The organism is Allosalinactinospora lopnorensis, assembly GCF_000981225.1.
GTDB classification, from domain to species: Bacteria; Actinomycetota; Actinomycetes; order Streptosporangiales; family Streptosporangiaceae; genus Allosalinactinospora; species Allosalinactinospora lopnorensis.
Map to the genome: position 1 here is coordinate 1 of NZ_LAJC01000002.1, position 187,281 is coordinate 187,281.

Annotated in this window: 144 protein-coding genes, 18 pseudogenes and 1 riboswitch; of the genes and pseudogenes, 103 read left to right on the forward strand and 59 right to left on the reverse strand. The window is 70.0% G+C overall.

Annotated elements, in window-relative coordinates; translation table 11 throughout:
• The 4 genes and pseudogenes from VS93_RS01040 to VS93_RS01050 form a co-directional block, all read right to left on the reverse strand.
• Positions 1-281, reverse strand: a 281-nt coding sequence (locus tag VS93_RS01040) for a SelT/SelW/SelH family protein (protein WP_046468152.1), incomplete at its 3' end; no start/stop codon positions are given.
• Positions 282-340: 59 nt separating this feature from the next.
• Positions 341-1,627, reverse strand: a complete 1,287-nt coding sequence (locus tag VS93_RS01045; protein WP_275451686.1) for an AMP-dependent synthetase/ligase — start codon at positions 1,625-1,627, stop codon at positions 341-343.
• Between the two features lie 175 nt (positions 1,628-1,802).
• Positions 1,803-2,141: pseudogene (locus VS93_RS32805) on the reverse strand (AMP-binding protein); the annotation flags it as partial.
• A gap of 121 nt (positions 2,142-2,262) precedes the next feature.
• Positions 2,263-2,871 (reverse strand): TetR/AcrR family transcriptional regulator, encoded by a 609-nt coding sequence (locus tag VS93_RS01050; protein WP_046468153.1) that lies wholly within the window; start codon positions 2,869-2,871, stop codon positions 2,263-2,265.
• A 124-nt stretch (positions 2,872-2,995) separates the two neighbouring features.
• On the opposite strand from VS93_RS01050, the gene VS93_RS01055 reads away from it, so the two are divergent.
• Positions 2,996-4,240, forward strand: a complete 1,245-nt coding sequence (locus tag VS93_RS01055) for a zinc-binding dehydrogenase (protein ID WP_449353785.1) — start codon at positions 2,996-2,998, stop codon at positions 4,238-4,240.
• Here the strand turns inward: VS93_RS01055 and VS93_RS01060 are convergent.
• Positions 4,231-4,857 carry a protein-L-isoaspartate(D-aspartate) O-methyltransferase gene (locus tag VS93_RS01060; RefSeq protein WP_046468154.1) on the reverse strand — a complete coding sequence of 209 codons (627 nt, stop codon included), beginning with the start codon at positions 4,855-4,857 and terminating at the stop codon, positions 4,231-4,233. The two genes, VS93_RS01055 and VS93_RS01060, sit on opposite strands and share 10 nt — an antisense overlap.
• Positions 4,858-5,035: 178 nt before the next feature.
• Here VS93_RS01060 and VS93_RS01065 point away from each other — a divergent pair, with 178 nt between their 5' ends.
• From VS93_RS01065 to VS93_RS01075, 3 genes and pseudogenes are all read left to right on the forward strand, one after another.
• A complete protein-coding gene (locus tag VS93_RS01065; protein WP_201776512.1) occupies positions 5,036-6,136 on the forward strand; it encodes a CapA family protein in 1,101 nt (366 codons plus the stop codon).
• A 114-nt stretch (positions 6,137-6,250) separates the two neighbouring features.
• Positions 6,251-6,571 (forward strand): hypothetical protein, encoded by a 321-nt coding sequence (locus VS93_RS01070; RefSeq protein WP_046468155.1) that lies wholly within the window; start codon positions 6,251-6,253, stop codon positions 6,569-6,571.
• Between the two features lie 373 nt (positions 6,572-6,944).
• A pseudogene (locus VS93_RS01075) lies at positions 6,945-7,774 on the forward strand (aldo/keto reductase).
• A 69-nt stretch (positions 7,775-7,843) separates the two neighbouring features.
• On the opposite strand, the gene VS93_RS29975 reads toward VS93_RS01075, so the two are convergent.
• Complete coding sequence (locus VS93_RS29975) at positions 7,844-8,002, reverse strand: hypothetical protein (protein WP_173434230.1); 159 nt, start codon at positions 8,000-8,002, stop codon at positions 7,844-7,846.
• Positions 8,003-8,181: 179 nt separating this feature from the next.
• On the opposite strand from VS93_RS29975, the pseudogene VS93_RS01080 reads away from it, so the two are divergent.
• A pseudogene (locus VS93_RS01080) lies at positions 8,182-8,484 on the forward strand (alpha/beta hydrolase); the annotation flags it as partial.
• Between the two features lie 80 nt (positions 8,485-8,564).
• On the opposite strand, the gene VS93_RS01085 reads toward VS93_RS01080, so the two are convergent.
• Complete coding sequence (locus VS93_RS01085; RefSeq protein ID WP_046468156.1) at positions 8,565-9,443, reverse strand: sulfotransferase; 879 nt, start codon at positions 9,441-9,443, stop codon at positions 8,565-8,567.
• 259 nt (positions 9,444-9,702) lie between these two features.
• On the opposite strand from VS93_RS01085, the gene VS93_RS01090 reads away from it, so the two are divergent.
• The gene (locus VS93_RS01090; RefSeq protein WP_046468157.1) at positions 9,703-10,476 is read left to right on the forward strand and encodes an SIR2 family NAD-dependent protein deacylase; all 774 of its coding nucleotides are present in this window, start codon (positions 9,703-9,705) and stop codon (positions 10,474-10,476) included.
• Between the two features lie 11 nt (positions 10,477-10,487).
• Here the strand turns inward: VS93_RS01090 and VS93_RS01095 are convergent, their stop codons facing one another.
• The 6 genes from VS93_RS01095 to yczE all read right to left on the reverse strand — a co-directional run bounded on the left by VS93_RS01095 (position 10,488) and on the right by yczE (position 19,967).
• Complete coding sequence (locus VS93_RS01095; protein ID WP_052745439.1) at positions 10,488-13,667, reverse strand: NACHT domain-containing protein; 3,180 nt, start codon at positions 13,665-13,667, stop codon at positions 10,488-10,490.
• Between the two features lie 230 nt (positions 13,668-13,897).
• Positions 13,898-14,722, reverse strand: coding sequence for a DUF3060 domain-containing protein (locus VS93_RS01100; protein WP_046468158.1), 825 nt, complete (start codon positions 14,720-14,722; stop codon positions 13,898-13,900).
• Between the two features lie 814 nt (positions 14,723-15,536).
• Positions 15,537-16,211, reverse strand: coding sequence for a uracil-DNA glycosylase (locus tag VS93_RS01105; RefSeq protein ID WP_082126531.1), 675 nt, complete (start codon positions 16,209-16,211; stop codon positions 15,537-15,539).
• Positions 16,212-16,334: 123 nt separating this feature from the next.
• Positions 16,335-17,078, reverse strand: coding sequence for an MgtC/SapB family protein (locus VS93_RS01110; protein ID WP_394298778.1), 744 nt, complete (start codon positions 17,076-17,078; stop codon positions 16,335-16,337).
• 108 nt (positions 17,079-17,186) lie between these two features.
• Positions 17,187-18,980 carry a glycoside hydrolase family 15 protein gene (locus VS93_RS01115; protein ID WP_269082780.1) on the reverse strand — a complete coding sequence of 598 codons (1,794 nt, stop codon included), beginning with the start codon at positions 18,978-18,980 and terminating at the stop codon, positions 17,187-17,189.
• Positions 18,981-19,283: 303 nt separating this feature from the next.
• The gene (yczE, locus tag VS93_RS01120; protein ID WP_046468161.1) at positions 19,284-19,967 is read right to left on the reverse strand and encodes a membrane protein YczE; all 684 of its coding nucleotides are present in this window, start codon (positions 19,965-19,967) and stop codon (positions 19,284-19,286) included.
• A gap of 60 nt (positions 19,968-20,027) precedes the next feature.
• Here yczE and yczR point away from each other — a divergent pair, with 60 nt between their 5' ends.
• The 3 genes and pseudogenes from yczR (at position 20,028) to VS93_RS33655 (ending at position 23,448) form a co-directional block, all read left to right on the forward strand.
• On the forward strand, positions 20,028-21,461 hold the full coding sequence (yczR, locus tag VS93_RS01125; protein ID WP_046468162.1) for a MocR-like transcription factor YczR: 1,434 nt from the start codon (positions 20,028-20,030) through the stop codon (positions 21,459-21,461).
• 125 nt (positions 21,462-21,586) lie between these two features.
• Positions 21,587-22,867 (forward strand): annotated as a pseudogene (locus tag VS93_RS01130) (AMP-dependent synthetase/ligase); the annotation flags it as partial.
• Positions 22,868-23,265: 398 nt separating this feature from the next.
• On the forward strand, positions 23,266-23,448 hold the full coding sequence (locus VS93_RS33655) for a hypothetical protein (RefSeq protein WP_449353786.1): 183 nt from the start codon (positions 23,266-23,268) through the stop codon (positions 23,446-23,448).
• 383 nt (positions 23,449-23,831) lie between these two features.
• Here the strand turns inward: VS93_RS33655 and VS93_RS01135 are convergent, their stop codons facing one another.
• Entirely contained in the window at positions 23,832-24,239 is a 408-nt protein-coding gene (locus tag VS93_RS01135; RefSeq protein WP_046468163.1) for a RidA family protein, read from the reverse strand.
• Between the two features lie 142 nt (positions 24,240-24,381).
• Here VS93_RS01135 and VS93_RS01140 point away from each other — a divergent pair, with 142 nt between their 5' ends.
• A complete protein-coding gene (locus tag VS93_RS01140) occupies positions 24,382-24,762 on the forward strand; it encodes a winged helix-turn-helix transcriptional regulator (protein ID WP_046468164.1) in 381 nt (126 codons plus the stop codon).
• 424 nt (positions 24,763-25,186) lie between these two features.
• Here the strand turns inward: VS93_RS01140 and VS93_RS01145 are convergent, their stop codons facing one another.
• Positions 25,187-26,017 (reverse strand): alpha/beta hydrolase, encoded by an 831-nt coding sequence (locus tag VS93_RS01145; RefSeq protein WP_046468165.1) that lies wholly within the window; start codon positions 26,015-26,017, stop codon positions 25,187-25,189.
• A gap of 412 nt (positions 26,018-26,429) precedes the next feature.
• Here VS93_RS01145 and moaA point away from each other — a divergent pair, with 412 nt between their 5' ends.
• Positions 26,430-27,419: a GTP 3',8-cyclase MoaA gene (moaA, locus tag VS93_RS01150; RefSeq protein WP_082126532.1), complete on the forward strand. Its 990-nt coding sequence runs from the start codon at positions 26,430-26,432 to the stop codon at positions 27,417-27,419.
• Positions 27,420-27,576: 157 nt separating this feature from the next.
• Positions 27,577-28,763: pseudogene (locus VS93_RS01155) on the forward strand (RtcB family protein).
• A 60-nt stretch (positions 28,764-28,823) separates the two neighbouring features.
• Here the strand turns inward: VS93_RS01155 and VS93_RS01160 are convergent.
• Positions 28,824-29,042, reverse strand: a complete 219-nt coding sequence (locus VS93_RS01160; RefSeq protein ID WP_046468166.1) for a hypothetical protein — start codon at positions 29,040-29,042, stop codon at positions 28,824-28,826.
• Between the two features lie 469 nt (positions 29,043-29,511).
• Between VS93_RS01160 and VS93_RS01165 the strand changes: the two genes are divergently transcribed.
• The gene (locus tag VS93_RS01165; protein WP_046468167.1) at positions 29,512-29,727 is read left to right on the forward strand and encodes a dodecin; all 216 of its coding nucleotides are present in this window, start codon (positions 29,512-29,514) and stop codon (positions 29,725-29,727) included.
• Positions 29,728-29,742: 15 nt separating this feature from the next.
• Here VS93_RS01165 and VS93_RS01170 read toward each other — a convergent pair.
• The 3 genes and pseudogenes from VS93_RS01170 to VS93_RS01180 all read right to left on the reverse strand — a co-directional run bounded on the left by VS93_RS01170 (position 29,743) and on the right by VS93_RS01180 (position 33,458).
• A pseudogene (locus VS93_RS01170) lies at positions 29,743-31,151 on the reverse strand (metallopeptidase TldD-related protein).
• Positions 31,148-32,656: a TldD/PmbA family protein gene (locus VS93_RS01175; protein ID WP_046468168.1), complete on the reverse strand. Its 1,509-nt coding sequence runs from the start codon at positions 32,654-32,656 to the stop codon at positions 31,148-31,150. Before VS93_RS01175 ends, VS93_RS01170 begins: the two are co-directional and overlap by 4 nt.
• A gap of 52 nt (positions 32,657-32,708) precedes the next feature.
• Positions 32,709-33,458, reverse strand: a complete 750-nt coding sequence (locus tag VS93_RS01180) for a hypothetical protein (protein WP_236700274.1) — start codon at positions 33,456-33,458, stop codon at positions 32,709-32,711.
• A gap of 454 nt (positions 33,459-33,912) precedes the next feature.
• On the opposite strand from VS93_RS01180, the gene VS93_RS01185 reads away from it, so the two are divergent.
• Together VS93_RS01185 and VS93_RS01190 are read left to right on the forward strand one after the other, a co-directional pair.
• Entirely contained in the window at positions 33,913-34,692 is a 780-nt protein-coding gene (locus VS93_RS01185; RefSeq protein WP_052745440.1) for a glycoside hydrolase family 18 protein, read from the forward strand.
• A gap of 267 nt (positions 34,693-34,959) precedes the next feature.
• Entirely contained in the window at positions 34,960-35,493 is a 534-nt protein-coding gene (locus VS93_RS01190; RefSeq protein ID WP_082126534.1) for a flavin reductase family protein, read from the forward strand.
• A 206-nt stretch (positions 35,494-35,699) separates the two neighbouring features.
• Here the strand turns inward: VS93_RS01190 and VS93_RS01195 are convergent.
• A pseudogene (locus VS93_RS01195) lies at positions 35,700-37,234 on the reverse strand (LCP family protein).
• Positions 37,235-37,586: 352 nt separating this feature from the next.
• Here VS93_RS01195 and VS93_RS01200 point away from each other — a divergent pair.
• The 3 genes from VS93_RS01200 to VS93_RS01210 all read left to right on the forward strand — a co-directional run bounded on the left by VS93_RS01200 (position 37,587) and on the right by VS93_RS01210 (position 40,299).
• Positions 37,587-38,546 carry an Lrp/AsnC family transcriptional regulator gene (locus VS93_RS01200; RefSeq protein ID WP_082126535.1) on the forward strand — a complete coding sequence of 320 codons (960 nt, stop codon included), beginning with the start codon at positions 37,587-37,589 and terminating at the stop codon, positions 38,544-38,546.
• Positions 38,543-39,412 carry a dihydropteroate synthase gene (gene folP / locus VS93_RS01205; protein WP_046468169.1) on the forward strand — a complete coding sequence of 290 codons (870 nt, stop codon included), beginning with the start codon at positions 38,543-38,545 and terminating at the stop codon, positions 39,410-39,412. Before VS93_RS01200 ends, folP begins: the two co-directional genes overlap by 4 nt.
• Positions 39,413-39,636: 224 nt before the next feature.
• A complete protein-coding gene (locus VS93_RS01210) occupies positions 39,637-40,299 on the forward strand; it encodes an RraA family protein (protein ID WP_082126536.1) in 663 nt (220 codons plus the stop codon).
• Positions 40,300-40,339: 40 nt separating this feature from the next.
• On the opposite strand, the gene VS93_RS01215 is transcribed toward VS93_RS01210, so the two are convergent.
• Entirely contained in the window at positions 40,340-41,017 is a 678-nt protein-coding gene (locus VS93_RS01215) for a FadR/GntR family transcriptional regulator (RefSeq protein WP_046468170.1), read from the reverse strand.
• 206 nt (positions 41,018-41,223) lie between these two features.
• Here VS93_RS01215 and VS93_RS01220 point away from each other — a divergent pair.
• A pseudogene (locus VS93_RS01220) lies at positions 41,224-42,455 on the forward strand (CynX/NimT family MFS transporter).
• Here VS93_RS01220 and VS93_RS01225 read toward each other — a convergent pair.
• From VS93_RS01225 to aceA, 4 genes and pseudogenes are all read right to left on the reverse strand, one after another.
• Entirely contained in the window at positions 42,444-43,280 is an 837-nt protein-coding gene (locus VS93_RS01225) for a CPBP family intramembrane glutamic endopeptidase (RefSeq protein WP_046468171.1), read from the reverse strand. The pseudogene VS93_RS01220 and the gene VS93_RS01225 overlap by 12 nt on opposite strands.
• Before the next feature lie 104 nt (positions 43,281-43,384).
• Positions 43,385-43,618, reverse strand: a complete 234-nt coding sequence (locus VS93_RS01230) for a hypothetical protein (RefSeq protein WP_046468172.1) — start codon at positions 43,616-43,618, stop codon at positions 43,385-43,387.
• Between the two features lie 588 nt (positions 43,619-44,206).
• Positions 44,207-44,983, reverse strand: coding sequence for a hypothetical protein (locus VS93_RS01235; protein ID WP_046468173.1), 777 nt, complete (start codon positions 44,981-44,983; stop codon positions 44,207-44,209).
• A 547-nt stretch (positions 44,984-45,530) separates the two neighbouring features.
• A pseudogene (gene aceA / locus VS93_RS01240) lies at positions 45,531-46,816 on the reverse strand (isocitrate lyase); the annotation flags it as partial.
• A 227-nt stretch (positions 46,817-47,043) separates the two neighbouring features.
• On the opposite strand from aceA, the gene VS93_RS01245 reads away from it, so the two are divergent.
• The 6 genes from VS93_RS01245 to VS93_RS01270 all read left to right on the forward strand — a co-directional run bounded on the left by VS93_RS01245 (position 47,044) and on the right by VS93_RS01270 (position 53,993).
• Positions 47,044-48,480, forward strand: a complete 1,437-nt coding sequence (locus VS93_RS01245; protein WP_046468260.1) for a helix-turn-helix transcriptional regulator — start codon at positions 47,044-47,046, stop codon at positions 48,478-48,480.
• A 186-nt stretch (positions 48,481-48,666) separates the two neighbouring features.
• Positions 48,667-49,905, forward strand: coding sequence for an acyl-CoA dehydrogenase family protein (locus VS93_RS01250; RefSeq protein ID WP_046468174.1), 1,239 nt, complete (start codon positions 48,667-48,669; stop codon positions 49,903-49,905).
• 283 nt (positions 49,906-50,188) lie between these two features.
• Positions 50,189-50,938: a hypothetical protein gene (locus VS93_RS01255; RefSeq protein WP_046468261.1), complete on the forward strand. Its 750-nt coding sequence runs from the start codon at positions 50,189-50,191 to the stop codon at positions 50,936-50,938.
• A 49-nt stretch (positions 50,939-50,987) separates the two neighbouring features.
• A complete protein-coding gene (locus VS93_RS01260) occupies positions 50,988-51,614 on the forward strand; it encodes a TetR/AcrR family transcriptional regulator (RefSeq protein ID WP_046468175.1) in 627 nt (208 codons plus the stop codon).
• Between the two features lie 99 nt (positions 51,615-51,713).
• Complete coding sequence (locus VS93_RS01265) at positions 51,714-52,790, forward strand: SRPBCC domain-containing protein (RefSeq protein ID WP_082126537.1); 1,077 nt, start codon at positions 51,714-51,716, stop codon at positions 52,788-52,790.
• 180 nt (positions 52,791-52,970) lie between these two features.
• A complete protein-coding gene (locus VS93_RS01270) occupies positions 52,971-53,993 on the forward strand; it encodes a sodium:calcium antiporter (protein WP_046468176.1) in 1,023 nt (340 codons plus the stop codon).
• A gap of 131 nt (positions 53,994-54,124) precedes the next feature.
• Here the strand turns inward: VS93_RS01270 and VS93_RS01275 are convergent, their stop codons facing one another.
• The 4 genes from VS93_RS01275 to VS93_RS32385 form a co-directional block, all read right to left on the reverse strand.
• Entirely contained in the window at positions 54,125-54,964 is an 840-nt protein-coding gene (locus VS93_RS01275; protein WP_046468177.1) for an urea carboxylase-associated family protein, read from the reverse strand.
• Position 54,965: 1 nt separating this feature from the next.
• Positions 54,966-55,709: a GntR family transcriptional regulator gene (locus VS93_RS01280; RefSeq protein ID WP_046468178.1), complete on the reverse strand. Its 744-nt coding sequence runs from the start codon at positions 55,707-55,709 to the stop codon at positions 54,966-54,968.
• Positions 55,710-56,015: 306 nt separating this feature from the next.
• The gene (locus VS93_RS32380; RefSeq protein WP_269082783.1) at positions 56,016-56,753 is read right to left on the reverse strand and encodes an FAD-dependent monooxygenase; all 738 of its coding nucleotides are present in this window, start codon (positions 56,751-56,753) and stop codon (positions 56,016-56,018) included.
• The gene (locus VS93_RS32385) at positions 56,636-57,556 is read right to left on the reverse strand and encodes an FAD-dependent oxidoreductase (RefSeq protein WP_052745443.1); all 921 of its coding nucleotides are present in this window, start codon (positions 57,554-57,556) and stop codon (positions 56,636-56,638) included. Before VS93_RS32385 ends, VS93_RS32380 begins: the two co-directional genes overlap by 118 nt.
• Positions 57,557-57,862: 306 nt before the next feature.
• Between VS93_RS32385 and VS93_RS33165 the strand changes: the two genes are divergently transcribed.
• Positions 57,863-58,561 carry a GbsR/MarR family transcriptional regulator gene (locus VS93_RS33165; RefSeq protein ID WP_046468179.1) on the forward strand — a complete coding sequence of 233 codons (699 nt, stop codon included), beginning with the start codon at positions 57,863-57,865 and terminating at the stop codon, positions 58,559-58,561.
• A 7-nt stretch (positions 58,562-58,568) separates the two neighbouring features.
• Here the strand turns inward: VS93_RS33165 and VS93_RS01295 are convergent, their stop codons facing one another.
• The gene (locus tag VS93_RS01295) at positions 58,569-59,636 is read right to left on the reverse strand and encodes an ArsO family NAD(P)H-dependent flavin-containing monooxygenase (RefSeq protein ID WP_046468180.1); all 1,068 of its coding nucleotides are present in this window, start codon (positions 59,634-59,636) and stop codon (positions 58,569-58,571) included.
• Between the two features lie 304 nt (positions 59,637-59,940).
• On the opposite strand from VS93_RS01295, the pseudogene VS93_RS33170 reads away from it, so the two are divergent.
• Both VS93_RS33170 and VS93_RS01300 read left to right on the forward strand, forming a co-directional pair.
• Positions 59,941-60,117: pseudogene (locus VS93_RS33170) on the forward strand (DUF6928 family protein); the annotation flags it as partial.
• A 44-nt stretch (positions 60,118-60,161) separates the two neighbouring features.
• Positions 60,162-60,551 (forward strand): DUF6928 family protein, encoded by a 390-nt coding sequence (locus tag VS93_RS01300; RefSeq protein WP_052745444.1) that lies wholly within the window; start codon positions 60,162-60,164, stop codon positions 60,549-60,551.
• A gap of 33 nt (positions 60,552-60,584) precedes the next feature.
• Here VS93_RS01300 and VS93_RS01305 read toward each other — a convergent pair whose 3' ends face one another.
• A complete protein-coding gene (locus tag VS93_RS01305) occupies positions 60,585-62,966 on the reverse strand; it encodes a HelD family protein (RefSeq protein ID WP_046468181.1) in 2,382 nt (793 codons plus the stop codon).
• Positions 62,967-63,274: 308 nt separating this feature from the next.
• Here VS93_RS01305 and VS93_RS01310 point away from each other — a divergent pair.
• The 3 genes and pseudogenes from VS93_RS01310 to thyX all read left to right on the forward strand — a co-directional run bounded on the left by VS93_RS01310 (position 63,275) and on the right by thyX (position 67,390).
• Positions 63,275-65,463, forward strand: a pseudogene (locus VS93_RS01310) (anthranilate synthase component I).
• A 35-nt stretch (positions 65,464-65,498) separates the two neighbouring features.
• Positions 65,499-66,326 (forward strand): NAD-dependent epimerase/dehydratase family protein, encoded by an 828-nt coding sequence (locus VS93_RS01315; protein WP_201776513.1) that lies wholly within the window; start codon positions 65,499-65,501, stop codon positions 66,324-66,326.
• Positions 66,327-66,589: 263 nt separating this feature from the next.
• Entirely contained in the window at positions 66,590-67,390 is an 801-nt protein-coding gene (gene thyX, locus VS93_RS01320) for an FAD-dependent thymidylate synthase (protein WP_046468182.1), read from the forward strand.
• 37 nt (positions 67,391-67,427) lie between these two features.
• Here thyX and VS93_RS01325 read toward each other — a convergent pair whose 3' ends face one another.
• Positions 67,428-68,219, reverse strand: a complete 792-nt coding sequence (locus VS93_RS01325; RefSeq protein WP_046468183.1) for a hypothetical protein — start codon at positions 68,217-68,219, stop codon at positions 67,428-67,430.
• Positions 68,220-68,365: 146 nt separating this feature from the next.
• Between VS93_RS01325 and VS93_RS01330 the strand changes: the two are divergent.
• The 10 genes and pseudogenes from VS93_RS01330 to VS93_RS01375 all read left to right on the forward strand — a co-directional run bounded on the left by VS93_RS01330 (position 68,366) and on the right by VS93_RS01375 (position 81,901).
• Positions 68,366-70,101: pseudogene (locus VS93_RS01330) on the forward strand (carbon starvation CstA family protein).
• The gene (locus VS93_RS01335; RefSeq protein ID WP_046468184.1) at positions 70,091-70,399 is read left to right on the forward strand and encodes a cory-CC-star protein; all 309 of its coding nucleotides are present in this window, start codon (positions 70,091-70,093) and stop codon (positions 70,397-70,399) included. The pseudogene VS93_RS01330 and the gene VS93_RS01335 overlap by 11 nt, the downstream one beginning before the upstream one ends.
• Entirely contained in the window at positions 70,390-71,319 is a 930-nt protein-coding gene (locus VS93_RS01340) for an ArsA family ATPase (protein ID WP_046468265.1), read from the forward strand. The genes VS93_RS01335 and VS93_RS01340 overlap by 10 nt, the downstream gene beginning before the upstream one ends.
• Before the next feature lie 131 nt (positions 71,320-71,450).
• Positions 71,451-72,203 (forward strand): CDP-alcohol phosphatidyltransferase family protein, encoded by a 753-nt coding sequence (locus tag VS93_RS01345; RefSeq protein ID WP_046468185.1) that lies wholly within the window; start codon positions 71,451-71,453, stop codon positions 72,201-72,203.
• A gap of 55 nt (positions 72,204-72,258) precedes the next feature.
• Positions 72,259-74,756, forward strand: a pseudogene (locus tag VS93_RS01350) (sugar phosphate nucleotidyltransferase).
• 443 nt (positions 74,757-75,199) lie between these two features.
• Positions 75,200-75,742 (forward strand): FHA domain-containing protein, encoded by a 543-nt coding sequence (locus VS93_RS01355; protein WP_046468186.1) that lies wholly within the window; start codon positions 75,200-75,202, stop codon positions 75,740-75,742.
• Between the two features lie 194 nt (positions 75,743-75,936).
• Positions 75,937-76,407: a bifunctional nuclease family protein gene (locus VS93_RS01360; RefSeq protein WP_046468187.1), complete on the forward strand. Its 471-nt coding sequence runs from the start codon at positions 75,937-75,939 to the stop codon at positions 76,405-76,407.
• 236 nt (positions 76,408-76,643) lie between these two features.
• The gene (locus VS93_RS01365) at positions 76,644-77,249 is read left to right on the forward strand and encodes a MerR family transcriptional regulator (RefSeq protein ID WP_046468188.1); all 606 of its coding nucleotides are present in this window, start codon (positions 76,644-76,646) and stop codon (positions 77,247-77,249) included.
• Positions 77,250-77,395: 146 nt separating this feature from the next.
• Positions 77,396-77,484: riboswitch (glycine riboswitch) on the forward strand.
• Between the two features lie 100 nt (positions 77,485-77,584).
• Positions 77,585-80,488 carry an aminomethyl-transferring glycine dehydrogenase gene (gene gcvP, locus VS93_RS01370; protein WP_046468189.1) on the forward strand — a complete coding sequence of 968 codons (2,904 nt, stop codon included), beginning with the start codon at positions 77,585-77,587 and terminating at the stop codon, positions 80,486-80,488.
• A gap of 228 nt (positions 80,489-80,716) precedes the next feature.
• Entirely contained in the window at positions 80,717-81,901 is a 1,185-nt protein-coding gene (locus VS93_RS01375) for a tetratricopeptide repeat protein (RefSeq protein ID WP_046468190.1), read from the forward strand.
• 15 nt (positions 81,902-81,916) lie between these two features.
• Here VS93_RS01375 and VS93_RS01380 read toward each other — a convergent pair whose 3' ends face one another.
• The 3 genes from VS93_RS01380 to VS93_RS01390 form a co-directional block, all read right to left on the reverse strand.
• Positions 81,917-82,114: a DUF5999 family protein gene (locus VS93_RS01380; RefSeq protein ID WP_046468191.1), complete on the reverse strand. Its 198-nt coding sequence runs from the start codon at positions 82,112-82,114 to the stop codon at positions 81,917-81,919.
• 524 nt (positions 82,115-82,638) lie between these two features.
• Complete coding sequence (locus VS93_RS01385) at positions 82,639-84,066, reverse strand: threonine/serine exporter family protein (protein ID WP_046468192.1); 1,428 nt, start codon at positions 84,064-84,066, stop codon at positions 82,639-82,641.
• Between the two features lie 261 nt (positions 84,067-84,327).
• Positions 84,328-85,134 carry a RecB family exonuclease gene (locus VS93_RS01390; RefSeq protein WP_046468193.1) on the reverse strand — a complete coding sequence of 269 codons (807 nt, stop codon included), beginning with the start codon at positions 85,132-85,134 and terminating at the stop codon, positions 84,328-84,330.
• 65 nt (positions 85,135-85,199) lie between these two features.
• On the opposite strand from VS93_RS01390, the gene VS93_RS01395 reads away from it, so the two are divergent.
• Positions 85,200-86,366, forward strand: coding sequence for a site-2 protease family protein (locus VS93_RS01395; protein WP_046468194.1), 1,167 nt, complete (start codon positions 85,200-85,202; stop codon positions 86,364-86,366).
• A gap of 18 nt (positions 86,367-86,384) precedes the next feature.
• Here the strand turns inward: VS93_RS01395 and VS93_RS01400 are convergent, their stop codons facing one another.
• The 3 genes from VS93_RS01400 to ppgK form a co-directional block, all read right to left on the reverse strand.
• Positions 86,385-86,858 (reverse strand): hypothetical protein, encoded by a 474-nt coding sequence (locus VS93_RS01400; RefSeq protein ID WP_046468195.1) that lies wholly within the window; start codon positions 86,856-86,858, stop codon positions 86,385-86,387.
• Positions 86,859-86,891: 33 nt separating this feature from the next.
• Positions 86,892-88,169, reverse strand: coding sequence for a helix-turn-helix domain-containing protein (locus tag VS93_RS01405; protein WP_338022659.1), 1,278 nt, complete (start codon positions 88,167-88,169; stop codon positions 86,892-86,894).
• 384 nt (positions 88,170-88,553) lie between these two features.
• Positions 88,554-89,339 (reverse strand): polyphosphate--glucose phosphotransferase, encoded by a 786-nt coding sequence (gene ppgK, locus VS93_RS01410; RefSeq protein WP_046468197.1) that lies wholly within the window; start codon positions 89,337-89,339, stop codon positions 88,554-88,556.
• Between the two features lie 142 nt (positions 89,340-89,481).
• On the opposite strand from ppgK, the gene VS93_RS01415 reads away from it, so the two are divergent.
• From VS93_RS01415 to VS93_RS01450, 8 genes and pseudogenes are all read left to right on the forward strand, one after another.
• Positions 89,482-90,396 (forward strand): tRNA (adenine-N1)-methyltransferase, encoded by a 915-nt coding sequence (locus tag VS93_RS01415; protein WP_082126539.1) that lies wholly within the window; start codon positions 89,482-89,484, stop codon positions 90,394-90,396.
• A gap of 161 nt (positions 90,397-90,557) precedes the next feature.
• Positions 90,558-92,326, forward strand: a pseudogene (arc, locus tag VS93_RS01420) (proteasome ATPase).
• 195 nt (positions 92,327-92,521) lie between these two features.
• Positions 92,522-94,041 (forward strand): annotated as a pseudogene (gene dop / locus VS93_RS01425) (depupylase/deamidase Dop).
• Between the two features lie 233 nt (positions 94,042-94,274).
• Positions 94,275-94,478: a ubiquitin-like protein Pup gene (locus tag VS93_RS01430; protein ID WP_046468199.1), complete on the forward strand. Its 204-nt coding sequence runs from the start codon at positions 94,275-94,277 to the stop codon at positions 94,476-94,478.
• A gap of 232 nt (positions 94,479-94,710) precedes the next feature.
• The gene (gene prcB, locus VS93_RS01435) at positions 94,711-95,559 is read left to right on the forward strand and encodes a proteasome subunit beta (RefSeq protein WP_173434231.1); all 849 of its coding nucleotides are present in this window, start codon (positions 94,711-94,713) and stop codon (positions 95,557-95,559) included.
• A 43-nt stretch (positions 95,560-95,602) separates the two neighbouring features.
• Positions 95,603-96,337, forward strand: coding sequence for a proteasome subunit alpha (gene prcA / locus VS93_RS01440; protein WP_082126549.1), 735 nt, complete (start codon positions 95,603-95,605; stop codon positions 96,335-96,337).
• A gap of 164 nt (positions 96,338-96,501) precedes the next feature.
• Positions 96,502-97,860, forward strand: a complete 1,359-nt coding sequence (gene pafA / locus VS93_RS01445) for a Pup--protein ligase (protein WP_046468201.1) — start codon at positions 96,502-96,504, stop codon at positions 97,858-97,860.
• Positions 97,861-97,956: 96 nt separating this feature from the next.
• Entirely contained in the window at positions 97,957-98,988 is a 1,032-nt protein-coding gene (locus VS93_RS01450; protein WP_046468202.1) for an FKBP-type peptidyl-prolyl cis-trans isomerase, read from the forward strand.
• Between the two features lie 85 nt (positions 98,989-99,073).
• Here the strand turns inward: VS93_RS01450 and VS93_RS01455 are convergent, their stop codons facing one another.
• On the reverse strand, positions 99,074-100,150 hold the full coding sequence (locus VS93_RS01455) for a DUF3866 family protein (RefSeq protein WP_046468203.1): 1,077 nt from the start codon (positions 100,148-100,150) through the stop codon (positions 99,074-99,076).
• Between the two features lie 128 nt (positions 100,151-100,278).
• Here VS93_RS01455 and VS93_RS01460 point away from each other — a divergent pair, with 128 nt between their 5' ends.
• The 13 genes and pseudogenes from VS93_RS01460 (at position 100,279) to VS93_RS01520 (ending at position 115,722) form a co-directional block, all read left to right on the forward strand.
• Positions 100,279-102,297 carry a helix-turn-helix transcriptional regulator gene (locus tag VS93_RS01460; RefSeq protein ID WP_046468204.1) on the forward strand — a complete coding sequence of 673 codons (2,019 nt, stop codon included), beginning with the start codon at positions 100,279-100,281 and terminating at the stop codon, positions 102,295-102,297.
• Between the two features lie 83 nt (positions 102,298-102,380).
• On the forward strand, positions 102,381-102,569 hold the full coding sequence (locus tag VS93_RS01465) for a hypothetical protein (protein ID WP_046468205.1): 189 nt from the start codon (positions 102,381-102,383) through the stop codon (positions 102,567-102,569).
• A 71-nt stretch (positions 102,570-102,640) separates the two neighbouring features.
• A complete protein-coding gene (gene tatA, locus VS93_RS01470; protein ID WP_156184642.1) occupies positions 102,641-102,958 on the forward strand; it encodes a Sec-independent protein translocase subunit TatA in 318 nt (105 codons plus the stop codon).
• Between the two features lie 139 nt (positions 102,959-103,097).
• Positions 103,098-103,907 carry a twin-arginine translocase subunit TatC gene (gene tatC / locus VS93_RS01475; RefSeq protein WP_046468267.1) on the forward strand — a complete coding sequence of 270 codons (810 nt, stop codon included), beginning with the start codon at positions 103,098-103,100 and terminating at the stop codon, positions 103,905-103,907.
• Between the two features lie 73 nt (positions 103,908-103,980).
• Positions 103,981-104,349: a DUF397 domain-containing protein gene (locus VS93_RS01480; protein ID WP_046468207.1), complete on the forward strand. Its 369-nt coding sequence runs from the start codon at positions 103,981-103,983 to the stop codon at positions 104,347-104,349.
• A gap of 43 nt (positions 104,350-104,392) precedes the next feature.
• Entirely contained in the window at positions 104,393-105,301 is a 909-nt protein-coding gene (locus tag VS93_RS01485; protein ID WP_046468208.1) for a diacylglycerol/lipid kinase family protein, read from the forward strand.
• Between the two features lie 11 nt (positions 105,302-105,312).
• Positions 105,313-108,140, forward strand: a pseudogene (locus tag VS93_RS01490) (DEAD/DEAH box helicase).
• A gap of 194 nt (positions 108,141-108,334) precedes the next feature.
• On the forward strand, positions 108,335-109,471 hold the full coding sequence (locus VS93_RS01495; protein ID WP_046468209.1) for a glycosyltransferase family 4 protein: 1,137 nt from the start codon (positions 108,335-108,337) through the stop codon (positions 109,469-109,471).
• A 140-nt stretch (positions 109,472-109,611) separates the two neighbouring features.
• Positions 109,612-110,765: pseudogene (locus tag VS93_RS01500) on the forward strand (acyl-CoA dehydrogenase family protein).
• Positions 110,766-110,915: 150 nt separating this feature from the next.
• Positions 110,916-112,148 (forward strand): ABC transporter ATP-binding protein, encoded by a 1,233-nt coding sequence (locus VS93_RS01505; RefSeq protein WP_046468210.1) that lies wholly within the window; start codon positions 110,916-110,918, stop codon positions 112,146-112,148.
• Complete coding sequence (locus VS93_RS01510) at positions 112,141-113,439, forward strand: ABC transporter substrate-binding protein (protein WP_173434232.1); 1,299 nt, start codon at positions 112,141-112,143, stop codon at positions 113,437-113,439. The genes VS93_RS01505 and VS93_RS01510 overlap by 8 nt, the downstream gene beginning before the upstream one ends.
• Before the next feature lie 16 nt (positions 113,440-113,455).
• Positions 113,456-114,838 carry a carbohydrate ABC transporter permease gene (locus tag VS93_RS01515; protein WP_046468211.1) on the forward strand — a complete coding sequence of 461 codons (1,383 nt, stop codon included), beginning with the start codon at positions 113,456-113,458 and terminating at the stop codon, positions 114,836-114,838.
• Entirely contained in the window at positions 114,835-115,722 is an 888-nt protein-coding gene (locus VS93_RS01520) for a carbohydrate ABC transporter permease (RefSeq protein ID WP_046468212.1), read from the forward strand. Before VS93_RS01515 ends, VS93_RS01520 begins: the two co-directional genes overlap by 4 nt.
• A 54-nt stretch (positions 115,723-115,776) precedes the next feature.
• Here VS93_RS01520 and VS93_RS01525 read toward each other — a convergent pair whose 3' ends face one another.
• Complete coding sequence (locus tag VS93_RS01525; protein WP_046468213.1) at positions 115,777-116,994, reverse strand: ABC transporter ATP-binding protein; 1,218 nt, start codon at positions 116,992-116,994, stop codon at positions 115,777-115,779.
• A gap of 807 nt (positions 116,995-117,801) precedes the next feature.
• On the opposite strand from VS93_RS01525, the gene lnt reads away from it, so the two are divergent.
• The 3 genes from lnt to VS93_RS01540 all read left to right on the forward strand — a co-directional run bounded on the left by lnt (position 117,802) and on the right by VS93_RS01540 (position 121,027).
• A complete protein-coding gene (gene lnt / locus VS93_RS01530; protein ID WP_046468214.1) occupies positions 117,802-119,487 on the forward strand; it encodes an apolipoprotein N-acyltransferase in 1,686 nt (561 codons plus the stop codon).
• 117 nt (positions 119,488-119,604) lie between these two features.
• Entirely contained in the window at positions 119,605-120,126 is a 522-nt protein-coding gene (locus VS93_RS01535; protein ID WP_046468215.1) for an FxsA family protein, read from the forward strand.
• 109 nt (positions 120,127-120,235) lie between these two features.
• Positions 120,236-121,027 carry an HAD-IIA family hydrolase gene (locus VS93_RS01540; protein ID WP_046468269.1) on the forward strand — a complete coding sequence of 264 codons (792 nt, stop codon included), beginning with the start codon at positions 120,236-120,238 and terminating at the stop codon, positions 121,025-121,027.
• A 78-nt stretch (positions 121,028-121,105) separates the two neighbouring features.
• Here the strand turns inward: VS93_RS01540 and VS93_RS01545 are convergent.
• Positions 121,106-121,488 (reverse strand): annotated as a pseudogene (locus VS93_RS01545) (RNA polymerase-binding protein RbpA).
• 329 nt (positions 121,489-121,817) lie between these two features.
• Here VS93_RS01545 and VS93_RS01550 point away from each other — a divergent pair.
• The gene (locus VS93_RS01550; RefSeq protein ID WP_052745445.1) at positions 121,818-123,341 is read left to right on the forward strand and encodes a cytochrome P450; all 1,524 of its coding nucleotides are present in this window, start codon (positions 121,818-121,820) and stop codon (positions 123,339-123,341) included.
• Here VS93_RS01550 and VS93_RS01555 read toward each other — a convergent pair whose 3' ends face one another.
• Positions 123,342-123,746, reverse strand: coding sequence for a nitroreductase family deazaflavin-dependent oxidoreductase (locus VS93_RS01555; protein ID WP_046468216.1), 405 nt, complete (start codon positions 123,744-123,746; stop codon positions 123,342-123,344).
• Between the two features lie 315 nt (positions 123,747-124,061).
• On the opposite strand from VS93_RS01555, the gene VS93_RS01560 reads away from it, so the two are divergent.
• Positions 124,062-125,462: an alpha/beta hydrolase family protein gene (locus VS93_RS01560; protein WP_046468271.1), complete on the forward strand. Its 1,401-nt coding sequence runs from the start codon at positions 124,062-124,064 to the stop codon at positions 125,460-125,462.
• Between the two features lie 49 nt (positions 125,463-125,511).
• On the opposite strand, the gene VS93_RS01565 is transcribed toward VS93_RS01560, so the two are convergent.
• The gene (locus VS93_RS01565) at positions 125,512-126,909 is read right to left on the reverse strand and encodes an MFS transporter (RefSeq protein ID WP_046468217.1); all 1,398 of its coding nucleotides are present in this window, start codon (positions 126,907-126,909) and stop codon (positions 125,512-125,514) included.
• Between the two features lie 15 nt (positions 126,910-126,924).
• A complete protein-coding gene (locus VS93_RS01570; protein WP_046468218.1) occupies positions 126,925-127,731 on the reverse strand; it encodes a glycerophosphodiester phosphodiesterase in 807 nt (268 codons plus the stop codon).
• Between the two features lie 377 nt (positions 127,732-128,108).
• Between VS93_RS01570 and VS93_RS01575 the strand changes: the two genes are divergently transcribed.
• Complete coding sequence (locus VS93_RS01575; RefSeq protein ID WP_052745446.1) at positions 128,109-128,507, forward strand: Rv3235 family protein; 399 nt, start codon at positions 128,109-128,111, stop codon at positions 128,505-128,507.
• Between the two features lie 85 nt (positions 128,508-128,592).
• Here VS93_RS01575 and VS93_RS01580 read toward each other — a convergent pair whose 3' ends face one another.
• Positions 128,593-130,431 carry a heavy metal translocating P-type ATPase gene (locus VS93_RS01580; RefSeq protein WP_338022660.1) on the reverse strand — a complete coding sequence of 613 codons (1,839 nt, stop codon included), beginning with the start codon at positions 130,429-130,431 and terminating at the stop codon, positions 128,593-128,595.
• Between the two features lie 291 nt (positions 130,432-130,722).
• On the opposite strand from VS93_RS01580, the gene VS93_RS01585 reads away from it, so the two are divergent.
• A complete protein-coding gene (locus tag VS93_RS01585) occupies positions 130,723-131,097 on the forward strand; it encodes an ArsR/SmtB family transcription factor (protein ID WP_046468219.1) in 375 nt (124 codons plus the stop codon).
• 47 nt (positions 131,098-131,144) lie between these two features.
• On the opposite strand, the gene pstS is transcribed toward VS93_RS01585, so the two are convergent.
• Entirely contained in the window at positions 131,145-132,278 is a 1,134-nt protein-coding gene (gene pstS, locus VS93_RS01590; RefSeq protein ID WP_046468220.1) for a phosphate ABC transporter substrate-binding protein PstS, read from the reverse strand.
• A gap of 147 nt (positions 132,279-132,425) precedes the next feature.
• Entirely contained in the window at positions 132,426-132,896 is a 471-nt protein-coding gene (gene aroQ, locus VS93_RS01595) for a type II 3-dehydroquinate dehydratase (protein ID WP_046468221.1), read from the reverse strand.
• Between the two features lie 128 nt (positions 132,897-133,024).
• On the opposite strand from aroQ, the gene treY reads away from it, so the two are divergent.
• The 4 genes from treY (at position 133,025) to VS93_RS01615 (ending at position 139,030) form a co-directional block, all read left to right on the forward strand.
• Positions 133,025-135,379 (forward strand): malto-oligosyltrehalose synthase, encoded by a 2,355-nt coding sequence (gene treY, locus VS93_RS01600; protein ID WP_046468222.1) that lies wholly within the window; start codon positions 133,025-133,027, stop codon positions 135,377-135,379.
• Between the two features lie 141 nt (positions 135,380-135,520).
• On the forward strand, positions 135,521-136,354 hold the full coding sequence (locus VS93_RS01605) for a putative RNA methyltransferase (RefSeq protein WP_173434234.1): 834 nt from the start codon (positions 135,521-135,523) through the stop codon (positions 136,352-136,354).
• Between the two features lie 61 nt (positions 136,355-136,415).
• A complete protein-coding gene (treZ, locus tag VS93_RS01610) occupies positions 136,416-138,164 on the forward strand; it encodes a malto-oligosyltrehalose trehalohydrolase (protein WP_046468224.1) in 1,749 nt (582 codons plus the stop codon).
• Positions 138,165-138,289: 125 nt separating this feature from the next.
• Positions 138,290-139,030: a class I SAM-dependent methyltransferase gene (locus VS93_RS01615; protein WP_052745448.1), complete on the forward strand. Its 741-nt coding sequence runs from the start codon at positions 138,290-138,292 to the stop codon at positions 139,028-139,030.
• Here the strand turns inward: VS93_RS01615 and VS93_RS01620 are convergent.
• Positions 139,000-139,896, reverse strand: a complete 897-nt coding sequence (locus VS93_RS01620) for a nicotianamine synthase family protein (RefSeq protein WP_046468225.1) — start codon at positions 139,894-139,896, stop codon at positions 139,000-139,002. The genes VS93_RS01615 and VS93_RS01620 overlap by 31 nt on opposite strands.
• A 211-nt stretch (positions 139,897-140,107) precedes the next feature.
• On the opposite strand from VS93_RS01620, the gene VS93_RS01625 reads away from it, so the two are divergent.
• From VS93_RS01625 to VS93_RS26580, 6 genes are all read left to right on the forward strand, one after another.
• Positions 140,108-140,908 carry an ATP-binding cassette domain-containing protein gene (locus tag VS93_RS01625; RefSeq protein ID WP_046468226.1) on the forward strand — a complete coding sequence of 267 codons (801 nt, stop codon included), beginning with the start codon at positions 140,108-140,110 and terminating at the stop codon, positions 140,906-140,908.
• A 57-nt stretch (positions 140,909-140,965) separates the two neighbouring features.
• Entirely contained in the window at positions 140,966-141,811 is an 846-nt protein-coding gene (locus tag VS93_RS01630) for an ABC transporter ATP-binding protein (RefSeq protein ID WP_046468227.1), read from the forward strand.
• A gap of 21 nt (positions 141,812-141,832) precedes the next feature.
• Positions 141,833-143,194: an MDR family MFS transporter gene (locus VS93_RS01635; protein WP_082126541.1), complete on the forward strand. Its 1,362-nt coding sequence runs from the start codon at positions 141,833-141,835 to the stop codon at positions 143,192-143,194.
• A complete protein-coding gene (locus tag VS93_RS01640) occupies positions 143,185-144,675 on the forward strand; it encodes an ABC transporter substrate-binding protein (RefSeq protein WP_046468228.1) in 1,491 nt (496 codons plus the stop codon). The genes VS93_RS01635 and VS93_RS01640 overlap by 10 nt, the downstream gene beginning before the upstream one ends.
• Positions 144,672-146,426, forward strand: a complete 1,755-nt coding sequence (locus VS93_RS01645) for an ABC transporter permease subunit (RefSeq protein ID WP_082126542.1) — start codon at positions 144,672-144,674, stop codon at positions 146,424-146,426. Before VS93_RS01640 ends, VS93_RS01645 begins: the two co-directional genes overlap by 4 nt.
• A gap of 425 nt (positions 146,427-146,851) precedes the next feature.
• Positions 146,852-147,112 carry a hypothetical protein gene (locus tag VS93_RS26580; RefSeq protein ID WP_201776514.1) on the forward strand — a complete coding sequence of 87 codons (261 nt, stop codon included), beginning with the start codon at positions 146,852-146,854 and terminating at the stop codon, positions 147,110-147,112.
• Here the strand turns inward: VS93_RS26580 and VS93_RS01655 are convergent.
• Complete coding sequence (locus VS93_RS01655; protein WP_046468230.1) at positions 147,087-148,211, reverse strand: pyroglutamyl peptidase; 1,125 nt, start codon at positions 148,209-148,211, stop codon at positions 147,087-147,089. The two genes, VS93_RS26580 and VS93_RS01655, sit on opposite strands and share 26 nt — an antisense overlap.
• A gap of 192 nt (positions 148,212-148,403) precedes the next feature.
• Here VS93_RS01655 and amaB point away from each other — a divergent pair, with 192 nt between their 5' ends.
• From amaB to VS93_RS32395, 3 genes are all read left to right on the forward strand, one after another.
• Positions 148,404-149,936, forward strand: a complete 1,533-nt coding sequence (gene amaB / locus VS93_RS01660; protein WP_046468231.1) for an L-piperidine-6-carboxylate dehydrogenase — start codon at positions 148,404-148,406, stop codon at positions 149,934-149,936.
• 256 nt (positions 149,937-150,192) lie between these two features.
• Positions 150,193-151,035 carry a S1C family serine protease gene (locus VS93_RS01665; RefSeq protein ID WP_201776515.1) on the forward strand — a complete coding sequence of 281 codons (843 nt, stop codon included), beginning with the start codon at positions 150,193-150,195 and terminating at the stop codon, positions 151,033-151,035.
• A complete protein-coding gene (locus tag VS93_RS32395; protein WP_269082782.1) occupies positions 151,014-151,136 on the forward strand; it encodes a hypothetical protein in 123 nt (40 codons plus the stop codon). The genes VS93_RS01665 and VS93_RS32395 overlap by 22 nt, the downstream gene beginning before the upstream one ends.
• A 61-nt stretch (positions 151,137-151,197) precedes the next feature.
• Here the strand turns inward: VS93_RS32395 and VS93_RS01670 are convergent, their stop codons facing one another.
• On the reverse strand, positions 151,198-152,058 hold the full coding sequence (locus tag VS93_RS01670) for an alpha/beta fold hydrolase (protein WP_046468232.1): 861 nt from the start codon (positions 152,056-152,058) through the stop codon (positions 151,198-151,200).
• Positions 152,059-152,177: 119 nt separating this feature from the next.
• Here VS93_RS01670 and VS93_RS01675 point away from each other — a divergent pair, with 119 nt between their 5' ends.
• Positions 152,178-153,110, forward strand: coding sequence for an oxygenase MpaB family protein (locus tag VS93_RS01675; RefSeq protein WP_046468276.1), 933 nt, complete (start codon positions 152,178-152,180; stop codon positions 153,108-153,110).
• A 141-nt stretch (positions 153,111-153,251) separates the two neighbouring features.
• Here VS93_RS01675 and VS93_RS01680 read toward each other — a convergent pair whose 3' ends face one another.
• Positions 153,252-154,202 carry a LysR family transcriptional regulator gene (locus VS93_RS01680; protein ID WP_046468233.1) on the reverse strand — a complete coding sequence of 317 codons (951 nt, stop codon included), beginning with the start codon at positions 154,200-154,202 and terminating at the stop codon, positions 153,252-153,254.
• A 230-nt stretch (positions 154,203-154,432) separates the two neighbouring features.
• On the opposite strand from VS93_RS01680, the gene VS93_RS01685 reads away from it, so the two are divergent.
• Positions 154,433-154,651, forward strand: coding sequence for a DUF3099 domain-containing protein (locus VS93_RS01685; RefSeq protein WP_046468234.1), 219 nt, complete (start codon positions 154,433-154,435; stop codon positions 154,649-154,651).
• Between the two features lie 527 nt (positions 154,652-155,178).
• Here VS93_RS01685 and VS93_RS01690 read toward each other — a convergent pair.
• A complete protein-coding gene (locus VS93_RS01690) occupies positions 155,179-156,276 on the reverse strand; it encodes a pyridoxal-phosphate-dependent aminotransferase family protein (protein ID WP_046468277.1) in 1,098 nt (365 codons plus the stop codon).
• 333 nt (positions 156,277-156,609) lie between these two features.
• Here VS93_RS01690 and VS93_RS01695 point away from each other — a divergent pair, with 333 nt between their 5' ends.
• A complete protein-coding gene (locus tag VS93_RS01695; RefSeq protein ID WP_046468235.1) occupies positions 156,610-158,124 on the forward strand; it encodes an aminopeptidase P family protein in 1,515 nt (504 codons plus the stop codon).
• Between the two features lie 54 nt (positions 158,125-158,178).
• On the opposite strand, the gene VS93_RS01700 is transcribed toward VS93_RS01695, so the two are convergent.
• Entirely contained in the window at positions 158,179-158,844 is a 666-nt protein-coding gene (locus VS93_RS01700) for a lysophospholipid acyltransferase family protein (RefSeq protein ID WP_046468236.1), read from the reverse strand.
• Positions 158,845-159,001: 157 nt separating this feature from the next.
• Between VS93_RS01700 and VS93_RS01705 the strand changes: the two genes are divergently transcribed.
• Together VS93_RS01705 and VS93_RS01710 are read left to right on the forward strand one after the other, a co-directional pair.
• Entirely contained in the window at positions 159,002-159,757 is a 756-nt protein-coding gene (locus VS93_RS01705) for a potassium channel family protein (protein ID WP_046468237.1), read from the forward strand.
• Between the two features lie 197 nt (positions 159,758-159,954).
• Positions 159,955-160,656 (forward strand): TetR/AcrR family transcriptional regulator C-terminal domain-containing protein, encoded by a 702-nt coding sequence (locus VS93_RS01710; protein WP_046468238.1) that lies wholly within the window; start codon positions 159,955-159,957, stop codon positions 160,654-160,656.
• Between the two features lie 736 nt (positions 160,657-161,392).
• Here VS93_RS01710 and VS93_RS01715 read toward each other — a convergent pair.
• Complete coding sequence (locus VS93_RS01715; RefSeq protein ID WP_046468239.1) at positions 161,393-162,322, reverse strand: threonine/serine dehydratase; 930 nt, start codon at positions 162,320-162,322, stop codon at positions 161,393-161,395.
• A 148-nt stretch (positions 162,323-162,470) separates the two neighbouring features.
• On the opposite strand from VS93_RS01715, the gene VS93_RS01720 reads away from it, so the two are divergent.
• Positions 162,471-163,373, forward strand: a complete 903-nt coding sequence (locus VS93_RS01720; RefSeq protein ID WP_046468240.1) for a LysR family transcriptional regulator — start codon at positions 162,471-162,473, stop codon at positions 163,371-163,373.
• A 390-nt stretch (positions 163,374-163,763) separates the two neighbouring features.
• On the opposite strand, the gene VS93_RS01725 is transcribed toward VS93_RS01720, so the two are convergent.
• From VS93_RS01725 to VS93_RS01735, 3 genes are all read right to left on the reverse strand, one after another.
• Complete coding sequence (locus VS93_RS01725) at positions 163,764-164,594, reverse strand: O-methyltransferase (protein WP_052745449.1); 831 nt, start codon at positions 164,592-164,594, stop codon at positions 163,764-163,766.
• A gap of 40 nt (positions 164,595-164,634) precedes the next feature.
• The gene (locus tag VS93_RS01730; protein WP_046468241.1) at positions 164,635-165,039 is read right to left on the reverse strand and encodes a RidA family protein; all 405 of its coding nucleotides are present in this window, start codon (positions 165,037-165,039) and stop codon (positions 164,635-164,637) included.
• A 124-nt stretch (positions 165,040-165,163) separates the two neighbouring features.
• Entirely contained in the window at positions 165,164-166,009 is an 846-nt protein-coding gene (locus VS93_RS01735) for an NAD(P)-dependent oxidoreductase (protein WP_046468242.1), read from the reverse strand.
• Positions 166,010-166,473: 464 nt separating this feature from the next.
• On the opposite strand from VS93_RS01735, the gene VS93_RS01740 reads away from it, so the two are divergent.
• The 6 genes from VS93_RS01740 to VS93_RS01760 are packed head-to-tail and all read left to right on the forward strand — an operon-like array spanning position 166,474 to position 176,026.
• On the forward strand, positions 166,474-168,201 hold the full coding sequence (locus VS93_RS01740; protein WP_046468243.1) for a non-ribosomal peptide synthetase: 1,728 nt from the start codon (positions 166,474-166,476) through the stop codon (positions 168,199-168,201).
• Positions 168,198-171,320, forward strand: a complete 3,123-nt coding sequence (locus VS93_RS01745; protein ID WP_156184640.1) for a condensation domain-containing protein — start codon at positions 168,198-168,200, stop codon at positions 171,318-171,320. Before VS93_RS01740 ends, VS93_RS01745 begins: the two co-directional genes overlap by 4 nt.
• Positions 171,321-171,331: 11 nt before the next feature.
• Positions 171,332-171,703 (forward strand): acyl carrier protein, encoded by a 372-nt coding sequence (locus VS93_RS01750; RefSeq protein WP_201776517.1) that lies wholly within the window; start codon positions 171,332-171,334, stop codon positions 171,701-171,703.
• Positions 171,700-172,944: a beta-ketoacyl [acyl carrier protein] synthase domain-containing protein gene (locus tag VS93_RS01755; protein ID WP_052745451.1), complete on the forward strand. Its 1,245-nt coding sequence runs from the start codon at positions 171,700-171,702 to the stop codon at positions 172,942-172,944. The genes VS93_RS01750 and VS93_RS01755 overlap by 4 nt, the downstream gene beginning before the upstream one ends.
• On the forward strand, positions 172,941-175,145 hold the full coding sequence (locus VS93_RS26585; protein ID WP_052745452.1) for a thioester reductase domain-containing protein: 2,205 nt from the start codon (positions 172,941-172,943) through the stop codon (positions 175,143-175,145). The genes VS93_RS01755 and VS93_RS26585 overlap by 4 nt, the downstream gene beginning before the upstream one ends.
• Complete coding sequence (locus VS93_RS01760; protein WP_046468244.1) at positions 175,142-176,026, forward strand: 3-hydroxyacyl-CoA dehydrogenase family protein; 885 nt, start codon at positions 175,142-175,144, stop codon at positions 176,024-176,026. Before VS93_RS26585 ends, VS93_RS01760 begins: the two co-directional genes overlap by 4 nt.
• 14 nt (positions 176,027-176,040) lie before the next feature.
• On the opposite strand, the gene VS93_RS01765 is transcribed toward VS93_RS01760, so the two are convergent.
• Positions 176,041-176,493 (reverse strand): RNA-guided endonuclease TnpB family protein, encoded by a 453-nt coding sequence (locus VS93_RS01765; RefSeq protein WP_052745453.1) that lies wholly within the window; start codon positions 176,491-176,493, stop codon positions 176,041-176,043.
• 116 nt (positions 176,494-176,609) lie between these two features.
• On the opposite strand from VS93_RS01765, the gene VS93_RS01770 reads away from it, so the two are divergent.
• From VS93_RS01770 to VS93_RS01805, 8 genes are all read left to right on the forward strand, one after another.
• A complete protein-coding gene (locus VS93_RS01770; protein ID WP_046468245.1) occupies positions 176,610-176,894 on the forward strand; it encodes an acyl carrier protein in 285 nt (94 codons plus the stop codon).
• Positions 176,887-177,993 (forward strand): acyl-CoA dehydrogenase family protein, encoded by a 1,107-nt coding sequence (locus VS93_RS01775; RefSeq protein WP_046468282.1) that lies wholly within the window; start codon positions 176,887-176,889, stop codon positions 177,991-177,993. The genes VS93_RS01770 and VS93_RS01775 overlap by 8 nt, the downstream gene beginning before the upstream one ends.
• 50 nt (positions 177,994-178,043) lie before the next feature.
• Entirely contained in the window at positions 178,044-178,955 is a 912-nt protein-coding gene (locus VS93_RS01780) for a 3-oxoacyl-[acyl-carrier-protein] synthase III C-terminal domain-containing protein (protein WP_201776518.1), read from the forward strand.
• Between the two features lie 26 nt (positions 178,956-178,981).
• Complete coding sequence (locus tag VS93_RS01785) at positions 178,982-180,094, forward strand: HAD-IIIC family phosphatase (RefSeq protein WP_236700275.1); 1,113 nt, start codon at positions 178,982-178,984, stop codon at positions 180,092-180,094.
• On the forward strand, positions 180,087-181,655 hold the full coding sequence (locus VS93_RS01790) for an amino acid adenylation domain-containing protein (RefSeq protein WP_046468246.1): 1,569 nt from the start codon (positions 180,087-180,089) through the stop codon (positions 181,653-181,655). The genes VS93_RS01785 and VS93_RS01790 overlap by 8 nt, the downstream gene beginning before the upstream one ends.
• 33 nt (positions 181,656-181,688) lie before the next feature.
• Positions 181,689-182,924: an MFS transporter gene (locus VS93_RS01795; protein WP_046468247.1), complete on the forward strand. Its 1,236-nt coding sequence runs from the start codon at positions 181,689-181,691 to the stop codon at positions 182,922-182,924.
• 68 nt (positions 182,925-182,992) lie between these two features.
• Positions 182,993-184,063: a MupA/Atu3671 family FMN-dependent luciferase-like monooxygenase gene (locus VS93_RS01800; RefSeq protein ID WP_046468248.1), complete on the forward strand. Its 1,071-nt coding sequence runs from the start codon at positions 182,993-182,995 to the stop codon at positions 184,061-184,063.
• A gap of 83 nt (positions 184,064-184,146) precedes the next feature.
• On the forward strand, positions 184,147-185,040 hold the full coding sequence (locus tag VS93_RS01805) for a 3-oxoacyl-ACP synthase III family protein (RefSeq protein WP_236700276.1): 894 nt from the start codon (positions 184,147-184,149) through the stop codon (positions 185,038-185,040).
• A 94-nt stretch (positions 185,041-185,134) separates the two neighbouring features.
• Here the strand turns inward: VS93_RS01805 and VS93_RS01810 are convergent, their stop codons facing one another.
• On the reverse strand, positions 185,135-186,628 hold the full coding sequence (locus VS93_RS01810; RefSeq protein WP_046468250.1) for a methyltransferase: 1,494 nt from the start codon (positions 186,626-186,628) through the stop codon (positions 185,135-185,137).
• Between the last annotated feature and the right edge of the window lie 653 nt (positions 186,629-187,281).

Below are 187,281 nucleotides of genomic sequence, written 5' to 3' on the forward strand. Positions count from 1 at the left end.
CGGCGTTCCGAGTGACCGAGGCGGCGGTCGGGCGCGACCCGGTCGCGTACCAGGCGCTTCAGCTCGGCGAGGTCGGGGAAGGCGGCATTTGCCTTGCGCGACCAGATCATCTCGCCGTCGAGCCGCACCTCGAAGACGCCGCCGGTGCCCGGCACGAGCGCGGTCTCCGCGAGCTCGACTTCGAACGTCGTCAGCAGCTCCTGTGCCATCCACGCAGCGCGGAGAAGCCAACGGCAGCGCGTGCAGTACTCGATCTCAAGCCGCGGGTTCCTCATCGCCATGGCGCCAAGTATCGCTGCCGTACCTCCCGCCGTTCACCGCGGCCTCCCGATCGGCGGGTTCAGTCGGTCGTCTTGTACATCGCCTCGATCTGGTCCCGGTAGCGCTCCTGGATCCGGTTGCGGCGCAGGTCCAGGGTGGGGGTCAGGGTCTGGTCCTCGATGGTGAAGTCCTCCGGCAGGACGGTGAACTTCCGGACGGACTCCACGCGGGCGACCCCACTGTTGGCGTCGTCGACCGCCTCCTGGACAGCGGCCCTGAGGTCCCGGTCCTCGGCGAGGTCCGCACGGTCGGCGCCGGGGTCCTTGCCGTGCTCCCGCTTCCACCTCTTAAGGGCATCGGTGTCGATGGTGACCAGCGCCGCGACGAAGGGCCGGCCGTCGCCGACGAGCAGGCAGCGGCTCACCAGGGGGTGCGCGGCGATCTGCTCCTCGATCGCCTGCGGCTCCACGTTCTTGCCTCCCGCGGTGACGATGATCTCCTTCTTCCGGCCGGTGATCCGCAGCCTGCCGCCGGTGATCTCGCCGAGATCGCCGGTGGCGAACCAGCCGTCCCTCATGGCCTCCCGGGTCTTCTGGTCGTTGCCGTGGTAGCCCTTGAACACCTGCGGCCCGCGTGCGGATATCTCGCTGTCGTCGGCGACGCGGACAGCCACCCCGGGCAGCGGTTCGCCCACCGTTCCGGCCCGTACCCGCCCGGGGACGTTGACGGTGATCGCGGCGGTGGTTTCGGTGAGCCCGTAGCCTTCGAGGACCTCCAGGCCCAGACCCCGGTAGAAGTGGACGAGCCGGATATCCAGCTTCCCGCCGCCGCAGACGACGTAGCAGAGGCGCCCGCCGAGCCGGCCGCGCAGCCGGCGGTACACCAGCCGGTCGAAGACCCGCCGGCGCGTTCGGAGCCACAGGCCCGGGCCGGCGCCGTCCAGGGCGCGCCCGTAGTCGACCGCTGCCGCCTCGGCCATGTCGAACACGGCCGCGCCGACACCGCGGCCGGCCTGTTCGCGAGCGGTGGAGTGGATCTTCTCCAGGAAGCGGGGGACGGCGAGCAGAAAGGTGGGCTGGAAAGCCGCCAGGTCGTCGGTCAGCGTGCGGACGTTCGAGGCGTGCCCGAGGCGGACTCCCTCTTGGATCGCGGCCACCTGCACCGCCCGGCCGAAGATGTGGGCCAGCGGCAGGAACAGCAGGGTCGACGGCGACGGTGCGCCCGCCTCCGGTCTCAGCAGCTCGCGCAGGGCCGAGGCCGCGGCATCGACCTCGGCGAGCAGGTTGGCGTGGGTGATCACGCACCCCTTGGGCTCCCCGGTCGTGCCGGAGGTGTAGACGATGGTGGCGGTGTCCTCCGGCCGCACGGCGGCGCGGCGGTGCTCGACATCGGTGTCGGGCAGCCCGCGGCCCGCGCCGGCCAGGCCGGCGACCGCCCCCCCGCTCGATGGTCCACAGGCGCGCCGCCCGTACGAGGTCCGGCCGCATCCGGGCCAGCACCCGTTCGTGCTCTGCTGTCTCGACGACGCAGGCCGCGGCGCTGGAGTCGGCGAGGATCGCGCGGATCTGCTCCGGTGCGGAGGAAGGGTAGATGGGGACCGGTACCGCGCCGGCCGTCCACAGTGCGTAGTCGAAAAGGGGCCACTCGTAGCGGTTGGCCGCCAGCAGCGCCACCCGGTCCCCGGGCGCGATCCCGGCGGCCACCAACCCCTTGGCGACTGCGGTGACCTGGTTCTGGAACTCGCCGGCGGACATGTGGGCCCAGTCGCCGCCGACCTTTCGGCTCAGCAGCACCCGCTCCGGGGAGTGTGCGAAGAGCGGGTCACTCAGCGTGCGTGCGGCGGTGGAACCGGTCAGCGCCGGAGCGGATATCTCGTCCATTCCGGCCCGCTACCCCCTGCCGGGCGGGGGTATCAGGGGTCGGCCGATCGCGGACCGGCCGCAGCCCGGGGTGCGGATCGTGCCGTCGCCCCCGTACCGCTCCGTGTCCGCCGCGGCACGGCTACCGGCCCTCCCCAGAGTCGGGGATCCGGTGCGCGGTGTCGACGAGGGCGGCGGCGGTGCTCTTGGCGAACTCCATGGCGTCGCCGGGGACGCCCGTGCCGTGGGCGGCGAGCGCGCCCTCTTGGAGCAGGAAGAGGCGCCGCGCCACCGTCGCAGGAGCGGGGAGGGACGCCTCCGAGGCCAGGGCCGTCAGGTACTCCAGCATCCAGGTCTTCTGCTCGGCGATGACGGCGCGGCCGGGGTTGGCGGTGTCGGGAAGCTCGGCGAGCGCGTTGACGAACGCGCAGCCGCGCGCGTTCTCCTTCTGCTGCCACTGGGCGAGCGCGTCGAAGGTCGACAGGAGCTTCTCCGACGGTGCGCCGCCCTGCCGGTCAACGAACCCGGTGAGCCACGAGCGCCAGCGCTCGTCGCGGTTTCGCAGGTAAGCGGCGATCAGATCGTCCTTCGAGCCGAAGCAGTCGTAGAGTGTCTTCTTGGTCACGCCTGCGGCCTGCGCGATGCCCTCCACCCCGATGGCGTGCAGACCTTCGCGGTAGAACAGCTCCGACGCGGTGTCGAGCACGCGCTTGCCCGCAGGGGTCAGGCGCCGCTGTTTTTCCGGGGGCATGCGTGCCTCCTCCACTCGCTCCGGAAACGGTCGGACCATAAGTATACCAACCGGTGGGTTGACTCATGGGCCACTAGTGGATAACTATACCGGTAGGTATATACGTTTTTTGGGGGGGACAGCCATGCACGCTTACGTACTCACGGGTTTCGGAGGGCCGGAGACACTGGAGTACCGCCGTGACGTGCCCGATCTCGTCGCCGGAACAGGCGAGGTACGGATCCGCGTCGCCGCCGCCGCGCTGAACAACACCGACATCTGGACCCGGGAGGGCGCCTACGGGACCGAGACCGACGCGGGGGCCAGGGCGGGCTGGCGCAGAGAGCCCGTCGATTTTCCCCGCATCCAGGGGGCCGACGTCGTCGGCCGTATCGACCAGGTGGGGGAGGGAGTGCCCTCCTCGCGGGTAGGGGAGCGCGTGATCGTGGACCCGATGCTGTACTCGGGCGGCGAGTACGATCTGGTGCGCACCGCCTATCTCGGCAGCGAACGCGATGGCGGGTTCGCCGAGCTGGTCACCGTGCCGGAGGAGAACGCGCACGCCGTCGACACGCCGCTCGGCGACGCGGAACTCGCGACGTTCCCCACGGCCTACGCGACCGCCCAGCGCATGCTGAACCGCGCCGCCGTGCGCGTCGGCGAGACCGTACTGGTCACCGGTGCTTCGGGAGGGGTGGGTTCGGCGCTGATCCAGCTGGGCAGGGCGCGAGGCGCCCGCGTCGTCGCCGTGGTCGGCGCCGGTAAGGGGAGGCGGGCGCGGGAGCTGGGCGCGGAGGCGGTCGTCTCCCGCCATGCCGAGGACTTGGCAAAGGCGGTGGCGGCGGCTTCCGGGCGCCCCGTTGACGTCGTCGCCGATGTCGTCGCCGGGTCGCTGTTTTCCGCCCTGCTCACCGTTCTCGGCCCATTGGGGCGCTACGTAGTGGCGGGCGCTATCGACGGCCCGATCGTCGAGACCGATCTGCGCTCGCTCTACCTCGAACAGATCCAGCTCATCGGCTCCTCCTTCGGCACCCGAAGACTTCGCCGAGGTCGTCCGGGCCGTCTGCTCCGGGGCGGTCAGGCCGCTGCTGGCCGGGACCTACCCGCTGCGGGAGCTCCCCCGGGCCCAGGCCGAATTCCGGCGCAAGGAGTTCTTCGGCAAGCTCGTCGTGCTGCCGTCCTCCGGGGAGCGGGAAAGCGGCGGCGATGGCGGTACCGCCGCCGGCTGACCGCCGCCCCTCCCGGCTGCGGGAAGTGCGCAAAGGTCGGGCGCCGGACGAGTGGACGTCTGCGCCTGCCCCGTACACACTGTTTGATCTACATCGTAAAGGCAGTAGTTGTGTTCACCGATCCCTCGAAGCGAGGAGCCGCGCAGCACCGTCAAAAGTAGCCATGACGACCGTAGAGGCGGACGAACCGGGCAGGGAGCAGCCGCTCCCGCTCGACCAGCCCCCCGGCGGTGCGCTCGAAGAGGGTCACCTGGTCCGTGCCTCCGGGCCCGATCGGCTGCACCAGCCGCCCGCCCGGCCGGAGCTGGTCGACGAGGGGCCGGGGCACCTCAGGGAAGGCACCCGACACCAGCACCGCGTCGTAGGGGGCGTGGGACGGAGCCCCCTCGGTGCCGTCGCCGTCCAGCACCGTCACGTTGCCGACCCCCTCCGCGGCCAGGTTGCGGCGCGCCTGCGCGGCCAGTTCGGGCCAGCGCTCGACGCTCGTCACCCAGGCCGCAAGCCGGGCCAGCAGGGCGGTCTGATACCCGTAGCCCGTTCCGACCTCCAGCACGCGCTCGTCCCCGGCAAGGCGCAGCGCCTCGACCATCCGGGCGGACAATGACGGCTGCGTGGTCACCTGCCGGCGGGGGATCGGGATCGGTACGTCCACGTGGGCGGCGTCGACGTGGGTCGGCGGGACGAAAGCCGCGCGAGGGGTCGCGCGTACCGCGTCGAGCACCCGCGGGTCGCCGACGCCGCTCGCCCGGGCGGCCTCGACCAGTTCCTCCGCGCCCATCGTCCTCAGGCCCCCTTGGGCGCGGAGAGCGAGGCGACGTGCCCGAGCGGTTCTCCGGGAGCGATGGCAGGCGTCTTCCCCCGTCCGCGAACAGCGGTCATGGCTGTTCTCTGCCCGCGCGCCCGTCCGGGGTATGCGCCATGGCGGCTCCTAGAGTGAAGGTGTGCGCCATGGTGTCGTGACATTGTTCCTCGGCGGTGACGTGATGCCCGGCCGCGGTGTCGACCAGATCCTTCCGCACCCGGGCGACCCGCGGCTGTGGGAGTCCTCTGTCGTCGACGCCCGAACATACGTCGACCTGGCGGAGCGGGCCAACGGCCCCATCGCTCGCCCCGTGGACTTCTCCTGGCCGTGGGGGGACGCTCTGGCGGTGCTCGACGAGGTGGCGCCCGATGCGCGGGTGTTCAACCTGGAGACGAGCATCACGCGGAGCGACGACGTCGCCGCGGGGAAGGCCGTGCACTACCGGATGAACCCGGAGAACACCGCGTGCCTGGCCGCGGCCCGGCCGGACGCGTGCACCCTCGCCAACAACCACGTGCTCGACTTCGGGGAGCGGGGACTCGCGGACACACTCGACGCGCTGGCCTCGGCTCGGATCCCGGCGGTGGGGGCGGGGCGCAGCACGACCGAGGCCGCCGGGCCCGTGACGATCCCCACCGGCGGTGCCGGGCGGGTCCTCCTCTTCTCGTTCGGGACGCGGTCCAGCGGCATCCCCGAAACCTGGGCGGCGGGTGCGGAGCGGCCCGGTGTTAACCTGCTGGCCGACCTGTCCGACGCCACCGCCGACGGGATCGTCGCCCGGGTGCGGCGGGTGAAGAGGGCCGGCGATCTCGTCGTCGCCTCCATCCACTGGGGCGGCAACTGGGGCTATGACATCCCCGAGGAACACGTCCGTTTCGCGCGCCGGCTCACCGAGGGAGGCGTCGACGCCGTGCACGGGCACTCCTCGCACCACCCCCGCCCGATCGAGGTCCACCGCGGCAGGCTCATCCTGTACGGCTGCGGCGATCTCATCGACGACTACGAGGGCATCAGCGGTTACGAGCACTACCGGGACGACCTGCGCCCGCTTTACTTCGCCTCGATGGAGCCGGACACGGGGAGGCTGGTGGAACTGAAGATTGCGGTCATGCGGGCGCGCCGGATGCGGTTGTGCCGGGCATCCCGCGAGGACGTCGATCATGTGCGCGGTGTTCTCAACCGGACCGGCCGGCGGTTCGGGGCGTGGATCGACCCGGCCCCCGACCGCATGCTCAGGCTGCGGACCGCCGATTAGGCCGCGCGCAGCGGTGCCAGGAAGGACCCAGAGGGGGATGCGCCTTCTTTCCGGGTGTGCGGCCTCACGCGTGGCGTCTGGTGACAATCCGCGATCGCGGGGAGAGGATGAAGCATGGTGGATCAGAGCCGCGAAGACTGGCTTCGCCCACGGTTGGAAGCCCTGGGGCGGCGCCCCCGGCTCGTGCCGGACGAGGCGCACGCCGTCGACTTCGTGCCTCGGGCGTGTCCGCTGGCGGAGATAGAGTCCCTGGCGCAGAGAGAGGTGGCCGCCGCCGCGGCGCGCACCTCGATCGCGAACGAGATCCGGTCCCGGTGGCCCGGTGCGCCCTACATCATCCGGCAGGGGCGCGCTGAGGACTACGAGGACCTCGGGCTGGAACCCGCGAGGGACGCACTGGTCGTCTTCGGCGTGGTGTACCGCTTCGATAGCTGACCGTACTCCCGCGACGGGCATCCCCACTGTGAGAGTGACCACATACGGCCAGGTATTACTACTTTGTGTCCTTGTGTCGCTTCGGTATGCGGCGGGCTCGCAGCCTCGGGGAAGCCGGACCGATGTTTCCGATCCCCCAAGGAGCAGAGTTTTCCCGCCTCTCCGTCCCCGGCGGCGGCCGCAACGGTGAGCGGAGCCCGCCCGCGGGGGCGGTGACGCACCCGATCGCCGTGTCGGGTAGGGATGGAGAGAGCAGGACAAGGTGGCGTTGTCCACGACATCCGGTGGAGTGGAAAGCGGGAATGTGGTCGCACCGTGGACAGCGGCCCCAAAGGGAGAAAACGATCCTGAAAGCCGGTCACGGGGAGAGAACATGACGACGGTCCCGGATGTCACACTCAATAACGGTGTGCGGATCCCGCAATTGGGCCTCGGAGTCTGGCAGGTGGACGCCGGCGACGTTGTCGACGTCGTCCGCACGGCTATTGAGACCGGGTACCGGAGCATCGACACCGCAGCCGCCTACGACAACGAAGAGGGCGTCGGCGAGGCGATCCGGGCGTCCGGGGTGAACCGAGACGAACTGTTCGTGACGTCGAAGCTGTGGAACGGCGATCACGGATACGACTCCGCGCTGCGCGCTTTCGACGCCACGATGGAGCGCCTCAAGCTGGAACGCCTCGACCTGTACCTGATCCACTGGCCGCTCCCGATGCACGACAGGTACGTCAGTACCTGGAAGGCGCTTGAGCGCCTCTACGTCGAAGGGCGCGTCCGCGCCATCGGCGTGTCCAACTTCCAGGAGTCGCACCTGCAGCGCCTCATGGACGAGGGCGGGATCGTGCCGACGGTCAACCAGGTCGAGCTGCACCCCCGTCTCACCCAGGCGGCGCTGCGCGGATTCCATGCGGAGCACAAGATCGCCACCGAGGCCTGGAGCCCGCTGGGCCAGGGCAAGCTGCTGAACGAGCCGACGCTGACCAAGCTGGCCGACGCTACGGGAAGACGCCGGCGCAGGTGATCCTGCGGTGGCACCTGCAGGTCGGCAACATCGTCATCCCCAAGTCGGTCACCCCTGAGCGCATCCGCTCCAACTTCGACGTCTTCGACTTCGAGCTGGCCAGCGGTGACGTCGACGCGATATCCGGGCTCAACGCCGATCAGCGTTTCGGCCCCCACCCCGACACGCTGGACACGGCATAACCGATCGGACCGAACACCGTAGCGGCCCGCTCCCAAAGGAGCGGGCCGCTACGTGCTACGGCCGGTCGCTCAGGTGAGCTCCCGGTACTTCATGGCCTCGATCAGTGTGGCTTCGGTGCCCTTGCGGGCCAGCCGGACCACGTACACGACGGCGCCCACGAGGATGCTGACGGGGATGGCCACGATCGCGATGAGCGCGACCAGACCGGTGATTCCGAGTGCTCCCATGGCCCCCATCCTAAAGAGTGGCGGGCGGCGGTCCGGCCGCGGCCGGCCGCGAGCGGAGGAACGGAAGTGTGAAGTCGGCCGCGGCAGTGGTGGCGTCCGGACGCTTCCGCATAGCACAATTCGGGTCGAAAGCGCGCAGATCCCCGCGTGGCGACCGGAAAGGGCGTCCCGTGGCGGCCATTGAGAGTTTCAGCTACGGCGATCATCCCAGCCAGCTGATCCATGTGTGGCAGCCCGCGGCGGCCGAGAACGCCCCGTTCCCCGTCGCGGTGCTGCTGCACGGCGGCTGGTGGCGGGACAGTCACGACGCCGGCGAGATGGATCCGATCGCCGCCGAGTTGGTGGAGGCCGGATGGCTGGTGTGGAACGTGGAGTACCGCCGCACCGGTGACGACGGCGGCGGATGGCCGCAACCCCTGGACGATGTACGGGCCGCGCTGGCTCTGCTGGGGGAGCGGATCACCGAGGGCGCCGAACCCGGCGACGGCGACCCCGCCCATGAGGCCTGGCACGCGGTCAGGGAGTGGCTGGCCAGAACAGAGCGGTCCCGTCGGGAAGGAGCTCAGAGGTAGCCAAGGCGGGAGAGCTCGACCCGGGCCACCGACTTTACATCGCTGCACTGCTCGGTGGTGAGTCGGGAGCGCCAACTCCCGATGTCCGGTGACTTGCTGCGCACCAGGTCCTTCGCCGAGACCCGCGTCCCGGTGAACTCCCGCAGCCGCTCCGCCGCCTCCACCTCGCCGCCGGCCAGGTCCTCGTAGCGCAGCGTCATCAGCTGCCGGGGGTCGAGCACCCCGTGCAGCTGAGCGGAGAGCCGCACCGCGCCGCGCCAGCGCATCGCGCACTTGGCCGCCGTCGACAGTCCCTGGTAGTCGGCGCGCTCCGATTCGGTCTCGATGCCGAAGAACGGGTTGGGCAGTTCGTGGTCCAGGTTCGCCAGGCTCGGCCGGAACCAGGTCAGCGAGTGATCGTCGGAGAGCATGTCCGCGGTGACATCCCGGCCGTCCCGGATGATCTGCACGAACACCGCGTCCTCGAATGCCGTGCTCAGTGCCTTCGCGCAGTACAGCAGATCGGGGCTCGCGTCGCCGAACCGCGTCACCTCCCGGGCGTGCCGGCACGGTTCGGCCGCCTTGCGCGCCGGGACGCGCTTGGTGGGGCAGCGCGGGCAGGTGAGCGGGGTGAGCTGCCAGGCTTCGGCGAAGGCGTCGCGCAGCAGGGTCGCGGTTCCCGACGCGTTCTCCTCAGCGAGCGAGGGGCGGCGGGCTATGGCATACACCGCGTTCAGCACCCCGGGGGTGATCGAACCGAGATGGAATCCGGGCGTGCGCCGCAGCGCCTGGGCGATCAGGTTCACTCCCGAGTGCGGGGCGCCCAGGACGAAGACGGGACGGCGGACCTTGGTCCCGTTCACGACGAGTATGTACGGCTGCTGCTTCATGGGTAGGTCGATTTTGGCACCTTTTGCCGGAGTCTCGTACACACCTCGCCGAATTCCGCTCCTGGCACAGCGGCGCACCCGCGGTGTGACCAGGGTCATTTCCCTGGATCCGCCGCCCGCGAACAGTCCTGACCTGCCGAGTTCCGGCTGGCTTCCGCGCGGCGGGCCCGTCGCCGAGTGACATTCTGACGTGCAACGCTGCGAGAATGAGACAACAGCGGGTAACCGAAGTATGCGACTGGAACGGTGAGGACGTGTGATGGCCGCAGCCCCGAACCATGCCGACGCCGCTGCGATCCTGGCCGGCAGCGATAGGGTAACGATCCTCACCGGAGCCGGAATCTCCACGGACTCCGGCATACCGGACTTCCGCGGGCCGCAAGGACTGTGGACGACCAACCCCGGAGCGGCCGCGATGTTCGACATCGACACCTACATGTCCGATGCCGACGTGCGCCGCGAGGTCTGGCGGATGCGCGGTGCCCATCCCGCCTGGACCGCCGAACCCAACGCGGCGCACCGCGCCCTCGCCGAACTCGACCGCTCTGGCCGGCTGCGTGCGCTCATCACGCAGAACGTCGACGGCCTGCACCAGGCGGCCGGTAGCGATCCCGAGCACGTCATCGAGGTGCACGGGACCGTTCTCTGGGTGATCTGCATGTCCTGCGGCCTGCGCACCCGCACACCGGATGTGCTCGCCCGGCTGGAGGAGGAGTCCGATCCCCGCTGCATGGACTGCGGAGGCATCCAGAAGGCCGACACGATCTCCTTCGGCCAGCGGCTGAAGCCCGACGTCCTGGAAGCCGCCATCGAGGCCGCCGGCGACTGCGAGGCGTTCCTGGCCGTGGGCACCTCCCTGGCGGTGCACCCCGTGGCCGGGCTCTGCGACATCGCCCTGGAGCGAGGAGCCGCGCTGGTCATCGTCAACGCCGAACCCACCCCCTACGACGACGCCGCCCGCGTGGTTCTGCGCGAGCCGATCGGGGAGGCCGTCCCGGCGCTGGCCGACGCGATGTCGGGGGTGCGTGGGTAGCCGGCCGGCGCTCACCGGCCGCCGCTTCCGGCGGGGCTCTGGTTCCCGCCCTCCTTGTGCTGGGTACGCGCCCTGGAAGGGATGGGCGGCGCGGAAGCGCTGCCCTCCAACCGGTCGTGGTCGTCCAGCAGGCGGTCGATGCGGTCGTCGGGGATACTGAGGTAGGGCCGGATCGCGTCCAGGACAGGCGTGACCTCTTCCCGGGAGAGGCGCGGGCCGGGGACGACGGATTCGAGTTCGTACAGGTAGTTCGACACGTACACCACGAGCGCGCCGTGGTTCCTGTGGTTGGTCTGTCCCAGATCCTCGGCCGCCTGCCGGAGCACGAGCAACTCCAACCTCCCCAGCTGCCTGCTGTGCAGGAGCCGGTGGTAGCGGAATAGCCGGTTCGACATGTCGTGTGCCGCGGGTGCCAACCGCAGTTCCAGAACGTCGTGCAGTTCGTTCCACGCGGCGTCGGGGTCGTCCGGATCGCTGTACCAGGTGAGCAGGTCCGTGGACACGTGCCGGACGTACGGCCCGAGCGTCAGGAAGACGCGCGCCGCCGTGCCGTTGGCGCGCAGCGCTGTGGAACGCAGCAGTGTCGACGTCACGCTGCCGAACGGGACGGTGGTGTCGTAGGGATTGGTGACCGACGTCTCCCCGGTGATGTCCTTGTGCACCTCGAAGCCGAGGCATTCGCCGATGTTCACGGGCTCGCCGTGTTCGCGCTCGATGCGGGTGTGGCCCTCGCCCTCCCAGAAGCCGAGGTGCCGGGTCCGGATGGTGTTGAGCAACCCGTGCCACGCGTCGCCGGCGATGCTCCGCCACTGGTTGGCCAGCAGCAGCCAGCGCCTCCACGGCGCGTGCTCCCCGGGGAACAGCTCGGCGAGGTCGAGTTCCTCGCAGACACAGACGAGCAGGACGACCAGGTTGGCGGTGTAGTTCGCCTGCCTGGTGGTGATGGGCGCGCGCCACGGGGCGTAGTCGGAGAAGGACCGGTTGGGCTGCGGGAACGGCGCGTCGTGGAAGAGCTCGATGAGCAGGGTCCGGTACTCGTCGAGGGCGGTCGGCTCCTCGGTGAAACGCTGTCGAAGGAGCTCGCCGGTGAACTCCACGATGGCGGACCGGCTGCAGAGCAGCGCGAACGAGGTCACCGCGTAGAGCAGGCCGTCGTCCAGTGGGGAGGCGAAGCGCCGCCGCACCGCGTGTTGGCGGTCGGCGGCCAGCTCGTCGAGGGTCGAGGCCACCATGCGTGCCACGAGGAATTCGGCGAAGGTGGCGTGCAGGAACTCGTACACGCCGGCGGTCCGGCCGCCGTGGCGCGCCCGCGACTCGTGGATGAAGAAGAACCGGCCGAGCACCTGGTGGGCGTCGCTGACCGTGCCGTGCAGCCCCGTTTCGGCGGGCCGCGCCGCGGGTTCCGGGAGCAGCGCGGCGAGGTCGCGGTCCAGCTCCTCGGCGGCCACGCTCTGCCGGTGCCGGGCGAACATGGCCATGGCGGCGATCTCCAGCCGGCGCAGCTCGTGCTCCACCGCGCTTTCGGTCTCCCGGTCGCTGAGGTTCGGGTGGTGCTTGGCCACCTCCCGCCGGGCGAACATGGCGAGCATCCGCTCATAGAGCTCGCTGCGGGAGAGCGTGCCGCCCGACTGGAGGGCGTTGCCGTCGGCGTCGTAGAGCAGCAGCATGAGCAGCAGCAGCGGCTGCTCGGCCAGCTCCCGGTAGGCCAGCACGGCCTCCGGGGACAGCGGGGCCAGGCCGCGGGAGGCCAGCGTGCCGGAGTTGGCCGAGTTCCAGATGTCGAGCATCCGGACGATCTGGTTCGCACTGAACGGTTCCAGCCGGACGAGAACGCAGCCGGGCGGGAACCGGATCCGGTCGGCGACGACCGTCCGGCTGGTGACGATCACCGCCACGGGCTGGCCCAATGCCGCCTGGTCCTCCTGGAACTGCTGCACCTGTTCCAGGTAGTCGGACCGGTTGGCCCCGGTGGCCTGCAGCAGTTCGTCGAACCCGTCCAGGATGACCACGGGCTGCGCGCCGGCGGCCGCCTCCACGAGGTCGCGCCAGGCGACGTCGCGGTGCAGCTGCCCCGAGATCCCCTCCTCGATCTGCTTGCGGACGGGCGCGTCCGCGTTGACCCCGCGCAGTTCCACCCGGACCGGGAGGAAGTCCTGCGCCGGGAGGCGGGCGGCGAGCATCTCGGTGAGCTTGGACTTGCCCGCGCCCGGGTGGCCGAGGATCACGATGGGGTGCGTGGCGCATGAAGTCTGGGTGAGGAGCCCGGCGAGCAGCCGCTGCAGGTCCTCGTGCGGCGCCGCCTCGTGCCACCAGTCCTCAGACGCCGGCCGGCAGTCCCTGTGCGCGGGGCGGACCCGCCCCCGGGGGTGGATGTAGGCCTCTTCCAGGGTGGGGAAGGTGAGGTGGTCCGGTGTGTCGAGGGTGGAGAGGAGCGGGCGCCGCAGCGTGCGCCGGTAGAGGGTGTTCAGTTCCCGGACGTGCTGGTGCGCTTTGGCGGCCGGCGACAGTTGGACGAGCAGGTCTTCCAGCCCGGAGAAACCGGTCGCCAGGTCGGAGCGGGTGGCCTGGTGCTCGGCGAGGTCCACCCACACGCCGAACTCCGGCACATCGGCCGCCAGCCGCCGGTAGGACTCCTGGAAGCGGCGTTGGGCCTTCTCCGTGACCACCTCGGTGAACCGGCCGAGCTGGGGGGAGCGGTTCGAGTACGACTCCGGCAGCCTGCCGAGCGGCCGCACCAGTCTGAGCGCATTGTGGGGGGCGCCATCCGGTTCCGGTGCCCCGAAGGCCGATGTGTCGGAGAGCGCGAGCGGCGGATGCGTTCCCGCGTTGAGCATCTGCCCGACGAGGAGCGTGAGTTCTTCCTCCGTGATCCCCAACTCGGTGAGGTCCGGGGTGTCCGGATCGTCGAGCGTTTCATCCAGCGCCTCAAGGAGCGAGACGGTCAGCAGGATCCGGTAGGCGGCGTCGATCCGCTCGGTGCGGTCCCACCTGCTCACGCCGCTGATCCTCTCCCGGATGCCGGTGAGCAGCCCGCGCCCTTTCGCGACGAGCTCGCCGCGCAGCCCGAAGAGATCGGGCACCCCCACGGCCCCCAACCCGCCGTCGAGGAGCTTCTCCGCGAGGTCCAGGACGGCCGAGTCGTCCTTGCCGAGCACTTTCAGGGCGTCGGCGTAGCCGAACTTCTTCGCCATTGGGGGACGGCCTTCCTAAGCGCCTTATGCGGTTGGTGCGCACCCGGGAAAGGGCGGACCACCACATTGAAGTACCGGAAAGGGGACTCGCTCAAACGGCGGTCACCGCGGAACGAATGGAAGGCCGGAACCGGACGACCGGTAGTAGTCGCGATCCACCGCCCATCCGAAATGATCCCTCCGGAAAGAGGGCCAGGCCGGTCGGGGCGGAGACGCGGCCGGAAACGGCGCTAATCCGAACACGGCCCATCGATGGTGTTGTCGCTACCGGAGTCGTTCATCGATCCGGCCCTGCCGGAGCACGAGACGTTGTTCTCGCTTCCGGCGAGCGTGAGAGGGCCGTCGACGGATTCGAGCGAAACGGTGTTGCGCCTCCCGGAGATGTAGACCGTCTCGCACGCCCCACTCAGGGCCACGGTCGCTTCGTCGGCCTGGATCTGGACCGACAGGCCGTCGCAGTCGCGATTCTCCTTCGACCTGTTGTCGCCGATGGTCAGGTCGTATCCGTTCCCGTTCCCGTTGCCGTCTCCGATGTTTCCGTTCCCGTTGTTGTTGCTGTTTCCGTCCCCGTCGTCGTCCCCGTCGTCGTCCTCATCATCCTCCTCGCTCGGCGTCGGTGACGGACTCGGCGAGGGGGAGGCCGAGGGTGACCGCGACGGTGACGGGCTCGGCGAGGGCTCCTGCCCGGGGAGTTGCACGTTCCTCTCGCACCATGCGCGCATCGTTTCGACCCAGTTCCGGGTGGCGTCCTCCTCCTCGACGGCGAGCAGGTGAACCTCGGGTATGACACCGCCCACCATCGCCTGGCCCCACGCCTCCTTCTCGTAGGATTCCGCGAGTTCGATCTCGTCCGGGTCGTCGCCGTTCTCGTCGCGGATCTCCCTGGCCTCGGCAAGCTTCTCGCATAGCGAGCGCTCGGCCTCGCCGATCTCCTCCGCCGGTCCCACGACCCCTTCCCACTCCGAGGGCCAGTTCGCCTGTCCCTGCGCGTTCTCTTCTCGCATGCATGCCGTCAGCAGCACCAGTACCGCGAATGCAGGCAGTAGTCCACGCATTACGATTCCTCCCTGCATCATGGTTCCTCTGCCGGAGATCGGGGCGGTGACGCGCGCCGCAGTGCGGAACGAAGCGAGTCAGGTACATCCAGGTGAACGTGGGCCTCAGTGTGCAGGTTCGGACATAGTCGAAACGAGGCGCTTTCGGGCACGACGGTCGTCCCCCCGGCCTCGCCGATCTCCTCCGTTGGTCCCGCGACCCCTTCCCGCTCCGGCGGCCAATCCGCTTTTCCCGGCGTCTCGCCCTTGCCTGTGCATGTGGGCAATAGCAGTACCGCGAATGCAGGAAGTAGTCCACGCATGACGACTCCTCCCCGCGTCGTGGTTTCCCCGCCAGGGGGCGATGGCGTGACACGCGCCATAGTGAGGAACGGGCGGTGAACCAGGTACATCAAGGTGAACGTGGGCCTCAGTGTGGGGGTTCGGGACATGGACGGACCAAGGTGCTTCGTCGGACAGTAGGACACCGTCCAGGACACCTTCCATGGTGTGCACGTTGATGTCCACCTGTCCCATGGGCACCAGAAGCCTCGACCACCGACAACCTTGGCGCGTTGGTCGTCGAGGCGATCAGCCTGCGTTCCCGAAGCACAGACGGTGTCACCGTGCGATATCGGGGCTCGTCGGCTGTCCGGTGTCCGACCTGTCGGGATCCCCGCGGCGGGCCCGGGCTCTGTTCGTCGGCTCGGGCCCGCCGGACCATACACTCGTAGTTGTCGTCCGCTTTCGGCGGTCGCCGGTGGTGAATCCGTACGCAAGAGTGCACCGAGCGCACCGTCGCGGGTGGTGGGTGCGGGGGAGGGCTGGCCCGCCTCTACTCGAGCCGCCAGTCGACGGGACTGCCTCCCTGCTCCTCCAGGAGGGCGTTGGCGCGGCTGAACGGGCGGGATCCGAAGAAGCCGTTGTCCGCCGACATCGGGCTCGGATGGGGCGACTCCACGCACGGAACCCCCGGCATCAGCGGACGCAGGCTGCGGGCGTCGCGTCCCCACAGGATGGCCACGAGCGGCTTGCCGCGTCCGGCGAGAGCGCGGATGGCCTGGTCGGTGACCTCTTCCCAGCCCTTGCCCCGATGCGATCCGGGCTTGCCCGGGCGCACGGTCAAAACCCGGTTGAGCAGCATGATTCCCTGCTCGTTCCAGGGCGAGAGGTCACCGGTGGAGGGTTGGGGCAGCCCGAGGTCGTCGCGGTACTCGCGGAAGATGTTGCGCAGGCTGCCCGGCGGCTTGACATCGGGAGCGACGGAGAAGCTGAGCCCTACGGCGTGCCCGGGAGTGGGGTAGGGGTCCTGTCCCACGATCAGCACACGTATGTCATCGAAGGGCTGCTGGAAGGCGCGGAAAATGTTCTCCCCGGAGGGAAGGTAGGTGCGCTCCTCGGCGACCTCCTGGCGAAGGAACTCGCCCATCTCCTTGATACGGCCGGACACCGGTTGGAGAGCCTCGGCCCAGCCGTTGTCCATGATCTCGTGTAGTGGTTGTCCTGGCATGGTTCAGCACCATAGTGCTCGACGCGACATGCATGACCAATTCGTGAGTCCAGCGGAGCGGGAATCAGCCACAGCTCTTCCCCGAGTCAACCCTCTCCGTGTTCCGTCGCCAAGTGGGGGTGGTCATTCGTCCTGGTCTTCCAGATCGCCCCACTGGACCGCGAGGACCCCGTCGGTCTCCGACAGCGCCACGGCCAGGTCGTCGAGATCCCCCCTACCGTGCACGCGCAGCAGGAGGTCGACCGCGGGGACGTCTGGGGCTCTGACCTGGCGCCGGGCGGTGTGCACCTCCTGCACTGCGAAGTGCTGCTGTGTGGCCAGGGCCAGGATGCCGCGCAGTACCCCGCGCCCGTCCTCGTAGCTGATCCGGAAGAGCGCGGTGGCCGGTCTCGACCGCGTCAGCCACCGCACCACCGGCGGGTAGGCCGATACCACCAGGAAATGGCCCGCGGTGACCGCGGTCGCGACCAGCCACAGCCCCGCCCCGGCCGCGGTGCCCACGGCCGCCGATACCCAGATGGTGGCGGCTGTGGTCAGGCCGCGGACGATGTCCTGGCGCACGAAGATGAGCCCGGCGCCGATGAAGCCGATGCCGGAGACGATCTGCGCCGCCAGGCGCGAAGGGTCGAGCGAAATGTCGGGGTCCGCGAGGACGTCTTGGAAGCCGAACTTGCTCACCACGACGAAGAGGGCGGCACCGAGCCCCACCAGGGTGTGGGTGCGCAGGCCCGCGCTCTTCTGCCGGAGCTCCCGCTCGAACCCGATCAGCGAGCACAGCACCAGCGCGGTGAGCAGCGCCAGGAGCTGCGTCGGTCCTTGAGTGGAGAGGTCCGGCTGGGCCAGGGGCGCCGTTTCCAGCACTGCCACCGTTCTCGCCTCCCCCCGGCCATGCGACGGTGCACTCACAGTACGACTGGAAAGGGGGCGGACTAGGGAGCGCGCCCAGCGCGTCGCCGAGGGGACAGGGCTGCCCCTTCAGTGCTCGCCGCGGCGATGGCCGTCGTGATGGGAGAGGTTCAGAGCGGTGGTCACCAGCGGCACGTGGCTGAAGGCCTGGGGGAAGTTGCCGACCTGGCGGCCGCCCTTGGCGTCGTACTCCTCGGAGAGCAGACCGACGTCGTTGCGCAGCGCCAGCAGCCGCTCGAAGAGCTCACGCGCCTCCTTCTCCTGGCCGATGGACAGCAGGGCGTTGGCCATCCAGAAGCTGCACGCGAGGAACGCGCCCTCGTCGCCGGGGAGGTGGTCGGCGGTGTCCACGCGGTCGGTGCGGTAGCGCATCACGAACCCGTTGATCATCAGGTCGTCGCGGATGGCCTCGATCGTGCCGACGACGCGGGGGTCGTCGTAGGGCAGGAAGCCGACCTCGGGGATGAGCAGCAGGGAGGCGTCGAGTTCCTCGCTGCCGTAGTACTGGGTGAAGGTGTTGCGCCGGGAGTCGTAGCCGTAGGTGCAGACCTCGGCGTGGATGGTGTCGCGCAGCGACCGCCAGCGTTCGATCGGCCCTTCCTTGCCGAACTCCTCGACCATCCGCACGGCGCGGTCGGCCGCCACCCAGGCCATCACCTTGGAATGCACGAAGTGCTGCCGCGGGCCGCGGACCTCCCACAGCCCTTCGTCGGGTTCGTCCCAGCACCATTCCAGGTAGTTGACCAGGGAGCGCTGCAGGCCCCACACGTGCTCGGCGCTCTGCAGGCCCGAGCGGCGGGCCAGTTCGAGCACGTCCATGACCTCGCCGTAGACGTCGAGCTGGTACTGGCCGACAGCGGCGTTGCCGATCCGCACCGGACGCGAGTTCTCGTAACCGGGCAGCCAGTCGGCCTCCCATTCGCTGAGCCGGCGTTCGCCGCGCACCCCGTACATGATCTGCATGTGCTGCGGCTCGCCCGCGACCGCGCGCACCAGCCACTCCCGCCAGGCTTTGGCCTCGTCGGTGTAGCCGCTGCGGATCAGCGCCTCAAGGGTGATGGTGGCGTCGCGCAGCCAGCAGTAGCGGTAGTCCCAGTTGCGCACGCCCCCGATCTCCTCGGGCAGCGAGGTGGTGGGCGCGGCGACGATGCCGCCGGTGGGCCGGTAGGTCAGGGCCTTGAGGGTGATTAGGGAGCGCACCACGGCGTCGCGGTAGTCGCCCTGGTAGGAGCACTGGGAGACCCAGTTCTGCCAGAAGCGTTCGGTGCGCGAGAGGGCCTTTTCCGCGTCGAGGTGGTCGGACTCCTCCACCTCCGAGGGATGCCAGGTCATGACGAAGGGGACACGTTGCCCGGCGCTCACGGTGAACGTGGCGTCGTGCACGAAGTTGTGGCCCTCCATGGGGACCGGCGAACTGAGCCAGACGGAGTCGGGACCGGCGACGGCGGCCATCTCGGTGCCGCTGCGGTGGATCCACGGCACGACGTTGCCGTAGTCGAAGCGCAGCCGGAGCGCGGTGTTCATCCGGACGGTGCCGCGCAGGCCCTCGACGATCCGCACGATGTGCGGCGCGCCGCTACGTGGTGGCATGAAGTCGATGACCCGGACGGTGCCCTCGTAGGTCTCCCATTCGGTTTCCAGGATGAGGGTCTCGTGCCGGTACCTGCGGCGCGTGGCGACCTGCTCGCCCGAAGCCGGCCGGATCCACCAGTTGCCGTTCTGCTCGTCGCCCAGGAGAGCGGAGAAGCAGGCGGGGGAGTCGAAGTGGGGGAGACAGAGCCAGTCGATCGAGCCATCGCGTCCTACGAGCGCGGCGGTCTGCATGTCGCCTATTAGCGCGTAATCCTCAATCCAGCCGGACACGCGGCTCACCCCCTTAACTACCAAGATCACGTTTCTGCGGACGTACAGTATCCAACTCTTGGTGGCCACGTTGCCTCATAGACGGTCCCCGAGTTCCCGGATCCAAGAGTTGTGGCAACGTTAGCTCGGGGTGCGGTCGCCGCCGTGGGGAAGCGCCCGACCTGAAACCACGTTCTCGCGGCATCCCGGATACGTTACCGGTCCGCGGGGACTGCGATGAGGGTGATCGGGATAAGTGTGCCCTATTAGTTAGACATCAGTCGCCCTGTATGCGGTTCTGAGAGATATGTCGCCGCATCGTGATCAGGCAGGGGTGCTGCTCTCCGGAATCGCCATGACCGGCAGGAACGCCTGTGTCAAGGGGCCGATGGCCGCTGCGAACAACAGAGTGCCCACACCTACCGTGCCGCCGAGGAGGAACCCGGTGGCGACCACCGCCACCTCGATCCCGGTGCGGGCCGCCCGGATGGAGAATCCTTTCGCCGCGAGCCCCGTCATGAGGCCGTCGCGCGGGCCGGATCCCAGCCGGACGCCGATATAGCAGCTGGTCGCCAGGGCGGTGAGAACGATACCAGTCACGAGAGAGGCCGACCGCGCGACCGGTCCCTCCATCCCGGGCAGCCACCACAGCGTGTAGTCCACGGAGAGACCGACCACCACGACGTTGCTCACCGTGCCGAGCCCCGGACGCTGCCGCAGCGGGATCCAGAGCAGCATCACCGCTGCACCGACGATGACGCTCCAGGTGCCGATGGACAGCCCGGTCCGCAGGGACAGGCCCTGATGCAGCACGTCCCACGGCATGGCTCCCAGGTCCGCCGTGATCAGCAGCGCGCCGCTCACTCCGTACAGGTGCAGGCCGGCGTAGAGCTGGAGGAGCCGGCGCAGGCGGCGGGAGCGGGGCAGGACCGGGGTGACGAAGAGGCGGTGAACCAGAGCGAACTGTCGTATTGAACCGTCCGGAAGTGGACGCAAGAATCGGGCCATGCGGGCTATGTTGGCGTCAAAAGCAGCGTATTCACAGAGCCAATCTTGGAAAGTGGCATCATGTCTGCGGGTGAGCGGCGGATCAATGGCCATCTTCTGGCCCGATTGATCGGGGCCAGCGTGAACGAGCGTCCCTACTACATCGCTGTAGGGAGGGCGATCAGCGGACTCGTCCTCGACGGGAGGATCCCCACCCATACGCGGCTGCCCGCGGAGCGCGAACTCGCCACCGCATTGCGGGTCAGCCGGAACACCGTCACCGCCGCCTACACCTGGCTGCGCGAGAACGGGTTCCTCGACAGCCGGAAGGGAGCCGGGAGCTGGACCGTGCTCCCCGACACCGGACCAGGGCGGTCGGCGCCCCTCGTCCCCAACGCCGAGCACATCGACCTCGGGGTCGCCGCGCCGCTGGCCGCCGAGGGGCTGCGGGAGGCCGCCCGGCTGGCCGCCGATCAGCTCACCGCGCACATGGGAGGACTCGGGTACGCGCTGTACGGGCTGCCCGAGCTGCGCCACGCAATCGCACGGCGCTATGTCGAGCGCGGCCTGCCCACCACTCCGGAGCAGATCTTCGTCACCAACGGCGCCCAGCAGGCCGTGGCGCTGCTCATGGAGATGCTGGCCGAACCCGGCGACACGGTCCTGATGGAGTCGCCCACCTACCCCCACGCGCTGGCCGCGGCGCGCCATCGGGGTGCGCGGCTGCGCACGGTCGGGATACCGCCCGAAGGGTGGGACATGGACTCCGTGGCCGATTCGTTCCGGCAGTGGAAACCGGCGCTGGCCTACCTGATTCCGGATTTCCAGAACCCCACCGGTGCGCTGATGGACGACGACGAGCGCAAGGCCGTGGTCTCCGAGGCGCGCCGCGCCGGGGCATCGGTGGTCGTGGACGAGAGCGTCGCGGAGCTGGCGATCGACTCCGGCGACCAGCCCGCCCCGCTGGCCGTCCACGACCGCGACAGCCGGGTGTTCACGGTCGGGTCCGCCGCCAAGCTGCTCTGGGGCGGCCTGCGTATCGGCTGGGTCCGCGCGAGCCCGCCGATGGTCGCCGAGCTCATGACGACGCGGCAGCGCTTCGACCTGGCCAGCCCGGTCCTGGAGCAGCTCATGGTCACCCACCTGCTCTCCGACGTGCTGCGGATCCGCGCCGAGCGCAGCCGCGAGCTCTGCCGGAACCGGGACGCCATCGCACGGGCCCTGCGCGACCGGTTGCCCGATTGGCGCTTCACCAGACCCAGCGGCGGACTGGTGCTCTGGGCGGCGCTGCCGCAGCCGATCGCCACCGCCCTGGGCGAGACCTCGCACCGGCACGGCGTCCATCCCGCTCCCGGCCCCGTGTTCGGTGCGGGGGGAGGAACGCTGGAGCACTATGTGCGCCTGGCCTACACCCAGTCGCCGGAGGTCCTGGCCGACGCCGTGCGCCGCCTGGCCGAGGCCTACGCCGAGACGGTGGCCAAGCCCGCTCCGACACCCCGCGATCTCTACGTCTGACGATCGACGCACGGGCCGTTCCGGCACACGCACCAGCGCGTGGCGGGAATCTTGCGCCTCTCTGTCCTGCCGTGGTCCCCTGATCGGGGGTGACCTGAAGCACATTCGAAGAACGGGGTGCGTCCATGGGACACAACGGAGTACTTCGGGCACGGCGGGACGTGGAGAACGAGATCAGGGGGCTCACACTCGTGGACTGGCTCCGCGAGACCGCCGAGGAGGAGGCCGACGCCCCCGCACTCTCGGACCACTCCGATGACGGATGGACCACCGTGACCTGGCGGGACTACCGGCAGTCGGTGCTGGAACTGGCCTCGGCCTACATCGACACCGGCGTGCTGCCCGGCGACGTGGTCGCCCTGATGATGGCCAACCGCTCCGAGCACCTCCTCGCCGACCTCGGCGCGGTGCACGCCGGAGCCGTCCCCCTCACCGTCTACGCCACCTTCTCCTCCGAGCAGATCGCCTACATCGCCGCCGACTGCTCAGCGCGTGTCGCCGTCCTCGAAGGCGCCGAGCAGGTCGGTCGCTGGCTGCCCGTCCTGGAACGCCTCCCGGAGCTGCACACCGTGGTCGTGCTCGACGCCTCGGCGATCCCGGAGTCCACCGGCCGGCCGGGACCGGAGTTCATCAGTTGGGCGGAGTTCACCGCGATCGGTCGGCGCCGGCAGGCGGGCAGCCCCGAGCTGGTCGAGGCGCGCACCGCGGCCATCGTGCCGGGCGACAACGCCACGCTCCTCTACACATCGGGCACCACGGGCGACCCCAAGGGCGTCTTCGAGACCCACCACCAGGTCCTCTACCAGGTCACCGTCACCCGGAGGGCCATGAAGCCGCCGGAACGGGGAGTGACCCTGTCCTACCTGCCCCTGGCGCACATCGCGGAGCGCATCCTCAGCGTGTACCTGCCGCTCAGGCTTGCCGGACACATCCATTTCTGCCCCGAGCCCACCCAGCTCGCCGCGTACCTGGCCAAGGTGCGTCCGCACAGCCTCTTCGGCGTCCCTCGGGTATGGGAGAAGATCCAGGCCGGGCTGACCGCGGCCCTGTCGGCGTCGCCGGAGGAGCAGCGCTCCGCCATCGAGTCGGCGTCGGAGGTGGCCCGCGCCTATATAGAGTCCGGGCAGTACGGCCGCGAACGCACCCCGGAACTGGAGCAGCACTTCGCGAAGGTCGACGAGCAGGTGCTGGCCCCGATCCGGGCGCTGGTGGGGCTGGACCGGGCGCAGATCTGCATCACGGCCGCGGCGCCCGTGTCCGAGGAGGTTCTGCGGTTCTTCTCCGGGATCGGCGTCCTCATCCAGGACGTCTACGGAATGACCGAGAACTGCGGGGCCGTGACCGTCAACCGGCGTGACGCCTACCGGTTCGGCAGTGTCGGCCGCGCGGTGGACGGCATGGAGATACGCACCGCCGACGGCGGCGAGCTCCTGGTCCGGGGCCCGCTGAACGTCGGCGGCTACCTCAACCGGCCTGAGGACAGCGCGGCCCTGGTCGACGAGGACAAGTGGCTGCACACCGGCGATGTGGGGCGGATCGACGAGGACAGCTTCATCTACATCGTGGACCGCAAGAAGGAGATCATGATCACCTCCGGCGGGGAGAACATCGCCCCCGCCGCGATCGAGAACCTGCTCAAGGAGCATCCCCTGGTCGGGCAGGCGATGGCCTGCGGCGACAACCGCCCCTACCTGTTGCGCTGCTCACCCTCGACGCCGAGGTCGCGCCCGGCTGGGCGCAGAGCAAGGGGGTGCCCGACACCGACCTGGCCGCTCTCGCGGAGCATCCCGAGGTGCGAGACGAGGTGGAGCGGGCCGTCAACGAGGCGAACCGGCGGCTCGCCCGGGTCCAGCAGATCAAGAAGTGGCTGCTGCTGCCGGTGGAGTGGACCGTTGAGACCGAGGAGCTCACCCCGTCGCTGAAGCTCAAGCGCCGTGTCATCCAGCACAGATACGCCGACGCGATCGAGCGTCTCTACAGCGACTGAGCGCGTCGCCGCGGACGGGGCCGCCCCGCTCCGCGCCTCCTCAGTAGGTGTTTTTGGACTCTGGTCGTGAGGTCTACCGTTCGTCGCGGTGCCGGGGGCGGCGGGTCCGCCCGCCGTCAGGGGCAGGCGTCGCGGAACGGTGTTACGGAAACGCCGTAGGCGGACGCCACAGTAAAATCAAAGGTCACAGCCGTTTGCGCGGTTCTCGATGCGGGCTGCCGGTGGGCGGGTCGATGCCCAACAACGGTAACGGTTGGCCTGGGCTCAACACTGCCGTCGTCGTACCCTCAGACCCCAAGCGGTGGCCCCACCTCCGGCGGGGCCACCGCTACATCCGAGCCCAGACCTGGCTCTGCCGAACCGTCAGAGCGAAGAACACCTGTTCAGTCGATGATCGCGGTGGCTTCGACCTCGACCAGATGGTCGGCTATGTCCAGTGCCGCAACGCCCAGCAGCGTGCCCGGCGGGACCGGGGTGCCCCCCAGCTTCGCGGCTGCCCGGGAGACCCCCTCCAGGAACAGGGGCATCTTGTCAGGGGTCCAGTCGACGACGTAGACGGTCAGTTTCGCCACGTCGTCGAAGGAGCCACCGATCTCGGCCAAGGCGGTGCCGATGTTGAGGTAGCACTGCTCGACTTGCGCGGCGAGGTCACCTTCGCCGACCGTGACCCCCTCGGCATCCCAGGCGACCTGCCCGGCGATGAAGACCAGCTTCGACCCGGTCGCGATCGACACCTGCCGGTACGCGTCGATTTCCGGCAATCCGCTGGGATTTACCAGGGTGATGGCCATGCCGCCTGCCTCCTTGTCATGAGGGTCCGTGGACTCGCTTCCACAGAACCAATACGCACTTGCTCTCTTGCGGTTACTCGGGAACTGTAGGAGAGTGACCGCTGACATGGAAGAACGCACTTTTTAGTGACTGGGGAACCTTATGGTGACCGAGCAGTTCAGGGGCTCACCCAAGGAAGCAGACCTGACGCGCGCGGACTCTTTGGCGCGGGAGATCTTCTCGGACGTCGCCAATAAGTGGGCGCTCCTGATCATCAACGTTCTCGATGAACGAACCCTGCGCTTCAGCGAGTTGCGGCATGAGATCCAGGGCATCAGCCACAAGATGCTCACCCAGAACCTGCGCATGATGGAGCGCAACGGCCTGGTCGAGCGGAGCGTGCACCCCACCGTGCCGCCGCGGGTCGAGTACACCCTCACCGAGCCGGGCCGGGCCCTACGAGGGATAGCCGATGGAATGTGCGGCTGGACCCACCAGTACCTCGGTCACATCGAGGCCTCCCGCCGCCGCTTCGACGCCTGACGGGCGGAGCACTCGCACGTGGAGCCACCGGCCGGGCCCACTCGGGCGGTTCGTCGGGCCGGTATGGGGGGCGAAAGCGGAGATCGAGCGGGTGCGGGCGAAGCTGAAGAGGACGTGGGACCGGTGTGGCCACGGCGATTCCAGCCCGGATATCACCCCGTCCGGACGCACGCTCCGCCTCAAGACGAAGGGCGGCGACGACCGGGCCGGAACGGGCGCGGCGGTCGGCGGTCAGGGACACCCCGCTGCCGGGTCCGGCTACGCCTCCGCTGCCGCCGTGACCTGCACTGGCCCGAACAGATCACCGCGTCCACCGACCTCCCCAGCGGCAGCGGAGCACCACACTCCCGGCAATACCGCCAGCCCTCACGAGCCGGGTCACCCAGCCGTACGCGCCCCTCGACCAGACTTCGAGAACAGCTGATCAGCGCGGTGCTGCGACGCGGGAGGCGAACCTGGCGACCTCGTCCAGCACTTCGTCGCGGTTGGTCTCGTTGAACACCTCGTGCCGCGCGTGGGGGAAGATCCGCGCGGTGACGTCGGTTCCGGCGAGCCGGTCGATGCCGGTCTTGGTGTCACTGGGCGGCACCAGGCGGTCGTCGGAGCCGTGCAACCAGAGCAGCGGCAGGTCGCCGATGTCTCCGCCCTCGTTCGCGCGCTTCAGCTCGGTGTCGAGCGACTGCAGTGTGGGCCGCTTGAACGGGCCGTGCCAGACGAGCTCGTCGTCGGCGTAGTCGGCGCCAACGGCCGGATCGCGGGAGAGCGTGTCCGGGTCGAGCGGGGTTTCGGGGATCTCCGCCAGCGCGAGCAGCTGTTCCACGATGCGCCAGCGCCCCAGGACCGGCCCCGAGAGCGCCAACCCGGCGATCCCCTCGGGATGCGCCTGGGCGTAGCGTGCGGCGATCAGACCCCCCATGGAATGGCCGGCCAGTACCAGGGGCAGAGAGCGGTAGGCCGTACGGGCCTGTGTGACCACCCGGTGCACATCCTCCACCACTCCGGTGAAGTCCTCGATCAGCACCCGTTCCCCCGAGGAGTGCCCGTGCCCCCGATGGTCCAGCCCGTAGACCACTGCACCGCGTTCGCATAGGGAGCGCGCCACGTAGTCGTAGCGGCCGATGTGCTCGCCGTACCCGTGCACCAGGACCGCCAGCCACGCCGGCTCCGCCGGACCGGCGGAGACCCAGGCCCGGGCCGCCAGCCGCTCCGAACCGTTCGGCCCGCCCGGCAACTGCCATTCCCGTGAAGTGATCACGCGCGCTCCTCTCAACGGCTGTCCCGGCAAAATACAGCTCCCCGCGGTCCTGCCGCACCGCTGATGCCGGCACGTCCGTCGGAGAGTCGAAAAGGATCCGGCTGCGGCCGCGCCTTCGCCCGGGCCCGTACGGTCCTGTCCGCTGAGCAGGGCGTGCGGCGGAGCGGTGCTGATCCTCTGGGCGGACGGCGGGAGCGCACCCTGCTCACAGGGGGAGGAGGTCGGAGGAGAGAAACCGGCGTCTCATAGGGTGGAGGGTGTGACGGCAACCACGCTGGGGCCGTCCGCCTGAAAGAACGAGACGCTGCGCGCTGACGCCGGAGGGGTGACGGGGGCCACGGGCTGGCCGTCGTCGTTGACGTGTCCGCACCGTGCTGCAGCTGGACTGCCGCCGAAATGGGAGGTGACGCCTGTGCTGACCGACTCTTACGGGCGAGTGGCCACCGATCTGAGAGTTTCACTCACGGACCGCTGCAACCTGCGGTGCACGTACTGTATGCCCCCTGAGGGGCTCGAATGGCTGCCCAAGCCCGAGCTGCTCACCGACGAGGAGCTCAACCGGCTGATCCGTATCGGCGTGACCAGGCTGGGGATCACGGAGGTCCGGTTCACCGGAGGCGAACCGCTGCTCCGCCGCGGGCTGCCGGAGATCGTAGCCGCGGCCGCGGCGCTCGACCCGCGCCCGAAGACCGCTTTGACCACCAACGGCATCGGGCTCTCCCGCGTTGCCCCCTCTCTGGCCGAGGCCGGACTCAACCGGGTGAACGTCTCGCTGGACACCCTGCGTCCCGACGTCTTCGAGAAACTGGCGCGACGCCGCCGGCTCCACGACGTACTGGAGGGGCTGGCCGGAGCTGCCGCCGCGGGGCTCATCCCCGTCAAGGTCAACACGGTGCTCATGCGGGACATCAACGACTCCGAGGCGCCCGATCTGCTGCGCTACTGTCTGGACCACGGCTACCAGCTCCGCTTCATCGAGCAGATGCCGCTGGACGCCCAGCACGGCTGGCGGCGCGACACCATGATCACCGCTGACGAGATCCTCGACCGGCTCAGTGCCGTCTTCGACCTGGAGGCCGCCGACGCCTCTACGCGGGGCAGCGCGCCGGCCGAACTGTTCTACGTGGACGGCGGCCCCGCCACGGTCGGTGTGATCGGATCGGTCACCCGCCCGTTCTGCGGCGCCTGCGACCGGGTCCGGCTCACCGCTGATGGCCAGATCCGGAACTGCCTGTTCGCCCGGGAGGAGTCCGACCTGCGGCCTCTGCTGCGCGAGGGCGGTACCGACGAGGAGATCGCCGAGCGCTGGCGCGCCGCTATCGCGACCAAGATGCCCGGCCACGGCATCAACGACCCCAGTTTCCTGCAGCCGGCCCGCCCGATGTCGGCGATCGGCGGATAGCGGAGGCGGAGCGGGCGGTCCGCCGCCCGCTCCGGTTCTGTCCCAGGGGCACTCAGCGCGGAAAACCGGTTGCCGCAGTGGCGCCGCGTCTGGCTTCATAACGGGGCGCGGGCGGAGGAGCGCCGCGCGAGTCGCTCTCTGGGGATGGAGGTGCCCTGTGCCGTACACCGAAGCGGCCGGCGCCCGCGTGCCGATCCGGATGTGGGCCGACCCGCAGACCGTCGAGTCCGCGGCCATGGACCAGCTCCGCAACGTCACCCGGCTGCCCTGGGTGCACGGCCTGGCCGTGGTGCCTGATGTGCACTATGGCAAGGGCGCCACTGCCGGCTCGGTGATCGCCATGCGGGACGCGGTGTCCCCGGCCGCGGTCGGAGTCGACATCGGCTGCGGAATGACCGCGGTCAGGTCCACCCTCAAGACCGAGGATCTGCCCGAGGACCTGGGGAAGCTGCGTTCCGGGCTGGAGAAGGCGATCCCGGTGGGATACCAGTCGCACCGGACACCGGTCGACCCCCGTCGGATCCACGGGCTGAAGACGGCCGACTGGGACGGGTTCTGGGACCGCTTCGAGCATCTGGCCCCGGCCGTGCGCCACCGGAGGCAGCGCGCCGCCAACCAGATCGGTACGCTCGGCGGCGGCAACCATTTCCTGGAGGTCTGCCTGGACGGCGGTGGAACCGTATGGGTGATCCTGCATTCGGGATCGCGCAACATCGGCAAGGAACTCGCCGAATACCACATCGAGCAGGCCCGCAAGCTGCCGCACAACCAGGACCTGCCCGACCGCGATCTGGCGGTGTTCGTCGCCGGCACCCCCGAGATGGAGGCCTACCGCCGCGACCTGTTCTGGGCCCAGGAGTACGCGCGTCGCAACCGCGACGTGATGATGGGCCTGGCCTGCGACGTGCTGCGCAAGATGTTCCCCCGGGTGCGCTTCGAGCAGTGGATCTCCTGCCACCACAACTACGTGGCGGAGGAGAGCTACGACGGGGTGGACGTCCTGGTCACGCGCAAGGGCGCCATCCGGGCCGGTCAGGGGGACCTGGGGATCATCCCCGGGTCCATGGCGACCGGCAGCTACATTGTGCGGGGCTGGGCAACCGGCTCTCGTTCGACTCCGCCTCGCACGGGGCGGGCCGGAGGATGAGCCGGAGCAGGGCGAAGCGGACCTTCACCGAGGCAGACCTCGTCGAGCAGACCAAGGGTGTCGAATGCCGCAAGGACACCGGGGTGCTGGACGAGATCCCCGCCGCCTACAAGGACCTGTCCGAAGTGATCGCGGCCCAGGCCGACCTGGTCGAGGTCGTCGCGCACCTGCGCCAGGTCGTCTGCGTGAAGGGATAGGAACGCCGCTCCGGCCGCGGTGCGGCCCGGCTCGGTACGCGCGCCGGCGAGCGGTGCGGATCACCCGTCGAACTCGGTGAGCGGCACGCTCTCCAGCAGGAAGCCGCGTATGCCGAGGAACTCCGCCAGGTATTCGCGGTGCTCGTCGCAGGCCAGCCAGGTCTTGCGCCGCTCGGGGGTGTGCACCTTGGGGTTGTTCCACACCAGGACCCACGTGGCCGGGGCGCGGCACTCTCTGCGCGAGCAGTGCACGGGCTCGTCGGTGTCGTTGTCGCTCATGGATGGCCCCCTAGAACGGCCGGCCTGCTCAGGTCATCGGATGGTCGTGTATCCGTTGTGGTAATGCGAAGGCGACCACGAACGCAACCAATGAAAAAGCGACGCCGGGTGGCTACGGGGGCAAACCACCCGACGTCGCGCACGATGTTCCGACGGGGGCTCGAAACATCGGCCTAGCGCTCCGACGGGGGACCGAAGCGCTAGATTCCAATGTACACCGCTCCTCCCCCGTATACGTCAAGAGCCGATTACGACGTGATCTCGGGACCGCCCTGCGCGAAGCGGCGCTTATGCCCCCCGAACGGGGAGGATCCGGTAGGCGCCCGCCGGCGGGACAGACCCGGGGGCGCCCAGTCGCCGGGCAAAGAACGGGTAATACGCACGCCAGGACGCGGTCCCGCTGTCTCCGATTGACGCCGGAGTGTCGCGGGAAGTGGGCCAACAGAGCCGACAAGAAGGGAACCGCGCTATGAACGACCACACCTACCGCGTCACCGAGATCGTGGGCACCTCACCCGAGGGCGTGGACCAGGCCATCCACAACGGCATCGAACGGGCCTCCGCCACGCTCCGCGGACTGGACTGGTTCGAGGTGACCCAGATCCGCGGCCACCTGGAGAACGGGGAGATAGCCCACTACCAGGTGGGGATGAAGGTGGGTTTTCGGCTGGAGGAGACCTCCTGAACTCCCGGATCGGGCTCAGGAGGCCTGGCTGACGGTCGACATGTTAAAGTCCGGGATCCGCATCGGCGGCATAGCGGTGCGCGGGAAGTAATCACCCACCTCCCGCGAGAGCCCGGGAACGGTGGCTCCCGCCTCGGTGGCGCGCTCCAGCAGGCTCACCGGGGACTCGTTGAACCGGAAGTTGTTCACCGCCCCCGTGACCTCGCCGTCCTCCACCAGGTAGACGCCGTCGCGGGTGAGTCCGGTCAGCAGCAGCGTCTGCGGGTCGACCGTGCGGATGTACCACAGACAGGTCAGCAGCAGGCCGCGTTCGGTGCCGGCGATCATGTCGTCCAGTGCCGCGCCCGCCCCCGGCTGCTCCAGGACCAAATTGTCCACGTGGGCCGTGGCCGCGAGCCCGGTCAGCTCCGCGGAGTGGCGGGTCTGGCGCAGCGCCGCCAGCTCGCCACCGGAGAGCCAGTGGGTGCGGCGCAGCGGCAGCCCGTTGTCGAACGCCGTGAAATCGCGCCCGGGGGCCGTGGAGAGGACGAACGGAGCGCACTCCAGGCCCTGCTCCGCGGGGTCGCTGCGCAGGTCCAGCGGGAGCGCCGAGAGCCGCTCGCCGACCCGGGTCCCGCCCTTGCCCGAGGAGAACACCGTGCGCCCCTCCGCGGCGTCGCGCGCGCCGGCGTTCCAGTAGAGCGTCACCATCATGTCGGCCACGGCCTCCGGCGGGAGCAGGGTCTCGTACCGCCCGGCGGGCAGCTCCACGGTGCGGCGCGCCCACCCCATGCGCCGGAACAGCTCGGCGTCGAGCGTTTCGGTGTCGATGTCGGTGAAGTCGCGGGTGGCCCGGCCGACCCAGGTGGAGTGGCCGCCGCCGGTACCGGGCGTCGCCGACTTGGCGTTCAGCTCGACGCTCCCGCTCGGCTGGTCGTGGCGCAACCGGAGCCCGGTGGAGCTGCCGAAGAACGTGGAGGTCACCGTGTGCTCGGCATACCCGTAGAGCAGGTGGCCCGCCGCCTCCCTGCGCTCGAAGGCCCTTCCCAGCCCCGGTGCGAACCCGGAGAACACCGAGATATCCGTGCTCGCGGGGGCGGCGTCCCACTCTCCGCCGGAGCCCGCGGACTCCGGGGTGAGAAGCGGCCGGGCGTCCTCGGAGGGGACGGCGTCGCGGCTCGCGGTCTCCGCGGCGCGCACCAGGTCCTCCAGCTCCTCGTCGCGAAGCCCGCTTCGTTCCACGACGCCCGCGGCGGCCCCTGGCCGCTCTCCGAGAGCGCGATGACCGTGACCGTGCGTCCCTGGGTGACGCCGTTGGTCGTCAGCGAGTTCCCGGCCCAGCGCAGGTTGGCCCTGCTCTCCTGCTGGACCAGCACCATGCAGGCGTCGGCGCGGGAGAGTTCCAGTGCCCGTTCCACAACGGACTGGGGGGACGACTGATTCAATTCCCGGCCTCCTGAACCATGTTGAGGACGCGCACATCGGAGAAGAGCGCGGTGGGGCACCCGTGGCTGACCGAGGCGACCTGGCCCGGCTGTCCCTTTCCGCACATGAACGAGCCGCCGAGCACGTGGGTCTGCGGTCCGCCGAGCGCCCGCATCGAATTCCAGAACTCGGTCGTGGTGGCCTGGTAGGCGACGTCGCGGAGCATCCCCGCCAGCCGACCGTCCTCGATCCGGTAGAACCGCTGTCCGGTGAACTGGAAGTTGTAGCGCTGCATGTCGATGGACCAGCTGCGGTCGCCCACGATGTAGATGCCGCGATCGACCCCCGATATGAGCTCCTCGGTGGACGGGCCGCCGGGAGCGGGGGCCAGCGAGACGTTGGCCATCCGCTGGATCGGCATGGTCGCCGGGGAGTCGGCGAACGCGCACCCGTTGGAGCGCTCGTAGCCCTGCAGCCGGGAGATGCGGCGGTCACGCTGGTAACCGACGAGTATGCCGTCGCGGATCAGGTCGAAGGACGTCGTCGCGACTCCCTCGTCGTCGTAGCCGATGCTGGCCAGCCCGTGCTCGACGGTGCGGTCGCCGGTGACGTTCATGATCGGCGACCCGTACTGGAGGGAGCCGAGCTTGTCCACGGTCGCGAAGGAGGTTCCGGCGTAGGCCGCCTCGTAGCCCAGCGCGCGGTCGAGCTCGGTGGCGTGGCCGATGGACTCGTGGATCGTCAGCCACAGGTTGGAGGGGTGGATCACCAGATCGTACTGCCCGGGTTCGACGCTGGGCGCGGCGAGCTTCTCGGCCAGCAGCTCCGGTAGCTCGTCCAGTTCGGCCTCGACCGCGGGCAGGTACTCCCAGCCGCGCCCGGCGGGGGGAGCGATCGTGCGCATGCCGTCCAGCCGGCCGTTGCGGGTGGCGAGCACCTCGGCCACCGGCGCCAGCCGGACCCGCTGCTGGGTGGTGACCGTGCCGCTCGTATCGGCGTAGAACTTCTGCTCCTTGGCCTGGAAGAGCGTGACGTCGACGTGGTCGACCCGGGAGTCCGCCAGCAGCAGCCGACTCCATCCGGAGAGCAGGGCGGTCTTCTCCCGGATGGGGATGGTGAAGGGGTCGGTCTCGTAGGAGGAGACCCAGGTGACGTCGCTGTGTGCGGGTTCGGGGGCGAGCTCGATGCGTTCGGTGGTCACGGCGGCGGCGACCTCGGCCACCTTCACCGCCCGTTCGGCCACGGCCGCGGCCGCGTCGAGGTTGGGAGCGGCACCGGCGGGGCCGAGATCGTCGCCTGCGGCGAATCCCCAGACGCCGTTGTGGACCACGCGTACAGCGAACCCGAGCGTGTTGGACTCCGTCGCGGTTTCCACGGCGCCGTCGGCGAGGACCAGGTGCTGGCCGCGGACGCGTTCCAGCCGGAAGTCGGCGTGCTCGGCGCCGAGGTCGCGGGCACGTTGCAGTGCGGCGTCGGCGAGCTGTCGGAGTGGGAGGAAGAGGAAATCAGGGTCGATGTCAGGCACGGTCCCACAACCTAACCGGAAGAGCGGCCCCGCACCATAAGCCGCGCCGCTTTCACTCGTTCCCGCGCTGCACGTCCACATGGACGTGGTCCAGGTGGCGCAGGATCTCGTTGTCGGGGTCGGGGGAGTTGTAGTCCCGCCACCCCGCCATGGAGCCGCGGACGCTCCAGATCCTGTCGTCGAAGATGACGACGGCGATGCGGAGGTCCTCGGCGTGCGCGACGAGCCAGTGGGCGAGCAGCCAGCCCGCGCGCCGGTTCTCCTCGTTGACGGGGCGGTAGAACACGTCGACGGCCCGGCCCTCGTAGTGCGCGGAGTCCTCGCCGTGCCCCTCGTCGATGCCGCCGGGCGCGAACCCGCCGAGGCTCTGCTCGCCGAACACCTCGACCATCGCCGCGCGCACGTTCTCGGCGCGCGGGGTCAGGCCGGAAGCGGTCATCTCTTCCTCCGCCAGCCCGCCGGCGGGGGAGGCCCGGCAGGTGAGGCTGGGGCCGGCGTCGTCCGGAGGGCCTTCGCGAAGCCGGTCCAGCACGGCCGGGTCGATATCGCGGGTCTCCGGGGGGTCCTCCCCCCGCGCCTCCAGCGCTACGGCCGTTGTCGCCAGCTTGGCCTCGTCCTGGGACAGCGGTACGGACTCGGCTCCGACACGCACCGAGCACGGCGCCGTCCACGGAAGCGCGGTCCGATCCAGCCCGGCTTGCTCCAGCAGCCGCGGTGCGACCCACACCAGCCCCGCGACGACGAGGGAGAGCACCATCGCCACGACGGCGCGCCTCCCGAACCGACGGCCTGTCTCGCGCATACCGAGACCATAGGCGATCCCGCGAGTGCCCGCGCGATCAGCCCGTTCGCGGGCATGCGCCACACGGGCCGGTCTGCGGGGGTTGACCCCCGAAGTGGCGGGGGCTAGCGTCGGCGTCCAAGTAAACACAAAATAAAGTTTCCAGTTTTGTGGCCGCCGCGCGAAGGCGCGGCCGTCCCTCTCCATCCCCGCTCACAGACATGGAGACCACACCGATGCGAGCCCAGTCCCTGGCCGCCGTCGCGGCCGCCGCCGTTCTGCCCCTCAGCGCCTGGACCGTGTTGTCGGGTGCTTCCGTCCCCTTGGAGGCGGGGGCAGCCGCGGAGGAGGCCGCCGCCGTCCTCGGCAATGAGGCGGCGGCCGACCCCGCGACGATGGGCGCGGCGCCCTACCTCTACTACGGTTGGGGCGACCCGCCCAACGCCGTGGAGCTGATGCGGACCACAGGCGTCGAATGGTTCACCCTCGCCTTCATCCTCTCCGACGGCGGCTGCGAGCCCGCCTGGGACGGCACCCGTCCGCTGGACGGCGCGGACGCGACCGCATCAGTGAGATCCGCGCGGCCGGCGGGGACGTCATCCCCTCCATCGGCGGCTGGAGCGGGGACAAACTCGGCGAAAACTGCTCCGACGCCGAATCCCTCGCCGCCGCTTATCAGAAGGTCATCGACGCCTACCAACTCCGGGCGATCGACATCGACATCGAGGCGAGCGAGTTCGAGAGCGCGCAGACCCAGGACCGAGTCCTCGGAGCGGTGCGGATCATCAAGGAGAACAACCCCGGTGTCCACGTCGCCGTGACCTTCCCGAGCACACCCGACGGACCCAACGAATGGGGTGATCGACTGATCGCCCGGGACGCCGAGACGGGGGCGGGAGTCGACGACTGGACCATCATGCCCTTCAACTTCGGCGGCGGCGACATGGCCGCGGACACCCGGCGTGCCTCCGAAGGGCTCAACGAGACCATCTCCGCCGCGTACGGCATCTCTTCCGAGGAGGCCTACACCGTCCAGGGGATCAGTTCCATGAACGGTGTGACCGACACCGGAGAGACCGTCACACCGGAGGCCTACACCGAGATGCGCGACTTCGCCGAGAGTATGGACATGGCGCGCTTCACCTTCTGGGCGGTCAACCGCGATCGGCCGTGCGCCGCCCCGACCGCGTCCTGCAGTGGTATCGACCAGCGGGAGTGGGAGTTCACCGAGATCACCGCCGGCTTCAACGGCTGATCAGGAAGGCGCCGTGGCCACTCCCGGCCACCGCCGGCGGCCACGGCGCCCCGCCGCTGCGGCAGCCCGCAAGGGAGTCGGCCCGTGCCGGACCGGTAGGATCCGGAACCGGTCGGCGGCCATGCGCGTTCCGGGCGGCCGTTTCCGGCCACGACTGTGCGCCGGGGCGCGGTGCGACCGCGGGCTGCGGAATACGGCGTGCCCGGCTGCGGCTGTGCCGGATGAGGGCCATGGACAGTGCCGGCGGACCGGGCAGGAGGCGTCAGGTTGCGGAGAAGATCGTCGACGACAGCGGCGGAAGCGGACGGCGCACCACCGCGCGGCGCCGGTGTCGGGGAGGAGCTGTTCCGGCGCGCTCTCGGCTCGCACGCCGCCGGTGTCGTGGTTATCACCGCGGCCCCCGCTGGTGAGCCGGTGGGAATGACGGCGACATCTTTCACCAGCGTGAGCCTGACTCCTCCGCTGGTGTCGTTCTACATCGACGACCGCTCCGGTACCTGGCCCTCGATTCGCGACGCCGGCGCGTTCGCCGTGAACATCCTGGGCGAGGACCAGCGCGGTGTCGCCTCGCGCTTCGCGACCAGGGGGATCGACCGGTTCGCCCCGCCAACATGCTGGCACACCGGCCCGGAGGGGCTGCCGCTGATCGAGGGGGCCGTGGGCCACGTGCTGTGCCGCAAACACGACCTGCTGGGCGTGGGCGACCACTGGCTCGTGGTGGGCAGGGTGGCCGACGCCGACCTCGGTGTCGGCCACCCGTTGCTCTACCACCGCGGCCGCTACGGCCGTTTCGAACAGTGACCGGCCGGGTTACCCGAGCTCGAAGCTGATCTCCACCCGGCGGTTCTGTGTCCGCCGCCGGGGCCGTCGCCCCCTTCCGGGCCGGTCGCGTCGGCCACCGGGTCCCCGGATCCCGTCCCGCTCGCCTCGATGCCGGGAGCGCCGGCGCCGATCTGGTCCTCCAACGCCTCCTTCACGGCGTCGGCCCGGCCCTCGTGTCCCCCGCCTCAGGGGCAGAGCTTGTCGAGTGAGGTGGGGTCGTCGCCGACCTGGCGGCCGGGGGTGGTGGGAGACGGCTCGTCCAGTCCCGTGTACTCCTGCCACTCCGTGGAGTCATCGCCGGTTTCGGGGTCCGTCCCGGGCGAGGGCGGCGCATCGCCGCTGGGTGCGGCTTCGGGACTGGCCTCCTCGTCGTCGCCCGACTGCGCCCGCTCCTCCTCGGCCTGCCGCTCCTCCTGCTCCTGGACGGCCTCGTCGACGATCTCCCGGATCTCGTCCCAGTCCGGATAGGCGGTGTTCACCTGCGGAGGGGAGAGTTGCAGCGCCCGCATCTCGCCTTGCTCGTTCACCCGATCGGCGAGGTCGATGAAGGCGGGCACCTTCGTCTGCGGGATGTCGGTCTTCAGGGTGCGCTTCGTGGCTCCGGCGAGTTCCTGGAAGCTGCTCAGGACCCGGGCCGGGTCCGCCTGGTCGGCGACGTACTTGATCAGGCAGCCCTGGCGTCCCATGCGGGCGTAGTCGTCGCTGTTGATCCGGCTGCGGCCGTACCAGAGCGCCTCGTTGCCGTCGAGGTGCTGGTCGCCGGCGTCCAGGACGTCGCCCTCCTGGCCGTAGGGGATGGGTTCGTCGATGTGGACATCGATGCCGCCGATAGCGTCGATGAGGTCCTCGAAGCCCCGCATGTCCACCATCGCGTAGTAGTCGATTTCGAGGCCCGTGGAGTGGCCCACGACGCCTTTGAACGTGTCGGCGGCGGGGTCGGCGGCGGCGGGGTTCTCGGCGAACTCCTCGGGGTTCTCGGCGACCGTCTGGTACACGTCGTTGAGGAGGTCGTCGTAGCCGTAGGGCGGCGGGTACGCCTCGGCGAGCGCGGACCCTTCGTGGAACTGCACGTTCTCCAGGTTGCGGGGCAGGCCGATGAGCACGACGTCGCCGTACTCCACGTCGATGCTGGCCGCCATCATCGAGTCGGTCCGCACGCCGTAGCGGTTGTCCGCCGAGTCCGCACCCAGCAGCAGCACGTTCACGCGGTCCTGGCCGTTCCACGGGTCGGCGGCGTCGTGCGGTTCCTCCTCCTTTTCCGAACCGAACACGGAGGCGAGGGTGTCGTAGGCGGTGTGGGCGGTGCGCATCACCAGGCCGGCGGGGACGGCGATGCCGGCGCACAGCACGAGGACCACGCTCGCGCCGAGGAACCGCGGGAACCATTTCGCGTCCGCCGGTTTGGTGATGACCCAGGAGTGCAGGATCACCGTCATCCACAGCACCGCGATCACGAAGCGCCGGCGGCCACGGTCAGGAGCCAGCGCCCCTGAACGGCGATCTGGGCGCTGAGAGTCAGGTCCCCCTGCAGCAGGAAGGCCGCGGTGATTCCCGCGGCCAGCAACAGGACGAACAGGGTGAGGATCGTCCCCCCGGCGGCTCGCCGCCCCACTCTGAGGTGGGCGGTGCCGGGTAGCACAGCGGAGCAGATCGTCCATAGCAGAGCGCGTCCGGTGCTCGCGGGACGGTTGTCTCTCGTTCCATCCCGTTGTTCTGCCATGGAGATCCCTTCTGCCTGCCCACAGCGGCGAGATCGGCCGCGGCTTATTACCCGGAAGTACCGGGCATTTCTCCTCTGCCTACCGCATATGGGTACTGATCATGCCGAACCTAGTGTCTCGCTTTGGTAAGCCGTTCGCATGTCGGGGTATTTGGTGCTGATCTGCCATCTGTCTGGTATGCCAGCAGGAGTAGCGTAATGTCGTTTTCTCTGTGCTTCTCTGGCCAAAGTCAGCCTTGTTTCTTTCGTGATCAGTAGTTAACCGCCGCTACAGATGCCATCATCTGGCCGCAGGAGGGGGCGGCGCCCGGGGGAGGAGGGGCGCCGTTCAAAGCGATGAAAGGCAACCATCGTGCTCGATGCGGTTGACGCTGCGCTCATGAGAGCGCTTCAGGGGGATGGAAGAGCCACTTACCAGGCGCTGGCGGATGGGGTCGGGCTCTCCCGCACAGCGGTGAGAGCCCGGGTCAGACGGCTGATCGCGTCTGGGGCGATCCGGATAGTAGGGGTGCTGCACGCGGGTGTACTGGGGATGGAGGTGCTGGGACACGTCTCGCTCCGGGTTTCCGGCCCTGTACGGCCGGTGCTGCACGAGTTGGCGGGGCGGGACGCCGTGACCTTTGCGGCGCAGACCGCCGGCCGCTTCCCGGCGGTCGCGCATTTGCGTGTGCGGGATGACGCGATCCTGGCTAAGGAGCTCACCGAGCTGCGCTCACTGCCCGGGATCACGGGCGCCGAGGTGTTCCGGGCGGAAACGGTCGTCAGGGACGCCTACACCAGCGTGCGGACGCTACGCGACATCGTCATCGATCCGCTCGACTGGCGGCTCGTCCGGCATCTGCAGCGTGAGGGCCGGGCGTCCTACGCTGAGCTCGCCCGGCAGGTGGGACTGTCGCAGGCGGCGGCACGGTCCCGTGTCGTGCGCCTCATCGACGCCGGTGTCGTGCATGTCACCGCGCTGGTCGAGCCGTCCGTGGTGGGAACGAACGAGCAGCTCGGCTTCGGACTGCGCTGCAAGGGGGACGCCACCGTGTTGGCCATACGTCTCGGCAACCTCACCGGGGTGTCCTTTCTGGCCACCGGTTTCGGCCGCTACGACATCGTCGGCAATGCGGTCGCCGCCGACCGTCCGGCGCTGGTGGAGGTCGTGGAGTCCGTCCGCTCAAGCTCCGGCGTCACCTACGTCGAGACCTGGGACCACCTCTCGGTCGCCAAGGAGCGGCACCGGGGCGACGACGGGGGGCCGAACGTGATCACCGAGAGTGAGCCTGAACCTGCCGTGGCCGGTGCGCGGAGAGAGGCCGGAGGATGAGCGAGAGGGCGGCGCCCTCGGGAGTCCTGCGGCTGCGCGGCCGGGAGTTCGCTCCCGGCCGGCATGCGGTGATGGCGGTCATCAACCGCACCCCCGACTCCTTCTACGATCGCGGCGCCACGTTCGCCTTCGACGCGGCCCTGCGCGCCGCCGACACGGCTGTGCAGCGTGGGGCCGACATCATCGACGTGGGCGGGGTGAAGGCCGGATACGGCGAGCACGTCACGGCCGAGGAGGAGATCCACCGCATCGTGCCGTTCATCGCCGAGCTGCGTGGTCGCTACCCCGGCATCGTCATCTCCGCTGACACCTGGCGGTCGCAGGTCGCCCGCTCCTGCGCCGCCGCAGGAGCCGACCTGGTCAACGACACCTGGGCCGGAGCCGATCCCGACCTCGCCCGGGTGGCCGCCGAGTTCGGCGTCGGCCTGGTGTGCAGCCACAGCGGAGGACTGGCGCCGCGGACCGATCCACACCGCGTGGCCTACGGCGACGTGGTGGCCGACGTCATCGGTACGGTGACGCGCCTGGCCGATCGGGCGGTGGAGCTGGGCGTGCGCGCGGACGGGATCGTGATCGACCCCACGCACGACTTCGGCAAGAACACCTTCCACTCCCTGGAGCTCACCCGGCGCCTGGGGGAGCAGGCTGCGACCGGCTGGCCGGTGCTCGTCGCGGTCTCCAACAAGGACTTCATCGGCGAGACCCTGAATGCTCCCGTCACCGACCGGCTCGCGGGGACTCTGGCGGCACTGGCGGTCTCGGCCTGGGAGGGGGCGCGGGTGTTCCGGGTGCACGACGTCGCGGCCGCCCGCGCGGCACTGGACGCCGTGGCGACGCTGGCCGGGAATCGAGGTGAGGCGCTGTAACCGCGAGTAGCATTTTTCTGTATTTTCGCCCGGTATGTCTTGCGTCACCGTTAAGTTACCCGTGAGTATGAGAGGAGCGAGCGGCAGGAAGGGGCATGTCCCTCCGGTGCCAGGCGTACTGTGCGCGGATCTGCGATCCGTATCCGGTCCGGCCGTGGCGGCGGCTCGCACAGGCGCGGTTGCAATTGGAGGCTGACGTGGCGCTTGCGGAGACCTTGACGGCTGTGGGGACGGCGGCGCTGACGCGGAGCGGGGCGCGGGCTCTGGGCGCCCACCTTTTCCCGGTGTGGCCCGGAGCGTCGTTCGCGGCCACGGCCCTGCCGGTGCGATGCGCTCCCGGCGACAACCTTGCGATCCACGTGGCGGTGGCGCAGGCGCGCCCCGGGTGCGCGCTGGTCATCGACGTCGCGGGTGAACCCGAGTACGGCTACGTGGACGAGATCCTCGCGGTTGCGGCGCGGATGCGCGGAGTCGCCGGCGTCGTCCTCGACGGGTGCGTGCGCGACGTCAGCGCGATCGCTCGGGCCGAGGTGCCCGTCATGAGCGCGGGGGTCTCGGTCCGCGGGCCCGGGCACGACGCCGGAGGAGCGGTCGGCCAGGAGATCCTGATGAGCGGCGATCTCGCACCCACGCGGGTGCGGCGCGGTGATTGGGTGGTCGCCGACGACGACGGCGTGGTGTGCCTGCCGCGCGGCCAGGCGACCTCGGTCGTGGTCGATGCCTTGGACTCGGTCTCCCGCGACCAGGCGGTGCTCGACGCGCTGTGCGCCGGGAAGAGCACCATCGATTTGCTCGACCTCGACCCCACACGGGTCGCCGGCTGGGAGGGTGCTCCCAGCGCTGTCAACCCCCGAGAGGCGGGCCGGGTCTCCAGCGTGGGTAACTGACATCACGGCCGCTCCGCCCGCGGGCGGAGCGGCCGTGATGTCACTCGCCGGCCAGCGACAGCAGTTCATCCAGGTAGCAGGCCGCCTCGCGCAGCGCGCGTTGCGGATCGCCGGCACGGATCGCCTCGGCGAGACCGGAGTGATCGATGCTCTCGTCCTCCTCCGGCTGCTCGTAGGCGGTGTGGGCGATGCTCTCGTAGACCACCTGGGCGATGTCGTCGTAGAGCTCGATCAGCAGTGAATTGTGGGTCGCGTTGACCACGGCGCGGTGGAAGGTGAAGTCGGCTTCCACGAACGCGGGCATATCGCGCTCGCGCCACGCGCTCTCGCGCAGCGCCATGGCGCGGTCGATGAAGGTGAGGTCCTCGTCGGTGTGCCGGAGCGCGGCAAGCCGTGCCGCCTCCATCTCAAGCGCCCGCCGGACCTCCAGGTTCTCCCGGAGCCGCGACTGCTCCAGTCGACGGCGCAGCGCTCCTCCCAGTTCGCTTGAGGCGCGCACGAACGTCCCGGCCCCCTGGCGGATCTCCAGCAGGCCGGCGTGGGCGAGCGCGCGCACCGCCTCGCGGACGGTGTTTCGTCCGACCTCCAGTTGGTCGGAGAGTTCCGACTCGGTGGGGATACGATCGCCGACCTCCCACTCACCCGAGTCGATCTGCGCTCTTAATTGGCTGATGACCTGGTCGACAAGGCCGGTCCGACGCGTCGAGGCGAGGGGCACGCGGTTACCTCCTAGTAGTGACAGCCACTTGCGGGCGTCAGTTGGAGTCTGTGGTCTGGTTTTAAAGCCGGAGCTTAGACCAGTCCGGGGAGAGAAATAGTTCTCCGTGCCGAATGCGTTATTCTCAGGGTCTACGTCCGGTCATCCCATGAATGTGAGTATACGTGACAGGGATCACCTCAACCGACGCGGAGAATCCGAGCGACGTGCGAAGATCCTCAGTTGCGGAACGCCCGCGCCACGTGGCCTGGTTGCTGGTCGCGGGCGTGGCTCTGGCCGCGCTCAACCTGCGCACTGCCATCACCAGCGTGGGGCCCGTGCTCGACGAGATCATCGTGGACCTCGGGATGTCCGGCGTCGTCGCGGGCCTGCTCACCACACTGCCCGTTCTCTGCTTCGCTGTCTTCGGAGTCTCCACCCCGGCCCTCAGCCGGCGTTTCGGTGAACACCGCGTCCTGGTAGCGGCCCTGCTGGCGCTGACCCTCGGCCTGGGGACGCGTGTGCTCGCCGGTGATCCCTGGCTGTTCCTGGTGCTGAGCGCACTCGCGCTGTCCGGCGGAGCGATCGGCAATGTACTGCTTCCCGCCCTGATCAAGCAGCATTTCCCGCACCGTGTCGGGATGATGACCACCGTCTACACCACCGCGCTGGCCGTGGGAACCACGATGGCCGCGGCCGCGACGGTCCCCGTCCAACAGGCCAGCGGGAGTTGGCCGCTGGCCCTGGCGATCTACGCGGTCTTCGGCGTGATCGCGGTCCTGCCGTGGCTCCTGGTGCTGGGGTACAACCCGCCGCGCACGGACTCCTCCCATGTGTTCGGGCTGCTCCAGGTGCTGCGTACCGGCGCGGGCCGGCAGAGCGTGCTCTTCTTCGGCAGCCAGTCCGCCGTGGCCTACATCATGTTCGGCTGGTTCGCCAGATGCTGCGGCACAACGGCCTGGACCCGGCCACCGCCGGAATCGCGCTGTCCTACCTCACCTTCCTGGCCATCCCGGTCTCGCTGATCCTCCCCGGTCTCATGGCGCGCGTCCGCGACCACCGCGGTTTCGTCGTGTTCTTCTTCGGCTGCTACGTCAGCGGCATCGCCGGACTCTGGGCGGCGCCGTTGCAGGGGCTCTGGCTGTGGACCACGTTCATCGGCGTCGGCATGGGGGCTTTCGCGCTGGCCCTGACGTTCTTCGCGGTACGGACCCGCACCGCGCCGGCCACGGCGGCGATGTCGGCCACGAGCCAGGGACTGGGCTACCTCATCGGCGGCACGGGCCCCTTCCTGTTCGGCCTGCTCCACGACCTGACCGACGCCTGGCATGCGCCGCTGGCGCTGGTCCTGGGGCTCGTCATGGTCAACCTGGTCGCGGGGCTGCTGCTGGGCCGCCCCCGTTATCTGGAGGATGCGCTTCCGTCCTCTCGGACCGGGAGCACCTCGTCAGCCGGGTAGCCACCCCACCCGGCCGATGAGGTATACTGCCCCGGCGAACACCACGATGTCGATCAGCGAGTGGGCCACCACCAGTGGCATCACCCGGCCATAGCGGTGATAGAACCAGCAGAACACCAGGCCCATGACGAGGTTGCCGACGAACATCCCCACCCCCTGGTACAGGTGGTATGTGGCGCGCAGCAGCGCGCTGGTCAGCGCGGCCCGTACCGGCGACCAGCCCAGCTGGCCCAGCCGGAGCATCAGGTACCCGACCACGATGACCTCTTCCAGCACACCGTTCTTGACGGCTTGCAGGAGCAGCACCGGAAGCTGCCACCAGTGCTCGTTGAGCCCGCTGGGGGACACGGTCGTGTTCAGGCCCAGTTGCCAGGAGACGAGGTACACCAGCAACCCGCCGGCCCCGATGACCGCGGCCAGCCCGGCGCCGTTCACCAGGTCGCCGCCGGGCCGGCGGACGTCGAATCCGACCGTTTTCGCCGACTCCGAGCTGCGGTGCAGCAGGTAGAGGACCAATACCACCGGCGCCATGGCGAAGATCACAGAGAACAGCTGCCATGTGAGGTCCAGCCACGGGCGCTCGGCGTCCGCCCGGGACTCGACGAGGCTCGCCGTCTGCTCGGCGAGCCCGCCCGGCGCCGTCGCGGTGCCGATGAACGAGATCGTCGCCGAGACCGCCGCCGCGCCCAGGGAAAGAGCGAGGACGCACAGGATCTCCCAGGTGATGACCCGGCGCGTGAGTGGAGCGTGCCGCGGGGGCGCCGGTGCGGCGGGTGGCGGGCCGCCCGCCAAAGCGGTGCGGGCCTCGGGCGTGGGGTCTGCCATGCACAGATGATCGCACGCATGGCGCAGAGGCCGGCACGTGCGCGCGCCGGCCCCTCGGGGAGCTCCCCTGAAAGGAGGAGCGTAGGTGTCAGCGGTGTCCGGGGTTACTCTTCCTCTTCGGGAGTCTCCTCGCCAAGCTCCTCCTCGTCGACGCCCTCCTCCAGGCCGCCTTCCTCTTCGAGACCGTCCTCGGGAGCCTCTTCCCCGGTCTCCTCCTCGGCCGGGGGCGCGTCGTCGCAGGCGGCAACGCCGAATGTGGCGAAAGCGGCGATGGCGCCGGCCGCGGTAACCCGGCGGAGGGCGGAGACGGTTTCCTCGGTGACTTCGTTGAGCTGCACTTGCACTCCTGCTTCGTTAGGGGTAGGTCGGCACGGACGCCGCAAAGACGGGCGTGGCGCTCGCAATGCAGCCAACCCCATGAATGGGCACGCCAGGTGAATAGGAAGTTGCCGTGAACCGAGGGGTGTAATTCGACTCCCGAAAAGATTCACACCGAGGCCGATATCGGCGGCCGCGATGGTGACCGGCCCCTGTACTGCGGTGCGGGATGCGGAAGGGGAAGGAGGAGTGGTCGCGCCGGCGGTGACCGGCCGACACGGAGCGGCCGCGGCGAAGCGCCCGGAGTCACACTTTCCCGAATAGTGGGCGGCGAAGGCCGGTCTGCTATGGTTCTCGAAAACCGTCCCTTTTCGTGCTGGTCGTCCATTCTGGTCCGGAAAGCGCGAAAGCTCCGGTCGATCGCGGTCGCAACCACTGGAGGAGGATTTCCCCGGGCCGAGCTGGAATTCGGTGACCGCGACCGGGCCGCTGCACCGGTGCGCCAAGACCGGTGGAGGCCCGGAACAGGCCCGGCCGCCGGCGCGCTCCAGAGCGCGCCGGCGGCCGGGCCCGGCATCGGAGGCGAGAACCTTCGGCGGTACCGACCCTCAGTACCTGGGGAGTCTCGTTATGACTCCGACGCGCTCGAAATCGTAGGCCCGGTTGTTGACCCGGAGGCCGTCGACCGCGCCGACGAAGGGATTGTCCCGGCCCTTGGTGATGCCCAGGCTGTAGGTGATCTCCGCGTCCGGAAGCCGGGTCTTGAGATCGGCGAACGAGCAGGGGCTGGACAGGGTGCAGCCGATCGCCGAGCCCGTCGCTCCGGTGGCGTACCACGCGCTGCCGTCCGCGCCGGCGTCATAGTGCTGCCACACGTTGGGGGCCCGGGTGTCAGGAGCTGACGGACTGTTGGAGCGGTCGGGCAGGTAGACCAGGGTCGAGTAGGTCACGTTCGGGTCCAGACCGGGATTGACCTCAAGGGTGGCACCCGGCAGCGAGACGCCGGACATGCTGTCCATTCCGGTGAATATCCAGTACCGCAGGATGTTGATGTTGCTGAGCCGCAGGCCGGCGAAGTCCGTCTCGTTCCCGAAGTTGATCTTCTCCGTTCCGCTGCCGACGATGATCCCCAGGCTGCCCCTGCCGTAGGGCGGCGACTGGCGGGCCGCGATGTCCTCGACGCTCGTGCGGCCGTACGGGCCGTCCCGGAGTGTGGCGTTCGGCGAGCCCAGGGTGTTGCGTCCGATGACGCCCCACTTGTCGGAGGACAGCGTTGACGCCTCCTCCTGCGCGCTGACCGGTGCGGGCGCGCCCACCGTTATGACAGTCGCCCCCGCAAGGGCGACACTGGACAGAATCCATGCAAGACGCTTTTTGAATTTCATGCGCTCTCCTTCCCGGAAAAGGCACCGCGAAGCCCCCGGCCTCGCACCGTCCAGTAGACCGGAAAAATCGGGCCTAACAGGGGCGCAGAGCAGACTTCCCTGGTGCGGCGATCGCGGATCCGAGCCGGTGATCCCCTGAACGGGATCAGGTGAATCCGAGCGGTCGAGGTTTTGGGATTGTTTTTGCTCGACAAAATCCGCTTGGAAGGGAGTGAAACATCCTATTTGGCGGTATATGAGCGCGGCCTTTCTCGCGGAGTGTTGGCCGCGGCTGCGGTTGTTCGGCTCCACCCGAACGCAGAAAGCCCGGTCGGCGGATTGTCGGCCAAGACCAATCCACCAACCGGGGGTTTCGGGTGCTCTTGTCCGAAAAACCGGATGATCGCCGCGAAAAGGCGCAGTGCGCGCTTTTCGGTGCTATGGGCGCAAAAAGGCCGCCGGTCTCGCGAGTGACACGGGTTCCGCGAGACCGGCGGCAGGGACGGCGGCCCGCCCCGCCCCAGCCACGAAAGCGGGGTGGGCCGCCTTAGGGAGAGGGACCAGCCTGTCAGTGAGCCGCTGAGAACTGGTCCTCTTCGGTGGAACCGGTGAGGGCGGTCGTGGAGGCGTCCGGCGAGATCGCCGTGCTGACCAGGTCGAAGTAGCCGGTGCCGACCTCGCGCTGGTGCCGAGTGGCGGTGTAGCCCTGCTCCTCGGCGGCGAACTCGGCCTCCTGCAGTTCGACGTAGGCGCTCATCCCGCCCTCTGCGTAGCCCTTGGCCAGGTCGAACATCGAGTGGTTCAGCGAGTGGAACCCGGCCAGGGTGATGAACTGGAACTTGTAGCCCATGTGGCCGAGTTCGCGCTGGAACTTGGCGATGGTGGAGTCGTCCAGATGCCGCTTCCAGTTGAACGACGGCGAGCAGTTGTAGGCCAGCATCTGGTCGGGGTGCTGGTCCTTGATCCGCTCGGCGAACTGGCGCGCCACCTCCAGGTCCGGCGTGGAGGTCTCCATCCACAGCAGGTCGGAGTGCGGAGCGTAGGCGAGTCCCCGGGCGACGCAGGCCTCAAGGCCGTTGCGGACCCGGTAGAAACCTTCGGAGGTGCGCTCACCGGTGATGAACGGGCTGTCCTGCTCGTCGACGTCACTGGTGATGAGCGTGGCTGCCTGGCGTCGGTACGCGCGATGACCAGTGAGGGAACACCGGCGACATCGGCGGCCAGCCGCGCCGCGTTCAGCGTCTTGACGTGCTGGCTGGTGGGGATGAGGACCTTGCCGCCCAGGTGGCCGCACTTCTTCTCGGAGGCGAGCTGATCCTCCCAGTGCACACCCGCGGCCCCGGCCGCGATCATGCCCTTCATCAGTTCGAAGGCGTTGAGCACGCCCCCAAAACCGGCCTCGGCGTCGGCGACGATCGGTGCCAGCCAGTGAGGGGCGTCCTCGTCGCCCTCGGACCAGGTGATCTGGTCGGCGCGAAGCAGGGCGTTGTTGATCCGGCGGACCACCTGCGGGACCGAGTTGGCCGGGTACAGGCTCTGGTCGGGGTAGGTGTGGCCGGCCTGGTTGGCGTCGGCCGCGACCTGCCAGCCAGAGAGGTAGATGGCCTTGAGGCCGGCGCGGACCTGCTGGACCGCCTGGTTACCGGTGAGAGCGCCGAGCGAGTTGACGTAGTCCTCGCTGTGCAGCAGCTTCCACAGACGCTCGGCGCCCTGCTTGGCCAGCGTGTACTCCTCGGCGACCGAGCCGCGCAGCCGGATCACGTCTTCGGCGGAGTAGGTGCGCTCAATGCCGGCCCAACGCGGATTGGTCTCCCACTCTCGTTGGAGCGCCGCTGCGGCTTCCTGCTGGCGAGCCTGATGCTCATGGTCTCTTCCCGCCTTCGAAGTTCGTCCCCTGAAAGTTCGCCGACTGGAGAGCCCGCACCATGGGATGCCGGAGCGCCCCGGTGGTTTGTTCCCCGCCGGTAACTACGATTCTTGTCAAAGTTCCAGGGTTTTTCTAGCTGTGACGAGGTGAAGATCTTTGATTCTTTCCTTATGATGAACGCATGGCGTACTTTGGGACTGAAGAAATGCCGTCTTTGCCGGGTGACCTGGATCTCGTCACCTTTGGCCAGAGACTCCGCCACCTGCGTCGCACACGCGGGTTGACCCTCTCTGACCTGGGCGAACGGGTAGGCCGGGCGCCGTCGCAGCTGTCACTGCTGGAGAACGGCAAGCGCGAGCCGAAGCTCTCCCTGCTCACCTCACTCTCCAAGGCGCTCGGCGTCTCGGTCGAGGACCTGCTGTCGCGCCAGCCGCCCAGCCGCCGCGCGCAACTGGAGATCCAGGTGGAGGAGGCCCAGCGCGATCCCGTCTACCAGGCGCTCAGCCTGCCCCACCTGAAGGTCGGCAAGCGCGTGCCCAACGATGTGTTGGAGCACATCGTCGGCCTCTACGACGAACTGAAGCGGCGCACCGCCAAGCCGACCGCCACTCCAGAGGAGGCCCGGCGGGCCAACGCCGAGCTGCGGCAGCAGATGCGCGAGCGCGGCAACTACTTCGAGCACATCGAGAAGGCCGCGCAGGAGACCCTCGACGCGGTGGGCTACACCGGCGGGGCGCTGTCCCAGGGCCAGATCCTCTCGATCGTCACCCACCACGGGTTCACCCTGCGCTACGTGCAGGACCTGCCCCGCTCGGTGCGCTCGGTGACCGATACCCGCAACGGGCGGCTCTTCCTCAAGCGCGAGTCGCTGGGCATGCACAGCCCGCGCACGATCCTGCTGCAGACGCTGGGCCATTTCGTACTCGGCCACGGCCAGCCGCGCGACTACGCCGACTTCCTGCGCCAGCGCGTCGAGGCGAACTACTTCGCCGCTGCCGTGCTGATCCCGCAGTCCACCGCGGTGCCCTACCTCCAGGACGCCAAGAAGGCGCGGGACATATCGGTGGAGGACCTGCGCGATGTCTACTCCGTGTCCTACGAGATGGCCGCGCACCGGTTCACCAACCTCGCCTACCGGCACCTCGACCTGGTCTGCCACTTCATCCGCAACGACGAGACCGGGATCATCTACAAGGCCTACGAGAACGACGGCCTCGTGTTCCCCACTGACGACACCGGAGCCATCGAGGGCCAGCGGATGTGCCGGTACTGGTCGGGGCGTCAGGTCTTCGCCTCCCCGGACCGCTATTCGATCTACTACCAGTACACCGACAAGCCCAATGGCACCCACTGGTGCGTGGCGCACGTGGACCCCAGCCGGGAGCGCAACTTCGCGATCACGCTGGGGGTGCCGTACAAGGAGTCGCGCTGGTTCCGCGGACGCGAGACCACCAACCGGACCAAGTCCAACTGCCCCACGGGTGAGTGCTGCGTGCGCCCTCCCGCGGAGCTCGCGGCCCGTTGGGAGGGCCAAGTGTGGCCGTCGGCCCGCGCGCACTCCCACGTGCTGTCGGCGCTGCCCTCGGGGACGTTCCCGGGTGTGGACGAGACCGACGTGTACACCTTCCTGGAGAGGTACGAGGGGGAGTAGCGATATGCGGACTCCACGTGACCACGGCGAACGCTCCGAGAAGGGCGACCGGTCCGATTGCGGGACGAATCCCCCCACTGTTACCGTTGGTAACATACCGGATGTCGGTTCGCCGCCCCACCCCAGGCGAACCGGGACCACCGCCCCTCGAAGCGCCGCTGAGAGCCCACCGAAGGAAGTACGCACATGAGCGACGGCTCTGCAGAGCCCCCCTCCGGTTTCAGCCTCGAACTGAGCGAGGACATCCGAGATGTCCGGGACTGGGCGCACGGGTTCGCCCGCGACGTCATCCGCCCGGCCGCCGCCGAGTGGGACGAGCGCGAGGAGACCCCGTGGCCCATCCTGCGGGAGGCCGCCAAGATCGAGCTGTACTCGCTGGACTTCTTCGCCAACCAGTGGCTCGAACCCAGCGGCCTGGGCATCCCGGTGGCCTTCGAAGAGCTCTACTGGGGCGACCCCGGCATCGCGCTGTCCATCACCGGAACCGCGCTGGCCGCGGTCTCCGTGGCCGCGAACGGAACCCAGGAGCAGCTCTTCGAGTGGGTGCCGCAGATGTTCGGCAGCTCCGACGACATCAAGCTCGGCGCATTCTGCTCCTCCGAACCCGACGCGGGCAGCGACGTCAGCGCCATCCGCACCCGCGCGGTCTACGACGAGGCCGCGGACGAGTGGGTGCTCAACGGCACCAAGACCTGGGCCACCAATGGCGGGATCGCCGACGTGCATGTCGTGGTCGCCTCCGTCGACCCCGAACTGGGCTCGCGCGGCCAGGCCAGTTTCATCGTGCCGCCGGAGACCCCTGGCCTGTCCCAGGGGCAGAAGTTCGCCAAGCACGGGATCCGCGCCTCGCACACCGCCGAGGTCGTCCTGGACGACGTCCGGGTGCCCGGCCGCTGCCTGGTGGGCGGCAAGGAGAAGCTGGACGAACGGCTCGCCCGGGCGCGTGAGGGGCGCAGCTCCGGAGTCCAGGCGGCGATGAAGACCTTCGAGCGGTCGCGCCCCAGCGTCGGCGCCATGGCCGTCGGCTGCGCCCGCGCGGCCTACGAGTACGCCCGCGACTACTCCGTCCAGCGAGAGCAGTTCGGCCGGCCGATCGGTGACAACCAGGCGGTCGCCTTCACCCTCGCCGACATGGCCACCCGGATCGAGGCCGCCCGCCTGCTCGTCTGGCGCGCCGCCTGGATGGCACGCAACGACAAGGACTTCACCCAGGCCGAGGGATCGATGAGCAAGCTCTACGCCAGCGAGACCGCGACCTGGGTCACCCAGGAGGCCATCCGCCTTCTCGGGGGCAACGGCTACACCCGGGAGTACCCCGTCGAGCGCTGGCACCGCGACGCCACCATCTTCACCATCTTCGAGGGGGCCAGCGAGATCCAGCGTCTGATCATCGGCCGCGCCGTCACCGGCCTGCCGGTGAGGTGACGTTTCCGCGGGCGGAATCGGATCTCGAGGGGCGAGCGCCCTTTGCGCCGCATGACCGCCAGGCAGGCGGGTCCGACTGCGCCGCCGCCCTGCAAAAGAGGCCGTTGCGGAGCGCGAGCGGCGCGTGGGGGCCGACCGCACCTCCACCCTCAGCGCCCGCAATGAACTCGCCGACGCCTTCCGTGTCGCGGACCGGTCCGAAGAGGCAGCGGCGGAGTGCCGGGCGGCCGCGGACACGGCGGGGCCCGGCACTCCGCGGGGAAAGCCGCCTAGTGTGGTCCACATGAGCAGTGCCCCGGGCAACGGAGCCCCCACCGAGCTGACCGTCGCATCCCGCTTCAACGGACCCTCCGCCTCCGCCAACGGCGGCTACATCAGTGGACTGCTGGCTCGCTGTCTGGGCGCGAAGGCGGCCCAGGTAACCCTGCGCATGCCACCGCCGCTGGACAGGCCGCTGAAGGTGGAACAGGCGGTCGACACGCAACTGCGGCTGCTGGACGGTGGCGACCTGGTGGCCGAGGCGGTGCCGGCGCCGGAACCGGACGAGATCGTCGACCCGGTCCCGATCGATCGGGCGGAGGAAGCCCAGCGGCGGTTCCGCGGATGGAGCGGGCATCCGTTCCCGACCTGTTTCACCTGCGGTACCGGTCGCGATCCGGGGGACGGGCTGCGGCTGTTCGCCGGTCCCGTGGCGGACGGTGTGGGAAAGGGCGAGGAGGACACGGTCGCCTGTGTGTGGCGCCCGCACGCCTCCCTGGCCCCCGAAGGGCGGGACACGGTTCCGGAGGAGATCGTGTGGGCGGCCCTGGACTGCCCCGGAGGGTGGTCCAGCGATGTCAGCGGGCGCCCCATGGTGCTGGGCCGGATGTCGGCCGCTGTCTGGCGGACCCCGGTGATCGAGCGCCTGCACGTGATCGTAGGCAGACTGACCGGGACCACGGGCCGCAAGGCGTTCACCGCCAGCACGCTCTACGGCGCCGACGGCGCGGTGCTCGCCGCCGCGCGGGCGACCTGGATCATGATCCAGCGGTGAGCCCCAGCGTGCGAGCGGATTCGTCCGCCGCGCGCTACCGTTTGGCAGTGTGGCCACCGAACCCGCACCGCAACCCCAGCCCGTTCCCCGCCGCCGCAACCCTGAACGGCGGCGGACCATCCTCGACGCCGCCGATGCGGTCATCCAGAGGGACGGCCCGGAGACCTCGATGTCGGCCATCGCAGCCGAGGCCGGAATCAGCAAGCCGATCCTCTACCGCCACTTCGGGGACAAGAGCGGGCTGTACCGGGCGCTCGCGGAACGCCACGTCGACCCGCTGATCGAACGCGTCCGGTCCGAGCTGCACGCGGGAGACGGCCTGAAGCGGCGGGCCCGCGCCACGGTCGGGGCCTACCTGCAGATGATCGGCCGCAACCTCAACCTTTACCGGTTCCTGATGGACCGGGCCACCGCCGAGGATCCGCGGACCCGCGGCGACCTCAGCCTGGTGGTGCGCCGCCTGGGCGAGGAACTGGCCGACACGCTGATCGACGAGGGCTACATCGAGGAGCCGGTCCGCGCGCAGCTCGTGGCGCACGCCGTCGTCGGCATGGTCCAGGCGGCCGGGGAGTGGTGGCTGGAGCATCCGGAGGTCGGCGCCGACGAGGTCATCGAGGATCTGGCCGATGCCGTCGTCGGGGCCATCACAGGGCACCGGAACGCGCTCTCCGCCTGAGCGCGGTTCCCGCCGCCGGTCCGTTCTCGTCGCACTGCGCCCAGGCCGTTCCGTTTACATGCCTTGCTGGCTATATTTCTGTAGTGGAATACTGAGGATGTGGCGGTTGCGTCCAAGGTGCCGCCGAACCGGATCGGCGGCGGGACCCGGAGGAGAGGGGCGATCAGCTATGAAGCCGTACGCGACGATGCGCACCGCGGAGGACGGCCGTGGCCACCTGCGCTTCGAACGCAGCTGCGCCACCCGGTGGAGAAGGTCTGGTACGCCATCACCGAGACCGAGCAGCTGTCCCAGTGGATGCCCGGACGGGTCGAGATCGAACTGGAGGTCGGCGGGAAGGTCCGCTGGAGCTTCCCCGAGGAGGCGTGGGCGCAACCCGACGGCACGGTCACCGCGCTCGACCCGCCCCGGCTCCTGGAGTTCTTCATGCCCGCGGCCGGTGCGGGACTGGACTGGCTCAAGGACGAGACCCTCCGGTTCGAACTGACCCCCGCCCCGGAGGGCTGTCTGCTGGTCTTCACCGACGTGGTCGAGGACCGCGCCGGCGCGGCCAGCTTCGCGGCCGGCTGGCAGGGCTGCCTCGACGTCCTGGCGGCGCTGCTGGGCGGCGGACCCGCCGAGTCGGACGAGGACCCGGCTCGCTATGTCGAACTGTTCGAGGAGTACATGCGAAGTTTCGGCCTGGACGAGGGGACCGCGCAGCCGGGCGCCGACGGGTGGACCGTGCGCTTCGAACGGCAGCTCATGGGGCACGGGGTCGATGAGGTGTGGCGGGCGCTGGCCGGCCAGGAGGACGCGGCGAGCGGCGGCACCGCCGCGGGGGAGCCCGTGGTCGGCGGGCCGCCTCCCCTCGCGATGACCAACGGCTACGTGCCGGCCGGCGCGGTCACGGCGGTCGAGGCGCCGGGCATGCTGGAGTGCGCCTGGGGAGCGGAGGACGGGCCCGCCGGCCGGGTCCGCTGGGAACTCCGGGAAGGTCCCGGCGGTGCGCGCGTCGTGCTGACCCAGACACTGCCCGGCGAAGCGGCGGATGAGCTCCTCACCGCTCTCGCCGCGTGGCACACGCACCTCGAACTGTTCGCCCGGAGTCTGCGGGGCGAGGACGTCTGCCCGTGGCCCGAGGGACGGACCCGGGAGCTGCGCGCGCACTACGAGGCCTCCCTCGCCGCGCGCTGAGCGGGCGGCCGCGGACCGGACGCGAAGGCCCTCGGCGGGGCGTTCCCGCCGAGGGCCGCGCGAGTAAGGCACGGTGCCTCACACATGGTTCGTGCACCGATCGGTTCCGTGCTAGGACCCGCCCGCGCGGGTAGCGGCGCCTTCGCGGTCTCCCGGGCGAACCGCGACGGAGGGAGCACGATGCAGGACTGGCCGCTGTGGTGGAGCGCCGCCGTCATGGGCCTCGCCGCGATGGTCCTGGTGTCCGGAGGCGGGCCGTTCACCCGGCTCGTCGACCGGCTCGCCGACCGCACCGGGCTCGGCGAGACCCTGGCCGGTTTTCTGCTCATCGGCGCGGTCACCTCCCTGCCTGGACTGATCACCAGTGTCAACGGAGCGGCGCAGGGGGAGCCGACGTTCGCGATGACCAACGCGCTCGGCGGCATCGCGGCCCAGACCGTGTTCATCGCGCTGGCGGACGCGTTCTACCGGCGCGCCAACCTCGAACACGCCGCAGCGTCCCTCCCGAACCTGCTCGCCCCGGTCGGGTTGTGCATCATGCTCGGGACCGTGCTGATCGCCGGCGCCGGGCCGCAGGTCACCGTGTTCGGCCTGCACCCGGCCTCCGCGGTGCTCCTCTTCCTCTACTGGTACTGGCTGCGGCTCTCCCGCCATGTGGGCGCGCACCCGATGTGGAAGGTGGAGCGCACCCGGTGGACCCAGCCCGACCAGCCCGAACCCGAGGCGGAAGGGTCCCGGGAATCCATGGCGTCCATGTGGCTGAAGTTCGCCGGCCTGGCGGCGCTGATCGCGACCACCGGCTACGTCGTCGGGGAATCCGGACTCTCCCTGGCGAACCAGACCGGGCTGTCCAGCGGTTTCGTCGGTGCCGTCATCACCGGTGTCATCACCTCCACCCCCGAACTGGTCACCGTGCTCTACGCGGTCCGCATCCGCGCACTCCACCTGGCGATCGGCGACATCGTCGGTGGAAACGGGTTTGACGTGCTGTTCCTGTCCGCCTCCGACGCCGCATACCGCCACGGCTCCCTCTACGGTGCCATGAACCGGGAGGTCCTGCTTTTCGTCGGGATCGGAGTGGTCCTCAACCTGCTCGTCACCGCCGGGCTCATCCGCCGTCAGCGCAGGGGGATCGGGTTCGAGGGCATCGCGATCTTCGCGTTCTACCTCACCGGCATCGCCTTTTTGGCCACCATCGGATGACGGAAGGGCCAGCAGTGACAGGCAGCCTCCATGTTCCCCGTTTGGTCGCGGGCCGCGGCGTGGACGCCGTCCGCCTGCCCGCCCCCGCGCAAGGGCGGTAAGGGCATCAGCGTGCCGTTCGACCGCCCGTTTCAGGACCACACGGGCAGCGTGATGCCGTGCAGACCCTGGTATGAGGCACGGGGCGGTGTGCTCCAGCCGCCGGTCAGTTCGGGGGAGGGGCGGTAGACCTCCACGGCGAGCGGCCGGCACACCTCGACGGGGTCGCGGGCCTCGGGGCCCCAGAACGGGACCGAGAGGTCGCCCGCCGGGCAGGTCGACAGCGCGCACAGCAGGTCCTGCTCGGCGAAGAACTCGAAGAAGTCGCCGGAGCTGGCGGGCGACGGCTTCATGTAGTACCTGTCCTCGTCGTCGAGGCCGGTGACCGTGAAGATGTTCAGCACGTCGTGCACGTCGAACTCGGTGAGGCCGTAGGGCAGCACGGCCCGGACCAGGTTCGAGTGGCAGTGGAAGTCGAAGTCCTCACCGGTGAGGATGCGGTTGACGTAGGGATCGCACCGCGAGCCGAGCAGGTCGTGTACCCGGGCGCCGTCCTCGTCCACCCCGTACCACTCCAGGGAGTCGTTCGTGATCGTCAGCAACGGGCGCAAATACGGCAGGGTCGACCACAACCGGTCGTAGCGGGTCACATGCGCGCCCTGGAGTTGGCGGGTGCGCGAGGCCCACAGGCGCTCCCGGGGATTGTGGCGGTTCCAGACGTTGAAGTCCCCGCACTGAGGCCCTTCCGGGGTGAGCACCCGGCACAGGTGACCGGCGGGCACCTCCCAGGCGCGGCCGGACCGGATCGGGAGCACGAACCGTTCGACGAGATCCCTGCTGCCGGTGTTCTCGGCGAGCCGGTCGTAGAAGTCCTTGCCAACATCGATGACGCTGCTGGCCTTCGGCCGGTACGAAGTCGTTGCTGAACCCATCTCACTCTCCACGTGGTGTGTGCTCAAGGGGGGCGACGCCGTGCGCCCCTGTCTCAGTGCGTGCTTGATGCGGGGCGGCACGCGCTCGACGGAGCCCGTCGAGTACCTGCCGTTCGGAATCCTCCAGATAGAGCAGAAGCACGCCGACGCTCTGCGCCCGGAGCCCCTGCCGCAGCAGCTCGAACAGCTCCCGATCACGGGCGGCCCAGCCCCGCTGGAACCGTTCCTCGTCACAGGACTCCGCCCACGCCAACCGCAGTTGGGCGAGCAGGGTCCGAAAGAACTCGTTGAGCCGGCAGCTGCCCAGGACCGCGATCAGTGCCTGGTGGAACCGCAGACTCGCCGTACCGGCCTCGCGCCACAGCCGCGCCTGCTCGGCACGCTCCTTCGCGGCCACCGCCGTCTCCATGGCGGTGAAACGGCTCTCGTCGGCCACGGCACTCTCCGTGGCAGCCTGCACTTCGAGGACCCGCCGGGTCCGGTAGATGTCGCGCACCTCCGAAGCGGTGAAGGCCTTGACGGATGCCCCTTTGTTCGGCGCCTGGGTCACCAGTCCTTCGGACGTCAGCAGCCGCAGCGCCTCGCGCAGAGTGTTGCGCGAGACGTCCAGTTCGGTGGCGACCGAGGTCTCACGCAGAGCTGCGCCCGGCGACAGAGTCCCCTCCAGGATGCGTCCCCGGAGCACGTCGACCACCCGGTCCGTCGCGCTCAACGCCTCCGCGGGTTCGCTTCCGTCTTGCGTCATGCGTACACGCTAGTCTCTGTTCTGTTCAACAATCAATAGGGGGGTACGGGCTGATTGCCGTGGTGAATACGCGATATCGATTTTTCCAGGGAGGCGTGCGCGAAGATCATGGAAATATTGTTGAACAATCAGGCTTCTCGTTTCGCCGGTGGAGCGGCCCAGCGCCACTCGCTCCGCGGCGCTGCCGGTGCAGCCGGACGGCCTCTCCGGCCGGGCAGGAGTACCGGACGGTGCCCTGGCGCTCGTCTCCCCGGATCGGGGAGGGGGCCGCGGGTACCGGAGGCCGGGCCGCTTCTGCCCCCGGAATCAGGGGTAGCCGAGGGCGTGTCGGGCGGCCTCGGCGAGCCCGTCCGGACCGCGGCGCGCCCAGGCGATGTGCAGGTCGGGCCGGACCAGGATGTAGCCGTCCTCGCCACCCAGCAGGCCGCGCAGCGCTCCGGTGGGGTCCTGGTGGGCTCCCGGGCCGATCCTGAGGGTGTCCTTGACGGGCGGATCGGCGCTGAACCGGCGCTCGTGGGCGATGTCGAGCAGAACCGGCCGGTTCGGTAGCAGGTCGTACAGCCGGACCTCCGGGCCGCCGGAGGAGCGCAGCGCCGGGTTCGGCAGCCGCCTCCCCGAGGAGCGCTCGGTGGGGGACAAGAGGGGAGACGCACCGTAACCACGGTCGATCATCGCCATATTCCGCAGGGATCTCCGGCGGCTGCGGGGCAGAGCCTGGCCCAGGCGCATCAGCTGGATCATCCCCTCGCGGACGAACCGGGGAGCCTGGACCCCCATCCGGGCGAACCGGTTGACGTAGCGCGACACGCGCCCCACAGCGTCGCGGCGCTCCACATCGTAGGAGGCGAGCAGGCGTTCGAGGTCCCCGCCGCGCACGGCGTGGGCCAGCTTCCAGGCGAGGTTGTGCGCGTCCTGGATCCCCGTGTTCATGCCCTGGCCCATGGCCGGCGGGAAGATGTGCGCGGCGTCTCCGGCGAGCAGCACGCGGCCGACACGGAAGCGCGGACTCGTGCGCCGCTGGAACCGGAACCGGCTCGCCCACAGCACCTGCGCTGACCCCTCTCCCAGGACTCGGCGGCGCTGCGGTGCACCTCCTCCTCGGAGACATCGCCGTCCTGCCTCGGGTCGTCGGCTTCGAGGCGGACGATCCGCCAGTGCCGGGGCGCCAGGCGCTGGGTCGAGGTGATGGTGGACCGGTCGTTCGATGTCCTGGGCCAGGGGAGCGAGTCGCGCCCGTCCGTCACGTGTATGTCGGCCAGCGTGGCCCGCACCGGTAGCGTCACCCCCTCGAAGGGCAGGCCGAGCGCCTTGCGGACAAAGCTGCCCCCTCCGTCGCAGCCGACGGCGAACTCGGCGTCGAGCACGCGCTGCGCCCCTTCCTCCCGGACGGTCAGTCGCACGCCGCCGTCTCCGGGAACCAGCCTCACGACCTCCGAGTCGAAACGGAGGTCGCACAGGCCGGTCTCGCGAACCGCCTCCAGCAGCACCCTCTCGGTCCGCCCCTGCTCCAGGAACAGGATGCCGGGGCGGTCGGCCTCGGTTTCGAGTTCGGAGAACTCGAAGGACAGCAAAGGGCGCCGGCCGGTGGCCGCGCGGTAGAGCGGTAGCGACCGGACCAGCACACCGGCGTCGAGGAGCGGCTGCTCGGTATCCCACTGCCGGAAGATCTCCCGGCTGCGCAGGTGGATCGCCGGAGCCTTGGAGCGGTCACTGGTCGCCGCCTTCCGCTCCAGGAGAATCGAGCGCATCCCCTGGCGGGCCAACCCGAGCGCCAAGGAGAGCCCGACAGGGCCGCCGCCCACGATCGCGACGGGGGCGGGCGGGAGCGTGCCAAGGGTGGAGTCCATGAACGAGAAGGTAGGTGAAGTTTCCTTATCTGTAAACGGAACTGCCTCTTCGCCGGCGGCCGAGCGTGAACAATGCGGCGTCGGCCGCGAGCGAGGTGAGGGGAGCGGGGGCTGGATCCGGTACTTGCCTATGTGGCTCTTCCTGTTCGTACTAAGCTTTTCCGAGAGATCAGCAAGGTTCCTCCTCCGCTGCGCCCATCGCCTCCGGAGCGCCCGCGGGGATGCTCTTGTTCCTCATTGTTGCAATGAGATTTGTCCACTAATATATTCATTGCAACAGAGTCACAGAGAGGGCGAAGGGGAGCGATGCCGGGAGCGAGGCTGACCCCGAGGGACAGGGAACACATCGGTACCGGCCTGGCCGCCGGACTGGGATACGCCGAGATCGCCCGGCGCCTGGGCCGCCCGACCTCGACCATCAGCCGTGAGGTGGCCCGCAACGGCGGGCGCTCCGCCTACCGGGCGGCCGACGCCCAGCGCGCCACCCGGCGGCGCGCTCGGCGCTCCGCCGCAGGGGAACCGGAACCGTCTGCCCCGCCCGACGACGGTGAAGTGCGCCGGTACGCGGAGCGGTTCGCCCGCTCGATGACCGCCACCGGAATGGCCCGGATGCCGGCCCGCGTGCTCGCGTTCCTGCTGGTGACCGAGTCCGGCAGCCTCACGGCGCGGCAACTGGGCGAGCGCCTGTCGGCGAGCCCGGCCGCCATCTCCAAAGCGGTGCGCTACCTCGAAACGTTCTCCCTGGTGCGCCGGGACCGCATTCCCGGAAACCGGCGCGAGACCTACCGCTTCGCGGGCGACTGGAGCGCCGTCTTCGCCCGGCGGGAGGCGCTGTTCGCCCCATGGGAGAACGAGGCCCGCGAAGGCGTGCGGATCGTCGGCGCCGACACATCGGCGGGAGCGCGACTGGCCGAGATGAGCCACTTCTTCCAGTTGGTCCGCGGCACGATCCGCCGGGTCCGCAGGCATCGAGTCCGCCGCTCCTCCCCCGCGCCCGGACGGTGATCCGCGCTCAGCGGCCGCGCAGATCCGCCACGATCTCGGCGACCGCGCCCTTCGCCGTGCGTCCCGCGCCGATCAGGGTCGCCGAGGCGAATCCGGTCCAGTCGCCGTAGCCGAGGAGGCGCAGCCTGGGCTCCTCAGCGGCCCGGTTGCCGTCCACGGCCATGCGGCCGCCGTCCCCGCGCAGCCCGAGAGGGGCCAGGTGGTCCAGCACCGGCCGGAACCCGGTGCACCAGATGACGGCGTCGAACCCCTCGGCGCGTCCGTCCGTCCATTCGGCTCCCCGCGCCGTGAGGCGGTCGAACATCGGCCGGGCCCGCAGCGCGCCGTGGTCGCGGGCGGCGCGCACGCTCGGCGTCAGCACGATGTCGCCGAGCGCCGCGATGCCGCCGCTGCCGTCCACGCTCCCCTCGCGGGCGAGATGCCGCCGGGTCGCGATGTCGAAGAGCGCGCGGCCGTCGACGTGGTCGGGCAGGAAGCGCGGCGGGCGCCGGGCGGCCCAGGCGGTCTCCGCCCACTGCGACACCTCGGCCAGGATCTGCGCCGCCGAGTTCCCGCCCCCCACGACCAGCACCCGCGCCCCCGCGAACTCCGCTGGCTTGCGGTAGCCGACCGTGTGCAGCTCTCGCCCGGCGAACAGCTCCCGGCCCGGGTAGTGCGGGACGTGCGGCGCCCGCCAGGTCCCCGTCGCGCTGACCACGTGCCGGGCGCGCCAGGTTCCGGCATCGGTCACGACCGCAAGGGCGGGCCCGTCCGCGCGCACTTCGCGGACGCGTACCGGACGCCGCAGCGGCAGTCCGTAGCGCTGCTCGTAGGCGGTGAGGTAGCCGACCACGTGATCGGCGGTGGGGAACGGCTCACCCTCCTGGTCGGGCATCCACCAGCCCGGCAGCATGCTGTGCGCGGCAGGGGAGAACGTCCGCAGGGACTCCCAGAAGTGCTGCCACGCCCCTCCGGGGTGCTCTTCCCGATCGAGGATGACGAAATCCACGCCCGCGCGGCGCAGGAAGTACCCGGCGGCCAGGCCCGCCTGACCGCCGCCGATCACCACGACGTCGAGCGTCCGGCTCTTGGTCACCGCGTCTCCTCACCGGTCGGGGGACATCTCCATGGCGGCCCCCTGAAACGTATCAGCATCTCTTGATGTCACCATCCGGCCCGCTGTAGGGCGAACGGCGGGGAAGGCCGTCGGCCATCCTCGCCGGAGGCCTTTCCGCGGGGCGCGGACGGCGGGCGCCGCGGTCTTCTCGCCGGGCGGTGCGGGAGGCCGACGTGGCGCGTTCCGCCCGAGCTCGGCCGGCCACACTGTCACAAGCGGCCGCTACCATCGCGGCGATCTGCCTCTTCGGAGGACACCGAGACGAAAAAGGCAGGGAACCGCTATGGGAGCCAAGAACGCGATCGTCGCGTCCGCCGACGTGGACCCGCGGGAGATCCTTCGTGAAGGGCTGGTCGCCGAACCCGGCTCCGCCCGGCGCGCGGCCGAGCGGCTGCTGCCCGGCAGGGTGGGCAAGCGGCTGGGCGACCTCCCCCTGATCGAGGCGGTGATCCCGCGGGACGCCGTCTACGCCGGTGCGTTCGACGGGCTGGAGATCGTCTGCGCGTGGGAACTTTTGGAGGGGCGGGGGCCGGCCACCCGGACTACCCGGAGAAGTGCCCCTGGCAGGGGCCCTACAGGCGGACCTACCTGCACGTCATGCACAGTGTCGTCGACACCGTCGAGGTCGGTCTGTGGGAGGACGGGCAGCTCCGCCGATGGGCCGCCGCGTCCGTCGAGCACGGAGCGGCGGAGGACGGTCAGCCACTCGCGTTCGAGCTTCCCTACTGGGAGGGCGAGTACGACGACGGCCTTCCCGAGGTTCCCTTCCATCCGCTGGAGTTCGGGGAGGCCGCGCTGGCCGCCCTCTTCGGCTTCGTCCAGGAGGGGGCCCGCGGCGCCGATCCGCGGTTCGACCCCTTCGAGGTGACCCTCGCCGGGTTCTCGGTCGTGTGACCCCGGTCCGGTATCCGGCGCACCGTCCCCTCCTCAGCCGCCGGCCAGCCGGCCGAGCACCGCCGGCAGCTTCTCCTCGTAGGCGACCGCGAGCCTGCGGGTGGCGCGTGTGATCGCCACGTAGAGGTCGTGGCCTCCGGTGGGGGAGGCGTCGAGCATGCCCGAGGGGTCGACGACGACCACCGCGTCGAACTCCAGGCCCTTGGACTGGGTGGGGGTGAGGACGCAGGAGGGGCGGTCCAGGACCTCCGGTGTCGCCGCGGCCGCGGCCTCGGGAAGCAGCCCGGCGATCTCGGTGTGCCTGGCCTCGGGAGCGATCACCGCGAGGCGCCCCTCGCCGATCGCCTCCAGCTCCGATCGCACCAGCGCGGGAAGCCCGGTGGCCAGGTCGCCGCGGGGCAGCCGCACCGCGCGGGGCGGCGTGTCGCCGTCCCGCACCGACTCGGGGGGCTCCTGGTCCGGTGCGATCGCTTCGAGCACATCGGCGGCGACCTCCATGATCTGGACCGGTGTCCGGTAGTTGACCAGCAGGCGCTCCTCGCGCAGCCGGTCGCGGACGTAGCGTTCCAGCATCCCGCTCCAGGAGCGCGCCCCCGCGGCGTTCCCGGTCTGGGCGAGGTCGCCCACGACCGTCAGCGACCTGGTCGGAACACGGCGCATCACCGCGCGCCAGGCCATCTCCGACAGCTCCTGGGCCTCGTCCACGATCACGTGCCCGTAGGCCCAGGTGCGATCGGCCGCGGCCAGGTCGGCCGTTGTCGCGGCGGGGCCGGGGTCGCGGTGGCGCTCGGCCAGGCCCGCCGCGTCCATCATCCCGGTCTCGAACAGCCCGGTGTACTCCAGGACGCCCTGGACGTAGCGTTCCTCCTCCCGGCGCCGCTCCGCGGCCCGGCGTTCGCGCGCCCGCTCTTCGCTGTCGTCCTCACCGAGCAGCTCGGCCGCCTCGTCGAGCAGCGGGACATCGCCCACCGTCCACGGCGCGTCCGGAGAGCGCAGCAGCGGACGCCACTCGTGCGGGGCGAACGCCTCCTCGCCGAGGAGCGGCGCGGCCCCCTCGACCGCCGACTCCAGCAGCGCGGGATCACTCAGCAGCTCGCCGATGAGTCTTTCGGGGGTGAGCAGGGGCCACAGCCGGTCCAGCGCCGCCCGGACCGCGGGCTCGGTCCACAGGATCCGGCGCGCGTAGGCCGTGTCCTCCTCGGTGCGCAGCTTCGCCTCGGGATTCTCCAGCTCCGGCAGCCCGGACTCCTCCAGCAGGCCCTCGGTCTCCTCGACCTCGCGCACCGACTGCTCCAGCTGGGCGTCCTGGGCGCGTGCCAGCTCCCACAGCATCTCGTTGACGAAGAGCTTGCGGGCCTTGTTGTGCGGCAGGCCCAGGTCCCGGGCGCGCCCGCGGATGTGGGCGCACGTACGGCGGTCCACCCGCAGGACCGTCCCCTCGGCCTCGACCACCAGGTCGCCCTCGGGCAGCCGCTGCCGATCGGCGACGGCCGCCTCGACGAGCTCCGCCATCCGCAGCGCCCCTTTGACGGCGGCCGCCTTCGGGGGGTCGACCGCTGCTGCGCGGACTCCCGGGTGCAGTTCGCCGATGGTCGTCAGCACCACGTCGGTCTCGCCGAGCGACGGCAGCACCTGCCCGATGTAGCGCAGGAACACGGCGTTGGGGCCGACCACGAGCACGCCGCGGCGTTCCAGCGTCGTCCGGTGCGTGTACAGCAGGTAAGCGGCACGGTGCAGCGCCGCGACGGTCTTCCCTGTTCCGGGGCCGCCCTGCACCACCAGCGCGCCCGGAAGCTCGGAGCGGATCACCCGGTCCTGCTCCGACTGGATGGTGGCCACGATGTCGCCCATACGGCCGGTGCGTTCCTGGCGCAGCGTGGCCAGTAGGGCGGCTTCGCCGACCAGGGTGCGGCGGTCGGAGTCGGTGAGCCCTTCCAGGTCGAACACCTCGTCGTCGAGATCGACGACGGTCCGGTCGCGGGTGTGGATGTGGCGGCGGCGCGTCAGGCCGCACGGCGATGAGGGGGTGGCCACATAGAAGGGGCGCGCCGCCGGCGCGCGCCAGTCGATCAGCATCGGCTCGTGGTCCTCGTCGCGCAGGCCGATGCGCCCGATGTAGAGGGTCTCCCCGCCGACGCCGTCGACGCCCTCGTGGTCGATCCGGCCGAAGCACAGCCTGTTCTCCACGGCCGAGAGCTGCGCTAGGCGGCCGGCGCGCTCTCCGACCTGCGCTTCGCGTTCTGTCCGGGCGGCGTAGCCTCCGCCGCCGCCCTGGGCGTAGGCACTCCGGAGAGCATCGTGCGTGCCCTCGCGCAGGGTGTCCAGCCGCGCGTACAGTCGCGACACGTAGGACTGCTCCTCATCGAGGGCGGAACCGCGGGCGTGCTCCGATCCGGCTTGACACTGCTCCGACACGTGGTACCTTTCTTATGTGCTCTAATATGGGTGTATTGTGTCCACAAGTAGCCATGTAGCTTAGCACTCGCCTCCGAGTCCAGCCAGGGCCGCTGGCGTAGGGCGCGCCCTACCGAACAGCCGGCGCGAGGCGCTACACTCCTTCCCATGCGAACCGAGCCGACGACTCGTCAGTGGTGGCGCCGCTCCTAGGCGGCGCTCAAGGTTCGCATTCCCTGACCAGCGGCCGCCCGTACCGGCGGCCTTCGGTCCTTTTCCGGCCACGGTCCGGTGCGGCGCCCGAAGACCCAGCGCGAAAAGGATCGGCCTTGGACGCGAACTCCACCTCCTACCGCACCGGTGGCGGCCTCGATATTCGCCGCACCGCGACACCCTGCACCCCCGACGTCCTCACCGAGCTGGTCCGCGACGTCGAGCACCGCCGCGGCGGGGTGCTGTCCTCCGGGATGGAGTATCCGGGCCGCTACAGCCGCTGGCACCTCGGCTACGTGGACCCCTGCCTCGAAGTGGCCGCACGCGGGCGCCGTGTCACCGCGACCGCCCTGAACGACCGGGGGCGCGTCCTGACGCCCGTCATCGCCCATGCGCTGGGCGAGCACGGCGAGGCGACCGCCGCCGGCGGCACCGCGGAGGTCACCGTCCCCGAGCCCGGGGGGTTCTTCACCGAGGAGCAGCGCAGCCGCCGGCCGAGCGTCTTCTCCGTGCTGCGCTCCATCGTCGCGCTGTTCTCCTCCGACGCCGACCCGCACCTCGGTCTGTACGGGGCCTTCGGCTACGACCTCGCGTTCCAGTTCGAACCGATCGAGCAGGTCCTGGAACGCGCCCCGGAGGACCGCGACCTCGTGCTGCACCTGCCCGACGCGATCGTGGTACGCGACCGCAAGCGCGAGACCTGCCTCCGCTACACCTACGACTTCACCGTCCCCGCGTCGTTCACCGGCGACCGGGAGGGTGCCGCGACCGACGGACTGGCGCGCCGGACCGATCCCACCCCGGCCGTCGTGGCCGCCGAGACCCCAGCGCAGCCCGAGCCCGGCTCGTATGCGCGGATCGTCGCCGAAGCCAAGAAGAGGTTCGTCCGGGGCGACCTGTTCGAGGTGGTGCCCGGCCACCGCACCTACGGCGCCTGCGACTCCCCGGCCCGGTTCTACGAGCACCTGCGCGAGCGCAACCCCGCCCCCTACGAGTTCTTCTTCAACCTCGGCGAAGGGGAGTACCTGGTGGGGGCCTCGCCGGAGATGTTCGTCCGGGTCACCGGGGAGCCGGGCCGCGGGCAGCGGGTGGAGACCTGCCCGATCTCCGGCACCATCCGCCGCGGTGCGGACGCCCTCGGCGACGCCGAGAACATCCGCACGCTGCTCTCCTCCGTCAAGGAGGAGTCCGAACTGACGATGTGCACCGACGTCGACCGCAACGACAAGTCCCGGGTGTGCGAGCCGGGCAGCGTCCGCGTCATCGGCCGCCGGCAGATCGAGATGTACAGCAGGCTGATCCACACGGTCGACCACATCGAGGGCACGCTCCGCCCCGAGTTCGACGCTCTGGACGCCTTCCTCACCCACATGTGGGCCGTCACCGTCACCGGCGCGCCCAAGACCTGGGCCATGCGGTTCATCGAGCAGCACGAGACCACGCCGCGCCGCTGGTACGGAGGTGCCGTCGGTGCCGTCGGCTTCGACGGTTCGATGAACACCGGCTTGACACTGCGCACCGCGCACATCCGCGACGGCGTGGCCACCGTCCGGGTCGGCGCCACCCTGCTGTACGACTCCGACCCCGACGCCGAAGAGCGCGAGACGTTCCTCAAGGCGCGCGCGCTCCTGGAGACCCTCGCCCTGGACGGCGGCCCGCAGGCGGCTGGCAGGGAGACGGAGGCCGGCCCCGGCGCCGCGGAGCCGGAGGCCGCCGCGGCCGGTATGACGGTGCTCCTGGTCGACCACGAGGACTCCTTCGTGAACACCCTCGCCGACTACGTCCGCCGGCACGGTGCCGATGTCACCACCGTCCGCCACGGTTTCGACCCGGCGCTGCTGGACGAGCTGGCCCCCGACCTCGTCGTCCTTTCCCCGGGGCCCGGGCTGCCCGCCGATTTCGACACCAACGCCCTGCTGGACGCCTGGACGGGCGGGGACTCCCGGTGTTCGGAGTCTGCCTGGGGCTGCAGGCGATGGTCGAGCACGCCGGCGGTGAGCTGTGCACGCTCCGGGAGCCGGTGCACGGAAAGCCGGGACAAGTCCAGGTCAACGGCGGCGAACTGCTGGCCGGCCTCGGCGGGTTCACCGCGGCCCGGTACCACTCGACCTACACGACGCCCGCCCAGGTGAAGAACTACGCGGTGACGGCCACCGTGGGCGACGGCTCCGACTCCGTAGTGATGGCGATCGAGGATCCCCGCGCCAGGCGGTGGGGCGTGCAGTTCCATCCCGAGTCCATTCTCACAGCCGCTGTCGGCGAGCGGATCATCGGCAACGTGCTGCGCCTGGCGCGCGCGAAGTAGCCGGGCGCCTCGCGCGTCGCGTGAACAAATGCCCAATGGCCCATAAGCTCCGGATCATGGATGTGAATCTTGGCAGGGTCGTGATCACCGGAGTGGCGGGCCGCATGGGCCCCACCGTGCGCGCCGGACTGCGTGAGGAAGCCGACCACCTTGTGCTCATCGACCGCGAACCCGTCACGGCGGAGGACGAGGACGAGACCGCGCTGGAGGGCGACCTTTCGGACCTGGCCACGCTGGTCAAGGCGTTCGACCGGGCCGACGCCGTCGTGCACCTGGCGGGGATGTCCGACGAGGCTTCCTTCGACGAGCTGCTTGAGGCCAACGTTCGGGGGACCTTCAATGTCTTGGAGGCGGCACGGCGCTCGGAGGTGCGACGCGTCGTGCTGCTCTCCAGCAACCGGGTAACGGGGAGCTACCCCATTCACCACCACGTCTTCCCCGACGAGCCGCCCCGGCCCGACGGGCTGTACGGGGTGAGCAAACTGGCAGTGGAGGCGCTCGGCCAGATGTACGCCGACACCTTCGGCCTGGAGGTCGTGGCTCTGCGCGCCGGCTCGTTCGAGGAGGAGCCCACCGAGACCCGCCACCTCGCCACGTGGCTCAGCCCGCGCGACTGCGCAGGCTTCGTCAAGGCCGCGCTGACCGCCTCCAACGTGAGTTACGTGGTGGCCTACGCGGTCTCGGCCAACGCCCGGCGCTTCTGGGACCTGACCGTCGCCGAGAACGAACTCGGCTACCGGCCGGTCGACGACGCCGCGAAGTTCGCCTCGCAGTTTCCCGACGACGACCCGTTCTGGCACGGAGGCCCGCAGGGCGGGGACTACGCGACCCCGGAGTCCGTGCTCCCGCACCTCCCCGACTAGCGTCGTGGCCGGGAACGTGCCCCGGGTTCCCGGTCGCCCCGGATCTCAGCGGGGCCTCCCCGGCGGTCGCGCCTCCGTTCACGGAAAGCGACGGCAATGGAGGCCCCACCAGCGGGGTCGGCGGTACCGTCGGCCCTGGGTGCTAGGTTCGGACACGCGCCGGACACCGTGCACGCCCGCAGCGGCGGTACGGCCGGCCCGATGTCGGATCGATGAGACCGGCGCGCGGGAGCGGCGCCGGATGTGGGGGAGAAGAAGCCACGGTGAAGAGTGTCGAGCCCGAGGTCCACCTGGTCGCGCGGCCGCAGCTGGACTACGACGAGATCGCCCGCTACCTCGCCGATGTCGGCGGGCAGAGCTGGCTGGAGCGGCTGGACCGTGGGGAAATGGACGCCGAACTCAACGACCCGCAGAACCTCGCCGAGTTCGCCGGGCGGCTCTGCTACCGCTCGTGGGAGCCGGGCCTCAACCCCAACGTGACCCGGGTCCGCACCGACCAGGACCAGTACCTGAGCAACCTCCTGGCCAGCATGCACGGTTCGGTGCTGGAGCACGTCAGCTTCAGCTTCGTTCTGCACAACGTGAGCCGGGTACTGACACATGAGCTCATTCGGCATCGCCCCGGGGTGGCGATCTCCCAGGAGTCTCTGCGCTTCGTCCGGCTCACCGACCTGCCGTTCTGGTTCCCGGACTGGGCCAAGGACGACCCGGAGCTGATGAAGCGCTCCACCGAGATGCTCGCCCAGATGGAGCGGTTCCAGCAGTGGATGACCGAGCACTTCGGCCTGGACGAGGAGGGCGTGAAGTTCGCGGAGAAGAAGCACAAGACCTCCTTCATGCGCCGCTTCGCGCCCGAAGGCCTGGCCACCGGGCTGGTGTGGACCGCCAACGTCCGCACACTGCGGCACACCCTGGAGGCGCGCACCGCCCCCGGTGCCGAGGAGGAGATCCGGCTGCTGTTCGCCAAGATCGGCGAGGCGGTGCGCGCCGAGGCGCCCGCGCTGTTCGGCGACTACGAGATCACCGAGGACGGCGCCTGGGTCCCCAAGTGGCGCAAGGTGTGAGCTGAACCGCCCGGCCCGAGAGCCGGGCGGACCGCTTTCAGCGGGCCCCGCCCGACCGCGCCTCGGCCACGGCGATGCCGGCGCGGCAGGCGCGCACCACTTCCTTGTGGTTGCGGTAGCGGCCGAGGAACCCGAACGGGGCCGGCTCCTCCTCCGGGGCGCCCTCGCCGGTGCGCACCGTCAGGGTCTCCTCGCGCACCGTCCCGGCGCGGTACCAGCGCTCCCAGCGTTCGAAGTCGGGGCTGTGCTGGTGCCCGAACGCGAACGCGGCCTCCCCCTCGCCCAGCAGCGAGCCACCGTCGCGGCGCCACAGCTCCACGTTCGCCTCGTGCTCGCCGGGCCACGAGGGAGCGGTGACGAGGTCGACGCGGGGGGCCGTGCCCGCCGGGCGCACCAGCAGGGCGTCGCCGCCGGGGGAGCGGGCGGGCAGCGGGCGGACCTCGTCGACCGCGGTCAGGGTGATCAGCACGCGCGCGAGCCACCAGCGGTTCTCGCGGCGGGCCATCAGGCTGTCGGCGCGCAACCGTGTGGGCGGGTGCTTGATGATCTCCTGCTCCAGCAGGTGCTCCACGAAACGCTCACCGCCCAGATCGAAGTGGACATCGACGCGCCCGATGGCCACCAGGCCGGGCTCGCCGCCGGTGACACTGAGCGCCGCGCGCCGCGACGCCATGCTGTCGACCGCGTCCAGGTGCGCGAGCGGCAGCGCGACGCACGGAGTGCCGTCCCAATCCAGTGGGACGACCGGGATGCCGGTGGGACCATCGGGCGCCAGCCAGCACAGTTCACCGGTCGTCGACCGTCGCCAGACTGTGACAAAGTCGTGCAAAGCCGACCCCTTGCCTTCCGGGTGGGCAAAATCGCATGTTAATTTCTGGTGACTTTAGCTGATCAGACTGTCCGCAGTGTCCCCTATCACGGTCAGCCGGTGCCCCACCGGCCGGCCCATCCTCCATCCGGGAAGAAGGAACAGCCATGCCAGCAGTCGTCGTCTTGCTCGCGGTCTTGGCGATCTTTGCACTGGGGTACATCTACTACTCCTCGTACTTGGCAAAACGCGTGTACGCGTTAGACCCCACGTTCGTCACACCGGCGCACACCTTCCGGGACGGCGTCGACTTCGTCCCCACCAACAAGCACATCGTCTTCAGCCACCACTTCATCTCGGTGGCCGGGGCGGCGCCCATCGTCGGTCCGGCGGTCGCGGTCTTCTGGGGGTGGGGGCCCGCCCTGCTGTGGGTGGTGCTGGGCACCGTCTTCGCCGCCGGGGTGCACGACTTCGGCGCGCTCGTGGTGTCGGTGCGGCACAAGGCCAGAAGCATCGGAACACTCGCCAGCGAGGTGATCAGCAAGCGCGCCCGGACGCTCTTCCTGCTGATCATCTTCTTCCTGGTGACCATGGTCAACGCGGTGTTCGCGGTGGTCATCTCCATCCTGTTCGAGGGAACCCCCGAGGCGGTGCTGCCGGTCCTGGTCACCATCCGCTCGCGATCGGGGTGGGCCAGTACGTCTACCGCAAGCGCAGCGCGGCGCTCATCCCCTCCATCATCGCCCTGGTCATCGTCTACGCCTGCATCCCGCTCGGCCAGCTGCTGCCGATCACCACCGACCCGGTCGCCGCGGCGCTCGGCGTCGAGCCGACGACGGTGTGGATCGTGCTGATCTACGTCTACACCTTCTTCGCGTCCCGGCTGCCGGTCTGGCTGCTGCTGCAGCCCCGCGACTACATCAACCAGCACCAGATGATGCTGGCGCTGGCGGTGATCATGCTCGGCGTCGCCGTGGGGATGAACACCATGGCCGCGCCGCTCGTCAACGACGTGCCGGCGGGCTCCCCGCCCTGGTTCCCGCTGCTGTTCGTGACCATCGCCTGCGGCGCGGTCTCCGGGTTCCACAGCCTGGTCTCCTCCGGGACGACCTCCAAGCAGCTCGACAAGGAGACCGACGCGCGCTACGTCGGCTACCTGGGCGCCCTCGGCGAGGGCACACTCGCGCTCTGCTCGATCCTCGCCTGCGCCGCCGGGGTCGTGGTGTTCGCCGCCGATCCCGCCGCCGAGTGGCAGACCCGCTACGCCGACTGGGACTCGGCCTCGGGCGGCGCCGTCGGCAACTTCACCGAAGGGGTCGCCAACTTCGCCGGCAACCTGGGGATCCCGCTCGGCGTGGGCGGTGTGTTCGCGGCGGTCGTGGTCATCAGCTTCGCGGCGACCAGCCTGGACACCGCCGTCCGGCTGCAGCGCTACATCATCCAGGAGATCGCCGAGATCGTCCGGCTCAGGGCGGTGAGCCGCAACCTCACCATCCCCACGCTGCTGGCGGTGCTCATCCCCTTCGGACTGGCGATCATGCCGGGCGACTTCGCCTTCGGCACCCTGTGGCAGCTGTTCGGGACCACGAATCAGCTCACCGCGGGACTGGCGCTCGCGGTCATCGCGGTCTGGGTCACCAAGAACAACCGCAACCCGATCGCGGTGCTCGTCCCCCTGGTGTTCCTGGTGGCCATGACCACCTGGGCGCTGATCATCCAGCTGTTCGGCTTCGCCACCGCCGACGACCCGCTGCAGAAGTTCCTGCTGGCCCCGCTGGACGCGGTCATCTTCGGCCTCGCGCTGTGGCTGATCGTCGAGGCCGCGATCGCCCTGCGCAAGGCGTGGGCGGGACGCTCCGAGGCATCCTCGGAACCCAGCCGGGTCGAAACCGATGACGCGTGACGACGGCTTCGCGGCCCGGGTCCGCCCGGGCCGCCTGCGCCGGGCCGTCGAGGCCTGGCGCAGGGTCGAGGCGTTCCACGAGGCGGTGTTCGCCGCCCGCTGGCGGCACGCCCTGCGCCGCGAGGCACGCACCCAGGCCGACACGATGCGGGCGCTGCTGCTGCTCGAAACACTCGGAGTGGACAACCCGGTGGCCTACGAGACCCTGGACCTGATCCCCTATATGCTCGCCGACCTGCATGAATGGCATCAGCGCATGGGGGATCCCGAGTTCGGGGACCCGGGGGTCTGCTGTTGAACGCCGGCACGCCGACGGCGGGGACGAGCACCGCGGAGAACACCGCCATCACCTTCTTCGGCGGTAAGGGCGGTGTGGGCAAGACGACGATGGCCGCGGCGGCGGCCATCGGGCTGGCGGACGCCGGGCAGCGCACCCTGGTCATCTCCACCGACCCCGCCCACTCGCTGGGCGATGCCCTGGAGACCCCGCTGGGCGACCGGCCGCGGCAGGTCGCCGACCGCCTGTGGGCGGCCGAACCCGACGCCGACGCCGCGGTGCGCCGCCGCGTCGAGCAGGTTACCGAGGACGCCTACGAGGCGCTGCCGCGCGAGATCATGCCGGCGGTGCGTCGCCACCTCACGCACGCGGCCGCCAGCCCCGGCATGGCCGAGTCAGCGCTCATCGACCTGCTCATCGACACGATGGAGCGCGTGCCGGGCGAGTGGGGCCGGCTTGTCGTGGACAGCGCCCCCACCGGGCACCTGCTGCGCATGATCAACCTTCCGACCCTGCTCACCCCCTGGGTGCAGGGTCTGGTCCGCCAGCGCGAGCGTGTCGCCGGAGCCGACAGCCTCATCGCGGGCATGGTCGGCACGGACCAGTCGGACCGGGCCGAGGAGGACCCGCTGCTGGAACGGCTGCGCGCGCGCCGGCACCGGCTGGAGGGCGCGGCCGCCCGGCTGCGGGAGGACGCGAGCGTACGCCTGGTCCTGCTGCCGCGGCGGATGGTGCTGGCCGAGACCGAACGTGCCGCCGACCAGCTCGCCGACGCCGGTTTCCGGCTGGGGCCCGTCGTGGTCAACCAGGTCCCCGACCAGCCCGACACGCAGGTCCTGGAGGCCGTGCGGCGCCGCTTCGCGCCCAACGGCATACGGGAGCTCCCGCTCGCCGATGTGGAACCGACCGGCATCGCCCGGTTGCGCGCCCTGGCCGCCTGAGCGGCGGGCCGGAGCGGCCCCGGCCCCGGTGCCGGAGCCGCCGGCCACCCGGAACACCGGCGGTGCCAGGGCGGGGACATGACGCGCCGCTTGCCTGGGTAGGCTCGTGATCTGGGTATACGGGAGGTGGGGTGGCTATCGAAAGCAATCCGGCAGGCGACCGCGTCTGGACGGTTCCGAACCTGCTGAGCATTCTGCGCTTGCTGGGTGTCCCCGTCTTCCTGTGGCTGGTGCTCGGGCCGGAGGAGGACTGGTGGGCACTGGGGGTGCTGGCCTTCGCGGGGATCTCCGACTGGCTCGACGGCAAGATCGCGCGGGCCTGGAACCAGACCAGTCGGCTCGGGACGATGCTCGACCCTCTGGCCGATCGGCTCTACATCTTCGCCGCGCTGCTCGGGCTGGTCGTCCGCGACATCGTCCCCTGGTGGCTCATGGCGATCCTGGTCGCGCGCGACGTGCTCATCGTGCTGGCCCTGCCGGTGCTGCGTTACTACGGATACGGTCCGCTGCCGGTGAATTTCGCGGGCAAGGCCGCCACCCTTTGCCTGCTCTACTCGTTCCCGTTGCTGTTCATCGCCGGATATGCACACATTGTCGGCGATGTGGCACAAATCGTGGGTTGGGCGTTCGCCATCTGGGGAACGGCTATCTACTGGTGGGCCGGATTGCTGTATGCGGTGCAAGGGCAGCGCTTGATCCGGCAGACCCGGCGGGCCGACCGTTTATTCGGCGCGGGCGCGGAGCCCGCGGCGCGACCGGCGGCCACGTCCGACGAACCCGGTGCGGAGCAGGGCGGTCGCACGGCTGAGGAGTCGTGCGGTCGGTGTTCTGGCGGTTCCGGTCCATCCTCCAGCGATAGGAAGGGAGCGACGTCCCCACCATGAGTGCACGCCCAAGGGCGTTCCGTCGAGCCGCGATCAGGGTATGGGGGTGGCCCTGGTGAAGGCAGTAGTCATGGCGGGCGGGGAAGGCACCCGCCTGCGGCCGATGACCGCCAATCAGCCCAAGCCACTTCTGCCCGTTATCAACAAGCCGATCATGGAGCACGTGCTGCGTCTGTTGAAGCGGCACGGATTCGAGGACACGGTTGTCACCGTCCAGTTCCTGGCCACGCTGATCCGCAACCATTTCGGCGACGGCGAGGAACTCGGTATGAACCTCAACTACGTCGCGGAGGAAGTCCCCCTCGGTACCGCGGGCAGTGTCAAGAACGCCGAGGAATACCTGCGCGGCGAGCCGTTCATCGTCATCTCCGGTGACGCGCTCACCGACATCGACCTCTCGGACATGGTGCGGTTCCACCGCGAGAACGGCGCCATGGTCACCATCGGGCTCAAGCGGGTCGCCAACCCCCTGGAGTTCGGCATCATCATCGTGGACGAGCAGGGGCGCGTCCAGCGGTTCCTGGAGAAGCCCACCTGGGGGCAGGTCTTCTCCGACACGGTGAACACCGGAATCTACATCATGGAACCCGAGGTCCTCGACCACGTCGCCGAGGGCGAGATCGTGGACTGGTCCGGGGACGTCTTCCCCAAGCTGCTCAAGGACGGAGCCCCCCTCTACGGTTACATCACCGACGGCTACTGGGAGGATGTCGGAACGCACGAGAGCTACCTCAGCGCCCAGGCCGACGTCCTCTCGGGCAAGGTCGACGTCGAGATCGACGGGTTCGAGATGAAGCCGGGCGTCTGGGTGGCCGAGGGAGCCGAGGTCGACCCGGAGGCCAGCCTCAGGGGCCCCCTCTACATCGGCGACTACGCCAAGGTCGAGGCGGGCGCCGAGTTGCGCGAGTACACGGTGCTCGGGAGCAATGTCGTGGTGCGACCGGAGGCGTTCCTGCACCGTGCGGTCATCCACGGCAACGTCTACATCGGTTCCAGCGCGAACCTGCGCGGATGCGTCATCGGCAAGAACACCGATGTCATGCCGGGAGCCCGGGTCGAGGAGGGCGCCGTTGTCGGTGAGGAATGCGTCATCGAATCCGAGGCCTACCTCTCCAACGACATCAAGGTGTACCCCTTCAAGACCATCGAGGCCGGAGCGGTCGTCAACGCCAACGTCATCTGGGAGTCCCGCGGCCAGCGGTCCCTGTTCGGGCCCCGCGGTGTGTCGGGTCTGATCAACGTTGAGATCACCCCGGAGTTGGCGGTCCGGCTGGCCAGCGCGTACGCGACCACGCTGAAGAAGGGGACGGTGGTCACGACCTCGCGGGACACCTCTCGGGCGGCCCGCACCCTGAAACGCGCCGTGATCAGCGCGCTCACCGCGGGCGCGATCGACGTCCGCGACCTCGAAGTGGTCCCCCTCCCCGTGGCGCGGTTCCACACCTCGCAGAGCGGGGTGAGCGGCGGCATAGCGCTGCGCACCACGCCCGGCGCGCCGCAGTCGGTGGACATCATCTTCTTCGACGACCGCGGCGCCGACCTGTCGCCGGCGGGCCAACGCAAGCTGGAACGGGTTTTCTCCCGCGGTGAGTACCGGCGCGCGTTCCCCGGTGAGATCGCCGAACTCACCTTTCCCTCCCGCGGTGTGGAGAACTACGCACACGAACTGCTGCGGAGTATCGACACCTCGGGGGTGGACGACGCCGGACTGAAAGTCGTCGTGGACTGCGCGGGCGGCACGGGGGCGCTGATCGTGCCCGCTCTCCTGGGGCGTATCGGGATCGAGGTGCTCACGGTCAACAACCGGCTGAACGAGGCCTCGCCCACCGACACCCTCGCCAAGCAGATGCGCGACCTGCAGCGCCTGGGGGAGCTGGTCTCCTCCTCCGGTGCCGACTTCGGCGTGCGGTTCGACCCGGTGGGCGAACGGTTGTCGATCGTGGACGAGAACGGCGAGCTGGTCGACAACGAACGCGCGCTGCTGGTGGTGCTGGACCTGGTGGCGGCCGAACGCCGGCGAGGCCGGGTCGCGCTGCCGGTCACCACCACGCGCGTGGCCGAACAGGTCGCCTCCTTCCACGGCGTCGAGGTGCAGTGGACCCCCACCACCACGGACGAGCTCACCAAGCCGCGCAGGCCGAGGACATCATCTTCGCCGCCGACGGTCGGGGAGGTTTCGTCCTTCCCGAGTTCTCCCGGACCAGTGATGGGATCGCCGCATTCGTCCGCCTTCTGGGGCTGGTGGCGCGCACCAAGCTGTCGCTGAGCCAGATCGGCCAGCGCATCCCGCGTGCGCACCTGCTCCGCCGGTCGGTGCCCACCCCATGGGCCGTCAAGGGCAGCGTCATGCGCGCTGTGGTGGAGGCCGCGGAGGACCGAGAGGTCGACACCACCGATGGTGTACGGGTGCTGGAGCCCGGTGGTGGCTGGGCGCTGGTGCTGCCCGACACCTCGGAGGCGGTCACACACCTCTGGGCCGAAGGTCCCGACTCCGACACCGCGGAGCGGCTGCTGGAGGAATGGGCCGCGGTGGTCGAGCGGGCCGAAAGCTGAGCGGCGGGCCTGGGCCTGTGGAGCGCCGGCCGGCGCTCCACAGGCCCTCCCGAGCGTTGCATCGCCCCCGCAGCGCGGTTTGTGGTAAAGCGGGGTGTGGTTCGTGCGGGGAGAGATGCCGAGCGCGTCCGGTATCGGCGGGCCGTTACAGATCGAGGTCTGCGCCGGCCCCCTGAAGCAGGGATATGGTTTAGAGTCGAGTGTTCCCACAACACCGCGCTCGGCCGTATCGGCGGTGGTCGCCGAAGAACCGAGTGCGCCGGGGGTGTGGAGAGGAGCCATCGTGGGGGATGAGATCTTGTAACCGACCGTGAATAGAGCCGGGTGCCGCACCGGCCCACCACGTTCCGCGGCGCCGGGGAACGGTCCGTCGGACCATCCGGCGCAATGACCACCAAGCCGATTCAAGCACCGCCCCGTGCGGTAGGAGGCCGAGCCGACCTATGTCGAGCGTTTACTGCACGCAGTGCGGTCACGCCGTTGCGGATGATGCCCGTTTCTGCTCCAACTGTGGGACCCCTCTCCGCGGGGCCGGCCAGGAGGCTCCGCACACCAGCGAGTCCCGCGACTCAGTCGGCGAGACCACGTCCACGATCTCCATCTCCGGGATCCAGGCGCTCGAGAACGAGACCGAGGCCGGCGAGGACATCGCCACTGATACCGCCGGCGTCGAAGCACTGCCCGCGGGCACGGCCCTGCTGGTCGTCAAGCGCGGCCCGAACGCGGGCAGCCGTTTCCTGCTGGACAGCGACGTCACTACGGCCGGGCGCCACCCCAACAGCGATATCTTCCTCGATGACGTGACGGTCTCCCGCCGGCACGTGGAGTTCTTCCGGCGCGGCGACGGTTTCGGAGTTCGCGATGTGGGCAGTTTGAACGGAACGTATGTGAACCGGGAACGGATCGACGAGGCCGAACTCGGCGGAGGCGACGAGGTGCAGATCGGTAAATTCCGGCTGGTGCTGCTGACCCAGCCACGGCGCTGAACGGGTAGCGGGCCCGGCAGGTTTGCCCTCTTTCTCCGCCGGACAGCCTTGTGATGAAGAGTGGCGCTTAGCGGGTGCCGCCCGAGCCTGCTCGGACGGCCTTGCGCCTTGGCGGTGTACCGTGAAAGAAAACGGAGCAGAGCACAGCTCGGCGAATGCCCAGTCGGCACGACGAGTCGTGGGACGGAGCCGCAGTGAAGCACATGGAGGTTGTCGGCGTCCGGGTTGAGATGCCCTCGAACCAACCGATCGTCCTGCTCAAAGAGTCTGATGGAGAACGCTACCTCCCGATATGGATCGGAGCGGTCGAGGCTACTGCCATCGCACTGGCTCAGCAGGGTGTCGTTCCCGCGCGCCCGCTCACCCATGACCTTTTCCGCGATGTCCTGGATGCGCTGGACACAGGCCTGAACACAGTGAACATCACCGCGTTGAGCGATGGCATCTTCTATGCCGAGCTGGTGTTCTCCAACGGCGTGGAGGTCAGCGCGCGGCCCTCGGACTCCATCGCTCTCGCCTTGCGCACAGGAGCACCGATCTACGCCGACGAAGACGTGATCGACGAGGCCGGAGTGCCCATCCCCGACGAGCAGGAGGACGAGGTCGAGAAGTTCCGCGAGTTCCTCGACCAGATCACGCCCGAGGACTTCGGGCGCACCACCTGACCCGGTGGCGGGGCTCTGCGGGTGGGCCGCCGGTTCGGTCGGCGGACCTGGCGGCGCCGGTTGCGGATGTTCGGTGTGGCGGCCGCGCGGCAGCGGAAGAGGTTCCGCGACGCGCCGATGGGTGTCGTTGACGCTGTCCGTTCCCCCGGCTTACCTTCAATGTCGGATGGACCCGCGGCGCACCCTTCGTTCTCCCCCTGTCAAACCGCCGTGGGCTGAGGAGCCGGAGGTTCGGCGTGGCGGTTACAAGCGGCAAGCGGCAGGAAGCCCCCGGCGCCAGGCGATCAGCGATACGACGAGCTGGAGAGCAGGGCCTGCTGTGTGAAGAGGACGTGGTGGCGCTGCCTATGGACGTCGGCTATCGGGGCCCCACTGCGTGTGCGGCTGCCGGAATCACCTACCGTCAACTCGACTACTGGGCCAGGACCCAGCTGGTCGAACCGAGTGTGCGTCCTGAGGAGGGCGCGGGCGGCCCATCCCTGTACAGTTTCCGCGACATTCTGATTCTGAAGGTCGTCAAGCGCCTGCTCGACACCGGGATCTCGCTGCAGCAGATACGTACAGCAGTGGGGCATCTGCGTTTCCGGAGCACGGTCGACCTCGCCCAGATCACCCTGATGAGCGATGGCGTGAGCGTCTACGAGTGCACCTCTCCCGGCGAGGTGGTCGATCTCCTGCAGGGCGGCCAGGGCGTGTTCGGTATCGCGCTGGGACGCGTCTGGCGGGAGCTGGAAGGGTCCCTGAACGAAGTCCAGGGAGAGCGCCTCGCCGAGCCGCTGGCGACCGATTCGCACCCCGCTGACGAGCTCGAACGCCGCAGGCGCGAGCGCAAGACCGGCTGAGCCGCCGGGTCCGGCCCCATTCCGCTCGGAGAGGCGGACATCCAGTACGGTCGGAAGTGAGTGCCGCGCTCGATCGTACTTTCGGCGCCCCGGGAGTGATCGCGGCCCGGCGTTCGTTGGATAATGCTAATGAAGGACCTGGCCGTTGATACCACGCGGGAGAGACCCTCATCCGGGCGCCGACGGGGCAATACTCCCCAGTAACCTCTCAGGCACAAAGGACCGCGTGGAGGAGGCCACTCTGGAGCGGTAGGCGACCGTGCGATCGCGTGCGACAGAGGGGGAGACCACATAGGAGCAGCCGGACACCCGGCTAATGCGACCAGGAGGTCTCCATGCCGGAGCAGCCCAAGCATGACCAGGTCCCAGACACCACGCCCGCCCGTGGCTTCGCCGACCGGCACATCGGCCCGAACCCGTCGGAACTCGCCGAGATGCTCAAGGTCGTTGGGTACGAGTCCGTGACGGACCTGATGGCCGCAGCGGTTCCGGAGAGCATCCTCAGCGCGGCGGGCAAGCCCGCGCCGCTGAGCCTGCCCGAAGCCGCCGGCGAGACCGCTGCGCTGGCCGAGCTCCGCGGACTCAGCCGCAGCAATCAGGTCCTGACCTCGATGCTGGGTCTGGGGTACCACGACACGATCACCCCGCCGGTGATCCTGCGCAACATCCTGGAAAACCCCGCCTGGTACACGGCTTACACGCCCTACCAGCCGGAGATCTCGCAGGGTCGGCTCGAAGCGCTGCTGAACTTCCAGACGATGGTCTCCGACCTCACCGGCCTCGCTGTCTCGGGTGCCTCGCTGCTGGACGAGGCGACCGCCGCGGGCGAGGCCATGACGCTGGCGCGCCGGGTCACCAAGGGCAAGAACTCGACCTTCATCGTCGACTCCGACATCTACCCGCAGACCCTGGCGGTGCTGCGTACCCGTGCTGAGCCGCTGGGCATCGACATCGTGGTGGCCGACCTCTCCCAGGGGTTGCCCGAAGGCGACGCTTTCGGCGTACTCGTGCAGTACCCCGCGTCGAGCGGTGCCGTGCGCGACCCGAGCGGGGTCATCGAGGCGGCGCACGAACGCGGGGCGATGGCCGTGGTCGCCGCCGACATCCTCGCGCTGACCATGCTGCGCAGCCCCGGCGAACTGGGCGCCGACATCGCGGTCGGCTCGACGCAGCGGTTCGGGGTACCCATGGGCTTCGGCGGGCCGCACGCCGGTTACATGTCGGTCCGCGAAGGCCTGCAGCGCCAGCTTCCCGGCCGCCTTGTCGGCGTTTCCGTGGACAACGCGGGCAAGCCCGCCTACCGCCTCGCGCTGCAGACCCGCGAACAGCACATCCGTCGGGAGAAGGCCACCAGCAACATCTGCACCGCCCAGGTGCTGCTCGCCGTCATGGCCGGGATGTATGCCGTCTACCACGGGCCCTACGGCCTGCGGGCGATCGCCGAGCGGGTGCACGGGCACACGGTCCGGCTCGCCGAAGGACTGCGTGCCCGCGGCTTCGAGGTGCTGCACGGTGAGTTCTTCGACACGCTGCGGGTGCGCGTGCGCGACGGCGCCGACGGCGTGATCGAGGCCGGGCGGGAGCTCGGTATCAACCTGCTGCGCACCGACCACGACATCGTCGGCGTCACGTGCGACGAAGCCACCTCCGAAGAGCACCTGCGGCTGGTGCTGGCGGCGTTCGGTGGTAGGGACAGCAGGGCCGCGGCCGCGTCGGCCTCCGACGAGGGAGGTCTCGCCCTACCTGAGACGCTCCGCCGCGATGTGGACTACCTGCGGCACCCGGTCTTCAACACCCACCGCAGCGAGACCTCGCTGCTGCGCTACATGCGGCGCCTCGCCGACAAGGACCTGGCGCTCGACCGGTCGATGATCCCGCTGGGATCGTGCACGATGAAGCTCAACGCCACCGCCGAGATGGAGCCCATCACCTGGCCGGAGTTCGCCGCGCTGCACCCCTTCGCCCCGCTGGAGCAGGCGGCCGGCACGGTGGCCCTGGTGCGCGACCTGGAGAAGTGGCTGGCCGAGATCACCGGGTATGACGCCGTGTCGCTGCAGCCCAACGCCGGTTCGCAGGGAGAGCTCGCCGGCCTGATGGCGATCCGCGGCTACCACCGGGGTCGCGGCGAGGGGCAGCGGGACGTCTGCCTGATCCCCAGTTCCGCGCACGGCACCAATGCGGCCAGCGCGATCATGGCGGGAATGCGGGTCAGCGTGGTGGCCTGTGACGACGGCGGCAACGTCGACCTCGACGATCTGCGTGCCAAGACCGAGAAACACAGTGAGGACCTGGCCGCGATCATGGTGACCTACCCCTCCACGCACGGCGTGTACGAGGGCACGATCACCGAGGTGTGCCGTCTGGTGCACGATGCCGGGGGACAGGTCTACGTCGACGGGGCCAACCTGAACGCCCTGCTCGGCTGGGCCAAGCTGGGGGAGTTCGGCGCCGACGTCAGCCACCTCAACCTGCACAAGACGTTCTGCATCCCGCACGGCGGCGGCGGTCCGGGGGTCGGCCCGGTAGCGGTGCGTTCGCACCTGGCCGGTTTCCTGCCCAACCATCCGGGCCAGCCCGACTCCGGACCGCACACCGGTGTCGGGCCCGTCTCGGCCGCGCCCTTCGGATCGGCCGGCATCCTGCCCATCTCCTGGGCCTACATCCGGATGATGGGGGAGGAGGGGCTCCGCGCGGCCACAGAGGCGGCGGTACTCAGCGCCAACTACGTGGCCAAGCGGCTGGAGCCCTACTACCCGGTGCTCTATGCCGGTTCCGGCGGGCTGGTCGCCCACGAGTGCATCCTCGACATCCGGGGGCTGGCCAAGAAGACCGGCATCACCAACGAGGATGTGGCCAAGCGGCTGATCGACTACGGGTTCCACGCGCCCACGATGTCCTTCCCCGTGGCCGGGACCCTCATGGTCGAACCGACGGAGAGCGAGAACCTGGAGGAACTGGACCGCTTCATCGAAGCGATGATCGCGATCCGGACCGAGATCGACCGCGTCGCCGACGGCAGTTACGACTCCGAGGACAACCCGCTGAAGAACGCCCCGCACACCGCCGAGGCGCTCACGGCCGACGACTGGAAGCACGCCTACTCGCGCAGCGAGGCCGGCTATCCGGTCGCGAGCCTGCGGCTCACCAAGTACTGGTCCCCGGTCGGCCGGATCGACCAGGCCTACGGTGACCGCAATCTGGTCTGCGCGTGCCCGCCGCCCGAGGCGTTCGAGGAGTAACCGGAACAGGAGAGGCCGCCCGGCCGCGGCCGGGCGGCCTCTCGGCCGTGCAACACTCAAAATCTACGCTGTAAAGGTAGTGCTTTCGAGTCGGTATCGACTATCCCGCCGACACTGTCCGCTAACCCGCCCGATCACCCGGGACCGCACGTTAGGCTCCCATGAACGGCAATCCGGCCGGGCCGGGTGGCCGCCGGATCCCCACCCCCTTCTGGAAAGCAGCTGGTGATGACCGCGACGTCCGGTCCCTCCGCGTTCGACGCCGCCGGAGACGAATCGGAGTTCGCGAGCCTCTGCGAGCAGGCGCGCGATCTGGCCGAGAGCGGCCACCTGAAACGCGCGGCCCAGGTCTATGAACGGGTACTGGAAGGCGGCTCGGAGCGGCACCGGGCGCGGGCCGCGCTCGGACTGGCCGTGGTCCAGCACGACCTGGGCGACACCCGCGCGGCGCGCAGGGCCGACCGGATCGCCATCGAGACCGGGCACCCCGAGTTCGCCCCGCGCGCCGCTTACCACCTCGCACTCACCTACGAGGAGGAGGGGGCGAACGACGAGGCCGCCGAGGCCTGGCGCGCGGTGCTGAAATCCGAGAACGAGCGCTACACCCCTGCGGCGCACTACGGGCTGGCCCGGATCGCCGAGGAGGAGGGGGAACCCGAGTCGGCCCGGCGGCACTGGGAGCTGGTGCTACGCTCCGGGGCGGTGGGCGTCGTCCCCGAAGCGGCGCACGACTTCGCCGGGCGTCTTCTGGCCCGCGGCGACACGGACACCGCCGAGGAGGTCATACGGCAGGGGCTGGAGGTCGCGGAGCATCCGGGACTGCGGCTGCTGATGGGAGCGGTACACGTGGAGCGCGCGATTGGTGAGTTCGGCGCGGTCGTCGAGGCGGCGGAGCCCGATCCGGAGGGCGCCGCGGCGGCGGACCCGGGGACCGCCGGGGCCGCCTTCGAGCTGCTGGCCCGGCTGCTCACGATGCGCGGCGACGCCGACGGCGCCGAGCGGACATGGGGGCGCGGCCTCATGCACACCGACGAGGCGACCGCTGATGAAGTGCGCTCCCGGCTGCGCCGAGGATTCCTGGTCCCCGACGACAGTAGTGAGGACGGGGACAGCGGCGAAGGAGCGGGTTGGTGGGACCCCTACGTCGAGGCGGCGGTGGCCCAGGACAGTGCGCCGATGCTCATCGGGGAGCTTTTCGTGGCGCTGAACCAGATGTACACGCACCTGGCCGTACCGTTCGCGGGTAACGAGACGCGGGCCGCTGTGTTGCGCCAGGCCGTCGCGGAGGCTGTGCGCACGCCCAGCGAGTACGTCTGGGGACGTGCGCTGCACGACGACTTCCGGGAACGGCTTCGTCAGGCGGCCGGGAGCGACACCGAAGTGCTGCCGGAGGGGTGGCCGGACACCGAATGACAGCGTGCCGCCGGGTCAGGCCACCATCTGGACATAGCTCGGGCGGTGCGGTGCGATCACGCCGCCGTCGGGCAGCAGGTCGCCGGTGTCCTCGAACACCACAACACCGTTGCACAGGAGGCTCCACCCCTGCTCCGGGTGACTGGCCACCACGCGCGCGGCTTCACGATCGGGGTGGCTGAAGGGTGGACAAGTGGGAGTGTGCTGGCACATCAGAGTGCCCTTTCCGTTTAGTCGTGTCAGATTCCACTGTAGTGGCACCAGGGGCCACTCTAGTGGCATGGGCCACATTCCATCTTCTTTCTGTAGCCATAGGACGTATCGCGGTCCGCGCTGGCTCGATCCGGCGGGAGATTGGCCGGATGCGGACGCCGGCCGAACCGAAACCGGCTCCGGCGCATCGAAGCCGTTTCTCCGCTCCCCCGATCGATACGTGCCGGGAGAGCCGGTCGGCGCGGCGGATCGGCTCGGGCAACCGGTACTCCGGTGCGAGCCGCAGCACGACCGCGGCCGCCACCAGATGCTCGTCGTCCGCTGTGTAGCTGACGTCGAGCCCGGCCACGAGTGAGACCCGGTCGGGGCCCCGGACTCCGTCCGCACCAGGCGGGCCATGCGGTCCTGCACTGCGCGGGCCTCATCGGGGTCCGTCGGCCAGGTGCCGGCGGAGTCGTCGCGAAGACCGGGATCCATAAGCCTTCGAGCCTACCGGCGCCGGCTGGCGACAGCACCGGAGCCGCCTAATACCCGCCGCGGGTCCGCCGCGCGGCAGGGCGGTGCCGCCGGCCCGCTCCGGCGAGACCGCCGCGCTGGAACGCCCGCACGAGCTCACCACCGAGGTTGACCCCCGCACCCAGCGCGAGCCCGACCGCGACCGCCTCGGACAGGCTGAGCAGGCCTGTTACGACGTCACCCAGGGTGATCTGCAGTAGTCCGCGGTAGAGGATGCTTCCCGGCAGCAGCGGAGCGATCGCCGGAATGACGAAGGGCAGCACGGGGCGGTGGGTCTGTCGTGCCAGCCAGTGCCCGACCATCCCGATCGCGATGGCGCCGGCGACGGTGCCCATGATGGGCGGCGCTTCCAGCACGGAGCGCGTCCCCGCGTAGATCAGCCAGATCAGCACGCCCATGCCGCCGATCATCGGCAGGATCCGCGGCGGCACAGCGAGGGACACGGCGAACGCCATGGCGATCCCCGCGGCACCGATCAGCACCGCGGCCTCGACCGACGTGCCCGCCGAGGGAAGGTTGTCCAGATCCATGTCGACGCCGAGCCGCACCGCCGTGTAGGCCACGGCACCGACTCCGGAGATGATGGCACCGAGAGTGAAGAACACCTCCAGCAACCGGGCCGAGGAGGAGACGTAGCTCCCGCTGATGCCGTCCTGCAGGCTCGACACCAGAGGGCGTCCGGGGAGCAGCGCCATGATGTTACCGGTGATGACCGCGCCGGCGTGCAGTCCCAGATCGAGCTCGGAGCTGGTCCACAACAGTACGAGGCCGATGACGGAGGCGATCCCGGCCGCCGCCGTCATCTGGTAGAACTCCGCGATCCCGCGTTTGGCCAGCCACGCCGAGACACGGTCGCCCAGCACGGTGGCGATGAACGCGACCGCGGCGACGATGAACTGACCTCCGACCATGAGGCTGGCGCTGGAGGCGATCAGCCCGAAGCCGGTGACGACCAGCCAGTTGGGGTACGGCGGGCGGGCGCGCTTGATGGTGCGCAGCCGGGTGATCGCGCCCTCCAGCTCGATCCGTCCCAGAGCCGCGTCCTGCACCAGCGAGTGCAGCTCGGTGACGCGGAAGTAGTCGAGCGTGCGCCGCCGCACCACGCGCTCACCGGTGATCGGAGGCTGGTCGCCGCCGGGATGGGTCGAGAGCGTGATGGCGGTGAACGTCACCGAGACCTCTGCGCGCGGCAGCTCGAAGGCGACGGACAGGCTCAGCATCGCTTCGCCCACGGCCTCTGTGCCTTCGCCGCTGGCCAGGAGCAGTTCTCCGACGCGCAGCACGAGGTCGATGGCCCGCGGGTCGGGCAACTCGACGACTTCGTCGTCGAGGCCGTCGGTGTGCAGTTCCGATTCGCGGGCGGTACGCCAGTCCCTTAGCCGGGTCAGCAGGTTGGTGTCGTTCAGCGGGGCAGGCCGCTGCGAGGTCCGGTGCATCGGCGGCTCTCCTCGCGGGGAGTGAGGGTGAATGGGAGTCGCGGGCGAGGGATTTCCGACATCTCCCCCGGGTGTGACCATCTGTGAGACGCCGATATTCCTGGCCCGGTTGGCGATTCCCGGCCCGTGTCCGGGTGAGCTCCATCACCGCACCGCTTCCGCGGTCCATGGCGGAGGTGCCCGCGCTCCGCGCACGCCGGAGGGACCGATCCTTCCGCGTTGAGCCCGAGCTGGACGGGAGGCGGCGGCTCCGGGCGCGGCTCACTCCGGCAGCGGCGGGGGAGTGCCGCCGAACTCCGGGCAGATCTCCTGGTGGTCGCACCAGCCGCACAGCTTGCTGGGTTTGGGCGACCACCGGCCCGAGCGCGCCGTCGCCTCGATGTCGGCCCAGATCGCGGTGATCTCGGCCTCAGCGTTCAGCAGCTCGGTCTCGGTCGGCTCGTACCAGCGCACCCCGCCGTCGCCCAGGTACATCAACTGCAGCCGCGTGGGTATCTCGCCGAGCTCGCGCCAAAGCATCACCGCGTAGCAGAAGATCTGGAACCTGGCCTTGTCCTCGAAACGCGGACGGGGCGACTTCCCGGTCTTGTAGTCGACCAGCCGGATCTGGCCGGTGGGCGCGACATCGAGCCGGTCGACATAGCCGCGCAGGCGCAGTCCCGAGGAGAGGGTCACATCCAGGCGCATCTCCCGTTCCCGGGGTTCCAGCCGCTGCGGCTGCTCCATCTGGAAATAGCGGTTGAGCAGCGCCCGCGCCTCCTCCAGCCACGCCGCGAGCTCCTTCTCATCGCCGAAGAGCTCCTCGCTCTCAGGCCGCTCGGTGCGCAACTGCTCCCACTGCGGCTCCAGCAGCGACAGCGCCGTGCGCGGGGTGCGGGACTCGGCGGGCAGTTCGAACAGGCGCTCCAGAACGGCGTGTACGAGCGTTCCGCGCAGCGCCGCTGCGCTCGGCTTTTCGGGGAGGCGGTCGATGACCCGGAAGCGGAACAGCAACGGGCACTGCAGGAAGTCGGAGGCCCGGGAGGGGGAGAGCGCGGGAACCCGGGGAGCGGCGTTCGGGTAGTCCATAGGAGCCCAGCTTATGGCTTCCGCCCCCGGCGGTGCGGCGGTCCTTGAGCACGTAGCCTGGCACCGTGACGGAACACGGCAGCGAGCCCCCATTGGCCCGCACGGGCACCGACGAACCAGCCGGCGGGCGCCGGCCCGGCATGCTGATGGGCCGCCCCTTCGGCATCCCCGTCTACGTCTCACCGTCCTGGCTGATCATCGCTGCCATCATCACCGTGCTCTACCAGCCGGTGGTCGACCGGACGCTGGCGCTCGGACCGGTCTCCTACCTGGTGGCGTTCGTCTTCGCGGTGCTGCTCTACGTGTCGGTGCTGATCCACGAGCTCGCCCACTCGGTCGTCGCGCGGATGTACCGGTTGCCGGTCCGCCGGATCGTCCTCTACATGCTCGGCGGGGTCTCCGAGATCGAGCGCGAGGCCCCCACTCCGGGCAGGGAGTTCTGGATCGCCTTCTCCGGGCCGCTGCTCTCCCTGGCACTGGCCGGCCTCGGCTTCCTGAGCTACACGCTCGTCGATCCCTACACGATCGCCGGCGTGCTCATCTGGCAGTTGTGGGTCGCCAACCTGCTGGTCGGCGTGTTCAACCTGCTTCCGGGGCTGCCGCTGGACGGCGGGCGGCTGATCCGGGCGGCCGTGTGGTGGCTGACGCGCCGCCCCACCGCGGGGACCGTCGTGGCCGCTTGGGGAGGCCGGCTGCTCGCGGTGGTCGTGGTATCGCTCCCCTTCCTGTGGGCCTGGTCGTTGCAGACCTCTCCCAGCGTGTTCGCGGTGCTGTGGGCCGTGCTGCTGGCCGCTTTCATCTGGATGGGGGCGGGCTCGGCGCTGCGCGGTGCCAGGATGCGCGAGCGCCTTCCGCGGCTGCGCGCCGACCAGCTGGCCCGCCGGGTCGTGACGGTGCCCGCCGACACGTCGGTGGCCGAGGCCCGGCGCCGGATGGGCGCCGCGGGCGCCGAAGCGATCCTGGCCGTCGACACGGCCGGCACCCCGACCTCGATCGTGAACGAGGCCGCGGCCTCGGCCGTCCCGGAAGCGCGGCGCCCATGGGTCCCGGTCTCCAGCGTCGCCCGCGCCATCAGCCCCGGCGCGGTCATCACGGCCGGGCTCGCCGGCGAGCAGCTGCTGGATGCCATGCGCCGCGCCCCGGCCGCGGAGTACCTGCTGTTGGCGGAGGACGGCCAGGTCTACGGCGTGCTGCGCACCGCCGATGTCAACGCCGCCCTCGCCCGGGTGTGAGAGCACTCCCGCGCTGGCTCACCTCCGTGCGCCCTGCGGCCAGATGACCGTCACCGGGCGTTTCCGCTCCCTCGCGTAGCCGACGATGTCGGCGGTTCCACCGGGGCCGCGCGGGGGCCGACCGTCCCATACCGCGATGAGTTCGTCGCTGTGGTCTACCATGTGGCGACCGGCGTCCAAGTGGGACTGCGGCGTCGACTCGACATGGGGAAGGCGGTGCACGCCGGCGGCGGCGGCCAGCAAGGCGTCGTAGATGGCGTGGTGGGAGGAGGGAAGGTTCGCGCGGTAGAGCCTGGCCGGGACGATCACCTCCAGTGAGGCCCCGGAGTCCACGACCGCCCGGGCGAAGATGGTGTCGGCGCCGTCAGCCAGGCAGGACAGCCCCACCAGCGAATCGCCGAACTCCGAGACACGGGCGCGGATCCCTTCCTCCACCGCCCGTTCCACCTCTGGCGGCAACCCGCGATGGCCGGTGATCGCGATCCGTCGCACGGTGGTACCCCCCTTGCACGGTGATTCGTTTCCTCATCTCTCACGTCGGCCGGTGAGCAGGTCGTTCAGCAGTCCGTCGAACTCCTGTACGCTCCGGGCCCGGGGTCCCCGGTAGCCGCGCCGGAATCGGCGCACCCGTGTGATCACCCGTTCCGAGCGGAACGCCGCGCCGGTGCGAAGCGCCTCCGAAGCCAGTCGGAAGGCCTCGTCGACGTCGCCGGCGTCGGCGTGCGCCGAGGCCAGCTCCACCTTGAGCACGGCGGCCTGCTTGGCGCCGGGCCGGGGGCCGTTCAGCGCCTCGGAGAAGGCGGCTCTCGCGTCGTTCGGGCGGCGCAGCCGCACGCCCGCCAGGGCGCGGTAGCCCGCCACCTTGGCGTCGTCGAAGGCGAACACCCACGGCCATGGGGGGTCGGCGTTCTCGCGCCGCGCCACATTGGTCTCCGCGAGCGCGAGCTCCCGGGCGCTGGCGGACTCGTCGCCCAGCGCGGCGTGCCCCAGGGCGCGGACACATGACAGCCAGGCCTTGGCTGTGGGGTGGGCGTTCGCCCCCATCCGGCGCCCCGCTTCGGCGGCGAGGCCGAGCCCGAGCTCGGGGTCCTCGGCCTCGATCTCGAACGCCGAGAGGCTGCCGAGCATGTAGACGTCGAGCAGGTGGTGCCCCGACTGCCGGGCGCGTGTGATGGCGGACCGGTAGTAGGAGCGGGCCGAGCCCGAGTCGCCCATGTCGGCGTGCAGCCAGGCGGCGAACCCCGCGGCTTCGCTCGCCGCCGCCGCGATGTCCGGGGCGAACGGCGTGTGCTGCGCTCGGCCGAGGGCGCGTCCGGTCAGCTCCACGTGGGCGATCGCCCCTCTGGTCAGGTCGTGCGCCGGGGAGGAGACGTCGAGCCGCCGCTGCCCACCTGTGATGGCGCGTAGAGTCGGTGCCGTCCCCTCGTCGATGTCGGTACCGGCCGACGTCGCCGGCAGCGGCAGCGCGGCCGCGGCGACGACCTTCCCGAAGTCCCTGCGTCGCGTAGGACCCGCCCCCTTCCCCAACTCGGCGGCGCTCGCGAACCGGAGGAGGTGGACAGGGATGTCCAGTCGCCCGGCGAGGTCGCGGACCTGCTCGACGGTGAGCGACTGCTGCCCGTTGATCACCCGCGAGACCCAGCTCTGGGAGTAGCCCACCGCTTGGGCCAGCTCACCCTGGGACCACCCCCGGGCGAGACGGATCTCCTCCACGATCACGGCCATGTCGCAGGTGATGAGTGCGGCGGCCATCGCCGGCCGTGACCAGAACTCCGGCGGTAGAGCACCGTGGTGTTGGGGCATGAGCCTAGATTAGGGTGCCCACCTGCTCTTGGTGGCTATGTGTAATAGAAATGATGCTATGCGTAGCGTGCATAAAGATGTTCTCGCGGTGTCCGCGCGACGTGGCCGAAGAGCGGTCTAGAGGCGAAAGTCCCTGGTATTCCGGGAAAATCTCCAGAAAGGGAGAATGCAGGTGAGCGGTCGCTCTCTGTTTTCAGTGCGTCGAGTGTGGCCGGACGTGGTCAACGCCTTGACAATTCCGAAGGGCGTTTTCACCTGGGTGTGCGCGGGATGGTCCTGCTGAGGAGCCGCGTTCCTGCGGACTTGGGGAGAGGGCGGACAGTGCCGGCGGAGCCGTGGGCGCGACCGTCCACCGTCCTGTCCGCCGTCCCGGCCGGACGCCGTTCAGCCGCCGTCCCGGCCGAGCCGCTCCGCGGCCGTGATGGCCGCGCCCGCGATGCCCGCGGTGTTGCGCAGGCGCGCGGCGACGATCGGGGTGCGCAGCCGCAGGTGCGGCAGGAACCTGTCGGCCTTGCGGCTCACCCCGCCCCCGACCACGATCAGGTCCGGCGACAAGAGGTCCTCCATGACCGAGTAGTAGCGCTGCAGCCGCCCCTCTGCCCAATCCCGGTAGGAGAGCCCCTCCTGCTTTCTGATGCTGGAGGCCGCGCGCGTCTCGGCGTCGTGCCCGTCGATCTCCACGTGGCCCAGCTCCGTGTTGGGCACCAGCCGGCCGCCGACGAGCAGTGCCGTGCCGATGCCGGTCCCCAGGGTCGTCATCAGCACGACCCCTTCGGCCTCCTGCGCCGCCCCGTAGCGGTGCTCGGCCACGGCGGCCGCGTCGGCGTCGTTGAGCACGTGCACCCGCTGCCCGGTCACCTCAGCGAGCAGCCGCTCCGTGTCCACCCCCACCCAGGACGGGGCCACGTGCGCCGCGCTGCGCGCGACACCGTGCTTGACCACACCGGGGAAGGCGACCCCGACCGGGCAGCCGGGCCCGGCGTGCCCCGGGAAGGCCGCGGCGATCTCCGCCACGACCGCGGCGACGGCCGCCGGCGTGGCCGGCACCGGTGTCAGGATCTTGAGCCGATCAGAGGTGAACTCCCCGGTGTCCAGGTCGACCGGTGCGCCCTTGATCCCGCTCCCGCCGATGTCGATTCCCAGCCCGACAGGCGACGTGCCGTCCGCCATCGGTTGCCCCCTTCCGCGTCGCGCGCGTTCCCGCGTCCTCCCTCATTCCACTCCTGATCGCGATTACGCCGACCCAGGTCAGGATGGATAGCCTGGGCGACCGCTCGAACAAGAGACCAACAACGCAGGAGAGACGAAAATAGTGACCGGCATCCACGGCCGCCGCGGACCCTTCGACGATGGCGACATCGTCCAGCTGACCGACCCCAAGGGGCGGAAGCACACCATCACTCTGCGCCCAGGCTCGGTGTTCCACACCCACCGGGGAAGCCTGGCTCATGACGATCTGATCGGCGGTCCTGAGGGGAGCGTGGTCCGGTCCTCCGCGGGAACCGCGTATGTGGCCCTGCGCCCGTTGCTGCCCGATTTCACGTTGTCGATGAAGCGCGGTGCCACCATCGTCTACCCCAAGGACGCCGCGCAGATCCTCGCCCAGGCCGACGTCTTCCCGGGCGCCCGGGTGGTCGAGGCCGGAGCCGGCTCAGGGGCGCTCTCGTGCTGGCTGCTGCGCGCCGTGGGCGAGGAGGGCCTGGTCTCCTCCTACGAGCAGCGGGCGGATTTCGCCGAGATCGCGCGGAACAACGTCGAGCGCTACTTCGGCCGGGAGCACCCGGCCTGGCGGCTCACGGTGGGAGAGCTCGCCGAGGCGATCGCCGATGCCGACATCGACCGGGTCGTTCTCGATATGCTGACGCCGTGGGAGTGCATCGGCGCCGCAGCCAAGGCGCTTGTACCCGGTGGGCTGATCTGCGTTTACGTCGCCACCACCACCCAGCTTTCGCGCGTCGTCGAGGAGCTGCGCCAGCACGGCTCCTTCTACGAGCCGCGCGCCTGGGAGACCATGGTGCGCGACTGGCACGTCGAGGGTCTGGCCGTGCGTCCTGACCACAAGATGATCGGCCACACAGGGTTCCTGGTGACCGCGCGCCGCCTCGCCGATGGAGTCGAGCCTCCCGAGCGCCGCCGCCGTCCGGCCAAGGGCGCCTACGGCGAGGACTACCGCAAGTCCCGTGGACCGGCCGAAGGAGTGGGGCCGGGTGAGAGGATGCCGGACTAGATGTCAACGTTACTTTCTCATTACGGTGCGTGCTCCTGTATCAAGTTGACCTAGGCATTCGCAAGATCGAAAAATGAGTCCTCCGACACTGGCCGCATGGGGGAGGTTAGGAATAGTCCACGGGTAGGTAGGGTTCCGAGTAGTCGTCCTCTTATAGGGAGGTGGCGGACGTGGCCGATCGCGACGACGAGCGTCAGGCGGAGCGCGACCGTGAAGTCGCAGAACTCACGGCTCAGGTCTCCTATTTGGAAAAGGAACTAAGCGTGGTCCGGCGGAAGCTCGCCGATTCCCCCCGCCACGTACGGCTGCTTGAAGACCGGCTCCGTGAGGCGCAGGCCAACCTGGCCGCTGCCAACAGTCAGAACGAGCGCCTCGTGGCGACCCTGAAGGAGGCCCGCGATCAGATCGTGGCGCTGAAGGAAGAAGTCGACCGGTTGGCCCAGCCGCCGTCCGGTTTCGGGGTCTTCCTTGAGGCGCGCGATGACGAGACTGTCGAGATCTTCACCAACGGCCGCAAGATGCGCGTCAACATCAGCCCCTCGGTCGACATCGAGGAGCTGCGCCCCGGCCAGGAGGTCATGCTCAACGAGGCGTTCAACGTCGTCGAGGTACAGTCGTTCGAGACCGTGGGCGAGGTCGTCATGCTCAAGGAGCTCCTTGAGGACGGCCATCGCGCGCTCGTCATCTCCAACCACGACGAAGAGAAGATCGTGCGGCTGGCCGAGCCGCTGCGCGACCAGCCGGTACGCCCCGGCGACTCCCTGCTCCTGGAGGCGCGTTCCGGCTACGTCTACGAACGTATCCCCAAGTCCGAGGTCGAGGAGCTGATCCTCGAAGAGGTCCCCGATATCGCCTATACCGATATCGGCGGACTCGGCGGCAGATCGAGATGATCCGCGACGCGGTCGAGCTGCCCTACCTGCACAAGGACCTGTTCTACGAGCACCAGCTGCGCCCGCCCAAGGGCGTGCTGCTCTACGGCCCTCCCGGTTGTGGGAAGACTCTCATCGCCAAGGCGGTGGCCAACTCGCTGGCCAAGCAGGTCGCCGAGAAGACCGGCCACGATGTCGGCAAGAGCTTCTTTTTGAACATCAAGGGTCCGGAGCTGCTGAACAAGTACGTCGGCGAGACCGAGCGCCACATCCGTGTGGTGTTCCAGCGGGCCAGGGAGAAGGCCGGCGAGGGCACACCGGTCATCGTGTTCTTCGACGAGATGGACTCGATCTTCCGCACCCGCGGGTCGGGTGTGTCCAGCGATGTCGAGAACACGATCGTGCCGCAGCTGCTCAGCGAGATCGACGGTGTCGAAGGGCTGGAGAACGTCATCGTCATCGGCGCCTCCAACCGCGAGGACATGATCGACCCGGCGATCCTGCGGCCCGGCCGGCTCGACGTCAAGATCAAGATCGAGCGGCCCGACGCCGAGGCGGCGCGAGACATCTTCTCCAAGTACATCACCGAGGGACTGCCGCTGCACGACGAGGATCTGGCCGAGCACGGCGACTCGCGGAGGGCCACGGTCGACGCCATGATCCAGCGAGTCGTCGAGCGGATGTACACCGAGAACGAGGAGAACCGCTTCCTGGAAGTGACCTACGCCAACGGCGATAAAGAGGTCCTGTACTTCAAGGACTTCAACTCCGGTGCCATGATCGAGAACATCGTGGACCGCGCCAAGAAGATGGCGATCAAGGACTTCATCGACAACCGGGCCAAGGGGATCCGGGTCTCGCACCTGATGCAGGCCTGCGTCGACGAGTTCAGCGAGAACGAGGACCTCCCCAACACCACCAACCCCGACGACTGGGCGCGGATCTCCGGGAAGAAGGGGGAGCGGATCGTCTACATCCGTACCCTGATCTCCGGCAAGGAAGGATCCGACTCCGGCCGCTCCATCGACACCGTGGCGAATACCGGCCAGTACCTCTGAGGCTGATCCGCGGCACAAACGCATCGATGGCCGGTCCTCGGGGCGAGGATCGGCCGTCCGTTTTCCTGGGGGCGTGATGACGCCAATAACGGAACGAACCGCCCACATCCCGCAACGCGCCCGAAAACGGCCGCTGCCGGGCCACAATTCGCGACTTGGCGTTCAAGAGGCCGCAACGGTGGATAACCTTCCATCATGAGTGTGCGGCGGATTATGGGCATCGAGACCGAGTACGGCATCTCCGTGCCCGGCAACCCCGGTGCTAACGCGATGGTGACCTCGACCCAGGTGGTCAACGCCTACCTGGCGGCTTCGGCCGCGCGGGCCCGCAAGGCCCGGTGGGACTTCGAGGAGGAGAACCCGCTTCGTGACGCGCGCGGATTCGATCTCGCGCGCGAGGTCGCCGACCCTACCCAGCTCACCGACGAGGATCTGGGCCTGGCCAACGTCATCCTCACCAACGGTGCACGGCTCTACGTCGACCACGCCCACCCCGAGTACTCCGCGCCCGAGGTCACCAACCCCCGCGACGCGGTGCTGTGGGACAAAGCCGGCGAGCAGGTGATGGCCGATGCATCGCGGCGCGCCGCTGCCATCCCCGGTGTCGAGGCGATCCAGCTCTACAAGAACAACACCGACAACAAGGGCGCCTCGTACGGCTGCCACGAGAACTACCTGATGCGCCGGTCGACGCCGTTCGGCGACATCGTGCGGCACCTGATCCCGTTCTTCGTCTCCCGGCAGGTCGTCTGCGGGGCCGGGCGGGTCGGCATCGGCGCCGACGGCCGCGACAGCGGTTTCCAGATCAGCCAGCGAGCCGACTTCTTCGAGGTCGAGGTGGGTCTGGAGACCACCTTGAAGCGGCCGATCATCAACACCCGCGACGAGCCGCACGCCGACCCGGACAAGTACCGGAGGCTGCACGTCATCATCGGCGACGCAACATGAGCGAGATCTCCACCTACCTCAAGCTCGGCACCACGTCGATCGTGCTGGCCATGATCGAGGACGGGTTCCTCAGCGTCGACCTCTCGCTGGAGACCCCCGTGGCCGACCTCCGGGCGTTCTCGCACGACCCCGGGCTGAGCCACACCGCCCGGCTGCGGGACGGCCGCCGGATGACGGCCCTCCAGCTCCAGCGCGAGTACCTCGAACAGGCCCGCAAGTACGTCGAGGACCGGTACGGCACCGACACCGCGCCCGACACCACCGATGTGCTGAACCGTTGGGAATCCGTCCTGGACCGCCTCACCGACGATCCCATGAAGCTCTGCGAGGAACTCGACTGGGTGGCCAAGCTCAAGCTGCTGGAGGGGTACCGCCAGCGCGACGACATCGACTGGGGCCACCACCGCCTGCAGCTCGTCGACCTGCAGTACTCCGATGTTCGCCCGGACAGGGGGCTGTACAACCGGCTTGTGGCGCGTGGCCGGATGCAGCGACTGCTCGACCCGGCCGAGGTGGAGCATTCCATCACCGAGCCTCCCGAGGACACCCGCGCCTACTTCCGCGGGCGCTGCCTGGCCAAGTACGCCGACTCGGTGGCCGCCGCCTCGTGGGATTCGGTCATATTCGACCTGCCCGGTTACGACTCTCTGCAACGTGTGCCCACCCTGGAGCCGCTGCGCGGCACCAAGGAGCACGTGGGATCCCTTCTGGAGCGTTCCCCGACGGCCGCTGACCTGGTGGCGGTGCTGACCGGAGAGAGGCGCTGAGGGCGCTGCGGAGTGGTCAGCGCCGCGCGGTGCCCGTCCGCGCGGAGGACGGGCTGTCCAAAGAGCGCATCCGGCTTGTGTGCGATTCGGGGACTGCGGCCGCGGGTACCAGCGTTCGCACGGGTGTACGGCACGGACATGGGTAACGTGCCGACAACGGGGGCCGTGATCGAGGTTGAGGCGTCCGTGGTTGGGCCAAGATAAGAGCAGAGCCCGAATAGGAGGTTGCTTCGATGGCGACAAAGGACACCGGTGGTCAGAAGCACGCGGGCCGCCGCGACGAAGAGGCCGAAGAGGTCGAGGCGAGCACCGAGACCACAGAGCGCAACGAGAAGCTGGACGAGGAAGTCGACGACATCCTGGATGAGATCGACGAGGTGCTCGAGGCCAACAGCGAGGACTTCGTGCGGCAGTTCGTCCAGAAGGGCGGAGAATAGCCGAACGCCGGGTCCCGGGGGAGCAGGCGTGCCGGATCGGCGGTGAGCGGTTCCGCCGCCGGTTCGCTGAGAGCACAGTCGGGACCGGTGCTTGGCAGCCGATCTGCATGGTCATAAGGGCGCCATGGTCAGTAAGGTCCGGCGTGGTCAGTAAGGTCGAGCTATCAGCAGTTCTGATCACCCGACGCTCCCCGCTCCACTCCACGGGCGGGGCGCCACTGAAGGGAGTCGCGTGTCCGAAACGTTCGAAGGCGGGGGACGGTTGCCCGCGGCGTTCATGACCCCGGGAACATCGTCCTTCACCGACTTTCTCCGCGAGGTCAACCCCGACCTTCTGCCGGGGCGGTCCGACCTGCCCCAGGGCGGTTCGTCCGCGCATCTCACCCCTGAGGCCACCACAATCGTCTCGTTGACCTTCCCAGGGGGCGTCGCCCTGGCGGGCGACCGCCGGGCAACGTCGGGAAACGTCATCGCGCACCGCGATATGGACAAGCTCTTCCGCGCCGACGAGTTCTCCGCCCTCGCCATCGCCGGCGCGGCGGGTATCGGTATTGAGCTGGCCAAGCTGTTCCAGGTGGAACTGGAGCACTACGAGAAGATGGAGGGGCACTCCCTCTCTCTGGAGGGCAAGGCCAACAAGCTCGCCACGATGATCCGCGGGAACCTGCCTATGGCGCTCCAGGGCTTCGTGGTGGTCCCGCTGCTCGTCGGCTACGACGAGGCCCACCGCAAGGGCCGGATCTTCAGCTACGACCCGGTGGGCGGGCGCTATGAGGAGCACCGTTTCCACTCGATCGGTTCCGGCTCGGTGTACGCCGGCGGCGCGCTGAAGAAGCTCTTCACCGAGGACCTCTCCCAGGACGACGCCGTAACCGCGGCCGTGCAGTCCCTTTACGACGCCGCCGACGACGACGCCGCCACTGGTGGCCCCGATGTGCATCGCAAGATCTACCCACTGGTCGACGTGATCACCGAGGACGGGCACCGCCGGTTGCCGAATGAGGAGATCGCCCGGGTGGCCGAGGCGGTCGTCGCGGCACGCAGCGAGCGGCCTGACGGCCCGACCGCGCCGTTGCGCTGATATCCCGATCCCTACTTGAGTAAAGGAACGATCCGCGGTGTCGATGCCGTTCTACGTCTCCCCCGAACAGAGCATGAAGGACAAGGCGGACTACGCGCGTAAGGGGATCGCGCGGGGCCGCAGCGCCGTCGTACTGCGCTACGACGGCGGCATCCTGCTCGTGGCCGACAACATGTCCCGCACCCTGCACAAGATCAGCGAGCTCTACGACCGCATCGCTTTCGCCGCGGTGGGGCGCTACAACGAGTTCGAGAACCTGCGGCAGGCGGGGGTGAAGTTCGCCGATGTCCGCGGCTACGCCTACGACCGCCGCGACGTCAACGGGCGGATGCTGGCCAACGCCTACGCTCAGACGCTGGGAGCGGTGTTCAGCGAGAGCAGCAAGCCCTGGGAAGTGGAGATCGTGGTCGCCGAGGTGGGGGAGACCGCCGACTCCGACCAGATCTACCGGGTCACCTTCGACGGCTCGGTGGTCGACGAGCGCGACTTCGTCGCCATGGGCGGCTCGGCCGACCGGGTCAGCGCCACGTTGAAGGAGCACTTCGACAAGGACGCCTCCCTTGCCGGTGCGCTGGCCGCGGCGATGCACGCGCTGGCCCACGAGAACGGGGAACAGCGCGGGCTGGAGGCGAGCAGCCTCGAGGTCGCGGTGCTGGACCGGGCGCGCGAGCACCGCAAGTTCCGCCGCATCCAGGGAGAGCGGCTCAACCGGCTCGTCGAGGAGGGGAGGACGGCCGAGAATTCCGCCGACGGGGGCGAAGACGGCGGTGATTCCTGACGAGTCCCGGTGGCGTGGTGGGCGCCGGGGCGGTGGGCTGCCCACCGCCCCGGCGCCCGCAGTCTTCGCGGGCCCGTTGTGCGGCCAGGACATAGGGTGGAGCCGTGGAGCGCCGCGGTGGCGTGACCGGGGCGCCCGTGGGACGGGAAGTTGGGTGAGTCCGCGTGGAACGTCGCATCTTTGGTCTGGAGAACGAGTACGGCGTAACGTGCACGTTCCGGGGACAGCGGCGGCTGTCCCCGGATGAGGTAGCACGCTACCTGTTCCGGCGGGTGGTCTCGTGGGGACGCAGCAGCAATGTCTTCCTCCGCAATGGCGCGCGCCTCTACCTCGATGTCGGGAGCCACCCGGAGTACGCGACCCCTGAATGCGACAACCTCGCCGATCTGGTGGCGCACGACAAGGCGGGCGAACGGATCCTCGAAGGGCTCCAGGTCGACGCCGAGCAGCGGCTGCACGAAGAGGGGATCGCCGGGGAGATCTACCTGTTCAAGAACAACACCGACTCCGCGGGCAACTCCTATGGCTGCCATGAGAACTACCTGGTGGGGCGGCACGGAGAGTTCGGGCGGCTGGCAGATGTCCTCATCCCGTTCCTGGTGACCCGGCAGATCATCTGCGGCGCGGGCAAGGTGCTGCAGACACCTCGGGGGGCGCTGTACTGCGTGAGCCAGCGGGCCGAGCACATCTGGGAGGGCGTCTCCTCGGCGACCACCCGCTCCCGGCCGATCATCAACACCCGCGACGAGCCGCACGCCGATGCCGAACGGTTCCGGCGGCTGCACGTGATCGTCGGCGACTCCAACATGAGCGAGATGACCACCCTGCTCAAGCTGGCGTCCACGGACCTCGTGCTGCGGATGGTCGAGACCGGCATGGTCATGCGCGACTACACCCTTGAGAACCCGATCCGGGCGATCCGCGAGGTCAGCCACGACATGACCGGTCGGCGCAAGGTGCGCCTGGCCAACGGGCGCGAGGCGAGCGCGCTTGAGATCCAGCGGGAGTACCTGGAGAAGGTGCAGACCTACGTCGACCGGCACGGTACCGACGCCACCGGCAAGCGGATCCTGGAGCTGTGGGAACGCACGCTGGAGGCAGTGGAGACGCAGAACCTGAGCCTGGTGCAGCACGAGATCGACTGGGCGGCGAAGTACCTGCTCCTGGAGCGGTACCGGGAGAAGCACGGGCTGTCGCTGTCGTCGCCGCGCATCGCCCAGCTGGACCTGACCTACCACGACATCCACCGCGACCGCGGGCTCTTCTACCTGCTGCAGAGCAGGGGCCAGATGGATCGGGTGGTCGGCGACCTCAAGATCTTCGGGGCCAAGTCGCTGCCGCCGCAGACGACACGGGCCCGGCTGCGCGGCGAGTTCATCCGCCGGGCCCAGGAGCAGCGGCGCGATTTCACCGTGGACTGGGTGCACCTGAAGCTGAACGACCAGGCTCAGCGGACCGTGCTGTGCAAGGATCCGTTCAAGGCCGTGGACGAACGGGTGGAGAAACTCATCGCCGGGATGTAGCCGCCCGTACTTACGTGGCTCTCACCCCTGGCACGGCAGTGTTGCCGTTTCGATAGTGTGTCGGGGACCCGAGCCGGATTATTGAGGTAATGACGTATGCGACGACGTGCCGCCCTCGTGGTGCCGTTCTCCGCCGTGCTGCTGGCGGTGTCGAGTTGTGGCTCCATACCGGAGGACTGGAAGACCCCGGCCTTCATGCAGGGCGACGAGGAGGAACTCGACGATCGGTTGCCCACCGTCACCGGTGAGATCGGTGAGGAGCCGAAGGTCGAGTTCCCCGACATCCCGCCGCCCGACGAGCAGGTGTCGGGTGTCCTGGAGAAGGGCGAAGGTGAGGGTGAGCTCGTCCGCGCCGACGACATGATCCTGGCCGAGATCGTGGACTACCAGTGGACGGCCAAGGGCGAGACCGAGAAGACGCAGTCCACCTACGAGACGGGGGCGCCGGTCCTGCTGGAGCTGGGGCAGATGGGTGAGGAACTCACCGGCGAGCTGGTGGACCAGCCGGTCGGCACCCGCGTCGAGTTCGTGTTCCCGCCCCAGGACTCCGAAGAGGCCCAGGCCATGGGCCAGGAGCCGGAGCCCGGGGCGTCGGTGTCGATCGTCGACGTCATGGGCCGCTACGGCAAGGGCGACACCGTCGCGGGCGAGCAGACCAACGACGGCGGCGGCGGCCTGCCCACGGCTACGGACGCCGGCTCCGACGAGCCCGAGATCCAGATTCCCGAGGGCGACCCGCCGGAGGAGCTCGAGTCGGTCCGGATGGTCGAGGGAGACGGCCCCGAGGTCGAGGAGGAGCAGCAGCTCATCGTCCAGTACACCGGGGTGACGTGGAACGATGGCAAGGTCTTCGACTCGACCTGGAGCCGCGGCGGTACGCCGGCCACCTTCCCGATCGGTGTCGGCCAGGTCATCGAGGGCTGGGACGAGGGCCTGGTCGGAGAGAACGTCGGCAGCCGGGTGATGCTGGCGATCCCCGAGGACAAGGCCTACGGCGGCAAAGCGGCGGAGAGCGGATCGCCGGAGGGGGCGCTCGTCTTCGTCGTGGACATTCTCGGCGCGATCGACAGCCAGCCGGCGGAGGAGCAGCCCGCCGAGGAGGGCGAAGGCGGCGGGGAAGGGGAATAGCCGCCCGGACTCCGGCTATCCGCGGCGCGCCCGGCGCCTCCTGCACACCTGCGAGGGCCGTGCTGTGCGCCGCGAGGCGGCGCCTTCAGAGCAGGGCCGCCGCGTGCCGTCCGGCGGCGGCCGCGGTGAGGAAGTAGGCGCCGTCCTCGTCGAGCGTGCGGCCCATGCTGGAGAGCGGCACCGGGAGCTCGCGCAGCGCCGTGTCGAGGCCGTCGATGGCGACCTCCACCAGCCGGTGGCGTTCCCCCAGGACGGCGGCCTCGGTGCGGACGCGCTCACCGAAGGCGCCGGCCAGCCGGGGCAGCACCACATCGGCCGGTGCCAGGGCCACGCGGCCGTAGGCGGTGATGCTGTGGTGGGAGACGCCCCTGTGGCGCTCCCGCCCATCGGCCTCGCTCACGCGCAGCGACGCCACTGGGCGGCCCTCCAGGACGGCGGCGGCGTTGACGGCCTCGCCGCAGGAGACACCCGAGAAACCCCACGGGGTGCCGGTACCGAGATTCCCCGGCCCCTGGGCGACGACCGCGATCTCGGCGTCCAGCACGTGGCGTGCCGCGAGCAGGCCGGTGTGCACGGTGACGGTCTCCAGGTCGCCGCCGAAGGCCTGGCCGGCGGTGACGGTCGCGGCGAGCCGGCCGGAGGAGCGCAGCCCCGCCAGCGACCGGGAGAAGACCGCGGGGAGCGCGCCGCCGTCGAGCATCACGTAGACGACCCTGGTTCCGGGGCGTTCGGCCTCCACACCGGCGAGCACCGCGGGCAGCGCCGAATGCAGGTCGGCGGTGACGACCGGCATACCGCCCACCTCGTGGGCGTCGCGGAGGGCGGCGTGGTGCGGAGAGTCCTGCTCGTCGGCGCCGAGTACCGTGACCTGCGACGAGGTATAGCGGGCCTTCACCAGGTGGCCGGAATCGTCCGGATCCGGCGGCAGCCGGTCGGGCACGGCGACCACCATCGCGTAGCCGCCGGTCCCCAGCCCCATCTCCAGGGCGGTGGTGTTGAGCAGCACCCGATCGCCGGGCTCCGGACACCCCACGAGGCCGGTGTAGGCCAGCGCGCGGCGGGTGTGTTCCCCGTCCGCCTCATCCAGGACGGCCTCGATCTCGACAGCCCCCGGCCAGGACCGCAGGACCGCGGTGACCTCGCCCGCTCGCCACCGGATCACCGCCGCCTCACCACTGCGCCTCGACCTTCGAACCGGGAAGGAATGGCGTTCTTGCACACGTCTGGCACGGTACCGTCTTGGCTAGAGGGGTACGGGGCGGACGCGCGCGACGAGGGGACGGATCGGCGATGTCGCGGAGGAAGACCGAACGGCAGCTCAACCTGGTGATCTGCCTGCTAGCTACGCGGCGTTTCCTCACCGCTCGGGAGATCCGCGCGACGGTGGCCGGCTATGCCGAGGCCGAGAGCGCGACCGCGTTCAAGCGGATGTTCGAGCGCGACAAGAAGGAGCTCCGGGACAGCGGGATCCCGATCGAGACGGGGAGCGCCGACGTCTGGAGTGACGAGGAGGGCTACCGCATATCGCGGGCCGACTACGAGCTTCCCGCGATCGAACTGCTGCCCGACGAGGCGGCCGTCCTCGGGCTGGCTGCGCGGGCGTGGCGGTACGCGGCCCTGGGTGACGCCGCGGCCAACGCGGTGCTGAAGCTGAGGGCGGCCGGAGTCCCGGTCGACTCCGACGCCGCGCCCGGCATCACACCGGTGCTGAACACCGACGAGCCGGCGTTCCTGCCGTTGTGGCAGGCGATCCGCGACCGCCGTCCGGTGCGCTTCGACTATCGCAAGCCCGGTGCGGAGGTGACCTCCCGGCACCTGGAGCCGTGGGGCGTGGTCAATGTGCGCGGCCGGTGGTACGTCGCCGGGTACGACTGCGACCGAGAGGCCCAACGGGTGTTCCGGCTGAGCCGGGTCACCGGTGAGGTCACCGTGTTGCGCTCCGGTCCCGGGGTCGAGGTTCCTGAGGGAGTCGATGTCCGGTCGGTGGTTCGCGCCCAGCGCCCGGAGGCCGAGCGCGTGGCGCGGCTGCGGGTACGTTCGGACTCCGGACACGAACTGCGGCGCGGTGCGCTGCGGATCCTGCCCGGGGACGGTGGCCCAGGTGAGCAGCGCTGGGACCGGGTGGATTACCCCTATGTCGATGTCGCGGAGCTGGTGGCCGCTGTTGCGCGGTTCGGGGACCGCGTGGTGGTCGAGGCGCCGTCCGAGGCGCGCGAGGCGATGGTGGAGCACCTCGCGGCGGTGGCGGCGAGGGAGCCGGAGGCCGACGAGCACGAGGCGACTGTCGCGGGCGACGCGCCCGTGCCCCGGGCCGGGCGTGGCGCTGCCTCCTCCGAGCAGCTGCGCCGGTTGCTCATGCTGGTGCCCTACGCGCTCAGCCACGATGTCCGCGTGCCGGAGGTGGCCAAGCACTTCGGCCTGAACGAGAAACAGGTGCTGAAGGACCTGAGCTTGCTGTGGATGTGCGGGCTACCGGGCTACACGCCCGGTGATCTGATCGACGTGGACCTCGACGCCGCTCACTCCACCGGAGAGATCATCATCGACAACGCCGACACGCTGGCTCAGCCGCTGCGGCTGACGGCCGACGAGGCCGCGAGCCTGATCGTCGGCGTGGGGCTGCTCGGTGAGCTGCCCGGGATGGCCGGGAGCGACGCCCTGAAGCGGGTCGGCGAGAAGCTGCGCATGGCCGCGGAGCAGGGAAGGAACGAACAGGCGGGCGCGGTCGACCGACTGGTCGGCGCTGTCGGGGTTCGCCTCGATCTGAGCGATGAGACCCGCGAGCTGCAGCGGCGCTGCGACGATGCGCTGAGCGCCGGCCAGCGCGTACACCTGCGCTACCTCTCCGGTTACGTCGACGAGGTGACCGAGCGCGACGTCGATCCCATGAGGCTGGTCGTCCAGGACGGCCATGCCTTCCTGGAGGGGTGGTGCCGGCTGCGTCAGGACGTCCGGCTGTTCCGGTTGGACCGGGTGCTGGATATGACGGTGCTTCCGGTATCGGCGGAGGTGCCGCCCCGGGCCCGCCGCCGCGATCTGCGCGACGGAGTGCTGCAGCTGTCCGATGCCGACACGCTGGTGACACTGGAACTCGAACCGGCGGCGCGCTGGGTGACGGAAGAGTACGTGTGCACCGGCGTCCGGGAACTGCCCGACGGCCGGATCCGGGCGACGCTGCGGACGCCGGCCCCGGTGTGGGTGCGCAGGTTCGCCCTGCGGCTGGGGCCGCAGGCGCGGGTCGTGGCGCCGGCGGAGCTCGCCACGCGGGTGCGCGAGGACGCCCGCCGGGCCCTGGCCGCATACGGGTGACCCTGCAGGGCAGGGGCGCGCGGATGTGTCCGGTTAATCCCGGGGCCAGCCGCGATTCATATCCGGCGAGGTAGAATAAGGGAGTGTTTGCGATCGCTGGCCTTGTTACCGTGACCGTTCTCGGCCTGCTCGCCGTGGGGTTCTTCGCCGTCCGGCTGCTGGCGCAGGTGCGGCGGCTCCGGGAACAGGTGGCGCGTACCAGGGACGACCTGGAACCGCACTATCGCGGACTGCGTTCGAAGACCGACCGTGCTCGTGTGGACATCCGCTGACCCGTTGTCGGACAAGGCGTAGTATCAGTGGCGCGGGGTAGCGCCGTGAAAAGAGGTTTTCAGACATGGGTATGGACTTCCGCACGCTGCTCATTCTCCTGCTCATCGCGCTCGTGTTGTTCGGCGCCAAGAAGCTGCCGGACCTGGCCCGCTCGATCGGCCGCAGCGCCCGGATCCTCAAGTCCGAGACCAAGGGCTTCAGGGAGGACGAGGAGAGCGGTGACGAGTCCACCGGCGAGGGCAGGCCGACGCAGAACGCGCAGCCCCAGGCCTACGATTCCCAGCAGGGACCCGCTCAATCGCAGTCGCCGGGCTACCCCGAGCTTCCCCCGGGCCAGCACGTCGTCGACGAGAACGGCGAACCGGTTCGGCGGAGGTACGGCGACTAGCGGAACCGGCCGTTAGGGACGGCCACGCGGCGGCACCGCGGACGGTGGCGCAGGACAAGGGTGCGAGCCAGGGTTCGAGGAGCGTAGGCGGGCGATGCAGGCGCGGCAACAGCAGCGGGACAGGGACCCGGAAGCCCGCATGCCGCTGATGGAGCACTTGCGTGAGCTGCGCAACCGGGTGCTCAAGTCGCTGGTCTTCGTGACGGTCGGCGTCGGGCTGGGGTTCGTCTTCTTCGATCCGGTCTGGGAGTTCCTGAAGCAGCCCTACTGCGCGCTGCCGCAGTCCAACGAGGTCGTCGGCGGCGACACGGAAGCCTGCAGCCTGATATACACCGGCATCTTCGAGGCGTTCTTCCTGAAGTTCAAGGTCGCGGTGATCGTCGGTATCGTGGCGGCCTGCCCGTTCTGGCTCTACCAGTTGTGGGCCTTCGTCGCACCGGCACTGCGCGGCAAGGAGAAGCGCTACACCTACGCCTTCGTCGCCACCGCGGTACCGCTGTTCCTGACCGGCGCCGCGCTGGCCTACTTCATCACCCAGAAGACGCTGGAGATCCTGTTCGGTTTCGCCTCCGAAGGCGAGATCGCCATGATCACCATCACCAACTACCTCAACTACATGATCACCATGATCCTGGTGTTCGGGATCGCCTTCGTCGTCCCGCTGATCGTGGTGCTGCTGAACCTCATCGGCGTGCTGCCCCACGCCGCCATCGCCAAGTGGCGGCGTCTCATCATCTTCCTGGCCTGCGTCCTCGCCGCGGTGGTCACCCCGGCCGAGCCCTTCTCCATGGTGGCGCTGGCGATCCCGGTCGTTCTCCTCTTCGAGATGGCCGAGCTCTTCTGCTACGTCAACGACCGCCGGAAGGGGAAGGCCGACCCTATGGCCGGGCTCGACGACGATGAGGCCTCTCCGCTGGAGGAGACCCCCGGCGCCGCACCGAACCGTTAAGGTCGTCCGGGGGTCCGGCCGCCCGGAAACGGAGCGGTTCGGGCCGGGTCCGATCTTCGAAGGAGGAGCACCGATGAGTGAGCAGTCCGGTACCGGCCGCGAGCTGCCCCCTGAGGCCCAGGGGAACGAGAAGTGGCACGACACCACCAACGCGGTGTGGAAGCGGTCGTCGCTGTCGAGTGAGGACTCCGACGCCATAGTGGAGGTCGCCAAGTTCGACGACGGTTTCCGCGCGGTGCGCGACGGCAAGAACCCAGAGAAGGGGATCCTCTTCTTCACCCCGGCCGAGTGGGAGGCGTTCGTCCTGGGCGCCAAGGACGGCGAGTTCGACATCCCCGAGGAGTACCTGACTCCCGAGGAAGCGGCCATGCAGCGGGGCGAGATCCCCGTCAAGGCGGTACCCTCGCCGAACAGCACTCGGGAATCCGGCGGCGCCGAATAGCGGCGGCCCCGGACCGTCCCCTACCCCTCGGATCGGCCCGCTCATGACGCAGAACATCGCGATCCTCGTCAACCCCACCGCGGGAAGCGGCCGCTCGGCGGTGACCGCGACACGGCTCATTCGTTCCCTGCGTGAGCGCGGCGCCGAGGCCACGGTCATCGCCGGGCGCTCCGCGGAGGACAGCGTCCGGCTCGCCCGCGAGGCCGTGCGGGCCGCCCCCGACGCGCTGGTGGCCGTGGGCGGCGACGGCCTGGTCCACACGGCGCTGCAGGGCGTCGTCGGCACCGGCGTGCCGCTGGGTGTAGTGCCGACCGGTACCGGAAACGACATCGCCCGGGAGTTCGGGCTGCCGCGCTCGGTTCCGGCCGCGGTCGAGACGATCCTGGACGGACGCGCCGTCGCGGTCGACACGGTCCGCGCCGGCGGACGGCACTACCTCAGCGTTCTTGCCTGCGGGTTCGACTCCAGGGTGAACGAGCGGGTGAACGGCTTCCGGCTCTCCCTCGGTCGTGCCAGCTACCTTGTGGGGCTGCTGGCCGAGCTGCGCACGTTCACCCCCATCCGCTACGTCCTGGAGGTCGACGGCGAGCCGCTCGTGGCGGAGGGGATGTGCGTGGCCGTGGGCAACACCGCGAGCTACGGCGGCGGCATGCGGATCTGCCCGGACGCCGTATACGACGACAGGCTGCTGGACGTCGTCTTCGTGCACGCGATGTCCCGCCCGGCGTTCCTCCGGTTCTTCCCCAGAGTCTTCCGCGGGACGCATCCCGAGCTGGACGAGATCACCGTCCTGCGCGGCCGCACGGTCACGATCGCCACCGAGGGGGCGGGCGGGCCGCCGACCGTGGGGTACGCCGATGGTGAACGGCTCACCGAGACCCCTATCACGTGTGAGGCCATACCGGGGTCGGTTCGGGTGTTGACGGCGTCCGCACCGCCCCGTACGTCCTAGGCTTGATCGATATGAGTACGCACGCCGCGCGGTACGCCGCGTTCCGTCGGCGCCAGGCCGAGTCCAGTGCCACGATCGAGGATTTCCAGGGACTCTACGACTTCGAGTTCGATCCTTTCCAGGTCCGGGCCTGCAAGGCGGTGGAGGCCGGGCACGGCGTGCTGGTCGCGGCCCCCACCGGCTCGGGGAAGACGGTCGTGGGGGAGTTCGCGGTGCACCTCGCGCTGAGCGGGGGCGGCAAGTGCTTCTACACCACGCCCATCAAGGCGCTGTCCAACCAGAAGTACACCGACCTCGTACGCCGGTACGGCTCCGACAGTGTCGGCCTGCTCACCGGGGACAACAGTGTCAACGGCGAGGCCCCGATCGTGGTCATGACCACCGAGGTCCTCCGCAACATGCTCTACGCGGGTTCGCAGACCCTCAAGGGGCTGGCCTACGTGGTCATGGACGAGGTGCACTACCTCGCCGACCGTTTCCGCGGCGCGGTGTGGGAGGAGGTCATCATCCACCTGCCGGAGTCGGTGCGGATGGTGGCCCTGTCGGCGACGGTCAGCAACGCCGAGGAGTTCGGCGAGTGGTTACAGCAGGTGCGCGGTGACACCACGGTGATCGTCGACGAGCAGCGTCCGGTGCCGCTGTGGCAGCACGTGATGGTCGGCAAGCGGATCCACGACCTGTTCGTCCCGGCCGGAGAGTCCGAGGAGGCGGAGGGCAACGGCCGCAGGCGCACCCGCAAGCGCGACCGCCGGGAGAGCGGCGGCAGGAGCACCGAGGTCGTGGTCAACGGGGAGAAGATGCGGGTGAATCCGCGGCTGGTTCGGCTGTCCGAGGAGGAGGACCGGCTCTCCCAGCTCGCGTACAAGCGCCGCCTCCCTCAGGCGCGCGGGCGCCGCGCGCCCGCCCCTCGGGCCAAGTTCGCCCCGCCCAACCGCGTGCAGATCATCGACGAACTGGACCGGGAGGGGCTCCTTCCGGTGATCACGTTCATTTTCAGCCGGGCCGGTTGTGACGACGCCGTCCGCCAGTGCGTGTACTCCGGTCTGCGCCTCACGACCGAGGACGAGGCCGAGGAGATCCGCGCCTACGCCGAGCGCCAGTGCGCCGAGATCCCGCCCGCAGACCTGGCCGTGCTCGGGTACCACGAGTGGCTGGGCGCCCTGGAACGGGGCGTTTCCGCCCACCACGCCGGGATGCTGCCGACCTTCAAGGAGGTCGTCGAGACGCTCTTCTCCCGCGGCTCATCCGGGCGGTGTTCGCCACGGAGACCCTGGCGCTGGGGATCAACATGCCCGCGCGCACCGTGGTCATCGAGAAGCTCGACAAGTGGAACGGGGAGACGCACGCGGCCCTCACACCGGGGGAGTACACCCAGCTGACCGGACGGGCCGGTCGGCGCGGCATCGACGTCGAGGGCCACGCCGCGGTCGTCTGGCAGCCCGGCACCGACCCGGAGGCGGTCGCGGGGTTGGCCAGCACCCGCACCTACCCGCTGAACTCCAGTTTCCAGCCCTCCTACAACATGGCTGTCAACCTCGTCGGCCAGGTCGGACGCGAACGCAGCAGGAACATGCTGGAGTCCTCCTTCGCCCAGTTTCAGGCGGATCGCGCCGTTGTCGGCCTGGTCCGCCAGCTGCGCAAGCACGAAGATGCGCTCGATGGCTACGCCAAGGCCGCCGAATGCCACCTCGGCGACTTCATGGAGTACGCATCGCTGCGCCGGGAGCTCAGCGACGCCGAGAAACGGGCGGCCAGGGGGCGTAGCGCCAGGCGGCGCGACGAAGCGGTGCGCAGCCTGGAGCGGCTCCGCCCCGGCGACATCATCAGAGTCCCCAGGGGCCGGCATACCGGTTTCGCCGTGGTCCTCGACCCCGGCACCGGCGGCGACGTCCCGACGCCCCTGGTCCTGACCTACAACCGCCAGGTCAAGCGGGTGAACGCGGCCGACTTCCCGGCGGTGGTGGAACCGGTCGGCCGACTGCGCATTCCGAAGAACTTCTCGGCTCGTTCCGCGCAGTCCCGGCGCGACCTCGCCTCCTCACTGCGGAACAAACTTGACGAGGGAGAGGCGGAGCCGCCGCCGCGGCACGCCCGCGAGGATGAGGGGGAGGAGCCGGAGATCACCCGACTGCGCCGCGAACTGCGCGCCCACCCCTGCCACGGCTGTGCCGACCGCGAGGATCACGCGCGCTGGGCGGAACGCTACTTCCGGCTGTCGAAGGAGACCGAGGGACTGCGCCGCCGGGTCGAGGGGCGCTCCCATGTGATCGCCCGCACCTTCGACCGTGTCTGCGGTGTGCTGCAGGACCTGAACTACCTCGACGGCGACGCCGTCACCGGCGAAGGGCGGCTGCTGGCCAAGGTCTACTCCGAACTCGACCTGCTCGTCGCCGAGTGTCTGCGCCGCGGCCTGTGGGAGGAGCTGGACCCGGTCGACCTGGCCGCCTGCGTGGCGTCCCTGGTGTACGAGTCACGACGGTCCGACGACGCGTTCCCGAGGGTCCCCGACGGCGCTCCGGCGGACACCCTGGCGGAGATGGAGCGGCTCTGGGGCGAACTGCACGAGGTCGAGCGCGAACACCGTGTGTCGTTCCTGCGCGAGCCCGATCTGGGGTTCGTGTGGACCGCCTACCGGTGGGCGCGCGGCGACCGGCTGGACCGGATCCTCATGGACGCGGACATGCCCGCCGGCGATTTCGTGCGCACCGCCAAGCAGCTCATCGACATGCTGGGCCAGATCGCGGACGCCGCACCGGCCGAGGGAACGGTGAGGGAGAACGCCCGAAGCGCCATGGACCTGGTCCGCCGGGGGGTCGTGGCCTATTCATCGGTCGGCTGACCGGGCGCTGCGCCACTGGACGCGGGGCGGGAGGGCTCCGGTCGTGCCTGGGCCTCGGAGCCCGGCGGCGAGAATGAAACCGAAAACACGGTCCGGGACCGCGTTGTGGTTGCTTGCGCAGGGCAGGCCTGAGCTTAGTGTGATGTCATTCGCGCCTGCCTGTCCTTCGCGATCACAAAATAAGGTTCTCCGCAATGTCGCAGCGCATCCTGCTGATCACCAACGGTCTTCCGCCGCGTAAGGGCGGGAGCGAGACGCTCGGCTACGAGCTGGTCCGGCGTCTGCCCGAGACCGGCGAAGGGAGCGCGGTCGTCTACACCTCCGCCGGTTCCGGGGGCCATGAGTCCGATGAGGCCCAGCCGCTTCTGGTCGTGCGCGATTCCGCCAGAACCCTGCTGCCCACCCGGCGCGTCGCGCGGCGGGCGGCCGACCTGGTGCAGGAGTACGGCTGCGACCGCGTCGTGCTCGGGACCGCGGTACCGCTGGGTCTGCTGGCCCGCGGGCTGCGCACCGCGGGGGCGAAAGAGATCATCGCCCTGACCCACGGTTCCGAGGTGGGATGGTCCCGGATACCGGGGGTGCGGCCGATCCTGCGCAGGATCGGCGAGGACGTCGACGCGCTGACCTATCCGGGGGAGTTCGTCCGCGGCGGGGTGCAGCGCGCGGTCGGTTCCACTGCCAGCCACCGGCTTGTCCGGCTCAGGCCGGGCGTCGACACCGACCTCTTCCACCCGGAGGCGGACGGCTCGTGGGTTCGGGAGAGGTTCCGGCTGGACGACGGGCCGGTGATCCTGTGCGTTTGCCGGCTGGTGCCCCATAAGGGGGTCGACGCGCTGATCCGGGCGATGTCGTGGGTGCGGGCGCGCTACCCCCGGACACGGCTGCTCGTGGTAGGGGACGGGCCGGACGAGCGCCGGTTGCGGGCGCTGGCCGCCTGGGCGGGGGTCGACGCCGGGGTGGTCTTCGCGGGTGGGCAGCCCCACGAGCGGATGCCCGCGTTCTACGCGGCGGCGGACCTGTTCGCGCTGCCCAGCCGGCCCCGCCGCACCGGCCCGCAGACCGAAGGGCTGGGGCTCGTCTACCTGGAGGCGGCCGCGTGCGGGCTGCCGGTCCTGGCCGGCGACTCCGGCGTGGCACCCGAGACCGTACGGCACGGGGAGACCGGGTACGTCGTCGATGGCCGCGATCCCCGGGGAGTGGCCGAGCGCGCGAACCGGCTTCTCTGGTCTCCAGGGCACGCTCGGACCATGGGCAGGCGCGGCCGGGAGTGGATGCTCGACGAGTGGACCTGGGAGCAGGCCGTCCGGTGCCTGGAGATGCTGCACAGCTGAACAGGGGTGGCGGACGGCCGCCGCGGCGGCCCCCGCCCGGAGGTGGTACCCGCGGTGCGCCGCGTCCCGGCGTGACCATATACTTTGACGACCTACTAAATATTCGGACCGCCCGGGCCACAACGATGTGGGGGTTTGCCATGGCCGTAGAACGCACCCTTCCTACTCCGGAATCCGAGGACCTACTGGACCTGGTCCGGGCCCTGGTCGGCAAGGAACTCACCCCCCGCGCCGCCACCGAGGAGGAGAAGGAGGCCTTCCCCCGGGACGTCTTCATCCGGCTCGGCCGGGCCGGGCTCCTCGGTCTGCCCTACCCGGCGGCCTACGGGGGAGGCGACCAGCCTATGAGGTGTACCTGCAGGTCGTGGAGGAGCTGGCGAGCGGATGGCTCGCCGTGGGGCTCGGGGTGAGTGTGCACACCCTGGCCTGCTTCCCGGTCGCCGGTTACGGCGACGAGGACCAGCGGGCCTCGCTGCTGCCCGATCTGATCGGCGGCGAACTGCTGGGCGCCTACTGCCTCTCGGAGGCCCATTCCGGATCCGACGCCGCTGCCCTGGCGACCCGTGCGACCCCCACCGGCGACGGCTACCTGATCGAGGGCGGCAAGGCCTGGACCACCCACGGCGGAGTCGCCGACTTCTACACCCTCTTCGCCCGCACCGGCGGGCCAGGGTCGGGTTCGCACGGCATCAGCTGCTTCCATGTCCCCGCTTCGACCGGCGGCGTCAGGGCCGATCCTCCCGAGCGGAAGATGGGGATGTCCTCCTCCCCCACGGCCGCGGTGCGGTTCGACGAGGCAAGCGTCGACGGGCGGGCGCTCATCGGCAGTGAGGGGCAGGGGTTCTCCATCGCGCTGGCCGCGCTGGACTCCGGACGGCTCGGCATCGCCGCGTGCGGGGTCGGCGTCGCTCAGGCCGCGCTGGACCTCGCGGCCGACTACTCGCGCCGGCGCCACCAGTTCGGCAGGGCCATCGGCGACTTCCAGGGCGTGAGCTTCCTGCTCGCCGACATGGCGACACAGGTCGAGGCGGCGCGCGAGCTCTACCTGGCGGCGGCCCGGAGCCGGGATTCCGGCCGGCCCTTCGGAAAGCAGGCGGCTATGGCGAAACTGTTCGCCACCGACACGGCCATGCGGGTGACCACCGACACCGTGCAGATCCTGGGCGGCTACGGCTACACCCGCGACTTCCCGGCCGAGCGCCTGATGCGCGAGGCCAAGGTACTCCAGATCGTCGAGGGCACCAACCAGATCCAGCGCATGGTCATCGGCCGCCACCTTTCCGGCCGGCAGTGACCGACAGTAGCCTTTTCCGCTTTGCCGTGGTTTCACGCCTTGGGAACGGATTGGTAACAGGGCGTCAGGGCGCCTGTCGCGGCGATGCACATCACTGATACGACTATGCATGCATCGGTGTGGCGCGGGTCACTCACCTGGAGGTTCGTTGTGGCGAAAGTCCGCTTGGCGGGGATCAGCAAGATCTACCCTGATGGCACGAGCGCGGTGAGTGATCTCCACCTCGATATCAGCGAAGGAGAGTTCCTCGTACTGGTCGGCCCTTCGGGATGCGGCAAGACCACGGCGCTGCGCATGGTCGCCGGACTGGAGGAGATCAGTTCCGGGACTCTGACCATCGGCGAACGCGTCGTCAACCGGGTGCCCGCACGCGACCGGGACGTCGCCATGGTGTTCCAGAGCTACGCTCTGTATCCACACCTCTCAGTGCGCGACAACATCGCCTTCGGCCTGCAACTACGCAAAGTCGCCAAATCCGAGATCAGGCGGCGGGTCGAGGGCGCCGCCGGGACCCTCGGCCTCACCGACCACTTGGACCGCAGGCCGCGCAACCTCTCCGGGGGCCAGCGCCAGCGGGTGGCCATGGGACGGGCCATCGTCCGCAGCCCGCAGGCGTTCCTCATGGACGAGCCGCTGTCCAACCTCGACGCCAAGCTACGGGTGCAGATGCGTGCGGAGATCTCCCGGATCCAGCGCGATCTCGGAGTCACCACGATCTACGTGACCCACGACCAGGTCGAAGCGATGACACTGGGCGACCGCGTCGCCGTCATGAAGAAAGGCGTACTGCAGCAGGTCGCACCGCCACAGGAACTCTACGAGCGCCCGACCAACATATTCGTCGCCGGGTTCATCGGGTCCCCCTCGATGAACCTGCTCCAGGGCAGGCTGGAGTCCGACGGCGCCGGTGCCCGCCTCGCGCTGGGCGAGCAGGCGCTCACGGTGCCCGCATCACTGCTGGCCGAACGGCCGGCGCTGCGCGACTACCTCGGGCGCGACGTCGCCGTGGGCATCCGGCCCGAGGACATGGAGGACGCCGATCTCGTCGAGGCGTCCGAGGGAACGGTGTTGACCTCCACGACCGACCTCGTCGAGGCGCTCGGCTCCGAACTGCTCCTGCACTTCCGGCTCAACGTCTCTCCCGTGGTCACCGAGGACACCAAGGAGCTGGCGCGGGACGCAGGCGCTGACCAGATCGACACCGAAAGCCGGTACAGCGACCTCATCGCGCGCTGCAGCCCCCGGTCGGGCGCCACGAGTGGACAGCCGCTCCGGGTGCGCGTTGACACAGGCCGGCTGTACTTCTTCGACCCACTCTCGGGCGCGGGCATCTGGGGCGAATCCGCTCCCGCGCTCCAGCACAAGGAGGGAAGCCATGTCTGAGCACAGGTGGAATAGCCGCGGTGCGATCGCGGTAGCGGCTGCCGGAGCGCTGGTCGCCAGTGCCTGTAGTCCGGGAGCGGGGCCGACCGGCGGCGGCGAACTCGGAGGCGTGGAACTCACGGTGGCCGGCAAGTGGACCGGGGTGGAGCAGGAAGGCTTCGAAGCCGTCCTCGCCTCGTTCGAGGAGGAGACCGGAGCCTCGGTCTCCTACGAGTCGACCGGTGAGGACACCGGAGCCTATCTCGGGCCGAAGATCGAGGCGGGGGAGCCGCCGGACGTCGCCGTCCTCCCGCAGCCCGGTCTGGTGGACGAATACGCCGAACAGGACGCCCTGGTGCCGCTGGAGGGCGAGGCGGCAACGACGCTGGACGAGCAGTACACCGACTACTGGCGGGACCTGGGGTCTGTCGGGGACGAGACCTACGGTGTGCTGATCAAGGCGGCGCACAAGTCGCTCATCTGGTACCGGCCCGGCGCCTTCGACGAAGCGGGCGTGGCGGCGCCCGAAACCTGGGACGAACTGACGGACACCACCTCCGGGACGCTGTCCGACGCCGGTATCACCCCGTTCGCGATGTGCGGCGCCTCCGGATGGACGCTCACCGACTGGTTCGAGAACGTCTACCTCTCCGAGGCGGGGCCGGAGTCCTACGACCAGCTGGCCGGGGGCGAACTCTCCTGGACCGACGAAAGCGTCGTGCAGACGCTGGAGACCCTCGCCGAGATCTGGGACGAGGGCGGGATGATGGCCGGCGGCCAGTCGGGCGCGGTGCAGACCGACTTCCCGACCTGCGTCACCCAGGTTTACGGCCAGGAGGACGCCGCCATGGTCTTCGAGGGCGACTTCGTCTCGGCCCCCGCGGCCGAAGCCGGAGCCACCGTCGGTGAGGACGCCATCGCCTTCCCGTTCCCGGCCGTCGGCGAGGAACCGCCGGTGGTCGTCGCGGGCGACATCGCCGTGGCCATGACCGAGGACGAAGGGGTCCAGGAACTCCTCGCCTACCTCGCCTCGGCCGACGCCCAGTCGGTCTGGGCCGAACAGGGCGGCTACCTGTCCGCCAACTCCGAGGTCACGGCCGACGCCTACGAGGACGAGTTCACCCAGGAACTCGCCCAGACCATCCTCGATGCCGGCGAGAACGTCCGCTACGACCTGTCCGACCAGGTGCCCAGTGCGTTCGGGGCGACCGAGGGCGCGGGCATGTGGGCGATCCTGCAGGACTTCCTGCGCGACCCGAGCGATCCCGAAGGTACGGCCGAAGAGCTGGAGCAGGCGGCGCCGGAGTCCTGAGCGGAAGTAGGTTTCGATGACTGAAACCGGAGGAACGACGCCTCCTGCCACACCCGACGCGTCCGAAGGGGCCGCCGCGGGCGACGGCACCACTGCTCCCGGGGGGACGGGCCGTCTCGGCCCGCCCTCCTGGCTGGCACTGGTGTTCCTGCTGCCGGCGCTGCTGTTCCTGGGCGCCTACCTGGTCTATCCGATCCTCTTCTCGGCGTACCGGAGCCTGTGGGACGCCTCGGGTACGGAGTTCGTCGGGCTCGACAACTACCTGAAGATGTTCACCACGCCTTCCACCTTCGTGGCGTTGCGCAACAACGTCATCTGGGTGGTCGTGGCGCCGATCGTGGTGACCATCGCGGGCCTCATATTCGCGGTGCTCACCGAGCGGATCCGGTGGTCCACGGCTTTCAAGATCGTGATCTTCATGCCCATGGCGATCTCGTTCCTCGCCTCGGGTGTGATCTTCCGCCTCGTCTACGAGCAGGACCCCGAGCGGGGGCTGGCGAACGCGGTCATCACCACCGTCCAGGACACAGTCTCGGCGGCGGCCGCCTATCCTGACGCGAACCCCCGCCCCGGCGCCCCGCTCGCCGAGGCGTCCGGCGGCGGGTACGAGTCCACCGAGGAGGTCTCGCCCGGTGAGACGGTTTTCCTGCCGCTGGTGGGTGTGCAGGCCGATGAGCTGCCGGAGGGGGCCGAGCCCGCCGCCGAGGCGGCGGTCGGCGGCCAGGACGAGCTCACCGGTACCGTCTGGCTGGACTTCACCCGCGGCGGCGGTGGTGAAGAAGGCGCCATGGACCCCGAGGAGTTGGGGCTGCCCGGCTTGGAGGTGCAGGCGGTGCGCGACGGCGAGGTCGTCGCCACGGCCTTCACCGAGAACGACGGCACCTTCCTTTTGGAGGACGTCGGCGGCGGCCAGTACACGATCCGGCTCGCGGCGGACAACTTCACCGAGCCCTACAGGGGGGTCACCTGGCTGGGGCCCACACTGATCACCCCCGCCATCATCGGTGCCTACCTGTGGGTGTGGGCCGGCTTCGCCATGGTTCTCATCGCGGCCGGGCTGGCGGCGATCCCCCGCGAGGCGCTGGAAGCGGCGCGCGTCGACGGCGCCACCGAATGGCAGGTGTTCCGCCGGGTGACGGTACCGCTGCTTTCACCGGTGCTGCTGGTCGTCTTCGTCACGCTGATGATCTACGTGTTGAAGATCTTCGACCTGGTACTGGTCATCGCACCGGGGTCGGTGCAGGCCGACGCCAACGTACTGGCCCTGCAGATGTGGCGGGTCTCCTTCGGCGGCGGAAACGACCAGGGAATGGGCAGTGCGCTAGCGGTCTTCCTGCTCGTACTGGTCGTGCCCGCGATGATCTTCCAGATCCGACGGTTCCGGCAGGAGAGCCAATGACTACACCCCACGGCGAGTACGAGGGTGCGCCGCGCAGGACGGCGGTCTCCAGGGTTGTCGGTTTCCTGGGGTCGAGTATCGTCCAGGTGCTGCTGGTCTGCATCGGCCTCTTCTGGTTGATGCCGACACTGGGGCTGTTCGTCACCAGCCTGCGCTCCCCGCAGGACAACGCCGCCTCCGGCTGGTGGACGACTCTCCAGGAGCCCGCTCAGCTTACGCTGGAGAACTACGCCAGCCTGCTGGACAATCCGTCCTTCGTCGCCTCGTTCTTCAACACCATTCTGATCACGGTGCCCTCGACGCTGATCATCGTAGCGATCGCGTCACTGGCCGCCTACGCGTTCGCCTGGTTGGAGTTCCCCGGGCGCGACTGGCTGTTCCTTCTCGTGGTGGGCTTGCTGGTGGTCCCGCTGCAGGTGGCACTCATCCCCATCGCCCAGATCTACGGTGGGGCGGGAATCTACGGCTCGATCCTCGGTGTGGTGCTGTTCCACGTCGGTTTCGGGCTGCCGTTCGCGATCTTCCTGCTTCGGAACTTCTTCGCCGCGATCCCCCGCGATCTGCTGGAGGCCGCGCGGATGGACGGCGGCAAAGAGCACACCATCTTCCGGCGGGTGATCCTGCCGCTGGGCGGTCCGGCGATCGCGTCGCTGACGATCTTCCAGTTCCTGTGGGTGTGGAACGACCTGCTGGTCGCACTGGTCTTCGCCGATGCTCAGGCTCAGCCCATGACCGTGGCACTGCAGTCGGAGATGCGGCAGTTCGGCGCGAACCTCGACGTGATCTCGGCCGGGGCGTTCCTGTCCATGGTGGTGCCCCTGGTGGTGTTCTTCGCCTTCCAGCGTTACTTCGTCCAGGGCGTCATGGCCGGGTCGGTGAAATAAGCGCAATAGCCCGGGCCCCGGAGGGAAGGGCCCGGGCTATCGGTCCGCGACAGGTCAGCGGTTCGCCGGGTGGCCGATGGCCAGCCCGCTCTCCTTGTCGAAGTAGTGCAGCTGGGTGGTGTCGACGGCGAGTTCCAGGGTTCCGCCGGGGCGGACGTTGCTGCGCGGGTTGACACGAGCGGTGAAGACGGACTTGTTGCCGGACAGTGGCATCGCGGCGGCCTCCAGCTCCCCGTCGCCCGCGGCGTCGGCGGCCAGCGCGGCGGCCTCCTCGTGCTGCACCGGCGGGGCGTCGATGCCGAAGATCACGTTGATCTCGGTCCCCAGCTCCTCGGTGATATCGGCGGTGACCTCCATGGCGGTGCCGCCGTTCGGGAACAGGGAGGCGTCGTCGAAGTCGGAGGGCCGGATCCCCAGGATGATCTGCCGGCCGAAGTAGTCGCGCAACCGGGGACGCTCCGACAGCGTGGCGTGGGGGACCGGAAGGGTGTGGTCGGCGAACTTCAGCACCGCGGCGTCGCCGTCCTGCTGCATCTCGGCGCCGACGAAGTTCATGGCGGGGGAGCCGATGAAGCCGGCGACGAACAGGTTCACCGGGTTGTCGAAGAGGTTCTTGGGCGTGTCGACCTGCTGCAGCCGGCCGTCGCGCAGCACCGCGACCCGGTCGCCCAGGGTCATCGCCTCCACCTGGTCGTGGGTGACGTAGACCGTGGTGACACCGAGACGCTCGTGCAGCTGGTTGAGCGAGGCGCGCATCTGCACACGCAGCTTGGCATCGAGGTTGGACAGCGGTTCGTCCATGAGGAAGGCCTGGGGTTCGCGGACGATGGCCCGCCCCATGGCCACCCGCTGGCGCTGACCGCCGGAGAGGGCAGCGGGCTTGCGCTTGAGGTAGGGAGCCAGGCCGAGCATGGCCGCTGCCTCGTCAACCCGGCGCTTGATCTCGGACTTGGAGATCTTGCGCAGCTTGAGGCCGAAGGCGAGGTTCTGCTCCACGCTCATGTGCGGGTAGAGCGCGTAGTTCTGGAACACCATGGCGATGTCGCGGTCCTTGGGCGGGCGGTCGTTGACCACCTGGTCGCCGATGAACAGTTCGCCGTCGGTGATCTCCTCCAGGCCCGCGATCATGCGCAGCGCGGTGGACTTGCCGCATCCGGACGGGCCCACGAGAACCATGAACTCGCCGTCGGTGATTTCCAGGTTGAGGTCGTCGACGGCCTTCACGCCGCCTGAGTAGACCTTGTCGACGCCGTCGAGAACGATCTTCGCCATCGGCCAGCAGCTCCCGTGTGCCCTCGGCCCGTCCCGCCGTGGAACGGGTGGATTTTCGTGAGATGATCATTTCGTTTCGATCTGTTCCAGATATCTGACCGCAAACTGACCGGTTCTGTCCAGAGATTCGCTCGTTTCGATCCAGAATCATCCACAATGTGAGACGGCGTGGGGTGGAGTCGTCGAGATGCCGCGGGACCGGCAGACCCGGGGCCGCACGCCGGTGCCCGTGCTAAGTGGACTGGCATCGAAATCGCGGGTGCGTTAGCCTGGCCGTCAGTTATCCGGTTCCCGTCCGCGGCGCCAACTCGCCTACCACAGTGAACGTCGCAGAGGTGTTCACGACACGTGGGCCGGGGGTTGCGGCGGAGGGCGGGGAGTCTGGGTAGTCTACGAACCAGTCCAGTACTGGACGGACCGGGGAATTCAGTCCAGCACTGGATGGACCGGTCAACGGTCCGGTTCTTTGCGCGTCGGCTGCCGTACCACGCACCAGGTACGTGCGGAGGAGCGCGAAGAGCCGGGGTGCCATGACCGGGCGGGGGGTTGGACCCGGGAAAGGCTCGAACATCCAGTAGACAACGGTCTCCGCGCTCGCCGCCGACGGGACGGATCCGGTCCGAAGGGTGCTTCGAGCCTTTTTCCGTGTCCCCCCTTCCTCGTTCCCTCCCCGACCGGGACTGGTTTCGCTCAACCCGGCGCCCACGCCGTAGCCTCTAAGGTGCCATCGCCCCCGTGCAGGGGGGCGGCTCCGGGCCCGGGCCGTTCGGCGGTCGTGCGGCCCCTCAGGTGGAAAGCGAGCCACGCGTGGTTGCTGAAGACACCCGACAGGAGACGGCCGAGGCCGACGCGGCGCCGGGCGGGGACTCCCCCCTGGCTTCCTCGCCACGGTGGGGCCGTTTCGATCTCTTTTGGCGTGTGCTCGCAGCGGCGGCCTCCGGTTTGGCCCAGCTGTTCGCCCTGCCCCCGTACGGCCTGTGGTGGCTGGCGCCGTTGAGCGCGGCGCTGCTCGCCTTCGCGGTGCTCGGAACCCGGCTGCGGCGAGCCGCCTGGCTGGGGGCCGTCAGCGGCGCTGCTCTGATGGTCCCGCTGGTGAAGTGGCAGGAGGTCTTCGGCGCCGACGTCTGGCTGCTGATCGCCGCGGCCGAGACCGTGTACTACATCCCCATGGCCGCCGGGCTCGCCTGCGTGCTGCGCATACCCGGCTGGCCGGTGTGGACGGCCGCTCTGTGGGTGCTGCAGGAAGCGGTGCGCGCCCGCTTCCCGTTCGACGGTTTCCCGTGGGGGAAGCTGGCGTTCAGCCAGCCCGGCGGGCCCCTTGCCGGTTACGCCTCCCTGGGCTCCTCCGCCCTGGTCACGTTCATGGTGGCGCTGACCGGGGCGCTTCTGCTGTGGGCGGTGCTGCGGGTGGCGGGCGCGGCGCGTCCGGCCAGGCCCGCCCTCCGCACGGCGGAGGCGCCTCGCGCCGGAGGGGGTCTCCGCACCGGGGTGCTTCCCGGAACGGCCGCGCTGGCCGGGGCCGCGGCGATCCTCGCCGCAGGGGCCGCCGTTCCGGAGGTCGGAGCGCCCGCGCGGGACCGTGCGGTCAACGTGGCGCTGGTGCAGGGCAACGTTCCCCGCGTGGGGGAGATGGACATCCTGGGCGAGCGTATGCAGGTGCTGCAGAACCACGTGGACGGCGTGCACCGCCTCGCCGACCGGGTGCGCGCAGGGGAGGTCGAGCAGCCCGACCTGGTGGTCCTGCCGGAGAACTCCAGCGACATCGACGCCTATACGGACCAGGAGGCCGCCGCGATGATCGGCGCCGCGGCCCGGGACATCGACGCCCCCCTGCTCTTCGGTATCACCCGGTTCCACGAGGACGGCCTCACCAGGGAGGCCCGCAGCGTCGTGTGGGATCCGCAGGACGGTCCGGGCGAGTACTACACCAAGCGCTTCCTGGTCCCCTTCGGCGAGTACATCCCCTACCGCGATTTCTTCACGGGATTCGTGTCCCGCCTGGAACAGGTCTCCACCGACTCCGTGCCCGGAACCGAGCCGGGGGACGTGACACTGGGCGGCACCACCCTGGCCACCGCCATCTGCTTCGACGTCGCCTTCGACCGTCCGGTGCGCGAGGCCGTGGCAGCGGGAGGCGAGATCATCGCGGTTCCCACCAACAACGCCAACTACAACTTCACCGGACAGACCGACCAGCAGCTGGCGATCACCCGGCTGCGCGCCGTCGAGCACGGGCGTCCCGCCGTGGTCGCCGCCACCAGCGGGGTCAGCGCGGTCGTGGGTGCCGACGGCGGCCTGTCGTACCGCTCCGCGGAGGCCGAGCCCGCCGAACACGTCGCCGAGGTGCCCGCGATGGCCGGACAGACCATCGCCACCCGGATCGGCGCGCTGCCCGAAGCCGCCCTGTGCGCCATCGCCGCGGGGGCGGTCATCGCCGGGGTCGCCCTCGCACGCCGCGTGCGGAGCCGGGAGCGCGCGGCGGAGCGCCGCTGAGGGGCGGGCGGTGAGCGCGAAGGACGGCTCCGCGGGTGTCCGCGCTTCGGTGGGAACGAAAGCGGCACTCGGTGCGTTTCCCCTGAGGGACGCGAGATGTCTTCGAGGATGGTGCCCATGCCGCTGTTGATCGTGCTAGCGCTGATGGCGCTGCCTTTCCTGGAGATCTGGCTGATCATCCTGGCGGGCCAGCAGATCGGTGTCGCCTGGACCATCGCCGCATTGTTCCTGCTGAGCGCCTCCGGTCTCCTGGTGTTGCGTGGCGCCGGGACCAAGGCGTTCCGCGAGGCCGACGAGACGATGCGCACCGGTGTCCCTCCGCAGGGAAGCCTGCTCGACACTCTCATGACCCTGGTCGGCGGCATCCTGCTGCTCACACCGGGCTTCATCACCGGCGCGGTCGGCGCCGTGCTCGCGCTCCCGTTCACCCGCCCTGCACTGAAGTGGGCGTTCATCGGCTGGGCCGAGCGGCGGATCCAGAAGATGGGCGCCACCGTCCACGGGTCCGACGGGCCGGTCGTCACCCTGGGGGGCCAGAACACCTCCTGGCGGGAGCGAGGCGGGAGCGCGCCCGGCGGCGGCAGGGTCGTTCCGGGCCACATCGTCGAGGACGACGAGACCGGCGACGCCAAGGGCTGACCGCGGTGTCGGCCTCCGCAGCACCGACCCTGCGGCGACCAGTACGCATCCGCTTCCGGGCCGGGGGACAATCGAAGGCGTGACCAACGAACACCCGTGGAACTACCTCATGGACATGGACGGGGTCCTCGTGCGCGAGGAGCACCTCGTCCCTGGCGCCGACAGCCTGATCGCGGAGCTGCGCGAGAAGGGCACTCCCTTCATGGTGTTGACCAACAACTCCATTTACACCCCTCGCGACCTGCGGGCACGCCTCCTCCGTATCGGTTTGGACATCCCCGAGGGCTCCATCTGGACCTCCGCGCTGGCGACCGCCCAGTTCCTGGAGACGCAGCGCCCCGGAGGATCGGCGTTCGTGGTGGGGGAGTCGGGCCTGACGACCGCTTTGCACAACATCGGCTACGTGCTGACCGAGAGCGACCCCGACTACGTGGTTCTGGGGGAGACCCGCACCTACAGCTTCGAGGCGATCACCCGGGCTATCCGGCTGGTCGAAGGGGGCGCGCGGTTCATCGCCACCAACCCCGACGAGAAAGGGCCGAGCCGGGAGGGGTCGCTGCCCGCCACCGGCGCGGTGGCGGCGCTGATCGAGAAGGCCACCGGGCGCGCTCCCTACTATGTCGGCAAACCCAACCCGTTGATGATGCGCTCGGCGCTGCGCAGGCTCGGTGCGCATTCCGAGAACACGCTGATGATCGGCGACCGCATGGACACCGATGTCTGCTCCGGTCTGGAGGCGGGGCTGCAGACGATCCTCGTGCTGTCCGGGATCTCCAAAAGCGAGACCGCCGACCTGTTCCCTTACCGACCGACGAAGGTGATCGGGTCGGTCGCCGACCTCGTCGGCAACACCGAGGATCCGTTCGACACGAAAAAGGACGACAGTACGGCCACAGCCTGACCCGGCGGTCCGACACGGGGGCGGAACGCGTGAGTGGGGGGAGGCGGCCCTAGGGCCGCCTCCCCCCACTCACGCGGGTCAGGCGCTCTGACGCTGCTGCGCCAGCTCCTGTATGTGCTCCTGCTCTTCCTTACGGCGCGCCCGGAGCAGCTCCAGCCGTTCGGCCAGGACCTCCTCCAGGTCCTCCATGCTCCGACGCTCCAGCAGCATGTCCCAGTGTGTCCGCGCGGGTTTCGCCTTCTTCTCCTGCTGCTCCTCGCCGTCGACCATGAGGCGTTGTCGCCGCAGAAGCGGCACTCCCAGCGGGTCGGGATCTCTGCCTCGGTCGCGAAGGTGACAGAGAAGCGATGACCCCCGGGGCAGTCGTAGGTGACCTCTTGGCGCGGGGCCAGGTCGGTGTTGCGGTCGTTCTCGTAGCTGGTTGCCCCGAGCCGTGTTCCGCGAAGTGCTCGCTCGGCCATCGTGTACGTGCCTCCAGGCGCTCTTGCGGTCTCGTGGGTGTAACGCGTCGTTCCGTGTCAGGATTCCCCGGACATCGGCCGTCCAACCGTGCGGCGACGTCCGGTCGCCGTTCCCGACTGCGCTACGGCAGGGTTCACCGTACATTTCCGCATCGCGTCCGCTGCCTCGCGGGGGAGACTCGCCCCGGTGCGGCGGTTTTTGGGGAATCCTTTGCCGGAACGGGACGGCCACGGTGAGTTACCCGTATCACGGTTCTTTCACCGATGACTCACGGCGGAAACATTGCAGGCCTATCTTCAGGGCCCCGACCGCCTGCGAGGAGTCCACGATGAGCCATGCTTCCCGCTATGCCGGCGTCGCGGATCGGCGCGCCGCCGGCCAGTGCCCGATGAGTGCCGAGGCAGTCCCGCTGTATACCGAGGCGACGACCGATGACCGCGGCGCGGTATGGGAGAGGCTGCGCGCGAGATACGGGCCGGTCGCCCCTGTCGAGGTCGCTCCCGGAACCGTCGGCTGGCTGCTGCTGGGATACCACGAGAACCTGGAGGCGCTGCGGGACCAGAACCGCTTCTTCGCCGAGCCGGGGTTGTGGGACGGCCCGCCGCGCGCACGGGCGCTCGCCGGCGGCGGCGACGAGCACCGGCGACTGCGAGCCCCCATTGTGGACGCGCTGGCCCGGCTGACGCCGGCGCGGATCACCGCCGAGGTCGAGAGCGTGGCGGGGGCGCTCCTCGACGGTATCGCGACCGCGGGCCGGGCCGACCTGATCGGCCAGTATGCCGAGCCGCTGTCCGCCCTCCTGCTCAACCGGCTGCTGGGGCTCCCGGACGACTACGGGCGGCTGCTCGCCGATCTGACCACGGCGGTGTGGAGCGGCGAACACGCCCGCGCCGAGCCGGCGGCGCGGGGGGTTCACGACTACTTCACCGGTACTGTCGCCCGCAAGCGGGAGCATCCGGGCGAGGACCTGGCCACCTGGCTGCTGCGGCACCCGGCGGCACTGAGCGACCAGGAGGCCGCGCAGGAGCTGATGTCGCTGTGGACGGCCGGGCACGAACCCACGACGCACCTCATCGGCAACGCCCTGGCCCGGCTGCTCGGCGACCCCGAGATCGCGATGACCTACGGTAGTGCCACGCTGCCCGCCGACGACTTCCTCGACTACGTTATGTGGGTCGATCCGCCGCTGAAGATGCTCGCCGGCCGCTTCAGCGCCCACGACATGCGAATCGGTGGCGCCGAGATCAAGAAGGGCGAGGCGATGCTCGTCGGGTTCGCCCCGGCGCACGCCGATCCGGCCGTGACCGGTTCCGGCGATGCGCGCTCCTTCGCCGGGAACCGCGCGCACCTTATGTGGGGAGCCGGGGCGCACGCCTGCCCCGCGCAGGGACTGGCACGCGAGATCGCCCGGATCGCCCTCGATACCGTGGTCGCCCGGTTGCGCGGGGCGACTCTGGCCACCGTGCCGGACAACCTGCGGTGGCGCGATTCGCTTTCGGTGCGCGGGCTGGTGGAGCTGCCGGTCGTCTTCGCCGCGGCGAGGCCGGCCCCTGATGACACCGCAGCCGCGGAGGAGAAACCGGTCCGCGGGATCGGCCGCCGGATACGCAAGACCGCGCGCCCCCGGCGGCAGGGCGCCCGCTATCAGGCGCCCTCGGCTCCGGCGGAGGAGGACTCCCCTGTTCGGAAGGAGGCACCCGCAGCCGGAGTGCGGCCGGTTCCGGCGCGGCCGCGCCGGCAGTCCCCCTCAGGTGCCCGCTACCAGGCGCCCGGTTCCGCGGCCGCCGAGGAACCCCGGCCGGACGCACTGGAACGGCTCCTCGGCGCGTGGCGGGCAGAACCGGCGCCGTGATCAGGCGCGGGGTTCCAGGACGACCACCGGGATGGGGCGGTCGGTCTTCGCCTGGTAACTGTCGTAGTCCGGCCAGACTTCGGCCATGTACGGCCATAGCCGCGCCTTTTCCTCAGCGCTGGCGTCCCGAGCGCGCGCGGGTACCCGGTCGGCCTTGACCTGGAGTTCGACCTCGGAGCCCGCGCTCAGGTTCTTGTACCAGGACGGATGGTCCTCGGCGCCGCCGTTGGAGGCGACCACGACATAGTCGTCGCCGTCGCGCCGGTAGATGAGCGGTGTGCTCCGCTGCAGCCCCGAGCGCCGGCCGGTCGTGGTGAGAATGAGGACGGTGGTCCCCTGCCAATCGTGCCCCACCTCCCCGTTGGTCTCCATGTAGCGCTTCACGTGTTCATGACCGAACAGCATGCTGCTCCTCCACTCGGTTCGCGCGGCCGTGCTCGTTGGTCACCCTCCGGATACCCGCTACGGGAGAGGGAGCACCGGAGCCGCGGGCACAACCGCTTACGTGCAGGGCGTCGGATGCGGACACCGTGACCGGAACCGGCCACCCCGTCCTCGGGGAGCGGGTACGCGACGGCGCGCCCACGGCTGAGGGGTTATGGAACTCCGGATTTCCGCTTAATGTTCGGCGGGCATGCATTGCCGGAATCCACCGTTCGCACAGGAGGTTCAAGGGTGATCCCCGGTCCGTGTCTCCCGACGTCGTGGCGCGCCGCTACCGTGGCGCTGCCACTGGTGCTCGTGTCCGCTCTGATCCTAACCGCGGCCCCCGCAGGCGCCGAACAGCGCGCCGCCGACGAGGGCGATGACATAGCCGACCGCCTCGAAGAGGTACCCGGACTCACGGTCGTGGCGGAACAGGACACCGAACCCGGTTTCCGGCACTTCGTTCTCGAGTACGAGCAGCCCGCCGACCACGACGATCCCGACAAGGGGACCTTCAACCAGCGCATGACCCTGCTGCACCGCGGGCTGGACCGCCCCACCGTGCTGCACACCAGCGGCTACCACGTGTACACCGACCCCTTCCGCGCCGAGCCCACGCGCCTCGTCGACGGCAACCAGCTCTCCACCGAGCAGCGGTTCTTCGAGCCCTCGAAGCCGGACTCCGCGGACTACGCCGACCTGGACATCCGCCAGGCCGCCGCGGACCACCACCGCATCCTCCGGGCCCTCGACGGCATCTACGAGCGTGAATGGATCTCCACCGGCGCGTCCAAGGGCGGTATGACGTCGGTTTACCACAGGCGCTTCTATCCCGACGACCTCGACGGCACCGTCGCCTACGTCGCGCCGAACGATGTGGACAACGACGAAGACAGCGCCTACCTGGAGTTCTTCGACGGGGTGGGTACCGACCCCCAGTGCCAGCAGGACCTGGCCGCCCTGCAGCGGGAAGCCCTGGAGCGCCGCGGGGAACTCGTCGAGCACTACGAGAAGCTCGCCGCGGAGGAGGGGTGGACCTTCGGCCGGAGCCTCGGGAGCGCCGACGCCGCCTTCGAAGTGACGGTGTTGGACACCCCATGGGCGTTCTGGCAGTACCAGACGGAGGAACGCTGCGGCGAGATCCCCGGCGACGACGCCTCCGCCGACGAGATCGCGGCGTTCCTGGACGACGTCTACGGCTTCGACTTCAGCACCGACCAGGGCGTCGAGCCCTACATTCCGTACTACTACCAGGCCGCCACGCAGCTGGGCTCCCCGAGCGTACCCACTGACCACATCGACGACCTGCTGGAATACCCGGGGCTGTTCGACGCGGCCAGTTACCTGCCCGATGACATCGCGCTGCCCGACTTCGACGCGGACGCCATGCCCGACATCGACCGGTGGGTGCGCACCCGGGGCGAGCAGTTGCTGTTCGTCGACGGGGAGTTCGACCCATGGGGCGCCGAGCCGTTCCATGTCCGGGAGGGGAAGCGCGACACCATGCGGTTCGTCGCTCCCGAGGCCAACCACGGCGCCAGCATCGGGCAGCTGACGCCGGAGGAGGGAGCCGCCGCCACCGCAGCGGTGCGCCGCTGGGCCGGCGTGGACGACGAGGTCCTGGTCCGGTCGTTCGAACGCGTCCCGGCGCTCGACGACGCCGGCGAGGAGGAACGCGAGCGCCGTACCCCGTAGCGGCGCCCGGGCGGCCGCGGAGCGGGGCCCGCCCCGCGGCCGCCCCGCCTCAGATCCGCGAGGGAAGGTCGTTGCCCGCCCCGCGGATACCGCGGCGCAGGTCGGTCCGCCACAGCAGGATCCCGCCGAGGATGAAGAACACGATCAGCGAGAAGATGGCGATCCGGTACTCCCCGGTCAGGTTGACCGCGATGGTCACGGCCAGCGACCCCAGGAAAGTCGAGCCGCGGTCGCTGATCTGGTAGATCCCGAAGTACTCCGCCTCCCGACCGCGCGGGATCAGCTGGGAGAACATCGACCGCGCCAGCGCCTGGGTGCCGCCCAGCACGATGCCGATTCCGACCCCCAGAGCCATGAACAGCAGCGGGGCCCCGGCCGGCAGCAGGTATCCCAGTGTCACCAGGACGCACCACACCACCAGGGAGCCCAGCACGGCGTTCTTGGCGCCGATGCGCCGGGCGATCCGCCCGACGAGGAGCGCACCGCCGAACGCCACGAACTGGATCATCAGGATGGTGCCCATCAGGACGTCCTGGTCGAGGGCCAGATCCTGACTGGCGTAGGGCGCCGCATAGCGGACCGCGGCCTGGATTCCGTCGTTGAAGAAGATGAAGGCCAGCAGGAACAGGATGGTGTTCGGGTTCTTGCGCATGTCGCCCAGGGTGCGTCCGAACTGCCGGACCGACATCGCGACACCGGGCCGGCGTGATCGCGCCGCGAGCTCGCCGAACCGGTTGCGCAGCGGCTTGAGCGCCAGGATCGTGAACCCGATCCACCAGATACCCACCGAGGCGAACGCGATCCGCACCGCCTCTCCCTCGGTGACACCGAGCCTCTCGTGCGACAGCACCAGCGCCAGGTGGGCCGTGAGGAGCAGCGCGCCGCCCAGGTAGCCGATCGCCCAGCCCGTGGTGGAGACCCGGTCGCGTTCGTCGGGTGCCGTGATCTCGGGCAGGAAGGCGTTGTAGATCACGAGGGAGGCGCCGTAGGCGACGTTGGCGAACAGGAACAGCCCGGACGCCGCGAGGTAGCTGTCCCCGGTGAGGAACAGCCCGGTCGTGGCGACGGCCCCGAGTGTGGCCAGGGAGAACAGCCAGCTCTTCTTGTGCTTGGAGTGGTCGGCCATCGAGCCGATCAGCGGCAGCAGCAGGATCTGCAGCAGGATCGCGGCGGTGGTGGTCGCGGGGTAGAGCGCGTTGGCGTGCAGCTGCAGGCCCAGGGGGTACACGTAGTAGGCGCCGCCCGTGCAGGCCGCCGTGTCGGGGGCGCCGGCCTCGGCGCAGGCCAGTCCGCTCAGGTAGGGGCCGATCAGAACGGTCACCACCGAGGTGATGAACACCTGGTTGGCCCAGTCGTAGAGGTACCAGCCGCGTTGTTCCCGCCTTCGCTGCCGGGGGTCGGCGGAGGGAGCGTTACCCGCGACGGGGTCCGTGGGGACAGAACTCATGCGCAGACACCCGTCCTAGTCGTCGATGTGCTGGGAATCCTGCCAACTGCCCCGCTCTATCAGCAGCCGGCGCAGCGCGGTGGTGTTGTCGGTGACGATGCCGTCGGCGCCCGCGTCGAGCAACCGCTCCATCACCCGCGGATCGTTGATGGTCCAGACGTGCACCGGCATTCCGAACCGGTGCGCCGTGGCGAGGAGATCCCGACTGAGCACCGGGAAACCGTGCATCTGCAATGGGATCTGGACGCAGCTCACCCCGCTGCGGATCAGCCATCTCAGCATCGGAGTGAACGAGGCGAACCTCAGCCGGGTCACATCCACCGGTCCGCATGAGCTCGCGACGGGACGGTCGAACGCCTTGCGGGCGAGGTCCAGCCGGCGCTGGTCGAACGAGCCGACGCAGACCCGGCTCCACGCGCCGGTGCGCCGCAGCACCCGGACGAGCGGCCCGATGGCGTTGTCGGCCTTGATGTCGATGTTGAACCGGGCTTGGGGCCACGACCCGAGCAGATCCTCAAGAAGGGGGACCGGCTCGTTCCCGCCGACCCGCGCCTTGGCCACCTCCGCGTAGGGGAGCTCCGCGATCCTGCCGCGGCGGTCTGTGGTGCGGTCCAGTGTGTCGTCGTGGAAGGCCAGCAGCACACCGTCGCCGGTGGCGTGCGTGTCGGTCTCCAGGTAGCGGTACCCCAGGCTGATCGCGTGCTCGAAGGCGAGCGCGGTGTTCTCCAGCTCGGCGCGGACCCGCCCCGAGCCGTCGATCAGCCATCCGCCCCGGTGCGCCAGTCCGATCGGCGCGGGGGAGTCGAGAAACCCGCCAGTCACCAGTGGCGCGGCGTGGCGACCTCCGCTTGCAGGGCGGAGGGGAACGCCGCTCCCTCCTCTCGTATCGCTTGGTTCCTTACCCTCCGGAGCGAGCCGACTCGGATCCCCGGCGTGCGGGCACCGCGGCGCGGACCGCCCACCAGCCGCGGACGGGGTGGTGGAATCCCCGGCCTCAGCCGTAGGCTGATCTCAAGTGAGCAGTATGCCGATGAACCGCAGGGCGGTGCACATTGGGGTGTCCGGATCGGGGGGGCGCCGCGGGAACCCGAACAAAAACCTGGTATTCCAGGTGGCAATAAGGCGTCCGTCGCGACTCTGTAATCGGTGACGGGCCCGCACGGCCCGTCGACCGATCCCCCGGTTGGAAGGGACGCCCAATGGCCTGTGACCTCCGCCAGTCACCCCGACCTCTCCCGGCCCGCCGCCACGCCGCGGCCTGCCCGGCCCGGCCCCGAACTCCCCGGACCGCCCGCGAACTGTGCCGATTCACCCAGCTCATTGCCGAGGTCCTGGCCGGGCAGCGCAATCCCGCACAGATGCGCTCCCTGCTCTCGCGCGGGGCCTACGTCCTGCTGCTGCGCCGCAGCGGAATCTACGTTTGCGCTCGCAGTCCCCGCGTGCGGGCGACGTACCTGCACAGTGAGGGGCCGGAGGCGACCGAGGTGAACGCGGTCGTCGACTGCGGGAACCGGTACCGCGCGCTCGCCCTCAGGGTGGCCTTCGCCCAGCACACGTGGTTGTGCACGCATCTTGAGACCGACGTCGGACGGGGGTGAGCACCGAGCCGGGCGGGGGCCGTCCGCGGCCCTCCGCCGGCCCCTCCGGCCCGGTGGGGCCCTGGCGGGCGCGGGGCGGCGAGGCTCACGGCCGCATCGTGCGCCTCCACTCCTTGTTCCGCAGCAGGCGCAGGCCGTTCAGCGCGACCAGGACGGTCGACCCCTCGTGCCCGGCCACGCCGAGAGGCAACGGCAGAATCCAGAAGATATCCCAGGTCACCAGGGTGGCGATTATGGTTCCCGCGATGATGAGATTGGCGATCACCAGCCGGCGGGCCCGCCTGGCCAGGGCGATGACGGCGGGGACGGCGTCGAGCTCGTCGCGGACCACCACGGCGTCGGCCGTCTCCAGGGTGATGCCGGACCCCACACCGCCCATCGCGATGCCGGTGTGCGCCGTGGCCATCGCGGGGGCGTCGTTGATTCCGTCGCCGACGAGCGCCACCCGCCGTCCGCCGTCCTGCAGCTCCCGGATAGCGGCGGCCTTGTCCTCCGGCAGCAGTCCGGCACGCACCTCGCCGATCCCGGTGTCGGCGGCGACGCGCTGCGCGGCCTGCGGCTGGTCACCGGTGAGCAGCAGCGGCGCCCCTGATGTGAGCTCGGCGCAGCGGCGTACCGCGTCGCCTGCGTTGAGGCGGAGCGTGTCCTTCACGTCCAGGACCGCGACGGGAACGCCGTCGTCGAGTACGGCAACGGCGGTGCGCCCTTGGGCGTGTAGGTCCTCGATGACCCTCCGCGCCTGCGGGAGCGCAGCCGGCGCGGCGCCGCTCCCGGCGCCCTCGGGCAGGAGCCGTTCGAGTTCGCCCACGTGGACGCGGCGCCCCTCGACCGTGGCGGCCACCCCGCGTCCGGGCATCGCCACGAATCCCGAAACCGACACGGCGGCCGCCGTCAGGTCGTGGCCGGCCTCGCGGGCGGCGACCACGACGGCGGCACCCACGGGATGCTCGCTGCCCAGCTCGGCGGCCGCGGCGAGCCGCAGCACCTCCTGTTCGGTCAGATCCGCCCCTATCAGCGGGTGGATCCGCGCGAGCGTGGGCCGCCCCTCGGTGAGGGTGCCGGTCTTGTCCAGCGCGACAACAGAGGTGTCGGCGAGGCGCTCGAGGACCACCGCGCTCTTCACCAGCACGCCGTGGCGGCCGGCGTTGGAGATCGCGGCCAGCATCGGGGGCATGGTCGCCAGTACCACCGCGCACGGCGAGGCGACGATCATGAAGGTCATGGCGCGCAGCAGCGCGGACTCGAAGTCGGCGCCGAACAGCAGGGGGACGGTGAACATGGCGATCGTCGCGATCACCACGCCGACGGAGTAGTGCTGCTCGAACCGCTCGATGAACAGCTGCGTCCCGGCCTTCGTGGCCGAGGCGCGGCGCACCATCTCGGCGATGCGGGCCACCGCGGACTCGTGGGCCGGGCGCTGGACGCGCAGCCGCAGCGTCCCCGACCCGTTCACCGTTCCGGCGAACACCTCGTCACCGGGGTGCTTGGCGGCGGGAAGCGGCTCGCCGGTGATGGTGGCCTGGTCGACCTCGCTCTCACCGGCGACGACGACCGCGTCGGCGGAGATCCGGTCGCCCGGCCGGACCAGGATCCGGTCCCCGACGGCCAGGTCCGCGGCGTCGACGGTCTCCTCGGAGCCGTCGGCGGCGATCCGGCCCCCGCGCTCCGGGGCGAGGTCGAGCAGGCCGTGCACGGAGTCCTGGGTGCGCTGTGTGGCGAACGCCTCCAGCGCTCCGGAGGTCGCGAAGATGACGATGAGGAGGGAACCGTCGAAGATCTGGCCGATGGCCGCGGCCCCGATGGCGGCGACGACCATGAGCAGGTCCACGTCCAGTGCGCGCTCGCGCAGTGCGCGCAGCCCGGACAGCGCGGGCTCCCAGCCGCCGCACGCGTAGCAGGCAGATAAAGCGTCCAGTACAGCCACGCGGGGGCGCCGGCGAGTTGGGCTGCGCCGCCGATGGCGAACAGCGCGAGCGCCGCTGCTGCCCAGCGTGCCTCGGAGAGAGCGAACAAGGGCGTGCGGTGGCGGGGAGTCGCGGTGTGCGGGCCGTCCGCTGCGGACCGGCCGACCGCAGGGGAGAGGACGGAAGACATGGGTGGGCTCCAGCCAGAGGTGTCCGTTGAAACGATCCGAGGAACATGCTCTCATATGAAGATATCTTCATGTATCCATTCTGGCGTTCCAGGGCGCCCGACCGCCCAGTAGCATGGACGTATGGGGCACCAGGCGTCGGATACGAGTGTGGATTCGGGCGCGCATGCTCCGACGGCCGCTCCCGCGCGGCTCGACGCCGCCGGTGCCGCCAAGGTCGCCGAGACGCTGCAGGCGCTCGCGGCGCCCAGCCGGCTGCTGATCCTCACGGCGCTGCGGACGGGGCCGCAGACTGTCGGTGAGATCGTCGAAACAGCGGGGCTCTCGCAGTCGGCGGTCTCACACCAGTTGCGCCTGCTGCGCAACCTGGGGCTGGTAACCGCCACCCGCGAGGGACGCAGCATCCGCTACGCCCTCTATGACCACCACGTGGCGCAGTTGCTGGACCAGGCCGTCCACCACATCGACCACCTGCGCATGGGACTGTCCGACACCTGAGCGCGGAGCCCGCGCCGTGGAGACGGGCGTGGCCGCGGCGCCGCCCGCTAGCCGAGTCCGCTGATCGCGTCGATCGAGGTCTGCAGGTCCTCCCGGAGGTCGTCGGACAATGGCGCGGAGGCGGTCTCCTCGGAGACCGCCTGCTGGCCCTCCGCGCTGACGACGTAGTCCAGGAACGCCTTCACGCGCTCGGCCTCGTCGGCGTCGGCGTATTCCAGGCACACGATCTGGTAGCTGATCAGGATGATCGGGTAGGTGCCGGCCTCGGTGGTCCCGTAGTCGAGGTCGAGCGCGTGGTCGTGCTCGCTGCTGTCCTCGACCTTCTCGGAAGCGGACAGAGCGGTCGCGGCCGCCTCCGAGGTCATCTCGACGAACTCCTCGCCCACGCCGACCCGGGCCGCGGACATCCCGTGGACGTGGGAGGCCTCGACGTAACCGATCGTGCCCTCGCCGCCCTGGACGGCCTCGGTCACCCCGCTGTTGCCTTGGGCGGCCTCCACCGGGGGCGTGGGCCACTGGCCGCCGGCCTCGTGCGGCCAGGCGTCCCCGGCGGCCTCCTCCAGGTAGGCGGTGAAGTTCTCGGTCGTTCCGGACTCGTCCGAACGCGTGACCGGAGTGATCCTCCGGTCCGGGAGGTCGGCGTCGGGGTTGGTCTCGGCGATGGCGGGGTCGTCCCAGCGCGTGATCTCTCCATTGAAGATCCGGGCGATGGTCTCGGGAGTCAGGTCCAGCGAGTCGACGCCCTCCAGGTTGAACACGACGCCGATCGGCACCACGTAGGCCGGCAGGTTGATCGCGCTGGAGCCGCCGCAGCGCGCCGCGGCCTCCTCGTGCTCCTTCTGGTCCAGTGGGGTGTCGGAACCGGCGAAGGTGACCGCTCTGTCGATGAACTGGCTGCGGCCGCCGCCCGAGCCGATCGCGTCGTAGAAGACGACACCGTCCTCGCAGGCGGTCTGGTACCCCGCGATCCAGGTCTGCATCGCGTTCTCCTGGGCACTGGACCCGGACCCGGAGACGCTGCCGTCCATGCACTCCAGGTCCTCGGGAACCGCGATGGGGTCGGTGCCGCGTACGGCGTCGTCGCTGCCGCACCCTGCTGTCAGTGTCACCGCGCCGGCGAGTGCGGCGGCGAACAGCCACGGTACCTGGACGGGAACACGGCGCTTTCCAACCCCCTCCAGAGCGCCCCCTCACAGGGCCCACATCGATCGAACCGGCGGCGCCTTGGTGACCATCGGGTGACCGGAGACCACCGGAAAACTTAACAACAAGTGGCACGCTATGCCCAATGGGGCGGCTGTGGGAACCGCTCACCAGACCGTTCCAGGTCAGACGTGCGGTCGGCGCGCCTCCTCGATGCGGTGCAGCACCGCGCGCAGCGCGAGTTCGTATCCGACGACACCGCAGCCGGCGATGTAGCCCTGGACCACGGGAGCCGTCACCGAGGTGTGCCGGAACGGCTCGCGGGCGTAGACGTTGGAGATGTGCACCTCGACGCAGGGAGTGTCCACCGCGTCTATCGCGTCGCGCAGCGCGATGCTGTAGTGCGCGAAGGCTCCGGGGTTCAGCACGATGCCGTCGAGGTCGCGGGCCGCGTGCACGTGCTCGACCAGGACCCCCTCGTGGTTGCTCTGCGCGCACTCAACAGCGGCCCCCAGCTCCTCGCCAAGGGCGCGTACCCGCTGTTCGACCCCGGCGAGGGTGGTCGAACCGTACTGCGCCGGGTCGCGCTCCCCCAGCAGGTTCAGGTTCGGGCCGTTCAGCAGCAGCACAGTGGGGCGGGGGGCGGGGTCCGGCAACGGACGCTCCCTTCCGAGGTCCTCATCGACGCAGACAACAGGGGAATCCTAATGCGGCACCGGGAACATCCAGGGCATCCGGGCCGGCGGTGCATGATCCGGTCTCCGGCCGGGCACACGAGCAACAGATGAGCACGCTCGCGCCCACATCGACGTACCGGTTGCAGCTGCGGCCGGGGTTCACGCTTGCCGACGCCGAAAGCGTCGCGGGCTACCTTGACCGGCTCGGCGTCGGCGCCCTCTACCTGTCGCCGATCCTCACTGCGGCTCCCGGATCGCAGCACGGCTACGACACGGTCGATCCGTCCGCTGTCTCATCCGAGCTGGGTGGAGACCCGGCACGGGCCGCGCTTACCGACCGGCTGCGCGAGCTGGGCATGGGGGTCGTCGTCGACATCGTGCCCAACCACATGTCGGTGGCCGAGCCCGCCGCCAACCCCTGGTGGTGGGGCGTGCTGCGGCACGGCCGCGACTCGCACTACGCCCGGTGCTTCGACATCGACTGGGAGCAGGGGCCGATCCTGATCCCCGTCCTGGCCGACGAGGGCGATGACGGCGCGGCCGCGCTTCGGCAGCTCACCATCGCCGACGGCTGTCTGACCTACCACGAGCACCGGTTCCCGCTCGCCCCGGGCAGCCACCGGCCCGGGGACGACCCCGGCGAGGTGCACCGCCGGCAGCACTACCGACTGGTCTCATGGCGACGCGGCGCCGCCGAGCTGAACTACCGCCGTTTCTTCGACATCAGCGGGCTGGCCGCGGTCCGTGTGGAGGACCCGGACGTCTTCCTGTCGTCGCACGCGGAGATTCTGCGTTGGGCCGAGCGAGGCGAGCTGGACGGCCTGCGCATCGACCACGTCGACGGCTTGAGCGATCCGGGCGGGTACCTGCGCCGGCTGCGCGAGACGTTCGGTGGCTGGATCGTCGTGGAGAAGATCCTCGCACCGGGCGATACTCCGCCCGCCTCGTGGCCGGTGGCCGGCACCACCGGCTACGACGCGCTGCTCGACGTGTGCGGGGTGTTCGTCGACCCGGCGGCGGAGGAGCCGTTCACCGAACTGGCCAAGTCTCTCGGCGTTCCGGTCGACACCGGGCTCGCCGAGGAGCGGAGCAGGCGCGAGGTCGCCGAGAGTCTGTTCACCGCCGAAGCGCGTCGGATCGCCGCGCTCCTGGGGGCAGGGGAGCCGGACACGGACACCGCGAGGGCGGAACGCGGGCGCGCCGAGCAGGCGGTGACCGAACTGCTGTCCGCCTTCCCCGCCTACCGCAGCTACCTTCCCGAGGGGGAGGACACCTGGAACGAAGCGGTGCGCCGGGCCGAGCAGAGCCGGCCCGACCTCGCGGACCTGCTGTCCGAGATCGACACCCGGGCGCGCGCCGACCCGAGGGGCGAACTCGCCCGCCGCATCCAGCAGACCAGCGGCATGGTGATCGCGAAGGGCACCGAGGACACCACTCTCTACCGCTGCACCCGCTTCATCGCGTTGAACGAGGTCGGGGGCGACCCGGGCGGTTTCGGTGTCGACGTGGCCACCTTCCACACCCGTGCGGCCGGGCGCGCGGCCTCCTGGCCGGCCACGATGACCACGCTGTCCACGCACGACACCAAGCGCTCCGAGGACGTCCGCGCCCGCCTCGCGGTGCTTGCCGAGATCCCCGATGAGTTCGCCGCGGCCGTACGCGACTGGACCGCGAGGGCCGGGGTGAGCGAGCCTTCGCTGAACCTGCTGGCCTGGCAGACCCTGGTCGGTGCGTGGCCCATCAGCGCCCGGCGGCTGGCCGATTACCTGCTCAAGGCGGCGCGGGAGAGCAAGCTGCGCACCACCTGGCTGCTGCACGACCATCAGTTCGAAGAGGAGGTGCTGGCCTGGCCGGAACGGGTGCTTTCCGACAGCGAGCTCTCCGACGAGGTGGCCGCGTTCGTCGGGCGGATCCGGCAGGCCGGCTGGAGCAACGCGCTCGGCCAGAAGCTGGTGCAGCTCACCGCACCGGGAGTGCCCGACGTCTACCAGGGCACCGAGCTCTGGGACTTTTCCCTGGTCGACCCGGACAACCGGCGGCCCGTGAACTTCACCACCAGGCAGGCCCTCCTGGAGCGGCTGGAGCGCGGACGGCTGCCCGAGGTGGACGCCACGGGAGAGGCCAAGCTGCATCTCGTCCGCCGGGCCCTGCACCTGCGTCGCGACCGCGAGCTGACCGGCTACCGACCCCTGGTCGCGGCGGGCCCCGCGGCCGGGCACGCCTTGGCCTTCGCGCGCGGCCCGGAACTCGGCGTCGTCGCGGTCGCCACCCGGCTACCGCTGGGACTGGCCCGCGCCGACGGCTGGCGGGACACCGTGCTGCCCCTTCCGTCCGGCCCCGGAAACTGGGCCGACCTGCTCACCGGCCGCACGATCGCCCCCGACCGGACCGACGGCTTCACTCTTGCCCCGCTGCGGGAGGTCCTGGACCGCTACCCGGTGGCGCTGCTGGCACGGGGTTGACGAGCGGGGCCCCTCCCGGCCCCGGGGTGAAAAGGCGAGCGGTGCTGTACGGGATTCCGCCGTGCGGAGCGGCCGTATAGAGTGAATCAGAGTATGACCAGCACCGATGACCAGCCTCCGGCGGTGCGCTCCCGGCTGCGGATGCCCGCTCGCGCCCTGGCGGCGCTGGCATGCCCGCACTGCGGGCAGGGCCTGGCCCCGGTCGGCGACGCGCTCGCCTGTCCCGCGGGGCACTCTTTCGATGTCGCCAGGCAGGGCTATGTCAGCCTGCTCTCCGGGCGGCGCACGGGGCCCGGCGACAGCAGGGACATGGTCCGTGCGCGCCAGGAGTTCCAGGAAGCGGGGCACTACGCGCCGCTCGCCCGGCGGCTGGCCGCGACCGTCGCGGACCTGGCCCCCGAGCCGGAGCTGGTCGCCGACGTGGGGGCCGGGACCGGCTACTACCTGCGCCACGTGCTCGACGCGCTGCCCGGTTCCCACGGCCTCGCCCTCGACGTCTCCGGGTACGCACTGCGTCGTGCCGCGAAGGCGCACCCGCGCGCCGGCGCCCTCGCCTGCGACGTGTGGGGCGGGCTGCCGCTGCGCCGCGGCGCAGCCGCGGTACTGCTGAACGTCTTCGCCCCGCGCAACGGGGCGGAGTTCCGCCGGGTGCTGAGCGACGACGGCGCGCTCCTCGTGGTCACCCCGACAGCGCGGCACCTTGCGGAACTCCGCGGGCCGCTGGGCCTGATCGACGTAGATCCGCGCAAGGACGAACGGGTGCCGGAGGGCCTCGCGCCGCACCTCCTCCCCGAACGGCACGAGGAGACCAGCGCCGAGCTGCGGCTCGGCCGTACCGAAGTCGGCGCGCTCGTCGAGATGGGCCCGAGCGCCCGGCACATCGACCCGGCCGAGCTGCGCCGCCGTGTGGCCGCCTTGCCCGGGGCCACCGATGTGACGGCATCCTGGACCATATCGGTGTACCGACCCGCCTGAGGTGGTCCGTCACCGGATCCGCTCCCGCGTGGCGCCGTCATCGGCCGGGTAGATCGGCGGCGTGAGCCACGACGATCCGACCCGGTTCTCGGTGTGGGCGCCCGGACACGACCGCGTCCGCCTCCGGATCCACGGGCAGGACCACACCATGGCCCCGGCCGGCGGCGGGTGGTGGTATCGCGAGGTGTCCGGGGCGCCGCACGGCACCGACTACGCCTTCCTGCTCGGCGACGACCCCACTCCGCTGCCCGACCCCCGCTCCCGGTGGCAGCCGCACGGTGTGCACGGGCCGTCCCGGCGCTACGACCACGGCGCCTTCGGCTGGACCGATTCCGGGTGGACCGGGCGCGCGCTCCCGGGCTCCGTTCTCTACGAGCTGCACATCGGCACGTTCACTCCGGAGGGGACGTTCGACGCCGCCATCGGCCGCCTCGACCATCTCGCGGATCTCGGCGCGGACCTGGTCGAGGTGATGCCCGTCAACGCGTTCGACGGCACGCACGGGTGGGGCTACGACGGCGTGCTGTGGGGTGCCGTGCACGAACCCTACGGCGGGCCCGAGGGCTTCAAGCGCTTCGTGGACGCCTGCCACGCACGCGGGCTGGGCGTGCTGCTCGACGTGGTCTACAACCACCTGGGCCCCTCGGGCGCCTACCTGCCCAGGTTCGGCCCCTATTTCAGCGGGGGGAACGCCTGGGGGCCGTCGCTCAACCTGGACGGTCCCGGGTCCGACGAGGTGCGCGGCTACGTCATCGACAACGCCGTCGGCTGGTTGCGCGACTACCACCTCGACGGGCTGCGGCTGGACGCCGTGCACGCGCTGCGCGACTCCCGCGCCGTCCACCTGCTCACCGAACTGTCCGCGGAGGTCGACGCGCTCGCGGCCGGGCTGCGCCGCCCGCTCGCCCTGATCGCCGAAACGGACCGGAACGACCCGCTGACCGTCACCGCCCGCGAGGCCGGGGGGCAGGGGATGACGGCGCAGTGGTCCGACGACCTGCACCACGCTCTGCACGCGGCCCTCACCGGGGAGAGCCAGGGCTACTACGCCGACTTCGCCGGCTCCGACGCGCTGCCCCGCACGCTGCGCCAGGTGTTCCTGCACGACGGCGGCCACTCCTCGTTCCGCGGCCGCGCGCACGGGGCTCCGGTGGAGCGCCGCCGCATCTCCGGCAGCCGCTTCCTGGGCTACCTGCAGAACCACGACCAGGTCGGCAACCGCGTATGGGGCGACCGGCTGTCGGCGACCGTAACGCCGGATGCGCAGGTCTGCGGCGCGGCCCTGATCCTGTGCTCTCCGTACACCCCGATGCTGTTCATGGGAGAGGAGTGGGCGGCGTCGACCCCCTGGCCCTTCTTCGCATCATTCTGCGACCCCGCCCTGGCCGAGGGGGTGCGCCAGGGGAGGCGCCGCGAGTTCGCCGCGCACGGCTGGGGCGAGGAGGCGGCCCCCGACCCCGTGGACCCGGCGACCCGCGACGGTTCGGTGTTGCTGTGGGCGGAGCGGGAGCGCTCACCGCACCGCGAGACCCTGGATCTGTACAGAGCGCTCATCCACCTGCGCCGGAGCCGCCCCGAACTGGCCGACCCCCGACTGGACCGCTTCCCGGTGGAGGCCGCGGACGACGGCCGGGTACTGGTTCTGCACCGCGGCGTGCTGCGCGTGGTCTGCAACCTGCGACCGGACCCGGCAACGGCGGTCCTCGACCGCCGAGCCGACACCGTGCTCCTGGCGTCCAAGGGGGCCACAGTGGACGGCGCCGTTGTGGATCTCTCCGCGGAGTCCTTCGCGGTCGTGCACACCGCCTGAGCGGCGGCCCCCTACCAGGAGCTTTGTGAAGTGTGTTGCATGTGTCATGCTGTTGCGAATAGTTCGCGATAGTTTCCGCTGCGCCCTCGTGTCCGTGAGGAGGGCGCAGGGGGCGAAAGGGATGCATGTCGCTCAGTTCCGAGATGGTGCGCGAGAGGGTCCGGCAGTACTGGGACTGGCGGGCCGGCAGTTTCCGGGCGGACATCGCCGCGACACCTGACCGCGCCGCGTGGCTGGACGTCTACGCCGAGGCGACCCGGCGGCTCTTTCCCGACCGCCGGGAGCCGCTGCGGGTGCTCGATGTCGGCAGTGGCACGGGGTTCGTGGCGCTGGTCTTCGCCGAGCTCGGGCACGACGTCGTCGCCGTCGAGCCGGCCGAGGCCATGCGCGAGATCGCCGCGAAGGAGATCGCCGACGCGGGGTTCCAGGTCGACCTCCGCGCCGGCTACGCTCACCCGCTGCCGGACGTCGGTGCCGGCTTCGACGTGGTCACCTGCCGCAACGTGCTCTGGACGCTCACCGACCCCGTTGCCGCGCTGCGCGGCTGGCGCGAGGTACTGCGGCCCGGCGGCGCGGTCCTGGTCAGCGACGGCATGTGGAACACGCGGCGCCAGGAGTTCCGACTGCTGCGCACCGGATGGCGGTCACGCGCGGACACCCCCGTGGGCTGGCGCTTCCTCGCGGCCTACCTGCGGTTGCGCCGAGGTCTTCCCTGCTACCGGGGGATCGATCAGAAGCGGGCGCACCGGCTGCTCGCCGACGCCGGGTACCAGCGCCCGCTCTCTCTCGACCACTTGATGGACCGCGGGTTCTACGAAGCGGACACGGTGGACGCTCACTGCCTCGCAGCGGCCCGGGCGGACTGATCCGGGCCGCCGGGTTCGGGGCGGGAGATGAGGACCGAGTTGACGACGTCGTCACACGGGTGCATCTCCACCAGGGTGCGGAAACCGGTCAGGTCGTCCGGGGAGACCGGCGGGTAGAGCGCTGTGCGCAGCCGGTGGGCCGAGCGGGTCAGCAGCAGCGAATCGGGGCGCATGCTTCCCGACAGCGATCCGGTCACACTCCGCTTGGCCGCCCGGTCCGCGCCGACCAGGGCGGCCAGTAGGACGATGTCCGTATCGGTCACCTCCGGCAGCCGCGACGGAGCGCAGGCGTCGCCGCACACCGTGTCCACACGCTTCTCCATGCCGAGCGCCCGCTGCACGGCGGAGGCCAGTTCGCATGCCTCGGGGTCGTTGTCGACGTTGGTGACATCCACCCCGTACAGCTGCGCCAGTACCAGACCTGTCAGCGGCAGCGGTCCCGCCCCGAGGACGACGGCCGACTCCGGCGGCGGCGCGCCGATCGCGGTGAGTCCGGCGAGTTCGAAGCGGACGAGGCGGCGGTAGTTGTCCAGGTAGGGGAACTGCCGCAGCTCGGCCCAGGGGGCGTCGGCGGCGATGATCCGGCGGGCCCAGGCTCGTTCGAGCTGGCTCTCGCCGCGTGCGCTCAGCGACCGCAGCGACGCGACGAGGGAATCCGCGACGGGGGTGCCCAGCACCTCGCTGGTCAGTTCGTCGTCGATCACCGTGCACAGTTCGACGAGCCGCTCGAACGCGTCGTTGACCTCGGGCGAGGGGCGGAGGTCGGTGGCGCTGAGCCGGTCGTCGAGGTCCAGGAGCCAGGCGAGGAGGGTGGCGGGGGGCAGGGTCCGGGGGGCGGTGAGGGCTCTGGGTGATGTATCAGTCACGAGCGCATAGTACGAAAATGATTTTCAACCTCAAAGTGCCGGAAAGCCTCCTCGGCGTGGCGAGCGTCACGACGGGGGCTTCCGCCGTCCGTCCGATGAGTCCGGTGTGGCCGGGTTGTCGCGCACGGCGGTGGACCCGTTAGGCTTTCTGTTGTTAGCGATAATCATTTTCAGTTGCTGTTGCATATCTGATGCGGGAACGAGGGCCGGAATGCTCGAAGTGGCGGATCTGCGGATCCGGGCGGGCGGCGCCTCGGGCGAGGGCGGCGCGGACGTCGTCGACGGCGTCGGTTTCCGCCTGGAGCCGGGCGAACGGCTCGGGGTCATCGGCGAGTCCGGCTCCGGCAAGTCCTTGATGGCGCTGGCCCTGATTGGGCTGCTGCCCCACGACTGCGCGGCCGGGGGCAGCGTCCGGTTGGACGGCACGGAACTGCTCGGGACGGACGAGCGCGGGCTGCGCGGGATCCGAGGCAGCCGGATGACGATGGTGTTCCAGGACGCCCTCACCGCTCTCAACCCGCTGACCCGCGTTGGCCGCCAGGTCGCCGAACCGTTCCGCCGGCACCAGGGGATGAGCGCGCCGGCGGCGGCCGGAGCCGCGGTGGAACTGCTGGAGCTGGCCGGGCTGCCCCACCCGGTCGTGACCGCCCGTTCCTACCCTCCGCAGTTGTCGGGCGGCCAGCGGCAGCGCGTGTGCATCGCCATGGCACTGGCCTGCCGCCCCCAGGTGCTCATCGCCGACGAACCGACCACGGCGCTGGACGTCACGGTCCAGGCGGGGGTACTCGACCTCCTCGACCGGATACTCGGTCTGGAGACCGCCCCCCGCCCCGCTCTGCTGTTCATCACGCACGACCTCGCCGTCGTCGCCCGGATCTGCGAGCGCGTCCTGGTGATGCGCGACGGCCGGATCGTCGAGGACGGCCCCGCCGGTTCACTGCTACGCCACCCCCGGCACGACTACACCCGTACACTGCTCGCCGACGCGAGGGCGGCCGGATGGGGCGGATGACCGCCACCGCCCGCGCACCCGTGGAAGGCGAGCCCGCCCCCGCGAGGACGCCCTCTTATGCCCTCTCCCCTCCTCACCGCCAGCAACCTGCGCCGCCGTTACCGCTCCCGGATCTCGCTGTTCTCCGCCCCGCGCGAGGTGACGGCACTGGACCAGGTGAGCTTCGCGGTCTTTCCCGGGGAGCGGCTGGGTGTGGTGGGGGAGTCCGGTTCCGGCAAGTCCACGCTGGCCCGGATCCTGCTCGCCCTGGAACGCCCCGACGCCGGCGACGTCCGGTTCGGGCCCGAGCGGCGGCCGGTGCGGCCCGGGCTGGCGCGGCGGACACGCTGGTTCCGATCGCAGGTGCAGCTGGTGCCGCAGGACCCCGCGAGCTCGCTCAACCCGCGCATGCGCGTAGGGCGCAGCATCGCCGAGCCGTTGGTCTGCCTGGGGATCGACGTCGACCACCAGAGCCGCGTCGCCGAGGTGCTCACCGCCGTCGGACTGGAGGCGGAGATGGCCGGACGCTACCCGCACGAGTTCTCCGGCGGCCAGCGGCAGCGGTTGGCGATCGCCCGCGCCATCGCACCCGAGCCGAGCCTGCTCGTCGCCGACGAACCGGTGAGCGCGCTGGACGTCTCCTCCCAGGCGCGCATCCTCGGGCTGCTGCGCGGGCTCAGCCGGGAGCGCGGCCTCGGCCTGGTCCTCATCTCCCACGACCTGGGTGTGGTCCGCAACCTCTGCGATCGGGCGCTGATCATGCGCGGCGGCCGGATCGTGGAGCAAGGGGCCGTGGCCGATGTCTTCACGGCCCCGCAGCAGGCGTACACCCGGCGTCTCATCGACGCCATTCCCCGCCTTCCGGAGGTCGGCCCCGGCACCGATCCGGTGGAGGGGGCCGCCCAGAACGATGCCGCCTACTGAAGACCCTGGAGGTCTTGCCCCGTGGCCACCACCACTGCGTCACGATCCCTGAACCCGCTGCGCAGATGGTCCCTGCTGACCAGGTTCGCCGGACTCACCGGTGTCGCGCAGCTGCTGCTGCTCACCCAGCTGGCCTTCAATCTGGGGTTCTATCTTGTCGTGCCGTTCCTGGCGGTTCATCTCGCCGAAGACCTCGCCATGGCCGGGTGGGCGATCGGGGTGGTGCTGGGCGTGCGGACGTTCAGCCAGCAGGGGCTGTTCGTGGTCGGCGGTGCGCTCGCCGACAGATTCGGCACCCGCCCCGTGGTGCTGACCGGATGCGCGGTCCGCGTCGCCGGTTTCGTCGTGCTCGCCTTCGCTCCGAGCTTCCCGGTCGTGCTGCTCGGAGCGGTCCTGACCGGGTTCGCCGGCGCGCTGTTCTCCCCGGCGGTGGAGGCGGCACTGGCAGGGGAGGGCGCGGAGCTGGAGCGGCGCGGCGCGATGACCCGGGCCGAGGTCTTCGGGCTGTTCGCGATCTGCGGCGAGGCGGGCGCGGTCACCGGCCCATTGCTGGGGGCGGCGCTGCTCACCGTTGACTTCTCGCTGACCTGCATGGTCGCCGCCGCAGTGTTCGTGGTCATCCTGTTCGGCCATTACCGGCTGCTGCCGGCGGCCCTTGGCCGCGGTCCCGGCGAGGCTGTGCTGAGCGGGTGGGCCGAGGTGCTGCGCAACCGGGTGTTTCTTGTTTTCGCGTTCGGCTACAGTGCGTACCTCGTGAGCTACAACCAGCTGTATCTCGCCCTGCCGGTGGAGCTGGAGAGGGCCACGGGCGGCCAGTGGGCCCTCGGCTGGATGTTCGCCCTCGCCTCGATCCTGATCGTGGCGGGGCAGCTTCCGCTGGCCGCATGGGCGCGTACCCGGCTGGGCGCCGCCCGCGCGCTCCCGCTGGGGTTCGGCCTGCTCGCGACGGCGTTCACAGTGGTCTCGGCGAGCGCGCCCGCCGAGCCGCCGCCCGGACTGTTCGCACTGGCCCCGGCCATCGCGCTGGTGACGTTCCTGACATTCGGCCAGATGCTGGCCGTGCCCGTTGCCCAGGATCTCGTTCCGCGCCTGGCGGGCGAACAGCGACTGGGCAGCCACTTCGGCTTCCTGTCCTCGATGGGCGGGCTCGCGGTGCTGGCGGGCAGCACCGGCGTTGGGGCACTGCTGGACCGCGCCTCCACCCCCGGGCCCGATGCCGCGCTGCCCTGGATGGTCATGGCCGTACTGCCGGCGATGGGCGGGATCGTTCTGTGGGTGATCGCCCGGAGGCACCCGCCCATCGTGGTTGAAAACGGTTTTCAATATCATAGGGTCTTGTCCTCGATGTCCCCCGATGAAAAGGACGCTTGCTCATGCAGCTAGTTCGCTCATTCCCGGCCGAGGTACTGGGAGCGGCGGCCGCCCTCGGCCTGCTCACGACCGGTTGCTTCAGCGGCGGCGATGGCGGTGACGACGGCAGGCTCGACATGGCGCTGGCCTTCCCCCCGGTCAAGCAGATGTCGCCCTACAGCGACGACGCCGCTCTGCTCGGCAGGGTGGGAGCTGCGGAGCCCCTCATAACCCTGGACGACGACGGCGCACCGCGGCCGTTGCTGGCCGAGGACTGGGAGCAGGCGGACGACGACACCTGGGAGCTGACGCTGCGCGACGACGTCACCTTCCAGAACGGAACCGAGATGACCGCCGAGCACGTCGCCGACGCGCTCGGCTGCGCGACCGAGGCCAGTCCCCTGCCCCGCGCCCTGGCCGGCACCGAGCTGACGGCCGAGGCTGACGGCCGGCACGCCCTGACCATCGACACCGGAAACCCCGATCCGGTCCTTCCGCAGCGACTCTCCTCGCCCGAGCTGGCCATCCTGGCCCCGGAAGCCTACGAGGAGGACCCCGGCACCCCCGACCCCAAGGGCACGGGGACCGGCCCGTTCGAGCTGTCCGAGGTCGACGGCGGTACAGCCACGCTGGAGGCATACGACGGCTACTGGAGCGGCGAGCCCCAGGCGACCGGCATCGACGTGCGGTTCGTGGAGGACTCCGCGAGTCGCGTGGGCGCCCTGCGCGCCGGAGAGGCGGACATCGTCGACGCCGTTCCGGTCGCGGAGCTGGAGAACATCACCGAACAGAATCTGGTCGAGGTGCAGCTCCCTCGCACGGTCGGGATGTTCCTGAACAACGACGAAGGGGTCTTCACCGATCCCGAGCTTCGGGCGGCCGCGGCGGCCGCGGTCGACAGCGACCCCATCGTCGAGGGGATCTACGAAGGCCGCGCCGACCCGGTCGAGGGGATCTACGGGCCGGTCAGCGACTGGAGCGAGGACCGCCCCGACGTCGACCCGGAAGCCGAGCCCGGTGACCCCGACGGCGCGGGGATCACCCTCGCCACCTACTCCGACCGCGCGGAGCTGCCCGAGGCGGCCTCCGCGGTGGCCGAGGATCTGCGCGAGGCCGGGTTCGAGGTCGACATCGCCGTCCAGGAGTTCGCCACCATGGAGACCGACCTGATGGAGGGCGAGTTCGACGCCGTCATCGGCACCCGCTCCTACCTGCTCGAGACCAACGATCCGATCGCCTACCTCGCCTCCGACTGGGGCTGCGACGGCAGTTACAACCTCGCCCGGTTCTGCGATGCCGAGGTGGACGAGAGGATCGCGGAGGCCGCGGGCGAGACCGACGTCGAGCAGCGCCTCCGGGCCGCCGTGGAGATCGAGGCCGACATCCTCGCCACGCACTCCTTCGTGCCGCTGGCCGCCGAACGCGCCCGTATCGGCGTGGCCGAAGACGTCGAGGGCGTCGCCGAGGACCCGCTGGAGCGCACCATAGTGACCGCAGGGACCCGCACATCGTGACGGCATCGGCGACGGGGCGCGCTCCCCGGCGCCTCGGACCGCACCCGGGCCGGCTGCGGGCCCCGTTCGTCGCCTTCGCCTCGTGCACCGGACTCGCGTTCCTCGTCGGGGCGCTGCCCTGGCTCAGCGGGGACGACCCAGCGCAGACGGTGCTGCGGGCGCGGGCGGCCGAACGCGGGGCCGATCCGGAGGCGCTTCAGTCGATCCGGGAGGAGCTGGACCTCCCCGCCGACCCGGTCAGCGGAACGCTGAGCTGGCTCGGCGGGGCGGTACGCGGCGACCTCGGGGTCTCGTGGGTGTCGGGAGCCCCGATCGCCCCGGACATCGCGAGCGCGCTGGGGGTCTCGGCCTCGCTCGCCTCCTTCGCGGCGGCGGTCGCGCTGGCCACCGGGATCCTGGTGCTGCTGCCGGTGCTGCTGCGGGCGGTCCGCACCGGCCGCGCGGGCGGCCGCGGCGCCGATGTCACCGGGGCGCTCCTGGCTTCGGTCCCGGACTTCCTGCTGGCCTCGGTGTTTCTCGCCGTCGTCGCTGTGCGGTGGGACATGGCGCCTACGTCGGGGTGGGAGGGGCCGGCGCACGCCGTCCTTCCCGCGCTCGCCCTCGGGCTGCCCGCGGGCGGTCTCCTCAGCCGGGTTCTCGCCGGGGCCCTGGCCGCGGCGCTGGCCGAGAGCTGGGTGCGTACCTGGCGCGCGATCGGGTTCGCGCCGGCCACGATGGCCGTGGCGCTGCTGCAGCGCACCCTCGCCGTCGCCCTGCCGCAGGTGATGCTGGTGTTCGCCGGGCTCCTGGGTGCCTCCGTCATGGTGGAGACCGTGTTCGCCGTCCCCGGTCTGGGGCATACCGCGCTTGTCGCGACCCTTGCCCAGGACCTGCCGAAGGTGCAGGGAGCCGTCGCGGCGCTGGTCCTCGTTGGGCTGCTCGCCGGCGGTGCCGGTATCGCGGCGCACCGGGCACTGATGGGGCCCGCGCTCGCCGCCTCCGGGCTTACGCCCGCTGTGGCGATCACGCCGGCGGCCCGGCGGCTGCCCCTCGTGATCGGTGGAGCGCTGCTGCTGGCGATCGCGGTGGGCCTGGCGCGCGACCCGGAGGCGATCACGCTGGCGGCGCGCCTGGAGGCGCCATCGGCGGCCCACCCCCTGGGAACCGACTCCCTGGGGCGGGATCTGCTGGCCCGTTTCGGCCACGGCGCGCTGCTCAGTGCCGGCGCGGGAGTGGCGGTGAGCCTCACCGCGCTGGTCGTCGGGGCGGTTCTCGGTGTCCTCGGAAAGCGCGCGCAGGCGGGGGCGGCCGATGTGCTCAACGCGCTGCCGCCGGTCCTGGTGGGTGTCCTGGTGGCGGCGGCGGTCGGTCCCAGCCCGGCCGGGGCCGTCGCGGCGGTCGCACTCGTGGCCTGGATCCCGATCGCGGTGCACGCCCGCACCTTGGCGGCGGAGGTGCGGGCCTCCGGCTACCACCAGGCGGCGATCGCCGGGGGAGCGGGAAGGGCGTGGCTCCTGCGGCGGCACCTGCTGCCTTCGGTCCTGCCCGCTGTGTCGCGGCACGCGCTGATGCGGATCCCGCACAATACGCTCGCGCTGGCAGGGCTGAGCTTCCTCGGTCTGGGCGCCCCGCACGACTCCCCCGAATGGGGGGCCATGCTGGCCGAGTCCATCCGGTACGTGGAACGCGCCCCCTGGACCGTGGCGGTCCCCGCGCTCGGTCTCGCCCTGCTCGGCGTCGTCGCCAGCCTTGTCCGCACCGAACGGCGGTGAGATCAAAGGCGCGAGACCGCGGAGCGCTGCGGGAGGGGCGCCTCTCAATCGCCGATGCGCCGGGTAAGCGGATCCGGTCGGGCAGGCGGGAGGCCATGGGGAGTTCCGGGGGATGGAACTGATTGTGATCTACGACGTAAAGGCGGTGCTTCATGCGTTCCCATTCCTACCTCTAAGGAACCGTCCCCCCGACCCACCCATCCCACTCTTGAACCATTAACCGGGAACACTCTCTGCCATCTGGTGTACCGCGAACGTCTCCGGAAGTGACCAGAGCTATGAACTACGGTCCAGGATCGGGCCTGCCTCCCAGCGGGGGATGGGGACCTCCGCCCCCGCCAGGGAGTGGTGGAGGTTTCCCGCCTCCTCCACCGCCCCCGCCGCCTCCCGGACCGAGCGGGCGCGGCGCGCAGCAGCCGGCCGGTATGGGTAACGCTATCGCCGCGCTGGTCGCCAGCATCGTCACGCTCTGCCTGTGCTGGATCTTCGCGCTCCCCGCGCTGGTGCTGTCGATCATCGGTATGGTGCTGGCGAACGACAACTCCTCCGCTTCGCGCGGATGCACGCTGGCCGCGTGGGCCCTGCTCGCCGTCGGCCTCGTTCTCGGCGTCGCCTACTTCGCCCTCCACGGCGCCGTGCTCTTCTCGGACGCCTTCGGGGTCACCCTTCCAGGGCCACCGCGATGATCGCGCGGAGCTGGTCGAGGATGTCGGCGCGGTCGCGCTCGAAGGGCCGACAACTGAGCGCGACCGGGTTTTCGGCGCCGAGTTCGAGAGTCGGGGTGTGGATGTGCCCGGCGGGGATGGTGCGTCCGGTGGCGTCGCGCAGCCGGGTGTTGCGGTACGCGATCTCGTTGGAGAAGTAGTTGCCGCCCGCGCGGGCCTGGGAACCGGACGTGGGCCCCTGGGCGCGGACCACCGGAGCCTCGTGGCCCGCGGGAATTTCGGTGACCTCGGTGATCTGGTGGATCGGGAAGCGTCCGCCGGCGCGTTCGACGATGGCCTGCCGGGGGAGTGTCGACGGGCTCCACTGCGGACGCAGGAAAGGGGGAGGCAGGTCGCCGGGGATCGGTATGGGGCCGGGAGCGTGGTGGCGTTCGTTGTCGGGGGCGTCACCGCGCCACGCGCCGCTGTAGGCATCCAGGCCGAACTCCGCCTTGGATCCCTCACCGAGGGTGATCACGGCGTCGACGGCCGCGGCCGGGGCCGTGTACTGGGGGAACAAGGTGCGTTCGACGATTCCGTCGCTGAAGTCGCGCCAACGGACAGGGAAGACCGCGGTGCGGACCACGGCGGTGTACCCGCTGATGTCGAAGGTCGCGCCATCCAGGGCGAGCGCGGACGCGCCCGACGGGTTCGAACGGCGGATGTCCTCGTCGAGGCGGTCGGGGTCGAACCCGGTAACGATGACCCGTAGCAACCGGTCGTCGGGCGGGAACACCAGGTCCTCATGGCCGCGTGAGGCGTGCTCGAGCCGGGTCAGCAGGCTCCGGCGCTCCTCGTCGCCGAGGTCGAAGGCCGGTCGCCAGGATCGCAACCGGGCGCTCAACGTCAACCGGGCCCAGTACAGCGGGCGGTCGTCGGCGGTCTCCTGGCGGACGGCCTCGGTCCAGAGTCGTCGTCCGTGCGAGGTGACGACTCTGGCGGCCTCCGCCAGATCTCCGGCGGAGGCCAGATCGGCGGAGAACAGCGGAGCCGCCGCGGCGAACCCGGAACGGCGCAGGACGGCCTGCGGAACCTCTAGCTCGGCGCGGGCCTCCTCGGCTGTCAGGGCGATGTCGTTCATCGTGTCCAGTCCGGGTCGTCGGGCGGGGGAGGGAGCGGGCGGTGCGGATTTTACCTGGGCCGGGGGCAGGACGCGTCGCGGCCGTTCGCCGGTGCCGGGCGGCGGGCGGTTAGCGGCCCGCGGGGAAGGGAACGTGAACCCCTGCCTAGCAAGGTTGTGTCCGCAGACCCCTCTCAACGGAGAGAGCAGCTCATGCCCACGATCCCCGCCACCGACGAGATCAGCGACCGCGCTACCGCTGCTCTTGAGCGTTGCGGTGCCGACCGCCCGGCGGAAATAACAGCGACCGGACAGCTCTTCGCCCGCACCCCTATAACGGGTGGATCGCTGCTGCCGTTGGCCCGCGCCGCCGACAGTGATGTCGATCATGCCGTCTCCGCCGCCCACCAGGCCTTTCGGTCCACCTGGCAGCACACTCCCGCTCCCGAGCGCGGGGCGCTGGTGCGGCGTCTGGGCGAACTCCTCCGGGAGCACAAGTACGATCTCGCCGACCTCGTCACCATCGAGGCGGGCAAGATCCGCTCCGAGGCGGCGGGCGAAGTCCAGGAGATGATCGACATCTGCGACTTCGCGCTCGGGCTGTCGCGGCAGCTGTACGGGCGCACGATGGCCTCCGAACGTCCCGGGCACCGGTTGATGGAGACCTGGCATCCTCTCGGTGTCGTCGGTGTCATCACCGCGTTCAACTTCCCCGTCGCCGTGTGGGCATGGAACACGGCTGTCGCGCTGGTGTGCGGTGACACCGTGGTGTGGAAGCCGTCCGAGCTGACCCCTCTGACGGCGCTGGCCTGCGACGCGCTGCTGAGCCGGGCGGCCTCCGATGTCGGGGCTCCCGCGGACGTGCACCGGCTGGTCCTCGGCGAACGGGAGGTGGCGGAGCGCCTCGTCGACGATCCGCGGGTCGCGCTGGTCTCCGCCACGGGGTCCGTGCGCATGGGGCGGCAGGTGGGCCCGCGCGTCGCCTCCCGCCTGGGCCGTTGCCTCCTCGAACTGGGCGGGAACAATGCCGCTGTCGTCACCTCGTCGGCGGATCTGGACCTCGCGGTCCGCGGTACCGTGTTCGCCGCCGCCGGGACAGCGGGGCAGCGGTGCACGAGCCTGCGTCGGCTGATCGTGCACGAGGATGTCGCCGACGCACTCGTCGGCCGGATCGTGGACGCTTACGGCCAGCTGCGTATCGGTGACCCCTTCGACGAGGACACCCTGGTCGGGCCGCTTGTCGGAGAGCAGGCGCTCACCGCCATGCGCAACGCGCTCGCCCGGGCGACCGCCGATGGCGGAACGGTGCTGGTCGGCGGGAGCCGCTGTTTGGAGAAGGAGGCGCCGGACGCCTATTACGCGGAACCCGCGGTCGTGCGGATGCCGGCCCAGACCGAGATCGTTCGGGAGGAGACGTTCGCGCCGATCCTATACGTCATGACGTACAGGACATTCGACGAGGCGATCGAACTGCACAACGGTGTCTCGCAGGGACTCTCCAGCGCCGTGTTCACCCGGGACCAGCGCGAGGCGGAGCGGTTCCTGTCGCTGTCCGACTGCGGGATCGTGAACGTGAACATCGGGACGTCCGGCGCCGAGATCGGCGGGGCGTTCGGCGGAGAGAAGGACACCGGCGGCGGCCGGGAGTCGGGCTCCGACGCCTGGAAGGCCTACATGCGCCGGGCGACGAACACGGTGAACTACTCGGAGGAGCTGCCGCTGGCGCAGGGAGTGCGCTTCCTCTAGAGGCCGGGAAACAAAAAGAGGTAGTGCCGCCGGGAGGGGGAGCGGCGGCACTACCTGCGAGTAACACTACTGCTCTCGCGGAGTCCTGACCATGCCCTCGGAGGTATCCGACGCACCAAATGCGGGCATTTCTCCGGATGTGTCGGCCGACTCCGGCCAAAGTTTGTGCTAAACGACGAGTGGCGATCTTTGCCCTGTTCGCTATCGGCGCAGCACGGAGGGGCATCGGCCTGCTTTGCAGGGCGTTGTGAGCGACATGGATTCCGAACGCGATGCTTTGGACGCCTACAGCCGGGTCGTCACGTCCGTGGCGGACCAGGTGCGGCCGAGTGTGGTCGCCCTCAGCGTGCGGAGCGGGCGGGGCGCCGGAGCCGGTTCCGCCGTGCTCTTCGACGACGAAGGCGGCCTTCTCACGAGCGCCCACGTTGTGGCGGAGGCGGACACCGGGACGGCGACGTTCAGCGAGGGGGCGGAATCCCGATTCCACGTGGTCGGCTCAGACCCGCTGTCGGACCTCGCGGTGCTGCGTGTGGCGGACGGCGGGCACACGCCGTCCGTACGGGCGACGCTCGGCGACGCCGACACGTTGCGGATCGGCCAGCTCGTGGTCGCGGTGGGCAACCCGATGGGACTCGGCGGGTCGGTGACAGCAGGCGTGGTATCCGGCCTCGGCCGGTCGCTGCCGGCCCGGGAAGGACGCCACCTCCGGTTGATCGACGACGTGATCCAGACCGATGCCGCGCTCAACCCCGGCAACTCCGGTGGGGCGCTTGCCGACTCCTCGGGACGCCTCGTCGGGATCAACACCGCGGTCGCGGGCTACGGGCTCGGGCTGGCGGTGCCCGTGAACTCCACGACGCGGCACATCATCGACGAGCTCGCCTCCACAGGCCGGGTGCGGCGGGCGTGGCTGGGGGTGGCCGGGGTGCCCTTTCCGCTGCCTCCCCGGCTGACCCAGCGGATGCAGCAACGGCGCGGGCTGCGCGTCGTGGAGGTGGTACCGGGAAGCCCGGCGGGAACCGCCGGGATCTACCTGGCGACGTGCTCATCTCCGCCGGCGGCCAGCCGCTGGAGAACGTGCAGGCCCTGCAGCGCCTGATGCTCGGCCCGGCGATCGGCAGCCGGCTGCCGATTACCCTGCTCCGTCGCGGCGCGCTGGTGGACGTGGTGGCGATCCCCGCTGAACTGGCCGCCAGCTGACCGGTGCGCCGCCGGGCGAGCGGGGACCGGGGAAGGCGCGCGGGAGTGCCGTGCGCGGCGGTCAGCCGTATGTCTTCAGGTGGGTGAGGATCGGGGGGATGATGCGCTCGGGGTCTTCTTCGGGAAGCCAGTGCGTAGCGTTGTCGAGGGCGATGAAGTCGTAGGGGCCGGCAGCCCAGGAGGCTGTCCTCTCGGCCGCGGCTGCGGTGAAGGCCAGGTCGTACTCGCCCCAGAGGTAGAGAGTGGGCACGGTGACCGGTGGCACGTCGAAGTCCCTGTCGTCCATCGCCCGGTACCAGTTCAACGCGGCCGTCAGCGCGCCCGGTTCCCTGAGCCGCCGGATGTTGTCCTCGACCAGGTCGGCCGGCACCCGGTCCTGGTAGATGGCGCGCAGTGCCGCCGCATCGTCGTCCAGCAGCACCTGCTCGGCCTTGCTCTCGGCGCGGAGCAGCTGAACGTAGGCCAGGTGCTCGCGTTGCTCGGCGGATTCCGCCAGGACCGCGGACAGGGCGCCGGGATGGGGGGTGGCGAGTGCGGTCAGTGTGATGATCCGATCGGGGGCGGTGGCCGCCACCGACCATCCGATCGCGCCGCCCCAGTCGTGGCCGACGAGGTGGAACCGCTCAGCGCCGAGGGCGTCGGCGAAGCCGAGCGCGTCGTCCGCGAGCTTCGGCCCGGCGTAGTCGGCGGGGTCCTCCGGTCTCGCTTCGGGGGAGTAGCCGCGCTGGTTCACCGCGACCGCGCGGTACCCGGCCCGCGCCACCGCCGCTATCTGCTCCCGCCAGCACGTTGCGAACTCCGGGAACCCGTGCAGGAACAGCACCAGAGGCCCGGTCTCGGGGCCGGTGGCCAGGGCGTCGAAGACCAGCGGACCACGGCGGAGGGTGAGCGCAACCGTGCCGGGAACGAGCTCAGCGGACATGGGGCCCTCTCTGCGATGGTCCGGACTTAAAACCGCTGTCCTCCGCAGCCTACCGACCGGATGGTCGCTAGACTTGCCAATGCCTGAGACCGGTGGTCGAGGGGGAGGGCGCACGGATGATGAGACCGACGGTCACCCTGCCGGAGAGCGTCACGTGGCGGATCCATCTCGACAGGGCCATGTGGGTGGCGGGGGTGCGCGCCCTCATGCTGCAGGCCCTGCACCCTGTCGCTATGCAGGGCGTATGGCAGCGCTCGGATTTCATGCGCGATCCGATGGAGCGGTTGCTGCGCATCGCCCACTTCGTCGCGATCACCACGTACGGCAGTCCCGAGGAGGCCGAAGCGCTGGGGCGCCGGGTCCGCGCGGTGCACCACCGGTTGTCGTTCACCGATCCGGCGACCGGCGAGCAGCGCCGGGTGGACGAGCACGACCTGCTGGTGTGGGTGCACTGTGCCGAGGCCGCCTCCTACCTGGAAGTGGTGGCGCGTGCCGGACTGCCGCTCACCCGGGGCGACGCCGACCGCTACCTGGCCGAGCAGTCGCACACCGCGACCTACGTCGGGTTGACCCCGGCCGACGTCCCCACGTCGGTCGGCGAGATGCGTGAGTACCTCGCCGGCGTCCGCCCCGCGCTGAGGGCCACACCGGAGGCGAAGCAGGCGGTGCGGTTCCTGCTGTGGCCCACCGTCCCCGAGCGGCTGAAGCGGTTCACCGTGCTGAAGCCGGCGTGGTTTCCCATCGGAGCCCTCGCCTACTACTGCCTGCCGGCCTGGGCGCGTCACGCATACGGGGTGCTTCCGGAGTTCCCGGGTGCCCAGGCCGCGACGACGGAGGCGCTGCACGCTCTGCGGCAGGCGCTGAACGCGAGCCCCAAGCCTCTGTACAACCGGCTGTTCGACGAGGCGACCGTGCGCAGTGCCGAGGCCGCGCGCGAGCGCCTGGCCGCCGTGGGCTACGACGTCCGCGGAGGCTTCCCCCGGTCGGCGGGGGAGGCCCGGCGCGGCCGGTCTCCCGCACCGGGGCGGCGGTTGTCCGAGAAAGCCCGCTGAGCGGGGCGTGCAGCGTGGCCGGGGCACTCTGGCGGCTGTGCGCCCCGCCGCCGGGGTCTTCTTCCCGGCCCTCGTTCCGGTCGGCCGGGGCCGCGGCGTGCGACCACGCGGAAGGCGGACCGGAGGCCGGCGTGGTTCGCGTCACCAGGCGCGGGCCTCTTCCAGGAGGCGGTCGTGGACGGCGGCCAGGTCGGGGGTGTCCTCCACCCCCGGCCGCTGGACGAGGTAGCCGGTATTGACCGGGGGGTCGTCAGGCTCCAGGAGCGGTACCAGGGTGCCTCGGGTGAGCTCGTCGAGGCAGAGATAGCGGGGAAGAACCGTGACGCCTGCTCCGGCGGCGACGCTGGAGAGGACGCCACGCAGGTCGGGGATGATGACGGAGGCGTGGCAGCTCAGGCGTACGCCGAAGACGTGACGCCAGTAGCGGCGCACGATGGGCAGGTCCTCGGCGTAGGAGACGAGGGGGACGCCGCGCAGAGCCGCAGGACCCTCCGCGGCGACACGGGCCGGGCCGATCCTCTCCGCCCATTCCTGTGACGCGACCAGCACGAACTCCTCGTCCATCATCGGTACCGCGGTGAGAGTGCGGCCGCGCGGGCGGATAGCGGAGATCACCAGGTCGTAGTGGCCGGCGCGCAGGCCGGCGAGCAGGTCGTCGGCCAGGCCTGTGGTGATCCGGAGGCGTACCCCCTGGTCGACCAGAGGCGCGAGCGCCGGCAGCACGCGCACGCAGAGCAGCTCGGCGGGACCGGCCAGGTGCACGGGAGAGGCGGAGGCGGCCGTACGGGCCGGGCCCGTGACCGCCTCCAGGGCGTCCAAAGGCGCGGCGACCCGGGCCGCCAGGTCGTCGGCGACCGGGGTGGGCGCGACACCGCGGGGCAGCCGCTTGAAGAGCTCGCGCCCCATCTGCTGTTCCAGAGACCGTATCTGGGCGGTGATGGTCGGCTGGGCCAGCCCCAGCAGATGAGCGGCTGCGGTGAGGGAGCCCGCCCGGTGAACGGCGAGAAACGTCCGTAGGCGGGTGAGATCGAGCGGACCTGCGGGTGCCGGGGCCTCCGCCTGCTCCGGTCTATCGGGTTCGCTATGGCTCATCTGGTTATTTTATTCATTTTCGGATGGATTGCCGATCCGGATCCGATGCCGCGGACGAGACGGGGCGGGGCCGCTGCACGAACGATCGGCCGTACGCGGTGCGGCTCCCGTTCGCCGGTGAGCCGTCCGACCCCGCTGGTCAGCGGGGCGGGCGGTGCGTAGCGCGGCGGCTCGTCGGCAGCACCGGCACGGAACGGTTCCGCCCCGGACGCCGGGAGTAGGCTGGCTTTATGAAACGGCGCGTGCGCCGCTATGCGTGGTTGATGAGTATCTGTCTGGTGCTGTTCGCCGGTTCGCTGCCGGTCTACTACGTTCTCGGTGTCGGATGGGCACTCGCGATGTGCCTGGTCGCGATGGTGATTCCGCCTTTCGCCGCGATCGTCGGCAACATCTCCGATCCCAGGGACCCCCAGGACCACGACTCTCTCTACGGCCCGAACGCCGAATAGCCCTTGCCCGCCGTCCGGGAAGCGGGGTCGGGGAGTCCGGGACGGTCGCGCCCGGGCTCCCCGACCGCCCGCCAGGGGGCACGGGGTCCGGTTCCGGAACAGCTCGAAGAGCTGGGGCGTGCGGGAATCGACCTGCTGCTGCGCATGCGCGACCCGGCACGGCGACCGCAGGAGCCGCAGCAGATCGTGCTGCCGGCACACCTGGTGATCCGGGACTCCACCGGATCCGCGCCCGGCTGGTCCGCTTCCGGGCGGCGCGGCCCGCGGCTTCGGCCACGGCGAGACCGCGAAACGCCGGGTGGTTCGCCGCCGTGCGGTAGGGGCCGTCAACCTGCGCGAAATGGCCCCGGCCGCGCGCTGGGGCGGGGGAGAGCGCGTTTCCCGGCGGCGGACCATCGGGGGTGGGGGAGGGGGCCGCCCCGGTGGCCGCTCCATTGCCGCGGCGCGGCTGTTCTCGTTGACGCGGGCGCGTTCCGCGCCGTGCCCGCTTGCCGCGAGGTGCGAGCCCGAGCGCGGTCGGCGGTCGATCAGCGGCCCAGCACCCGCCGCAGGGCGGCCAGGACCAGCTCGGCCCGGTCGAGGCGGGCGTTGTGACCCATCAGGCCGATTCGCCAGATCGACGACGCGTAGTCGGCCACGCCGGCCCCGATCTCGATGCCGTACTCGGTGAGCAGCTGTTCCCGGACCTTCGCGGAGTCCGCTCCCTCGGGCACCCGCACCGAGGTCAGCTGGGGAAGCCGGTGGCCTTCGGCGGCGAACAGCTCCAGACCCATCTCCTGCAGGCCCTCCTGCAGCCGCCGCCCCGCGGCGCGGTGCCGGTCGACCACGGCGTCCAGTCCCTCGTCCAGGACGCGCTCCAGGGCGGTGTCGAGTGAGGCGATCATCGCCACGGGCGCGGTGTGGTGGTAGGTACGCCCGCCGGGGCCGCCGCGTACGTAGCTCCCCAGCAGGCCGAGGTCGAGATACCACACCGGGGGGATCTCCACGCGGCGCTGCCACGCCCGTTCGGAGAAGGTGAAGGGAGCCAGCCCCGGCGCGACGCCCAGGCACTTCTGGGTGCCCGAGTAGGCGATGTCCACCCCCCAGTCGTCCACCGCGACATCGATCCCGCCCAGTGAGGTCACGCAGTCGGCCAGCAGCAGCGCCTCAGGTGAGTGCTCCCGCAGCGCCGCGCCCAGCGCGGCGATGTCGCTCCGCACGCCGGTGGAGGTCTCGGCGTGCACCGCCGCGACGATGGTGGGCGACGGGTGCGCCGCCAGGACGCGCTCCACGTCCACGGGCCCGCCCCAGGTGTGGTCCACCCGCACGACCTCGGCACCGTACCGAGCCGCCACCTCGCACATGCGCACGCCGAACAGTCCGTTGACCGCGATCACCGCGACGTCGCCGGGCCGGACGACGTTGGCGAACGCGGCCTCCATGCCGATCGATCCGGTCCCCGATAGAGGGAGCGTCACCGGGTTCGCAGTACCCCACACGGTGCGCAGGCGCTCGCAGGTGCGCTCCAGAGTGGCGATGAACTCGGGGTCCAGATGGCCCAGCAGTGGCGCCGCCAGTCCCGCGGTGGCCTCTGGGTAGGGGTTGCTCGGTCCGGGTCCTAGAAGTGTGCGCTCGGTCAAAGCCATGAAGATCACTGTAAGGGCAGGCCGCCGCCCGCCGAAGCACCACCCACCGCGATGTGCCCGCTGTATTCGGAAGCGAGCTGAGGGTGACAGCTTAAGGGCGTCCGCCGGCCGGCGCTGTACAGGGCGCGGGAGGGCTCGCCGCGACAGCATTCCACTGGGCGCAGCCCTTGGCGGGCGGCTCGGCCGGGTCCCGCGTGCGCAGACCCGGTCAAGGGGCGATGCGGAACAGCGACCGGGCCCGGTTCGCGCGCGCTGCGTCCCGCCCCTCGCCCTCGTACGATGGAAGTGCCACCGCCACGGAGCGGGAAGCCGCACTCGACGAGGAGGGCCACCGTGAACGACCAGCAGCGTCCCAACGCCGAGACAGCCCAGGACGGCGCCGGAACCGACGCACCGGTGTTCACGCCCCGGAAGAACGGTCCGTACCGGCGGGTGTCGGAGGAACTCGCGGCCTGGATGCGCACCGGCTGGGCCGACACCGAACGCCGCGACCTGCGTCCCGTCGAGCAGGCGCCCTACACCGCCAAGCGCCGCGCCGCGCTGGGCGCGCGCTTCCCCGGGGAGCGCCTGGTCGTCCCGGCCGGCCACCTCAAGACCCGCTCCAACGACACCGAGTACCCGTTCCGCGCCGCCTGCGACTACGTCTACCTCACGGGCGACCAGTCCGACGGCGGCTGCCTGGTGCTGGAGCCGGCCGCCGGCGGCGGCCACGAGGCCATCGTGTACCTGCTGCCCCGCTCCGACCGGGAGAACGGGGAGTTCTGGCTGGACGGGCGCGGTGAGCTGTGGAACGGGAGGCGCGACAGCCTCGCCGAGGCCGGCCACCTGCTCGGCCTGGCCACGCACGACGTCCGCGCGCTTCCCACCGCCCTTAAGGAGGCGCCCGCCGCGCCCACACGGATCGTCCGCGGCCACGACCCAGTGCTGGAGGAGGTACTGCGTGTGCTGCGGGGGGATGACGAGGAGGCGGAGAAGCTCGCGGCCGAACGCGACGGCGAGCTCGCCGTCCACCTGGCAGACGCCCGCCTGATCAAGGACGAGTGGGAGATCGGCCAGCTGCAGCAGGCCGTCGACTCCACCGTGCGCGGGTTCGCCGACGTCGTCGCCGCCCTACCGAAGGCCGAAGCCACCTCCGAACGCTACATCGAGGGCACGTTCTTCCTGCGCGCCCGCGTTGAGGGAAACGACGTCGGCTACGGCACCATCGCCGCTTCCGGGCCCAACGCCACGACCCTGCACTGGCAGCGCAACGACGGCCCGGTGCGGGCCGGTGAGATGCTGCTGCTGGACGCCGGCGTGGAGACCACGACCCTGTACACCGCTGACGTCACCCGCACCCTGCCGATCTCGGGCAGGTTCACCGATGTGCAGCACCGGGTCTACGACCTGGTCTTCGCCGCCCAGGAGGCCGGTATCGCCGAGGTCGCGCCGGGCAGGCCGTTCCGGGCCTACCACGAGGAGGCGCAGCGCGTCCTGGCCGAAGGCCTGATCGAGTGGGGACTGCTGGAGGGGCCGGTGGAACGGGTCCTCGATCTCGGGCTGCAGCGCCGCTACTCGCTGCACGGCACGGGGCACATGCTCGGTCTGGACGTGCACGACTGCGCGATCGCCCGCACCGAGTGCTATGTCCACGGCGACCTGGAACCGGGCATGGTGCTCACCGTCGAGCCGGGGCTGTACTTCCAGCCCGACGACCTGACCGTTCCCGAGGAGCTGCGCGGCATCGGCGTACGGATCGAGGACGACGTGCTCGTCACGGCCGAGGGCAACCAAGTGCTCTCGGCGGCGCTGCCGCGCAGCTCCGAGGACGTCGAGGCCTGGCTCGCCGAGAGGCTCCCCGCGGTTTAGCGGCGCGCGCCGTCCGGTCGGCGGCGCACCCGTGCTCGGGGCCGCCGCCCGGCGTCAGCCCGCGCCGTGCTCGTTGTACGTTCCGGCGAGCTCCTGGCCGGACAGCGCGTGGACGGCGGCCATGATCTCGTCGGTGACCACCCGGCGGGCCCTGCCCGGCCTGAGGTGGTCGTAGCCGGTCGAGAAGTCCATGGGGGCGCCGAAACGCACCCGTACCGGGCTGATCCGCGGCAGCCGCGCGCCGACCGGCTGGATCCGTTCGGTCCCCCACAGCGCGACGGGAACGACGGGCGCTTCGGACGTCATCGCCAGATGGGCCACACCCGTCCGGCCGCGGTACAGCCGTCCGTCGCGCGAGCGGGTGCCCTCCGGGTAGACCGCGAAGGCCTCCCCGTCCTTGAGGAGCCGCAGTCCCAGGTCCAGCGCCTCAAGTGCCTCCCGCCCGGTGCCGCGCCTCACCGGTACCGCGCCGAGCGCGCTGAACATCGCCCTGGACAGCCACCCCTTCGGCCCGGTGCCCTCGAAGTACTCCGACTTGGCCAGGAAGCGGACGCGGCGCGGTACGGCCAGCGGAATCACCACGCTGTCGCAGAAGGACAGGTGGTTGCTGGCCAGGATCACCGGGCCGGTCGCAGGGATGTGCTCCAGCCCTTCGACCGCGGGCCGGTACAGCAGCCTGCCCACTGCCGCTCCCACCCGCCGCACTGTGCCGTAGAGCACTTGTCTCCCACCGATATCGCCGCAGTTACCGGGAACTCCACTGTATCTCCATCTCCGCTGGTCCTGACGCTGCGTTCCGGGCCCTTGCCGGAAGGGGCGGCGGCCGGTCAGGCCGCCGATGTGCCACTGTTACGGCCGCGTGGTGCAATAGGTCGGCGTGGAGAGTGGAAACGAAAGACTCGAACGGTGGCAGCGGCACTCCGAGCTGCCCTTGGTCAGTGCGGCGCTGGTGTTCCTCGCGGCCTATGCGTGGCCGATCCTCGACACTGGTCTCGCCCAGCACTGGCAGTCGGTGTGCTGGGCGCTCACCTGGATAACCTGGGCCGTTTTCGTCGCCGACTACGCGGTGCGGCTGAGCCTGGCGCGGCACCGCCTGGCCTACGCGCGCGCCAACCTCCTCGACCTCGCGATCATCCTGCTGCCGGCGCTGCGGCCCCTGCGGCTGCTCCGGCTGATCACGGTCGTGCACGTGCTGAACCGGAGGCTGGAGGTGTCGCTGCGCAAGAACGTCACGCTGTACGCGACCGTCACCTCGTGCCTGGTCCTTTTCTGCGCGGCACTGGCGCTGCTGAAGGCCGAGCGCGGCGTCCCCGGGGCGACCGTCGCCACGTTCGAGGACGCGCTGTGGTGGTCGGCGGTCACCGTGACCACCGTCGGCTACGGCGACTTCTACCCTGTCACCACGACGGGTCGGCTGATCGCGGTCGGACTGTTCCTCGGCGGGATCGCCCTGCTGGGCGTGGTGACCGGGACGCTTACCTCATGGTTCGTGGAGAAGGTGGACGAGTCGCACGAGGCGACCACCGCGACGCGGGCGGAGGTCGAGGCGCTGACGGCCGAGGTCCGGGCGCTGCGTGCGGAGCTGACCGCCAGGGGCGGCAGGGACACCGAGAGCGCCGGCGGGCCCGACTGACCTCCCGCGGTCCCTGAGGTTGCGGGTGTGATTCCGCAGAGGCCGGTTTCTCCACGACGCCGGCCCCCGGACGCGGCCTGCTCACTCCTGAACTCTTCTGAACGCGCGGGTCGATACGCCGCCCGGCGGCCCGCCGGGGCCGGTTCCGGCCCCGGCCTTACCTTGTACGCTGAGATTCGGAGGGAGGATAGACGTAGGTGGCCACCCACGCCGAACGAGGACCCGAACCCCGCATTCCGTTGAGTAGAGAGCGGGTGTTGCGGGCCGCGGTCGACCTCGCCGACGAGGGCGGCATCGAGTCACTCACGATGCGCCGCCTCGCCGAGGAACTGGGGGCCGAGGCGATGTCGCTCTACTACCACGTGGCCAACAAGGAAGAAGTCCTGGACGGCATCGTGGATGTCATCGCCGGGGAGATCAACGAGGCCGCCGACCGGATCGACGTGCCCTCCAAGGGGGTCGGCTGGAAGAAGGCCGTGCGGCAGAGGGTTCTGTCCGCCCGCGAGGTGCTCCTTCGCCACTCCTGGGCGCCCGGCCTCTTCGCCACCCGCACCAACGAGAGTCCGGCGGTCCTGCGGTACTTCGACGCCTTGGTCGGGCTCATGCGAGACGGCGGCTTCTCCTACGACCTGACCCACCACGCGCTGCACGCCTTGGGCAGCCGGGCCCTGGGGTTCACCCAGGAGCTGTTCGACACGGGTGACGGGGCCGGTGACGAGAAAGCCGACGCCGTGTTGGAAAGCATGGCCGAACAGCTCCCCAACCTCGTCGGAATGATGACCGAGATCGTGCACGACGACCCCGACTCCACGCTGGGCCGGTGCGACGACCAGACCGAGTTCGAGTTCGGGCTGGACATCATCCTCGACGGTCTCGACAGGATGCGCGAGACGGCCTGACCTCCATGACTTCGGCTGCCGGCGGGTCGATCCGCCCGCCTTCCCCGCCCGGAAACGGTGCCGGGACCGTTCCTGCCGGTTCCCGGCCGGGGGCCGCCGTGAGACGACGGCCCGCGGAGCAGGTGCGGAACTCCTGACGTCCGCGGCCGCCGCGATCTCCTGGGAGCGGTTCGGCGGCGTGGTGCCTCCGCTCCTTCAAAGGGGTGGGCGCGGAGTCCACGCTGGTGCCGCTTCACCCGCTCGTCCGCGGGGCGGCAGACCCGGATAGCCGGGTGTCGGTACGTTCGCGGTTCGCCACCGACTTCGCCTTGACCGGCTTACGCCGTATGAGTATCTTACGATGTAAGATAATCTTACACTGTACGGTCACAAGATTCGTACCTCCAGGAGGAAAGGGCCCTGCGCCCGCCGGACGAAGCCGGTTCCCCTGGTGGCGGGGATGCCACCGGGACGTGGGGGTTTCCGGGAGACGCCGGTCGTCATGCGGATCCGGGAACCCCCGGTCGGGTTTCGATCCGCCGCCCACTCCATCTCCCGGGGCACGGCCCATGCCGGACCCGCCACCCGAGCACCAACCACTCACCCTCTGTAACGATGAGGAGAATGCGATGAAGGCGTTCGTGCCGCGCTCCTTCGGATCACCCGACGTCTTGGATCTCGTGGACAAGGCGCGATCGGCTCTCCCCCTCGGTGCAGACGCCGCCCCGCCGCGCGACCGCTGATCGCCTATGACCGCTTAGTCGGCGGGCCGCCAGTCGGCGTTCGCGCCGCAGATCACCAGGCACGGTTCGGTGCCGGGCACCCGTCCGGCCAGCCACGCGGCGAAAGGGACCGCGGCCGCGGGCTCGGCGGCGATCCGGAACTCCTCCCACAGCCGGTCGCGCGCGGCGATGATCTCGTCCTCGGTGACCAGCGCCGTCGACACCTGGTGGGCGCGCAGCACAGCGAAGGGGACATCGCCCAGGCGGGCCGCTCCCAGCGCGGAGGACGCGACCGAGTCCACCGGTGTGTCGACCGGTTCTCCGGCGGCGAGGGCGGCGTGCAGGCTCTGGCACCCCTCCGGTTCGACCGCCACGACCCGGCGGTCGCCGGCTCCCAGGCGTACGCCCGCGACCAGCCCGCCGCCGCCTACGGCCACCGCCACGGTGTCGCATCCGGGCGCGTCGGCCGCGATCTCGTGACCGATCGTGCCCTGCCCGGCCGCGACGGACGGGTCGTCGTAGGCGTGCAGGTAGCGCACTCCTTCGGTCTCGGCGTGCCGGCGGGCCGCCTCGGCCGCGACGGCGTAGTGCTCGCCGAGGCGGACCAGCTCCGCTCCGGAGGCCTCCAGCCTGCGCGCCTTGGCCTCGGGGACCGTCTCGGGCACGTAGACGACGGCCTTGATTCCCAGCAGCCGGGCCGCTGTGGCCACCCCCAAGCCGTGGTTGCCGCCGGAGGCGGTGATGACGCGGCTGGTCGGCCCGCCGGAGAGGAGGGCGTTGAGAGCGCCGCGGAGCTTGAACGCCCCGGTCAACTGGAGGTGTTCCAGCTTCAGGGCCAGCGGGCGCCCGTCGATGCTGGCATGCAGCACCGGAGTGCGGCGTACATAGCGCGAGATCCGTTCGGCGGCCGCGCGGACGTCGACGGCCGTCGGGACGTGGGCCGGAAGCGTCGTATGCGAGGTCATACCGCCACTCTGCCCTTGGCCGTGCTTAAGTTAAAGTTGGTACTGCTAACGAAGATTAAGCAGCGCTTTATACCGGAACCGCTGTCCCGGCGGTTGAGCGAGGACGGTGGCCGCAGGGGTTGCAGCCGCCGCGGGGAGGCGGACCTCGATGCTGGACGCCAACCGGGTGCGGGTACTGGTGGAGATCGCGCACGCCGGATCGATCGCCTCGGCCGCCGAGCGGATGTCGTTCACCCCTCCTGCGCTCTCCCAGCAGCTCGCCAAGCTCGAACGCGAGGTCGGCTGCGTTCTCGTGGAGCGGGGCCGCGCCGGTGTGCGGCTCACCGCTGCGGGGCGGGTGCTGCTGGAGCACGGCGAACGGGTCCTCGGTGAACTGCGCGACGCCGAGGCGGCCGTGCGCGCCACAGCGGGGGAGGCGCCGCAGCGGCTGTCCATGGGAGCCTTCGCCAGCGCCGGGAAGATACTGGTGCCCAGTGCGCTCGCGGCGTTCGGCCGGGCCCATCCGCACGTTCGACTGGCCCTGTCCGACGTGGAGCCGCCCGGCGGGTATGGATCGGTGACCTCGGGTGACCTGGACCTGCTCATCACCCACCGCTATCCGGGCACCGCACTGCCCCAGGTCACCGGATTGCACCGGGAGCAGATCCTGGTCGATCCGCTGCTGCTGGTGCTGCCCGAAGGGCACCCGGCGGCCGGCGGCTCCCCGCACCTGGCAGACCTGGCCGGTGAGGAGTGGATCTGCGGAGCGCCGGGCATCTCCAACCGGATCGCGCTGGAGTACGCGGCCGAGTCCGAGGGGGTCCGGCTCACGGTGGCCTACGAGACCCGCGACTACGAGGTCACGCTGGCCCTGATCCGCTCCGGTGTCGGTATCGGCCTGATCCCGCAGACCATCCTGCGTGCCGCGCCGGGTTCCGACTGGTCGGCCGTTCCGCTGTCCGGGGCCGAAACGGCGCGGGAGATCTACGTCGTGCACCGCAACCGTCCACGCAGCCCGGTCCCGGCGATGGTGGACATGCTGCGCGGGGCGGCGCGTCGCGCCCTCGGCTGAGCGGTCTGCCGCCCGGGCCGGGCCAGGGGAGCGTTCAGCCCCCCCTTGACATTTTGTGAATCTACGATGTAAAGGCAGGGGATGTGAGCATCCCTCAGCCACCACGGCGAAGCACACCGGGCACTCCTCGGCGACCATGCACCCGCCTCCGGATCGGATGACTCTCCGGTGCTTCGGCGACGGTTGGTTCGTCCCTGATCACGAAGCGACGAGTGAGTGCGGGGTAGGACAAAGGGAACGGCCCCGCCCTCCTGAGCCCGCGCCGCAGCCCCGCACCCGGTTCCGGCCTCGGAAGGTTGCGCCCGAGGAAGGCGCACACAACGACCGATTTTCCCCGAATTCGGGAACTCTCCTACGCGCGTCGATGAATGCGGGACTTCGCGGGGTCGGTCAGTCGGCGTGTCGTTGCGAGTGCGCCGCGGCGTCCGCCTGCAACTGCCCCGAATACTTGATTTTTCCACCTGTTTCCGCGTACCGGAGGGAGTGCACTCCGCTCGTCCGGCGAAGGACGGTAATGCTGTTCTGCATCAGTTTGTGCGGCTCCAGCAGATTGACTGTCTCCAGCTCTCCCGGATTCGACCGCTGGAACGCCTTGATGTAACGGATCAGGGCCTCGCCCTCCGGATAGGTGGTGAGGTAATGCATGACCACCATCCCGCCGTCCGGGTTGATCAGTTCCCAGAAATGGTCGAAGAAGTACAGGCATTCCCAGGCGTCGACCCAGGCGAAGTCGATGGGAGTGGAATCCTCCGGAAGGAGGTCGCGCGACGTGCGGAGATCGGTGTCGATCACGGATACGAAGTCCGCGAGCCGGAGTTTTCGGAGCACCTCCAGGACCTGTCTCGCGGAGGAATCCTCCATGGACAGATCGTCCACGGCCACCATCTTGGGGCGGTGGGGGGTGAGATGGGAGGCGGGCGTCACCAGAGGTGGGTGTTCCAGGAGCCAGGAGTCGTCCAACTCGCCCCCCGCGTCCAGGTGGCGCCGGGTCTTGACCGCGAGGGCCTCGGACTCGGCCCGTGCCTGCTCCTCGGTTCCCGCGAGGGCTGCGGCGAGGAAGGGCGTCGTATACCCCATCCCCACCTCCAGTACCCGGCGCGGCCGGAGGAACCCGATGAGATCGGCCAGTAGAGGGGCCACGGACTCGGTGCCCATGCCGGGCACGGCCAGTTCGGCCACCGCGTTTCGGAATTCCGGATCAGTGATTCTGCTCGGACGCACCTGTCTCCTCGTTCATCTCGCTCCGATGCGACCCATGGCCTCACTCGCTCCCGACCGCGGCCACCACCTCCACTTCGATCAGGGCCTCCGGCTTGAAGAGCCGCGGCACCTCGACAGTGGTGCTTGCCGGGGGGTCGGGCAGGAGGCGCTTCTTGTACGCGCTCGCGTACTCGGGCCTCCGGTCGAGATCCGTGAGGAATGCGGTGATCTTTACGATGTCGGAGAACGCTGCACCGTGTGCGTCGAGCAGCTGTCCGATGGTCTCGAAGATCCGCTCGGCCTGGGCGGCCATGTCGCCGGGGGCGACCACACGTCCGTCGTCGTCGAGAGCGATCTGCCCCGCGACGTAAAGCAGTGAGCCGCCGCCGACATCAACCCTGACCACCTGCGAGTAAGGGCCGGCGGGGGCGGGAGCGCCGGCGGGGTTGTCGAAGGTTTTGATCATCAAAGCTCCTCACCTGTGGGGGCGTATGTCCGGGCGCGCCGGCATCTGTCCTGCGACCCGGCTCCTCATCGCCGGGCGGGAACACCGCACCCTCTCTGACGGGGGCGATCTCCTATCCGTGGGCCTACTGCCGCAGGAAACGGACGACCGAGCTGACGTCCTGGTCGTCGAGTCCGGCGGCTCGTCCGGCGGCGAGTTGCGCTCGCGCCGCCGCGACGACGCCGTTCTCGTGCGCCCCCTCGGTCAGCGCCAACGCCAGGTCCTTTTCCGCGAGGCCGAGTGCGAACGCGGTCGGCGGTGCCTCAGCGGCGGTGATCCGGTCCCGCAACCGGGTCACGAGAGCGCCCATCGGTGTCTCGGAGAGCACGTCGAGAGTGGTCTCGGGGTCCAGCCCGAGGTGGTCGGCGAGTTTCACCGCCTCGCCGATCGTCACGATCGAGGTGATGAACGAGAGGTTCGCGGCGAGTTTCATGGCTGCGCCGTCGCCGAGGCCACCTACGTGGTGCGGGGTGCCGAGCACGCTGAGAGGTTCACGGCATACCTCGATGTCCTCGGCGCTCCCGCCCAGGAAGATCTTCAGCTCGCCCGCGGAGGCTTGGGGAAGGCTGCCGAGCACCGGCCCGTCGGCGAGGCGCGTCCCTGAGGGGAGCCGCTCGCGCAGCTTCGCGATGGCGGAGGGGCCGACCGTCGACATCTCGACGACCATGGCGCCTGGTGAGAGGCCGGCCGCCGCTCCCTCCGGGCCGAAGAACGTGTCGTCGACCGCGGTCGGATCCGCCAGCATCGTGATGACCAGATCGCGTCCGGCCGCGGTCTCCACAGGGGTGCCGCCTATCTTGGCCCCTGCTTCGAGGAAATCTTCGGTGCGGGAGGCCGTCCGATTCCAGACGGCCAGGTCGTAGCCGTGGTCCGCCAGCCGGCGCGCCATTAGTGCGCCCATACGGCCGAGCCCGAGAAAACCGATGCGCATGGTCCGTGAGCGTAGCGCACAACAATGCGTTTCACTGGTCTGATTTTCCATAGGGCTCGTATTATCGCTGGTCATCGCTTTCGCAATAGATGGGGCCTGATGTGGCCATGATCAAGTGGCCTGATTCTGCGATCCGCGCTGGTCTTGGCCGACGTGCCGAATCCCCTGGTCGAGCTGTTTCCGGGGGACGGAATGCTGGCCGAAATGCCGGATTTTTCCTCTCTTGTGCGCCGGCCGGTGTCCGGTTGCGGACAGACATTTCGAACTCGCGCTGTTTTGACTACTCTGACCGGGGTTGCGGCGCTCGGTCGGATGAAGCCACCGTCCGGTCTTTCTGTGAGCGCGATGACATCTGATCGGCATGAGGACATCTGATTGGAAAACGTGTGTCGGGGACAGGGTCGAACGGGGAGAAATTCGCGGTGTCATCCAGCGATTTAATTCATGAACTCGTGGCTAATTGCGTGGAATGTCGACCGGACGCGTGCGCGGTATACGACCCGCTGACCGGTGGAGCGTTGACGTACACGGAACTGTGGGAGCGGGCGGGGTGGGTCGTCGCGGAGCTGGCGAGACGGGGGATCGGCCCCGGCGATCTCGTCGGCGTCGGCCAGAACCGCTCCATCGACCTGGTCGTGGGTTTCCTGGGCGTCCTCCGTACCGGAGCGGCCTACCTCCCGTTGGACGCCATGGCTCCCGCCGCCCGTCTTGAGGGCATCCTCGAGGAATCGGGTACTCGCCTGGTCATGTGCTCCGCCGCGAAGCCGTGGAGCGATCTTCCTTCGCGTATCGAGCGTGTTCCGGTGCCTGCAGCCGCCCCCTCCGGCGGTTCGGTGCCCGAGACCGCTGTCGGGACGGAGGCCCCGGCCTACGTGTGCTACACGTCCGGGTCCACAGGAAGACCCAAGGGCGTGATCGTGTCGCACCGAGCGGTGCTCCGCCTGGTCCGCAAACCGAACTTCTGCTCCATCGGCCCGGGGGACCGTGTCGCGAACCTGGCCAACCCCGCCTTCGACGTGACCACCTTCGAGATCTGGAACACGCTCGCAGTCGGCGGGACTGTCGTGGTCCTTCCCTCGCTGACGGATGTCCCCATCGACGAATGGGTGGCCATGCTGCGCGACCAGCGGATCGACACGATGTCCCTCACCACGTCGCTGTTCCACGCGGTCGCCCGGGAGCGTCCGGACGCGTTCGCGTCGGTGCGGACGCTCGCGGTCGCCGGCGAGCAGATGGATCTGGGGGCCACGCGTCGGGTCCTGGCAGCGGAGCCACCGAAAAGCCTGGTCAACGCGTACGGGCCTACGGAGGCCACCACGTTCGCGTCGTACTTCGAGTGCTCCCGGGAGAGCCTGGCAGGCCTCGACCGGGTTCCCATCGGCTTTCCCATCCAGGAGACGAGCCTCCACCTGCTCGACGAGGAGCTTGCCCCGGTGCCCTGCGGGGAGACCGGTGAACTGTGCATAGGCGGGCCCGGGGTGGCGACCGGGTACCTGGAGCGGGCCGAGCTCACCGCGGACAGGTTCGTCACCCGCCCCGAGACGGACGAAAGGATCTACCGCACCGGTGACCTGGGAAGGGAGCTACCCGGCGGCGCCATCGAGCTTCTCGGCCGCCGAGATCGGCAGGTCAAGCTACGGGGGTTCCGGATCGAGCTGGGGGAGATCGAGCGCGCCGCGGCCACAACAGGACTGGTCGACTCCGCGTTCGTCGAGAAGGTCGGTGAAGGCGAGTCGGCGACACTGATCGGGTTCGTGCTCCCGGCCGCGAAGACAGCTCAGACGGGTGAGGAGCTGAACCGTGTCCTGGCCTCGTCGCTGCCGAGCTACATGCTGCCGTCGCGCTGGATCACGCTCGACCGCGTCCCGGTGAACTCCACGGGAAAGGTCGACCGCGCCCGTCTGATCGCGATGCTCGACGCACCCTCGCCGGCCGCGGCACCAGGAGGGCACCCAGCGGCCGCTTCGGTGGTCGAGGAGGTGCGCCGGATCTGGTGCGAGGTGCTGGACGTTCCGCAGGTCGAGCCGACGGACAACTTCATCGACCTGGGCGGCGACTCGATGCTCGCCGCGCGGGCGACGGAAATGATCCGGGAGCGGATCGACCCGGAGGCGGATCCGGCCCTTGTGCTGCTGAGCGACTCGCTGACCGAACTGGCGGGGCAGCTCCGAGCGAGGGGAGCGGTGGTTTGACACGTTCTGCCCCCCGGCGGCAGGCCGCCGACGGCGGCGTACGGGACGGAGCGGGGCCGCCCGCGATCGAACGGGCCGGCGCCACGGTCACGCCACTGTCCCATGCCCAGGAACGCATGTGGTTCGCCGACGCCGCGGCCCCCGGCAACGCGACGTACAACGAACCCCTCTTCTTCGCCTGGAACGAGCCGGTCGACATCGCGGCGCTGACCACGGCACTCACCACCATCATCCGGCGGCACGAGATCCTGCGGAGCACCTACCGGCTCGACGGCGACCGTCCGGTCCAGGTCGTCGCCGATGCGGCGTCGGTCGGCGCGAAACCCGGGATGACCGACCTCACCGGGGTTCCCGACGCGGGACGCCGGGCGCGCGAGGAGGCCGAACAGCACGCCCGGGAACCCTTCGACCTGGAGACCGGCCCCATTGTGCGGTGCCATGTGTGGCGCGGCATTCCCGAGGGCGACGCGGTGCTGCTCACGTTCCACCACATCGCCGTCGACGGCGGGTCGTACCCGGTGCTGCTCGACGAGTTCGCGGAGGCCTACGACAGCGCGCTGGCGGGCCGAGTCCCGGAGACCGAGGATCCGCCCGTCCAGTACGCCGACTTCGCGGCCTGGGAACGCGAGGTGACCGTCGGGGCGGCTCTCGCCTCCGAGGTGAGCAAACGCGCCGAAGAGCTGCTCGAAGTCCCCGGCGGCTTGGTACTGGCCGGGTGCGGTGAGCGGCCGGCGGCCTCCGAGGGGTCGCGGCCCGGCCGCCAGGAGGCCTTCACGGTCCCCTCCCACGTGCGCGAACGTGTCCACGAGGTCGCGAGGTCCCTCCGTGCGACGCCCTTCGTCGTCCTGCTGGCCGCTTTGCAGGGGGTGCTCCACCAGTGGTCGGGGCGCAAGGAGTTCCTCGTCGGTTCGATCGTCGGCCACAGGCCTCGCCCCGAGATCGAGGCACTGCCGGGCCTCTTCGTGAACACCGTGCCGCTGCGCTGCCGCGTCGAGCCGCAGTGGTCGTTCGCCGAGCTCTGCACCCGCTCACGCACCGAGGCCTACCGCTCCCTCTCTTACCGGGAGCTGCCGTTCGACGAACTCACCTCGGCCGCCGCATCCGCTCGGGAGCAGGGGCGGCGGGAACTGGTCGACGTCGCCCTCGTCTTCCAGAACGCGCTCGGGTCCGGTGGGCGGGCGCCGACCCGCTGGGCTCCGCCGCGGCTGCTCGGCACGGGCACGGCCAAGTTCGACCTGCTGCTGTTTGTGGAGGACGGTCCTGATGGCATCTCCGTCACGGTTGAACACGACACCGACCGATACTCCGACGGGATCGCCCGTGCCATAGGCGCGGGGTTCGTGGCACTGATCACTGAGGCTGTCGCCGGCCCGGATCGACTGCTCCGGGATCTTCCCGGCGCCCCGCCGTCGGGACTCCCGCTGCCCGCACCTCCGTCGCCCTCGCTGAGCAGCGGTGTGAACAGCGAGAACGGCCGCAGCGCTACCGATCCGACCGCGACGGCGAGTCCCTCGGGAGCGGCCCCCTCCACCGGCGGGCTCACGCCCGACGAGCGCCGCGCCGCCGAACTCTTCGCCGACGCGCTCGCGGCCGCCATCCCGGGAACGCCCAATGACCTGGCCGACCGGCTGACCCCGGAGGCGAACTTTTTCGCTCTTGGCGGCCACTCCCTGATGGCCGTGACCATGCTCGCTGAAGCGCGGCGCCGTTACGCCGCCTCCGTCGCACCTCGGGATTTCCTGCCCGCCCCCACGGTCTCCGGACTGGCCCGACTGCTCGGCGCGGCGCGGGCACCGAACGACGAGCGGCACGCCCCGGCCGCCCCGGCCATCCCGACCGGGCCGCATCCGGCGACGTCCGCGCAGCAGCGCTTCTGGTTCCTCGACAGGATCCCCGAACTGCGCCCGGCGTATCTGATGCCCACGGTCGTCGAGTACACCGGCCCCGTAGACCGGGCGGCCCTCCACCGGGCCCTGACCACGGTCATGGACCGCCACCCCGGGCTCCGCTCCCGGTTCGAGCTGGACCGGAGGCAGCGCCGCCTGGTTTACCGGACCGGGGGCCCTCCCCCCGCGGTGGCGGCGACCGACGCGGCGGCCTGGACACCGGCCGAGGTGCGGGAGCACCTGGCCTCCGCCTGCCGGACCGGGTTCGACCTTGCCGTCGACGCACCCGCGCGCGCAGAAGTCGTATCGGTCGGCGACCGGACACTCCTCGTCCTGGTCGCACACCACATCGCCATCGATGGCTGGTCCAGGGGCCTGCTCCTGGAACAGCTCGCAGAGGCCTACCGGGCTGAGACCGGGGGAGGCCCGGCCGCGCTGGCGGAACCGGTGCATCCGGCGCGGGCGGTCGGTGCCGCTCCCGAACGGGCGGTGGCGGAGCGGACAGAGGAGATGGTGGCATGGCTGAACGGGGCACCGACGGATATCAGCCTGCCCCATGACCGCCCCAGAGGCGGGTCGCAGTCCATCCAGGCCGCGACGTGCGCGACCCGTCTGGGCGGTGAGCTGACCGCCCGGTTGCGCGCGGTCGCGGGCGACGGACTCGGCTGCACCTCGTTCATGAGCGCCGTGGCACTGCTCGCGGTGGCTCTGGCGCGTCGCACCGGTCAGCGGGACTTCCTCTTCGCCTTCCCCTGGGCCGGCCGGGAGTCCTCCGACAGCGCCGACGCGGTGGCGATGCTCGTCAACACCCTGGTGCTCCGGGCCGACCTCAGAGGCCGCATCACCTGGCGGGACCTGCTGGAACGTGTGAAGGAAAGCAGCACGTTCTGCTACCGCCGCGCCGACGTGCCATTCGAGTCGCTGGTCACGGCGCTGCATCCGGACAGGGACCTGAGCCGTCCGCCCCTGACCCCCGTGTACCTCACCTTCTGGGACGGGCCTCCGGACGTGCCGGCCCTGCGGCCCGGAATCGGCGCCCGCCTGTTGCCGTCCGACCCTCCCCGTATCAAGTACGAACTCGAACTCGACGTTACAGAGCACGCCGAGGACATCGAACTGGCCGCCTCCTACACCTGTGCCCTGTTCGACCCCGGGACCGTGACAGAACTGCTCGATGCAATGGTCGCCGCCGCACGGGAGCTGGTGGACGACCCCGGATCCCATCCCTTGTAAGGAGATCTCCTGTGAAGGAAACCGGAGTAGCGGAAGCGGCCGTGCCGGGCGAGGAGGAACTCCTCGCCCGCGTACGGCAGGCGTGGGCCGAGGTGCTTGGCCTGGGGGAGGCCGGAGAGGTTCCGCTCGACACGAACTTCCTCGATGCGGGTGGGAGCTCCATGCTGCTCATCATGCTCTGGGAGGAACTGAACCCGCTTTCGAGCGGCGGTCTGCGCGTATCGGACCTGTTCCAGCACAGCACGGTGAACGCCCAGGTCGCGTTGCTGGCCGGCGGGGGAGACCACGAGGCGACCCGAGTGGGAGCCCGGGACCGCGGCCGGCTGCTCGACCGGTCCCGCGCGGGCCGGTCCGCCTCGGACCGAGGGGAGAGCGCGCTATGACGAGTGCGACCGAGATCGCGGTCGTCGGTATCGGGTGCCGTTTCCCGGACGCCTGGACACCCGAGGAGTTCTGGCGGAACATCAAGCGTGGCGCGGTGTCGATGCGTGATCTGACGCCGGCCCAGCTCCAGGCCGCCGGAATCTCCGAGGAGGAGGCGTCGGCGCCGGATTTCGTCCGGGTGGCCGCCGGCCTGCCAGGGGTCGAGGAGTTCGCCGCCGACTTCTTCGGATACCCGCCGCGCGAGGCCGAGACCATCGATCCGCAGCAGCGGATCTTCCTTGAGACCGCCTGGGAGGCGCTCGAGTCGGCGGGCCACCCGCCCCGTGCCGACGGCCCCATTGTCGGCGTCTTCGGCAGCGCCTACGCCGGGACGTACTCGGCCGCCTTGCTCACCGCGAAGGCCCGGGACCGCGGGCTGCGGGCGGCCGTCGACGACCTCGACCTGACAGTGGGGGGCCAACCCGACTTCATGACGTCGAGGGCCGCCTACAAACTCGGGCTCCGCGGTCCCGCGCTCAGCATCCAGACGGGCTGCTCAGCCTCGCTCTACGCGCTGCACTACGCGACCCTCAGCCTGCTCGCCGGCGAATGCGACATCGCGCTCGCCGGGGGAGCGACGGTGCACGAGCCGCTCCGCGGGTACCGCTACCAGCCGGGCGGGGTGGTCTCCGAGGACGGCTACTGCCGGTCCTTCGACGCCCACTCGACAGGGACATCGCACAGCTCGGGTGTGGGGGTCGTGGCGCTGCGCAGGCTCTCCGACGCACTGGCGGACGGGGACAACGTGCTCGCTGTCATCCGCGGCAGCGCTGTGGGCAACGACGGTGGTGAACGGCTGGGCTTCGTGTCCCCCAGCCCGGCGGGCGTGGCCGATGTGATCGCCGCCGCGTTGCGGGTGGCCGACGTCCCGGCCGATCTGCTCTGCTACGCCGAGGCACACGGAACGGCCACGGCCGTGGGCGACCACATCGAACTGCTCGCGCTGACGCGGGCGGCGCGCGAGAGCACGCAGAAGAGCGGCTTCTGCGCTCTGGGATCGGTGATGACCAACGTCGGCCACACCGGGCCCGCCGCCGGCATCGCGGGCTTCATCAAGGCGGTGCACGTGGCGCGCTCCGGCGTGCTGCCGCCGCATCCGATGTTCGACCGGCCGCGCGACCCGGAGCTGCTCGCCGATAGTCCCTTCTACGTGCCGAAGGCGCGGGGAAGTGCGCAGACGCGGACCGGCACGTCCTGGTGAACTCGATCGGTGTCGGCGGCACGAACGCGTCGGCGGTCCTCGCCCCGCCTCCGGCGCCCACCCGCGCCCCCGCGCCGCTGCGGGAGAGGGTGCGGCTCGTCCTCTCGGCGCGTACCCGGGCCGAACTCGATGCGCAGTCCCACAGGATCGCCGACGCGCTGGACGCGGCCGTGGACACGGTGTCCGTTGGGGACGCCTCCTACACGCTGCGCGTCGGCCGACGCGCCTTCGAGGAGCGCCGCGTCGTCGAGGCGGCCCCGCGGGAGCTGTCGGCGGTGCTTCGCATGCCCCGACCGCCCGCGGCGCGCACCGTCCGGGCGGCACCGCGCCGCGGGCTCGTGGTGCTGCCGCCGGAGAGCGGGGGGTCGGCAGAGGTGGTGGACAGAATCCTCGCGGCGCTTCCGGAGGGGACCGAGGCGGTCCATGGGCCGCTGGAGACCGTCCCGGAGGACCACTTCGCGATTCTCGTCGGCCACGGCGAGGCCGGTCCCGACCGCCACGTCCTGATGGCCGGGGACGGCGCGGAGAACGGCGACCAGGTGGACGCGGCGCTGGCCGCTGCCTGGCTGCACGGGGTGGAGGTGGACTGGGAGACGCAGGCGGGTGGAGCCGGCCGCAGGGTCCACCTCCCGACCTACCCCTTCAGTCGCAAACGCTATTGGGCGCTGGACCGCCTCTCGCTGTCGCCCGGCCGGCAGGAGGAGCCTTCCCCGACTGCGGTCTCCACCGGAGGCTCGCTGGAGGAGGAGCTGGCCGGACTCTGGAAGGAGTACTTCGGAAGCGAGGTCGGCCCGGATGACGAGTTCGGGGCGCTCGGCGGGACGTCGCTCCTCTCCGTACAGATGGTGCTGGAGATCCAGCGGCGCCACGGTGTCCTGGTCAACGTCCACCGTGCCGGAGGCAGCCGGGCGACGGTCCGCCGGATCGCCGAGATCGTGCGCGGCATGCGCGCGGGAGCCGAACGCGGTTCGCCGGAGGTCGACCCGGTGGCCGACGGCGACGGTCCGCTGATCGACGCCGACCTGCAGCTTCCGCTGGGCGAGCTGAGTCCCGGCAAGGCCAGGGGCCGCGACGTGCTGGTAACGGGCGCGACCGGATATCTGGGCGCGTTCCTCCTGCACGAACTGGTGAACCGCACGAAAAACCGCGTGTACGCGCTGGTTCGGGCCGCCGATGAGGCGGAGGGCTGGGAGCGCCTGCGGGCCACCGCGCGCAAGTTCGCCCTTCCGGCCCCGGATCCGGAGCGTGTCGTCCCGGTGGTCGGCGACCTGCGGGAGGTCCGTGACGTCCTCCGCCGCTACCGGGGCGGGGAGTTGGGGGAGCGCGTGGGCCATGTCCTGCACTGCGCGGCCCGGGTGGTCTTCACCGAGCCGTACCGGGTCCTGCGGCAGGACAACGTGCTGTCCATGGTCGAGGTGCTCCGGTGGATGCGGGAGTGCGGGGTCCGCGATTTCAGTTACGTGTCCACTCTCGCGGCGACGGGGGCGTCGGAGAAGACCGGGGGCCGGATCCTGGAGACGCGGGACCAGCCGCTCGATCCCGACCTCGGCGGTTACGGGGTCAGCAAGTGGGTCGGCGAGCGCCTTCTCGAACGCGCGGAACAGGACGGGATGCGCGTCCGCGTCTTCCGGCCCGGACTGATCATGGCCGCCACCGGAACGGGGGCCTGCAACGAGAAGGACCTCATCTGGTTCGTCCTGGCCGCGGGGGTCGCGGTGGGCGCCCATCCGAAAGACGACCGCGCGATCCCGGTCTCCCCGGTGGATGTTCTGGCGAGGGGCATCGTGGAGCTGGCCGTGTCCTCCGATTCGGTGGGCCGCGCCTACCACCTTGTCGCCGAGAAGGCGTCGAGCATGTCCGACCTCTTCGCGATGCTCGCGGAGGCCGGACTTCCGACGCGGCCCATGCCGCACGGGGAGTGGCAGAGGCTGATCGCGGATCGGGCCCTCGCGACCCAGAGCACCATCCTCTCGCCGGTCGCCGCCTACGAACTCGAAGGACACGAGTCCGGCGATGGCGGGATCCAGGCCGGGGCCTGGCAGTCGTGGCTGCGTCGACGCGGACTCTTCGCTTCGCTCACCGGTGACCACCTGCGCAGTGGACTTGTCCACCTGGCCGGACAGGACGCCCGGATCGGTGACCTGCTTCCCGCGCTCGCAGAGGCGCAGCACGGGGCCGACACTGCCGAGGAGGTGCGATGACGCGGCCGGCGGACAACGACGGCGGCGGTACCCCGCACCGGCTCGCCGTCCTGGGGGCGGGCGTGATGGGGACGGGGATCACCGCACTCGCTCTCGGGTGCGGTCTGCCCGTGGTGCTCGTGGACGTGGACAAGGAAGCCCTGGAGCGTTCGCGGGATCGGGTGCGGACCCACCTGCGGTTCGCCCAGATGACGGGGAAGCTTCCGCCGGGTGGCGAGCAGGCCGGCTTCGAGACCACGACATCCGTAGCGGACATTTCCGGGTGCACCGCCGTCGTCGAGGCGGTCACCGAGCGGGCCGAGGTGAAGTCGCAGGTCTGGTCTGAGGTCGCCGCGACAGTCCCGCCCGGGACACTGCTGGTCTCGAACACCTCTGCGGTTCCGATCGGCGAGCAGGCCGCGTCGGTGCGGCACCCGGAGGACCTCATCGGTGTCCACTTCATGAACCCGCCCTACATGATCCACACAGCGGAGATCGTCCGGGGCCCGTCCACGGGTGACACCACCGTGGCGGCGACCAGGGCGCTGCTGGGCGCCCTCGGCCGGCACGGGATCGTGGTCGCCGATGCGCCCGGGTTCGTGATCAACCGGGTCCTGCAATGGACGATCAATGAAGCCGCCCGGATCGTCGAGGAGGGCATCGCTGCCCCCGAGGACGTGGACGCCTTGTTCAAGGGATGCCTCGGACACACTACGGGCCCCCTGGCCACCGCCGACCTCATCGGACTCGACAACGTCGTCGACTCGCTGCGGGTGCTGCGCGAACGACTCGACAACGACCGGTACGAGCCGTGTGACGCGCTGGTCGCGAAGGTGACCGCGGGCGATCTCGGCCGCAAGACGGGCCGCGGATTCTTCGATTACGGAGGGACAGCCTCTTGACTTCCTCCCTACGCCTAAAGGCGGGGGATTCCACCCCTCACGGGGTGGGTTTCCTGCTTCGTCGGCGACAGCACCCGAGCGGGCTCGGAATGTCTGAGGTCACCTCCACAGGCCGCAACGGCAAGGCCTGCCGCCATAATGTTCTTCGCGGCGTTGATGTCCCGGTCATGCCGGGTACCGCATCCAGGGCACGTCCAGTGCCTGGTGGAAAGCTTCAGTTCCGCCAGCAGGTGCTGGCAGTTCGAGCAGGTCTTGGAGGATGGGTACCAGCGGTCGATAACGACCAGGGGCTTGCCCCACTTGTGCGCTTTGTAGGCCAGCATCGACCGGAAGGCGCCCCACCCGCAGTCGGAGATGGCGCGGGCCGGGGACCGGTTGCGCACCAGGCGAACGCATCCGAACGTGCGCCCCAACTGGGCCTGCTGTTCGGAGTCCGGGTAGGACCGGCACTTGTACGCCGTCCGCATACCAGCAGGTTTAGCAGGACTATGCCCTCCTGCTTAACGCCAAATCACCTGGCCAGCAGGAGTTTCGCTTTCCTCCCCACGGCTGAAGCCGGGGGTCTCCAGCGAGAGGAAGAACGATGAACGCTTCGGTCAACGAGACGACCGGTACCCCGGCGGCGGAGCAGGTCCGCACAACCATGCTGGAGTTTCTCGAGGAGCGGACCAGGCAGCCCGTGGAGGCGGACACGGACCTGTTCGCCTCAGGCCTGGTTTCGTCGATGTTCGCCATGGAGCTCCTCGTCCACCTCGAACGGTCCTTCGGGGTCGCCGTGGCCGGCCCTGACCTGAAGCTGGACAACTTCCGCACGGTCGAGGCGATGACCGAACTGGTGCTGCGGCTCCGCGGTGGTGCCGATGACTGACGAACTCGAGGAACCCCTTGCGCTCGTCACCGATGTGGTGGGGGACCGGGCCGGTGAATGGGACCGCGGTGGAAGACTGCCGGAGGAGGAGGTCCGCTGGCTTGGGGCGAAGGGCCTCCTGTGCGCGCAAATACCCCCGGAGTTCGGCGGACGCGGGTTCTCCAGTGAGGAGAACGGCCGGCTCACGGCGCACACGGGCCGCCTGTGTTCCTCACTGCGCAGCCTGATGACCTCCCAGGGCATGGCCGCCTGGACCGTGGAGCGGTTCGGTAGCGGTGCCCAGCAGGGCAGGTATCTCTCTCAGCTCACCTCCGGGAGCCTGACCGGTGTCGCGTTCAGCGAGCCGGCGGCGGGAAGCGACCTGTCGGCGATCAGTACCCGGATCAGCGCCGAGGGCGACACGGTCCTCATCGAAGGCCAGAAGGTCTGGGTCACCGGTGCCGCCTACGCTGATCTGCTCGTGGTCTTCGGGCGGTACGGAGAGGGCGCCGCGGCGGCCGTGGTCCCCACGGACGCCGCGGGGGTGGCCGTGCGGCCGATCCCCGATCCGCTGGGCTGCAGGGCCGCGGGCCATGCCGATGTCTCGTTCGACGGGGTGCGGATTCCTGCGGACAGCCTGCTGGGCGGCGCCGGGCTGCCCATCGAGTGGCTGGTCACCTCGGCGCTCACCTACGGTCGGCTCTCTGTGGCGTGGGGATGCGTGGGCATCCTGCAGGCATGCCTCTCCGCGGCCGCCGGACACGCGGCCGTCCGTGAGCAGTCGGGCAGGCGCCTGGTCGATCATCAGCTCGTCGCTCGGCATCTGGCCGAGCTGCTGGTCGCCGAGCAGGCGGCCGTCCGCTGCTGCGAGCACGCCAGCCGCTGCTGGGACCGGGGCATCCCGATGGCGACGTCGGCGGTGCTGACCAAGCATTTCGCGGCGACGAACGCGGCGCGTGGCGCGGCGTCGGCCGTTCAGGTGCTCGGGTCGGCCGGGGCCAGGGACGGGGAGACCGTGGCCCGTGCGTACCGGGATGCCAAGGTCATGGAGATCATCGAGGGAAGCAGCGAGATCAGCCAGTTGCTCCTCTCCGAACACGCGGTCTCGGTGTGGTCATGAGTATCGGGATAGGGAGCATCCATTGCCTCCTTCCCGAACTCCGGAAGGATGTGACACTCCTTCCGGAGTTCGGGATGCTCGGCATCGAGGAGGCGGAGTTCGTCCGAAAGAGCGGAATCGCGACGGTCGGCGTCTTCGACGAGACCGCGCCGACGGACCTGGCGGCCCGGGTGTGCCGGGAGCTGCCCTTCGGGGATCGGCCGGACGGTCCGGATGTGCTGCTGCTCGTAGCGCCGAGGGCCCCTGACGTCCTTCTCGGGTCGGATGTCTGCAAGGTGCAGGCCGACGCGGCACTGGACTCGGCGTTCGCGTTCAGCGTGGACGGTCTGGGCTGCACCGGGTCCAGTACGGCGTGGGCGCTGGCCCGTGACATGTTGCTGGCGGACCCCTCCAGGCGGAGCGTGGCCATCGTGCACGCCAGTCGGCCGGCCGGGATGGAGCGGGTGCGCTACCCGGTCACGGTCATCGGCGACGGCGCCTACGCGATGACCGTGGTGCGCGGCGGGCGGCCGAGCATGCGCGCTCACCGGATGGAGACCGACGGCAGCTTCCACGCCCTCTTCTCGATCGATTACAAGAGGGTCCCCTGGTACGAGTGGCGGGAGGAGTGCCAGTCCGCGGATCGCTACCGCTTCGAACTGGCCCTGAACAGCCGGGAGCGGCTCGCGCGGATGGTCGACGAGGTCCTCGCCGAAGCGGGCGTGGGAAAGGGCGACATCGCCGCCACGCTGATGCAGAACATCACCGCGAGCGCGTACGGGTTCTACGAGGCACTGCTTGGCCTTCCGATCCATCCGGTGTGCGGCCGGAGTCTGGCCGAGTACGGGCACCTCGGTGCGATGGACGTCGTGCTCAACCTGGACCGGCTGCTCGAAGAGGACGAGTTCTCCGAGGGAGACCTGGTGCTCGTTCTGAACAACAGCCCGGTGGCCGCATGGGCGGTGACGCTATGGGAGATCTGAGCGCGAACGGAGACGGAGGAGTCGTCGTGGGACGTGGGGGCGCAGCGCCGGGCACGGTGAAGTGCCTGGTGTGGGATCTCGACAACACACTGTGGAAGGGGGTACTGCTCGAGGGCGACGAGGTGGAGCTGCCCGGGGAGATACGCGGGGTCGTCACCGAACTGGACTCGCGGGGGATCCTGCAGTCGGTCGCCAGCAAGAACGACCAGGAGCCGGCGTGGGAGCGGCTGGAGAAGCTCGGTATCGCCGAGTACTTTATCCTGCCCGAGATCAATTGGGGACCGAAGTCGGACTCGGTCCGGCGGATCGCGGCCGGACTGGAATTCGCCGAGTCCACCGTCGCGTTCATCGACGACCAGCCGACGGAGCGGGCCGAGGTCTCCTACCACCTCCCCCAGGTCCGGTGCTACGACGCCGCCCAGGCGGCCATCCTCACGGACCTGCCCGATTTCACCCCCGAGGTGGTCACGAAGGACGCCCGACGGCGCCGCGAGATGTACCGGGCCGGCTCCCGGCGGAAGGCGGCACAGCAGGAGTTCACCGGTCCGGACGAGGACTTTCTGCGCTCCTTGGACCTGGAGATGCGGGTCGAGCGGGCCACCGAGGCGGAGCTGGCCAGGGTTGAGGAGCTGACCCGGCGTACCAGCCAGATGAACGCCACGGGGGTCCACTACTCCCATGCGGCGCTGAGCACCCTGCTCGCCGACCCGCGCCACGAGGTCCTCGTCGCGACCCTGACCGACCGCTTCGGCCCGCACGGCGCCATCGGGATCATCCTGCTGGAGAGGAACCCGGCCAACTGGCACCTCAAGCTGTTGGCCACCTCCTGCCGGGTCGTCTCCTTCGGCGCCGGCGCGGCATTGCTGAACTGGCTCATCGACCAGGCCGCACGGGCAGGAAACCATCTCACCGCCGACTTCCGCCGCACCGAGCGGAACAGGATGATGGAAGTGGCCTACCGCTTCGCCGGGTTCACCGGTGAGGAATGCGACTGCCTCGGGATACTCCCCGCGGTGCCGGAAACCGAGGGGGTAGAGCGGCTCCACATGGCGCCGACGTCCCGGAGCGACCCCTCGACGATACGGCTCGTCGCCCCGCACATCCACGAGGCCGGTGAAAAGGGGCGACGGGATGGCTGAGGGCACGCTCTACCAACTGTTCGCTGACAGCGCGGCGCGCTTCCCGGACTCTCCCGCGGTCGAGCTGGACACGGTCTCGCTGTCGTATGCGGAGCTGCACCGCTGTGCTCTCGGGCTGGCGGAGCGGGTCGTGCACGCGCACGGGCGGGTGCCTGCCCGGATGGCGCTGCTCGCGAACCGCAGCGTCGTGGCGTTCGCGGGCTATCTCGCCGCGCTGCGCCTCGGAGCCGCGGTCGGCCCGCTCAATCCCGGGTTCCCGGCCGAACGCAACCACAGGGTGTGCGAACTGGCGGGTCCGGATGTGCTCCTGGCGGACGAGTCCGGCGCCGCCCAGGTGAAAGGGGCGCTCGACGGTGCCGCGCCCACGGTCATCAGCGTGACCGACGACGAGGCCCTGGCCGCCGACCCGGCCGCCCACCAGGTACCGCCCTATAGCGGGTCCCCGGACGATGTCGCCTACATCCTGTTCACATCGGGCTCAACGGGCCGCCCGAAGGGGGTCCCGATCCGGCACCGGAACGTGACGCCGTATGCGGCGCACAACATCGCCAGGTACCAGGTTGCGCCGGGGTGCCGGATGTCCCACACGTTCGACCTCACCTTCGACCCCTCGGTGTTCGACCTCTTCGTCACTTGGGGCGCCGGCGCCACCCTCGTCGTGCCCAACCGGCACCAGCAGTACGCGCCCGTGGACTACCTGGTGGACAGGGCGATCACGCACTGGTTCTCCGTGCCCTCTGTGGTGTCGGTCGGCGAGGAGCTGGGGTGCCTGCCCAAGGGCCGGGTCGACACGCTGCGGTGGAGCGTGTTCATCGGGGAGCAGCTCTCCTACCGCCAGGCCCGGGCATGGCGCGATGTCGCCCCCGGCGGGCGCATCGAGAACGTCTACGGACCGACCGAGCTGACGGTCGCCTGCACCGAGTACACGCTGCCCGGCAGCACCGGCGACTGGCCGGGGACGTCGAACGGCACCGTGCCCATCGGCCCGGTGTATGAGTTCCTCGACTACCTGGTGCTCGACGAGGAGGGGAAGGCCGCCGCCGAGGGTGAGCTGTGCGTGCGCGGTTCGCAGCGGTTCGACGGTTACCTGGACCCGGCGGACAACAGCGGCCGCTTCCTGGCCTGGGACGGGGAGCGCGCCACCGAGTACGACGGCACGGCTCGTCTCACGGCGGAGCACTACTACAGGACCGGCGACCGGGTCAGGTTCGAGGCCGGGCACCTGGTGCACCTCGGACGGCTGGACAACCAGGTGAAAATTCGGGGGTACCGCGTGGAGCTCGGTGAGATCGAGGCGGCCCTGCGCCGCCACCCCCGGATCAGCCAGGCGGTCGTGACCGTTCTGGTCCGGGGCGAGGAGACCGAACTGGTCGGCTCCTATACCGGTGATCCGGTCCCCGCGGTCGAGCTCACGCGTTGGCTCCGCAAACAGGTGCCGATTCACATGGTGCCACGGCGGGTGCGCCACCTGGACGCGATCCCGCTGACAGCCAACGGCAAGGCCGACCGCCTCAGGCTGCGGGACATGCTGCTGGCGGACGGCGAAGCGGTAGCGCCCTGACCGGGACGGACGGCTGAAGGAGCTCTTCGCACGATGTCTTTTATCCGCGAGCTGGTTCCGCCGCCAGGGCACGTTCGCACCCTTTGCGCCAGTAACCTGGCGAAGACCGTCGGGCACGGCATCTTCGTGTCCGTCGGGGTCCTCTTCTTCACCCGCACCGTCGGAATTCCCGCCGGGCAGGTCGGACTCGCCCTGACCATCGGTGCGGCCGTCGGGATGTTCGCCAGCGTGCCGGCGGGACGGCTGGCCGACCTCACCGGTCCGCGGAACACGACCGTGGGTTTCCTTCTCTTGCTCGGGGTGTTCGTCTGCGCCTACGGATTCGTCGGCAGCTTCCCGGCCTTGGTGGTCGCCGCCAGCCTTGCGCTCTTGGCCGAATCGGCGACGGACGCGGCGCGCGGGGCACTCATAGCGGGGCTCATCCCATCCGAAGAGCGGGTCCGCGCCTGGGCCTACCTGCGGTCCACCGCGAACATCGGCCTCTCGCTCGGGGCGGGAGCGGGAGCCGTCGGCCTGGTGTTCGACACCAGGCTCGCCTACGTGGGTCTGCTGATGGGCGCGGGGGCGATGTTCCTGACCGCGGGTTTCGCCTACCTCCGCGTCCCGCAGGTCCCCCCGGCCCCCAAGGTCGAGGACGGGCCGACGTGGGTGGTGCTGCGGGACCTGCCCTACGCGACCATGGCGCTGCTCAACACGGTGCTGATCATGAACTGGCCGGTTGTGACCGTGGCGCTGCCCGTATGGATCGCTGACCGGACCGAGGCGCCCGTGTGGGTGTTCTCCGCGGTCCTGATGATCAATACCGCAATGGTGGTGTTCCTTCAGGTACGGATGAGCCGAGGCGCGGGCACCGTGGACGGGGGCGCGCGGGCGATGCGCCGGTCGGGGGTCCTGCTGGCGGTGAGCTGTGCCCTGTTCGCCGTGACCGCCGGGCTGCCCGCGTGGGCGGCCGGACTCCTGCTGCTGGCCGCCGGGGTGGTCCACGTCTTCGGCGAGATGCTGCACGGGGCAGGGTCCTGGTCCCTCGGGTACGGGCTCGCTCCCGAGCACGCGATGGGGCAGTACCAGGGCCTGTTCACGATGTCGATCCAGCTGGGCACCGTGGCCACTCCCGTACTCGCGACCGCGCTGATCGTCGGCCTGGGATGGTCCGGCTGGCTGGTGTTCGCCCTGCTCTTCCTGGTCGCGGGCGCAGCGGCGCCGCCGGTGGCGCGGTGGGCGCGGCAGACCAGGCGGCCCGATGCGGCGACGAGGAGTCCCTCCGCGTGAGGCGGCAGCGAGGAGCCGCCACCGCGACCGCGGTACGGCGGACGAATTCCGAAACCGGAGCGAAAAGTATGGATTTCAGCCTGTTCTACTTCGCGAACGACAGCCGGGCGTCCGAGGCGAACCAGTACGAGCTCCTCCTGGAGGGGGCCCGTTTCGCCGACCGGAACGGGTTCGCGGCCGTGTGGACCCCTGAGCGCCACTTCCACCCCTTCGGAGGCGTCTACCCCAACCCTTCGGTCACCGGCGCGGCTGTCGCGGCCATCACCGAACACGTGCGGATCCGGGCCGGGAGTGTGGTGGCGCCCCTGCACCATCCGCTGCGGATCGCCGAGGAATGGGCTGTTGTCGACAACCTGTCCGGGGGGCGCGTCGGTCTTTCCTTCGCGTCTGGGTGGCACGCGGCGGACTTCGTTCTCCGCCCGGAGAACTACGAGAGCCGCAAAGAGGTGCTCCTTCGGCACCTGGACCAGGTGCGCCGACTGTGGCGAGGTGAGCGGATCCCGCTTGTGGACGGTGTCGGAACCGAGCGCGATGTGGCGATCTTCCCGCGTCCCCGCCAGCTGGAACTGCCCACCTGGATCACGAGCGCGGGGAGCATCGAGACGTTCCGCGGCGCCGGAAGGGCGGGCGCGGGACTTCTCACCCACCTTCTGGGGCAGGATGTGGCGGACCTCGCCGAGAAGATCGCCGCGTACCGGACCGCTGTGGCCGAGCGGCCGGATGCCGACGGTTGGCCCGGACACGTCGTCGTGATGGTCCATTCCTTCCTGGGCGATGACGAGGAGGAGGTCCGTGAGGTGGTGCGGGAGCCCCTGTGCGCGTACTTGCGCAGCTCGCTCGGCCTGCTCCTGGGCGCCCAGGTCAACGGGGCGCGCAGAATCGATCCGGCTGAACTCGCCGAGGAGGACGTCGAGTTCATGGTGTCGAGGGCGTTCGAGCGGTACTTCGACGACGGGGGGCTGCTCGGGACCGTTCCCAAAGCGGAGCGGGTCGTCGCCCGTCTCCGCGAAATGGGGGTGGATGAAGTCGCCTGTCTGATCGACTTCGGCCTTCCGACGAAGACGGTCTTGGACGGGTTGGAACGGCTCGACCGACTGCGGGAGCTCTCGGCGGTGGACCGCATCCGGCCGACGAACTGAAACGGTGGGCACAGTTGGGTGGAATAGTCGATTTCGAGGTTCGGTTTCCCTCGTCGCGGGTCAGCGTGCAGGAGATGCACCGCATGTCCGGGCTTCCGGTAGCGGAGATCACGGCGATCACGCACTGCGCGGAGATCCCTGTGCTGGACGAGGGGGAGGAGGCGTGGGAGCTCGCGTTCGACGCGGCCACCGCCGTGGTGGAGCGGAACTCGGTCCCCCTTGACGAGGTCGGGCAGGTGATCTACGCGGGCTCGGGCGAGTGGGACCTTCCGTTGTGGTCCCCGGCCGCCAAGGTCGCAGACGAACTCGGCATTGCAAGAGCGCACTGCTTCGAGATCGTCAACTTCTGCAACGCCAGTACGGCGGCTATACGTACCGGCATGGACGCCGTGCTCACGGGGTGGGCCGATTATGTGCTGCTGCTCCTCGGCGACCGGATGAGCAGGTTCATCGACTACACAGACCCGGATTCGAAGTCCCTGTTCAACTTCGGGGACACCGCGACAGCGATGCTGCTGGGCCGTACCGGCGAGGACTTCCGGCTGCTGCACACGGCTACGCGGACCGACCCCTCCTGGTGTGAGTTCTACAGCGGAGAAAGGGAGGAACACCGGGCGGTGGTGCGTCGCAGGGGACGCCGCCCCGGAGCGGCGGACGCATATGTCGAGAACCTCTCGGCGCTTGTGGGCGAGACGCTCTCAGCGCTGGGCAAGAGCGCGGACGACGTCGCCCACCTCCTGATCAACCACAGCAACAGAACCACACACGAGCGCCTCCTGGACAGGCTCGGCCTGCCGCGGGAGCGGAGCGTCTTCAACTACGACCGGTTGGGGCACATGGGGGCGTCGGATCCGTTCATCGCGCTGAGGGGCCTGCTGGCGGAGAAGCGTCTCCGACAGGGGGACCTCGTTCTTCTGCTCTCAAGCGGGTTCGGGTTCAGTTGGGGGGTCACGGCCGTCGAGTACCGCGGCGCCTAGCGGTCCTGGACCCGCCGCTCCGGTAAGGGCCGGCACCCACGAGGGCCGGCCCTTACCGGTCGCACGCCACGGTTCCGCCGCGGCGAGCGGCGGGCTACGGCAGAAGTGCCGCCGCGGCCCAGTCGTCACCTCCCCCGCACAGCGCGATATCCACGTAGCCCGGGTCCGCGCTGGGAGCCACAGCAACCCCGTATCCCCGGTCCCCGCCGAGTTCCCACACGTCCTCGGGATCGACCTGGTCGACGGAACCGGTCGCCTTGATCGCCTGTTCGAGTGTCGTCCCCGCTGGTGCCGCGTCGATCGTCTCCGCCAGGCGGGCGTCGACGAAGTTCCTCGCGTCCGGGGCGCCGCGCACCAGCAGGCTTTCGAGGTTCTCGTCGAACGCTCGTGTGAGGAGGTCGACGAGGGGGCGGGGAGCGGTGGCAGGGTCCCAGCGCACGTCGTGCTGCGCGGTCCGCCTCGCCGGCGTGCCCGAAGAGAGGACCGCGTCATAGCGGAAGCGGTTCATCTCCGAGGGGTGGGAGCCTCGTCGGACCAGGGTGTGGCAGCGCAGGCCCGGACCGATGCCGGCCACGGTCTCCGCCATTGCGGTCGGGCCTATGAGCAGGGCCGGGTCCTGGGCCATCGATCGTTCGACCGTGCTTCGTACCCGCTCGACGGGGGTGCCGGGCGGAAGCTCGCCTCTCACGAGCGAGAGGTGGGCGGCCCGGTGCAGATCCCGGTTCCGGATATCGCCGAGAAAGAATATTCCGTCGTTTCCCGCGGTATCCACGAGACCGGTCAAGACTTCCCTGAGATAGGCCATGTTGGGGAAATACTGGACCACCGAGTTGAGGAGGACGAGGTCGTAGGGGCCGTCGACCAGCCGCGCCGTGTCTCGCGCGTCAGCGGCAAGGACATCGATGTGCGACAGCGCCCCGTCATGCTCCAGCCGTTCCCGTGTCCGTTCCACCGCCTCCACCGAGAAATCGGTTCCGGTGTATCTGGAGCACCTCGGGCCGAGCTCAAAGAGGAACAGTCCGACACCGCATCCGACGTCCAGAATACTTCTCGGTTCCAGGGACGCTATCCGGGCGGACGTCGTATCCACCCATTCTCGCATGTAATCATCGGGGAGCGGAGTCAGTGTGCGACTGCTGAACCATCCGGCTTTGTTCAGCCCACCGTTCTCCTCGGGGCCGGAGAACCGGTAGGTGGTTTCCCAGAATTTTCGCCACGGCGCCTCGCCGGAGGTCTGGTTCTCCGTGGCGGCTGTGCCGGTCCCCTGTCCTTCGCGCCGCTCTCGTATTTCAGGTGAGAAGTGCGGAACCTCTGTTCCGTGGAGAGCGGCGGCCAGACGTCGGGGCGTCCCCTCCTGGAACAACTGGGATACGACCATCGTGCAGCCGAGCCACTGGTTGAGCAGCCCGACGATGTGTGACGCGTCATACAGATCCTGGCACACGTCGCTGAATTCGTCGTCCGGGGCTGTGTCCAGGCCCAGTACATCGGAGCAGACGGCGACGACCGCGCGAAGCAGATCACCATCGGCGCGGGATTGTTCCGCTTTCGCTGCTCCTGGTTCGTGGATGTTCTCCACGGATTTCACTCCTCTTCCTCGGCGTCGAGAGAAGACACCGGAGACTAATATAGGTGAGGAGAAAATAGCGCGCGCTCACGTGGCCGTTATAGGCCAATTGTGAGCGCGGCTGGTCGCCGTGTCCGGGACGTGATGCGGGCGGACCCGGTATTGGAGGTTCCCAGCACGTGAAAACCGGGAACCGGCCAATGGCGGTGTGGTGCGGCGGACTCCGGGGCGACAACCCTGAAGATGGGAGGCGAACGGCTGACCAAGCTGGTGGCCGATACCGCCTCCGGCCGTATCGTCGGCGCGACGCCGGTCGGCCGCTACGGTGCCGAGGAGCGGTTGCGGGCGATGGTCCACGCCTTTTCCCGAACGGGGGACGCGTATGGGGAACCGCCGGCCGGGGTGAGCGGCGGGCGGCGTACCGGGAGCGGCGCGGGCCCGCGTGTCAGGCCGGCCGCGCCCCGGGTAGGCCCGTGGTACGGGGAGACCGAGAGTGAGGCAGGCCGGTGGCACGCACCAAGAGGATCACGTTCACGGGGGATGAGGGCACCGAGCTGTCCGGGCGGCTGGAGCTGCCGGACGGCCCGGTCCACGCGGTGGCCCTGTTCGCGCACTGCTTCGCCTGCGGCGAGGGCGCTGACGCGGCCGCGCGGATCGCCCGCGGCCTCGCCGGC

Coding starts and splice junctions, on each gene's coding strand:
- VS93_RS01055 (WP_449353785.1), top strand. CDS start 2,996: ATGCACGCTTACGTACTCACGGGTTTCGGAGGGCCGGAGACACTGGAG.
- yczR (WP_046468162.1), top strand. CDS start 20,028: ATGTCTGCGGGTGAGCGGCGGATCAATGGCCATCTTCTGGCCCGATTG.
- VS93_RS01685 (WP_046468234.1), top strand. CDS start 154,433: ATGAAACGGCGCGTGCGCCGCTATGCGTGGTTGATGAGTATCTGTCTG.
- VS93_RS01665 (WP_201776515.1), top strand. CDS start 150,193: ATGGATTCCGAACGCGATGCTTTGGACGCCTACAGCCGGGTCGTCACG.
- VS93_RS01670 (WP_046468232.1), bottom strand. CDS start 152,058: ATGTCCGCTGAGCTCGTTCCCGGCACGGTTGCGCTCACCCTCCGCCGT.
- VS93_RS01390 (WP_046468193.1), bottom strand. CDS start 85,134: ATGGACTACCCGAACGCCGCTCCCCGGGTTCCCGCGCTCTCCCCCTCC.
- VS93_RS01720 (WP_046468240.1), top strand. CDS start 162,471: ATGCTGGACGCCAACCGGGTGCGGGTACTGGTGGAGATCGCGCACGCC.
- VS93_RS01375 (WP_046468190.1), top strand. CDS start 80,717: ATGACCGCGACGTCCGGTCCCTCCGCGTTCGACGCCGCCGGAGACGAA.
- VS93_RS01510 (WP_173434232.1), top strand. CDS start 112,141: ATGTCTGAGCACAGGTGGAATAGCCGCGGTGCGATCGCGGTAGCGGCT.
- VS93_RS01135 (WP_046468163.1), bottom strand. CDS start 24,239: ATGGCCATCACCCTGGTAAATCCCAGCGGATTGCCGGAAATCGACGCG.
- VS93_RS01250 (WP_046468174.1), top strand. CDS start 48,667: ATGAGCGACGGCTCTGCAGAGCCCCCCTCCGGTTTCAGCCTCGAACTG.
- VS93_RS01140 (WP_046468164.1), top strand. CDS start 24,382: ATGGTGACCGAGCAGTTCAGGGGCTCACCCAAGGAAGCAGACCTGACG.
- VS93_RS01755 (WP_052745451.1), top strand. CDS start 171,700: ATGACGAGTGCGACCGAGATCGCGGTCGTCGGTATCGGGTGCCGTTTC.
- VS93_RS01430 (WP_046468199.1), top strand. CDS start 94,275: ATGGCGACAAAGGACACCGGTGGTCAGAAGCACGCGGGCCGCCGCGAC.
- gcvP (WP_046468189.1), top strand. CDS start 77,585: ATGCCGGAGCAGCCCAAGCATGACCAGGTCCCAGACACCACGCCCGCC.
- prcA (WP_082126549.1), top strand. CDS start 95,603: ATGCCGTTCTACGTCTCCCCCGAACAGAGCATGAAGGACAAGGCGGAC.
- tatC (WP_046468267.1), top strand. CDS start 103,098: ATGCCGCTGATGGAGCACTTGCGTGAGCTGCGCAACCGGGTGCTCAAG.
- VS93_RS01095 (WP_052745439.1), bottom strand. CDS start 13,667: ATGGCGAAGAAGTTCGGCTACGCCGACGCCCTGAAAGTGCTCGGCAAG.
- VS93_RS01765 (WP_052745453.1), bottom strand. CDS start 176,493: ATGCGGACGGCGTACAAGTGCCGGTCCTACCCGGACTCCGAACAGCAG.
- VS93_RS01225 (WP_046468171.1), bottom strand. CDS start 43,280: ATGGCAGACCCCACGCCCGAGGCCCGCACCGCTTTGGCGGGCGGCCCG.
- VS93_RS01775 (WP_046468282.1), top strand. CDS start 176,887: ATGACTGACGAACTCGAGGAACCCCTTGCGCTCGTCACCGATGTGGTG.
- VS93_RS01060 (WP_046468154.1), bottom strand. CDS start 4,857: ATGGGCGCGGAGGAACTGGTCGAGGCCGCCCGGGCGAGCGGCGTCGGC.
- VS93_RS01680 (WP_046468233.1), bottom strand. CDS start 154,202: ATGAGCCATAGCGAACCCGATAGACCGGAGCAGGCGGAGGCCCCGGCA.
- VS93_RS01630 (WP_046468227.1), top strand. CDS start 140,966: ATGCCCTCTCCCCTCCTCACCGCCAGCAACCTGCGCCGCCGTTACCGC.
- VS93_RS01535 (WP_046468215.1), top strand. CDS start 119,605: ATGCCGCTGTTGATCGTGCTAGCGCTGATGGCGCTGCCTTTCCTGGAG.
- VS93_RS01485 (WP_046468208.1), top strand. CDS start 104,393: ATGACGCAGAACATCGCGATCCTCGTCAACCCCACCGCGGGAAGCGGC.
- VS93_RS01275 (WP_046468177.1), bottom strand. CDS start 54,964: ATGGGTTCAGCAACGACTTCGTACCGGCCGAAGGCCAGCAGCGTCATC.
- VS93_RS01565 (WP_046468217.1), bottom strand. CDS start 126,909: ATGAGTTCTGTCCCCACGGACCCCGTCGCGGGTAACGCTCCCTCCGCC.
- VS93_RS01355 (WP_046468186.1), top strand. CDS start 75,200: ATGTCGAGCGTTTACTGCACGCAGTGCGGTCACGCCGTTGCGGATGAT.
- VS93_RS01800 (WP_046468248.1), top strand. CDS start 182,993: ATGGATTTCAGCCTGTTCTACTTCGCGAACGACAGCCGGGCGTCCGAG.
- VS93_RS01735 (WP_046468242.1), bottom strand. CDS start 166,009: ATGCGCATCGGTTTTCTCGGGCTCGGCCGTATGGGCGCACTAATGGCG.
- VS93_RS01525 (WP_046468213.1), bottom strand. CDS start 116,994: ATGGCGAAGATCGTTCTCGACGGCGTCGACAAGGTCTACTCAGGCGGC.
- VS93_RS01450 (WP_046468202.1), top strand. CDS start 97,957: ATGCGACGACGTGCCGCCCTCGTGGTGCCGTTCTCCGCCGTGCTGCTG.
- VS93_RS01180 (WP_236700274.1), bottom strand. CDS start 33,458: ATGCGCGAGACAGGCCGTCGGTTCGGGAGGCGCGCCGTCGTGGCGATG.
- VS93_RS01625 (WP_046468226.1), top strand. CDS start 140,108: ATGCTCGAAGTGGCGGATCTGCGGATCCGGGCGGGCGGCGCCTCGGGC.
- VS93_RS01165 (WP_046468167.1), top strand. CDS start 29,512: ATGAACGACCACACCTACCGCGTCACCGAGATCGTGGGCACCTCACCC.
- VS93_RS01540 (WP_046468269.1), top strand. CDS start 120,236: ATGGACATGGACGGGGTCCTCGTGCGCGAGGAGCACCTCGTCCCTGGC.
- ppgK (WP_046468197.1), bottom strand. CDS start 89,339: ATGGCGGACGGCACGTCGCCTGTCGGGCTGGGAATCGACATCGGCGGG.
- VS93_RS01335 (WP_046468184.1), top strand. CDS start 70,091: ATGACGCGTGACGACGGCTTCGCGGCCCGGGTCCGCCCGGGCCGCCTG.
- VS93_RS01805 (WP_236700276.1), top strand. CDS start 184,147: ATGTCCGGGCTTCCGGTAGCGGAGATCACGGCGATCACGCACTGCGCG.
- VS93_RS01790 (WP_046468246.1), top strand. CDS start 180,087: ATGGCTGAGGGCACGCTCTACCAACTGTTCGCTGACAGCGCGGCGCGC.
- VS93_RS01385 (WP_046468192.1), bottom strand. CDS start 84,066: ATGCACCGGACCTCGCAGCGGCCTGCCCCGCTGAACGACACCAACCTG.
- VS93_RS01495 (WP_046468209.1), top strand. CDS start 108,335: ATGTCGCAGCGCATCCTGCTGATCACCAACGGTCTTCCGCCGCGTAAG.
- folP (WP_046468169.1), top strand. CDS start 38,543: ATGAGCGAGAGGGCGGCGCCCTCGGGAGTCCTGCGGCTGCGCGGCCGG.
- VS93_RS01640 (WP_046468228.1), top strand. CDS start 143,185: ATGCAGCTAGTTCGCTCATTCCCGGCCGAGGTACTGGGAGCGGCGGCC.
- VS93_RS01615 (WP_052745448.1), top strand. CDS start 138,290: ATGTCGCTCAGTTCCGAGATGGTGCGCGAGAGGGTCCGGCAGTACTGG.
- VS93_RS01575 (WP_052745446.1), top strand. CDS start 128,109: ATGGCCTGTGACCTCCGCCAGTCACCCCGACCTCTCCCGGCCCGCCGC.
- VS93_RS01550 (WP_052745445.1), top strand. CDS start 121,818: ATGAGCCATGCTTCCCGCTATGCCGGCGTCGCGGATCGGCGCGCCGCC.
- VS93_RS01100 (WP_046468158.1), bottom strand. CDS start 14,722: ATGCGTGGACTACTGCCTGCATTCGCGGTACTGGTGCTGCTGACGGCA.
- VS93_RS01380 (WP_046468191.1), bottom strand. CDS start 82,114: ATGTGCCAGCACACTCCCACTTGTCCACCCTTCAGCCACCCCGATCGT.
- VS93_RS01460 (WP_046468204.1), top strand. CDS start 100,279: ATGTCGCGGAGGAAGACCGAACGGCAGCTCAACCTGGTGATCTGCCTG.
- treY (WP_046468222.1), top strand. CDS start 133,025: ATGAGCACGCTCGCGCCCACATCGACGTACCGGTTGCAGCTGCGGCCG.
- VS93_RS01480 (WP_046468207.1), top strand. CDS start 103,981: ATGAGTGAGCAGTCCGGTACCGGCCGCGAGCTGCCCCCTGAGGCCCAG.
- VS93_RS01730 (WP_046468241.1), bottom strand. CDS start 165,039: ATGATCAAAACCTTCGACAACCCCGCCGGCGCTCCCGCCCCCGCCGGC.
- VS93_RS33165 (WP_046468179.1), top strand. CDS start 57,863: ATGCCGGGAGCGAGGCTGACCCCGAGGGACAGGGAACACATCGGTACC.
- VS93_RS01690 (WP_046468277.1), bottom strand. CDS start 156,276: ATGGCTTTGACCGAGCGCACACTTCTAGGACCCGGACCGAGCAACCCC.
- VS93_RS01555 (WP_046468216.1), bottom strand. CDS start 123,746: ATGCTGTTCGGTCATGAACACGTGAAGCGCTACATGGAGACCAACGGG.
- VS93_RS01675 (WP_046468276.1), top strand. CDS start 152,178: ATGAGACCGACGGTCACCCTGCCGGAGAGCGTCACGTGGCGGATCCAT.
- tatA (WP_156184642.1), top strand. CDS start 102,641: ATGGACTTCCGCACGCTGCTCATTCTCCTGCTCATCGCGCTCGTGTTG.
- VS93_RS01255 (WP_046468261.1), top strand. CDS start 50,189: ATGAGCAGTGCCCCGGGCAACGGAGCCCCCACCGAGCTGACCGTCGCA.
- VS93_RS01105 (WP_082126531.1), bottom strand. CDS start 16,211: ATGCCAGGACAACCACTACACGAGATCATGGACAACGGCTGGGCCGAG.
- VS93_RS01090 (WP_046468157.1), top strand. CDS start 9,703: ATGGCCGCAGCCCCGAACCATGCCGACGCCGCTGCGATCCTGGCCGGC.
- VS93_RS01515 (WP_046468211.1), top strand. CDS start 113,456: ATGACTGAAACCGGAGGAACGACGCCTCCTGCCACACCCGACGCGTCC.
- VS93_RS32385 (WP_052745443.1), bottom strand. CDS start 57,556: ATGGACTCCACCCTTGGCACGCTCCCGCCCGCCCCCGTCGCGATCGTG.
- VS93_RS01160 (WP_046468166.1), bottom strand. CDS start 29,042: ATGAGCGACAACGACACCGACGAGCCCGTGCACTGCTCGCGCAGAGAG.
- VS93_RS29975 (WP_173434230.1), bottom strand. CDS start 8,002: ATGGGAGCACTCGGAATCACCGGTCTGGTCGCGCTCATCGCGATCGTG.
- VS93_RS26580 (WP_201776514.1), top strand. CDS start 146,852: ATGGGTAACGCTATCGCCGCGCTGGTCGCCAGCATCGTCACGCTCTGC.
- amaB (WP_046468231.1), top strand. CDS start 148,404: ATGCCCACGATCCCCGCCACCGACGAGATCAGCGACCGCGCTACCGCT.
- VS93_RS01315 (WP_201776513.1), top strand. CDS start 65,499: ATGGCCCATAAGCTCCGGATCATGGATGTGAATCTTGGCAGGGTCGTG.
- VS93_RS01760 (WP_046468244.1), top strand. CDS start 175,142: ATGACGCGGCCGGCGGACAACGACGGCGGCGGTACCCCGCACCGGCTC.
- VS93_RS01770 (WP_046468245.1), top strand. CDS start 176,610: ATGAACGCTTCGGTCAACGAGACGACCGGTACCCCGGCGGCGGAGCAG.
- VS93_RS01280 (WP_046468178.1), bottom strand. CDS start 55,709: ATGACGCAAGACGGAAGCGAACCCGCGGAGGCGTTGAGCGCGACGGAC.
- VS93_RS01070 (WP_046468155.1), top strand. CDS start 6,251: ATGGTGGATCAGAGCCGCGAAGACTGGCTTCGCCCACGGTTGGAAGCC.
- VS93_RS01235 (WP_046468173.1), bottom strand. CDS start 44,983: ATGAAATTCAAAAAGCGTCTTGCATGGATTCTGTCCAGTGTCGCCCTT.
- VS93_RS01270 (WP_046468176.1), top strand. CDS start 52,971: ATGCAGGACTGGCCGCTGTGGTGGAGCGCCGCCGTCATGGGCCTCGCC.
- VS93_RS01405 (WP_338022659.1), bottom strand. CDS start 88,169: ATGCCCCAACACCACGGTGCTCTACCGCCGGAGTTCTGGTCACGGCCG.
- yczE (WP_046468161.1), bottom strand. CDS start 19,967: ATGGCCCGATTCTTGCGTCCACTTCCGGACGGTTCAATACGACAGTTC.
- VS93_RS01795 (WP_046468247.1), top strand. CDS start 181,689: ATGTCTTTTATCCGCGAGCTGGTTCCGCCGCCAGGGCACGTTCGCACC.
- VS93_RS01050 (WP_046468153.1), bottom strand. CDS start 2,871: ATGCCCCCGGAAAAACAGCGGCGCCTGACCCCTGCGGGCAAGCGCGTG.
- VS93_RS01585 (WP_046468219.1), top strand. CDS start 130,723: ATGGGGCACCAGGCGTCGGATACGAGTGTGGATTCGGGCGCGCATGCT.
- VS93_RS01085 (WP_046468156.1), bottom strand. CDS start 9,443: ATGAAGCAGCAGCCGTACATACTCGTCGTGAACGGGACCAAGGTCCGC.
- VS93_RS01185 (WP_052745440.1), top strand. CDS start 33,913: ATGGTTCACCCTCGCCTTCATCCTCTCCGACGGCGGCTGCGAGCCCGC.
- VS93_RS01655 (WP_046468230.1), bottom strand. CDS start 148,211: ATGAACGACATCGCCCTGACAGCCGAGGAGGCCCGCGCCGAGCTAGAG.
- VS93_RS01715 (WP_046468239.1), bottom strand. CDS start 162,322: ATGACCTCGCATACGACGCTTCCGGCCCACGTCCCGACGGCCGTCGAC.
- VS93_RS01520 (WP_046468212.1), top strand. CDS start 114,835: ATGACTACACCCCACGGCGAGTACGAGGGTGCGCCGCGCAGGACGGCG.
- VS93_RS01605 (WP_173434234.1), top strand. CDS start 135,521: ATGCCCGCTCGCGCCCTGGCGGCGCTGGCATGCCCGCACTGCGGGCAG.